Below are 168109 nucleotides of genomic sequence, written 5' to 3'. Positions count from 1 at the left end.
TTCAAACTTTTCTTTTGCCATTTTCAAAATTCCTATAAAGAAATTAAAGTCCAGCCCTAAGACCGGACCGAACTAAAATTACTTAACAGCGCGAGCTGCAATAATTGCGTCAGCAACGTTTTTCGCCGCTTCTGCGTACTTGGAAAATTCCATTGAGTACGAAGCTCGACCTTGTGTTGCAGAACGAAGATCGGTTGCATAACCAAACATTTCAGACAGCGGTACCTGAGCATTAACTTGCTTCAGACCACCAAATGAGTCTTCCATACCTTCGATTATGCCTCGACGACGGTTGAGGTCGCCAACGACATCACCCATGTTTGCTTCAGGGGTGGTGACTTCTACCTTCATAACAGGCTCAAGAATCACAGGCTGCGCATCAAGCGCACCTTTCTTGAAGCCCATTGCGCCGGCAATCTTAAACGCCATCTCATTTGAGTCGACATCGTGGAACGAGCCGTCAAACAAGGTAGCTTTCACACCCAGCATAGGATAACCCGCAAGAACACCTTGCTTCATCTGCTCCTGGATGCCTTTGTCAACCGCAGGAATGTATTCCTTAGGAACCGTGCCGCCTACGATTTCGTTTACGAATTCGTAAATTGGCGCGTCTTCATCAGCAACATCCATAGGCTCGAGCTTCAACCAAACGTGACCATACTGGCCGCGTCCGCCTGACTGACGTACGAATTTACCTTCGGCTTCAACCGAACCGCGGATCGTTTCACGATAAGCAACTTGTGGCTTACCTACGTTACATTCAACACTGAATTCACGTTTCATACGATCTACGATGATATCCAGGTGGAGTTCCCCCATACCTGAAATGATGGTTTGGCCTGATTCTTCGTCGGTTTCAACTCTGAAAGACGGGTCTTCCGCCGCCAGTTTACCCAGCGCGATACCCATTTTTTCTTGGTCAGCAACGGTCTTAGGCTCTACTGCCACTGAAATCACAGGCTCTGGGAATTCCATACGCTCTAATGTGATAACAGCATCATGGGCACAAAGCGTGTCACCTGTGGTAACGTCTTTGAGACCAATTGCAGCAGCAATGTCCCCGGCGCGAACTTCTTTGATCTCTTCGCGCGAGTTTGAGTGCATCTGAACGATACGTCCAAAGCGCTCTTTTTTGCCTTTAACTGGGTTATAAACCGAGTCACCCTGACCTACTGTGCCGGAATAAACTCGGAAGAAGGTAAGCGTACCAACAAATGGGTCGGTGGCGATCTTAAACGCCAGAGCAGAAAACGGTGCGCTGTCGTCCGCAGGACGCGTTGCTTCGCTTTCATCTTCCAGGATACCCTGGATCTCTTTAACCTCAGTTGGAGATGGCATGTATTCAACAACAGCATCAAGCACAGCCTGAACACCTTTGTTTTTGAACGCACTACCACAGGTCATTGGAACAATTTCATTGTTCAATGTACGCTGACGGATCGCGGCCTTAATTTCGGCCTCGTTCAGTTCACCTTCTTCAAGATATTTGTCCATTAGCTCTTCAGAAGCTTCTGCGGCTGATTCGAGTAGCTCTGCGCGCCACTCCTCTGCCAGCTCCTGAAGTTCTGCCGGGATCTCTTCGTAGTTGAAAGTCATCCCCTGGTCTTCAGCATTCCAGTTGATGGCTTTCATCTTGATGAGATCAATAACACCTTTAAATTCATCTTCAGCACCAATTGGTAGCTGAATTGGCACAGGCGTAGCGCCAAGACGCTTTTTCACCTGATCCACAACGGCGAGAAAATCTGCGCCGGTACGGTCCATTTTATTGACGAAAATCATGCGAGGTACTTCGTACTTGTTCGCCTGACGCCAAACGGTTTCCGTTTGTGGTTGTACACCTGATGAAGCACATAATACGACTACAGCCCCATCTAGTACACGTAATGAACGTTCTACTTCGATGGTGAAGTCTACGTGTCCGGGAGTATCGATGATGTTTATACGATGCTCATCAAACTGAGCATCCATCCCTTTCCAGAAACACGTGGTCGCAGCAGAAGTAATGGTAATACCACGCTCCTGCTCCTGCTCCATCCAGTCCATAGTTGCGGCACCATCATGTACCTCACCAATTTTGTGAGACAGGCCCGTGTAATAAAGTACACGTTCCGTGGTGGTGGTTTTCCCCGCATCTACGTGAGCACAGATCCCGATATTACGGTAGCGCTCAATAGGAGTTGTACGTGCCATATTATCCTCTTAAAGGTCTCGGGCAGATTACCAACGGTAGTGAGCGAATGCTTTGTTCGCTTCAGCCATACGGTGAACGTCTTCACGTTTCTTAACCGCAGTGCCTTTGTTGTCAGCAGCGTCAAGCATCTCTTGAGCCAGACGAAGGCCCATTGATTTCTCGCCACGCTTACGTGCAGCTTCAACCAACCAACGCATACCTAGTGCGTTGCGACGAACTGGACGTACTTCAACTGGTACTTGGTACGTAGAACCACCAACACGGCGAGATTTAACCTCAACCTGTGGGCGTACGTTATCAAGTGCAGACTCGAAGATTTCTAGGTGCGACTTGCCTGATTTTTCAGCAGCCACGTCTAGCGCACCATATACGATTTTTTCAGCAGTAGACTTCTTGCCGTCTAGCATTACTACGTTTACGAATTTAGCAAGAAGCTCTGATCCGAACTTCGGATCTGGAAGAATTTTACGTTGACCTATTACGCGTCTTCTAGGCATTTTCTCTCTCCGGTATCTTCAGGTTCGTCTTACTACGACGAATTCCCAAAACAAAATATATAAATTAAAACTTAAGTGCTTGGCCTTACTAACGGAGAACCATTAGCCCTTAGGACGTTTTGCACCGTACTTAGAACGACCTTGTTTACGGTCATTTACGCCAGCACAGTCAAGCGCGCCACGTACTGTGTGGAAACGCACACCTGGTAAGTCTTTAACACGACCACCACGGATTAGGATAACACTGTGCTCTTGCAAGTTGTGGCCTTCACCACCAATGTAAGATGTTACTTCGAAGCCGTTCGTTAGACGAACACGCGCTACTTTACGTAGTGCAGAGTTTGGCTTCTTAGGTGTAGTTGTATATACACGAGTACATACACCACGCTTTTGAGGACAAGCTTTAAGAGCAGCTGAGTTGCTCTTAGTAACCTTGCTGCGACGTGGCTTACGTACTAGCTGGTTAATAGTTGCCATTAAATAGCTCCTGAATTAATAAAATTACTACTGAAAAAATCAAATTTCGCCATTTTAAGCGTTCGGTTATTCGAACGAATAAATGGGTGGCGGAATTTTAATGAGCAAAGTTTAACCTGTCAACCAAAACAACTAAAAAGGCAGCGTTAAAGCTGCCTTTTTATTGCAATTGACGCGTTTTTCGTCAATTTTAGTCTTGGCCGCCAAGCAAGTCTGCATTTAGTGCGTCAGTCAGTGCTTGAGATGCTTCTTCGGCACTTACTGTCTGCTCTTCAACTGCAGCTTCATTTTGCTTACGACGGTTGATGCGATCTAGGTGGTAAGAGAAACCGGTACCCGCTGGGATCAAACGACCCACGATAACGTTTTCTTTCAGACCACGTAGCTCATCACTCTTACCATTTACTGCCGCTTCAGTCAGGACACGTGTTGTCTCCTGGAACGAGGCTGCAGAGATGAAAGACTCTGTTGCCAGTGAGGCTTTGGTAATACCCATCAGCTGAATTTCGAACTTAGCTGGGATCTTACCTTGTTTCTCTAGCTCACGGTTTGCGATGTTAACGCGCGCCACTTCGGCTTGCTCACCTGCCAGGAACTCACTGTCACCACCATCGATGATGATACATTTACGTAGCATCTGACGAATGATGGTTTCGATGTGCTTATCGTTAATCTTTACACCCTGTAGACGATATACTTCTTGTACTTCGTTTACGATGTAGTTAGATACGTCAGTCACACCACGCAGACGTAAGATGTCGTGCGGAGACTCAGGACCATCGGCGATAACTTCACCTTTAGATACCTGCTCACCCTCGAACACGTTCAGCTGACGCCATTTCGGGATCATTTCTTCGTATGCATCACCCTCTTCCGGCGTGATCACCAGGCGCTTCTTACCTTTGGTTTCTTTACCAAAGCTAACGGTACCTGTGATTTCTGCCAGGATTGCTGGATCTTTTGGCTTACGCGCTTCGAATAAGTCAGCAACTCGAGGTAGACCACCCGTGATATCACGTGTCTTCGAACCTTCCTGAGGAATACGTGCCAGTACGTCACCCGGCTGAGCCGTTGCACCATCTGTGATTTCGATGGTAGTGAACGAAGGCAGACGAATTTCCTGCAGGCCACGCTCTTCATTTTCAATGATAAGCTTAGGCTCTTTCGCATTTACCTTAGCAAGGTCTTTAACAACCACACGTGTCAGACCAGTTAATTCGTCTGTCTGTGCTTCTGTGTTCGAATCGTCGATGTCGCTGAACGATACTTTAGACTCGTGCTCGATGATGATTGGGTGACTGTGCGGGTCCCAGGTCGCGACAATGTCGTTACCTTTTACTTCTGCACCGTCACTCACTGCCAATACGGCACCGTAAGGCACTTTGTAGCGCTCTTTCTCACGGCCCTGCTCGTCAATAACCGTAATTTCGGTTGAACGTGAGGTGATCACTATCTTACCGTCGGTATTGATTACGAACTTCGCATTGTGCAGCTTCATGCTACCGTTGTTCTTAACCTGTACGCTGTTTTCTGCAGACGCTCGAGATGCCGCACCACCGATGTGGAAGGTACGCATCGTAAGCTGGGTACCCGGCTCACCGATTGACTGTGCCGCGATAACACCAACAGACTCACCCGCGTTGATGATGTGGCCACGTGCAAGGTCACGACCGTAACAGTTAGCACACACACCAAAGTCATTTTCACAGGTGATAACTGAACGTACTTTTACTTCGTCCACTGAGTGCTCTTCTAACAGGTCACACAGCTTCTCATCAAGCATCACGTTACGTTCAACCAGCACTTCTTCAGTGCCAGGGATAACCACGTCTTCAGCAACAACACGACCCAATACACGCTCGCGTAGTGGTTCTACAACGTCACCACCTTCAATCAGCGGCTTCATCACAGTACCTTCAAGGGTACCACAATCGGTTTCGTTGATGACCAAATCTTGTGCTACGTCTACCAGACGACGAGTCAGGTAACCCGAGTTCGCTGTCTTAAGTGCGGTATCCGCTAGACCTTTACGCGCACCGTGCGTCGAGATGAAGTACTGTAGTACGTTCAGACCTTCACGGAAGTTCGCGGTGATCGGTGTTTCGATGATTGAACCATCCGGACGTGCCATCAGACCACGCATACCAGCTAGCTGACGGATCTGAGCGGCACTACCACGTGCGCCCGAGTCGGCCATCATGAACACTGAGTTGAAAGAGTCTTGCTCTTCTTCTTCACCCTTTGCATTCACAACGGTGTCTTTCGACAAGTTCGCCATCATCTCACGTGACAAGTTTTCATTAACACGTGACCAGATATCGATAACTTTGTTGTATTTCTCACCCGCAGTTACAAGACCAGACTGGAATTGCTGGTTGATTTCTGTAACTTCAGCTTCTGCCGCTTCGATGATACCTGCTTTCGTAGGTGGGATTTCCATATCGTTGATACCGATAGAAACACCCGACTTCATCGCGTAGTGGAAACCGGTGTACATCACCTGGTCAGCAAAGATAACAGTATCTTTCAGACCCAGACGACGGTAACACTCGTTCAACAGGCCAGAGATCTGCTTTTTACCCAGCGCACGGTTGATAAGCTCAAACGGCAGGCCAGTTGGCATGATCAAAGACAGGATGGCACGACCAACTGTGGTTTCAACCACTTCAGTTACGTCTTTACGCTCACCTGTTTCGCCATCAATGTGGACTTCTGCGATACGTACTTTTACGCGTGCGTGTAGTTCTGCTGCGCCAGTACGGTAAGCTTTTTCAGCTTCTTTCGCATCTTTGAAGACAATGCCTTCACCTTTTGCATTGATGCGGTCACGCGTCATGTAGTAAAGACCCAATACAACGTCCTGTGAAGGTACGATGATTGGCTCACCGTTCGCAGGAGACAGAATGTTGTTGGTCGACATCATCAGCGCACGTGCTTCAAGCTGTGCTTCCAGTGTCAACGGTACGTGTACCGCCATTTGGTCACCATCGAAGTCAGCGTTATACGCCGCACACACTAGCGGGTGCAGGTGGATTGCTTTACCTTCGATAAGTACCGGTTCAAACGCCTGGATACCTAGTCTGTGAAGTGTTGGTGCACGGTTCAGAAGAACTGGGTGCTCACGGATCACTTCATCAAGTACGTCCCAAACCTCTGGTACTTCGCGCTCTACCATCTTCTTCGCAGCTTTGATGGTCGTCGCCATGCCGCGGCGTTCTAGTTTGCCGTAGATGAATGGCTTGAATAGCTCAAGTGCCATCTTCTTAGGCAGACCACACTGATGTAGTTTCAGTGTAGGACCTACTGTGATTACAGAACGGCCAGAGTAGTCAACACGCTTACCTAGCAGGTTCTGACGGAAACGACCTTGCTTACCTTTGATCATGTCTGCAAGCGACTTCAGAGGACGCTTGTTAGAACCAGTGATCGCACGGCCACGACGACCGTTATCTAGTAGTGCATCGACCGCTTCTTGCAACATACGCTTTTCGTTACGTACGATGATGTCTGGTGCCGCCAGGTCAAGTAGACGCTTAAGACGGTTGTTACGGTTGATAACACGACGGTATAAATCGTTCAGATCAGACGTCGCGAAACGACCACCATCCAGTGGTACCAATGGACGTAGATCAGGTGGCAGAACTGGTAGTACGCTCATTACCATCCACTCAGGGTTGTTACCTGACTGGTGGAACGCTTCCATCAACTTAAGACGCTTAGTAATCTTCTTACGCTTAGTTTCAGAGTTGATAGTTGGCAGCTCTTCACGCATTTCTGCGATCAGTTGACCCAGGTCCAGGTCGCGCAGCAGATCAAGTACCGCTTCGGCACCCATCTTAGCTTCGAACTCGTCACCGTGCTCTTCCAGTGCATCCAGGTACTCTTCTTCACCTAACAGCTGACCACGCTCAAGCGTTGTCATGCCAGGCTCAGTTACAACGAATGATTCGAAGTAAAGTACACGCTCGATGTCACGTAGCGTCATGTCTAGCATCAGGCCAATACGAGACGGCAATGATTTTAGGAACCAAATGTGGGCAACTGGGCTGGCCAGTTCAATGTGACCCATGCGGTCACGGCGTACTTTAGTCAGTGTAACTTCAACGCCACACTTTTCACAGATCACACCACGGTGCTTCAAGCGCTTGTACTTACCACACAAACACTCATAATCTTTTACTGGGCCGAAGATACGGGCACAGAATAAGCCGTCACGCTCAGGCTTGAAAGTACGGTAGTTAATTGTCTCAGGTTTCTTTACCTCACCATAGGACCATGAACGCACCATGTCCGGCGAAGCAAGACCAATGCGAATTGCATCGAATTCTTCGGTCTTATTTTGTTGCTTCAGAAACTTAAGTAAGTCTTTCACCTTAGCTCTCCTGTCGGAGTTAATCTTGAGGGCAAGCCAGGCTTGCCCCTACATTCTTTTCAGTCCGGTCTGGGCCGCTTACGCGGCCCGGCGGATCAACTTTCTTCCAATTCGATGTTGATACCCAGCGAGCGGATCTCTTTCAACAATACGTTGAACGACTCCGGCATGCCCGGCTCCATCTTATGGTTGCCGTCTACGATGTTCTTATACATCTTAGTACGACCATTTACGTCATCCGACTTAACTGTCAGCATTTCCTGTAGCGTGTAGGCAGCACCGTATGCTTCAAGTGCCCATACCTCCATCTCACCGAAACGCTGACCACCGAACTGTGCCTTACCACCCAGCGGCTGCTGAGTAACCAGGCTGTAAGAACCGGTAGAACGTGCGTGCATCTTGTCATCAACAAGGTGGTTCAGTTTCAGCATGTACATGTAGCCAACCGTTACCTGACGCTCGAATGCGTCACCGGTACGACCATCGTACAGGGTTACCTGACCGCTTCTTGGATAACCACCCAGCTCTAGCATGTCTTTGATTTCAGCTTCGCGTGCACCGTCAAACGCAGGTGTTGCGATTGGCAAACCGCCTTTCAGGTTGTGCGCCAAACGACGGATCTCATCATCAGAGAAGTTTTCAATATCGACTTTCTGACGGCAATCACCAATTTCGTAAGCTTTCTTGATGAAGTCGCGCATTTCGTGAAGTTCACGTTGCTCTTTCATCATGTCTTCGATGCGCTCACCGATACCACGTGCAGCAAGACCCATGTGAGTTTCCAGGATCTGACCGATGTTCATCCGCGATGGTACACCCAGTGGGTTCAGAACGATGTCTACCGTACGACCTTTTTCGTCGTAAGGCATGTCTTCAACAGGCACGATAGTCGAGATTACACCCTTGTTACCGTGACGACCCGCCATCTTATCACCCGGTTGGATGCGACGTTTAACAGCCAGATAAACCTTAACGATCTTCAGTACGCCCGGCGCCAGATCATCACCTTGGGTGATCTTGCGACGCTTGTTCTCAAACTTCTTATCGTATTCAGCTTTCAGCTCGTCGTACTGCGCAGCCAGTTGCTCTAATTCAGCTTGCTGCTCTTCGTCAGCCAGGCTTTGCGTCAGTAGTTTTTCAGCGTTCAGTTCAGCGATCTTCTCTTCGCTCAGACCAGCACGTACCAGCAGATCACGCGCACGTGTCAGTACACCGCCTTCAAGGATACGGAACTCTTCGTTGAAGTCTTTCTTCGCTTCGCGAAGCTGCATGTCTTCAACTTCCAGCGCACGCTTGTCTTTCTCTACGCCATCACGGGTAAAGACCTGAACGTCGATAACTGTACCAGAAACAGAGTTAGGCACACGCAGTGAGCTGTCTTTTACGTCAGACGCTTTTTCACCGAAGATAGCACGTAGTAGCTTTTCTTCTGGCGTCAGCTGAGTTTCGCCTTTTGGTGTTACTTTACCAACCAGGATATCGCCGCCTTTTACTTCAGCACCGATGTATACAACACCTGATTCGTCCAGCTTACCTAGCGCAGACTCACCAACGTTCGGGATATCAGCCGTGATCTCTTCTGGACCAAGCTTAGTATCACGCGCAATACACTGTAGTTCCTGGATGTGGATCGTAGTTAGACGATCTTCCTGAACAACGCGCTCTGACAGTAGGATTGAATCCTCGAAGTTATAACCATTCCACGGCATGAATGCCACGCGCAGGTTTTGACCAAGAGCCAGGTCGCCCAGGTCAGTCGAAGGACCATCCGCCAGTACGTCACCACGGACAACCGGCTCACCCACCATACAAGTTGGCTTTTGGTTGATACAGGTGTTCTGGTTAGAGCGGGTGTATTTCGTCAGGTTGTAGATGTCGATACCCGCTTCACCAGGTACGCGCTCTTCTTCGTTCACGTTAACAACGATACGGCTCGCATCAGCATACTTCACCACACCGCCACGCTTAGCAACAATGGTTACACCAGAGTCTTTTGCCAGCGTACGCTCGATACCTGTACCTACCAGCGGCTTATCTGCGCGCAGTGTTGGTACAGCCTGACGTTGCATGTTCGATCCCATCAATGCACGGTTCGCATCATCGTGTTCAAGGAATGGGATAAGTGCCGCTGCCACAGAGATAACCTGCTGTGGAGATACATCCATATACTGGATGCTGTCGCTTGGCATAAAGGTTGATTCACCTTTGTAACGACATGGGATCAGTTCTTCTGCAAACTGGTTTGCTTCAGTCAGGTTAGTGTTCGCCTGTGCGATTACGAACTGACCTTCTTCAATTGCAGACAGGTAATCAACGTCATCAGTCACAACGCCGTCAACCACTTTACGATATGGGGTTTCAAGGAAACCATAATCGTTAGTACGTGCGTACGTAGACAATGAGTTGATCAGACCGATGTTTGGACCTTCAGGCGTTTCGATTGGACAAACACGACCGTAGTGCGTTACGTGTACGTCTCGAACCTCGAAGCCAGCACGTTCACGTGTCAGACCACCCGGACCAAGTGCAGAAATACGACGCTTGTGCGTTACTTCTGACAGCGGGTTGTTCTGGTCCATGAACTGAGACAGCTGTGAAGAACCAAAGAATTCTTTAACGGCAGCAGAAATTGGCTTCGCGTTGATCAGATCCTGAGGCATTACGTTGTCCAGATCACCTAAGCTCAGACGCTCACGTACAGCACGCTCAACACGTACCAGACCTACGCGGAACTGGTTCTCTGCCATTTCACCTACAGAACGGATACGACGGTTACCTAAGTGGTCGATATCGTCCACATCACCTTTACCGTTACGGATGTCGATCAACACCTTCATCACGCTAACAATGTCTTCTTTGCTCAGCGTGCCTGGGCCTGTGTCAGTGTCATAACCAACACGGCTGTTGAACTTCATACGGCCAACCGTTGACAAGTCATAACGCTCGTCAGAGAAGAACAGATTGTCAAACAAGGCTTCTGCTGCTTCTTTTGTTGGTGGCTCACCCGGGCGCATCATACGGTAGATTTCTACCAGTGCTTCAAGACGGTTTGCTGTGCTGTCAATGCGCAGCGTTTCCGACATGTAGGCACCGCTGTCTACATCGTTGATGTACAGGGTATCGATTTTAGTGTGACCTGCTTTAACCAGCTCAGCCATCAACTCCAGAGACAGCTCAGCATTTGCTTCTGCAATGATCTCACCCGTTGACTCATCGATGTAGTTTCTCGCAACCACACGACCAATGATGTACTCATGCGGTACTTCTAACTGGTCAATGCCCTTTTTCTCGATTGTTTTTATATGACGGGCTGTGATACGACGACCCTGTTCAACCAGGACTTCACCGTCTGCATCTTTGATATCAAAGGCAGCAGTTTCACCACGCAGTCGAGATGGTACCAACTCCATCATTACTTTGCCGTTTGTCACTTCGAACGTCGTGGTTTCGAAGAACATGCCAAGAATTTCTTCAGTTGAGAATTCAAGGGCACGCAGAATGATTGACGCAGGCAGTTTACGACGACGGTCGATACGTACAAACAGGTTATCTTTTACATCGAATTCAAAGTCTAACCACGAACCACGGTAAGGGATCACGCGTGCGTTATATAGTACTTTACCCGACGAGTGTGATTTACCACGGTCGTTATCAAAGAATACACCAGGTGAACGGTGTAGCTGAGAAACGATAACACGTTCAGTACCATTGATAACAAAAGTACCTGTGTCAGTCATGAGCGGGATTTCGCCCATGTAAACTTCTTGCTCTTTAATGTCTTTGACTGTGCCTGGTGCATCTTTGTCCATTAGCACAAGACGAAGTTTTACGCGAAGTGGAGCAGAAAAAGTCACACCGCGAATTTGACATTCTTTTACATCGAATACTGGCTCTCCAATACGATAGCTGACGTATTGAAGCTCAGAATTGCCCGAGTAGCTTTTGATCGGGAACACAGAACGGAATGCCGCTTCCAGTCCGGTATCACCATCAGCGTCCGGTGTAATGAACTTTTTGAACGATTCCAACTGCGTTTGCAAAAGGAAAGGTATGTCCAAAACTTGTGGACGTTTACCAAAATCCTTACGGATACGTTTCTTTTCAGAATAAGAGTAAGCCATGGGGTTCCTCAGCTTGCTGATCTTTGACCCAACCTGTTCATGGAGAACAGACTTCATTGGCATCTAAGCCATGATAACAACATCTAATTGTCGTCCTACGAGTCACTCACTTTCAAAATACTACTAACAAATTGAAAAATAAGAAAAAACATAGGAATTTATTGCGCAACAGGAAAGCGTCGCTCTATAGCGCAAAAGGGCCGGTGATTAAATAATCACCAGCCCTTGCCTGATTGCTCAGGCAGCGAACCTAGCAAATGCCAGATTACTTGATCTCAACTTCAGCACCAGCTTCTTCAAGATCTTTCTTAAGTGCTTCAGCTTCTTCCTTAGAAACACCTTCTTTGATAGGTGCAGGAGCAGACTCAACAAGAGCTTTTGCTTCTTTAAGGCCAAGACCAGTTGCGCCACGTACAGCTTTGATAGCAGCAACTTTGTTACCGCCAGCGCCAGCTAGGATTACGTCGAACTCAGTCTTTTCTTCAGCAGCTTCAGCTGGACCAGCAGCAACAACAGCAGCAGCAGCAGTTACGCCGAACTTCTCTTCCATTGCTTCAACTAGTTCAACAACTTCCATTACTGACATTTCAGCAATAGCGTCAAGGATTTGGTCTTTAGTTACAGACATTTTAAGTTTCCTAATTAATCACGAACCATGGGGTTCTAAAAATTTATTTGTGAAAGTAAAAAGCGTGCTATTAAGCAGCTTCTTCAGCTTTCTGAACACGTACAGCTTCAATTGTTTTACACAATTTACCAGCTGACGCTTCTTTCATAGCGCTCATTAAGCGTGCAACAGCTTCGTCGTAAGTAGGCAGCTTAGCTAGCATGTCTACGTCAACAACATTGCCTTCAAATGCAGCCGCTTTCAGTTCGAACAACTCGTTTTTCTTCGCGAAATCAGCGAAGATACGAGCCGCAGCACCTGGGTGCTCTGAAGAGAAAGCGATTAGGCTTGGGCCTACTAGCGATTCGTTAAGGCACTCATATTCAGTACCTTCAACAGCGCGTTTAGCAAGCGTGTTACGGACAACTTTCATCCATACGCCAGCTTCACGAGCTTCTTTACGAAGCGCAGTGATCGCATCTACTGTTACACCACGAGAATCTGCAACAACTGCAGACAGAGCACCTTTGGCAGCTTCGTTGACTTCAGCAACAATTGCTTTTTTGTCTTGAAGATTTAAAGCCATGGGTGTTACTCCTGGTTATGATGGGAACGTGTCCCAGTTCTACTTTACTCATTGTCTTTCGACTCAGAGCTGCTTTTTACGGCGAGAACCAGAAGATTAGGAAAATCTAGCTGGGATTCACACCGTCTACGTAGGGAATTAAGTAACTTAGTTACACCTACGGTCTTGGACGGAAACGCAATTTATCGGATCATTGTAGACTATAAAGTCTGCAAAGTGCCGAAATTATGCGCTTCAACCCGAATTCTTTGCTTCGTTTTGAGCACAGCTCTCAACGAAATGGCGCAAAATTATAGTCTAATTTTTACGCCATGTAAACGCTTATCTCTAAATTAAGCCACTTGCGTGTTTAGAGTAGCTTGGTCTACAGCAACACCCGCGCCCATAGTCGTTGAGATGCTTACTTTCTTCACGTAAGTACCTTTAGCTTGTGAAGGCTTAGCCTTCTTAAGCGCAACGATAAGTGCTTCCAGGTTTTCCTGAAGCTGGTTCGCGTCGAAATCAACCTTACCGATAGTGGTGTGGATGATGCCGTTTTTGTCGTTACGGTAGCGAACCTGACCCGCTTTCGCGTTTTTAACTGCTTCTGCAACGTTAGGTGTTACAGTGCCAGTCTTAGGGTTAGGCATAAGGCCACGTGGACCTAGGATTTGACCTAGTTGACCAACTACGCGCATTGCATCCGGAGAAGCAACAACTACGTCGAAGTTCATTTCGCCTTTCTTAACCTGCTCAGCAAGGTCTTCCATGCCTACCAGGTCAGCGCCAGCTTCTTTCGCTGCGTCCGCGTTTGCACCTTGAGTGAATACCGCTACGCGTACTTCACGACCAGTACCGTGAGGTAGTACAGTTGCACCACGTACGTTTTGGTCAGATTTACGAGCATCGATACCCAGGTTTACAGCAACGTCTACGCTTTCAACGAACTTAGCAGTAGCCAGTTCTTTAAGAAGAGCAACAGCTTCGTTGATTTCGTATTCTTTAGTAACATCCACTTTTTCGCGGATAGTACGCATACGCTTAGTTAATTTAGCCATTCTCAATTACCCCTCTACGTTCAAGCCCATTGCACGTGCAGAACCTGCAATCGTGCGTACAGCTGCGTCCATATCAGCAGCAGTAAGATCCGGACGTTTAGTCTCAACGATCTCTTCAAGCTGAGCGCGAGTAACAGTACCCACTTTCTCAGTGTTAGGACGGCCAGAACCAGACTTGATACCAGCTGCTTTCTTAAGAAGGTAAGAAGCAGGTGGAGTTTTCATGTCGAAAGTGAAAGAACGGTCGTTGTAAACAGAAATGATTACAGGAACCGGTGCGCCTTTCTCGATAGACTCTGTACGTGCGTTGAACGCTTTACAGAATTCCATGATGTTTACACCGTGTTGACCTAGTGCAGGACCTACTGGAGGACTAGGGTTAGCCATACCAGCAGCAACTTGTAGCTTGATTAAAGCTTCAACTTTTTTAGCCATGATAATACCTCGTTATGTGGGTCTTAGCCTTGTGCGCGCGAGGACGCGTACTCAGACGGCTTCCCAATTAAAAAATTACACTTTTTGCGCGTCATCGTAATGACATACAAAAAGGCCGCTGATTATAGATTAACCAGCGGCCTTTGGCAATAACTTTTGCTGTTTTAAACAACAAAATTACTTATCTTGTTCAACCTGTCCAAATTCCAGGTCAACCGGCGTAGAACGACCGAAGATCAGTACCGATACTTTCAGGCGGCTCTTCTCGTAATCCACCTCTTCAACCACACCGTTAAAGTCAGCAAACGGGCCATCGATAACACGGACCACTTCACCAGGCTCGAACAAGGTCGCTGGCTTAGGTGCTTCTGCATTTTCCTGCAGACGGTTAAGAATGCGATCAGCTTCTTTTTTGCTGATTGGTGCTGGACGATCTGACGTACCACCCACAAAGCCCATCACACGCGGTGTACTGTTGACCAGGTGCCAGGATGCATCATCCATCACCATTTCAACTAACACGTAGCCCGGGAAGAATTTACGCTCAGACTTACGTTTTTGTCCGGCACGCATCTCCACAACCTCTTCAGTTGGGACTAGTACTTCACCGAAGTAGTCTTCCAGACCTTCGATTTTAATGTGCTCAATAATGGTTTGAGCAACGCGCTTTTCAAAACCTGAAAACGCCTGAATTACGTACCAACGTAATTTCTTTTCTTTGTTCTCATCCGACATGGGATCAGATCTCCAATCCAGTTAAAACGCTAGCCTATTAAAAGGTCAAGCCGGTTAAAAAACCAACGGCGCGGAACAGAATGCCGTCTAATCCCCACAGGATCAGCGCCATAACAACTGTCGCAGCCATCACGATAAAGGTCGTGTGTGTTGTTTCCTGACGCGTTGGCCAAACTACTTTGCGAACCTCAATTCTAGACTCTTTAGCAAAAGCGATAAAGGTACGCCCTTTCTCTGTTGTTGCGGCAATGCCCAGTCCGGCACCTACAGCCACCACAACACCAATCGCGCGGATCAATACTGACATATCAGCGTACATGTAGTTACCAACCACTGCGCCAGTTAGCAAAATTGCAACCAGCAACCACTTTACCGTGTCCATCGAGCTAGACGGGTTTTCAACATTAGTGCTCATAATTTATTTTTACCTTAAATACAGACACAACAACCCTGCATAAAACAGGGTTAATCCATTTCAATCCAAATTTACAAATAAGCGGTGATGACAAGACCCATTATTTTAGATTTGGACTGATTGTTAGAGTGGCAGGGGCGGCAGGACTCGAACCCGCAACCATCGGTTTTGGAGACCGCTGTTCTACCAATTGGAACTACGCCCCTGCAAAGTGGATGCCCATTATACTGACGAACAAACTGAAAACAAGAGTAAAAGATGCGCAAAGCGCTATTTGTGGTAATTTCAGCTAAGCTGAGCGTCAACCAGGCTGTGCACAAGAGCAATTTCACAGTTAATACAAACGCAGCGGATCACCGTAGAAGAAATCACACAGCAACCAAATTTGCTCGAAAGGATGGGCGGCGGGCAGCGTTAAGTGGGGCAATGCGCTTTCAAAATCAGTACGATGCCACATTGGACTGGCATTGCGGATCAATAACCAGACGCGCTGGGAGTGATAATGCTTTCCCGCCTTTTGCAGAAGCAATCGGGAAAGACCTGTGGCGAGACGCTGTGAACTTGGCGCCAGCGCCATCACGGCCAGTTCTCGTTGCATCAACAGTGACAGTGGACGACCAAGCACGGCCATGGCTTCCGTTTCACTGGCATACAGGTGGGCAACTTCGATGTCGAGTTGTGACTCTCCCAGATAACAACTGACATCGGGCTTGGCAGGCTGATTATGCCATATATGACGCATCGGAGTGTGTGTGAGCCGCTCATAGCTGCGCATAAACAGTTTGGCAGCACCATGTTCCAGCTGCTGCTTTTCTCGCTCACTGTTACGGATCACCGCCTGCCCACGCTTCACTCTATGCTCCGCTAAATTGCACAGTCCAGCTGGCGATGCACATCTTGTAGCAAACTCGATGCGCCAAACCGGAAATGCGCCGCACACAGCCAGTCATCACCCATGATATCAGCTGCAACTTGTAAGTAATCACTTGCTTGCTCAACACTTTTAACGCCACCGGCCGCTTTAAAGCCAATCTGTTTGCCCGACACTCGGATGCGCTCAAGCATGATTTTTGTTGCTTCTAACGTCGCATTCACTGGTACTTTGCCCGTACTGGTTTTAATAAAGTCGGCCCCGGCAAGAATGGCAACATCACTGGCCTGAGCTATTTGCTGCGTATTTTCCAGCACTCCAGATTCAATGATCACTTTAAGCTTTGCCTGCGCACCACACAGCTGTTTGCTGGAGCGCACATACTGCCAGGGCGTATCCGGATCGCCCGCCTGTAACTGCTGATAGGGCATCACCAGGTCAATCTCATCCGCCCCGGCCTGTAAGGCTTCTTTTGTCTGTGCCAGCACTTGCTGCAACGACTGCTTGCCACTGGGGAAGTTGGTGACTGTGGCCACTTTGACCTGCGACCAGCCGCGCCGCGCCAGTTCTCTTTTACACAATGCCACAAACTGGGGATACACACACACGGCTGCGGGTAGCCCAAGCTCCGGGCGAATGCTGTCTAACAGTGCAATGATACTGGCCTCGTTATCCTGCTCGTTTAACGACGTCAGATCCATTAATCCAAGCACCTCGCGTGCGACGGCTTGCATTTTCATATTCGTTTCCTTTTTACTGCCCCAGCCTCTTGGGCATGGTTGCATCATATGAGTCGGACCTCAACGTTAGCCGCTTGCCCCGCCCTACCACAGGACATTTGTCCGCACTGTGTTGAACATGCATTATTGTGCCAGATCCACCTGCCCTGCCACCTAGCCCGAAACCAACAAAATACCGCTATTTCATCGTTTCAGCACAGCACTCAGACGATAAATTGTCGAAATTATAACTCATAACCAATAGCTATATCAGTTATCCTACTCAAAGTATCACGCTAAACCCCTTGATATATATGAGGTAAGCTTGTATTACTGGATTGATATAACTTTTAGTTATAAAAACTGGGTTTAAGTTATTTTTTCCCTATCAGTGCGCGGGATATTCTGCCACTCTAGAAAAAGCCAGAGTTGGCTTATATCAAGTTTTACGATGTTTAAGGGGCAACAGCGTGCAGTACTTACCTATCTTTACCAAGTTGGACAACAAACCCGTGCTGGTCGTCGGCGGTGGTGAAGTTGCACTAAGGAAGATCCGCGCGCTGCTTAAAGCTCGCGCCAACGTGACCGTGCTGGCGCCGGAGTTTTGCGACGAGCTTACTCAGCTATCTGAGCAAGGCGAGCTGCACCTGAAGACAGCCTACTTTAACGCCGATGCAGTTAACAATATGGCCCTGGTTATTGCGGCGACTGACAACGATGACGTCAATGCGCAGGTGCGAGATGCAGCGGATGCGCACAATATTTTCGTCAATGTGGTTGATGACCAGCCAAAGTGTAGCTTTATTTTCCCGTCTATCGTTGACCGCAATCCCATTACCATTGCGATTTCCAGTGCCGGCACAGCACCGGTATTGGCACGCCGTTTAAGAGAAAAGCTCGAAACCCTGATCCCACAACATATTGGCCCGCTGGCCCAGCTGGTTGGCGGATTCAGGGACAAGGTCAAGGGTCGTTTTAAGCATTTTGCGGATCGCCGTCAATTCTGGGAGCGGGTGTTCGACTCGCATGTTGTCAGCAAAGTCCAAAGCGGTGATACGACAGGGGCGCAGCAGCAACTGCATGATATGCTGAATGATACCGCAGAGCCACAAGGTGAAGTCTATGTGGTAGGTGCAGGCCCGGGCGATCCGGAACTGTTAACCCTTAAAGCGCTGCAACTGATGCAGCAGGCCGATGTGGTAGTTTATGATTACCTGGTCTCAGATGAAATTATGGAGCTGGTCAGACGCGATGCCGACCTTATCTGTGTCGGTAAGCGCGCCGGACACCACAGTGTTAAACAGGAAGATACAAATCAGATGCTGGTTGAACTGGCACAGCAAGGCAAAAAGGTTTGCCGTATAAAAGGCGGCGATCCCTTTATTTATGGCCGTGGTGGCGAAGAAGTTCAGGTACTGGCTGCGGCCAACATCCGCTATCAAATTGTGCCAGGTATTACCGCTGCTGCGGGGTGCAGTGCTTATGCAGGTATTCCACTCACACACCGCGACCATGCGCAGGCTATTCAGTTTGTGACAGGACACTGTAAGAAAGAAGGACAAGAACTGGACTGGCAATCACTGGCCAAACCCAACCAGACTTTGGCCATTTACATGGGTGTGATTAAGTCACCACATATTCAGGCTCAGCTGCTGGCCCATGGCCGCAGTGAACATACGCCGGTGGCCATCGTTGAGAATGGCACCCGTAAATCACAGCGTGTGGTGACCACAGAGCTTGGCCAGCTGGCCACGCAAATAGAAGCGAACAACATCCAGTCACCGGCATTACTGATCATTGGCGAAGTAGCCGCTTTGCATCAGGAGCTGGCCTGGTTTGGTCAGACAGAACAGATTGCAAGTTACGCTCAGCCGCTCGCTAAGATCGCCTGACGCATGAACCACTTTATTTTTAGTATTAAGTAGGACGACGACAATGGCTTTAACTCACCTTCAGCAACTTGAGGCTGAAAGTATAAAGATTATTCGCGAAGTCGCTGCTGAGTTTGAAAACCCAGTGATGCTTTACTCCATCGGTAAAGACTCATCGGTACTCCTTCACTTAGCACGTAAAGCGTTTTTCCCGGCAAAGATCCCTTTCCCTCTGCTACATGTAGATACGGATTGGAAATTCCGCGAGATGATTGAGTTTCGTGATCGTCTGGCCAAAGAATACAACTTTGACCTGATTGTGCATAAAAACCCGGAAGGCCTGGCAATGGGCGTTGGCCCATTCACGCACGGCTCGGCCAAGCACACCGACATCATGAAGACCCAGGGTCTAAAGCAGGCTTTGAACAAATACGGTTTTGACGCAGCCTTTGGTGGTGCGCGCCGTGATGAAGAGAAGTCTCGTGCCAAAGAGCGTGTATATTCATTCCGTGATAAACACCACCGCTGGGATCCAAAAAATCAGCGTCCTGAGCTGTGGAATACCTACAACGGTCAGGTCAATCCGGGCGAAAGTATTCGCGTATTCCCGCTGTCAAACTGGACTGAGCTGGATATCTGGCAATATATCTACCAGGAAAACATTGAGATAGTGCCGCTGTATCTGGCAGAGAAACGCCCGGTGGTTGAACGTGATGGTACATTAATCATGGTTGATGACGAGCGTATGCCACTGGCGGAAGGGGAAGTACCCGAGATGAAGTCGGTGCGTTTCCGTACGCTGGGGTGTTACCCGCTGACCGGCGCCGTTGAATCTGAGGCGAACACCCTGACCGGGATCATCGAAGAAATGTTGTTATCGACCTCTTCCGAGCGTGAAGGACGGGTCATCGACCATGACTCATCCGGGTCAATGGAGAAGAAAAAACGTGAGGGGTATTTCTAATGTCTACCGCAAATGAAGTAAAAGAACTGGGGATTGAAACCTATTTATCACGCCAGCAGGACAAGAGCCTGTTGCGCATGATGACTTGCGGCAGTGTAGACGACGGTAAATCCACCCTGATCGGCCGCTTGCTGCACGACAGCCACCAGATCTATGAAGATCAGTTGGCAGCGCTGCACAAAGACAATGAAAAAGTCGGCAATGCCGGTGAAGAACTGGACCTTGCCTTGCTGGTTGACGGTTTGCAGGCAGAGCGTGAGCAAGGGATCACCATTGACGTAGCCTATCGCTACTTCTCGACGGCCAAGCGTAAGTTCATCATCGCGGACACCCCAGGGCACGAGCAGTATACCCGAAACATGGTTACCGGCGCGTCAACCAGCGATCTGGCCATTATTCTGGTGGATGCCCGCTATGGTGTGCAGATCCAGACCAAGCGCCACAGTTTTATCTGTGACTCACTGGGGATCAAGCAATTCGTTGTGGCCATCAATAAAATGGACATCGTTGACTTTGATGAAGCCGTGTTCGAAAAGATCAAAGCGGACTACCTCAAGTTTGCAGAGCAGCTGGACGTCAATGACATCAAGTTCGTGCCCATCTCGGCTTTGAAAGGTGACAACGTCGTTACTCGTTCTGAGCACACGCCTTACTACACCGATCAGCCACTGATGGCGCTGCTGGAAGATTCTCCGGCTGCGGAGCCAAACAGTGCCTTTGAAGCGCGCTTCCCGGTGCAGTACGTCGTACGACCTAACCTGGATTTTCGTGGTTTCCAGGGCACATTGACGTCAGGTGCACTGAGTGTGGGTCAGGCGGTGAAGATTTTGCCTTCGGGTAAAACCAGCACCATCAAAGAGCTGGTCACGTTTGACGGTAACCTCGAGCAAGCTGAAACCGGCCAGGCGCTGACCATCACCCTGAGTGACGAAGTAGATGTCAGCCGCGGTGATGTGATTGTCCCGGCAGACTCTGCGACTAAAGCAACTAACCTGATCCAGGCCAAACTAGTGTGGATGCACGAGGCGCCTCTGGTGCTGGGCAAAACGTATAACTTCAAGCTCGGTGCTAAGAGCACGGCTGCCATCGTTAAGCAGATTGACCACACCATTGACGTCAACACGCTGGAACACGGCGAAGCCGAGAGCCTGCAACTGAACGAGATTGCCATTGTTACGCTGGAACTGACAGAAACCATTGCGGCGGATGTATATCGTGATAACCACGAAACCGGCGCCTTTATCCTGATCGACCGTCTGAGCAACCTGACGGTGGGTGCAGGCATGATTGATGCCATTTTGGATGAGCAAGTCAGTGAACAGCAACAGTTCAGTGAGTTTGAGCTGGAGCTCAATGCCTTAGTTCGCAAGCACTTCCCGCACTGGCAAGCGCTTGATTTGAGCAAGCTGAAGTAACGGCCTTATGCCTGTTAACGGGAGTTACCTATGCTGCTAGAGCAGATCATCTTAACAGGCATCATGCTCGTGCTGGTCGCGTGTCTTTTTGGTACGCGGCTTAATCCGGCCTGGTTATTTGTCGGCGCTATCAGCAGCGCCTACCTGGCCGGGTTAATCGACCTTGAAACCATGCTGGTCAATTATGCGAACCCGTCGTTGATCACCTTGGTTTTACTGATCCTGGTCTCTATTGCCATTGAAAAAACCACGTTAGTGCAATATCTGGCCCGCTCGCTGGCCAATGGCTCACTGGCGCGCTCGGTGATGAAGCTGGGACTATCCACGGCCTTTTTGTCGTCTTTTACCAACAATACCGCAGTGGTTGCGTCTTTGATCAGTACCATCAAAGAAAGCAAAACCCACTCACCTTCTAAGTTATTATTGCCTCTGTCGTACACGGCGATTTTGGGCGGCACGCTGACCTTGATCGGCACTTCAACCAACTTAATCGTCAATGGCTTTGCCATCGAAGCAGGTATGGCACCGCTGGGCTTTTTTGATTTTACCCTGGTTGGCATTGGCGCGCTGAGTGTGGGCCTGATCACCATCATCTTATTACTGAAGTTTTTACCCGACCATGGCCGTAAAGAAGAAGAAGTCGTGCCGTTCTATCTGGAAGGGAAAGTACTCGAGGGCTCCAAACTGATAGGCCGTACAGTTGAAGAAAATGGCCTGCGCGACCTGCGTGATTTATTCCTGGCCGAAATCATCCGCGGCGAGCGTCGTATTTGCGCCGTTACCCCGCAACAGGAAATCCTGCAGGGTGATATCCTGTTGTTCGTTGGCGATATTAAATCGGTACCTTTATTGCGTCGCTTCGACGGCCTGCAGGTAGTGCATGACAAGCACGAAAAAGACGCCGAGCACCTGGTGGAAGTGGTGATCAGTCAGTCGTCTAAATTTTTGGGCAAAACACTCAAAGAGATCCGCTTTCGCGAACAGTTTCATGCCGCGGTGATTGCCATTCGTCGTGGTCACGATCGCCTGCCCGGCGGCCTGGGCCAGGTAAAACTTCAGGCAGGAGATTCTTTAATCCTTGCCCCTGGTGGAGATTTCTATCAGCTGCCCGACCTGAAACGCGAATTTGTTTATATCTCAGGCCTGGACCTGCAAACCCATCTAACTCAGCCGCAGTCGAATAAAGTGATGGCGGCCTTTATTACCGTGCTCGGCCTGGGTATCTTCGATGTTGTGCCGTTAGTCAAAGGCCTGATGGTTTTATTACTGGGGCTAGTGCTGTTTGGCTCTATCAAAGTCAGCGAAATGAAACGCCGTTTCCCTATTGAGCTGCTCGCCATTGTGGGCAGTGCCATTGGCCTGGCAAAGCTGATGATAGATACCGGGTTAGCCGGACAGATTTCTGATGCGTTGTTTTATGTGCTGGGCGACTTTGGTCCTTACGGTGCCTTTATCGCCATTTTTGTTATGACTGTGGTGTTCACAGAGTTGATCACCAATAATGCCGCGGCCGCGCTATCTTTCCCAGTTGCATACGCTCTGGCGATAGGTTTTGGTGTAAACCCGCTACCCTTTGTGATGGCAGTCGCCTTTGGCGCATCGGCCAGCTTTATTTCACCTTTTGGCTATCAGACTAATCTGATGGTATACAGTGCAGGTAATTACCGGATCAAAGACTATGTGACCGTGGGCCTGCCGCTTTCAATTATTTACTCGATCACTGTGCTGACGCTGATCCCCTTGGTTTTCCCGTTTTAGTGGATAGGAATTATGGATACGAATATTGTCTGGCATAACTATGCCGTGAATAAAACACATCGCAGCGAACAAAAGGGCCATCGTCCGGTTATTCTGTGGTTTACCGGCTATTCTGGCTCGGGCAAAAGCACCGTGGCCAATGCGCTGGAAAGTGCCCTGCAACAGCTCGGCGCACACACCTACCTGCTCGATGGCGACAACGTACGTCATGGATTGTGTAAAGATCTCGGATTCAGCGACGCAGATCGGGTTGAGAACATTCGCCGTGTGGGTGAACTGAGCAAACTCATGGTCGATGCGGGCCTGATCGTACTGACCGCCTTTATCTCACCATTCCAGGCCGAGCGCGATATGGTTCGAAACCTGGTTGAAGACGCCGAGTTTATTGAGGTTTACCTGGATACACCGCTGGAGGTATGTGAACAACGCGATCCAAAAGGCCTGTATAAAAAGGCCCGCGCCGGCGAGATCAAACACTTTACCGGCATAGACTCAGACTATGAACCACCTCAAAACCCAGAGATCCGTATTAATACCGGTGAAAATAGTCTGGACCAATCGGTGCAACAGCTGGTAGCGTATCTACAACAGCGCGAGATAATTCATCTGTAGTACCAAGGAAATACCATGAACGACACCGACTTATTGGAGGAGATAGTCAATCTGGCCCGACGCGCCGGAGACAAGATCCTCACCATTTATGCCAAAGACTTTAACGTTGAATATAAAGACGATAAGAGCCCGGTCACCGACGCCGACTTAGCCGCCAATGAGGTGATCACGGCAGGCCTGCAAACGCTTACTCCGGATTTGCCTATCCTCAGTGAGGAGAGCGCCGAGATCAGCTGGCAGGAACGCCAAACCTGGCAGCGCTACTGGCTGGTTGACCCCATCGACGGCACCAAAGAGTTTATAAAGAAAAACGGTGAGTTCACGGTCAACATTGCTCTGATTGAAAACGGTGAGCCAGTGATGGGCGTGGTCCATGCGCCCGCGCTGAACGTCAGTTACTTCGCCGCCAATAGCATTGGCGCTTTCAAAGAATGTGGTGAGGCCCGTATTGAGCTGAAAGTCACTCGTAAAGACAATCAGGGCACTATCCAGGTAGTGGGTTCACGCTCACATCCTTCACCTGACTTGGCTGACTATCTCAAACAATTTGATGATGTGAACATGGTGCCAAAAGGTAGCTCACTGAAACTCTGCCTGGTGGCAGAAAGTGCTGCCGATGTGTATCCACGGCTGGGCCCAACCAGCGAGTGGGATACCGGCGCCGGACATGCCGTGGCGAAAATCGCCGGGGCAACTGTCACTCAGCTGGACGGCAACCCCCTGCTGTACAACCAAAAAGAGTCTTATCTGAACCCCTACTTTGTGGTCTCACGACTCAACTGATCCTTGAGCCTTATCCAGTCGGGTAAGGCTTCTCTCTTATGCCCGTCACCATAAGGAAATGTTATGTCACACGCACCCATTAATTTTGCCGACAAACTGGCGCTGTTTTCAGAGCACTGGAGCCCAAAAGTCATTGCTGAAATGAACGACTATCAGTTCAAACTGGTAAAACTGCAGGGGGAATTTGTCTGGCACGATCACCCCGACACCGACGAAGTGTTCATTGTGCTATCCGGTGAGATGCACATAGCCTTTCGGGATCGCACAGAGCATCTCAAAGCAGGTGACATGCTGGTTGTGCCCAAAGGCGCAGAGCACAAACCTTACGCCGAGCAAGAGTGCCAGGTGCTCATTATCGAACCCAAAGGGGTCGTCAACACCGGAGATGCCGACAGCTCTCTCACAGCACAAAACGATGTTTGGATCTAACGCACAGATGTCAAGCGGACGAACCGAATAAAGAAACAGGCTTAGCACACTAGTTTGGCTTTTTATTAAGCAATTGAATCAGATATGTGCGACTTTTTCTTCTTTTGCTAGTGACAAGCCTGTTAAAAATTTTTATACTGCCAGCGCTTTTTAGGTCTCTGTTAAAAAGCACACTCAATTTATTGAGCACTACAATTTGAAAATGGCCCTATAGCTCAGTTGGGCGAAATAAGACCGAAGCACCGCTTCGCAGCTTATTGAGGTGGAGGCAGGACGCCGACAGGACCTTGCTTCATGGATGAATTTATCGAGCACTACAATTTAGAAATGGCCCTATAGCTCAGTTGGGCGAAACAAGACCGAAGCACCGCTTCGCAGCTTGTTGAGGTGGAGGCATGACGCCGACAGGACCTTGCTTCATGGATGAATTTATCGAGCACTACAATTTAGAAATGGCCCTATAGCTCAGTTGGTTAGAGCACCCGACTCATAATCGGTAGGTCCCTGGTTCAAGTCCAGGTGGGGCCACCATTTTCTTCCCCACTAATACGTTTCATTTCCTCTGCTCTATCACTAAACAACTGGCTTATTGTCAAATCGAATACTCCAGAAAGAAAAAACCATAGCGCCCTAACCCAGTTCAAAGTATCCTGAACTCTCGCATATCAAAGGATTTATATCATGCCTAATCAAATGTTTACCGATGTCGAACTACGTATTATGTCAATTCATGTAAAATCGATGGGCCTGGTCGACAAGCTACTCAGTGAAAGTAAGTTTGAGATCAAAGTATTCAGTGCGGTCAGTGATGGCGTAGCGGATCATGCATTTAATATGGAGCTAAACGTGATGCCGGTCAGCGAGGGCGGCACCATTAGTTTTGGTCCTGCGGGTTACACCATTTATCGTAACCGCGCCGGACAGATCCCGCGTTTTCTTGATGCCCATATTGCCGTACTGGAAGATGACAGTGATATTCGCAGCACGGCCAAGCTGATGGCCCAGGTTCGAAAAACCACGGCGTTTGGTGAGCTGACTCGCACTGTGGCAGCCGCCGCAGCGAACCCGCTTTATGCGGTGGGCATGAATGTGGCCGAGAGCCTGATGGATATTTCCATCGATGTGTTAAAAGAAAATAAAGATGATCTGTGGCTACGCCGCTTTTTCAGCTTTAATTACAATATCGAAGGCTATGAGGGCGTTGCCGAGTTTGAGTCTGACGAAGTAAAGATCACGCTGCAATTGTTTACCGGCTAACGCCACACAGCTATCAAGCTTTCACTGTTACCACCGCTCCCTGGGTTAGAGCAACCAGCTTATCTGCGGGTAACGAAAATACAGCATGTGATGTGCCAGCAGCAGTCCATAAGATCTCGTACTGCAGCAGATCTTCATCAATATAAGTGACAGGCTGAGTAAGGTGTCCGATAGGAGGAATACCGCCAATGGCAAATCCGGTGACTTTCCGGGTAAACTCAGCGTCGGCTTTTACCAGCTTCTCTCAAGCATTTGGTCACCTTCTTTTCTTTCACCTAACCAAACGCCCCTCTTTTTCTGCTTAATCTGAGATAACAACGAGCAATCAGTCCATTTCAGCTACACTTATTAATAGAACGCTTTTTACGCGGGGTCCGAGTCTTGATAAAGGACAGACAGAGTCAACTGCTCAATCACAGGGCCATGTGATAACCAAAAAGAGAGATAGCCGAGTGACCAAACTGTACTCCATTGACCTCAAGCTGTGGCTTACACTCAGTGCTTTTTTATTTGCCGCTCTGCTGTCGGTGAGCTTAGTGCAGGTACATTACGATGCTCAGCGGGAAAGCCTGCTTGCGGTCACAGACGCCACACTAAAGCGCGATCTCTCCACACTAAACCTCACCATGCAGTATCACCTGGCTCATAATGATCAGGATGAAATACGAAGCACCCTGATTGCTTACCAGCAGGGTCAGCAGTATACGCAACTGGCCCTCATCGATATGCAAGGCATGGTGTTATATAGCAGTACACCAGACTTTGAGGGCCAACACTACGCGGACACGCCTTTAAAACTCAAGCCTGAGATTTTTACCCACCAGCTCAGTCCTCCTTACCTGGTGGTGGAATATATTCAACACAAACATTTGTACCAGGCCTACAGTACTTATGAGCAACAAGGTACAGTGCCCGCAGACACGCCACTGCCTGCGCTCATCTATGCCGAGTATTCTATTGCCTCTCAGGCACAACAACTGCTGGAATACACACGGATGAAAACCTTATCTATTCTGGCCATTGCGGCCTTGCTAACTGGGCTTGTGGTGTATTTCACCCGATGGTTTATTCATCGCCCGGTATCACTACTGGTTGAACTCAGTGAGCGGCTGAGCCGCTTTGATTTCAGTAAAACGCTTGAAATTAGAGGGGCAGGAGAGTTTAAACACCTGGCTGAAAACCTCAATGAGATGGCCAACAGCCTGCAAACAGGCTGGCAAAAAACACAGCAAGCAGAGACCGAAGCCAGGCGTAAAACAGCCATCCTGGAGGGCATTTTCTCGGCTTTGCCAGACCTGTTTTTTATCATAGATAAGCAGGGCACCATTTTAGAGTATCACAGCGGACAGACCGACGATTTATACGTGCCTGAAGCCCAATTTTTGGGACATAAAATCGAGGAGTTCCTGCCAGCTCCTACCTCGCGTCACTTTACCCGTGCGATCCAGGGCATTGAGAAACCGGGACAATTGACACAACTGGAGTACTCATTACCGTTTGAGAACGGTAAACGCCACTTTGAAGCCCGGCTCAGTGCCCTGCCCGACTCCGATGCTCTGGTCATTGCTGTGCGCAACATCACGGATAAAAAGCGTCAGGAAGAAATCATACTGCACCATGCTTTTTACGACACGCTCACAGACTTGCCTAATCGCTTTTTGGTGCTCGACCGCCTCCAGCAGCTGATCCACGATGCCAAGCGGGACAAGTCGCTGGTCGGTGTTGGGTTTATCGATCTGGATGACTTTAAAAAAGTGAATGACTCAATGGGCCATGAGGTGGGCGATAAAGTCCTGGTCCACTCAGCAAAGCGACTGCAATCGGCATTACGGGAGAAAGATACTGTTGCACGCCTCGGTGGCGATGAGTTCATTATACTGTTGGGCGATTTGAAAACCAGCGCCGATATCCATCCTATTGCAGCAAAACTGGTTAAACTCTTTCATGCCCCGTTTAACATAGACGGTCGCGCCTTCAATATTTCGCTGAGCCTGGGTATTGCCATTTTCCCACAAGACGCTGATACGCCCAACGATCTGCTGAGAAAGGCCGACTCAGCCATGTACAATGCCAAACAACAGGGGCGCAATACCTACTGTTTGTTTACCGAAAACATGAGTAATACCCTGCAGCGGCGCTTGCTGCTTGAAGAAAACATGCAAGGCGCACTTGAACGCGGCGAGTTTGAGGTCTACTACCAGCCCCAACTGGACCTTCAGGCACGCAAAGTAGTGGGCGCAGAGGCTCTACTACGCTGGCATAGCGAAAAGTTAGGCCCCATCTCTCCGGCTGAGTTTATTCCACTGGCAGAACAAACGGGGTTTATTATCGACTTGGGTAAGTTCGTATTGAACTCAGCAGCCAGTGCCTTGCAGCAGTTCCACGCACGCTTTAATGCCTCACTGCGGCTGGCAGTTAACCTGTCGCCCCGCCAGTTTTATGACCCACAGCTGCTGAGCCATGTCGAGCACCTGATAGCCAACTGCGAATTGCAGCCTGGCACACTGGAGCTGGAGATCACCGAAGGCCTGCTGCTAAGCGGTGACAGCACCATTAAAGCTACCTTAGATACACTGCAAAAAATGGGCGTGTTGATCTCCATGGACGACTTTGGCACCGGCTATTCGTCGTTAAACTACCTGCGTCAGTATCCGTTTGACGTACTCAAAATAGATCAAAGCTTCATTGCGGATATGCACACTGGCAGTGAGTCGGCTTATCTGGTCAAAAATATCATCACCATGGCACACGGCATGGGACTCAAAGTGATCGCCGAGGGCATAGAAGATCACGAACAGCTCAGTCGACTGGTGGAGTTTAACTGTAACATCGGACAGGGCTACCTGATAGGCCAGCCTATGCCCCAAGCCGCATTTCAGGATTGGCTTGAACACAACTTTTCTCGTGCGGAGAATATAATGAATAAATCCCTGTCGATACAAGACTATTAAAAAGAATATGTTAGTATTGCATGGCAGTGTAAGGATTTAGAACATGAATATAGAACAACTGGTAAGTAAAGCTAAGCAAGTTTGTGACAACCGGGGTGCCCGTTTTACCCCTATCCGAGAGAAAGTATTTCGCTTACTCGCTGCCAAACAAGGTGGTGTAGGCGCCTATGATCTGTTAGAAGAGCTCAAACTAACCGAGTCCAGCGCAAAGCCTGCAACCGTGTACCGCGCACTGGATTTTCTCTCAGAGCTCGGGTTTATTCATAAGATTGAAAGCACAAATGCATTTATGCTGTGCCATCACTTCGACTGTATTCACCCTGTGCAACTTTTGATCTGTGATTCCTGTGGTCACGTACAAGAGCTACATTCCAATGCCATTTCACATGAACTGAATAACCTGGCTGCAGAGCATGGCTTTCTTGTTAAAGCACAAACGATTGAAGCACACGGGCGGTGTGGAAAATGCAATGAGTAGTGCAGCATAGTAAAAAGCCCACTACACTTAAATCAGCGTCCGTTACAACGTAGGAACCTAGGGAAGAATCATATGAATGTAGAATTCATCAACCCTTTTTTATCATCACTGATGAATGTACTGGCCACCATGGCACAAACCGAATTAACGCCAGGCAAGCCAAAGATTAAGAAAGATGAGGTGGCATGTGGTGATGTGTCCGGATTGATTGGCATGGTCGGCCCGCAGACCAAAGGCTCCTTTTCTATCAGCTTTGATGAAGGCCTGGCACTGACCATTATGGAAAGAATGCTGGGTGAACGCCCAGACAAAATCAATGAAGAAGTCACTGACATGGTTGGTGAAATTACTAACATGGTCACAGGTGGTGCAAAAAACTTGCTGGGCGAAAAAGGCTATGAGTTTGATATGGCTACACCCATAGTGGTATCTGGCCCGGGTCATACAATCACCCATAAGTGTGATGGCCCCAAAATCATCATGCCCTTCACCTCAGCCGACGGGAACGCCAACATAGAGGTGAGCTTCGACAAGCTATGAGCTGGCATCAAACACATATCACACTCAGGCCGCGTCAACGCGGCTTTCATTTGATTGATGATGAGGTACTGACTCAGCTGCCCCAGCTGAGTTACTACAAAGTGGGCTTGCTGCATTTGTTTATTCAGCATACTTCTGCCAGTCTCACCCTCAATGAAAACGCCGATCCAACCGTGCGTATGGATATGGAAAGTCACTTTAATCATTTTGTGCCGGAGCGGCAAAGTTATTATCGGCATGACTATGAAGGTGACGATGACATGCCAGCCCATATCAAATCCAGCACACTGGGCTGTGAAGTCACCATTCCAGTCAGTCAGGGTCGCCTGCAATTAGGAACCTGGCAGGGGATCTACCTTGGCGAACACAGAGACCATGCCGGTAGTCGTTCTATCGTTGCAACCCTGCATGGTCAATTGTTGGAGTGAGCCGCGACTAGTCCGATGGCGCAAGGTACTCGTAACTGACTCTGGGTGTCACGTTACAAAGTAATTCATAGGGAATGGTGCCTGCACAGGCAGCCACCTCTTCCACGGGTAGCGCAGGTCCCCACATCTCAACCTGATCGCCCACTGCAATCCCATCCGGATTAGTGCCGATGTCGACCGTGATCATATCCATAGACACAGCCCCGACAATGCCATAGCGTTTATCTCTGATCACCACAGGGGTGCCATTGCGTGCATTACGCGGGTAACCATCTCCATAGCCCATGGCGACCACAGCAAGTTGCGTTTTCTGCTGGCTCTGCCAGCGCCCGCCATACCCCACTTTTTCGCCCGCAGCGATTGTCTTGATGGCAATCACACGGGTCGTCAGCCGCATTACCGGCTTCAGACCATGCTCAGGGCCTACCCGATTGAGCATGGGCGAGACACCATACATCATCAAACCTGGACGGATCCAGTCACCATGAGACTGCGGCCAACCAAGCACGCCTGCCGAATTGGCCAGGCATCTGGCTTCGGGTTTATCCGCTACCAGGCGCTCAAACGTCTCAATTTGCTCGCGTGTTTGGGGGCTGTTCTTGTCATCGGCACAGGAAAAGTGGGTCATCAGCTTAATTTTAGGGTCGACATTGTCAGAGCCTTTAAGGCGCTGATAAAAAGCCTCAAACTGTTCCGGCTCAATCCCCAGTCTGTGCATGCCTGTATCAACCTTTAGCCACACCGATAAACGCGCATCCAGCTGACTGGTTTCGATGGCTCGCAGCTGGTTTTCATCATGAATGATGGTTTCAAAGTTGTTGGCGATGAGAATGGGTAAGTCTGCGCGGTCAAAAAAACCTTCGAGCAACACGATGGGCTTAGTGAGGCCACCGGCGCGCAGTGCCAGCGCTTCATCAATGCGAGCAACCGCAAAGGCGTCTGCATCATTAAGACGCTGCGCAATCTTGACCAGACCATGGCCATAGGCATTGGCCTTGAGCACGGCCATTACCCGGGCACCGGGTGCCAGTGCCTTGATCCGTTTTAAATTATAGCTTAATGCCGCAAGATTAATTTCGGCGGTTGCCAGGCGCATACTTACTCCTAATTCAGGCTGCCGAGTCAGTCACAAAGGACAAATACCTTAGTATTCGTCATCCACAGCAGGACCGGCATAATTGTCGAACCGAGAGAATTGCCCCTGGAAGGTTAACCTAACCTTACCAATTGGACCATTACGCTGTTTACCGATAATAATTTCTGCAACGCCTTTATCCGGGCTGTCGTCGTTATACACTTCATCCCGGTAGATAAACATGATTAAGTCGGCATCCTGCTCGATAGACCCCGATTCACGTAAGTCCGAGTTAACCGGTCGCTTGTCCGCCCGTTGTTCCAGTGTACGGTTAAGCTGCGACAGGGCTATCACCGGACACTGCAGTTCTTTTGCCAGCGCCTTAAGTGAACGAGATATCTCGGCGATTTCTAAGGTCCGGTTGTCCGATAAACTGGGTACGCGCATCAGCTGCAAATAATCCACCATGATCATGCTGATCCCGCCGTGATCCCGCGCGATCCGCCGCGCTCTCGAGCGCACGTCGGTCGGTGTCAGGCCCGAGGCATCATCAATATACATTTGGCCCTTTTCCATCAGCAGGCCCATGGTTGAAGACAAACGCGCCCAGTCATCATCGTCCAATTGACCGGTCCGTACTTTGGTCTGGTTGATCCGGCCCAGTGAAGCCAGCATCCTCATCATGATCTGCTCTGAGGGCATCTCCAGTGAGTAGATAAGCACCGGCTTATCTTGTGTCATCGCCGCATGCTCGGCCAGGTTCATCGCAAAGGTGGTTTTACCCATCGACGGACGTGCCGCAACGATGATCAGGTCTGACGGTTGCAGGCCTGCAGTCATTTGGTCTAGGTCGGAATAGCCCGTGCTTACCCCGGTTACACCGTCCTGCGGCGACTGGTAGAGCTCTTCGATTTTATCGACGGTTTTTTCGAGAATGCTGTGAATGCTCTGCGGACCTTCGGTACTCTTGGTACGCTGCTCAGCGATTTTGAAAACCTTACTTTCCGCCAGGTCCAGCAATTCGTGACTGTCGCGTCCTTCCGGGTTAAAACCCGCCTCAGCGATTTCATTGGCAACGGTGATCATTTCACGGACCACCGCACGCTCGCGGACAATGCTGGCATAGGCGTCTATGTTCGCCGCACTGGGGGTGTTTTTCGCAATCTCAGCCAGATAAGCAAAGCCACCTACGGTGTCCAGCTGGTTGTTCTTCTCCAGGTTTTCTGAAATAGTGATAAGGTCAATCGGCTGACTGGCTTCGACCAGTTTGGTCATAGCCTCAAATATCAGCTTATGAGTGCGGGTATAAAAATCCTGCGCGACGACCAGCTCTGCCACTCTGTCAAACGCCTGGTTATCAAGCATGAGTCCGCCAAGCACAGACTGCTCAGCCTCGATGGAATGGGGGGGAACTTTCAGGGTATCGACTTGTTGATCAGGTTTCGCCATATCACTACAAACACTAAGGGACGGACCTGTTATTGTATACGCAATTGGGGTGGAAATGAATCTTGATTATGAGCTGAATGCCCTCATTGGGGCGCGCATACGCAGCGCCCCGACCCGAATTACAGTTTCTTTAAAGTGACGCGTCCGCTGACGGTGTCTATCTCCACATCCACGTCGCCGTCTTTGATGACAAATTCCAGCTCCCGAGATGGACCATATTTGGCTTTTTTCTCTTTGTCTGCAGACAGCTCGTTGATGATCCGCCCGCCAGCATGGGCGTCAATGTCAAAGCGTGCAGACAGCTCAGCCGGGAAGTAAAAGTCGACGTCGCCACTGACGGACTCAAAGCGGACGTTGGCCCCTTTCTCCAGCGCTCTGAGACGTACGTTGATCTCGCCATTGACGGTACTCATACGTAAGTCTTTCAGGCTGGCAATATCAAAGTCTACTTCGCCATTGACGTTTTCAACCCGAATATCATTGGCCTGAGTCATGCTTTCAATGCCGCCATTTACGGCGTTAAAGCGCAGCTTGCCACTGGACGCCATGTCTTCAATATCCCCATTGACCGTTTCATAGCGAATATTGCCCGATAACTCTTTGCCTTCAATGTCGCCGTTCACGGTTTCCAGTTCAATTTTTCCACTGAGCTGGGTCGCCTCAATGTCTCCATTGACTGTGGTTACCGCCACCCCGGCACTGAAATCACTGACATTCACATCGACACTCACGCCTTCAAAGTCAAGTTCACTTTGCTTAGGCATATAAATGGTGAGCCGTGAGCCATCTCGCTGGTTGTTCCAGCTCTTGGTGCGGCGCGGCATTTTGACGATAAATTCGGTCACATTGCCCTGCGTTTCCAGCGTGTACCCTTCGGCCAGTTCATCGAGTTCTCCGCTGACCTTAAAGCTTGGCTTATCCCATGATTTAATGGTGACCTTGCCTCGCTGGTTTTCAATGACCACTTTGCCATCCAGCGGCACCTTGATCTGCTCATCAATTTTGTCACCTGCCAGGGCAAACAGTGGCAGCGCGGCCAGTCCTACTATGATTGCTTTCATGCTTCTCTCCTAAATCTGTTGCCACTGGGGCTGATGTACCTTAGTGATTAAATCTAACTGCTGCTGGTAAACCTGTGCCAGCATTTTGAGCAGAGCCGCATTGTCCGGGTCCTTCATCAGTGCCAGCTTAATGGCCTGCTCTGCTTCTTCTAATTCCTGTAATGGTCTCTGCCAGTCTTTGGTCAGCGCAGGTTGTGCTTCGTACTTGACCAGTAGCGTCTGTTTTTCCTGCTCAAAAAAAGCGCTCATATGTGCCATTGTGTCTTGTTTCGGCTGAGTCATAATCACCTGCCAACTCAGCAATCCAGCCGACACACAGGCAGCGACGCCTGCCAACTTTATCCACGGACTGCGAGTACGCGACACCGAGTCTGGCATATTGATGGCGTTCTCAATGCCCTGCCATAAGTCTCTTTGCGGCTCTGGTAATTGATCCTGATCTTGTTGCCGCGGCAGCTGTTGTTTCAGAAACTGCTCGAATGTTGGTTTACTCATTGTCATACCACTCCTGTAACAATTTCCTGGCTCGGTGAAACTGTGACTTACTTGAGCCCACCGCCATATTCAACATACCTGCCACTTCTTCATGGCGATACCCTTCTACCGCATGCAGAACAAACACCAGACGTGCACGCTCTGGTAAACGTAAGATCAGCTTATCGAGTCCATTGAGTGACTGACATTGCATTATTTCGGCTTGCTCCATGCCACTGTCCTCGAGGCTCACGACTTTTTGCAGCCAGTTTTTTTGCTTACGTAAATAGCTGAGCGCCACATTGGATGTCACACTGTGAAGCCAGGTCGTAAATTTTGACTGCCCCTGAAACTGGGCAATTTTGTGCCAAAGTTGAACAAACACTTCCTGCGTGGCGTCTTCCGCATGGGCCTGATCGGCAAGCAAACGTAAACACAATCCAAAAACCCTGCGATAACACTGCTGATAAAGCTGCTCAAAGGCCGCCTGCTCGCCTTGCTGCGCGCGCTGCACTAACCGCTCAATCGTATCTGGGTTAAATGCCTCTTTGGCATTGATTATCATAGAGTATTCCCTCGTTACCGAGCCATCATCGTGACATATCAGGTGCCATAAAGAAAGTAACCCGATAATGTGATGTTTGCAGGATAAGACGCAAGGGGAAGTGCGAAAGGTTTAAACGGGCAGGAAAATTTTTTCTTAATGGCAGGCAGACGCGTTACTCTTTCTCTTCATCCGGAGCTTGATAGTCCTCGCCAGATTCAAAACGCCAGCCCATAAACTCCAGTTTCGCAGGTGTGGTGACGCCGCCATTGCCAAGGTTAAAGTTTTTCAGCGCCTCATCAAAGTGCACGCCACTGCCGCCCGTCGCATCTATGGTTGCACCACGAATGGTGCCATAAAACTGACCACTGCCACGCATGGCGATACTGGTCACGGGCGCGTAAACAACCGCATAAATTGAACTGGCGCCCCGCATTGTAATGCCATTTTGACCCGAATAGGAGGAAAAAATACTCAGGCTGGGAAACCCGCTTTCAGTCAGCCCTTCGCGCTCTGTGACAACCACTGCACTGGCGCCGAACTCCACTTTACCAGTGACAAAAATTGCCAGGCTGCTGCCCGCTTTGATGGTAATACTGGTGTGGCCCGTCATTTTAAGATCACCGTCAACCAGCCAGATCACATCGCCGCCCTCTATGGTAATGGTGCCATCACTGGTCAGTTTCATGTTTTTCATGCCAAACACATACTCGCTGTTGCCATTACCCTGACCATGGTTTTGCGTCAGATGCTGGAACAAGTAGATGTCTGCGGGGCTGGATGACCAGGTGCCGCTACCGCCCCGAATATAACGCCCTTCAGCTGGCGTAAACACATAGTCGGTCTGTGCGCCAACCGTAAAGTCAGTGTAGCTGTTATTGTTGTCGATCACGGTCGGCATATTCAGCGGTAAAGCCAGTGGGTCGCACTCTTTATCGGGGTCATTGGGGTCATAATCCGGTGAGCTCGGGTCGTATACCCGCACTGCTTCAACCTCGGGGTTCACATTGAAACGATCGGCTGAATAGTGCAATCCATCCTGGGTATGACTGCTCTGGAAACGCCCGGTGCCACCATACATAATATCGAGCTCGGCGCGGTTCTGGTTGAGAATTTCGGCGCCCCATTTCATGGTGACATCGCCATTTGCACGCAATACCCCCGTGATCTGTCCGCCGTTGTGCTTCACAAATCCCTGTGTAAGAACATCGCCATCGACCCGCACACCACTGCCAGCAGAAATGTCGATCCCGGTATTGGATTGTACTGTCCCAACGACGGGCGAAGAACCCTTAAGATACAGCACCCCCGATGCTTTCACATCACCCATAATGGGCGAATGACCATTTAACACCACATCGGCATCGCCAATCACCGTATGCACATCGCCATTACTGGTGCGGGTCTCTTCGTAACTGCCCTGGGTGGAATCATAACTATCGACCAGACCACTGCCTGCCAGATTCACCCCTTTACATCCGGTGACCGCATTTTGGAACACTGAGCTGCGCTCGGGAGGCGTATATTTAAAGTAAGAGATCATGCGCGCCTGGGCCTGATCATCATAACGCTGTCCCAGGCTGGCAATCGCTACTTCATCACCGTTGACTGATAGCTGAGCGTCAAAGCTCGTGCCATCCAGTTCACCGCTGCCCAGACCCGCCCCGATCTGCTGCACCGCCTGTTCCAGCGTCAGGTTTGGGTTATTGGTAAGTGCCGCCTTAAGTGCCTGACCGCGCTCAATCACACCCTTTTCCGCCAGTAATCGCGCATTCAGGTCTTTTTGGTAGTTACCACTAAGGCGCTCCTGCACCAGGGTATCTTTGAATGCAGCAAACACCACCACACTGGCCACTGAACTCAGTAGCATGACTTTAATCAGGGTAAATCCGCGTTGTCGTATACTCTGCATCTTCATAGCGTCACCAATTGGCCGTCGCGAGTACTTGCTGGCTCGCAGCCACGTCTATCTGGATCCCCGCAGCATACTGTGCGGGCACACCCACAGGCGTCACGGTAATGGACGTGATCAGGCCATCGACCGAAAAGCTCAGTCCATTGACCCCTCGTAATAGGCGCTGGGCAGGTAAGTTATCTGAGCTGACATCACATAATAAGTAGCCATCTAGCAACGAAAAGGTTTCGGTGTAATCCACCACCGGCACGCTGCCATCGCAGGCCGGTGTATTGGCAACCTGGCTGACTTCTAATGCCTCACCATTCTGTATAACCTGCGGTGTAGACGCTGTTTGCTTAATACTGCGGGTCATCAATTGGCTGGTATAGCGGATCACTTCCTGCGCTTGTGCCAGCTCCTGATTTATCGCAATGGTGCTACGAATGGTTGAATAGGCCACGGCAATCCCGCCAAGCATGAACAGGCCAATCGACAGTGCAATCAGCAGCTCCAGCAGGGTAAATCCGCGACCATTCATCATGCGATTCATAAGCAGGCATTCACGAAGCTGGCGTGCAGCGAGATTTGGTCCACGCCGGTGTCTGTCATCCGCTCATCGTGCCAGCTCACGGTCAGGCTCATGTCCAGGCTAAAAGTGTTGGGCAGTGTCAGCGTAAAGCGAGGATCATTGGGGTATAGCCAGGCTGCGGTTGGATTAAGACCGGGATTCAGGCTGGTATTCACACTCTGATAGTGACAGATATCAGGCCAGATACGCTCAATCGCATTCTGCCCGTGGATCAGTGCTATAGTGTAGTTAAAGCTGTTTTGCGCAAACTGCATGGCCTTGATCTGCGCCGCTGCAAGCCCAAGCAGGGCGATGGCTGCGATGACCATAGACACCATAACTTCCAGCAATGAAAACCCTTTAACTACGCGCAATTGTCTGTCGCCTTACCCAACCAGCTTTGCCCACTGTGTAAAATACACAAACGCACGTCATCCGTTGCCGCATCGTTATCTGAGATCAATATGTTACTAAACGCATTCAGTTCACCGCTCGAGCGCAGTGTTCTGTTAACCAGGTTGACCGCAACCTGGTTATGATCCACAGTGAAACGCCTTAGCGTAACTTCCTGACCCTGCTCAACCACTTTCATGACCCAGTCATTGTTCTCCAGCGCCAACTTAACCGGCACTTCGCGTTTAACCGCTTCACTGCGCGCAAAACGATAGAAACTACTCAGCTGGTTCGCTGTGGTATTCACCCGGTCCTGTTTAATCTGGCCTATCAAAGAAGGGGCTGCCACCATAGCTAAAATAGCGATGATAGCCAGTACAACCAGCAGTTCAATTAGCGTTACGCCACGCTGTGTATGCTTACCAACAGTCATTCAGGTTTCCTCCCTGATTGCCAAGGTGGTCCAGAGTCAGCACCCCACACACGTCTCTGCTTTGACTGCCGTTGATCACAGGTGTCGCTCTTAAAATATAGCCCATATTGCGAAAATCACCGTTCGCACCTTGTGGCTTGTTACGCGCTTCGTAGCTGAATGTGTAGTATTCTGAGGCGGGCAGACCCTGAAAGGTCTCATCATTGGGATAACCACCATTACGGGAATAAATACGCTCCAACGTGGCGCTGGTTTGCAGCATTAAATGCTGTGCATCCAGACGTCTGCTTTCACGCACATACTCACCATAGTTTGGCAATGCCACACTGGCCAGAATAGCGACGATCGCAATGGCGATCAGCAGCTCAATTAAAGTGAATCCACGCATGTTGGAGGTTTTTAGCATATTGGGTTTCCCACCTAAATGATAACGCTGTCATTAATCTCTAATAAGACTGTATGACATTTAACCAATAAAAAAAAGTGCCTGTAATAAAAACAGTTGACTAAACTATCACAGAACAGAATTAGCTAAAACAGGAACACGCTTACACGAGATAACAGTCAGGCGAATTGACCTAAAATGACCAAAAGGTCAGACCATTAAATATCAGCGTCATTTGTTCCCGTAATGACTATAAGCCGTTTACGAGCGCCGTTGTTTTGATTTGGATTAATTTTCCGACTTGTGTTGTAAATCTTCCATGATGATCCCGATAATCATCAGATCCACACACTGAAAATTGGAGTTGTTATTGTCTTTCAGAATTGGGAATACAACCGCGCACAGATGCGCGCGGTTGGTGCTTAATAATATTAAGCTTCAGCGATCACGATTACTTTGATAGCTGTTGTCACGTCAGTGTGAAGTTGGATAGTTACGTCGAACTCACCTGTCTCACGGATAGTACCGGTAGGCAGACGAACTTCTGACTTAGCAACTTCCAGACCTACTGCTGTGATAGCGTCGGCGATATCGCGAGTACCGATAGAACCGAATAGCTTGCCTTCGTCACCCGCTTTAGAAACCAGAGTCACTTCTGCAAGTGCTTCTAGTTTTTCAGCGCGCGCTTGTGCAGCAGTTAGCTCTTCAGCGATTTTCGCTTCAAGCTCAGCACGACGTGCTTCGAAAGTTTCGATGTTAGCTTTAGTTGCAGGAACTGCCTTGCCCTTAGGGAAAAGGAAGTTACGTGCGAAACCAGATTTAACAGAAACCTGGTCACCTAGGCCACCTAGGTTTGCGATCTTGTCTAGTAGAATAACTTGCATGTCTCTACACCTTTTAAAAACTGTTAATCAGCTGCTTACTTGTGTAAGTCAGTGTACGGAAGAAGGGCTAGGTAGCGAGCACGCTTGATAGCAGTTGCTAGCTGACGCTGATATTTAGCGCTAGTACCTGTGATACGGCTAGGTACGATTTTGCCACTTTCTGTTACGTAGTTTCTAAGAGTAGCCAGATCTTTGTAATCGATTTGTTGTACGCCTTCCGCTTTGAAACGGCAGAACTTACGACGTCTGAAATAACGTGCCATGAGTAAATTTCCTCAATTAATTCTTTCAATATGTTGTGCATGTAATACAAGTTGACTCAAGCCACTGCGGCTCTCGTGTCGGTTTAAAAAACCGCGTACCTGTAAGGTCTGCCCAACGCATAAATGCTCTAGTTGAGTCCGGAACTGCTGTCCGCTGGCAACCACCTGAATACGTACATAACTGTTACGATTTAGGTCGGCTTCTATCTGCATCGATTTATGTTCTAAAACAAAAATACAATGCGCGATGCCCGCGGGGCTTTGACTGTACTTAGGTGGCTTACAGACCGTGCCGGATAATACCAGCTGGTTTGTATACAGTTCAGACTGAGTGCTCACCAAACTACCAGGTCAATTCCGAATCAATAACGATTAAGCAGTTGCTGCTTCTTTTTTCTCTTCTTTAGCAAGAGGAGACGCTTCAGTTACAGCGTTCTTAGTACGCATAACCAGGTTACGAAGCACTGCATCGTTGTAGCGGAAAGAAGTTTCAAGCTCGCTGATTACTTCAGTAGGTGCTTCAACGTTCAACAGAACATAGTGTGCTTTGTGAAGCTTTTCGATTGGGTAAGCCAGTTGACGACGGCCCCAGTCTTCTAGACGGTGGATTTTACCGCCAGCTTCTGTGATGGCACCAGTATAACGCTCGATCATACCAGGTACTTGCTCACTTTGGTCTGGGTGAACCATGAATACGATTTCGTAATGACGCATGGATATTCCTTACGGTTAATATAGCCTTGTCCCGTTTCGGCCAGTCGGGGTAAGGCAAGGAACTAAAGTTAGTTAGGCCGAAAGAGCGCGTATTTTACGTGTCGAACTAAAAATAAGCAATCAGTTTATCGATGAAAATTGGTGGAATAAGATTTAAAGTTGAGCAAGTAAGTCAGAGTGAGAAATAAAGATAAAATAAGGATATAAAAGAGAGGAAAGTTGGAGCGGCACACGAGGTTCGAACTCGTGACCTCGACCTTGGCAAGGTCGCGCTCTACCAGCTGAGCTAGTGCCGCTTCATAAGTTATGGAATATTAAAACGCTGGTGCGCGACGGGTCGCGTCTAACATTTTAGCAGCAGAGCTAGTGCCGCATTCCATAGTTGCTCGATTGTTTTAAACGCTGATGCGCGACGGGTCGCGTCTGACGTTTAGCAGCTGAGCCATTGCTGCATCATAGAAAGTATCGAGTTTATACACCTGAAGAAGTGTTGGAGCGGCACACGAGGTTCGAACTCGTGACCTCGACCTTGGCAAGGTCGCGCTCTACCAGCTGAGCTAGTGCCGCATTCCATAATTGCTCGATTGTTTTAAACGCTGGTGCGCGACAGGTCGCGTCTGACGTTTTAGCAGCTGAGCTAGTGCCGCTTCATAGAAAGTATCTAGTTTATACACCTGAAGAAGTGTTGGAGCGGCACACGAGGTTCGAACTCGTGACCTCGACCTTGGCAAGGTCGCGCTCTACCAGCTGAGCTAGTGCCGCATCACAATTAATACTCTTTTTTAGTCAGTCGAGTAGACTGATTTAGATTGGAGCGGCACACGAGGTTCGAACTCGTGACCTCGACCTTGGCAAGGTCGCGCTCTACCAGCTGAGCTAGTGCCGCATCACAATATAGCTCTTAGTTTCCCGCTGAGCGCAACCTTGAAGTCGCGTCTAACGTTTTAGCAGCTGAGCTAGTGCCGCTTCACGCACAAGCAACAAACAATGTTTGCCGTCTTGAGCGGGGCAGGATTCTACAAGATAGAAAAAGCATTGCAAGTACTTTTTCTAAATTTTTTAAAGATTGAAGAATTTTTGCTGGTAAACCTTCAACTCCATAATGGAGTCTTTGATGTCGTCCAGAGCCAAGTGAGAGCTCTTTTTGTGGATCCCATTTAACAGCTCAGGCTTCCAACGACGTGCCAGCTCTTTAATCGTGCTGACGTCCAGGTTGCGGTAGTGGAAATATTCTTCCAGCTCAGGCATGTATTTGTTGAGGAAGCGACGGTCCTGACCAATCGAGTTACCACACATAGGCGATTTGCCCGGCGGTACCCATTGTTTCAGGAAGTCTAATGTTTGTTTGATTGCATCAGATTCAGAATGCGTGCTGGCCTTACAACGCGCAGTCAGACCGGAACGGCCATGCTGGTTTGTACACCACTCATCCATATTATCAAGTAATTCATCACTTTGATGGATAGCAATTACAGGTCCCTCGGCCAGTACATTCAGATCACAGTCGGTGATCACAGTGGCAATTTCGAGGATCCTATCTGTTTTAGGTTCCAGACCCGTCATTTCTAAGTCGAGCCAGATCAGGTTTGATTCATGAAAAGACATACACTACCTAACGGTACTTTCCTTTAGATCCAATGCAATTAGATATATCATATTAGCTTCATCACTCGACCAAAAGCTTTTTTTTACAAAGCGGGGCAATTTATTGAGTTATAGTCCATGATTGGCCTGTATACCACTCGATAGCAATAAATCGTGTCGCGAGTTTATAAGATATGGCAAAACGCAAAAAACTCAGTAAGGGCCAGTCCAGACGGATCAGTGCCAACCATCAAAAACGCTTGCATAAAGCGAAACAACAATCCGACACTCAGGTGACTTGGCAAACCGATAACCTGGGCCCCACAGAACCCGCTGTGGTGATCAGTCGCTTTGGCCAGCACGCCGATGTCGAGTGCGAAAATGGCGACGTCCTGCGCTGTAATATTCGCCGTACTGTCACCAGCATAGTATGTGGCGATGACGTGATTTTTCGTCGCGCCAAAGTCAGCGAAGGCGATCTGGCCGGCGTGATAGAAGCCGTCGAGCCTCGCCGCTCTCAGCTCACCCGTCCGGATTTTTACGACGGCGTAAAAGTGGTGGCAGCCAATATTGACCAAATTTTAATGGTATCCGCTGTAGTGCCTGAATTCACCCCACAGATCATTGACCGCTATCTGGTCGCCTGTGAAGACATGGGCATTGAACCAATTCTGTTACTCAACAAGATTGATCTGCTCGATGAAGAAGGCCTCGACTATGTTGATGAAGTGCTGGATATCTATCGTGAGTTAGGTTATCGCGTCCTGCTGGTGAGTAACAAAACAGGCCAAGGGATTGATGAGCTCAAAGCCCTGCTGACAGACAAGAACAACATCTTTGTTGGCCAATCCGGTGTGGGTAAATCCACTTTAGTGAACACCGTCCTGCCCGATGCCGCCATTCTGACGCAGGAAGTCTCTGAGAACAGTGGCCTGGGTCAGCACACCACCACAGTTTCTAAACTGCATCACCTGCCCAGTGGCGGTAACCTGATAGACAGTCCGGGGATCCGTGAATTCGGTCTGTGGCACCTGGAAGTGGATCGGGTAACCTGGTGTTTTAAAGAGTTTCGTGAATTTATCGGCGGCTGTCGTTTTCGCGATTGCAAACACCTTAATGATCCGGGCTGTCTGATCCTCGAAGCGGTTGATGAGGGCAAGATCAGCGAACTGCGCTTTGACAGCTATCACCGTATTCTGGAGTCAATGGCGGATGGTCGCGCAGGTGCGCGCGCGCCAAGAGTTTGATACTATCTTCAAAATTTTTTCAGGAATAATAAAAGTGAACTTGGATAAACTAAAGATTGCCCTGCAATATGCTTTACCCAAACATGCCGTATCACGTTTGGTGGGAAAACTGGCCGCAGCCGAAGCGGGTGCACTGACAACCACCTTAATTAAATTGTTTATCAAACAGTACAAGATAGACATGAGTGAAGCCCTGCATGAAGATCCAGCTCACTATAAAACCTTTAATGAATTCTTTACCCGTCCGCTGAAGCCGGGGATCCGCCCACTTGCCGAAGAAGCCAGCATTGTGGCTCACCCGGTCGACGGTGCCATCAGCCAGTTAGGCGATGTGGTCGATGGTCAGATCATTCAAGCCAAAGGCCATGACTACAGCCTGCAAACCCTGCTGGGGGGCAAAGAATCCGACGTAGCGCCGTACCTTGGCGGTAAGTTTGCCACCATTTATCTGGCGCCCAAAGACTATCACCGCATTCATATGCCCCTTGATGGTACGCTGAAAAAGATGATCTACGTACCTGGCGATCTGTTCTCGGTAAACCCGCTGACTGCGCAAAACGTCCCTAATCTGTTTGCTCGGAACGAGCGAGTTGTCGCAATCTTTGACACTGAGATAGGTCCACTGGCTATGGTACTGGTGGGCGCCACCATAGTAGCCAGTATCGAAACCATCTGGGCGGGCACGGTTACGCCACCAGCCGGTAAAGACGTCTTTAGCTGGGATTATCCCGCAGAAGGCGACAACGCCGTTAAATTGAAAAAAGGCGACGAAATGGGCCGCTTTAAGCTGGGCTCGACGGTTATTTTGGCCTGGGGAGAAGATAAAGCCGACTTCCTTGCCAACCAGTTACCAGAAACCGTTACCCGCATGGGCACCCCATTTGCGACCATCCGCGACTAGCCGGATCACGCGCTCAAAAAAGCCCGCATTTGCGGGCTGTTTTAATCGTTCGTGGCATTAGCCACACACATCACATGCCGCATCCCTTTCCAGCGTAAACTGCCTTTGCTGCAAGCTCAAAGCATCGACCACTATCATTTCGCTGTGTGTATCAGGCACATCAGAGATAATTAAACTGACCGCTTTCATCGCCTGCATAGAGCCAATGATACCCAATAACGGGCTCACCACACCTGCGTTCTGACAATTCAATACCGGTTGCGCAGAAGACTGTGGAAAAATGCAGTGATAACAGGGCGAGGACGCCCTGAAATCAAAGGCCATAAACTGGCCCTGAGTACCCAGCGCGGCACCCGAGATCAGCACCTTACGCTGTTGTACGCAATACTGATTGAGCAAGTAGCGCGTAGCGAAGTTGTCGCTGCAATCCAGGATCCAGTCACTGTCTTGCAATATGCTGTCTATATTGCTGCTACTAAGCTTCACAGGCTGTGGGATCAGTGAAATTTGGTTATTCAGGCTCGCTAAAACCTTACCCGCTGCCTTCGCTTTTGGCTGACCGATGTGACTGACCTTATACAAAATTTGCCTTTGTAAATTAGACAGCTCAACCGCATCATCATCACAAAAAGTCAGCTGCCCGACTCCACTTGCCGCCAGATAAAACAGCGCTGGGCTGCCCAGACCCCCACAACCAACCACGGCCACCCGCGCTTGTTTTAGGCGCAGCTGACCGGCTTCCGACACTTCGTTGAGCAGTAAATGGCGGCTGTACCTCAACCGCTCTTTGTCACTGAGCGCTGTACTCATGACTCGCCTGTAGCCCGCTTCAGGTCAATAATGGCCTGTTTATAATCCGCCGCCTCGGTAATGGCACGCACCACCGCCACACTGCCCACTCCGGTGGCAGCAACCTGAGGTGCCCGTGTCAGGTCAATGCCCCCAATAGCCACAGTAGGATAGCTTTCACGCATCAGAGGCACAAAGTGCCTGAGCTTTTCGAGCCCCTGGATCTGTCCGGTCATGTCCTTAGTGGTCGTCGGGTAAATCGCGCCAAACGCCAGGTAGCTGGGCCGATAGTTGTGGGCCCGCAGCATTTCATAAAACCCATGCGTTGACACGCCCAAACGTAACCCCGCCTGCTGAATGGCAACCAGATTCGCCGAATCCAGATCTTCCTGACCAAGGTGCACCCCATAAGCGCCATGGCGAATGGCCAGCTCCCAGTGGTCGTTAATAAAGACCCGGCCCTGATATTTTTCACCCAGGGTGATTGCACACTGTATGTCTTCTTCCAGGGTCGTGTGATCAGCCTGTTTAATTCTGAGTTGCACCGTTTTCACGCCCTCAGCCAAACACTTCTCAACCCAGTCTACCGAGTCAACGACGGCATAAAGCCCCAGCTCTTCTCCCACCGGCGCAAAGCCGGCAGCAAAGTTAAACTCTTCACTAACCACAAATTCCAGTTCATCACCCAGCCAGCTGCCTGGCTCTATCACCTGAGGAAAGTCCGAGATATTCTCTGGAAATCCGCAGTGTGCCAAGGGGCCCCTGCCTTCACCAAAGCGCTGCGCTAATTTCAGCCCCTGATTGATATAGGCCTTAGCCAGAATGAAGGCATCTTTGATCGGGTAACCTTTGGCCAGGCAAGCCGCAACAGAAGAGGCAAAGCTACAGCCGGTGCCGTGGCTGTGTGGCGTTTGTATCGCCTCATTACCCAGCCAATACTCTTCACCTTCACTCCAGCAATAATCGATGCAATAACCACTGGGATAATCCCAGTGACCCCCTTTAATGATCACCGATTTGACGCCACAGTCACGCAGCTTACGGGCAGCGTCTCTGACGGCATCCGGACCAATCAGATATACGCCAGTCAATACTTGCGTTTCCTGCGTATTAGGCGTGATCACATCGACCAGAGGTAATAAGTACTTTTTCAGCGCATCCAGGGTATCTTCTTCGGTCAGCGCATCGCCACTGGATGCAATGGCAACCGGGTCGAACACAATCACAGGGGGATTGTCCCAGCGACTCTTGTACTGCGCCAGATGCTCTGCCACTAGCTGGATCTGTGTGCTGTTGGCCAGCATGCCAATCTTAATCACGGTTGCTTTTAAATCGGCTTCGAGTGCCAGCAGCTGAGATTCCAGCACTTCACTCGAGACCGCGTTGATCTCTTCAACCGCCAAACTATTTTGCGCCGTCAGCGCGGTTACGGCTGTGCAGGTTTGCACACCAAAACTGTGCATTGCTTTGACATCCGCCTGAATCCCGGCGCCGCCGCCCGAATCCGACCCGGCAATGGTCCATACCAGTTCAGCCACAATTACTCCTACTTACTCTGTTGAACATGGGCGCATGATTAAGTACTTTGCGCCACAAAGGCTTAGCGTCACTATAGCGCGTGTTTAATTCTGATGCCAAAAGGGCATCCCCATCGTCGGGGTGGAAGGCGCTGCAACTTCTTTCTCCGGCATGGCCTGCGCCACATAGGCGGCACGCCCGGCAACTACCGCATGATTAAAAGCACTGGCCATGGTTACCGGACAACCGGCACCGGCAATGGCAGAGTTCAGCAATACGGCATCGTAACCAAGCTCCAGGGCCTGAACGGCATGCGAAGGTAAACCGAGTCCCGCGTCGACAATCAGGGTATGGCCAGGCAAACGCTCACGAATGGTTTTCAGATTATAGGGATTGAGTAACCCTTTTCCGGTGCCAATGGGCGCGCCCCAGGGCATCAGTACTTCGCAGCCCAGATCCGCGAGGCGCTGACATACCACTAAATCATCGGTGCAATATGGCAAGACTTTAAACCCCTGCTTTATCAGGATGTCGGTGGCTTCCAGCAGGGCAATCGGATCGGGCTGTAAATTATACTCGTCGCCAATCAGTTCCAGTTTGATCCAGTCAGTTGCAAACACTTCCCGGCACATTTGCGCCAGTGTCACCACTTCTTTAACACTGTGACACCCGGCGGTATTGGGTAACACCCGCAAACCGGTATCCTTGATCAGTTGCCAGAAGTCGTCTCCGGCCGACACTGAGTTCTGTCGTCGCAAAGAGACGGTGACGATTTGCGCCTGCGAGGCGACCAGGCTTTGCTGCATAATCTCCGGCGAGGGGTAAAGTGCCGAGCCTATCAGCAAGCGGCTGTCGAACTGCTCACCATAAATAGTTAACGGCGTATCACTGTGCATCATTAGCCTCCCTGAATAGGCGATAGCAACTCGATGCTGTCACCCTCTTGCAGTCGCTGCTCCGCTAACGTGCTGCGCGGCACAAATTGCCCGTTCAACGCCACCGCAAAGGGTGCCTTTGCCCCTTGCGCCTCAATCACCTCCAGCAAAGACTGTGGCTGTGACAGCGTGAGCGCCTGACCATTGTAACTTATATTCATAATACCCCTTGTTGTAACGCGTGTTGCACTACTGCCGGTGCCAGCAAAAAGCCATGCCGATACAGACCGTTAATGCGGATCACATTATCAGTGACACTAGTATGCGGGCGATTATCTTTATACGCCGGGCGCAAACCTGCGCGCAGCGACATCACCCGCCCCTCAGCAAAGCCACTGTGTACCGTATATGCGGCCGACAGCAGCTCCAGTGTCGAGCGGACCGTGATATCGCCCCGATCCTGAGATTCAATTTCGGTCGCACCGATGACAAACTCATGATTTGGTTTGGGCGCGATATAGAGCGGATAACGCGGATGCATCAGACGCACCGGACGCTGCAAACTCACCTCAGGCGCATAGATGCGGGCAACTTCGCCACGCACCCCACGCAGCCCGGGGCTGTCGTCTTTGGCATCCAGCCCGCGGCAGTCAATGATCCAGTCAAACGCTTCACCATTGACCCGCCCATGTGCGATGTGTGCCGCTGCCCCTTCATGAAAGCGCACGCCCATTTTTTGTAAGGTGCTAAGGCTGGCAGCAAAGAATGCCAGATTATCGAGCTGCCCCTCACAGGGTAAATACAACCCCTGATGAAAGCGGCCAGCCAGTTCAGGCTCCAGCGCACCAATGCCGCGACCATCCAGGCTTTGCACCTGATGGCCAGCCAGTGGTTTAAGGCGACGCTGAAAACTCAGCAAATCGCCCCTGTCTTGCTGGTGCGCAACAATCACTGTGCCCTGCTGCTGAAAGAACACCGGCTCATCAAGTTTGGCCAGCAACTCCGGCCATAAGGTCATGGCATGTAAGCCCTGCTCTGCCAGGTCTTGTTCACAGATCACGGATTCGGCCATGGGGGCGAGCATCGCCGCCGCTAAAGTGCCCACACTGGCAGGGGTCGCGACCAGGTCGCGCTCAAATACGCTCAGCTGATACTGCTCTGCCAGCATCAGGGCTGCAACCCGCCCTGCCAGGCCAAAGCCGACGATGGCAACGCGTGGTTTGTTTGTCTGGGACATCTTGCCTCCATACGGGCCCAAAGGGGCCCGCTTCCCTAAATCACAGCGCTTTGTGGTAAAGCTCCGACCCCGTCTCTTTGAACTCGCGTGATTTATTTTTCATTTCGGCTTCCACATCAATCATTTTGATGGCGATGGCTTCGCCGGCATTGTTTGGATCTATGCCCTCGGCTTCGAGCTGTTTGGCATAGTCGCGCACATCCTGGGTGATCTTCATAGAGCAGAACTTAGGACCACACATAGAGCAGAAGTGCGCCACTTTACCCGACTCCTGAGGCAATGTTTCGTCGTGATAAGACAATGCCCGCTCCGGATCAAGGCTCAGATTGAACTGATCGTGCCAGCGGAACTCAAAACGCGCTTTAGAAAGGGCATTGTCACGGATCTGCGCGCCCGGATGACCTTTGGCCAGATCCGCCGCATGCGCCGCAATCTTGTAGGTGATCAAACCTTCTTTCACGTCTTCTTTATTGGGCAGGCCCAGGTGCTCTTTTGGCGTCACGTAACACAACATTGCGGTACCGTACCAGGCGATTTGCGCCGCACCAATGCCGGAAGTGAAGTGATCGTAGCCCGGTGCAATGTCTGTGGTCAGCGGGCCAAGGGTGTAGAAAGGCGCTTCATGACAGTGCTTTAATTGCTCATCCATGTTTTCTTTGATCAGATGCATAGGCACATGGCCCGGCCCTTCAATGAACACTTGTACGTCATGTTTCCAGGCAATCGTGGTCAGTTCACCCAAAGTGCGCAGCTCAGAGAGTTGTGCTTCGTCGTTGGCATCGGCGATTGAACCCGGACGCAGACCATCACCCAGAGAGAAACACACATCGTATTGCTTCATGATCTCGCAGATGTCTTCAAAGTGGGTGTACAGGAAGTTCTCTTTATGGTGCGCCAGGCACCATTTGGCCATGATGGAGCCACCGCGCGAAACAATGCCCGTCACTCGTTTCGCTGTCATAGGCACATAGCGTAACAGCACACCCGCGTGAATGGTGAAGTAGTCAACGCCCTGCTCGGCCTGCTCAATCAGCGTATCGCGGAAAATTTCCCAGGTCAGATCTTCCGCCACACCGTTCACTTTTTCCAGCGCCTGATATATCGGCACCGTACCAATCGGCACAGGTGAGTTACGTACCACCCACTCACGGGTTTCGTGGATATATCGGCCTGTCGACAAGTCCATGACCGTATCCGCGCCCCAGCGGGTTGACCACACCAGCTTTTCCACTTCTTCTTCAATCGAAGAGGTCACCGAGGAATTACCTATGTTGGCATTCACCTTCACCAGGAAGTTGCGGCCGACAATCATAGGCTCGGTTTCCGGGTGGTTGATGTTGTTTGGCAAGATAGCGCGGCCACGTGCAATTTCAGCACGGACAAATTCCGGGGTAATAAAATCCGGGATCTCGGCACCAAACGACTGACCCTTGTGCTGCTGCGCCAGTAACTCTTCACGAATTTTCGCGCGGCCCATGTTTTCACGAATGGCAACGTACTCCATTTCCGGCGTCACAATACCACGGCGCGCATAGTGCATTTGTGTCACATTTTGTCCGGGTTTGGCGCGGCGGATCTTAGGCAGGTTTTCAAAACGAATATGGTCCAGACCTTCGTCCGCCATACGCTGCTGAGAAAACTGCGACGTGACCGATTCCAGCACTTCGGTATCGTCGCGGTCTAAAATCCACTGCTCACGGAATTTCGGCAAGCCTTTGCGCACATCCAGCTTAAAATCTGGATCGGTATAAGGGCCTGAGGTGTCGTAGACGCGAACCGGTTCATTTTTCTCATAGATAGGCTCTTCTTCCGTGCCGCCAATAAAAGAGTCACTCAGAGTGATCTCGCGCATGCCGACACGCACGCCCGCCTGCTCACCCTCAACATATACTTTCTCGGAATTTGGGAAAGGTTGTCCGGTAAGGTTATAGATAAAATCCGACGCGGCCTCGCGCGACTCACGACGTGATAACTTGCTACTGTTGTTTGACATGACATGCCTCATTGTTAAGTTAAGGTGTCTTGTCAGAACTCCGCAAAGGGAGCGAGAAGGGTCCAAACCAAACCCACAGCAAAGCGCTGTGTGCTGATTTCATTCAGTGGAGCATGTTGGCACAGGCACAACATGACTGGCAACCTAGATATCTTACGATATACCAACTTAGGTAGCTTGTTCCCTACGCAGGCATTAACCTGATCAGGTCCACGGATCCCGCAATACTGCGATCTCAGCCCAGATGGGCACTCCGACAAGTAACGAACTGTGAAAAAGTGTACTGAATCGCGCCTAGTTAGTCAAAGGCTCTGCATCCAGCGCTGTAAATTGCCAGGTTTGCTGGCCTTTAAGGTGTAACTCGTTGTTCTGGATAGTGACAGTGACGCCCTGCTGTAGCATTTCGAGAAACTGCATCTCCCGTGCATCCAGCACATCACCACAGGACTTTCGGGTCATCCCCAGCTGACTCAGCTTGAGGGTCTCAGACGTCATATTGCCCTCGGCAAAAAACCGATTACACCCTGCAAAGCCAACCACCTGCAAGGCATCCAGAAACTCGATTTCTATCGGTGAGGCCTCTGTAACAAAGTGACCATCAACCTGTGCTAACTGCCAGTGAGAGTGCTTAAGCTGTTCCCTGGTTACCTTCCCTGTACTGGAACATGCCATTAATACGCACATCAGGCATAAAAGAATGGAATTTTTCATGGTAAACCAACCGCTTAAAATATGATTAATATTATAACGTCAGGCGGTGTGGAAAAGGCAGTAAAAATCTGTAATTTTCTGCCTTTTTAGTAAAAATATCAGACGAAAAGCTGATCAATTTCCTCAGGTAGGAACGGACGCCCCCGTTCATTCACGGATGTCCCGGTGACAACCGCATCCAGCATGAGCTTGTCGTCTGCGGCGCGGATAATACGCTGGATAAATGCGAACTTCAGTTTGCTCACCCGCAGTGTTTCAACTTCAACATAAAATACATCGCCCGGTTTCAATGAATCTTTGTAATTCATTTCAGAGCGGATCACCACCAGGTTGATTTTTTGCTCTGCAAGCGCAGCAAAATCGACGCCGTTGGCAATCAAAAATTCATGCCTGGCATGCTCCAGATAATTAAAATAGACACTGTTGTTCACTATGCCCTGCAAATCACATTCGTAATCCCTGACTTTGAAATCAAGCTTAAATGTCATGGCTTTTCCTCTTCACTAAGTTGCCGAATTTATAACACATATTAACTGTTAACTGGTCGGGCTTTTGCTACACTGTGCGCAATCAAAAATGGAACAAGATAAGACATGAAGCTTAAACTTTCTTTGCTTAGCATCAGCCTGTTGGCTGCCCTGTCAAACCAAGCCGCCGCTGACGAGTTACCGACAGCCGCGCCCCTTGAAACCATTGAAGTCACCGGCGACTTCCAAAGAGAATCTCTGCAAACACTCAGTGCCAGCGCCAGTGTGATGGGCGAAGTTGAAATGACCCATCGCGGTGCCAGCTATCTGGATGAGCTATTAAATAGTACCGCCAATGTGAACTTTACCGCAGGCGCGTCTCGCGGCCGCTTTGTGCAGATCCGTGGCGTGGGCCTGCGCTCTCAGTTTGTCGACCCAATCACCCCGAGTGTGGGTATGCTGGTCGATGGCATAAACTACTCCGGTCTGGGCGGCAGTGCCTTGCTGTTTGATATTGATCAGGTGACCTTGTATCGCGGTCCTCAGGGAACGCGTTTTGGCGCCGATGCCATGGGTGGGATCATCGATCTGCAATCTCATGCCCCAACCCAGGACAGCGCCTTAAAACTGCGCGTTGGCGCGGGTAACTACAATAGCTATGAAGCCGGCCTGGCGGCAGGCACCGGATTAACGGACAGCACCGCGGGGCGTATTAGTCTGTATCAACGCGGCTCAGACGGCTATGTCGATAACCTGTATCTGGATAAGCCAACTCAGGATCAGCAAGAGCGACTGGCCCGCGTAAAACTCAACAGCCAGCTGACAGACACACTAACAGTGAACCTGGCCGTACACCACATCGATATCGATAATGGCTATGATGGCTTTACGCTGGACAATACACGTCACAGTGTGGCTAACCTGCCAGGTAAAGACACCCAAGAAAGTGATGCCTTTGCACTTAGCACCCTGTATACCGGCCTGAGTGCTTTTGATATTGAGTTCCAGGGCACCGGGCTACAAGCCGATACAGTGTATAGCTACGATGAAGACTGGACCTGCCATGACGCGACCCAGCCTAAGCTTTGCGCCGCAGGCCTGCACCCGGACCACTACGAAAGCTTTGACAGCTATCTGCGCGATCACGAACGTGGCACGCTGGAAGTCAAGCTAATGGACAAGCAGGGCGACTGGGTGATTGGCGCCTACGCACAGCGTCGTGATGTCGACCTGACCCGTCAGTACACCTGGCTGAGCAATGATTTTCGCTCCAGCTACGATGTCTCCAGTCAGGCGCTATTCGGTCAGAAAGTCACATATCTGAACGAGCAGACCCGACTGATCACGGGATTGCGAGTGGAGCGCTATGACAGTGAATACCTAGATACCAATGGTTTTGCCATAGATCAGGATGACACTATGGTCGGTGGTAAGCTGGCGCTGGAATATCAGGTTGTGCCTCGCACCATGATCTATACCAGCCTGAGCCGGGGTTATAAGGTCGGTGGCGCCAATGGTGAAGCGCTGGCCAAAGCCAAAGATGAAGGCTTCAGCATCCCGGCCTCAGCCTTTTCGTTTGAGCCAGAGTACCTGTGGAATGCAGAATTTGGTGTAAAGGGTCAGTCTGAAGATAAAAAACACACCCTATCTGTTACCGCATTCTATATGGAACGCGAAGACATGCAGCTTAAACAGTGGCGCATTGACGGTGTTCAGTTTGCCGGCTTCATCAGTAATGCGGGTAAAGGCGAAAACTATGGTCTGGAAATCGAAGGCCAGCGCCTGATCACAGATCAGCTGACGCTGAACTACAGTCTCGGCTATCTGGACACTAAAATAGAAGACTTTGTGACCACCTCAGGTGCCAACTTCGATGGTCGTGAGCAGGCACAGGCGCCCAAGTATCAATATGCCTTCTCAGCAGACTATAGCGTGCTGGAAAACCTGGTGCTGAGTGTGGGTGTAGAAGGCAAAGATGATTACTTCTTCTCAGACAGCCACAACGAGCAGGCACCGAGTCAGAACCTGATTAATGCCAGCGTAAGTTATTATGGTGAACAATGGTCACTGACTGCCTGGGGTCGTAACCTAGCCGACCGTGATGTCCCGGTCAGAGGGTTTTACTTTGGTAATGATCCACGCGATGGCTACACGGCGCGAAACTACGTGCAGTACGGTGAGCCGCGAGTCTTTGGCCTGACCTTCACGTTTGATTTGTAAATTCGAACGAGTATGAAACAAAAAAGGCGCTCAGTGAGCGCCTTTTTTAACGGTTAATACCCGCTGCTTACTCAGGCAGGTTGCGACCGTAGAACACTTCCTGTATCTCACGATTCAGGCGCTCACGGATCTGCTCTTCCTCATCTGCGTCCAAATCATCCGTTGTGATACCAAACAGGTAGGTATTCAGATCGGTTTCTTTGAGCATCATCTTAGTGTGGAACAGGTTTTCCTGATACACATTCACATCCACCATGTGATACGCCTCTTTGGTATCTTCGGTCATGTAGTTCTGGATAGAATGAATAGCATGATCGATGTAATGCTTTACGCCATTGACGTCGCGGGTAAAACCACGCACACGGTAATCAATGGTGACCACGTCTGATTCTAGCTTGTGGATCAGGAAATTCAGTGCCTTCAGCGGTGAAATAATGCCACAGGTCGATACTTCAATATCGGCACGGAAAGTACAAATACCATCGTGCGGATGTGCTTCTGGATACGTGTGCACACAAATATGGCTTTTATCCAGGTGCGCCACCACAGAATCCGGTAACGGTCCTGGTGTTTCGTTGCTGTCGAACGTTTGCTGCTCTACCGGCTCTTCCGATACCAAAATAGTGACACTGGCGCCCTGCGGATCATAATCCTGGCGGGCAATATTCAGTACATTGGCACCAATGATATCGACTACGTCGCGCAGAATGTCGGTCAGGCGATCGGCACTGTACTGCTCATCGATGTATTCCAGATATTCTTTACGCTGCTGTTCGGTCTTGGCATAGCAAATATCATAGATACTAAAGCTTAAACTCTTAGTTAAGTTGTTAAAGCCGTGGAGTTTAATTTTATCAAAGGGCTTGTTCACGATAGACCCACCTTAAAACGTGAAAATCTGCGCTGCAGAAATAAAAGTTCGCGGATTTTATACGAAAATAGCGTCGCAAAAAAGACCTATTTCGCGCTGTTTTCAACCACTTCATGGCTGTGAGTAATTTCTACCGCTTTTTCAAGCATTAAGGCTACCGAGCAGTATTTTTCAGCAGACAATTGTACTGCGCGCGCCAGGTGCTTTTCAGACACATTATTGCCAGTCACCACAAAGTGTAGATTGATTTTGGTGAATACTCTAGGCGCACTGTCCGCACGCTCTGCACTCAGCTCCACAGTCACATCACTGACATCTTGCTTGGCCTTTTTCAGGATGCTGACAACATCCACAGATGAGCAACAGCCTGCCGACATCAACACCATTTCCATCGGGCTGGGCGCTGCGCTGTCTGCGCCTGCGTCGAATACCACATTATGACCAGAATGAGAGCGACCAATAAAGGTATCTCCGTCAACCCACTTCACACTTGCTTGCATGTTTATTATTCCTCGAGTTCCTAAAACTAATAACACCGCCAATAGGCGGTGTTATATTTGATACATAGCAGCGACGACTGCGTCAGTTTATTGCATTGTCGAACAGGTTCTTAACCAGCCCGGCGAATTCCTCAATAAACTCTCTTTGTTCTTCAGTAACGCGCTGCTCAGTGACGCTGGAGAGTACTTCCTGCAGATCATACACTATGCCGTCCACTTCTCTGACTATCAGGCTACGTTGTTCGGTCGTCAACTCGGTATGTTGCTCACAGAGGCGGATCACGTGCTCAGCAATCACATCTTCTATTAACTCCAACACCTTAGGTGCGTTGGCTTTCACCACACCCGGCTTCTCAAACAAGGCTAAGTGTTGCGTTAGGTACATGACTAACTCATCGTATCCTTGTTTATCTAAAACCATATATTGCCCACCTGAATGTATCAATGACATCTCCTATTGATTTAAGCAGAAACTAGTTTTGATTGCTACTTTTGATATTTGCAGACCAACAAAAAAGCAGCCAAGTTGACGCTTGGCTGCTTTTTTCAATACTAAAGGGTGAGAAAATAAGGGTTTATTCTCACTGAGTATGATTTTACTCGATAGTCAGGCCCGGACTCAAGGTGCCTGGCAAAGTCACTTTGTCCAGCTCAACCGAAGCCACCGGGTATGCACAGTAGTCTGCTGCATAGTAAGCACTTGCTCTGTGGTTACCAGATGCACCGATACCACCAAATGGTGCGGCACTGGATGCGCCTGTGATTGGACGGTTCCAGTTCACGATACCCGCACGGCTGCGACGCAGGAAGTGCTCATAATCGGCCTGGTTATCGCCCAGTAAACCGGCAGACAAACCAAAGCTGGTGTCGTTGGCTTTTTCAATCGCGGCATCGAAGTCGCTGTAACGGAATACTTTCAGTAACGGGCCGAAGTGCTCATCATCAGGGAAGTCGGTAACCTTAGTACACTCAATGATGCCTGGCGTTACAAAGCCTGTGCCTTCAGTGTGTGTCAGCTCAAGCAAAATCTCACCACCAAGCTCAACCAGTTGTTGCTGTGCAGCAACCATACCAGCAGCGGCATTGTTAGAGATCATTGAGCCCATAAACGGCTGATCTTCGGCATCATAGTTGCCGATCTTAATCGCTTTAGTGGCTTTAAGCAGTTGCGCCAGGATCACATCGCCCTGTTCGCCTTCTGGCAGGAACAGCTTACGCGCACACGTACAACGCTGACCGCTAGAGATAAACGCGGACTGGATGATGTCATGAACGGCTGCTTTGGTATCAGCAACGTCTTTAACGATCAATGGGTTGTTACCACCCATTTCCAGTGCCAGAATTTTGCCAGGCTGACCTGCGTACTGCTCGTGCAACAGGTGACCGGTACGAGAGGAACCTGTGAAGAACAAGCCGTCGATGCCTTTGTGTGAGGCCAGGGCTTTACCTGTTTCTACTTCACCCTGTACCAGGTTGATCACCCCTTTCGGCAGACCTGCCTGCTCCCATAGCTTCAGCGTCAGCTCTGCCACATAAGGCGTCAGTTCTGAAGGCTTGAAGATCACAGTATTACCCGCCAGCAGGGCCGGTACAATATGACCGTTTGGCAGGTGGCCAGGGAAGTTATAAGGACCAAATACCGCAACCACGCCGTGTGCTTTGTGACGAATAACCGCACGACCCACTGGCATTGGGTTTTCAACCACGCCGGTGCGCTCATGATAGGCTTTTTCAGAAATCGCGATTTTACCAACCATGGCGCCCGCTTCAGTGCGCGTTTCCCACAGTGGCTTACCGGTTTCCTGTGCAATGGCCACAGCCAGTGCTTCACTGTTTTCTTTCAGTAGCTCAGCAAAGCGCTTAACCACAGTTAAACGTTCTTCAAACGCCAGATCCCCCCAGCTGTAGAAGGCTTCGCGGGCCGCTTTGACGGCACTGTCAACTTGCTCTGCCGTTGCCGCGTTGGCACGCCAGATCTCTTCGTTATTGGCCGGGTTTACCGACGCAAATGCTGCGCCTTCACCTAAGCGCCACTCACCATTGATAAATTGTGCTGCGTGTGTTGTCATAATTCTTTCCCAATTAAAGAGTTGCAATACTAACGGTGTCACCGTCAGCGATCTGCAGGGCCTTCGCCACCGCACCAGGGATGGCAACTTCTGTTGCTTTTTCTGGCAGCGTTAACGTCAGTGCCGTCGCACGATATCCCGCTAGTTTATCATTAGCTATCATGACGGGGGAACCTTCTGCGTCAATCTGCATCGCATCGTCAATGCGCACTGTGTACTTACGTACTTCGCGCACGGTGCGGATGTTGTCAACTTTGGCTTCTACCGTGGGACCTGCGTCGAAGATATCGACATAGCCGTTAAACGTAAAACCTTCGCTCTTAAGCAGTTCAATGGCCGGGCGCGTGTTGTCATGGACTTCACCCACCACTGACTGGGCCTCTTTGCTCAGCAGGTTGACGTAGATAGGGTACTTAGGCATCAGCTCGGCAATAAAGACTTTTTGACCAATGCCGGTCAGGTAATCCGCAGTCGGAAAGTCCATTGAGAAGAAGTGCTCTTCCAGCCACTGCCAGAATGGGCTGTCGCCATTCTCATCAGACACACCGCGCATTTCAGCAATCACAGTATCCGCAAAGCGGTCACGGTGCTGGTTAATAAACATAAAGCGTGACTTAGACAATAACTTGCCATTCAGCCCGCGGCGGTATTTATCGCGCAGGAATAATGTGCACAACTCAGTGGCGCCGGTGTAGTCATTACACAGGGTCAGAATATCCACTGCTTTGTAAACATTCAACGTCCGCGATGAGTGGATCACTTTACTTAAGTGGTAGTGATAAAAGGCATCATCAAGACCCACTGCGGCTTCGATGGCGCTGGTACCAACCACTTCACCGGTTTCACTGTCTTCAAGCACAAACAGGTAACCTTCATCAAAAGGCACGTCTGTTTCTTTAGCGAATGAAGCAACTGAGCGTTCGATCTTGTTTTGCAGCAATTCTTCATTGACCGGCAATGAAGTAAAGCCATGCCCCGACTCCTGGGCAATGTTTAAAAGCGCTGAATAATCGCTTTTCTGGATTGGGCGAAGGATCATCATGAGCCCGCTTACTCCTCAAAAAATGTAGATAGCTGAGTCGCACATTAAGTGCGACCCACATGTCACCGACTGGTATTAGGCGTTGTTTGCAACCACTTTGGCCACAGCCGCTTCAAAGCGCGCCATACCTTCACGGATATCCGCATCAGGGATCACCAAAGAAGGGGTGAAACGTACTACGTTCGCACCGGCAACCAAAGACATCACGCCCTGGTTAATACCTTCTACCAGGAATTCTTTCGCTTTACCCTGATACTTGTCGTTCAGTACACCACCCAGTAGCAAGCCTTTACCACGGATCTCACTGAACACCTGGTGCTTCTCGTTGATCTCGGTCAGCAGCTCGCGGAACAGCGCTTCTTTAGCTTTAACGCCATTCAGTACTTCCGGAGTATTGACTGTGTCCAGTGCCGCTTCTGCAACGGCACACGCCAGCGGGTTACCGCCGTAGGTTGAACCATGTGTACCAATCTTAAGGTGCTTTGCAATCTCAGTAGTGGTGATCATCGCACCGATTGGGAAACCGCCGCCCAGCGCTTTAGCTGTGGTCAGGATATCAGGTGTCACACCCAGTCCCTGATAGGCATATAGGTCACCAGTACGGCCCACACCGGTTTGTACTTCATCAAAAATCAGCAGCGCATTGTGCTTATCACACAATTCACGCACGCCTTTCACGAAGTCCGCTTCTGGTGAAATGATACCGCCTTCACCTTGCAGTGGCTCCATCATTACCGCACAGGTGTTGTCTGAGATCAGCGCTTCCAGTGCCGCCAGATCATTGTAGTCGCTGTGCACAACATCGCCCGGCTTAGGACCAAAGCCATCTGAATACGCAGCCTGACCACCCACGGTGACAGTGAAGAAAGTACGACCGTGGAAGCCTTTATTGAATGCGATGATTTGTGATTTGTGCTCACCGAAGTTATCCAGTGCCCAGCGACGCGCCAGCTTTAATGCGGCTTCGTTGGCTTCTGCACCAGAGTTTGCAAAATAAACTTTGTCTGCGAAGGTCGCATCAGTCAGTTTTTTCGCCAGGCGAAGCGCTGGCTCATTGGTCATGACGTTAGACAGGTGCCAGATTTTCTCGCCCTGCTCTTTTAGCGCTGCAACCAGTGCCGGGTGACAGTGACCCAGACAATTTACTGCGATACCGCCCGCGAAATCGATGTATTCTTTGTCATTCTGGTCCCATACACGTGCACCTTCACCTTTAACAGGGATTACTGCAGAAGGTGAATAGTTAGGCACCATTACCTGATCGAAAAGTTCACGATTGATAGTCATTTTGATTCCTCATTTTGGTGAGTACAGCACTCAACCGGGGCAGGCAGTGATACATGAAATCTCAGCGACAGCGATGTAAAAGACCTGAATTTTTCCCAATTGGTGCAAAATTCATACGCTCATTATTTCAAAAAAAAGCGCATTTGTCTCATATTAAACACCGCGCTAGCCCTTTATATTCAAGGGATTAGTATATAATTGCAGTCTCAGTGAATAACTATTAAGGCGTCCATAATTAACGCCCCTATAACTTCAAGGCGTTTACTGAGATCTGTTACTTGCCCGTAATGAATGAATAAGCGAGAAAAAAGTGTGGTTTTTTTTAAAGAATTGTCAATTGCAGGCTTTGCAGTGCTGTTTTTGACAGCAGATCTTGCTCTTCTGCGGTGAGCTGATTGTAAGCGAGCCAGTCTTTGGCTTCATCTGCCTCCAGCAAATGGGTGTCTTTGAGTACCTGATATTGCGCATAGCAATAGGCTTTGCGCACCACCTGGGTGAGTGGCAGTTGCTCCGCGGCATGATTATGCGCCTTTGGCAGATAGCTTTGCGCAAACTCTTCCATTGCGGCATTGAACGGCAAGTAACGAAATTCCATGCGCTCTATCAAATACTGTGACACAGTTGCCGAATGCTCCAGTAACAAGTTGCGTAGAAACAAGGGGTCGGGCTCCAGGCCCACCAGTGCGGTGTGCAGATCTTTTTGCTTTTTATCGCGGGCGATTTTCACTTTGCCCTGCCAAACCCGCTCGAAAGTACGCAGGTATAACCGGGTCAGCGCAATTTTACCGACATCCAATAACATCCCCAGAGTAAACGCATGCTGCGCTTTGACGTCGTACAATGGGGCCAGTGTTTTAGCGGCAATGGCGGTTGCCATGCTCATATCGCGCAGCTTGCGCTTCAGCAGCGGGAAAGGTTCGGTTGAATGTGGCATCCAATGACGCATCGCAAAGGTTGGGATCACCATTTGCAGGTTTTCCAGTCCCAGATAGCGTAGCGCCAGTGCCGGTGTGTCGACCTTGACCGTCGTACCTTTGGTGCTCTTTTTACGATACTGAGGCAGATTGACCAGCGAGACTAAGTCGCGCCCCAGCCAGGACAAGTCATTGACCAGCGGCTCTAACCGGCCGACTGACGCCGATTTAACCGCCAGAATATCCAACACCGTAGGCACGGCTTCCTGTATCCCCACCACTTCATGGTAAATCGTATCTAAATCTTCCAGCTGCGTATTGATGGCCGCTTCTATGACCTGATGCAAGTGGGTACTGGCTTTAGCAATATATTTGTGATGACTGGTGCTGCGCTCCTGACGTTTGGCAGACGCTGCGAGTTCTACCTCAAGCATAGTGCGTTGTGGTATGCGCTCGCCAAAATTCATATCAAAAGTATGAATGTAGCCTATTTGCTGCTGCGCAAAGTTATGGCTTATTAGTACATCATGGGCACGCTCTGCCAGAGCCTGTGCTATCCGAGATTGCCTAATGTCATCAGTCATCTATTATGTTCTTTTTCGGTATTGTCGGGGTTGCTTTTTTAAGGTTAGAAGCGACTGATAAAGTTATCAAGTAGCTGCAGGCCATGCTCCGTCAGAATGGCCTCAGGATGAAACTGAACGCCTTCCAACGCTCGCTCAGTATGGCATAAGCCCATGATTTCATCTAGTTCACCCGCACTATTTTGCGTCCAGGCCGTGACCTTCAACACATCGGGTAAAGTGTCTGGTTGCACCACCAGCGAGTGATAGCGGCACACCTCAAATTGCCCGGGTAAACCGTTAAAGGATCCGCTGTGATTATGCACCAGCGTTGAGGTTTTACCATGCATAACCTGCCTGGCACGCACCACCTTTGCGCCCAGTGCCTGTGCGATGGTTTGATGGCCCAGACAAATGCCAAGAATGGGGATCTGCCCCTGAAAAGCGTCAACCACTGACAAGGATATGCCCGCCTCATTGGGCGAACAGGGCCCAGGTGAGATAACAATATGATCCGGGTTTAATGCGCGAATATCAGACACCGATAGCGCGTCATTACGATGCACCACCACCTCTTGGTCAAGGCGTTGAAAATATTGCACTAAATTGAATGTAAATGAATCATAGTTGTCTATCATAAGTAGCATACTGCGCTATCCTTGTGATGGCATTGTAAAGCGGTTTGTGTGTCATTGTAGCGTCCGGGCCCGGTTACTGGCCCGGTGCCTTAGTGGTGGTTGCCTGGCTTTCTTTTTGATAACCCGACGCCCCTTTAACGATATATCTGAGCTGCCAGATCAATCGCTCGGTTAATTCTGCGCGCTGCTGGGCATCCTGATCCAAAGCTTCTGCCCCAGAACTGAATACCAGTGTCACCATAGCTTCTGCTTGCATATAAGCATGATTGGCATCACAGGGGGTTTCGGTCTCCAGGTAGTGAGACAGCTCCATGATGAAGTGCTTGATCTCTCTGGCGACCGCGGCCCGAAATGCAGGCGAGGTGCCGGAGCGCTCGCGCAGCAGCAAGCGAAACTGGTTGCTGGATGTCTCGATGAACTCCATAAAGGTCAGCACAGACGTGTGGATCACGCTTCCGCCCCCTTTGGCGATTCTGCGCCGCGCCTGGCGCATCAGCTGACGCAATGTTAAACCAGCCTCGTCAACCATGGTCAGGCCGAGCTCATTCATGTCCTTAAAATGGCGATAAAACGACGTAGGGGCAATACCAGCCTCCCGGGCTACTTCACGCAAACTGAGATTGGTAAAGCTATGCTCAGCACTGAGCTGATTAAACGCCGCCTCTATCAGTGCCTGACGGGTTTTTTGTTTTTGCTGGGCACGGACGCCTGACATGGTCGCAGTTCCTATTATTTATTAGCTCAGATCAATAATAGTGGGAGTCTAATACTTGACGGCGCAACTTTGAAATATTATTTTAGCGTACAAGTGTACGCTGAGATTTCTAAAAATGAAAAAACCCCCTTTATTGTGGACTAATGTCTTATTCTTTAGTCTGTCCTTTCTTGCTGCGATTACGTTAGTGCCCTGGTATGGTTTTGAGTATGGCTATACGACCACCCACTGGATTGCGTTTGTGGGCTGCATGTTTTATGCCGGTATGTCGATCACCGCGGGTTACCATCGTCTGTGGGCACACAAAGCCTACGATGCTCACCCAGCTATTCAGGTCTTCTTTGCCTTTGGCGGCGCCTTTGCACTGCAAAACAGTGCCCTGCACTGGAGCAGCGACCACCGCATTCACCATGGCCAGGTCGACGACCCGATAAAAGACCCCTATGCGGCAACGCGCGGGTTCTGGTACAGCCATATTGGCTGGATGCTCAGAGACTATCAGGGTGAAAGCTATGGCGATTACAGCAATGCTCGCGACTTACAACGCAATAAAATCGTAATGTGGCAGCACAAGCACTACCTGAAACTCGTCCTGCTAACCAATATTGGTATTCCGCTGGCACTTGGCCTGATGCTGGGTGACGTACTCGGCATGCTGCTGTTAGCCGGTGTATTGCGTCTGGTACTGAGCCAGCATTTCACCTTCTTCATTAACTCACTGGCTCATATCTGGGGCAAGCGTCCATACACCGAGAAAAACACCGCCCGGGACAATGGCTTTCTGGCGCTGTTGACCTACGGTGAGGGCTATCATAATTTCCACCACATCTTTGCCAGTGACTATCGCAACGGCATTCGCTGGTATCATTACGATCCCACCAAGTGGATGATCCGCGGTCTGTCGTACCTTGGCCTGGCCAGCAAGCTCAAACGCACTCCGGTTGAACGAATAGAAAAAGCCAAAGCAGAAACCTTGCTGAATAAGACTAAAGTTACCCTGGCAAAATTGCCTTTGGCGCAGGATAAGCTTACATTGTTACAACAAGAGTATGATTTACTGCTGAAAAAACTTCAGCATTTCTGTGCCGTGCAAAAGCAGGTACTGGAAACGAAAAAGCATGCTATGCGCGAACAATGCGAGCAGTCAGCCCTGTTAAAACAGTATCAAGAACTGGAGCAGGCCTGGCAGGCGCAAAAGCAGGCATGGCTGGCATTAAACTCGAGGTTGTTAAAGGGCGCCACCAGCTAACCCTAAAAGCGGCCTCACAAGTCATTATTTAAGGTGAGGCCGTGACTAAGAAAACCTCCACAAAAGCACCCACGCAACAAGCATCCTACCAGTATGATGCGATCATCATTGGCACAGGCCCCGGCGGTGAAGGGGCCGCCATGAACCTGTCCAAAAGCAATCGTAAGGTTGCCGTGATAGAGCGGCAAAAAGGTGTCGGTGGTGGCTGTGTACACTGGGGCACTATCCCTTCTAAAGCACTGCGCCACTCGGTCAGCCGTTTAATCGAATACAAAGCCAACCCGCTGTTTCGCTTTAGCGAGCGTCCGCAACGCCTGACCTTTCAGGATATTTTGCACCATGCCAGTGACGTGATCAGCAAGCAATCCAGCCTGCGTTCCAGCTTTTATGACCGTAATCGTATCCACCTGTATCAGGGCGATGCCACCTTTGTTGACGCCCATACTATTCAGGTGCAGCATCTGGACGGCTCACAGGAGCTACTGACTGCGCAAACCATAGTGATTGCGACCGGCTCTCGCCCTTATCGTCCACCCGGCGTCGACTTTGACCACCCACGCGTCTATGACAGTGATACCATTTTGGACTTAACCCACAACCCGCAGCGCGTACTAGTTTACGGTGCCGGGGTGATTGGCTGTGAGTATGCGTCTATTTTTAAAGGCCTGGGCGCCAAAGTGGATCTCATCAACACCCGCGATCGACTGCTGTCGTTTATGGATGATGAGATCTCCGATGCACTGAGCTACCACTTCTGGAACAGCGGCATTGTGATCCGCCATAATGAAGAATTTGCCAAGGTTGAAACTCAGGACAAGGGCGTCGTGCTGCACCTGCAATCCGGAAAAAAGGTCAAAGCAGACTGTATTTTATGGGCCAATGGCCGAACAGGTAATACCGACGCACTGAACCTCGACGCCATCGGCCTCAAAGCCGACAGCCGTGGTCAGCTCAAAGTCAACGAGCATTACCAGACTGAAATCGACAATGTCTATGCCGTGGGGGATGTGATTGGTTACCCAAGCCTGGCCAGCGCGGCCTTTGATCAGGGTCGTATTGCAGCACACGCCATTGTCCATGGTAAGTGCGATGACCGCCTGATCACCGACATTCCAACCGGGATTTACACCATTCCGGAAATGAGCTCAGTGGGCAAAACCGAACAACAGCTGACCGCCGCCAAAATTCCATATGAAGTTGGCCGGGCGCAGTTTAAACACCTGGCACGCTCGCAGATCACCGGCACCGAAGTCGGCTCACTCAAACTGCTGTTTCATGCTGAAAGCAAAGAAATCCTCGGGATCCACTGCTTTGGTGAACGCGCCTCGGAGATCATTCACATCGGCCAGGCCATTATGGAACAAAAAGGCAAAGGCAATAACGTCGAGTACTTCGTCAATACCACCTTTAACTACCCGACCATGGCTGAAGCCTACCGAGTCGCTGCACTCAACGGCCTGAACCGTTTGTGTGACTAACCTTGAGCAGATTTGGGCTGCGCGGTTAAAAGCGCAGCTCAGCACTGGCGCGCCACAGTTGTTCAATTTGCCGCGTTGGTACAGTAAAATCGGCGCGGTTTGCCACCTTAGACTCCAGGTATTGAAATTCCATTCCGACATGCCAGCGCTCGCTTAGCTGCCAGCGGCCTGTCAGCGTCACCGCACCTCCCTCGCTGGTATTCGGGTCAAAATCCCAGAAGTCTCTGTCTTTAACATCAAACTGCTCTATCCGCCCACTGACACGGTAATCCTGCCATTTATGGGTCAGCAGAATAAACTGGCTGCTAAAGTCGTTATCCACCCCACGGCGCTTGCCCATCGCGGTATTACCGGCCATAGCCTGCATCACAAGGTGTGTTGAGCGAGTGATCTTGAAGCGGTAAGCCGCACTGTAAAACTTGGTATCCCAGGCATATTGCCCGGTATGATAATTCACTACACTGGGGTCGCCGTTATTATCGTACCAATACAGGCGTACGGTGTGACGCTTCTGATAATCCCAGTGCGCACCTACGTAGTAGCCAAACCGGCCATCCACCTCAGTAAAGGGCTCTGACCGCCACGCCTGTTTTGCCAACGGCGGTGCGTTTAGGGCATTAATGGGCGCAAACGCAATGGCTTCATTGAACACACTTTGCCGGTCGTGCACAGCCCAGCCACGCCAGGCCAGCAAAGTTCCGGCCGGATCATTGCCCTTATACAAGGCCCCAACCAGCTCCCAGTTATGGCCTGTACGCTGGCGTCGCGACAATCGGTTATCGCTGTGCTTAAAGCTCACTTCTGTGCCAAAGGTGCGGATCTCCTCACCAAGCCAGGCATTGATGGCGCTGTAACTGTAATTGTAGGGAGACGACCAGCCGATATCCGGATTTTCCAGCGACATTCGCGGATAAAAACCGCCAAAGCGCGCCTGCCACTGCCTGGGCCCTTTATTCAGAGTATGGTACTGAGCAAACAGCTCGGTAAAACCCAGTTTACTATCCGGATCAGGCACATATTGTGCGCTGGCCAGTAGTGACCAGGTGCTGCCGAGCTCTGTGCGCAAGTCAACCGCTGCTCTGCTGAGGTTCAGCCGCTCGGACTCAGTGCCAAAGCGATTAACTGATACGCCCCGGTTATACCAGGCGGCATATTCACTGTTACTTTGCCAGCTTGCCTGAAGCACGCCCTTGTACTGAACAGTGTTTGCCTGTGCCGCCGCACTGAACAATGTACTGAGACCTGCCAGTGTCAGCCAGTGAAGTGATTTATTCATAGTCATCAAACTCATCGCTGAAATCGTCCTGGAACATGCCAAGCGCTTGGCGTAATTGCACTTTAAGTTGCTCGCCCGCTTTGACTGCCGACAACCGCTCACTTTGCGGCTTGTCGAGATCAACAAACCCTTCATGCCAGACTTTCAACTCAACATTGTTGAACTGCCCCGCAGGTAATGAGATTTGCGCCTTGCCCTGAGCATCCGTCACGGCAAAATGGGTTGAATCAACCACCAGAATGTACCCCAACATCCAGTCATGGATATTACATCCCAACTCAACGGCGCCGGTCGCCGCAAAGGTCAGCGCCTGCGGGTGGTCGCGATAAAGCTTAAACTCGAAGGTTTTTGCGGGGGAAAACGAGTAAACATGGTGCAAAATCGAATCATAGTTAGGAAAGGACACTTGCGCTTGCTTAGGCACAATCAGCAGGTGCGGTTCAAACGCCCGGTTTTTTTGGCCCATTTTATAACTGCGCTTAAGGACCTGGGCGTCGTCTGCCAGACCCTGACCAGTTAACCACACCGCCGCGCCAGGCAGTGCCTGGCCTTGATTATCCAGCACCTGTACCGAAAGCTGCCCGGCCACTGCACTGGTTGCGGCCAGCAACAAGGCAGTCACAGACAGACTAAGAATATGTTTTAATTGAATCATTGCCTAAAAGCTCCTTGCGGTCTGGGTTTAGTATAGGCCACAGATGTAGACCGGACGACTGTTAGTTTCCATTCATCGCATTTTCAAACTGAATACGTATGCAGACAGTTCATACCCCGAGAAGGATAACAGTATGCTAAACGCTCACTCACATTTGCAACCGAGATAGTTTATGCGATTAGTCTTCAGTGCAACAGGCATTGCCGCCACCCTGGTAGCCGGTTTATTTACCGGTGCTACACACGCTGCGACACACAGTGTCAGCTCGCCCGATGGTAAACTGACCTTTCAGATCAGCGATGATCATAGCCAACCCAGTTACCAGGTCACCTTTAACAACAAAGCGGTGATCAACCCCTCCAGGCTGGGCTTTGATTTTGCCCGGGCACCGTCATTGCGTGATGGCCTGACTATCAGCAGCACCCAACGCAACAGCGCAGATGAGCGCTGGCAACAACCCTGGGGTGAAGCACGAGAAATACGCGACCATCACAACGAGCTGGTCGTGACCCTGGCTGATAGCCAGTCAAAACAAGCCCAATATCAGCTCAGAGTGCGGGTGTTTGATGATGGCATTGGTTTTCGCTACGAGGTTGCACACGATTCAGCCCGTTATATTACCCGGGAGCTGACTGAATTTGCTGTCGCTGACAGCGACAAAGCCACCGCCTGGTGGATCCCGGCCCGCGGCTGGAACCGTTACGAGTATACGTATAAAACCACCCCACTTCATGACGCAACCCATGTCCATACCCCGTTCACACTAAAGAACAAAGATGGCGTACACGTCAGTATTCACGAAGCAGCCCTGGTTGATTATGCTGCGATGACCCTGAACCAGCGTCGCCCCGGTACGTTTATCAGCGACCTGACGCCCTGGTCAGATGGCATTGCGGTAAAAACCAACGGCCAGTTTAACACCCCCTGGCGAACGATCCAGGTGGGCGCACAGGCCACTGACTTACTCAACTCCCGCCTGATCTTGAATCTTAATGAGCCTAATAAGTTAGGCGACGTATCCTGGGTCGAACCGGGTAAATACCTCGGCATTTGGTGGGGCATGCACATCGGTAAAAACACCTGGGGCAGCGGTGAAAAACATGGCGCAACCACAGAGCGCACCAAAGAGTATCTGAGCTTTGCCGCCGAGCATGGCTTTGATGGCGTACTGGTGGAAGGCTGGAATACCGGCTGGGACGGCGACTGGTTCTATAATGGTGATGTTTTCAGCTTTACCGAGGCGTATCCGGATTTCGATTTGGATGCCATTGCCAAACATGGCGAACAAGTGGGTGCCCGCCTGATAGGTCACCACGAAACCTCGGGGAATGTCAGCAATTATCGCGACCAAATGGCAGATGCCTTTGCCCTGTACGAAAAAGCGGGTGTCCGTCAGGTGAAAACCGGCTACGTGGCCGATGGTGGCAACATCAAACGCATTGATGAACGTGGCCATGCCCGTTTTGAATGGCACGATGGTCAGTTTATGGTCAATGAATATCTGGACAATGTGAAACTGGCGGCCAAGCATAAGATCAGCATTAATACGCATGAGCCAATTAAGGATACGGGATTGCGCCGCACCTACCCGAACTGGCTAACCCGTGAAGGCGCACGTGGTCAGGAGTTTAACGCCTGGGGCACCCCGCCGAATCCACCCGAGCACACCACTATGCTGGCCTACACCCGTATGCTGTCGGGTCCGATGGACTTTACCCCGGGCATTTTTGACATGAGTTTTAATGGTCTGGGCGATAAAACCAACCGGCCACAAACCACACTAGCAAAACAACTGGCCCTTTATGTGGTGCTGTACAGCCCGGTACAAATGGCCGCCGACTTGCCGGAAAACTATCTGGCCAGAGCGGATGCCTTCCAGTTTATCAAAGACGTACCGGCAGACTGGGAGCAGAGTATCGCGCTGACAGGTGAGGTAGGCGACTATGTGGTGTTTGCCCGAAAAGAACGTAAACGCGGCAAGTACTCAGGTAAAGACTGGTATTTAGGGGCCATCACAGACGAGCAGGCCAGAAGCATTGACGTCAAGCTCGACTTCCTTGAGCCAGGCCAGCGCTTCGAAGCCCAGATCTATCAGGATGGTCCTAAGGCGGAATGGAAACACAACCCTTACGATCTGAGCATTCAAAAACAGATTGTCACGGCACAGGATACCTTAACGCTGAAGCTGGCCACCAGTGGCGGCACCGCGATCCGCTTTAAGGCCCTTTAAAGCACGCATGAAAAGCCGCCCGCACCGGGCGGCTTTTTTCAGGCCGTCGCTTTTTTGAGATGCGGGGTAATAAACTGGCTCAGCAGCAAAGAACACCCAGCCAGTGCCGCACCAAAATAGAACACCAGAGATTGATCATACAGCCACACCACGCCAAAGCTGGCCGGGATCACCACAGCGGCAATATGGTTGATGGTAAAACTGACGCCTGCAGTAGCCGCAATGTCCTCCGGCTGAGCAATTTTCTGGAAGTAGGTTTTCAGTGCAATGGCCATGGCAAAAAAGATATGGTCGACCACATACAGTACCGCCGCCAGCTGAGCCGACTCCACCAGCGCATATCCCACAAACACCAAAATTAAGCCTGAATATTCCAACGTCAGTGCCTTTTGCTCACCGATACGATTGATCATCTGGCCGATTTTTGGGGCAACAAAAATATTCACAACATGATTGAGCATATACAGCGCGGTGATCTCGGCCACATCAAAGCCAAACTTTTCGACCATCAGAAAGCCGGCAAACACCATAAATATTTGACGACGAGCACCGGAGAAGAACGTCAGAATGTAATACAGGCTGTATTGCTTTCTCAGGATCAGCTTTTTATGCTGCGTTGCTTGCTGAACAAATTGCGGGTGTGTTGCTGCTATAAACAACGTCAGCGCCAGTCCGGCACCGCCGAAGAGCAAATAGACCCAAACATAATCGGTGGCCAGCCAGGTGAATGCCACCCAGATCAGGCCAAAGGTGACCAAAGAGGCCATCGATTTAATCGACAACAATCGACCTAACTGCTCCGGCGCTTCTTCCTTAGAGAACCATTGCAGACTCAGCGATTGATTGAGCGTTTCAAAATAGTGAAAGCCGATCGACATCAGCACTGTTGTGGCATACAGGCCATATACACTGGGGAAAAACCCAGTCAGTGCGACCCCGATTGACAGCAAGCATAAACTCACCAGCGCAAAGGTTTGCTCCTTCAGCACCAGCAACACAAACACCGCCGTAAACGCCAGAAACCCGGGCACTTCACGCAGTGACTGCAACATGCCGATGTGGGCGCCGGTGAACGCGGCCTGCTCAATCGCAAAGTTATTGAGTAAGGCATTCCACGCAGAAAACGTCATTGCCATGACGATGGTCGCCAGTACCATAAAACTCATCGGCGAGGGCACAAAAAGTCGGGTTGGGTTTTTCATTCACAGTCCTTAAGCACATTGATTGCCGTTATTAGCCCGGTTAGTATATGAGCTAGGCACGCTGGCTAATATGGAAAATCATGACACAAAGTTTATCAAATCGGACAGATGCTTCCTGGCGCAGTGTGTCCAGCCGGTTTAAGCGTAAGACACTGGACCGGCCCGTCTTCCCCCGACCTACCACAATGCCCGCCAATGAGCATGTACGGGCGCATAGCCATCACTGGGGGCAGATCACTTACATCAGTGATTCAGTCATGACCATTTTTACGCCGCAGGGCACCTTCGTCATCCCGCCACAGCAGGCGTTGTGGATCCCCCCCAACCTGGAGCATGAAACCTTCTGCCGCTATGGCGGACATTTTCGCAGTGTCTATATCGATGAAAAGTATGCTGAGATATTGGGCGATCAGGCGAAAACCCTGGTGGTTGATACCTTGCTTAAAGAAATGATCCTGACCATCTGCACCTGGCCCGAAGACTATCTGCTCGATGATAAAACTGAGCGCTTTATCCAGGTGTTTATCGACAGACTGGAGCTGGCGCCCACCAGTGCATTTTTTATTCCCAAAGCGGATGATCAGCGACTGCTGCCGATAGTCAGTGAGCTGTACGCTAACCCGGGCTGTACGCTCACGCTTGAGCAGTGGGGTGAGCAGGTGGGGGCATCGGCCAGAACCCTGAATCGCCTGTTTCATAAAAGCTTTGCTATGAGCTTTAGCCAGTGGAAGCAAAAGCTCAGGGCGCTGCGTGCGGTAGAGATGCTTACCGCCGGTGAAACCCAGCAGGTCATCGCCCAGCAGCTGGGTTTTGAATCCAGCTCGGCATTTAACAGCGCGTTTAAAAAGTTCTTTGGTACCACCCCTCGCCAGTACCTAAAACGTTAGGGCTGACTATTTACATACAGCGCCTGTAATGGCCCCGTTTCCAGCCAGGCACGCATCAGCTGACTTTGGCTCAGTGAGAACATTTTCTGTCCATTGTCATAAACGTTGGCACGCATAAAGTTCATGGTCAGATCCGCATTCACACATTCCGTCTGCGCTTGTCCGTCACAGCTCAGATGACGGTGGGTGTTTTGGTCATTCCAGGGAGGATTAGTATGCCCAATCAGCCCCAGAAAATGACCCAGCTCGTGGGTCAGGGTTTTGCCCTGATCATAGTTTGGCTCTCTTGGTGCAATGGTACCGAACAGCCCCTGCTCTATCGACACCCCAATGTAGGACTCGGGCGCACTGCCCGGCACATGCGCCCTGCCCGCAAGGACAGGCTCATTAAAGCGGGTGCGTGAGATGCCCACCCAGATATTAATGTAGCGATCTGTCGGCCAGGCATCCGAACCGCCGGCATCACTGCGGGCAAATGGGTACCCCTCCAGTGCAAAGACACTGGCCGTGGCATCGACCCTCACAATCCCTGAGTGAGGCTGACCACCCGGATCTGTGTCGGCCAGATAAAACTGGATCCCGGTGTCTGCAATAAAGGGGGTATTAGTTTCGGGAATGGTCTCGATTTCAGCACTATTTTTGCCCCGAAAATGCAAATTGGTCGCCCGTAACTGAGATAGGATCTGCTCATCGCTGAGTTCAAAATGGCCATTATCCAGTACATGTACGACGACCGGTAAGCGGATCCGCGTTACCGACTCAGGGTCGGGGAGATAAGGTAAGAATAACGCACTCACTGTGCAGGACCCCGTCACCTCAGAAATACGGTAACGACCCTCTGTTAGCGCCCCATTACAACCTCCGACGCGCTCCAGAATATGGTCACTATTGGGTGTGAAGACAAACTCAGCGGCACTACCATAAGCCACCTGCTGAGTGCTGGTATCCACATTTCCTCCCTGACTGACAGTGGCATCCAGGCGGTAACGAATAGGCGAAAAACGTGCAGTCACCTGACAATTTTGCTCGACCCGCTCTACCTTGTAAGCCACGCCGGTACGCTTGCCCGCGCAACCACTTAGCTCTGTCAGCTCATAACCCGCCTGAGGTTTCGCGACAAACTCAGCAGTTTTGCCCTTGCTAACCTTTATCTCTGCGGGCTCCAGTGCCCCGCCCCCTGCACTAAGTGTTGAGACAGTCAGTAACTGCGGCGTTTCATTCACCGGTGGGTTATCATCGCTGCCACCTGAGCACCCGGTCAATGTACTCAGTGCCAGCACCAGTACCCAGCGACCCGTCGAAATATAATGCATCGTTCCTTCTCCTTTATTCCTGTGTTATGTGCCATTGAACACGTCCAATAACAGCTACCTTATTATAGGTACGCAGTGCCCGTAAACTGTTATGTTACCGGTTAAAAATGTCGCAATTTGTTACCTGCGCTGTGAACACTGGACAGACTTTGCGCAATCGGGCTCCCTGTGCTGTACAGTCACGCAAGAGGCAAGTACCCTGAGCCTCTTTCTTCGTTGTAACCTGTATGGGGTGTCATGAGCACAGCATTTTCACGCCGATTTACTACCTTGATCGACCAGTTTAGCGCCGGCAACAAACGCCAGTTTGCGCTACTCACGGGTAAGTCTCCGTCACATATTTATCGTATTTGCCGGGGCCTGAGCCGTCCCTCGGTGGCTTATCTGGAGCATTTGTATAGTTTATTCAATATCGATTTAAACTGGTTGCTGACCGGCGAACAGCCCGTCGAACAATCCGCTGTGAGCGGCTCTGGGGACATGCTAATGGTGCCTAAGCTGGATGTCGAAGCCAGTGCCGGTTTTGGTAGCATCAATGGCAGTGAAGATATCACAGAGCAGTTTGCCCTGAATAAGCGCTGGCTTAGCACTCAGCTGGGCGTGCACAGTGAACAACTGGCGTTTGTGACTATTCGTGGTGACAGTATGCTGCCAACTTTACAGCACGGCGATATGGTGCTGGTAGATTTGAGCCAGCGTGACGCGAATAAACGTGGCGTATTTGTGCTGCAAACCGAAGATGGTCTGATGGCGAAACGCTTACAACAGCACCGGGATCATATTAGCGTTGTGAGTGATAACCCTGAGTACCCGGCCTGGCAGATCCATGCCGACAATGCGCAGCAGCATGGTATTGCAGGCCGGATAGTCTGGTGTGGCCGCAGCATGTGATCCATATACAGCAAAAAGCCAGCAGAGTTGCTGGCTTTTTTGTGTTTGTAAGCAGTCTGGTTATGGACGCGGGATGAAGCCCACCGCTTCATAAGCGGCTTTTAGCGTTTGCTCTGCGCGAGCCCCTGCTTTTTCTGCACCATTACGCATGATCTGATCCAGCAATGCTTGATCTTCGCGGATCTCTCTGAAGCGCGCTTGCATCGGCTCCAGCATCGCTACAACGGCATCGGCGGTGTCTTTTTTCAGGTGACCATACATTTTGTCTTCGTACTCAGGCACCAGATCAGCCACATCGCGTTTGGTTGCCACTGACAGCAGAGTCAGCAGGTTAGAAACGCCAGGCTTTTCTTCCCGGTCGAAGTAAATGCGCGCCTGTTCATCTGAATCCGTCACGGCTTTTTTAAGCTTTTTCTCAATCTTCTTCGGCTCATCCAGCAGCATAATATACGCATTAGGGTTGTCGTCCGATTTGGACATTTTCTTTAACGGATCCTGTAAGCTCATTACCCGCGCTCCCAGCTCAGGAATATACGGCTCAGGTACTTTGAATACGTCACCATATAAGTTGTTAAAGCGCGTTGCGATATCACGCGTCAGTTCAAGGTGCTGCTTCTGATCTTCTCCCACAGGGACCTGATCGGCCTGATAAAGCAAAATATCGGCAGCCTGAAGTACCGGATAAGAGAACAAGCCAACATTGACATTATTGCTGTTCTTAGCTGACTTATCCTTAAACTGAGTCATACGGTTCAGCTCACCCATTTGCGCATAACAATTCAATACCCAGCCTAACTGAGCATGTTCTGGCACCTGCGACTGGACAAACAGCGCCGATTTTTCAGGGTCAATACCACAAGCCGCATACAGCGCGATACCATCTAAAACACGCTCACGCAGAGCACTTGGCTCCTGACGTACTGTGATGGCATGCAAATCAACCAGCATAAAGAAACAATCATGATCTTCCTGTAGCTTAAGCCACTGGTTAATGGCACCCACATAATTGCCTATTGTCATACCACCGGTTGGCTGAATGCCACTTAACACTACTGGTTTAGTCATTGTGTTCCTTTACTCCTGTTTAGTTTAAGGTCGATTTAAAATGGGGATTATATCCAAGAAGCCCTCACAGAGGTACTCTGGATTAAACTGAGCCAAGTCCAGCCCTTGATTGTACCCATATTTAAGTGCAATCACAGGCATTTTTGCAGCCTGAGCGGCCAGAATATCACTTTTTGAGTCACCCACCATGATGGCGTCTTGCGGTGCAATATTAAGTTGCTCGCAGGCAGACAACAGTGGCTCAGCCGAAGGCTTTTTGGCGCCATCGTCACCACACACTACCACATCAAAGTGCGTGCTCAGATTAAGGTTATCGAGCAGTTGCAGCGTAAACTCGCGGCTTTTATTGGTTACAACAGCTTTGGGGACATGGCTGAATGCAGCCAGCACGGTTTCGACATTGGCGTAGAGCAAAGAGTACTGACCTACCAATGCCCGATAATGTCCGGCAAATCGTTCCTGTGCTTCTGCCACCAAACGCGGCGGTAATTCTGCATTAATTTCATTGCTACCACTGAGACCACGTTGTACCAATACATCAATGCCATTACCTACCCACTCAAGCACCTGTGTGCGGCTGACTACCGGAAAAGCCACTTCCGTCAGCGTTAAATTCAGTGCCATATACAAGTCGTGTGCACTGTCGACCAAGGTGCCATCGAGGTCAAATAGAATACCCTGGTAACGCATTAGCCCACCTTAGCGAGCTCTGAGCGCATCGCATCAATGACTGTCCGATAGTCTGGTTGATTAAAAATCGCTGAGCCGGCAACAAACATATCGGCGCCAGCCTCTGCCACCTCTGCAATATTGTCGACTTTTATGCCGCCGTCGACTTCGAGGCGAATTTTACGACCACTGGCCTCAATACGCTCACGTACCTGACGCAGCTTATCGAGTGTCTGCGGAATAAAACTTTGTCCGCCAAAACCCGGGTTCACGGACATCAGCAGGATCTGATCCACTTTATCCATTACATAATCGAGGTAGTGTAGTGGCGTTGCCGGGTTGAGCACCAATCCGGCCTCACACCCTTGCTCCTTAATCAGTGCCAGGCTGCGATCAATATGTTCACTGGCTTCTGGGTGGAAGGTAATAATATCGGCACCCGCTTTAGCAAACTCAGGGATCAAACTATCAACCGGTTTGATCATCAGGTGCACATCAATGGGGGCTGTGATGCCATAGTTGCGCAGCGCTTCACAGATCATCGGGCCAAAAGTCAGATTTGGCACGTAATGATTGTCCATTACATCAAAGTGCACAACATCCGCACCCGCAGCTAATACGTTGGCGACGTCTTCACCCAGCCTTGCAAAATCGGCAGACAAAATGGACGGTGCAATTAAGAACTCGGATTTATTATTGTTCTGCGACATACTACCCCCTGAAACAAAATGTCAGCGGCTACTGTAACCCATCTGAACGCTAAAAACACCTGATTGTTAGCGGGACTAATTTTGCGAGCAGTGGCGACTTTTATAGGACAAAGCGATTGTTTAATAAACATCCATAGTGTACTATTTATAGATAACTATTCACTGGGGATATGGTTATGTTAGGTCGGCTTAAAACACGGACGCTTTTACTTACGGCTGCGGTAGTCTTATCTGCTGGCGTGGTGTCATTCAATGGCGACGATGCCTTAATTGCAAAACACGATATGTGTCAATGCTCTACCACTGTGGCCAGTCAGCACGCACAAGCAAATGTGTGCAAACTAGAGTCACACACCAGTTGGTATGCCTGGTTGACAGGTGGCAGTAGCAACGCGCAATTTCATTATCTTGATTTGCTGGAACTATTGTTAGGTTCTGGTGACGAGCAAACGTCGAGCCAATTTTCACAATTCTAATCATCGATACCAACGCACTTAATGTGGTCACGCGTTTTTCGCACGCCGTTACGACAAGTTGGTATTGATGCACTATACTAAGCGGTATCTTAGTTCACAGGAGCCAGGACGCCGTGACAGAACGATTCTTTATACTTATTCAGAGTGTACTCGCTGCCATGTTTGGTGTGCAGAGCCAGGCCAAATATCGTGTCGATTTCAGCCAAAAACACTTTTGGCCTTTTGCCTTGCTGGCCGTGTGCTTTGTCATCGCACTGGTTATCGCGTTAGCCTGGTTCGTTAACTCGGTTGTATTGTGACTTAGTCGTGATACAGGGCCATCAGCTCGTCGACGCGATTGCGGCCCGACCCTTTGGGACTGATGGTTCTTTTTACCTGGATCACATCCAATTGGGCCTGACTGTATATCTTACGCGTCAGAACTGTGTCATGGTTGGAGATAAGTACCGGCGTTTGCTGCTCGAAGGCGGCCTTTTCTGCCAGGTTGGCAAGCTGTGCCTGATCGTCCAGGTTAAAGCCTCCTTTAGCATAGGCGGTAAATGACGCCGTTTTGCTTAGCGGCACATAAGGTGGATCGCAATACACAACGGCTTTATCCGGCACACGCTTAAAGACCTGCTCGTAGCTCAGGCAGGTAAAAGTCGCCTGCTGTGCTTTCTCAGAAAAAAAGTACAGCTCGTTTTCCGGAAAGTAAGGACGTTTGTATTTACCAAAGGGCACATTGAAAATCCCTTTGAGATTGTAACGACACAGCCCATTGTAACCGTGGCGGTTCATGTACAAGAACAGAATGGCCCGCTCATATACATCCACACTTTCATTAAACTGCTGACGATACGCATAGTAAGCGTCCGGATGGTTGTTCAGATCTACAAATAGCTTTCTGGCATCACTGATAAACTCATCGGGCGTGCGTTGCAGTTCTTTGTAAAGGTTGATCAGATCAGCATTGATGTCATTGAGTATGTAGTGCTTAAAATGACTGTTGAGAAAGACAGATCCAGCCCCAACGAAGGGCTCCACCAGAGTTTCGGCCTCTTCATTTGCGGCTTGCAAGCGCTTGGTAATTTCTTCCACCAAGGCGTATTTTCCACCTGCCCATTTTAGAAAAGCTCTGGTCTTTTTTTGCATGATCTGACTAGTTACCCCAAAGTAGCGCGATTCTACACTATTTTTGTGTTTGTGACTGTTGGATTTGTTGCTTAATTTGCACGATACGCTTAAAAAACGGCTGCCCTGCAAGCACGGCTTGCGGTAAATTAGCTCGCGCCTGTTTTGCGTCATCTAAGGTCGCAAAGGGCGCCAAAGTGACGAACCACCAGTCTTTATTGTTACGTTTAACCTGTGCAATGCGGATCTGCGCTAGCTTATGTTGCGCTACATACCGCTGCGCCACCGCCTGATCAGTGACGGCCAACAATTGAATGGTCCAGGCATTGCTGTCCTGCGCCATAAACCAGATATTATCGGATAAATCGCCCGACTGTTCAGAGACGCCTGCTGCCTGTGGCGTTTCAATCTGTTCCTGCGTACCTGATGCCTCAGGATTCTCTGCCGCAGTTTCCTGGGTTAAAGCCTGTGCAACCACTGTAGGTGCCTCAGTGACCGGATCAGTTACCTGCTCAGTTACCTGCTCAGTTACCTGCTCCGAGTTTTCTCCAGTGGCGCCATCATGCCCGCTGTCTTGTGCTGGTTCATTCGTCTGGTCATCTCCCTGCGTCGGGTGATCCACAGTTAATGCGCCCAGAATTGATTGCACATCGTGCTGCTGCACGGCCTGAATGTCATCACTATTTTGCGCTGCCACGGCCTCTTCTGCGCTCTGCCTGTCGTTATCCGATAGTGCTTGCTGAGTCGTCAGCACCGTTGGCTCAGGTAACTCCTCAACCTGTGTTGCGGCAACATCCCGCTGCATCCGCAGTAGATCGGTGAGGTCTTTTTGGTACACCACAGCCACCAGAAACAACGTGGTGATAATTACAAAAGCGCCGAGAAATAGGTTCAGTTGTTTGCGGCTCAGAGTCGGCTTAGATTTGAGTGTTAATTGATGCTGGTTTTGCTGCCACTCCAGCAAGATACTGGGATTACCACCAGATTCATGCAAAAAAGTACTGAATATGGGGTCTTCCTGGGGCGGGAGTTCCTGAAAAAACATCGCCATCAGACGGCGACTTTCTACTAAGGACAAGGGCTCCAGATGAATATCCAATGCCTCGGGCAGTATCTTGGGCGCCTGTGCTGTGGCGAGAATATACAAAGTATCCGGGGCTTTTTTGGCCAGTAGCTGGAGCTCCTGGATCAGTTCATCACTGAGGTGACGAGCACCATCGATCACCCACAGGCATGGCCCACAGGGTTGCTCATTATATAGAACAAAAAAGTTCTCGGTTAACGATAACTTATGATCAACCAGAGGTGCCCGGAAACTGTTTTCCAGTAACTGCTGTACTAACTCAGTGTCTTTGGTGTGTGCCCCCAGCTTAACAAATGCCTTGTTAAACTCGGGATATTTGTCGGTGATGAAAGACTCAGCCAGATAACTTTTACCTAACCCGGAATTACCGACCAGGCAGATCAGGTTTTGGCCATACTCAAACTGCATTGCAATCCGGTCGACCAGAGCGGCGCGACTCGGTAGTATTTGCGACTGCATCAGTGCCCTATTAGCTGGCCTAAGGTGTCATCAGTGACGTCGTCCACCAGCTGACACTTGCCCAGACTGGTTGGCACGATAAAGCGGATCTTACCTTGTTTGTTTTTCTTGTCTTTGCGCATATGCGTAATAAACTGCTCTGTCGTCATAGACGCAGGCGCAGCCACTGGTAACTGGTAGGTCTCCAGCAACGCCGCTATACGTGTCACTTCAGCGTCCGTCAGTGCACCTCGGTGCTGCGCTAAACGAGCCGCCAGCATCATGCCCACAGCTACAGCTTCGCCATGGAGCCACACACCATAACCCATCTGAGCTTCTATGGCGTGGCCAAAGGTATGCCCCAGGTTTAACAGAGCGCGCAGACCAGCTTCTTTTTCATCTTGTGCCACGATTTCAGCTTTGATCGCGCAACAGCGGTGGATCACCTGCATTAATAACTCAGTATCCAGGCTTTGCAATGCTGGCCCCTGCTGCTCGAGCAGATCCAGAAAATCTTTATCGTAGATAAGACCGTATTTGATCACTTCCGCCATCCCGGCGGCAAATTCTCGCGCAGGCAAGCTTTTCAGCGTATTGGTATCAATAAACACCGCTTGAGGCTGATAAAAAGCGCCGATCATATTCTTGCCCAGCGGGTGATTGACCGCCGTTTTGCCACCTACCGACGAATCGACCTGCGACAGCAAGGTGGTGGGAATTTGAATAAAAGGCACACCGCGCTGATAACACGCTGCAACAAACCCGGTCAGGTCGCCAACCACACCGCCACCTAGTGCAATCAAACAGGTATCACGACCGCAGTTGTGCTCAAGCAAAAAGGCGTTAATGCGCTCAAACCACTCCAGTGATTTGTACTGCTCCCCATCTGGGATACAAAAATGAAGTGGCGCTTTGCCATCTAACTGCGTGAGTAAAGTATCCAGATACAAAGGTGCAACGGTCTCGTTGCTGATGATGACGGGGCGCGCATTGCCAATATGCTGCAATAACCGCCCCTGATCTGTGAGAAGATCTTGGCCAATATAGATAGGATAGCTACGCTCGTTTAAATCGACTGTTAATTCAAGCATGTGCTGTCACCTCCTATCTAGCCTACATGTTTAGAAATCTAACTTCTCAATAATTTGATTCGCCACTACTTTGGCGCTTTGCTCATCTGTGCGTACAACGTGATCCGCCACTTCTTTATAAAGTGGTTCACGTTCGTTTGCCAGACGTACTAGTACATCGCGTGAATCTTCTTCTGTTTGTAGCAAAGGACGACGCTTATCGCGTTGTGTACGCGCTACTTGCTTTTCAATTGGGGTCTCAAGATAAACCACAATACCACGAGCAGATAGTTTGTTACGTACCTCTTTACTGATGACCGAGCCGCCGCCAGTAGCCAATACGATGCCTTGCTTTTCGGTAAGATCAGAAATCACGGTCTCTTCGCGACGACGAAACCCTTCTTCCCCTTCAATATCGAACACCCAAGAGATATCAGCACCAGTGCGGCGCTCGATTTCTTGATCCGAATCGAAGAACTCCAGATGTAATTGGTCCGCAATGTGACGACCAATCGTGCTCTTACCAGCCCCCATTGGGCCTACCAGAAATATATTACGTTTCTCAGCCATATCTTTTTAGTACAAACGAACTCTAAAATTTGAAATAAAACCCCGCCTAACGACCTGGCCCCAAAATTAAGGAGGGGATTATCTCAGCATTCACTGCGTGATTTCAAGTCAAAAGGCAACTTTCACGCCCATTATTATTATTTTAGTCTGTCTAGAGTGAGTCATGCATGATCTTAGGGGTCACAAAAATCAATAACTCTCTCTTTTCATTGATTTCTCGCGTGTTCCTAAATAAGGCGCCTAAATAAGGTACATCGCCCAGTACCGGCACCTTGCTCACCGCATTGGTCATTTCCTGCTGATAAATACCGCCCAGCACAACGGTTTGACCATTCTCCACCAATACCTGGGTCTGGATCCTTTGCGTATTAATTGCCACCGCAGGACCATTGGCTGTTTGTACTGTATCACCACGCGTGTCCTGAGTTATGACCAAATCTAGAATAATTTTATTATCCGGGGTAATTTGCGGTGTTACCTCTAAACTCAATACCGCTTTTTTGAACTGCACGGTTGATGCACCACTTGAGGCAGATTCCACATAGGGGATCTCGGTACCTTGCTCAATGCGTGCCGTCTTCTGGTTGGCTGTAGTGATACTAGGCGTTGCGATGATCTCGCCTTTATTCTCCTGCTCTAACGCTGACAGCTCCAAGTCTATCAAAGTCCCGTCTGACAATTTGGCAATGTGCATACCTAAGCTGCCTGCGGGGTTTTGCACCGGCAGATTCACGTTCAAGCGCTCGGTCAAATCAGGGATAGTGCCTCCGGAGAGCTTATTGGTGGCCTCCAGAGTGCCCGAAATCGCATCGGTGCCTTGCTGATCGCTGAATCCCCAGCGGATCCCCAAATCTTCCTGTATGTTATCCGACACGGTCACCATGCGAGACTCGATTCGAACCTGTTTTACCGGCACATCCAGTGTCTCGACCATACGTCTGACATTCTCGATACTGCGCGAGGTATCCTTAATCAACAGGGTGTTGGTGCGCTTATCGACAGAAACACTGCCACGCAGGCTTATGATGGAGTTTTCATCGGTTTTGAGCAAGTCAGCAAACTCTTCCGCTTTGGCGTAATTAAGCTGAATATACTCACTGTACAAAGGTTCCAACTCTTCGACCTGGCGCTTTGCCTGCAACTCTTTCGCTTCTCGGGCGGCCAGTTCCTCTGACGGTGCGACCATTAAAATCGCCCCTTCCATACGCTTATCCAGGCCTTTTACCCGTAACACCACATCCAGCGCCTGATCCCACGGCACGCCATCCAAACGCAACGTGATGTTGCCGGTGACCGAGTCACTGGTTACCAGGTTGAAGTTGTTGGTATCGGCGATGATCTGTAGCACTGAGCGGATCGGAATATCCTGGAAATTTAACGTGATTGGCTGACCCTGATAATTTTTCTTCTCGGTATAGGAGAATTCCTGATCGTCCTTTTCCACGGTCAAGGTAAAAATATTCTCCAGCTGCTGATAGTTGAATTTAAACGCGCCATTGGGCTTGATAACTAACCGGCTCTTACCTTCTTCCCGGAAAGTTTCAACCGTGCTGACCACAGTGCCAAAATCAACCACATCCAGCTCGTACAGTAATTCATCCGGAATGGCGATATGATGGAAGTCGGCATAGATCTGTCCGCCACGCTCCTGCACATCAATTGCGGCCTGGCTGGAGTCTAAAAACGCCAGGATCTGCGCAGCGCCTTTATCTGTGCGTCGAAAATCAATATTCTGGATCCGATTCATGGCACTGTGAAGGGTATCTGGTTGTGTATCATCATTGGTAACCACAATAGGCTGATCAGACACTTTGACATAAACCAGGTTGTTCTTGACCTCAGTACGATAGAGCTTCAGCGCTTTCATTTCGACACTGAGTACAAAGCCCCCGCTTTCCATTCTGCTTTTGATCTGCTCAATGCCCGCTTTGTTGACTTTAAGCAGTTCCAGGCTTTCTTCGTATTCAGCATCCGGAAAAAACAGCTCGATCCTGGCTGGTTCATTGAGCACTTGCACTTTGGGTTCAATCGCCAGCTTTTCGTCAAATACCAGCTGTAACTCAGTTTCTCCATTGGGCACCGGGTTATAGCGGACATCGTACAGCATCGGCATTGCCTGAGCGAACAACGCAGTGCCCATTAAAACGCCACCCATCAGAGTTTTCACAACGTGCTTGATCCCGTCGCGCGCAATCATATTTTCACCTTTTTTATTCTTCACTGGCACCAACGTCCTCGGCTTCTACCATTTCGACTTTGCTCAGGCGCTCTTTCCAGCACCCGGTCCCATCCGGGATCAGCTCCATCAGTTCCAGATGGTCGGCCTGTACGCTTATCACTTTACCGTGATACAAACCCATATATTCGTTTTTCTTAATTCTGAACAAGCCTTGATCCGCAGCGCGGACAAGCGCCCAAACGGTCTCGCCACGCGTGATAGTTCCTTTCATTGTCAGGTTATCCAGCGCATATTTTTCTAACGGATCACGAGGTCGATTAGGATCCGGATGCAGGCAGTTTTTAACTTGCACCAGACGGCTTTCAATCACTTCCGGCTGTGGTGCCACAAACGGACTGCGCAGTCTGCCAGCACTGTAAGGGAAATGCTCGAAGCGGGCCATTTCAGGCATAGGGTCAATGCTTGGCGTTGCATTGGCCTGAACCCTATCAATAAACTCTTTTTGTTCTGCGGTGTTATCGTTACACCCTGACAGCACCAATATCGTGAGCAAAACAAGCAAGTGTTTCATTATTCACTCTCCTGCTCATAGCGATATGTTTTTGCCACCACACTGAACACCAGCTGGTTATTACCGGCACCTTCAATACGAAAGTCATGCAAACTCACAATACGCGGCAACTGTGCCACTTTACTAACAAACTCACCAAACTCATGATATGTCCCGACCACTTCGAGGTTGATCGGCAGCTCAGTATAAAATTCTTTTTTAACTTCCGGCATCCAGCCTATTTTTAAAAACGTCAGGCCACTGGAGGTGCCCACATAAGTGAGATCGTCGAGCAATCCCGGCGTTTCATTAGACGTCGGCAGCTTTCTTAATAGCTGAGAAAACTGGGCTTCCATATCCTGCATCTGCTGGCGATATAACTCCAAGTTGTTCGCCCGACCATACTTAATACGGTAACTGGTTCGCAGGTCTTCCTCTTGCTTTACCGCTCGCTCAAAACTGTCCACCGACGCCGAAACCAGCATGCTATAGCCAATCACCAGCATGATCACGACGACCACAGCGCAGCAAATGGCCTTGACCGGCATCGGCCATTCACCAATGTTGTCCAGCTCTATTTCGTTCCAGTCAATCTCCTGCAGCGACTTCAGATCAAATTTCATGGCCTAATTCTCCGCCTCGGTTGTCTGAGCCAGCTCGGCGCGCTCCTTTTCCATCTGAGCAAATGTTTTGACGTAAAAATTCATAGTGAAGTTGCTCAGCAAACGCTCTTCTCTTTCACCCGCAACGATACCCTGAAGTAAAGGATCACGCAGTAAATAAGATGACTCCACTGCCCGTAACATCTGTGATAAGCGGTTATTGGATTCACTGCGACCGATGACTTTGATCATATTTTGCTGCCGTTCCAGGCTGGTCAGATAGACGCCTGCTGGCACCACCCGCGCCACTTCATCAATGATCTGTGTGCCCAGATTCCGGTTACTTTGTAGCTCTTCAATCAACCGGATACGCCGTTGCAGGTTTTCTTTTTGCTGGTTAAGCCCCTGGATTTCGCCGATCCGCTTATCCAGTTTTTTAATCTCGCTGGAAAGATAGCGGTTCTTGATTTCCTGCCCTTCTTTCAGGGTGTCGTAAAACGCCCCTATGCCATACATCAGCGCCAAACTGGCGGCCACAATAACGCCCAGTATAGTCAGGAATTTTTGCTGTGAGGCCTGCCGCTGCTGCTCACGCCAGGGCAATAAATTTATATGTGGCATGATGAAAAGCTCCTCAGTGCCAACCCGGTTGCAATCGCAAACTGTGCCCTGTGATTGGTCAGCACACCCCGATCCACTTTAGGTGCTATTTCCATATTCGCAAACGGATCAGCCACAATAGCATGCACGCCAAGCTCATCAACCAGCAGACGGTCAAGCCCTTCGACTTGCGCAGTGCCACCTGTCAAAATGATGTAATCGACCTGCTCCTGGCCACTGGTGGTCATAAACATTTGTAGTGCACGACGCACTTGTTGCAGCAAGGAGGTCTGAAAGGGTGCGAGTACTTCAAAGGTGTAGTTTGGTGGCAGATCGCCGGTGGTTTTTGCCAGCTCAGCCTGATCGAAGCTTTTATTGTAGTAAGCAACAATACTATTGGTGTATTGCTCTCCCCCGAACACCTGATCACGGGTATACAAGGTTTTACCTGACTGCACCACACTCACCAGCGTCACCACGGCGCCAATGTCGATGATCCCCACGACTTTGTCGTAGGCATCCGAAGGTAACTGGCCATACAGCACCTCAACCGAACGCGCCAGTGCGTAGCTTTCCACATCCACGACTTTTGCTTTTAAGCCGGCCTCTTCCAGCGCACTGACACGTGCCTGTACGCTTTCGGTTCTGGCCGCTGACAGCAAGACATTGACTTTGGAGGGGTCGGCTTCATTAACAGTGAGTTTTTCAAAATCCAGACTCACTTCGTCAAGCGGATACGGGATCAGGCTGTCAGCCTCAATGGCAATTTGCGATTCCAATTCAGCGTCGCTTAACGATACATCCATAAAAATCATTTTAGTGATGACCGTTTGCCCGGACACCGCAACAGCGGCAAAGTGGCTAGTTTTGGGAAGACGTTTGCGTATTTTGCTGATGACCTTACCGACCGCTTCTATGTCTTGAATGGCACGCTCTTTCATGGCGCCCTTAGGCAAAGGTTCAATGGCCACGGCCTCGACTCGGTAACCCGCGCTCGATTCAGCCAGCAACACGGCCTTCACACAGTGTGACCCTATGTCTACCCCGACCATCATGGGAGCTTGTTTTTTTAAGAATTGACGCAACATGCCATTAGCCCAAGTATCCAGAATTCTGTACAGTGTTAATTAAGAGTTTAGTCATTTAGGTACAGTTTGGCGAAAAGCGTTATACTACTTGCCAACTTTCGGCCACACTCCCTTGCACCTCAATAAGGCACAAAGTAATTTACGCAAAAATTATTAATCGTTTTTTAATCAGGATATACTAACAGCGTCCGATTGTAATTGGGAGTCTCGCTAGAGATAAATTCGTGAATTTATTAAAAAGATTACTACAACTTATACTGCTTTGCACGACACTGGGCCTGCTTACCCTGTTCGGCCTTTATTACTATGTCAAATCAGACATTCCCAGTGTTAAGGTTTTAAAAGATGTACAGCTGCAAACCCCCATGCAGGTCTTTACCCGCGACGGCAAACTGATCAACCAGTTTGGTGAAAAACGCCGTATTCCGGTTAAAATTAATGACATTCCCGAGCCTTTACTCCAGGCCTTTCTGGCTACCGAAGACAACCGCTTCTATGACCATTTTGGCATCGACCCGATAGGTATAGTCCGCTCATTTATTGTCCTTGTCAGTACTGGCGAGAAAAAACAGGGCGCCAGTACCATTACCATGCAGCTGGCACGAAATTTCTTCCTGACCCGGGAAAAAGCCTATATCCGTAAGGTGAAAGAAATCTTTATCGCACTGCATATTGAGCGACTACTGAATAAAGATGAGATTCTGGAGCTTTATCTGAACAAAATAGAGCTGGGCCACCGCGCGTTCGGCATTGGCGCCGCCGCACAGGTGTATTATGGCAAAGAGCTGCACGAGCTGAGCCTGGCACAAATGGCCATGCTGGCAGGTCTGCCCAAAGCCCCTTCTGCGCTAAATCCTATCCGCAACCCGCAGCGCGCCAAGTTGCGCCGGAATGTTGTATTGGGCAGGATGCTCACCGAAGGCTACATTTCCCAGGCGCAATACAACGAAGCAACTCAGGCACCGATCACGGCTAAGCGCCATGGCGCTGAGATTGAACTCTATGCGCCCTATATATCGGAAATGGTGCGCGCTTACATGGTGAAAACCTATGGTGAGGATCAGGCCTATAACTCAGGCTTTAAGGTCTATACTACGGTTGAATCCAACATTCAGGCAGCGGCACAGCAGGCACTTATCGACAATCTGCATGCCTATGATATGCGCCATGGCTTCCGCGGCCCAGAGGCGCAGTACTGGCAGGCAGAAGAAGCCCCCTGGTCAGCGACTCAGATCCTGGAGCGGCTCAAACCGGTGAGAGAAATCGACCCGTTACGTGCCGGCGTGGTCACTGCGCTTGAAGAACAAAGCGCGACCGTGCTACTGAAAGACGGTGCTTCAATCACTGTGCCCTGGGCAGGATTAAACTGGGCACGCGCCTATATCACTGAGCGTCGCCAGGGTTTGCCTCCCAAGCAGGCAAGCGACATCCTGGCACCAGGTATGCAGATCTGGGTACGTAAACAAGACCAGAGCTGGATGCTCAGCCAGCTGCCCCAGCCCGCCAGTGCGCTGGTCTCGCTGGACCCTCAAAGTGGCCGTATCAAAGCCCTGGTCGGTGGTTATAGCTTCCAGCAGAGTCAGTACAATCGCGCTGTTCAGGCTAAACGCCAGGTGGGCTCTAACATCAAACCATTTATTTATTCCGGTGCGCTGGAATCCGGCTATACACTGTCGACCATCATTAATGACGCGCCCATTAACCATTGGGATAAAAGTATGGGTGTTGCCTGGCGTCCGAAGAACAGCCCGGATGTGTACAGTGGCCCTATTCGTATCCGTCGCGCCCTGGCACAATCGAAAAACGTTGTGTCAGTGCGCCTGCTGCGGGGCATGGGCTTGAATGCCGCCGCCGATCACATTCTCAAGTTTGGCTTTAACAACGAAGACATCGTACGCAGTGAATCGCTGGCGCTCGGTAGTGCCTCACTGACGCCATTAGAGATGGCACGCGGTATGAGCGCCTTTGCCAATGGCGGCCACCTGGTCGAAACCTATTTTATTGAAAAACTCACCGACAGTTACGGTAATCTGCTGGGCGCCGCTCAGCCGCTGACCGTATGTACGGAAGAAGAGTGGGAAGTCGACCAGTATACCTGTGCACCACGGATCATCTCGGAGCAAAACGCATTTTTAATTGCCGATGCCATGAAAAGCGTGGTCTGGGGTGGCGGCAGCTGGAAACACAAAACCGGCTGGAGTGGCACAGGCTGGCGTGCTCAGGCACTGAAACGTAAGGATCTGGCAGGCAAAACCGGTACCACCAATAATTCCGTCGATACCTGGTTCACCGGGTTTAACCGCAACGTACTGACTACGGTCTGGGTGGGCTTTGACGATCCCGGTAAATCTCTAGGCCGTGCAGCCTACAATGCCAACCTCGGCAAGCAACAAGTCGTGGGTGCCGAAGCCGGCGCCACCTCTGCACTTCCAGGCTGGGTGCAGTTTATGCGCGCTGCGTTAAAAGATGAGCCGCTGGCGCCCATTGAACCGCCACCTGGGCTGGTCTCGGTCCGCATCGATTTAAAAACCGGATTACTGAGTGAACGTAACGATCACACCAGTCGCTTCGAATACTTTGAACGCGGTACTGCTCCTACTAAATACGTGCTGGATACCGGCTCAAGCACCCCCTTTGAAGAGCAGTTACCAGATACGGAAGAATTGTTCTGATAAGCATCACGCAAAAGGCCGGTCATGATGACCGGCCTTTTTTGTATCACGGTGTGATTATCTCAGCTGCTGGGTTAACCAGTACAAATCGGAGTGGATCCCCGCAGCGGTGACTTCTTTACCCGCACCCGGCCCCTGGATCACCAGCGGGTTTTGTTCGTACCATCCCGTGGTGATAACGAAAATATTATCGCCCGGCGTCAGGTTAGCAATGGCGCTGCCCTGAGCGACCTGTGCAATGCCCACTTTGGCGTGCACCTTGCCAGCAGCATCAATTTCCAGCGCACCGGTATACCTTAACACTTTACCTTGTGCCTGCGCTGCCTCAGCACGCTGCTGATAAAACACATCTAATTCATCTTTGCGAGCCAGGAAGCTCTCCCAGCTGCCTTGCGCCAGAGACGCCGGCATCAGCGCCTCCAGTTCAATATCATCCAGTTCCAGCTGTAAACCCAGCTCACGCGCCAGGATCAAGAGTTTGCGCTGCATGTCCCGGCCTGACAGATCTTCACGAGGGTCCGGTTCGGTATACCCCATGTCTTGTGCAGCCAGGACCAGCTCAGAAAAAGGGCGCTCGCCATCAAAGCTGCTGCATAACCAGGATAAAGTGCCAGAGAAAACCCCTTCAATGCGCACCACTCTGTCGCCGCTGTTTTGCAGATCCGCCAGTGCAAAATTCACCGGCAACCCGGCTCCGACGCTGGTGTTATAGCGCCACAGCAAATTGCGCTCCTGCAACTGAGTGCGCAGTGCCTGATACCAGTCATGCGCAGCAGTACCGGCATACTTATTGGCACTGATCAGATGACAATCGTGCGCGGCAAAATCCGGGTAAAGCTGACTAAATGTTTCGCTGGCGGTGATATCAATCACCACTTTATGTTCGTAATCCAGCTCACTGATGCGATCCAGTAGCTCAGCATGAGAGTAACTCTGCGCTTCACTTTGCCACTGCTGTTGCCATTGCGACACGCTCAGGCCGCTTGGGCAAAACACCATCTCCTGCGAACGCAGCAGCGCCACGACTTTGAGATCAAACTGGCTTTGTAAGCGCGCAATTTGTTGCTGACACTGGTTGAGGAATACCTCACCCACGTTGCCCAGACCAGCGATAATCACCGCCAGTTCACGGCCTTTATTCACCAATTTATCATGCAAAATAGCCAGCACATCACTGTCGATTGCCTGATCGGTGAGGAACAGCGCGTATTCAGTTGCACTGTGGGTAAAGCGCACCACCACAGCCTGCTCATCCAGCACGGCCTGAGCCTGGCGCACTAATGGCGCAATATCCGGGCAAGGTGCAACCACAGCAAAGCCACGTAAGTGGGACTCAACGATGGTCACCCGACCGCTCAGGCGTAGAACCACCTGGTGGGTAAATTCGCTGGGCACCAGCAAGTAGTCTTCGCCGTTTTGATTAAAGTGATGAATACCATGCTGAATGAGTTGACTCAGCGACCCAACTTCGCCCGACACCAGGGTATCGACGCGCAACAAGTCCAGTTCGCCAAAAGTAGTCACAAAACGCTTTTCTTTGCTGTAGCCTTGCTTAACCACTTCGGTGCCCTGCACATCAGGTTCAAAGCTACTGCGTACCTGCAGCTTAATCGCGGTTTCTTTTAGTGGCGACAAAGTCTTGGCATGTAAAACCGGGTTACCCAGGCGCGCCAGTAAATTAGCCTGGGCACGACATACCTTGCTGTATTTGATGGCATTACCCACTTTACGCGGATCGGTGCTGAACACACCTGGAGTATCTGTCCAGATAGACACGGACGCCGCATCCAGATAGCTGGCCAGCAGGGTGGCACTATAGTCACTGCCGTTACGCCCCAGCGTGACCGTATTGCCTTCACTGTCAGCGGCAATAAATCCAGTGACCACGTAAATTTTGTCCTGAGCAAGCGCCTGATGACAGGCACTACGATTCAGACTATGCATCAGCTGCCCCTGATGCTGGGTAAACAAAGTGCGGGCATCCACATCTTGTGCAGTAATATTCAGGGTATTCAGTAAGGCTGCCAGTAAACGCGCCGACCAGATCTCCCCAAACGCCAGTAGCGGCGCTTCTTGCAATTGGCGCAACTGCGCCTGACGAGCAATGCTGCTCAGCTCCTCGCGTAACTCTGCCGCCAGCGGCGTTTGCTGCGCAGCCGGGAACAACTCACTGATCAGTTGTAACTGATGATTTTCAACCTGTAGCAGGATGTCGCTGAACGCCCGCTCGTCCTGCTGCTGATAACTTTGCCACAAGGCAACCAGGGTATTGGTGGTTTTACCTGCCGCCGACACTACGATACAGTCGCCACTCTGGCAGTGACCAATAATAATATTGGCAACCGCCTGATAGCGTGCCGCCGAGCTCAAGCTCGAACCACCGAATTTATGTACTGCTTTTGTCATCTCTTCTACCACAATGCCGTATGTGCCGGCGAAAGCTTGAAGGCCTTCGCGTTATCACTAGAACCGCCTTGCGTAGTTTTCACCGCAGCAAAAGCCTGCTCTAAGTCTGCTAATAGATCGTCGATTTCTTCAATCCCCACGGAAATTCGGATCAGCGTGTCACCGACGCCCGCTTCCAGACGAGCTGCGGGATCCATACCGGCATGTGTCATGGTTGCCGGGTGACAGATCAGACTCTCAACCCCGCCTAGGGATTCGGCTAGCGAGAATTGTTTTACACTGGTCAGGAACTTAGCGGCGTCTGCCAGCTCCCCTTTAATGTCAAAGCTCACCATGCCACCAAAGCCTTGTTGCTGTTGTTTTGCCAGCGCGTGCTGAGGATGACTTTCCAGCCCGGGATAATACACCTGGCTGACAAATTCAGATTGTTCAAGGTAGCGCGCAATCGCCAGCGCATTCTCCTGATGCTGTTTCAGGCGCACGTTGAGCGTACGTAAGCCACGTAAAGTCAGGTAACTGTCAAACGGCGCCCCCGTAATGCCGATATTATTCGCCCACCAGGCCAGCTCATCACCAAGCTCCTCGGTTTTGGCGATCACCGCGCCGCCAACGACATCCGAGTGACCATTGATATATTTAGTCGTTGAGTGCACCACGATGTCGACGCCAAATGCGATGGGGTTTTGCAGCGCAGGCGATAAAAAGGTGTTGTCGGCGGCGACCAGTGCACCGCACTGCGCCGCAACGTCGGTGACTGCTTTGATATCGGTTAATCGCAAAATGGGGTTACTGGGTGTTTCAATCCAAACCAGCTTAGGTTTGATGGCCAAGATCTCCTGCAAGCTTTCGCTGCGCGTCAGGTCGAGCACTTTAACCTTGAGCAAACCGCGCTTTTCCAGCGAGGTAAATAAACGATAGCTGCCACCGTAACAATCGTGTGGGATCACCAAAGTATCATCGGCATTCAGCAACTGAGTCACCAGGTGCACCGCAGCCATCCCCGTGGCCGTAATGATGCCCTTAGCCCCACCTTCAAGCTCCGCCAGCGTTTGCGCAAGAATATCGCGATTCGGGTTGCCGCTGCGTCCGTAATCGTAATCACGTTTTTTATCAAAGTCGGCAAAAGAATAGGTGGTCGACAGATACAGCGGCGGCACCACTGCACCATGATGCTTATCCGCATCAATGCCTGTGCGTACTGCTATGGTTGACTTGTTGCTTTGGCTCATAGGTCACCTGACTCAATTAGATGTTTAGACGTCTAAAAGGTTAGATGAACAAAAGTTAGAAGTCAAAACATTTATACTGCTAAATGGCTAAATAACTAGTATTTGACTATCTTTTTTAAACCGATAAAATTTCGCCACTCAACGCGAACTCTATGCTAATAAGACTGAGTATTTGAGCTTAAACTATGGCAAATGACGTGCAACATTGCCAACAGAGGGCTTGCGTGTCACGGTTGGATCCATACACAGTACACAGTCTTATTCGCATTGCATCTACAACACTGAGGCAAGTACATCACTATGGCTAAATGGAACGGTGAATACATTCACCCTTATGCAGAACACGGTAAGAAATCAGAACAGGTAAAAAAGATTACTGTGTCTATCCCGCTCAACGTACTTAAAGTGCTAACTGATGAGCGCACCCGCCGCCAGGTCAATAACCTGCGCCACGCGACAAACAGTGAATTACTGTGCGAGGCATTCCTGCATGCCTTTACCGGCCAGCCGCTGCCCGGTGACGAAGATCTGCGTAAAGACAACCCGGAGAAAATCCCGGCAGAAGTGCGTCAGATAATGACTGAGATGGGTCTGGAAATTCCAGAGATCAACGAAGAGTAATTTCGTCAGTAGCAAACATAAAAAAGCCTCACAGTGTGAGGCTTTTTTATTGCTCTGATGGGCTTATGCCATGTAGTTTTCTGGCATATCGATTTGTGCCACACCGGATTCAACCGCAGCGACTGCAACCGCTTTGGCAATACGCGGCAACAAACGCGGGTCCATTGGCTTAGGAATAATATAGTGTTCACCAAATTCCAGGCTGTCTACTTCTGCCGCTTTTAGCACTTCAGCAGGCACCGGCTCTTTGGCAATGCTGCGGATCGCCTCTACCGCCGCAATCTTCATTTCATCGTTGATTGCCGTTGCACGCACATCCAGCGCACCGCGGAAGATAAACGGGAAACATAATACGTTGTTAACCTGGTTTGGATAGTCCGAACGGCCAGTTGCCATGATCAAGTCATCACGTGCACCATGTGCCACTTCCGGGCTGATCTCCGGATCCGGGTTCGAACATGCAAAGACCACTGGCTTGTCTGCCATCAGTTTCAGATCTTCTGGCGACAACAGATCCGGACCAGATACACCAACGAACACATCCGCATCTTCGATCACGTCCTGTAAGGTGCGTTTATCCGTGTTATTGGCAAACAGTTTCTTATATTCGTTAAGGTCGTCACGACGCGTGTGGATCACGCCTTTGCGGTCCAGCATATAAATGTGTTCACGCTGTGCACCACATTTAATCAGCAGTTCCATACACGCAATGGCGGCAGCACCGGCACCCAGGCACACAATAATGGCGTCATGGATGTTCTTGCCCTGGATCTCCAGCGCGTTCAGCATACCCGCAGCGGTAACGATTGCGGTACCATGCTGGTCATCGTGAAATACCGGCACATCACAGCGCTCAATGAGCGCGCGCTCAATTTCAAAACACTCAGGCGCCTTGATGTCTTCCAGATTAATACCACCAAAGGTGTCGGCGATATTGGCAACCGTGTTGATAAAGTCTTCGGTGGTGCGGTGCTTCACTTCGATATCAATCGAATCCAGGCCTGCAAATCGCTTGAACAGCAACGCCTTACCTTCCATCACAGGTTTAGACGCCAGTGGACCGAGATTCCCTAACCCTAAAATAGCCGTACCGTTACTGATCACCGCAACCATATTGCCTTTACCAGTATAGCGGTAAGCATTGCTGGGATCGGCAGCAATTTCACGGACCGGCTCGGCAACACCCGGGCTATATGCCAGGGCCAGGTCTTTGACGGTTTCAGCAGGCTTGGTCAACTCAACGCTGATTTTTCCTGGAACGGGGTGGGCATGATAATGTAACGCTTGTTCACGAAAGTCTGACATGACGCGATTTTTTCCTACGAAGAAGTTGAAAGTGAGAGTGAGATAAAAATTCGCTAACTGCTTTAAACCATACCTTTTTTAAAAATTAATTCAAGGGATATCAGGTCGATCCTGTTAAAGCAAAGATAGTTGGCAGTTAGCAAGATTTAGCGACCTTTTTGCTACTTTTCGGCAAACTTATCTCACAATAAATGATCTGATAAGTGTCACTTTCAGTTCAAAATAGCGTCATTTTTATGCAGAGTATAAATAAAATGAATAAAACCCGAGGTAAAATACACTTTACGACATTTGTTGAATTTTAAGCTAAAAATCACAACATTTAACGACCAAAAAACGGTGAAAAGTTGAATTTTAGTGCATATAGCTATGCATATTAATCAAGTGAATATGGCCATTCACACAGATGAGGATGGTGATTTGTGTGGTAACAGACCGCTCGCGAGCAAGCCCGGTTGTAACTTTCCCGGTAAAATTGAATGACGTGCAACTGGAAACTTTACTAACCAAATAGCACTGATCCGTCCACTTGGCATAATGATGGTAAACAGTTAAATTGAGAAACAGGTGTGCAGAAACGAAAAAAGCACCCGAAGGTGCTTTTTCTACAGCAAAAGTAAAACTTACTTCTTGCTGCTAAGCGCGCCAAAGCGCTTGTTGAAGCGATCAACACGACCACCTGTGTCTAGGATCTTCTGCTTACCAGTGTAGAACGGGTGACAAGCAGAACATACGTCCAGGTGAATGTCTTTACACAGTGTTGAACGAGTTTCGAATTTGTTACCGCACGAACAAGTTGCTGAAATTGTTTCGTACTTAGGATGAATACCTTCTTTCATAGGACACCTCTAGTTAAGGCCGTATCGCTCTCCAAACCCGAAGTCTGGCACCATACGTAGTTATACAAAAATTGTGGACGCGTATTTTAGGGTCAATCCGGGCGTTCCACAAGCAATAAATGCAAAATAACTGCTATTTTTTGCGCAATTTCGCGCTGTGCCCGCAAAATATCGAGCTGGAGCAAAACTCACTGACCACCCGCATACATTATTATGCCGTTACGGTATACTGGGCAGATAGTCTGGTGGCACCGCAACCTGCACTCAGACAACTGCCCTTAACATTGAAATTCAGATGCCGGAGTTTCCATGCGCTTCGCCGAAGTCGCTTTAAAAGTACCTTTACACAGAACCTTTGATTACCGCCTGGAGCCAGAGCAACAGCCCTGTGTGGGTGGCCGGGTAAGAGTAAAATTCGCTAACCGAGCCTGCATCGCCATCGTAGTGGCGCTGAAGTCTCACAGCGACGTGCCTGAGGACAAAATAAAAGCGCTTGAGTCGGTGCTCGATACCACGCCCGTGTTATCACCCGAGCACCTCGGCTTTTTGCGCTTCAGCGCGCAATATTACTGTCATCCGCTAGGCGAAACCCTGTTTACCGCCCTGCCTGGTGCGCTGCGCGAAGGTGAGCAGGTTGATAAAACACAAGTGCCGGTGCTGACCCTCACAGAGGCCGGCCGTGAAACCACTCAACTCAGAGCCAAAAAGCAACTGGCGCTGCTTGAACAATTGCGCAATGCTGGCGACGCCACCGCCAGTGAGCTGAAAACACTGGGCTTCTCACAAGCACAGATCAAGGCCTTACTGGAAAAAGCACTGATCCAGGAAGAGCTGCGCACCGATACCCACTGGCAGTCTGCGCCATTGCAACTGGGCAGTAAACCCAGGCTTCACCCTGAGCAGGCCACCGCCTGCAGTGCCATCAACAGTCAAGCCGGGTTTCGCACTTTCTTACTCGAGGGCGTCACGGGCAGTGGTAAAACCGAAGTTTATCTGCAAAGCCTGGAGGCCATTTTAGCCGCCGGCAAACAAGCCTTGGTACTGGTGCCAGAAATTGGCCTGACCCCACAAACGGTGAACCGCTTTAAACGCCGCTTCGAAGGGTTACCGATTGATCTCTGGCACTCCAACCTGACTGACAATGAGCGCTTACACACCTGGCGACGAGCTGAGCAGGGAGAATCTGCGCTGGTGATTGGTACCCGCTCTGCTATCTTTTTGCCCTTTCAGACCCTGGGTATGATAGTGGTTGATGAAGAACATGATGGCTCGTTTAAACAGCAAGACGGGTTGCGCTATCACGCCCGTGACCTGGCCGCCTATCGTGCCGCGCAAGGTCAGTTTCCGTTGATCCTCGGTACTGCCACACCGGCACTGGAAACCCTGCACAAAGCACTGCAAAACCGCTACCAGTTGCTACCACTGACAAAACGGGCGCAAACCCAGCAGGATAACCGCTTCGTACTGGTGGATATGAAAGGACAACCCGATCAGGGGGGATTTGCCAAAGCCAGCCTGGATGCCATTGCAGCCACACTGGCACGTGGACAACAGGTTATGGTGTTTCTCAACCGACGCGGTTTTGCCCCCACTTTGATCTGTCATGAGTGCGGCTGGCTCAGCAATTGCGACCGCTGTAGTACCAGCGCCACTTATCATAAATCACTGCGCAGACTGATCTGCCACCACTGCTCAGAGCAAGCCTTTGTGCCTGTGCAATGCCCCGACTGTGGCAGCACCCAGATCATGCCAACCGGGTATGGTACAGAGCAGCTGGAAGAGTTCTTATCCGAGCAATTTGCCGACTTCCCCGTGCACCGCATTGACCGCGACTCTACCCGTCGCAAGGGCAGCCTCGAAAGTGCACTGGATGAAATTAATCAGGGAGGCGCCCGACTGCTGATCGGCACTCAGATGCTCGCCAAGGGCCACCACTTCGCCGACGTCAATCTGGTGGTGATCCTCGACGTCGACAGTGGTTTGTATTCCTGCGATTTTCGCGCCACCGAACACATGGCCCAGCTGATAACCCAGGTGGCTGGGCGGGCCGGGCGCAGCGGCGAAGCGGGCACGGTACTTTTGCAAACCCATTTCCCGGAACACCCGTTGCTACAGGATCTGGTGAATAATGGCTATCAGGATTTTGCCCGCTATGCACTGCGCGAACGCGAAGAAACTCAGATGCCACCTTATAGCCATCTGGCGCTGATCCGTGCAGAAGCCACCAACTCGCAGCTGGTAATGGCGTTTTTATCGGATCTGGTTCCAGCCACCCCCTACCCTGGTATACAATTGCTCGGACCGATCCCCGCGCCGATGGAACGCCTGGCCGGTAAATACCGATATCAATTACATATTCAGGCAGCGCAGCGCAAAGTACTGCATCAATACCTGGCGCAACTGGCCGACTATATCGGTCAGCATAAACTTGCCAACCGGGTGCGCTGGAGTATTGACGTTGACCCAATGGATACCTATTAAAAATACGTTATGGCACAACACGACTATATAAATAAGAAACCGGGCGGCAAAAAAGCCGCAAAAGGAAAGGCCGCCAAGCCCTTTCCCAAGTTTTTTGCCGCGCTGACGCTGGTGCTGATCAGTGCCTTTGGTTATGGCCTGTGGTACATCACGCAACACGGCAAACCTGAGGTGCAAACCACCAACCCGGCAGCTCCCAAGCAAGCTGAGCAACCGAAAGTCGAAAAAGATTTACCTCGTCCGCCGGATTTTATTAAAGACATTAAAGATCACGAGGTTAAAGTCGAGGTCAAGAAAATCGAGAGCCAGGGCCCCTATCAGATGCAATGCGGCTCGTTCAGAACCTATAAACAGGCCGAGCAAATGAAAGCCAAGATGGCCTTTGCCGGACTTATCGCAGAGATCCGCCGTACCGAAGGCTCCAACGGCGTCTGGTATCGGGTCCGCCTGGGTCCTTACGACACCAAACGCGGCGCCGAGAGCGATAAGAACAAGCTGGAACGAGTAAATATCGTCAGCTGCGGGATCTGGAAATGGACTTGATCTTCGTAAAATCGTCCCTATCTCTACCCTAATTGAGTTTACAGATGAGGCTGATGCCTCCTGATTAAGGAATACTATGACAACTATCGTGAGTGTTCGCCGAGGCGACAAAGTCGTAATTGGCGGAGATGGCCAGGTTTCTCTTGGCAATACGGTAATGAAAGGCAACGCCAGAAAAGTGCGTCGCCTCTACAACGGTAAAGTACTAGCAGGCTTTGCCGGTGGCACTGCCGATGCGTTCACCCTGTTTGAACGCTTTGAAACCAAACTGGAAATGCACCAGGGCCATTTGACCCGGGCGGCCGTTGAAATGGCAAAAGACTGGCGCACCGACAGAGCGCTGCGCAAATTAGAAGCCTTGCTGGCCGTTGCAGACGAAACCGCGTCATTGATCATCACAGGTAACGGTGACGTAGTGCAACCTGAGCATGACCTCATTGCCATCGGCAGTGGCGGTAACTTTGCCCAGGCCGCAGCCACTGCGCTGATTGAAAACACCGACCTGAGTGCCCGTGAAATTGTGGAAAAGAGCCTGACAATCGCAGGAGATATCTGCGTCTTTACCAACAATTTCCAAACCATCGAAGAATTGTAATAGGAATTGCCATGACAGCAATGACCCCAAGAGAAATCGTCCATGAGCTGGACCAACACATTATTGGTCAGGACAACGCGAAAAAAGCCGTCGCCATTGCACTGAGAAACCGCTGGCGCCGCATGCAGCTGCCTGAAGAGCTGCGCAGTGAAGTGACGCCAAAGAATATCCTGATGATCGGCCCAACGGGTGTTGGTAAAACTGAAATTGCCCGTCGCCTGGCTAAGCTGGCGAACGCACCGTTTATCAAAGTAGAAGCCACTAAGTTCACCGAAGTGGGTTATGTCGGCAAAGAGGTCGAGACCATTATCCGTGATCTGGTGGAAGTGTCATTTAAAATGACCCGCGAGCAGCAAACCAAAAAGCACAAGCACCGCGCTGAAGAAGCCGCGGAAGAGCGCATTTTGGATGCCCTGCTGCCACCGGCGAAAGACGCCTGGGGTGAAACTCAGCAAAGCGATAACAGCTCTACGCGTCAGGTATTTCGTAAAAAGCTACGCGAAGGCCAGCTGGATGACAAAGAAATCGACATCGATATCGCAGAAACAGCGCCTCAGGTAGAGATCATGGCGCCGCCAGGCATGGAAGAGATGACCAATCAGTTGCAGGGCATGTTCCAGAATCTGTCTGGCGACAAGAAGAAAAGCCGTAAACTGAAGATCAAAGAAGCCTTCAAGCTCTTGGTCGAAGAAGAAGCCGCTAAGCTGGTCAACCCGGAAGAGCTCAAAGAGCAGGCGATTTTTGCCGTTGAGCAAAATGGCATCGTGTTCGTCGATGAAATCGATAAGATCTGTAAGCGTGGCGAAGCGTCAGGTCCGGATGTCAGCCGCGAAGGCGTACAACGCGACTTACTGCCACTGATTGAAGGCTCTACCGTCAGCACTAAACATGGTATGGTCAAAACCGATCACATTCTGTTTATTGCTTCAGGTGCGTTCCAGATGGCTAAGCCTTCTGATCTTATTCCTGAGCTGCAAGGCCGCTTACCTATTCGCGTTGAATTAGAAGCACTGACGGCGAAAGACTTTAAACGTATTCTGACAGAACCTCATGCCTCTTTAACCGAGCAACAACAGGCGCTGTTGAACACAGAAAGTGTCAGCATCGAATTCAGTGATGATGCGATTGAACGCATTGCTCAGGCTGCCTGGCAGGTCAATGAGAAAACCGAAAACATCGGTGCCCGTCGTCTGCATACCGTGATGGAAAAGCTGATGGAAGAAATTTCATTCGACGCATCCGACAAAGCCGGAGAATCGCTGACTATCGACGCCGCGTATGTCGACAAGCATTTAGATATGCTGGTCCAGGACGAAGACCTGAGCCGCTTTATTCTTTAATGGATAACCGCCCGGTCCTGGATCGGGCTTTTTTATGCCTATGTATCAAGTAACTAAACTGCATTACCACAAGGTGCAAAAAACACTCGATGTGCACTTTGATGATGGCCTGAGCCATTCGCTCAGCGCCGAGTTTTTGCGTGTTCATTCACCCTCTGCCGAGGTGCAGGGGCATGGCCCCGCTCAGCAGCAACTGGTGCTCAACAAGCAGGATGTAACCATCAGTCAGATTGAGCCGGTCGGCCATTACGCGGTCAGGCTGGTATTTGATGACGGCCACAACTCCGGGTTGTTCAGCTGGCAATACCTGAGAAAGCTGTGCGAACAACACGAGACACTGTGGCAAGACTATCAGCAGCGGGTGTCGGCAAAGCACGATGTGCCGATCAAGTTCATGCCATAAGGGCATTCCAGACACAAAAAAGGCGACCGAGGTCGCCTTTTCTTTTGCCTGGCATAGCGCCACTACACCTGGTATTTTTCTACCGACTCGTACAAGTTACGCGCTTGCTCGGACAGTTCCTCACTGCTTTGCGCATTACTGCTGGCATGCTCCGACGCCACCTGTGCAATATCACGGATCTTAACCACATTCTTGTTCACTTCTGAGGCCACCTGTTTTTGCTCATCAATGGCAGTGGCAATATGCGTACTCATTTCCATAATGGTCTGCACATCTTCGGTGATCATCCCCAGCAGATTACCGGCACGCTCTGCCTGTGCCACACTTTCGTTACCCTGCTCACGGCACTGCTCCATGATATTCACCACTTCGCGGGTGCGCTGCTGCAAGGTCGAAATAATGCTTTCGATTTCCTGAGTCGAATCCTGGGTGCGCTGCGCCAGCGAGCGGACTTCGTCTGCCACCACCGCAAAGCCTCGCCCTTGCTCACCAGCACGGGCAGCCTCAATAGCCGCATTCAGCGCCAGCAGGTTGGTTTGCTCGGCAATGCCCCGGATCACATCGAGGACTGAGCCAATGGTTTCACCATCTCGCTCCAACTGTCCTACCACGTCGGATGCCCCACCCAAAGACTCAGACAGCTGCATGATGTGCTCAATGGTTGAGGTCACCTCAGTGCGGCCCAGCTGAGCATTCTTATTGGTAGACTCGGCTTTTTCCGCCGCCGCTTCGGTATTGTGCGAAATATCCTGAATGGTGGCCTGCATTTCAGTTGCCGCCGTTGCCACCATATCGGCTTCATGAAGCTGCTCAGTCATACCGGCACTGGTTTGTGCCGTGGTATCTGACAAGTGATGAGTTGCGTCATTGATGATCGCCAGCGCATTGTTTACATCGCCAATCAGCTCTTTGAAGTCGCCAATCAGGCTATTAAAGTCTTTGGTCATCAGGGTGATTTCGTCATTACCCGTCTGCTCAATCGGAATACGCAAGTTGTTCTCGCGACGGATCCGCTCTATTGTCTGATAAACCCGCTCAACCGGACCAATAATCGACCGACTGGTCGACAAAACCAAAACCATCACCAGTACCGATGCCACCACAAAGATGATCAGTGCGGCCGTTTGTGCCATCCGGGCATTATTGGCAACCTCTTGTTTGGCTTGCTCAACAATCCTGCTTACCACCGCATCGCTTTGTTCCACGCTTTGCTTCATGCTGCCCAAAGCGCCACTGTTCAGGTCCAGGCCCAGCTTGGTCTGTGCGTCTACCAGATTTCTGAAGCGAGTCTGATATTGCTTGATCAGCGTCTGGATCTGGCGCTCATACTGCGCATCAAAACCCGCGGCTTTTACCTGACCTTCAAACTTGCTGATTTGATCATCAAACCGCTTGAGGTACTTTAAATCCAGCCGTAACATAAAGTCTTTTTCTGCCCGTCTGAGCATCAGCATACTGACCAGCAGGTCGTCACGCTCTTGCTGCTTCAGCATAGTTTCGACTTCATGAACGGCACTACGCAGCGCGCCATACAGCCCGTCTTTTGGATGCAGGCCGATGGTTTTTTGCAAATCAACGACGTTGTTAAAGTCGTCTACATAGGTTTGCGCAAGGCGTTCAAACTCACGTAAGTTACTATCGTCAATATCGAACTCAGCAAATATCTCGTCCAGCAGACCTGCTTTACGTTGCAGCTCACTGTAGTCCCTGGCATATAGATCTAGTGCCTCAGTATCTTTGTAGAACAAAAAGTTCTTCTCGTGTTTGCGCATGGAGAGCTCATGAATATCCAGCTCCTCCGCGTACTGAATGGTTTCATTCAGCTTGCGCATGGTACTGGCTTCGATCATGATCACTGCCAGCATAACGACTAAAGCCACACCCACTACCAGCGCATTCAACTGCAAGCGCCGCTTAATGGTCAGATTTTCCAGAAATGCCATACGGTTACCCAATTATTACAAGACCTGCAATAAGTATAGATTATTCCGTCAGCAACGCCGCGCACTATTTGTCAATTTTGCACGACTTTATTACTAATCGCGCATTAATTAAGCGGCCCTTGGTGCTTTATTGAGCACCGCCTGCCAAAGTGTATCATGTAGCTCACTGACATTACCCCACTGTCCCTTTGTTAGCCACAAAGCTAACGGAGTCGCATCGCTGGGAAAATTAATTTGCTGTCCGGCAGGTAACTCCAGCCATTCATCCAGTGCTTCGGAGTTGAGGTAATTCATCACCTGGGCCAGTCCCAAGTTTTGTAAAGTCATGGCATTACTCTGCTGCTCAAACTGCCCCTGCAAAGGCTTAAGCAAGAGTTTTTTGCCAAACTTGAGCGCCTCACTGGATAGTTCAAACCCGGCATTGGCCACCACCCCCGACGCATTAGCAAGATCGGCAATAAACCCTTCGCGCGAAGGGGCACGCAGGTGAATATGATTGAGTGAAGTATCTTTGGCATCCGGGTGATAGCAGTAGAACTCCTTATCCGGAAAGTCTTTCAGCAACTCCACTATGTGTGACAAGTCTTCAAATGGCAGGTACACCAGCACTTTGTTTGCAATCGACTGATTACCAAAGTCACCAGGCTGGTAAGGGATAAAAGGCGGCACTATGTTTTCTGCAAACGGTTGCCAGTGCACACCCAGATGAATATCAGCGGGTGCAAACCAGCGGATCAATGAGCGCAGCAAAAAGTTGCCACCAAATATCGGCACCTGCGGTGACAAAAAGGCACTTTGGTGACTCATGGCAACGACCGGCACTTTAGCACGGCGCGCGGCCCATGCCGTGATCGGTTCAAAGTCATTGAATACCATGTCGTAGCCACGCATATCGAAGCGTCGTACATCTTGAATAAACCGACCAACGCGCAACTGCTGCAGCGTGCCCTGATAATTTAACCGCCCATGTCGGGTCGCAAAGCTGATCCCGCGCCGGGTTTGATAGTCCCCGAACACCGACATATCAAAATAACGCTCGTCCGGACGACCGGAAAACAGGTAATCAACATCAATACCCAAACGTGTAAAGCACTCTGCCATCACCCGGGCACGGGTGATATGACCATTACCAGTTCCTTGTACGCCATATAAAATCTTCATAATTCCCCTACCACTCCTATTGCCAGCAAAGCACATCCGCTGCCTATCATCGCCCCCAGAATGACATCAATTGGATAATGCACACCGACTACGATCCTCGACAACGACACACCTGATGCCCACAGCATCAAGGGCAACGCCAGTGCCGGAAAATGCTCCATCAGACAGGTCGCATATAACCAGGCACCCGCACTGTGTCCGGACGGCATGCTAAATTTATCACTCGGTGTAAGCATGGCTTTAACAGCAAGGCAATCACAGGGCCGAACCCTGGCGATACGGTTCTTCAAATAAAGGTAGAGTGGCCGCTCAATGGCAAACGCAACCACAGCACACAAGGCAAACTGCTGCCCGACCGAGTCCATAAACAGTGCACTCAGGATACCCAGTACCACATAAAGCCCACCATTGCCGCTTTTCGACAGTGCCAACATCACCATTTTGAACCAGGGCTTACACTCGGGTTTATAAAGGGCAAAATAAAGCGCCGTATCGAGTTTGATGATCTGTGTTTTCATAGTTCATGCTTACATTTGTTCACAATTTCAGCATAGAAGAGCTAAATAACACTGCCACGACAATTTTGTGACACAATTATGTATGTTGATTCAAAGCATTGCGCCCCTACATAATGGGAGTATACTGGACCGTGAATTCAGTTATTTTCGAGGACGCCCGTATGGATTACAGCACTTCCGATTTATGTGACCATTTTGCCGATGCCGTTGATGTATTAGAGCCAATGTTTATCAATTTTGGCGGTCAAAGCGCCTTTAGCGGGCGGATCAAAACGCTTAAGTGCTTTGAAAATAATGAGCTGATCAACCAGGTATTGCAGCAGGATGGGACTGGCCAAGTTTTATTGGTCGACGGCGGCGGTTCAACGCGCCGCGCACTCATCGATATCGAGCTGGCTGAACTGGCCATCGAGAATAACTGGCAGGGCATTGTCGTTTATGGTGCAGTGCGCCATGTCGAAGAATTGGAAGAGTGTGATCTTGGCATCCAGGCGATTGCCTCTATTCCGGTCGCGGCAGACAGCCATGGCAGTGGTGAGCAGGGCATTCCTGTCAACTTTGCCGGCGTGTCTTTCTACGACGACGATTACCTGTATGCCGATGCCACCGGCATCATTATCTCTGCTGAAGAGCTGCTACTGGAAGTCGACGACGAACAGGGCGACTAACACAGCAACCACCTTGTTAATTCTCCGGGTAGAGTCCACCTTTACCCGGTTCAACTCCATAGATCGACCTGAATTATGAGTAACCACTGGCTTCATATTTATACCGAGGCGGACATTGCCGCTTACTGCGCCAGCCGTGAAAACGAACAACGCTTCTGGCAAACCCTGGCTTTTTTGCAACCCAAAGACGACCTAACGCAGGCGCTGCGCGATGCTGCTCAGTTTGGCATTAAGTACGTCCTGGTAGCCATCAATGAAGATCTGGGCCCGCGGGCTAACTGTGGCCGGGGTGGCGCTCACCTGGGCTGGCAAGCATTTTTACAGCGCTTCTTGAACCTGCCCTGTAATCGCTTTTTAACCCCGGACGATGTTTTGCTGCTGGGCGAGGTGCGCTGTGATGATCTGCAACAACAAGGCGCGGACCTGGACAATCGTGACCCGACACAGCTAGCCCAGTTACGTGAGCTGAACGGTCGGCTTGATGAGCGCGTAAGCACGGTGATGCGGGCTGTCTTTGATGCCGGGCTGGCACCCATAGTGATAGGGGGTGGCCACAACAATTGCTTTGGCCTGCTACAGGCGTTATCTCAGAGCACTCAGCAGGCCTGCCACGCCATCAATTTCGATCCCCATGCCGATTTTCGCGCGCTGGAAGGACGCCATTCTGGTAATGGTTTTAGCTATGCCTATGAGCAAGGTTATCTGGCGGATTACCATGTGGTCGGCATGCATGAACAGAAAAACAACCACACTATTATCAGCGCATTAGACCAGGCCGGATTCAGCTACAGCAGTTACCAGGATATTCTGGTACGCCGTATGCTGACCCTGACGGAGGCCTGCAATACTGGCCTGGGGCGTTTTGCCGGACAAGCACCACTGGGGATAGAAGTCGATGTCGATGCCATCTCCGGGATGCCAGTCAGCGCCTATACCAACTGTGGCTTTACGGCCAATGATGCGGAGCATTTTGTTCACCTGGCCGCCCGCCAGGAGCACGCCCGCTATTTACACCTGTGTGAAGCGGCTCCGGAGCACCACCCACAAGGCTTGCAGCAAGGGCTGAGCGATGCCGGTCAGGTATTGGCTTCTTTGGTATGCAGCTACTTACAGGCGCGTAAGCCAGGCGTTTAATGTGAGTCTGGCTGAGGCGAAACAGAGGCATCTTCCGGATGCTCCCAACGCCATTGCTTCAGCCAGCTGATCATGCCCACACTGCTCAGGGGTCTGGCAAAGTAATAGCCCTGCGCCGCAAAGGTGTTGAGACTTTTCACAAATTGCAGCTGCTCCGGCGATTCCACCCCCTCACAGATCACTTTGCAGGCCTGGATCTGCTGCATTTCGACAATCCCACGAACCACACTTTTGAACGACCCCTGATTACCATGATCAGAGGTTAATGAGCGGCCCAGTTTGACGTAATCGACGGTCAGCTGAGGCAGCTTAGACAAGGTAACCGGGGTTTCGCCAAAGCTGTCTATGCATAAGCGCAGCCCCATAGAGCGTAACCGCGACACCATGGCAATGCCCTGAGGGTCTAGGCTGGTAAACAAACTGGAGGGACACTCTATGATCAAGTCCCCTGGCTTTAGCTGATGCTCCACCAGCACGTGATCGATAAACTCGATGAATTCCTCATGGAGCATTTCCGAGCCAAACAGGTTCAGACTCAGCGGCATCGCAATCCCTTCCATGCGCAGTGCCAAGGCAATTTCGGCAGCTCGCTCAATCACATACTGTGCAACCGGTAAAGCCAGGCCGGCGATACGAATGTCTTCAATAAATTTGCCTGCCGCCAGGATCCCTTGTTTAGGGTGCTGCCAGCGCAGCAGCAACTCCAGAAATTCAATATCACCGTCTTCATTGCGCACCACGGGCTGAAAGTACAGCTCCAGCTCTTTTCTGAAGTCGATGTGTGCCAGCTCAGCCAGCCGGGCTTGTTGCTCCAGACGATTGATTTGCATTTGTTGCTGGTATGGCGCGATAGGGCTGTCGGGTTGACTATCCAGCGCCAGAAATGCGCAGGTTAATAAGTTCTCAAACTGCCCCTGCTCTTCATCGCAATTGACATAACTGGCACGCGCTTTGACCTCGATGGTGCAGTTGCCTACGTTGAAGGGTTTTAACGTGCTTTCTATGATTTCATTGACCATCTGCTCATGCAAATGGTGCTGATTGACGAGACTGCAGACAAAGACAAAATGCAGCCCGCCTAAATGCGCCAGCCGCGATACATCGTTACCCAATGGGATTGGCATGACATCCGGATGCTGCAAATGTTGTTTAATGCGATTGGCCGACTGGGCCAGTAACAGGTCGCCAAACTCGCGACCGAGATGAAAATTCACCTGCTGAAACCCTTCCAGACGGATCATCACCAGCATGGCCGCACTGGGGTCGCGCTGACGGAAATCATAAAACGCAGTGCGAAACCCGGCCCGATCGGGTAATTCGAGAATATCCGCGGTTTTGCTTTCATCTGTACTGGGCTGTTGCGCCGACTCAGTTGCTGCTCTGGGCATCATTAGCTCAGCAAAGAACACGGGCAGCAGGGCCGCCACGACCAGACCCGGCGACAACCCCCAGTACAGTGCACCACCCAGCGCCAACACGGCACCACCCAGGCTAAGGCTCGCAATCAGCTGAAAACGCCGTTGTTTGGTGCGCAGGGCCAACCACACTTGCAAGAGTAACAGCGGGATGAGTAAACAAGCAAAATACACTGCAGAATTGGCCAGATAGGCCAAGACCACCGCCGTGGTGGTCGCATAAATCAGTCGGTGCAATGGCTGCTGACTGACACTGATAGCGCCAATGCTGGCACTGAGCAAGGCCCCTGCCATAAAAGCCATTAGCAGGGGAGACTGAACATCTGAGGCCTGCCAGAATGACGCTACCGACATACTGACCGTTGCGGCCATAACCCCAGGGTGACAGCATGCCAGCAGCATCAGAATGCTGTGAAAACTCTGTTTTAGCAGCAATTTTTTTGTCATCAACAGGCCATTGCAAAATTCTTACTATTGCACAAGTTTACCCGAAATCCAGGTATTTAACAGGTCATTTACGCCAAACTGATAACTGAGTTCAGCCGGATGACCGACCTGCCACAGCACCATATCGGCACGCATGCCCACTTTTAGCATGCCCCTGTCTGACAAACCCAGCGCTTTAGCACCATGGCGTGTGACACCCAGTAATGCTTCTTCCGGTGTCATACGGAACAAAGTACACGCCATATTCAGCATCAGGCGTAAGGAGCACAGTGGTGCCGTTCCGGGGTTAAAGTCGCTGGCCAGGGCAATCGGCACATTATGCTGACGCAGCAAATCAATCGGTGGCTGCTGGGTTTCACGTAAAAAGTAAAACGCCCCCGGCAGCACCACGCCGACCGTACCCGCTTTGGCCATGGCTTTAACACCGGCTTCGTCGAGGTATTCAATGTGATCGGCGGACAGACCATTAAATTCAGCCACCAGCTCACTGCCATGCTGATTAGACAACTGCTCGGCGTGACACTTCACTTTTAGACCAAGCTCAGTTGCCCTGGCAAACACGCGGCGCGTTTGTTCGTTACTAAAGCCCACGTTTTCGCAAAATGCATCGACCGCATCGGCCAGTGAGCGCTCAGCTACCTGAGGCAGCATTTGCTCACAAACCAGTTCAATGTAGCCATCGGCATCATCGCGATACTCCGGCGGTAGCGCGTGCGCCCCCAGGAAGGTGCTTTGTACACTGATGGGATGATGCTCATCGAGCATGCGGTTGACTTCCAGCAGCTTGATCTCGCTGTCGCAATCCAGACCATAGCCGGACTTACTTTCAACTGTGGTCACCCCTTCGCTGAGTAACGCATTCAGTCGCGTTTTACCAACCACAAACAGGTGCTCATGATCCGCCGCGCGGGTTGCTTTCATGGTTGTCGCAATCCCCCCGCCCTGCTGCGCGATCTCTTGATAGGACACACCATTAAGACGCTGTTCAAATTCCTGGGCCCGTGAGCCGGCAAATAAAATATGGGTGTGGCAATCGATCAGACCCGGTGTCATCCAGGCGCCTTTTGCCGAGATAGTCGGCGTGGTCACCGGATCAAATTCCGGGAGTTCCGACTGCGCACCCAGCCAACAGATCAGCCCATCTTTCACCATTATAGCCCCTTGCTCAATGGCACCATAAGGACGCTCAATCTCCGGGTCCATTGTCGCCAGATTAACATCCAGCACCACTAAATCTACTACCATCACCACGCAATTCCTCATCTCTAACTTGCTGGTTTGAGTGTAGCAAGAAAGCTTGTATATACAATAGAGGTGTGCCATGTTTATCAGTGAGCTATGTTCGCTCAGCCTGACACCCGAGTCGGTTTTTCTTTACTAACCATGGCATGAGATTGTGACAACGCAACCCAAATTTGCACAAATAAAACAACATATCATTGCACAGATCCGCAGTGGTGCCTGGCAGGAAGATCAGCGGGTTCCCTCTGAGAACGCCCTCTCTGCCCAGTTCAGGGTCAGTCGCATGACTGCCAGGCGCGCACTCAGTGAGCTGACCGATGCCGGGATCCTGACCCGCAGTCAGGGGCTGGGCACCTTTGTCGCACGGTTCAAATCCCAGTCGTCATTGCTGGAGATCCGCAATATCGCCGACGAAGTCAAAGAACGCGGGGGGCATTACACCTGCGTGGTGCTGTCGCTGGAATCCATCGCTGCCATTGCGCCAATCGCCATTGCGCTGGGTGTTGAAGTCGACAGTCAGGTGTATCGCAGCGTGCTGGTGCATCACGAGAACGAGCAGCCTTTGCAGGTTGAAGAGCGTTTTGTAAACCCGCAGTTGGCCCCGGGTTATCTGCAGCAGGACTTCACCGGGATCACCCCTCATGAATATCTGATCCAGATTGCCCCGCTGACCGAGGCGCGCCATACCGTAGAAGCCATTATGCCCGGCCCCGATATTTGTCAGTGGCTGAACATGTTTCATGAAGAGCCCTGTCTGCAATTGATCCGCAGAACCTGGTCGCAAGGGGGAATTGTCAGTTTTGCCCGGCTGATTTCACCGGGCAGCAAATATCGCCTGGGCGGTCACCTGACCTTCAAAAAATAACGAACCTCAGATGGCGTGTTGATAGCTAAAGCCAAGCGCTTCGATGGCTGAGCCATCAATGATCCGCGCCTTGCTGTCGTCGCTGGCAAAACTCGGCGGCACTGTGCCGGCCAGGGCACAATGTGCCTGATAGTAATCCCGCTTATGCGGATGTGCTGGTGAGCAAATGTTATAAACGGCTCTGGCCTGAGGCCACTGGCTCATGACGCACATAATGGCCGCAACCACATCATCACGATGCACCATATTGACTCGCTCCTGCGCTGAGCTGCGCAATGCTTTGCCCGCAATAAACTGCCCCGGCTCTCGCCCTGGCCCAACTAAACCCGCAAGCCTGAGCACTTTGCCGCCATGGGACAACACTAATTGCTCAGCCTGCTGCAAAATGCGCTGACGTCGTGAATCGGTTGCTGCCAGCGCCCCCTGCTCGGTGTAGTGCCCATCTGCATCGGCATATACGCCGGTACTGGAGCACAGCAAAAATCCGCTCATCTGTAACTCGGTGGCCAAGGCTAATGTTGCTTCTAACGTCTCCAGGTAATTACTGTCTTCACGCCGTGCACCCGGTGGCATGGCACAAAGCCAAAAAGCCTGCTGCAGCGACACATTATGGACAAGTGTTTTACCGTCATGTACCAGCTGCCGGGATAGCTCATCATCGTGCGGTTGTCGCCGGGTTGCCTGTACCTGCCAACCCTGAGCCACGGCCGCTTGAGCAACCGGCATACCCAGCCAGCCGGCCCCGGCCACAACGAGTTTATTGTGCATATCATTTTCCTGTGGTTTTACGCGCTGTGCGCATGATGCTACAGCCCGGCATGCACTGGCAATAGCCCATGACTTTCAAAGCGATAAGAAAAACGGCTGATTTATTGCTAAAAGTTAAAGTATCTGTCCCTAATGCCGATTATGGATGTAAAGATTATTCGTCAAGTGTTATCAATCAACCACCGTAATTTGTGGCCTTATTGTACAAGATATGGTTTGATTGAGGCTTGCCTGATCCCAAGAAAAAGAAAAAACGCATGTTAGAAAATTTATCTCTTCGAAAAAAAATCCTCTTTTTAATTGGCGGTACCATTTCAATTTTACTGGTTGCTGCATCAGGGTATTTCGTTAACCACATTGCCCAGCTTTCCCGGGAAGGGATTGAACGCGAAGCGCAGAGCCACTTATATGCTGAAAAGCTCTCCATGGAATCTTTCTTTTCTCGTTACGGTGCCATAGTAGAGACCTTTGTAACCAACCCGCATAACGTCAACTGGTTTGACGACTATACCCAGCGGGAAAAACCGCTGAGTGCCGACCTGGGCTACCAGGAAGTGAATCAGGACTTTATCCGGATCTCTGCCAGCGATGAAAACATTCTGTCCGCCTTTATGGCCTCGGCCCGCACTGGTGAATACTTCAAAGAAAATGAGCGTACCTCTAACTATTCAGACGGTCGTCCTTATTACTCTTATAAGCGCCCCTGGTGGCAGGATGCGCTGAGCCATGGTGGCTTATACGTCGGTGCGGTGTCTGTTGATATCAATACTGGTGCGGTTTCTGCGGTGGTGCAGCAGCCCGTTTACAATGCTCAACGCGAGCTCGTTGCCGTTGGCGGGGTTGACCTGCAGATCAATAAGATCAGTGAGCTGGTCGAGCAGATCCAGTTCGATGGTCAGGGCTATGGCTTCTTGCTCGACCACAATTATAAGGTCGTGCATTTGTCCAAGCGAACAGGTCATCAACTGTCTATCACAGATGAAGGCCCCAACGGCAAAGAAGGCCTGGAAGCACTGGAAAGGCAATTTGCCGACACCCAGGGCTTTGCTGAGCTTAATCGGGCAATGCGTGCAGACGGTGCAGGCGCGGCCAAGGTCACGCTCAAAGGCGTGGATTACTATGTGGTCTTCAATAATGTGAAGCTGGATAAGCCTATCCTGGACTGGCATCTGGGCTTGCTGATCCCCGTTAGCCTGATAGAAGAGCCGGTTAACGAAGCCGTAATGAGTACCGTGACAGCGGTGGTCCTTATCCTGGCCATTATTGTTGCGATGATTTTATGGGCCACGCACATGATAGCAGCCCCTATCACGACACTGACCAACACCATGCGCGATATTGCATCGGGCGAAGGTGATCTGACCCGCCGTATCGACATCACCAGTCAGGATGAAGTCGGCCAGCTGGCGCATCATATGAACACCTTTATCGACAAGCTACGCAGCATGATGCTCGATACCGCCGCGCAGGCGCAACAGCTCAGTGGTGCCGCAGCGCAGCTACAGGATGTATCGACCAACACCAATAATGAGATCCAACAAGAGAAAGAGCAGGTCGACAGTGTCAGTGCCGCCGTAACCGAGATGGCCGCCACAGTCACGGAAATTTCTCGTAATGCCCATGAAACCAATCGTGCCGCGGATCTGGTGCAAAGCATGACCAATGACGGTGCAGCCCGTTCCGGTCAGGCGCAGGAAGTCATGACTGAACTTGCCAGCCATATCGGTGAAGCAGCTAAAGTTGTGGCAGGCCTGGAGCAGGAAACCAGTAACATAGGTGCCGTGATTGATGTGATCAATGGCATTGCAGAGCAAACTAACCTGCTGGCACTGAATGCAGCAATTGAAGCCGCGCGCGCCGGTGAGCAGGGTCGTGGTTTCGCGGTGGTTGCTGACGAAGTGCGTAGCCTGGCCAGTCGTACGCAAGAGTCAACCGATGATATTCGCAATATGATCTCGCGTCTGCAACAAATTGCGCAGCAGGCATCGGTGATGATGCAGCAGGGCCAGGAGCGGGCTGAAGGCTCCGTTGAACAGACCCAGGAAGTGCTGGATGCGCTGCGCAACATCACGGAGTCGGTTAGCACAGTTCAGGATCAGAGCCATCAGATAGCCACCTCGACGGAAGAGCAAACGGTGGTCGCGGAAGACATCAATAACAGTCTGAATGCCATTAACGATCTGGTTAACAGTACCGCCAACCATGCCCACTTATTGGCGGATGAAGCTCGGGATCTGAACAGTCTGGCCAAGGCCCTGAACAACACAGTAAACCAATTCAAATTATAATAGTACGTGGCTAGCCCGATCACCGGGCTAGCACTTTTTTCTTATTTCTTTTACTACCAGTCTCTTGCCAAAACTTGACTAATGCACCATTGCAGACGATCACTTAAAGGGTGACTCTTTGCAAAATCGTGCTTAATTATGTTTAAAAACCTCAAACTAACGCAGCTGCTTGCGTACTCATTCGGTGTGCTCATTGCCCTGATGGCTATCGTTTCTGTGGTGGCCTATCTCGGCCTAAGCTCGGGCTATAACAACTTTGTTGAGTATCGTACTCTGGCCCGCAATGGCAACCTGGAAGGCCGCGTTCAGGCAAACCTGTTGCTAGTGCGCCTCAACGCCCTGAAATACCTCAAAGAGCAAAATGCGGCCAACATCGCCGGATTCAATGAGCGCTTTGCGCTGCTCAGCGACTTAATGAGCCAGGCCCGGAGCAGCATAGACGATCCGCAGTATCGCGCTCAGCTCAGTACCAGTGCTGACGAAATTGAGCAGTACCGCGCCGCCTTTGAGCAAATTGTGCAACTGTATGCCCGCCGTGATGACATTGTGACCAATCAGCTGGATGTTAACGGGGCCAAAATGCGTACCTTACTGAGTGAAGTGGTGGACACCGCCTATCAGCGTGATGACAGCAAAGCTTTATATGCCGCAGCTAAGCTCGAAGAAACCCTGATGCTGGGACGCCTGTTTGTCACCAAGTTTTTGGTCACCAATGCCGCTGAAGACTATCAGCGTGCCGTAACTGAGTTTAGTAAGCTGGCTATCTTGCTTGATGAGCAGGCCGGTGCCTTTGCCTGGCAACCCGCACAAGGCTTGCTGGCGCGCTTTTTACAAAACAAACTGGACTATCTAAGTGGCGTGAAGGCCGTTAATCAGACTATTTCACAGCGCAATCAGTTGATTGAACAACGCCTTAACGTACTGGGCCCAAAAGTCGCCAATACCCTTGAAGATATTAAACTGGATATAAAAGCACGCCAGGATAAGCTGGGGCCCCAGGCACAACAGGCCAGCGAACGGGCGGTGCTGTGGGTTTCTATCGTCTCGGTGTTAGTGGTGTGTGCCGGTCTCTTCCTGAGCGGGTATGTTAGTAAGCTACTGCGTGATCCCATAGGCGGTGAACCCAGAGAGATAGAAGCGCTGGCCAAGGCCATCGCCAAGGGCGACCTCAGTTATCAGTTTGCGACCACCAATACCACAGGTATCTACCGGGCGATGTCAGAAATGACCATAACCCTGCGCGATATAGTAGGCAAGATCAAAGCGGCAACGGCCACGCTGAACGATACCTCAGGCACCATGATCACCGTCACAGAGCAAACCAAAAGTGAAACCGATCAGCAACAGGACCAGTTAACCCAAAGCGCCACCGCCATGCAGCAAATGAGTGCCACGGTTCAGGAAATTACCCAAAGCGCCCAGCTTGCCGCCGATGCGGCCACCGACGCCGATCAACAATCACAGACTGGGATCCAGGTGGTACAAGCTTCCCGTGAGGCCATGAGTGAGCTGGTTGGCAGCATTCAGCAGGTCAGTGAATCCATTACCCAACTGGAAAGCGAAACCGAGTCGGTGGGCTCCATTTTAGACGTGATCCGCAGCATTGCCGATCAAACCAACCTGCTGGCACTGAACGCCGCGATTGAAGCGGCACGAGCCGGTGAGCAGGGCCGCGGGTTTGCCGTGGTGGCCGATGAAGTACGTAGCCTGGCCAGTCGCACCCAGCAAAGCACGGAAGAGATCCAGACGATGATTTCGCGACTGCAAAGCGAGGCCAAACGCTCAGTCGAGCATATGCATCGCAATGTCGACCATGCAGAGCATTCTGCGGAGCAAACAGAGCATGCTGGCGCGACCTTACAGGCCATTTGCAGCTCAATCAGTACCATTCGCGACATGAACCTGCAAATTGCCAGTGCATCGGAGGAGCAAAATACGGTGTCCCTGCAAATCTCAGAAAGTGTTACCAACATCAGTGAAAGTGCCGCGGAAACCGCGCAAGGCGCGCTACAGGTTTCACAGGATGCCAAAGCATTGAGCAAAGTCGCCAGAGAGCTCAATACGCTGATCGATCAGTTCAGGCTCTAATGCGCTTTGCGCGGGTGTTTCGGCCCCGCGCCGCGCTTCCTTTTGCTTTAGATCAACGCCTCACAGCACAACTTTGCTTACACTGGCCTTCTCAATAGCAAAGAGAGTGCGATCGTGATTAAATTACCTCAATGGGATGACTCCCTTATCAACAAGTACAATATCTCGGGCCCCAGATATACGTCTTATCCCACGGCCCTGTCGCTGGAGTCGGGCTACGCACAGGACGACCTGATGGACGCCATTGCCCACTCGCAGAGCCGGGCGCTGTCGTTATACATCCATATTCCGTTTTGTCACCAGCTTTGCTATTACTGTGGCTGCAATAAGATAATCACCCGCCATCAGTCTAAGGCGGATGTCTATCTTGATCATCTGGAGCTGGAAATCGTCGCTCAGGCGCCTCTGTTTAAAGACTACCAAGTGGAGCAGCTGCATCTCGGTGGCGGCACACCAACCTTTCTGACCACAGCACAAATGACCCGTCTGGTCGCCATGCTGGAGAAGCACTTTAACTTTACACCGGATGCCCAGCGCGGCATCGAAGTAGACCCAAGATCGCTGGCCGACGACATGCTGCCAGCGTTAAAAACGCTCGGCTTTAACCGAGTATCATTCGGGGTACAGGATTTTAATGATCAGGTGCAGGCTGCCGTGAATCGCCCGCAGCAGGTTGACGAAGTACTGTCTTTGCTCAAACAGGCTCGCGAGCTGGGTTTTAAGTCCATCAATATGGATATGATCTACGGCCTGCCACATCAGAGCGTTGCATCCTATCGTGACACCATAGCGCAGCTGATTGAACTCGGCCCGGACCGGGTATCAGTATTTAACTATGCTCATCTGCCGGAGCGATTTGCTGCACAACGTAAGCTCAAAGAAGCCGATATGCCGGGGCCACAGGAAAAGCTCGCCATATTCAAGCAAACGCTGGAGCAGATGGCTGCCGCAGGCTATCAGTTTATTGGCATGGACCATTTTGCCAAAACCGATGACGAGCTGGCTGTGGCACAGCGACACAATCACCTGCACCGTAATTTCCAGGGCTACACCACCCATGGTAACTGCGATCTGCTGGGTCTGGGCGTGTCGTCCATATCACAGATTGGCAATGCCATTTTACAAAACGAAAAAGATCTGAAGCCTTACTACCAGGCTGTGACTGAACGCCATAGCGCCATTCATAAAGGCGTAAAGCTCACTCAGGATGACATAATACGCGCCGCAGCAATCAAGCAACTGATCTGCCACTTTGAGCTTGATAAAGACGCCTTTGCCAAAGCGCATAGCATCGACTTTGATGACTATTTTGCCGATGCCCTGATGGCGCTTCAGCCACTGGCGGACGATGGCTTGGTTGAACTCAGCGAGCGGCGTATTGACGTAACCGCCAGAGGTAATCTGTTTATCCGCATCATCTGCATGTGTTTTGATGCCTACCTGCAACAGCAGATCAAAAACACCCGCTTTTCACGGGTGATTTGATTCCAACAAAGGCTGAGCAGTGCCATGCTGCCAGCCTTATTGTCGTTATAGCTTGAACTTACCTATGGTGCCCGAGAGAGATTTAGCTTCACTATCTAGGTCATTACAAAACTGATAGGTTTGCTCCATCGCCGTTTTTGTCTGTCTGGCCGTATCTGATATGACGGTGACATTCTGGCTAATATCTCTGGTTGCAGCTGACTGCTCTTTGGTTGCAGTGGCAATTTGAATATTCATTTCTGACAGCCTGACGATGTGTTCAGAGATCTCTCGTAACGATTTGCCACACTCAGATAAGAGCTGGGATGTTTTATTTGTCCCGTCGCTGCCATGAGTGATGGTATTTACTGTTTCGGTTGCAGTGGCATTGAGGGAGTTGATCATGCCATTGATTTCTTCCGTCGACTCTGCGGTGCGCTTCGCCAGATTTCGTACTTCATCCGCTACCACCGCAAAACCACGTCCCTGTTCGCCCGCTCGTGCCGCCTCAATGGCCGCATTGAGGGCCAACAGATTGGTTTGCTCAGAGACCCCTCTGATCACCTCCAGGACACCCGAGATTGATTCAATTTCTTTAGAGAGCTGATTAACCGAGAGTACTGAGTTACGCATTATCGACTCCAACTCAGCCATATGACCTATGGTATCCGATACAATCTTCAGGCTGACCTGAGCATTACCCTCCGTATCCGATGCCACTTGCGAGGCGTCCTGCGCGTTATTAGATATATCTGAGACCGTCATATTCATCTGCTCAACCGCTGCCGCCACCGAGTCTGTACTGGATGACTGTTGCTCTGACAGGCCCTGGACATGCTTTACATTCTGATAGACCTCAGCGGCCGTGCCTTCAACATGTTTTGCCGTCTCAGAAACGCTTTTAAACATCTCGTGCAGTTGAGCCAGAAAAATATCAATCTGCTTTCCAAGGTAACCAACCTCGTTATTTTGCTCAACGCTAAGGCGCGCGGTTAGATCGCCACCCTTGCCGGACAATTCAGTCACCGCGTCTGAGATCACTTCTATTGGCTTAAATATCCGATTGGCCAGTAAATTTGCCCCAAGCAAACTGACCACCGCAATCACACAGCCAATCACAATGTTGGTCATAATTGCGGTGTTAATTGCCGAAAACATCTCCTCCTCCGGGATTTCCACAACCACATACCAGTCTAATGAGTCCAGCTTTATTGCCGAGCGCACCACTGCCCTGTCGTTGACTTCATCCGACACCACATTGCCCGCCAAAGCCGCAATATTCACCTTGGCGCCCACGGCTGACCTGTCGGGGTGGACTTGAACGGTATTGTCGGCGTCAACTAAAAAGACGACCCCTGACTCACCAATTTTGTAAGAGCTGATCAGCTCGGTCATGGCACCCAGTGACTGGCCCACTCCTGCTAAGCCCACTCTGCGGCCTTTATCTTCAATGACATAATTGATAAACGCAGTCGCTTCGGTGGACGACTTGTCTACATCAATGGAAATTTCATATTCGGTACCGGAATTGATAAAAGTATCCAGCCACGGCTCCTTATCTGGCTCCACTTTCCTTACAATACCTGCGGGGGTGTAGTAATTTCTGCTAACAGCAGAAACTATAAACGCAGTATTACTATTATTCACACGTTTAACCGAACCTAGCTCCCGGGTGATCATGGCCAGGTCTTCCGGCGCTTCCCCGTTGGTCATCCAGGCTTTGATAAACTCGCTCTTTGCCAGCGCTCTTGATGGCGCTATGGACGAATAGATATCAAGTTCAACCGCATACTTTATTTGTTTGAGTACGGTGGGGATTTCGGATTGCTCAACCTTCTCAGTTAAAAAGGCACTGATCGTGGTTGCGAATACAAGGGTAACGATAAGTAAGGGCAATATCGTTGCGGTGATCAGAGACAGTACTAAGAGCTGCTTAAGCTTCATAAATTACCTTGCCGAAATCAAAAGATCTTCCATCAAAACAATATAGTAGAGTATTGCTCTAACAGGCAAAGTTTGTAGGCCCTATTGTAGCAGAAACGCAAAAGCCCCGACCAAATGGCCGGGGCTTTTCAAAAGTTTAATTTAGTTAAAAACTAAAATTAAGCTTTCTTAGGACGAACCAGAACGTCTACCAAAGTCCAAGATTTTTTCTTAGAGGTTTGGAATGCTGCACATTCATGGAACGTCGCGCTATACAGCAAACCCTTTTGAACATTCTGAGTGGCCCAAACGCAAAAGCCCCGACCAAATGGCCGGGGCTTTTCAAAAGTTTAATTTAGTTAAAAACTAAAATTAAGCTTTCTTAGGACGAACCAGAACGTCTACCAAAGTCCAAGATTTTTTCTTAGAGGTTTGGAATGCTGCACATTCATGGAACGTCGCGCTATACAGCAAACCCTTTTGAACATTCTGAGTGGCCCAAACGCAAAAGCCCCGACCAAATGGCCAGGGCTTTTCAAAAGTTTAATTTAGTTAAAAACTAAAATTAAGCTTTCTTAGGACGAACCAGAACGTCTACCAAAGTCCAGGATGTTTTCTTGGAGGGTTTGGGATGCTGTACATTCACGGAGCATCGCGCTATACAGCAAACCCTTTTTGAACATTCTGAGTGCCCCAAACGCAAAAGCCCCAGCCAAAAGGCCGGGGCTTTCAAGACAAACTTAATTAATAAAAATTAAGCTTTCTTAGGACGAACCAGAACGTCTACCAAAGTCCAAGATTTTTTCTTAGAGATCGGTGCACATTCACGGATAGTCACAGTATCACCTGCTTGCGCAGTGTTGCTCTCATCGTGTGCGTGCAACTTAGTTGTACGCTTGATGAATTTACCGTAGATCGGGTGCTTAACCTGACGCTCGATAGCAACAACGATTGACTTGTCCATTTTGTCGCTAACTACACGACCTTGAAGAGTACGGATCTTATCGCTCATTATGCACCTGCCTTCTGGTTGATAACCGTTTTAACACGCGCAATATTGCGACGTACTTTTTTCAGCTCGTGAGTCTGAGCCAGCTGACCAGTGCTCGCTTGCATGCGCAGGTTGAACTGCTCACGCAGAAGCTCTAGAAGTTCAGCATTTAGCTCTTCTACGCTTTTGTCTTTAAGTTCGCTAGCTTTCATTTACATTACCGTCCGAGTTACAAAAGTGGTTTTGAAAGGTAATTTACGAGCAGCTAGGTTGAATGCTTCGCGAGCAAGCTCTTCTGAAACACCTTCCATCTCGTAAAGTACTTTACCAGGCTGAATTTCAGCAACCCAGTATTCAACAGAACCTTTACCTTTACCCATACGAACTTCAAGCGGCTTTTCTGTAATTGGCTTATCTGGGAACACACGGATCCAGATTTTACCTTGACGCTTGATGTGACGTGTCATAGCACGACGAGCTGCTTCGATTTGACGAGCAGTCATACGGCCACGGCCAGTCGCTTTCAAGCCGAAAGAACCGAAGCTAACTTTATTACCGCTATTTGCAAGACCACGGTTGCGGCCTTTGTGCACTTTACGGAATTTTGTACGTTTTGGCTGTAACATTAGTCGCTACCTCTTACTTAGCACTTTTTTTAGCTTTCTTCGGAGCGCGCTTGGCTGGCTTCTCAGCTTCTTGTTTCAGTGGAAGACCACCGATAACTTCGCCTTTGAAGATCCAAACTTTAACACCGATGATACCGTAAGTGGTCAAAGCTTCAGAAGTTGCGTAGTCGATGTCAGCACGTAGAGTGTGTAGAGGTACACGACCTTCACGGTACCACTCAGAACGTGCGATTTCAGCACCGCCTAGACGGCCGCTAACTTCAACTTTGATACCCTTTGCACCCAGACGCATTGCGTTCTGTACCGCGCGCTTCATAGCACGACGGAACATTACACGACGCTCTAGCTGTGAAGAGATACCGTCAGCAACTAGTTGTGCATCAAGCTCTGGCTTACGTACTTCTGCAATGTTGATTTGTGCAGGTACACCAGCAAGCTTAGTTACAGCGTGGCGAAGCTTTTCAACGTCTTCACCTTTTTTACCGATAACAACACCAGGACGAGCTGTGTGAATTGTTACACGGATAGATTTAGCTGGACGCTCAATAACGATTTTAGACACAGAAGCGTTTTTCAATTCCTTAGTAAGGTATTGACGCACTTTGTGATCACCAAAAAGCTGTTCAGAGAAATCTTTTGTATTCGCGTACCAAGTAGATACCCAAGGCTTTGAGATACCTAGGCGAATACCAGTAGGATGAACTTTTTGTCCCATTACTTATATCTCCTAGCTATCTGAAACCACAACAGTGATGTGGCTTGAACGCTTAAGGATGCGGTCTGCGCGTCCTTTAGCACGTGGCATAATACGCTTCATTGTAGGACCTTCGTCTACAAATACTTTAGCCACTTTAAGCTCATCAATGTCGGCACCTTCGTTGTGCTCCGCGTTAGCGATAGCAGACTCAAGTACTTTCTTAACTAATACAGCCGCTTTCTTTGGGCTGTACGCTAGGATTTCTAGCGCGCGATCAACCGGAAGTCCGCGGATCTGATCTGCAACTAGACGTGCTTTTTGCGCCGAACCAGAGGCGAATTTGTGTTTAGCTAATGCTTCCATCATACCCTCCGATTAACGCTTTTTAGCTTTCTTATCCGCAGCGTGACCGCGGTAAGTACGTGTAGGTGCAAATTCACCTAGTTTGTGACCGATCATTTCGTCTGTAACGAATACAGGTACGTGCTGACGACCATTATGGACAGCGATGGTCAATCCGATCATGTTAGGGATGATCATTGAACGACGGCTCCAAGTCTTGATAGGCTTCTTGTCACCGCTTTCCAACGCCTTCTCTACCTTCTTCAGCAAGTGTAGGTCAATGAATGGACCCTTCTTGAGAGAACGTGGCATGGCAATTCCTCAACTATTACTTAGTACGACGACGTACGATAAATTTATCAGTACGCTTGTTCTTACGTGTCTTAGCACCTTTAGTCGGCTTACCCCATGGAGACACAGGGTGACGACCACCAGATGTACGACCTTCACCACCACCGTGTGGGTGGTCTACCGGGTTCATGGCAACACCACGAACTGTAGGACGAACACCACGCCAGCGAGTTGCACCAGCTTTACCTAGTGAACGTAGCATGTGTTCAGCGTTACCTACTTCACCGATAGTTGCGCGACAATCCGCTTCAACTTTACGCATTTCGCCTGAACGTAGACGTAGAGTCACGTACTGGCCTTCACGCGCTAGGATCTGTACATATGCACCAGCAGAACGGGCAATCTGAGCACCTTTACCAGGCTTAAGCTCAACATTGTGTACCGTTGTACCTACTGGGATGTTACGCATAGGCATTGCGTTACCAGCTTTGATTGGTGCATCAACACCAGACTGGATTGCATCACCCGCTTTAACACCTTTAGGTGCGATGATGTAACGACGCTCACCGTCTGCATATAATACAAGAGCGATGTTTGCGCTACGGTTAGGATCGTACTCTAGACGCTCAACTTTAGCTGGGATGCCATCTTTAGTGCGTTTAAAGTCGATTAAACGGTAGTGTTGCTTGTGACCACCACCGATGTGACGAACCGTGATACGACCGTTGTTGTTACGACCACCTGACTTAGAGTTTTTCTCTAATAGCGGAGCGTAAGGCTTACCCTTGTGCAGATCAGGGTTAACCACTTTAACGACGTGACGACGACCCGCAGAAGTTGGTTTACACTTTTGAAGTGCCATAATTCTAACTCCCCTTATTACTCGGCGCCGCCGACAAAGTCTAGCTCGCTGCCTTCTTTAAGAGTAACGTAGGCTTTCTTCCAGTCTGAACGACGGCCGAAACGCATGCCTGTACGCTTAGTTTTACCCTTAACATTTAGCGTGCGAACACCAGTTACTTCTACTTCGAAAAGCTTCTCAACAGCAGCTTTGATTTCTGCTTTGTTTGCATCTTTAACTACTTTGAAAACAATCGTGTTGTTCTCTTCAGCAGAGATGGTGCTTTTCTCAGAGATGTGTGGAGCAAGGATTACTTTTAAAAGACGTTCTTCACGGATCATGCTAGCGCCTCCTCAAGTTGCTTAACAGCAGCAGCAGTAATCAGTACCTTATCGAAAGCGATTAGGCTTACTGGGTCGATGCCAGCTACATCACGCGTGTCAACCTTGTACAGGTTACGTGCAGAAAGGAATAGATTCTCATCTACTTCTTCAGTCACGATTAATACGTCTTTAAGCTCAAGCTCTTTCAGCTTAGCTACTAGTTCTTTAGTCTTTGGTGCTTCTAGACCAAATTCTTCAACAACTACTAGACGATCTTGACGAACAAGCTCAGAAAGAATGCTCTTGATCGCACCGCGATACATCTTACGGTTAACTTTTTGGCTGTGATCTTGCGGCTTAGCTGCAAAGCTCACACCACCGCTGCGCCAGATTGGGCTGCGGATTGTACCAGCACGTGCACGGCCAGTACCTTTTTGGCGGAATGGTTTTTTACCACCACCAGCAACTTCAGAACGTGTCTTCTGAGCTTTAGTACCCTGACGAGCACCTGCTGCGAAAGCAACAACTACTTGGTGTACTAATGCTTCGTTAAACTCACGTCCAAAAGTAGCTTCGGAAACTTCAAGCGCACCAGCGCCTTTAATTGCTAATTCCATCACTAAATCTCCAGGACTTAAGCTTTAACAGCTGGTTTAACGATAACGTCGCCGCCGATAGCGCCAGGTACTGCACCTTTAACTAAAAGCAGATTACGCTCAGCGTCAACACGTACTAGCTCTAGGTTCTGAGTAGTTGTTTGCACATTACCCATTTGACCAGCCATTTTCTTACCTTTAAACACCTTACCAGGTGATTGGTTTTGACCGATTGAACCAGGAGCACGGTGAGATAGAGAGTTACCGTGAGTAGCGTCTTGAGTGCTGAAATTCCAGCGCTTAACACCACCTTGGAAACCTTTACCTTTTGAAGTACCAGTAACGTCTACTTTGTTTACTTCGTTGAATAGCTCAACAGTAAGCTCAGCACCTACTTCAAACTCACCTTCACCGCCGTTAAGACGGAATTCCCACAGGCCGCGACCCGCTTCAACACCAGCTTTAGCGAAGTGACCCGCTTCTGGTTTGTTTACGCGGCTTGCTTTTTTCTCGCCTGCAGTAACTTGAAGCGCGTTGTAACCGTCTGTTGCGTCAGATTTGATCTGAGTAACACGGTTAGGCGTCGCTTCGATAACTGTCACAGGGATAGATACACCATCTTCAGTGAAGATGCGTGTCATACCCACTTTACGACCGACTAGACCTAATGCCATTTTCCTAAAACCTCTCTAATCTTTCGATTAACCCAGGCTGATTTGAACATCAACACCAGCAGCAAGGTCTAGGCGCATTAGAGCGTCTACAGTCTTGTCAGTTGGTTCTACGATGTCGATCAGACGTTTGTGGGTGCGGATTTCATACTGATCACGCGCGTCTTTGTTTACGTGCGGAGAGATCAATACAGTGAAACGTTCGAAGCGAGTAGGAAGTGGGATTGGACCACGTACCTGAGCGCCAGTGCGTTTCGCAGTTTCCACGATTTCCGCCGTTGATTGGTCAATCAAACGGTGGTCAAAAGCTTTTAGGCGAATACGAATGCGTTGATTTGACATTCTTAAACCTCAATTAAAAGAGCATTTAAAAAGAGCATAAAAAAACCCCCGAGGCCATCTCAAAATATAAGAGGTCGGTTGTTCTTCTATTTCTACCATTGAACTCCAAATCGGAGTTCCTGTTTACGTGCCTGAAATCCAGGCCTATGTATGACTTTCATGTGACGAATCACAGAAAGTTCGAGCATTATAATGACACTGGTGATAAATGCAACAATTATTGCAAAATTATTTGTCCTGTGGCCCGTCTACATTATATGTCGCTTAAGGCGACTATACTTTGCGCAGAGGATTGCACACATCGGCCTTGTCATTGTACTGACACAAATGGTCAGTCCAGTTAAAGCCTGATATTCTATACAGCAAAAATACGAATCTGGTATCGCTATGCGCTTACTTTCTCAGGGGCTCAACCGAGTGGCCCAATGGACCAATTGTTTACTGGTCAGAAGCAAACTGCTGCCGGCAGACCCCGTGTCGCAGTTCGACCTGGACCCAAGTTTACCGACCTTTTATGTGGCCCGACTCAATTCCCGGGCCGATTTGGCGGCACTAAATGCGATGTGTAAAAAGCTGGGCCTGCCAAGCCCAATGCAGGACCAATTGCTGGGTAGCAAAACGCTGCCGCGCTTTATCGGTATCAAAAACCCAACGCCCTTGCTGAGTAAAACGCCCGCTCCTAGCACCGCAATTGAGCAGGGTAAAGCCATTTTCTCTGCTCTGCGCGCGCACCCGGACATCAAAGCTCAGGTGATCCCGGTAACAGTATTGTGGGGCCGTAACCCGGGTAAAGAAAAACCAGGCTTGGGTACCCTGTTCAGCCATTCACTGACTCCCAGCTGGTTGCGCAAGGCCATGGTGGTGCTGTTTTCCGGTCGCGACAACCTGGTACGTTTTTCCGCGCCTATCGCGCTGGATCAACTGATGACAGACAAAGCAGACGTCGACGAGCTGCCCCATAAGTTGCTGCGCGTCGCACGGGTGCACTTTCATCGTCAGAAACTGGCCGCGACGGGTCCCAAGCTGCCTTCGCGCGAAGCCTTATTTAACTCCCTGCTGGCCGCTCCCACTGTGAAACGGGCGATTGCCGATGAAGCCAAGTCCAAGGGGCTGAGCCATGACGAGGCGCGTTTAAAGGCGCTGGAGTTACTTGAAGAGGTTGCCGCCAACTATTCCGAAGCCATGGTTCGCGTGGGCGATCGCGTACTGACCTGGTTGTGGAACAAACTCTACAACGGCATCGAAGTCAAAAATGCCGAACGCGTGCATGAACTGGCCGACAAAGGTCACGAGATCATTTACGTGCCCTGCCACCGCAGCCACATGGATTACCTGCTACTGACCTACGTGATTTACCATCAGGGTCTGGTGCCGCCGCACATAGCCGCCGGGGTCAATCTCAACTTTTTCCCGGCCGGCGGGATCTTCCGCCGCTGTGGCGCGTTTTTTATTCGTCGCTCCTTTGCCGGTAACAAGCTCTACTCCGCCATCTTTAAAGAGTATCTGACCCAGCTGTTCATTAAAGGCTATTCCGTTAAATTCTACACCGAAGGGGGTCGCAGCCGCACCGGTCGCTTGTTGCCACCCAAAACCGGCATGCTGGCCATGACCATGCAGTCGATGCTGCGCGGCATAGACAGGCCTATCTCCATCGTCCCGGTCTATATCGGCTATGAGCATGTGATGGAGATCAACACCTATCTCAAAGAGTTAGCGGGCAGCAGCAAAAAGAATGAATCCGTCGCCGGGGTCTTTAAAGCCATTAAGAACCTCAAAAACTATGGCCGCGGCTATCTGAACTTTGGTGAGCCTATCCACCTTAATCAGTACCTGAATGAACATCAGTCCGACTGGCGCGATGCCATTGGCCAGGATGAAGGGGCTAAACCACAATGGCTGAATAGTCAGGTGGCACTGGTCGCTGATCAGATCATGACGAACATTAACGCCAGCGCGGCGCTTAATTCCATTAACCTGCTGGCCATGGTGCTGCTGTGTAATGAGCAGTTCGCGCTGAGCAAACAGAAGCTGCTAACCCAGCTACGTTTCTATCTCACTTTGCAAAGCCAGGCACCTTACGACACCAATGTTACGGCACCGGATGAAGATGCAGAGGCCCTGTTAAAGCATGCGCTGAAGCTGGATAAATTCGACGTCCTGGAAGATGAGCTGGGTGAGATCATCACCATCAAGGAAAAAGAGCGCACCCTGTTTAACTATTACCGCAACAATATATTGCACTTGTTTGCCGTACCCAGTGTGATTGCACAAATGCTGTTTAACCGTTACAGCGTGACCGTGACTGAGTGTCAGGAACGCCTCAGCAGCCTTTACCCGCTTTTTGCCAAAGAGTGGTTTATGCACGACCTGCGCGATGGCTATATTGGAGCGGTGCTGAACAGTTTTGCTCAGGAAGGCCTGATTGACTTTGATGGCCACCTTGCCACGGTTGTCAAAGACAACAAGGCACTGGCACAGCTTGAAATGTTGGGCAAAGTGATCCACCTGACGCTGGAGCGCTACGCCATCACCGTCAGCCTGCTGTTGCGCGAACAGGGAATTGCACGTGCCACGCTGGAGAGCGAAAGTGAAGTACTTGCAAAACGACTGGGCACCTTACACGGCATTAAGAGCCCAGAGTTTTTTGATAAGAAAGTGCAAAGCAACCTGATCAGTGTGTTGCAGGAGCAAGGGTTTATCTGTATTTCCGATAAGCAAAGCATTAACGCCACACCGACTCTGGCGACGCTGTCTGATCATCTCAATGATCTGCTGCCAGCACGGATCTGGCAGTCTATCCGAGATACGCTGTAACCTTGTGCGTCAGCGCGCTTCGCGCTGGCGCATTACCCCTTCCTGAATGGTCGACGCCACCAGTTCGCCCTGGCGGTTAAAGAACTGCCCCCTGACCAGACCTCGGCCATTGCTGGCACTGGGACTGTCTACACTGTAGAGCAGCCATTCATCCATACGGAATGGCCGGTGAAACCACATCGCATGATCTATGGTCGCCACCTGCATATTCCGCTGCATAAATGACACCCCGTGTGGCTGCAACGCGGTTGGCAAAAATTCAAAATCCGACGCATAAGCCAACAGATAATTATGGATACGACGGTCGTCGGGCATAGCCCCATTGGCTTTGAACCAGACATGCCGGGTTGGCTCCATTACCTCTGGCTGAAATGGGTTGTGAAACTCCACCGGGCGCATCTCAATCGGCATGGGCTGAGTAAACTTGGCGCGCAACGGCTCTGGGATCAAATCCGCTTTATCCTGATAGAATTCCAGCGAAGAGCGCAGTGCCTCTGGTGCAGGCACATCAGGCATCTCAGACTGGTGTGACAAACCGGGCTCGTCGCCCTGAAAAGAAGCGGTCATATAAAAAATGGGTTTGCCGTACTGAATGGCGCTGACCCGGCGAGTGCTGAAACTGCGTCCGTCGCGAATATTTTCAACATCGTACACTATGGGTTTGCTGGCATCGCCCGGCCGTAAAAAATACGAATGCAAGGAATGCACATAACGACCTGCCGGTAAGGTGTATTTTGCAGCCGACAAGGCCTGCCCCATCACCTGGCCACCAAACACCTGCGGAAAGCCCAGATCCTGGCTCTGGCCCCGGTAAATCCCTTGTTCGATTTCTTCGAGCTGAAGTAGATCCAGCAACCCCTGTAATGCCTGACTCATTGCACACCTCTTTCACTGCGTAGCTGATCCCATAATTATACACTATTATGCAAGTAACAAGAGGCATCGCATGATAAATCAGGTGGTTAAGCCAGATGAGGAGCCAATACATAGCCCGCCTGACAAGAGTGCGATACACTTGCTCCCTGCTTTCAAAGACAAGGTAATTGATATGGCATACTGGTTATTTAAAACCGAACCCGACGCATTTTCCATTGACGATCTGCATCAGGCCCCGGAGCAAAGTACGTTCTGGGAAGGGATCCGCAATTATCAGGCACGCAATTTTCTGCGCGACGACGTAAAAGTGGGCGATCAGGTCTTTATTTATCACTCAAGCTGTAAAGTTCCGGCCGTTGTGGGTATCGCCACAGTCACTAAAGGCGCTGAGGTCGATCCCCACCAATTTGATTTGAGCAGTGATTATTATGATGCCAAATCCAGCCAGGACAACCCTCGCTGGGTCGGTGTAACACTGCGCTATGAACAACATCTGACACGCCCGGTGACACTTAAGGCAATTAAAGCCGATGCTGCCATCACCGAGCTGGCGCTGAAAAAAGCCGGCCGATTATCTATCATGCCCGTTACCGAAACGGAGTGGACACACATCTGCCAGCTAGGCGGCGTTCAATAGCACCGCCAGGCCAGCGCACAGACTCTTCAACGGTGTTTTTTCTGTTTTCCCCCTTTGGGGATCATCGAAAAGTACAAGATCAGCGCCAGCCAGGAAAACAGCAAGGTACCAATCAGCCAGCCATTTTTTTCATGGCCACGGGTGCGCTTGCTGCCTGCAACCAGCCCTATTGGCAGCAAATACAAACAGAGCGCGCCTATCAGTAACATTAATTCGTCAGTCATACTCGCTCCCAGTTTACCTCACTATGAAGTACCCGCTGCGGTGCAATGTAATGCAGTACATCGCCTCCTCTCAGCGCATAATCCAGCGGTGGGTTTAAGTCCATGTCACGACCACTGAGGTCGTGTGCCACGCCCAGCAAAGTCGCATTATGATGCTCTTTAAAATATAAAAATAGCTGACCAAAGGTTAAGGTGCCCAGCGATACTGGCAACTGTAAGCTAAACTGAGTATCGCCATGCAGGGTCGATAACAGCTCTTCCTGGATACGACTTGAACCCGGGTCCTGCATCGAGCGCACCAGGATCTCGGCAGACATAGCCGTTGAACACTCCACATTGCGACAATGCTGACGCAACAACTGAGCTTTGGTTTCATCATTAAAATGAGCACTGATGTGGGCTGCGTCTTTCACCATGGGGCTGAGCTTTAACGCCGTAGTAAAAGTTTGGTCATCATCCTGGCCATCAACAATGATTTTATCCGCATAGGCCAGTCCGGTGCGCGCCAGTTGCTGATCATCGGTAAAGCTCACCAGGCGGACAAAATCTACCTCTGTAAAACGCAACAGCGGATGCTCCATCTCATCACAGACCGCGAGCACGATGCGCCTTGCAATACGCTTGTTGTCAGCCAGAATATATTCAATCATGCGCTCTGTGCGCGTTGAATGCCAGCCGAAGATAATGATGTGATCGCTCAGATGTGAATAGTCTTTATCGCCCTTCATTGCTCTTTTAACCCAAATTGTAATTAGTTGTCCCACTTTACCCAGCAAAATACCAAACAGTGCCAGGCCCAGAGGAATTTGAAATACAGCTACCACCCAACGCCCCAGCTCCGTTGTGGCACTAAAATCACCATACCCCACGGTTGATGTGGTCACCACGTAATAATAGATATAGGTACTGACGGGCAGTAAGGCATGCTCCTGTGCCAGCCATAGCAGCGCCCACGTCGCGCCCATATGCAGCAGTGTTGCCAGTCCAATCAAGGGCCAGCTGGCCTGATCAATGTGCGTTTGCAATACCAGCAGCAAACGCTTAAATAACAAAGGCATCGTCCTTCCTTTAATGCAAGTCTCTGATTTACCATACTGAATAATCAGGATTATGCAACTGAGATAACCCGCTGCACAACACTAACCTGTCAGCTTCATCCTGTTGTATCTGGTCAGGAGCAAATTGTATGCACAGAGAGTGTTAATTTATTATCTAATAAGTATATACTGAGAGAAGGTACGTATCTTAGGGTAGCTTTATGGCTGGAGTATTAGCATCCGTTGATCAACGCACACAACTGGTGGGTGAAAACCGTCTTGAGCTATTGCTGTTCCATCTGCACAGCCGACACCTGTTCGCGCTCAACGTGTTTAAAGTCAAAGAAGTCGTTAAGCTGCCTCATCTGAATAAGATGCCCAATGCCCATCCTAAGATAGCCGGTGTTACCACCATTCGGGGTGAATCCATTCCGGTGATCGATTTACGTCAGGCCATTTGTATGCCGCATTGTGAATACGACAGCGACAGTAATCTGGTGATCACCGAATACAACCGCACCATTCAGGCTTTTCTGGTCGGCAAGGTCGACCAAATCGTCAACACCACCTGGTCTGATATTATGCCGCCGCCGCGCTCTGTCGGTCGCAATCATTATTTAACCGCACTGACTAAGCTGAAACGGGGCGATCAGGAACTGCTGGTTGAAATCATCGACGTCGAAAAAGTGCTGGCCGAGATCATCGAATACAATGTGGTGATCCCTGAAAATATCCTGGATAAAAACATCATCAATGAGTTTCAGGGCCGCAAAATTTTACACGTTGATGACTCTCCTACTGCCCGTCGTCAGGTATCGGATACTTTGGCTCAGCTGGGCATTGAAGTACTGCCCGCCACCGATGGTCATGAGGCCTTAAAACTGTTGCAACACTGGGCCGACGAAGGCATCAATGTTGAGCAGGAGCTGATGGCGGTGATCACCGATGCGGAGATGCCGGTCATGGATGGGTATCGCTTAACCTATGAGATCCGCAACGACAGCCGCCTGAAGAACCTCTATATTGTGCTTAACACCTCGCTCAGCGGCAGCTTTAACAAAGCCATGGTCGAGAAAGTCGGCTGTGATGTATTTTTGTCAAAATTCCAGCCAGATCGCCTGGTTGAAGAAATGCAGCGCCGACTGAAAGACGTACTCAATCAGTAACTGTATATAAAAACAGGTAAGTGATAATTTAAACTTTATATTTTTCATGTGGTTAATTTTAACTACGTGCAAAATACCCGCACCAAACTGGGCTTTGTGCCCTGCCCTAGGTATACTTTGCGCTGAATAAAGACGACGGGCGCAAAGATGGACGTATCAGAATTACTTGATGGCTTAAACGACAAACAACGTGAAGCGGTGGCTGCACCGCTGCAAAATATGCTGGTATTGGCGGGCGCAGGCTCGGGCAAAACCCGGGTGCTGGTGCATCGCATCGCCTGGCTGATGCAGGTTGAGCATGCCTCGGCGTACAGTATTTTTGCCGTAACTTTTACCAACAAAGCCGCCAAAGAGATGCGTACCCGGGTCGAAGAGACCTTGCAAAACCCGGTCGGTGGCATGTGGATCGGCACTTTCCATGGACTCGCCCATCGTATCTTGCGCGCCCACCATCGCGAGGCCAATCTGCCAGAGTCGTTTCAGATTTTGGATTCCGACGATCAGCTGAGAATGATCAAACGCCTGCTGAAGTCGATGAGCATCGATGATAAAAAGTGGCCACCCAAGCAGCTCAGCTGGTATATCAGTGCACGCAAAGACGAAGGTCAGCGCCCCAAAGACATCACTGCCTATGACGTTAATGAACAATTGATGTTGCAGGTGTATACCGCCTATCAGGATGCCTGCGATCGCGCCGGACTGGTCGATTTTGCCGAGATTTTGCTGCGCTGCTACGAAGTACTGCAGCAAAACCCCACGCTACTGCGCCATTACCAGCAACGCTTTCGCCATATGCTGGTCGACGAATTCCAGGATACCAACAGCATTCAGTATTTGTGGTTAAAGTTGCTGGCGGGCAGCGACAGCAATATCATGATCGTGGGCGACGACGACCAGAGTATTTATGGCTGGCGCGGTGCACGGATTGAAAACATCAAACGCTTTTTGACCGACTTTGACGCGCAAACGATCCGACTGGAGCAGAACTATCGCTCTACCGGCACCATACTGAAAGCCTCCAATGCGCTGATCCAGAACAACGCCGAGCGCATGGGTAAGAGCCTCTGGACCGATGGCAATCAGGGCGAGCCAATTTCCGTCTATGCGGCGTTTAACGAACTGGATGAAGCCCGCTTTATGGTCAGTAAAGTGAAATCCTGGCTACAGGGCGGCAACGCACTGAGCGATTGCGCCGTGCTTTATCGCAGCAATGCCCAGTCGCGGGTGCTGGAAGAAGCCCTGTTGCAGGAAGGTCTAAAGTACCGCATTTATGGTGGCATGCGCTTTTTCGAGCGTCAGGAGATCAAAGATGCTCTGTCCTATCTGCGCCTGATCAGTAACCGCAACGACGATGCGGCCTTTGAGCGGGTGATCAACACCCCCGCCCGTGGCATTGGCGACAAAACCCTGAGTCATATCCGCGACTGTGCCCGCGCTGAGTCGCTGCCCCTGTGGTATGCCGCCAAAGCCGTGCTGGAACAGGGCCACCTGGCTGGCCGCGCCGCCACCGCTATTCGCCGCTTCATTGAACTGGTTGAACAGCTCGACGACAAGCTGATGGAACTGGAGCTGGCCGAGCAAGCCAAAACCACCATAGAACTGTCGGGTCTGCTGGCCATGTATCAGGCCGAAAAAGGCGAAAAAGGCCGTGCCCGGGTAGAAAACCTTGAGGAATTGATCAACGCCTGCGGTCAGTTTGAACTGCCGGTAGAAGAAGAATTCACCTCACCACTGCAAGGGTTTTTGGCGTATACCTCGCTGGAGTCTGGTGAAGGTCAGGCCGACGAACACGAAGATGCGGTACAGATGATGACGCTGCACTCGGCCAAGGGTCTGGAGTTCCCACTGGTCTTTATGGTGGGCGTGGAAGAAGGCATGTTCCCGTCACAACAAAGCCATGAAGAATCCGGTCGCCTCGAAGAAGAACGCCGCCTGTGTTACGTGGGCATGACCCGGGCAATGGAAAAGCTCTATATCAGTCATGCGGAAAGCCGCCGACTTTATGGTCAGGAAAAATACCACAGCCCGTCGCGCTTTTTACGTGAGATCCCCGAAGACTGCCTGGAAGAAATTCGCATTAAAACGCAAGTGTCACGCCCGGCCCCCAGTGGTCGCTTCAGCGGCTCGGTGAGCCATGCCGCATTTGAAGACAGCGGCTTCAGCCTGGGCCAGCGCGTATTGCATGCCAAATTTGGGGCCGGCACGGTACTCAATTACGAAGGCAGCGGCGCACAGTCACGTATTCAGGTGAATTTTGACGATGTCGGCAGCAAGTGGCTGGTCACTGCCTATGCCAGACTGCAAGCACTCTAAGCTGGCGCGCCTGCTTACCCAGCTCAAGCAGGCCAGACATCGTCAGCTGTTGCTGATCAGCGGCGAGCAGGACTGGACTTATAAAGAAGTACAGCGCCTGTTTCCCACCCTGGCTGATTCGGCACTGATATTGAGTCAGCACACAGAGCTGCCAGGTGCCTGCTGGCCCGAACATCTGCATCAGGTGCTGGGCCAGGAGTATTCCAGCGTCGTTTACGACCTTTACAGCGGTTTGCTACCAAATAAGCTGGCTGCCGCCGCAGGCACAGTACAAGCTGGTGGCCTGTTGATTTTACTTTCTCCGGACTTATCTCAATGGCATAGCTGGTGCGATCCGGCACTGAAACGTTGGCTGTCTTATAACGAAACCGCGCAATCCAGCCCCTACTTGCAGCGCTGGAAGTGCCTGCTAAGCAGCAACTCAGTGTGGCAGATCAGCCAGGCACAGGGCGATTTACTGCCACAGCACTACAACGCGCCGCACGCGACACTCGACACCCGCGAGCAACACAACGCGCTCACCCAACTTACGGAACACTTAACTCAGCCTGCGCCCGGGCCGGTGTTGCTCAGCGCCGATCGTGGTCGGGGCAAGTCCTCGTTATTGGGCAAACTGGCCGCAGGCCTGCCAGCGCTAAGCTTTATTTTATGCGCGCAGCAACGTCGTGCCGTGCATAACAGCTTTGTCCATCTTGGCGCGGCACTGGGTGAGCCGGTCACCGATAAGCTTAACCAGCTTGCAAACCTGCGCTTTATGCCACCCGATCAGCTACTTGCACAGCGCCCGGACTGTGATGTGTTACTGGTTGATGAGGCCGCAGCGATCCCCGTGCCCATGCTGATGTCGCTGCTGAATGCTTACCCTAAGGTGGTGTTTTCCAGCACTCTGATTGGCTATGAGGGCAATGGCCGGGGTTATACGCTGCGCTTTGCCAGACAGCTTGAGCACACCCATCCGCAGCGCCTCAGTTTGTCTCTCAGTCAACCGATCCGCTACAGCGAGCAAGATCCGCTCGAAGCCCGATTACGCCAACTGTTTGCTCTGGATTGTGACTATCAAAAGTCGCCAGCACCGTCGGCACCACTGCTATTCGACTCGCTCTCAGGCGCACAACTGGCAGCGGATGAAGACACCCTGTCTCAGGTTTTTGCCCTGCTGGTGCTGGCACACTATCAAACCTCAGTGAACGATCTGCGCCAGCTGCTCGACAGTCCGCATAATCGCTTATATCTTGCCCGTCAGCAAGGTTGTGTGGTGGCGGTGTGCCTGCTCAAACTCGAAGGCGGCTTTGACGTTGCACTCAGTCAGGATATAGCCGCAACAACGCGCCGCCCGGCCGGGCACTTAATGGCGCAGCAGCTTGCACAACTGACCGGCAACCCGGCGCTTGCTCAGCGCCTTGGTGCCCGCATTGTGCGGATTGCGGTGTCACCACAGCAACAGGGACAAAACATTGGCAGTCAGCTGTTATGCTTTGCCGAGCAACAGCTCAGCGGCCAGGTTGACTACTTCGGCAGCAGTTTTGGCTGTACCGCACAACTGCTCAGGTTCTGGCAACACCATCAGTATCGGCCCGTCAAACTGGGATTTAAGCAGGACAAAGCCAGTGGTGAATTTGCTGTGTTGGTTATCAAGCCGGTGACTGACAAAATCGCGCTGGAGCCGCTGCAACTCTGGTTTAAACACCTGTGGTTTCATCAGCTCAGCGAGTTGTATCGCGACTTACCCTGCGCTTTGGTCACTGAACTGTGTAAAACCCTGCCGTATAACACGCCCGACGCCTTGTTATTACAACAACTGGCCTACTTTGCCAGTACCCCGGCGGGAGAGCAGCAAATAGCGGCCCTGCTCCAAGAACTGATCCGCTGTCATCCATCGCTTCTGGACCGATTATCAGCCAGTTCCCAAGTCACAATGATTCGGCTATTATTACAACGTCACCCGCCAAAAGTATTAGAAGATACTGTGAGTCTGGCTACAAAAAAACAACGACAAGCCGCATTGCGGTCAATAGTGACGGAAGTACATGCTGAAATTAATCTCAACCCTGAGTTGCTGCATCGCCCTGCTGGGCAGCCCTGAGCTTATCGCCGATGACGAGCTCAGGCTCGGCATGTCGGTCGCACTGACTGGCCCGGCCAAAGACATTGGTCAGCAACTCAGGCAAGGGGCACAGCTGTACTTTGATTATGCCAATGCCCGACCCGGCAAATCTCACCCACCGGTTTCACTGATGGTGCTGGATGACGGCTATGAGCCCAGCCGCACCGTCATCAACACCCGTTATCTGATTGAACAGCATAAGGTACTGGCCCTGTTTGGTAACATGGGCACGCCCACCGCCCATGCGATACAGGCTATCCTGACGCATCACCAACTACCGTTTTTAATGCCCTTTACGGGTGCCGATTTTCTGCGCCACGATACCGCCTACCCGGTGTTTAACTGGCGCGCCAGTTACCTCGATGAAGCCACTGAACAGGTTCGTTACCTGGTTGATGAACAGGGGCATAAAGACATTGCTCTGTTGATCCAGGCCGACGAGTTTGGCCTGACCCTGGAGAAAAGTTTTCGCCAGGCACTGAACGCACGGGGCCTCTCCCCCAAAGTCACGGCACGCTTTCGCCGCAACAGTGCCGATATCAACAAGGCCCTCAAGGAGATCATGCGCAGTGAGGTGACGGCTGTAGCGATGATTGGTACTTATCAGCCTCTGTCGGTGTTTATCGACAAAGCTATGCACCGGGGGTTTAAAGGCACCTTTACCGGGGTGTCTTTCACCTCGTCCAGTGCACTGTTTGCCAAGCTGACCAGTCAACCCACGCTGATGATAAGCGAGGTCGTGCCCAATCCCAATGAGTGCAAGGCACAGCTGTGTGAGTTATTTCGCACCCTGGCAGCCAAACATACATTGGCTGTCAGCCCGCAGATCTTTGAAGGCTTTCTTAATGCCGCCATTTTTATCTCGGCGCTCGACTACTGCCCACAGCCAGTCCAGCGCACATGCCTGAGCGGCGCGATGCAACAGGTGTTGCAAAAAGACCCGGCGATCCGGGCAATTTTTGGGCTCACAGGCACGGAGAATAACCCCCGTGTGTATCGATCTTATTTTCAATAATGTCTATGCTTAGGGCATAACGTTAACGTACAGAGGCAGACATGGACTTAATCAATTTTCGGGTAGGGAAAAAAACCATTTCACTAAAGATACTGGATATCCTGCTGACGGAGCGCTATGAAGGCAACCTTACCTCTTTGCCCAACGACAACCCCAGTTTTATGGGGGTAAAGGATTATATGGGCACACCGACGCCTATCTTTGATCTCGGTTTGATATTGAATAATCAATCGTCCTACGACATCAACGAGTCTCTGGTTACTATGTTGCAGGAGCGCGAGCAAGATCAGAAAGCCTGGCTCGCAGAGCTGGAGCGCTGCATCTACAACGATCAACCTTTTACCCAGGCCAAAGACCCTAAGCAATCTGCGTTTGGTAAATGGTACTACAGCTTCAAAACCGACAACGAAGACTTACGCACGCTGTTGGCGCGCTTTGAGGAACCCCATAACAAGCTCCATGCACTGGCCGATAAGCTGCTCACCCTCAATGCTAAGGGTGATAAAGACGAGGCCCTGCGATTGCTGGAAAAAGAAAAGGCAACCACCTTTATGAAGCTGATCCGCCTGTTTGAATCAGCCCGGGATCAGATCATCCTCGACCACAAACCCATCATCGTATTTACCACTCAGGATGGCCAGCGGCCGCACATTGGTCTGCTGGTTGATCAGGTCGAAGACAATATTCACTGTGATGAATCAGACATCAAGTCCCTGCATGAAATGACCAGTATGGGGTTTGAAATCGACCCGCAAACGCGCAAGATGATGAAAGGGCTAATTAAGCAAGGAGAGCATCACAGCCTGGTACTGGATCCAAGCGCCATTTTCCGTCCGGATCACTTACAAGACTATGAGCCGGAAGAAACAGAAGCCTATGGTTTGTTCTGAGTAATCAATGCTGGCACCATGAAATGACACGCATGGGCTGTGCTAGCTCATTCGTTATCACAATAAAAAACGCCGCAAATGCGGCGTTTTTTAGTATTCGGCAAGTAATTACTTACTTAGCCTGACGGCTTGCACGCTTACGCTCGCTTTCAGTCAGTAGCTTCTTACGAATACGGATACTTTCTGGTGTGACTTCTACCAGCTCGTCATCATCGATAAACTCAAGCGCTTGCTCTAGTGTCATGATGATAGGCGGAACCAGGTTCTGTGCTTCGTCAGTACCCGATGCACGTACGTTAGTCAGCTGCTTACCTTTCAGGGCGTTAACTGTCAGGTCGTTATCACGTGCGTGAATACCTATGATCATACCTTCGTATACTTCAACACCGTGACCGATGAACAGCTTACCACGGTCCTGCAGGTTGAACAGGGCGTTGGTTAGCGCTTTACCCGCTGCGTTTGCGATCAGTACACCGTTCTTACGTTGACCAATGTTACCGCCTTTGTGCGGGCCGTAGTGATCGAACGTGTGGTACATCAGACCTGAGCCTGAAGTCAGTGTCATGAAATCAGTCTGGAAGCCGATCAGACCACGAGATGGCATGATGAAGTCCATACGGATACGGCCTTTACCATCTGGTGCCATGTCAGTCATTTCTGCTTTACGCAGGCCCAGTTGCTCCATGATAGCGCCCTGGTGCTCTTCCTGTACGTCAACAGTCACTGTTTCATACGGCTCTTCCAGCTGACCGTCTACTTCGCGCAGGATTACCTCTGGACGAGATACCGCCAGCTCGTAACCTTCACGACGCATGTTTTCAATCAGGATGCCTAAGTGCAGTTCACCACGGCCAGATACGCGGAAGCTGTCCGGGTTATCGGTTTCTTCAACGCGCAGTGCAACGTTGTGTACCAGTTCAGCCTGAAGACGCTCAAGGATGTTACGTGAAGTAACGAATTTACCTTCCTGACCTGAGAACGGAGACGTGTTTACAGAGAACGTCATGGTTACTGTTGGCTCGTCAACAGACAGCGCCGGCAGGGCTTCAACGGCATTGACATCACACACAGTGTCAGAGATTTTCAGCTCGCCCAGACCTGTAATAGCGATGATGTCGCCAGCCTGTGCTTCTTGTGCTTCGTGACGGTCAAGGCCCAGATAAGTCAGTACCTGACCTACTTTACCGTTACGTGTTGAGCCATCGGCACCAACGATAGTGACTTGCTGGTTAACTTTCACTGTACCACGCTTGATACGACCTACACCGATTACACCGATGTAAGAGTTGTAGTCCAGCTGAGAGATCTGCATCTGGAACGCGCCTTCTGGATCTGCGTCTGGCTTTTCTACTTGGTCAACAATGGCTTCAAACATAGGTTGCATGTTGTCTGACGGCTCGTCCAGGTCCAGCGTCGCCCACCCATTGATAGCAGATGCGTAGATAACCTGGAAGTCAAGCTGCTCGTCAGTCGCGCCCAGGTTGTCGAACAAATCAAATACCTGATCCATAACCCAATCAGGACGCGCACCTGGCTTGTCAATCTTGTTGATAACAACGATAGGCTTCAGACCCAGCGCGAATGCTTTTTGCGTTACGAAACGCGTTTGCGGCATTGGACCTTCTTGGGCATCAACCAGTAGCAATACTGAGTCAACCATTGAAAGTACACGCTCTACCTCACCACCAAAGTCGGCGTGTCCCGGGGTGTCAACGATATTGATGTGGTAATCGTTCCATTCGATGGCGGTGTTTTTCGCCAGGATGGTGATGCCACGCTCTTTTTCAATATCATTCGAGTCCATGACACGCTCTTCGTTGCCACCGCGTGTCTCTAATGTGCCAGATTGTTCTAGCAGCTTATCGACTAGGGTAGTTTTACCATGGTCAACGTGCGCGATGATCGCGATATTTCTTAACTTTTCAATGCTCATATTTTTACTCAGAGAAGTTGGCCCTCAGTGATCCTAGTCGAATCGCGCAAAAATGCGCACCTAAGATGCCGATCCACAATTAAAGGTCGCGTATTATCCCCTAATAATGTGACAGATGAAAGTTTATCCAGCTTTTTTTTACAGCCAGGACCATGAAATACGCAAAGTCTGCTGTTTTGTCGCTCCACAGTCACGGCCATGTGCTACATTGAAACCATTGCGCAGAGCACCAGCGTGGTGCAAAACCCAATATTGATACGCACCACAATGGTGCAAAATAAGATTGAATACGTTATGGATAAAAATAATTCATTTATTAACAATGAATTACAAAACTGGCACGAATAACGCTTAGTAGTGCGCAAATGCAGAGCACTGCAACAAAATATAACCCTACGAGTCGGAGGACACATGTCACAATCGGTTTTAGACCTTATTAAAGAACACGACGTTAAATTCGTTGATTTACGTTTCACGGATACCAAAGGTAAAGAGCAACACGTTTCTATTCCTCATCACCAGGCCGATGAAGACTTCTTTGAAGACGGCAAGATGTTCGACGGCTCGTCTATCGCAGGCTGGAAAGGCATTAACGAATCAGACATGGTCCTGATGCCAGATGCCTCTACCGCTAAACTAGACCCTTTCTCAGAAGAAACCACGCTGATCGTACGTTGTGACGTACTTGAGCCGTCAACCATGCAAGGTTACGAGCGCGACCCGCGTTCTGTTGCTAAGCGTGCAGAAGACTACATGCGCTCTACGGGTATTGCTGACACCGTACTGTTCGGCCCAGAGCCTGAGTTCTTCCTGTTTGACGACGTGAAGTTCAAAACAGACATGTCTGGCTCTATGTACAAAATTGATGCCCAGGAAGCAAGCTGGAACTCAGACAGAAGCTACGAAGAAGGCAACATGGGTCACCGTCCAGGCGTAAAAGGCGGTTACTTCCCGGTTGCACCGGTTGATTCATCAGGTGACTGGCGTAGCGCAACCTGTCTGGTACTGGAAGAAATGGGTCAGGTTGTTGAAGCACACCACCACGAAGTAGCCACTGCCGGTCAGAACGAGATCGCAACACGCTTCAATACTATGGTGATCAAGGCTGACGAAATTCAGGAAATGAAATACGTTATCCACAACATGGCGCACCTGTATGGCAAAACAGCGACCTTTATGCCTAAGCCTGTGGTAGGCGACAATGGCTCTGGTATGCACTGTCACCAGTCACTGGGTAAAGATGGCAAAAACATCTTCGCTGGCGACAAGTACGGCGGTCTGTCTGAAGAAGCGCTTTACTACATCGGTGGTATCATCAAGCACGCTAAAGCCATCAACGCATTTGCTAACGCTTCTACCAACTCGTACAAGCGCCTGGTACCTGGCTTCGAAGCACCTGTTATGCTGGCTTACTCAGCACGTAACCGTTCAGCGTCTATCCGTATCCCGGTTGTACCGTCTGAAAAAGCACGTCGTATTGAAGTACGCTTCCCGGATCCTACTGCGAACCCGTACCTGGCGTTCTCTGCCATGCTAATGGCTGGCCTTGATGGTATCAAAAACAAGATCCACCCTGGTGATGCAATGGACAAAGATCTGTATGACCTGCCAGCGGAAGAAGCTGCAGAGATCCCGACGGTTGCCTCATCACTGCAAGAAGCACTGGATTCTCTGGATGCAGACCGTGAGTTCCTGACTCAGGGCGGTGTATTCACTGATGACCTGATTGATGCATACATCGCATTGAAGTCTCAGGAAGTTGAGAAGCTGAACATGACAACTCACCCGGTTGAGTTCGAAATGTACTACAGCGTATAAGCTGATTTTCGGTGTTCTGGTGTGTACAGGCTGATAAGGCTTGTACACTGCGCAGCCCGGAATACTTAATTAAGCCGTATTCGCTCACCGACCAGGCAGCTGCTCGGTGAAAGAACAGGCTGACTCTGCGCTCTTAAATCATATGTGTTCTCAAGCCCGCATTGCGGGCTTTTTTCGTATCAGTGCAATGGTAAACTTGCGCTAAAAGCACTAAAGTTATAGCTGGTCATGTGCGTCTTTTGAGCAAGGTGAAATTGTGTTGCGGCTTTATTGGGTGATTCTGTGTTTGGTGTACAGCGGCAGCGCTGTATCGGATCAAAAGGTCTACCGCTGGAAAGACAAAAACGGCAATTGGGTATACTCCGATGTGCCGAAAAAGGGCTCTGAGAAGGTCAAACTCAGCACCAATATGCTTACCATGCCTGCCACGGATACCAGTATTTTGACCCCCAACCCGACAACCCCTGCGGTGACCTACAAGGCGAAAATTACCGCCCCCAGCGATCAGCAAACACTGCGGGAAAACAGTGGCAGTGTCTATGTGAATGGGTTAGTGACGCCCCGTTTTGCTAATGGTTTTCAGGTTCAGCTGTTTCTCAATGGTAAGCCTGCTGGCCCAAAACAGACCTCGGCGTCCTTCGCCTTGCGTGATGTGCCCAGGGGGGAACACAAATTGCAGATGAAGGTCTTTGATGACAAAGGCATGCTGGTTGCCCAAAGTGCAGTAACCACCTTTTTCCTGCACCGCGCCAGTCTGCTCAACCGTTGATTATACTAACAGGTGTGCTAATCTGCAGTGCACCAACTTGGTGCAAGGTGATCCAATATGGCACAACCCGCCTCTGAATTAATACACGAGTTATGGCAAAATCTCTCTACTGCGGTGATTTTACTGACCGAAGATCTGACCATTTATTTTGCCAACAACAGTGCCAGCGAGCTGCTTGGGCTGGGCAGCAAACGCTTACTGAACCAACCTTTTGAGGCGATTTTTCATCACCACATGATCGACATGAAGCGGCTCCAGCGGTATGTACTGGACGATGGCGTCGACTGCCAGCAGCACAAGGTAGACGTGGTGTTCATCGATAATCGCGCCAGCACATTGAACCTGTTTGCACGGCGTTTTATGTTTGAGGGCCGGGCGTTTATTCAGCTTGAGTGTCGCCGTATCGACGAAGAGCTGCGTTTCGATCAGGCCTTTAATCAGGCGCACCAATATCAGGCTGCCCGCAACCTGATCCGTGGACTGGCGCACGAAATCAAAAATCCGCTCGGCGGGATAAGAGGAGCGGCGCAATTATTGCAGTACGAAGTGCAGCAGGAAGAACGTGACGAGTGCGCCGAGTTAATCATTGAACAGGCCGACCGCCTGACCGAACTGGTGGACAGACTGCTGGGCCCCAATGAGTTACCCCGAAAGGAGCCCTGTAACGTCCACCGCATGCTGGAGTCGGTGATCCGACTGAGTGAACTCGATGGTGCCCCCGGCATCCACCTGGTCAAAGACTACGACCCCAGCATACCGGATGTGATAATGGACGAAGCCAAGATCCAGCAGGTGGTACTCAATATTATTCGCAATGCACAGCAAGCGCTGGGTGAACAAGGCGAAATTAAAGTATCAACCCGGATCCGTCACCGAGTAAGGCGCGGCAAGCAACTGATGAAAAAAGCCTTGCAGATCCGGGTCACCGATAACGGACCGGGTATTGCACAGGAAATGCAGGCCACCTTGTTTTACCCTATGGTCACCAATAAAGAAGGCGGTTCAGGGCTGGGCTTGTCGATTGCCCAGACTCTGGTCGAGCAACATCATGGCTTTATTGATTGCGACAGCTGGCCCGGCCATACCGAGTTTGCTATCTACCTGCCCTTTGAAGCATAAACACGTCCTACAGACGTGTGTTCGTAACCTAGTTTAAGAAGTGGGATCACACCATGAAAAATGTTTGGCTTGTCGATGATGATGCATCTATTCGCTTTGTACTGGAAAAAGCGCTGGCCCGCGCAGACTTTCAAACTGAGAGTTTCTCTAACGGCCAGGATGTGCTCACGGCACTGACCTATGATCAGCCTGCTGTGTTGATCTCTGATGTCAGAATGCCGGGCATAGATGGCATGGCCTTGCTGGAAGAGATTGCCGAACAGCACCCAAACCTGCCGGTGATCATCATGACGGCCCACTCCGATCTGGACTCTGCCGTCAATGCGTTTCAAAAAGGCGCCTTTGAATATCTGGCCAAGCCATTTGACCTGGATGAAGCCGTCTCCCTGGTGGAGCGCGCCTATCAGGCAAGCTCGCAAAATAACAAAGCCAAACGTCCCAGCAGCAATGGCAAACAGCCCGATATTATCGGAGAGGCTCCGGCCATGCAGGAGGTTTTCCGGGCGATCGGTAAGCTCTCCGTCTCCAGCATGAGTGTGCTGATCAATGGCGAGTCGGGCACAGGTAAAGAGCTGGTTGCGGGAGCGCTACATAATCACAGCCCGCGTCGTGAGCAGCCGTTTATCGCACTGAATATGGCTGCCATTCCCAAAGATCTGGTCGAATCGGAATTGTTTGGTCACGAAAAAGGCGCCTTTACGGGTGCTGACAGCATTCGTCGCGGACGCTTCGAGCAGGCCAATGGCGGTACCTTGTTTCTGGATGAAATAGGCGACATGCCACTGGATGTGCAAACCCGCTTATTACGGGTGCTGGCAGACGGCGAATTTTATCGGGTAGGCGGGCATCACAGTGTGAAAGTGGATGTGCGGATCATTGCGGCAACGCATCAGGATCTGGAGCGTCTGGTTGAACAGGGCGAGTTTCGTGAAGACTTATTCCACCGCCTAAACGTTGTCCGTCTTAAGCTCCCTCCTTTACGGGAACGCCGGGAAGACATTGCCAAACTGAGTGAGAACTTTCTCGCCCGCAGTGCTAAAGAATTAAAAGTGCCTTGCAAGATACTGACGCCAGAGGCGCTTAATGTGATGCAGGCATTTCACTGGCCTGGCAATGTGCGTCAACTTGAGAACAGCTGCCGCTGGTTAACTGTAATGGCCCCGGGCGATGTCATCAATGTCGCAGATCTGCCAGAGGAGCTGAATCAACCGCTAAAAACCGCCAACAGCGAAGCCATTGAAGGTGACTGGCTGGACGCCTTTCAGCATTGGCTGGAGCAAGAGCTGCATCAGGGTAAAGAAGATATCTGGCCTCAGGTACAGGCTCAGCTCGAAACCCGCTTAATAAAAACGGCGCTGGCCGTATGCCATGGTCATAAGCAAGAAGCCGCCCTGAAAATCGGTTGGGGTCGCAACACCCTGACCCGCAAACTGAAGGAGCGTAACTTTACCTGAGTGCACAGCGCCTGTATGAAAAATCACCACTTGTTCCTGAAAGCTGGAAATCGTATTTTGAGAAAGTGCCATTGCACAGAAAAAATACAACATTTAAGGAACGACTATGAAAATCACTTTACAGAAAAAATCACTCAAACGCTTAAACAACAAAACTCCGCTGGCACAGGAATTGACGCCACAGGCTGCGGGCGGCCAGTATGCGAGCTCGCCCTATAACAAGGGCTGTATGACCTATCAGGGACTAACCTGCCCGACTTCACCTTATGATCCAAACTGCTAATACATGCCGGGCCGCCGGAACCCAACCCGGTGGCTTACGCCACGCGCTTGTCCCTTGACCCCACCTTAAAAAGCAAGCACTATGCAGTCATCTTGATCCTATCGCGCACTGAATAATGAAATTACTGGAGCATATCCCGCTGATAAAACAGTTGGAAATACTCAACAGGCTGAGTTTTTTTAAAGAATTTACACTGTCTGAACGCCAGGTGCTGCTCGAATCATTCAGCCACCTTTACCTGGTCAGTCAGGATAAGCACGCATTTCGGCGCTTTGACAAAGATAACCGACTCTACATTGTGCTCAGCGGCGAGCTGTCTATCTATACTCAGGATCAACACCATGCCATTGGCCGGGTTGGCCCGGGTGAGTTTCTCGGAGAAGGTGCCTTTATCACGCACAGGGAGCGCAGCACCAGCGCGCTGGCACGCAAAGATACCATCTTACTGGCCATTACACCCGATGCGCTGACACGACTGCCGAATGTGATCAGAGAGAAAATTAAGGACAAGATCATCGAGGGCATGAGCGCCCGGATAGGCCAGCTCAATCATTATATTGAAGATCATTTATAGTGAGAGTGAGCCTTTAGTTACAGATCCACATTGGACAAACGCAACTGGTTAAAATTTTCTCACTTGTCAACTTTTACTACATACCAATATGATGGACCTGTTAAAACAACACTTAAGGACAGGACCATGAAACTAACCCTATCGAAAAAATCTATCAAGCAACTCAATTCTATTCCCCTGAATAACAAGCAGACACAAGACATTGCCGGCGGTAACAGCCAGGCCCCTGCAACCTGCCCACATACGCAACCCGCCTGGTACTGTATGAGCTATCTGGGCTGCGTCAGTAACAAGCCTCAGTTTGGCTGCTAATGGGGAGCTGTATTAAAAAAGGCGTCTAACCAGACGCCTTTTTTATGATTACTGTGCCAATAACGTTTCGAAGTGACCGAACAGGGTGTCCAGCTCTTCGATGGTGTTATAGTGCATACAGCCAATCCGCACCACACCGCCGCTTTCCATCACACCGAGCTGCTCACACAAACCCTGCGCATAGAAGTTACCATCCCAGACACAAATATGGTGCTTGCCCAGGTATTCAGACACCGCGCGCGGCGCAACGCCATCAAAGGTCAATGCAAAGGTCGGTGTGCGCTCTGCCAGACGCTCTGTGTCTGCGATACCATATAAGCGGATCTGCGGGAACGCCTGCAAACGCGACAAAAAGTGCGCACTTAACGCCATTTCATGGGCCTTGGTATTGGCAAATGCCACGCTCAGACGCTCACGTCGTGGCGCATCTTCTGGCAGACCGCTCAGTGACGCAATGTAATCAATGGCCGCCACCACACCCGCCAGGCCTTCAAAGCTCTGAGTACCGGTTTCCCAGCGACCCGGTACCACGTCTTTGGCCGGTTCCACTTTGTAAGGCGTAAAGCCAGCAAGGTGGGCCATTTTACCGTAAACCACGCCCACGTGCGGACCAAAGAACTTATAGACGGAACATGCCAGGAAATCGCAGTCCAGTGCCTGCACATCGATCAGCTCATGGGGCGCATAGTGCACCGCATCAACATACACCAAGGCACCGACCTGGTGCGCCAGCTCAACGATCTGCTTTATGTCATTAATAGAACCTGTGGTGTTCGACGCATAAGTCACCGCCACCAGCTTGGTCTTGCTGCTCAAGAGGCTACGGAAATGATCCATATCCAGCGTACAGTCGGCTTCATTCACTTTCACCGCATGCACACTTGCCCCTTTGTCTTCGGCAGCCTGACGCCATGACGACACGTTCGAGAAATGGTCGGCATTGGTGACTATCACTTCATCACCCGCCTGCCAGTCGCGGGAAATCGCACGGCTGAAGCTAAAGGTCAGGCTGGTCATGTTGGCGCCAAACACAATCTGCTCTTTGGCCGGAGCATTGAGTAAATCCGCCACCGCCTGACGCGCATTGTTCATCAGCTCAACGGTTTTATCACTGGAGAAAAACGCCCCACCCAGGTTTGAGTTAAAGTACCCAAGGTATGCAGACATGGCGCTCAATACAGACTGTGGCACCTGAGAGCCGCCCGGACCATCCAAGAAAATAGGAGAGCGACCTGCGACTTGCTGCATCAGGGCTGGAAACTGACGACGCACTTGATTCAGATTCATAATGGCCTCTTACGCGGTGAACACAAAGCAGTCCAGGTAGCCGGTCTGCGTGGCATCTAACTTGTTCATAGGCGTCGCGTTATGCCAAACCTCACGGTCATTGACCAGGGCAAACAGACCATCTTTGATCTCCATTTTAAAGCAGGGTTCAGCGTCTTTGTGCTCGTACACCAACAGCTCACCACCTGCGATGTTCTCATGAGAAACACCACATACACACACATGATCGAAACCATCCTGATGCACACCTTCTGGCGCTGGCGGTGTATCACTCTCAATGGCCAGCATGCGGAACTGGTGCACCTCAATATCACGCTCATCGCTGATACCTGTCATTGCTTTAAACTCATTGAGCAGGTGCTTGAAACCTTCGCTGTGGATCAGTGCGTCTTCCAGGTTTTCATACACGCGCTCAACATTACCCTGAAAGGTATTGATTGAGTCGTCCTGGACAAAGGCTTTGGTCGGCTGCAATGCCACCTCGCCATTGGCGAATTTCAATACAGAGTAACGGCGTTTTCTGAATGCGCCGTCTGCATACGGGTTATCTGGCAGACGGTTAAACGAGGGTTTAACGGCATCGATCTGCGCTTGTTGAATAAAACGAAGTTGTAGCAAATTCTGGTTGTTTACTGCGGTCATTTTGCTCTCGCCTAGGGATGACAATTTGGCGGAGATCTTAATCTATTTAAAGAGGAATTGTGATTTTGAATCTGTTTATTTAGTCGGTTTAAAAGAATAATTAGCCTGTTTTTTGCAATTTTTTAAATCAAAAATACACAAATAACAAGTTCACTGTTTGCTGCATACAAAAACAGGGCTTCGCACGCAAAGCCCTGTTTTAGCGTCAGTGCAAAGTCGGTGATACCGCAACACTCAACGCAGGCATAAAATTAAGGCAGAGGCACAAATTCCACCTGCAATACACAATAGCCTTGCAGTGGCCCAAGCCGGTAAATTGTGCCCTGTAACTCACCCGGGCAACCAGTGGCGCTGCCAACCTGATGGCCGGGATCGGGCTGTAAGATAAGCTCAAAAGACTGATTGTTTTCGAGTACAAAAAATGACTCACTGACGCTGCCCGGCCCTGTGACGGTAATATCAGCCCTAGATGACTGGCTGTAAGTCAGGTTGCCATACCCCTCATTCTGCAACCGTAACAAGTAAGAAGCCGTGTCATCACTAAGCGGGTTCCAGTAAAGTGCTAAGTGCACATCTTTATTTTCTATCACCTCAACCCCGGTCACTGAGTGCAGTGCATTACCATACACAGAAACATATTCTAGTCGCGGATTATGCTGTAAATCTAACTCGGTAATAGACGTGTAGGAAAAAGACAGGCTTTCCAATAGAGTATTATGGCTCAGATCAATTTGCTTAAGTGGATTATGACTAAGCTCCAGCCATTTTAGTCTGGTCAGGCTGGACAAATCAACCTGCGCCAATGATGCCCGCTGCCAGTGTAGTGATGTCAGTTGCGGGTACTGAGCCAGGTTGACCCAGCGCGGGTCTACCCCACTGATGTTAAGGGAAGAGAGACGCTCACCATCAAGCTGTCCCAGCTGGCTCATAAGTAAAGGGCTATACGATATATCCAATTGTTCGAGCTGTACTCCGTCAGCCAGCATAACAGACTGTAAGCGGGTATTGCGGCTAATGTCCAGGATTGTCAGCTGCGAATTTTGCCTCAAATCCAACTCACTCAGCAACGGAATATTGTCTACGTAAAGCGTTTCCAGCATGAGATTAGCGGACAGGTCCAGCTGGTCAAGCTGTGCAGCGCCAATATCTAGATATTTCAGCTCGGGGTTATGAGAGGTATCCAGCTGCGCCAGCTCATTATCATCCAGGTCTAACATTTGTAACCGTGGCATCCCATCCAATGGAATTGCAGTCAGCTTATTATGCCAAGCCCAAAACTGAGTCAGCCAAGGATGTTCACCAGTCGACACCTGGGTTAACTGGTTTGCAAAAAGCTGTACCCTGTACAGGGAGGCATGATCAGTTATATCCAGCTGCTCTAGCGCGTTCCAGCCAGCTTCAAGGTGACGCAGCTGCAAATTGTGTGCAATGTTCAGCTCTGTCAGCGAGTTCCTATCGACATCGAGCTCATGCAACTGAGGGTTGTGATCAAGGCTGAGTGTGTCGAGTCGGTTATCTGACAATACCAGCTTGATCAGGTTTGGCCAGCTGTCACCATTGAACATGCTCAGCGCATTACTGGATAAATCCAATTGTTGCAGTGCAGTGAAACGGGCCAAATCCAGCGATGCCAGCATGTCATCGCTCAGTCCGGCATGGCTTAATTTCAGCGTAAGTAACAGCTCTGGATGCGCGACATTAAGACGGGTGATCCCTCGCTCGCTTCTCTCAATGCTCAGGGATGTCAGTTGACTCAAGCCAGACAGGTCGAACTCAGTTACAGTCACAGTGCCGAGCGTAAGATCTTGCAAACCGGTTAAATTATTCAAACCATTGAGTGACTGAATGGCATCACCTGGGGTGCAAGCCAGCGAGGTAATTGCCTGAGGCGATTGAGCTGATGTCTGATTGACACACTCAACCAGGCGGAGATCCGTGATACCGGCCAGCTCTGCCAGGTCGGGCTTTTCAACAAAGGTTGCGGTAATTTCACAATCCGTATCACGTGCTGGAACGTGATAGTCCGGGTCATATAGTTCACCATCACAGCCTGTAATGCTCTGCAGCATGTAACCAGCCTCGGGCTCAGCATAGACAAATGCAGAATGCCCTTCAGGGACTTTCTGATAGCGCGGATAAACACTGCCCTGGCCTATCGTCTGGGTGGCGATAGCGTAACCGTCAAAATCGTAGTACCACTGTTGTTTATCTGATTCCTGACACCCCTGGCTGGCCGCATAAAAACAGATCTGCATACCACTTGCGTCATAGTTCAGGAGCTCAACATAATGAGTTTGCTCGTCGAGCATGATCGCCAATTTGCCATTTTCTAGTTCATACTGATACACAGTGTTATCAATAATCAGCCGGTTTGTAACGCTATCAGAACTCTCTGAGTACCAACGCATAGGTCCAAAAGTGACATTGCTCCAACGCGAACTCTCGTCATTTGCCCACATATGGTGAATATCGTCCAAATTGCTTGGCAAAAACTCAGTTTGAACTATTTCAGGGGTATAACGATAGACCAGCAGACTGTGATAGAGAGAAGTGGTATTACCTTCACGATCAAATTGCTCATACTGGCGGTTTACATAATAATGCTCACCTGATTGCGCCACTAACTGATGTGTCACTTTAGCTTCCAAAATGCAGTCAGGCATACCCGGCTTACATTCCGGGGTTAGTGTGTTGTCATACCTGAAACGCTCTCGTATTAACTCCCCCTTATCAACACGCCAGGCATACTGCCAGTCATAAGTATCAATATACAGCTCACCACTGCTGAATAAATCCATACTAAAAGTCTGGCTCGTGCCAATGAAACCCTGCCAGCGGCCAACCACATTGCGGTCGGTAAATGCCGCATCAGGCTGCTGCTTCACCAGGATCCCATAGCGGGTATCGGCCATACCAGCTTCTCCCCGGGCCAGGCTGACATATTGATAGGCTGCGCCGAGTTTTTTGGTTATCCAGAATACCTCTGTCACGGTTTGCTCACTCGCTTGGTAATCAACTTCCAGCGTGTTGCCGTTTACGCGCCAGGCCTGCACCTCGCGCTTAGGATCCTGAAGGGGGGTGGAAATTTCGCCGTTTTGCTCTAGCTGATATTGATCCGGAAAGCCACGAGCGGTTTTGCCATCGCTTTCACGCACCTCAATATGCCATAAGCCCAGCATTTCTTCGTTATCAGGCAGGGCCAGCGTCATACCTTTATCCAGCAGATTACTGGTGTAGGCTTTTTCATAAGGTTCTGTAGATGATTCATCTCCGCCGAACACCGTCGTGCCTTGCTCAACAATGTCAACGGTTTTGAACACCGCATTTTCCGCCAGGATCGTTATTTCCAGTGAATCTATGTAGACAGAGCGATCGGTATTGCTTTCCCAGGTAGAGATATGAAGCGGCTCCGCTAAGGTGATCTGCACTTTGTTGTGGTCTTGTTGCCAGCTTTCGATCTCCACGGTATTAATGGCAGACAGCGTCCCTTTGCCAGCATCGCTCAGGGTGAGATGATATGCACCGGCATTGAAATACTTCACGGCTTGCAGGATAAACTCACCCCCAAGTGGGGAAGTTGTGTCGTCAACTAAATCGCCATCTTGCTTTATCGCAGCTTTCGTCTGCTCTATCAGCGCCGGATCAGCGGCATTGATCTGACTTTCAAATTGTTGAGCTGTGTGCTCATCATCAACCAGATCCAGTGTCGAAGTAACGCCCTCGGGAAGGCGATAGTCACTATGATCGACCACGATTTTAATCAAAGAAGCCAGCAGCATTTTTTCATCGGCATCAACGTTTAACAGTGCCTGATTTAATTCCAGATCACTGGTCAGCGGCGCACCCGTACGGGTCATCAAGGCATATTCCGCAGTCGACACGTTGGTGACATTCACACCAAAGTTTTCAGCCTTATCAAGCAGGCCATCTTCACCCGCTTGTTGCACCAGCTGTGCCATCGAGTTCAGCACAGAAACAAACTCAACCTGGCTCTGCGCCCCCTCGCCGGTTGCAGAAATCCTAACCGGGTAATGTGCTTCACTCTCATCCACCAGCAGTGTCGCTGTGTAGTGGCCAGCTTCGTTTGCCTTGACCTGCACCTCAGTGCTGCCCGCAGCCAGTACCACATTGGCATTGGCGATTGGCTCATCGGTCACACGACCATTCAGGGTGACTGACTCCGTATTACGCTTGATCAGCACGCTCTGACTGGATTGCTGCGTCGCGCCCTTATCGTCAGTGACCGTAACCGTAAAGGTGATATTCGTATCTTCCTGGATATCCGGTACCGTGTAAGTCGGTGTTGCCGTGTCGGTACCTATTGCTGTTAAAGAAAGCGACGAGCTGTGAGACCAGGCGTAACTGGCCACGTGACCATCTTCATCGCTTGCGTTGGCGGTCAGTGAAAAAGCGATGCGCTCCTGTTGCTCAAGCATCTCAGCGATACTTACTACCGGCGCTTGGTTAGATTCAGCCGTGACTGTGCTTTGATCCGAGTCGGAATCCGTTCCAGCGCTAGCACCCGGTTCAGTACTCTCACTGCCTCCTCCGCACCCGCTCAATGCGAGCGCTAAAGCGGCTATCGGCCATTTATTCTGGCCTGTAGCCATTAAACCCTTAATTTTAATCATTATTGTATTTCCTGCATCGAGGTTTTCCATCCTCGTATTATTGTGCTGTGTTTAATCACTTCAATCGCGTGATTTGCACATGCATTTTAACATCGTTTCTATTTTTTCAACAGATGCATAAAAGGCAACTATACTTTACGCAGGTTATTAACATGTAACTCACTGATAATACAGTAATGAAGGAAAGAAAAGGCAATTATCAAAAAACAGGGCTTTGTATGCAAAGCCCTGTTTTAGCAGTCAGAGCAGTGTCGGTTACACCGCAAAGTACAACGCTGGCATAGGGTTAAGGCAGAGGCACAAACTCCACCTCTAACGCACAATAGCCTTGCAACGGACCAAGCCGGTAAACGGTGTCCAATAACTCACCCGGGCAACCAGTGGCGCTGCCAACCTGATGACCGTCATCAGGTATCAGCTCAAGATCAAATGTCTCCCCGTTGCCGATTTCCACATAACGCTTACTAACATGGCCATTACCCCTTACGTTTATCTTAGCAAACGACCCCTGACTAAAGTGCAAGTTGCTGTAACCTTGCGCCTGCATATCCGCCAGATAGGCCATAGTGTCATCACTAAATGGATTGAGCGTTAAATCAAGCGTAGCCCATTGAGCATGGATAGACGCGATGCCCGACACGGTAGTTAGTGCGTTTCGTTGCGCATCGAGGTAGCGTAAATAAGGTGTATGACTGAAGTCTAACGAGGTAATTTTTGTATTGGTGACAAACAGGAAATTAAGTTGCGGGTGAGCACTCAAATCTAAACTGGTCAACTCAGCCCCATGCAGGACCAAGTCGGTTAGTTGTGTTGGTGCGCTAAACTTCACCTCTGTTAAGGGGTTTCCCGCCAGATAGAGCTCCATAAGCTGAGGCAATTGGGACAGGTCCAGCTGCTTTACCCCCGCATCTTGCCACAATAGTTTTTCCAGGTTGCTCAGCTGAGCCAGCTCGATACCTGCCGCATCCAGGTTTGCCGCACCAATATTACTTATGTTTAATACCTTAAGTGGATAAATAACGGTTTTATCTATCTTATCCAGCAAGTTCTGGCTCGATGATATATCCAGATACCGCAGTGGTACACCTGGTGCCAGAGTCAGTGTCTGCCAATGATTGTTGTTTATCGCATTCAATTCAATCAGCTGAGTTTGCTGGCTCAGGTCCAACTCAGTTAGCTGTGATAAATTGCCTACATCAAGCTGTTGAAGTTGAGGGTTCGCCGATAAATCGAGCCGCCCCACAGGATTTCCATCAATACTCAATATTCGCAGCTGAGGAGTAGGTGCGAAGTCAAGTTGTGCTAAATCATTGTAGCTGGCATGCAGCACGGACAACACCGGCATGTTTGCGAGATCCAGAGTGCTTAAGCGGTTACTCGATATTGAAAGAGTCGTTAATTGCGGATGATTACCTGTGGTGAGCTGACGCAACTGGTTATGGTCTGCATAAACCACTTCAAGCTGGCTTAAGGTCGAAATATCCAGTTCCGTTAACTGATTTCTACTCAAATCTAACCTTCTTAGTGCCGTAAAACGACTCAGTTCCAGCGCTGTAATCTGAGCATTAGTTAAACCGTTACCAGATAAAGTAAGCTCCTCTATTCGCTCTAAATTTGAGAGCGTTAATTGAGGAAGACCATTGCTGTTACCAGAGAGCTGTAACTCCCTTAATTGCGTTAGCCCGGACAAGTCTAACTCAGTAACAGACAACCCCGACAACGCCAGCGTCTCCAGACTAGTCAGGTTAACTAACCCGGATACAGATCCGATCTCATCGTGAAAGCGGCAATCCAGATCGATCACTTCTTCAATCGACGAAACATTGAGATCATCTACACATTGAGCCAGAGCAGGATCGGTTATCCCGACTTGTTCAGCCAGGCTGGGCCGCTCGACAAAGTTTACCGTTACCTCACAGGATCCCGTTACCTCGGGGATCACATACAACTCGCCTTCCTGGCGGCCATTGCACCCCTGAATGGTATCGAACATATAACCCATCTCGGCTACAAAGCCTAATTCAGCGCTTCTCCCCTCAATGACTTGCTGATAATCCGGATAAATATAGCCATTGCCACTGGCACTGGCTGTCACTGTAAACATGGTGGGGCTAACGAACCAGGTCTGGCGATCTGCCGCCTGACAGCCAGCTGCCGCCGCATACACACAGACCTGGATTTTTTGCGCATCGTAATCCAACAGCTCGACCAAGTGGGCCTCTTCGCCCTTGGTAAATGCCAGCTTGCCTGCTCTTAAGGAAACAGGATAAGTCGCTCCCAGTAAAGAAAGCTGATACCCGGCCTCACCCTGGTTGGGTGCATCTGCGTTTTGTGGCGTAATACCGGTGCCAAATAACACTTCCTGCCAACCTTGCTCTGCGTCATAAACCCAAAGCTGCTGCTTGTCTTCGAGGTTTCTGTGGTAAAATTCGCGTTGCGCTATCGTATCGCTGTACTGGTAAACAAACAGGTTGGCTCTGGTAAAGAATAGCTCACCCTTTGAGTTATAATTTTCAAAGGTTTGTATCACATATCGCTCATTCCCTGACACAGCCACGAGTTGATATTTATACCGCGCGTCAAGTATGCAGTCAGGATCGCCCAACTGGCAGTCTTCGACTCGTGGCCAACGCGTGGAACGATAGTAGTCTCGATACAGCTCACCGTCCTTGATATACCAAGTTGCCCGAGTTTTAGACAAGTTGTAATGCACCTTACCAGTCTCAAACAGATCTATATCGAATTGTTCAGTTCGACCAATCAAGCCATGCCAGCGACCTGCAGCCGTCTCTTCAGTCAAAGCCAAATCGGGCTGTGCAGCGATCATCAGACCAAACTCGGTATTCGGCCACTGTGGCACGCTGAGGTCCAAGCTTACAACCTGGTAACCGGTATCCAGCTTCTTAGTGAACCAGAACGAAATTGAGCCTGTCACATCGCCTTCACGGTAGCTCACCGTTAAAGTGTTATCGGTTAACTGCCAGCTGAGTTCATCATCGGGGTCATCCAGCGCTATAACCTGCCCGTCAGCTTTAAACTCAAATCTTTGGGGTGCTGATTTCTGCGATTCTTCATCCGCGTCACTCAAGTCCAGGTACCAAACCCCCTGTAACGACTCTGGGGTGACTTGTGCCATTTTCAATTTGTCGATCAGATTGCTGGTGTAGCTGACTTGGTGTACCTGCGTGCCGGCATTATCACCTTCTATCACCGTCTGTCCCAACTCATCGATATCGACGGTTCTGAACACGGTATTTTCTGCCAGTACCGTGAGTTTAATGACATCAACATACACCATGTGCTTACTGCGCATTGGTGGATTGACAGAGTAGTCTCTGTACCACTTGGTGGATACATGAAGCGGCTGCTTCAGCGTAATGGTTACGGTGTTTTGCTCCTGCACCCAGCTGTCAATTTCAACCGTATTAATTGCCGAAACTGAGCCGCTCCCCGTCTCATTCAGACTGATGTGATAAGGGGGCAGATCGGCGTACTTTACCGATTGCACAATGAAATCGCCCTCAAGTGAGGTGTCAGGCGCAGCAATCAAATCGTCATCCGACTTAATGCTTTTTTTGGTCTGTGCAATCAGCTGCGGATCAGCTGCATTCAATTCATCTTCGAATGCCTGCGCGGTTTGCTCATCATCGATTAAATCCAGCGTTGTGTTAACGCCCTCTGGCAGATTATATTCGTCGTTATCCACCACAATTTTAATCAAAGATGCGAGGGTAAGTTGCTCGTCAGCATCCACATTCAACAACGCCTGCTCCAACTGTGCGTCCGATTCAATGGCTGCGCCGGTGCGTGTCATTAAGGCATATTCAGCGGTGGTTACATTGGTCACATTCACACCGAAGTGCTCACTTTTGTCCAAAATACCATCCTCACCCGCTTGCTGCTCCAACCGGGCAACAGAATGAAGTACCGACACAAACTCGACCTGGCTTTGTGCATCAACCCCAGTTGCGGTTACCACCACCGGACGGTAGGCCTCGCTCTCATCCACAATGAGCGTTGCGGTATACTGACCTTCGCTGGATGCACTCACTTGCGCTTGTGCACTAGCGGCTTGCACCACAACCTGTGCGTTGGCTATCGGCTTGTCCGTCACAACACCGGTCAGGGTCACTGAGTTCACTTTTCGCTTGATCACAACCTCCTGACTGGCGCTACTTGTAGCCCCTTTATCATCGCTCACCGTGACGGTAAATGTGACTGTCATATCCTGATTTATGTCCGGCACAGTGTAACTGGGCGTGGCCGTATTAGTGGCAGTTTCTGTCAATTCTAAGGGCGCATTGTGTGTCCAGACATAACTTGCCACTGAACCATCGGTATCACTGCCCTCGGCTGTCAGTGTAAATGCTGTGCGCTCTAGCTGAGTCTCGGTCGCGTTAATACTGACTACTGGAGGCTGGTTTTCTGGTTCGGTGGGTGTTGGTTTAGGGTTTGTCTGTGTATCTGGCTGGGCGTCAGGGGATGTACTTGGTTTATCACTCCCGCCGCCACAACCGGCCAATGTTAAGGCCATGACTGAAATAAGTGGCAACAGCCGCCACCTCGCATTCATTGCTAACATCATTGTTTTTCCTTATTGATAAAATAGAGCTAATTTAAAGGCTTACATGCCTTTTATGTTATTTTTGTCATTATTTATCCGGCTGCCCCAGTGTATGCCGACAGCCTCTGAGTACACAGCAATTAATTAAAGCTTATTGTTAATCGCCTCCAGTTGTTCGCTAAAACTCAGATGGCGTAAATCCCCCAGGCCAGCCTTATTTGTCATTTCTAAGAGCTGTGCTTCGAGTGCCAGTAACGGGGCCTCTGAGCGCTTATCGTCAATTGCCGCTTTCCTCCTCATATGCTCAGCAAAAAGCTGCTCCATTCTTTTCACTTGTAACTCTGCCAGGTTCACCCGATGCTCTATGTCATCATACGCACGGACATTTTGACGAATAAAACTTTGTGCAGACTCCGCCGTGGCTTTTACGTCCTGATAAACCGTAGGTAAAACCTCTGCCTTGTCTGAATTTGCCAACCGGGTGACATCTTCAAGTACGTTTCCCAAAAAGTAATGCTCAGCAGCATCTTGTTCCAGTGCATGTAACTGAGATTGTAGTTCAGGTAAGTAACCTTCTACCTGTTCCCGCTTGCCTGCCACCAGCATCTCTTTGAGGTCCTGATGACGCTCCTCAAGACGCGCATAACGGCGCTCAAAATGCTGCTGGGTTGAAAGCTTATCGAGCACAGCAAAATGCGAGCGGATCGGTTCTAGTACACTGACAATCGCTTGCTTTGCGCTTTGTGCGGCCGCAATTAAACTGACAATTTCCTGGCTTGCCGCCATCACTTCGTCTGCTTTTGTATCTGAAGAAAATAAAGAGGCGCTTTCAAGTGACTCGGCCGGGTTTGCACGTAATTCGGCAAAATCTTCCTGCAGAGATTGCCACAGTTTGTCGGCTTTGGCTGTGCGCTCGCTGTCGTACTCTGATAAAGCTTCCTCTGCAGACAAGCCCAGCGCCTGCTGGGCTTCCTGATAGGCTGCCTGTGCCTTGTTGTACGCGGCCTGGATCTGCTCAGGGGACGCTTTGTTACTGCTGACAATGTTGCTCACCGAATCCAGCGTTTTACATCCGCCCAATAAAGAAACTGCCAGTAATAAGGCGATACTACTGTGTTTGTACATTAATAACTCCACTGAATTCCAGCTGAAAGAGAAAGGTTTGTGTATTCGATATCTGGCACCGTACGGCGATTGCCATCTGACTCAGAGATAGCATCACGCTCTTTGTAGGAAGCATCCACGCCCGCCATTACGGCAATAGTCTTAAACACCTGATAGCGCACGCCCGCACGTGCCTGAATGCCCCAGCCATTGAATGTCTCACTGAGGGTTTTTTCTATGGTGCGGGTATTTTGTACCCGAGTATAAATGGGGAGCGTGACTTCGGCATCCGCATACCAGCTAAATTTGTTAAAGGCATCCTGTAATTTGCTGTCATAACGCAGTCCCGCCGCCGCAATGATGCTCATTTGGTCTTCGGTGGTGGAAACCACAGACTGTAAATTACCAGGTAACCCTTCGAGCTCCCCGGTACCTGTGTTGGTTTGTCCGGGTAAGTTAAAGCGCGCCACCGGATCGCCCTCACCACGTGGCGCAGACTGTAAAACCTGATCAAACTGACCTGCGCCTGGTTGTGCGAATTGGAAGTCTGAGCGGGTAAAACTGGTAGTGAATACCCGCCCACCCATAGTCACCTGCAGTGCACGCGACATATTGTAGGCGGCACTCAGGGCAATTTCGTTAGACTTTACTTTAAAGTCGTTGGTCTGCACGGCACCAAACTGGTGTGTCACTGAGCTATCGTTGGGATCGGTGAAATCGCTCACATACCAGGTCTCTGTATCCAGGCCGGTGTATATGGTTGCGGCCGTCCCAATATACACACCCCAATCGTCGTTTATGCCTGAGTAAGAAAGTTGTCGTATTGTGGGGTTACTGACTGTGGCATCCTGGGTCAGACGGCCCAGTCCGCTCAAATCATTGAGCGCTTCACTGTAGTCGATTGATTCAAAACCAAGTCGAATTTCACTGTAGGATGGGTTAGGAGCGGCAGCCGCGGTGCCTGACACCAGACAACACGCCATAATGAGCGATTTATTCATAACATTAGACCTTGCGCAGAGTGGACCAAAAAGTAACGCAAGGAAAAACGCACCACTCCCTGGTTACAGATTTTTACATTGTTGTACAATAATAAGCCAGCACAGAGGATAGTCAAGGAACTCAACGTGACTTTAAGGCACTGAAAGCTAAATGAAACAATATGAAAGATTTAATGAAAAGCCGTGCCAGGTTCCTATCCCCACAACGCAAAAGAGCCAGCTTGAAGCTGGCTCTTTGAAGCTATCTGCTTAAAAGCTTAAACAGCTTGCTGAATAATCACGCTATCCGCTTTTTTGGTGTACTGAGGCATTTTATGGAAGTTCAGGTAGCGATAAGTATCTGCCGCCGTGGCGTTGATCCGCTCGGCATATTCCTGATATTCCGCGGGGGTCGGCAACTTGCCCATAATCGCCGCGACCGCTGCCAGCTCAGCCGACGCCAGATAGACATTGGCACCAGTTCCCAGGCGGTTAGGGAAATTACGCGTTGAGGTAGATACCACCGTTGCTTTGTCCGCAACCCGCGCCTGGTTACCCATACACAATGAACATCCCGGCGTTTCGATACGCGCACCAACCCGCCCATAAATACCGTAGTATCCTTCGTCGGTCAGCTGATCTCTGTCCATCTTAGTCGGTGGAGCAACCCACAGCTGTGTGGGTAAACGGCCACCAAAGTTATCGAGCAGTTTACCTGCCGCTCTGAAATGGCCAATGTTGGTCATACACGACCCGATGAAGACTTCATCAATTTTCTCACCGGTGACCTCAGACAACAAACGAGCATCATCCGGATCGTTTGGCGCACACAGGATCGGCTCTTTGATTTCAGCCAAATCGATTTCTATCGTATGGGCATACTCAGCGTCGGCATCCGCCGTCATCAGCTCAGGATTGGCCAGCCATTCTTCCATCTTAGTGATACGGCGCTCTATGGTACGGACATCGCCATAGCCCTCAGAAATCATCCACTTCAGCATTACAATATTGGAATTGAGGTACTCTTCAATGGATTCCTGAGACAGCTTGACCGTACAGCCCGCCGCGGAGCGCTCAGCCGAGGCATCAGACAACTCAAATGCTTGTTCTACAGTAAGGTGTTCAACCCCTTCAATTTCCAGGATACGACCAGAGAACTCATTGATCTTACCCTTCTTTTCAACCGTCAGCAGGCCTTGTTTAATGGCGTAGTATGGAATTGCATGGACTAAATCACGCAGTGTGATCCCAGGCTGCATCTCGCCTTTAAAGCGCACCAATACAGATTCTGGCATATCCAGTGGCATCACGCCGGTCGCCGCCGCGAAGGCTACAGCACCGGAACCCGCAGGGAAGGAAATGCCCAGCGGGAAACGCGTGTGAGAGTCACCGCCAGTGCCTACTGTGTCGGGCAGCAACATACGGTTTAGCCATGAGTGGATCACGCCGTCACCAGGGCGCAGTGACACGCCGCCCCGGTTCATGATGAAATCGGGCAAGGTGTGATGCGTATTCACATCAATGGGCTTCGGGTACGCCGAAGTATGACAGAATGACTGCATTGTCAGATCTGCTGAAAAGCCCAGACACGCCAGGTCTTTCAACTCATCTCGGGTCATTGGGCCTGTGGTATCCTGCGAGCCGACTGTGGTCATGGTTGGTTCACAATACTGACCAGGACGCACACCTGGCATATTACAGGCGCGACCAACCATTTTCTGCGCCAGTGTGAACCCTTTACCTGAATCTTCAATTAGCTTAGGTTTGCAGAAAATCTCTTCCGGCTCCATACCCAGTGACTGCCGCGCCTTGTCTGTCAGACCGCGACCAATAATCAAAGGAATACGGCCGCCGGCGCGCACTTCGTCGAGGATCACATCAGATTTGAAGCTAAACGTGGTGATCACCTCATCGCTGCCATGACGCTTCACAACCCCTTCGTAGGGATAGATGTCAATCTGATCTCCCATATTCAGGTCATCTACTGGCAACTCAATCGGCAGTGCGCCCGAGTCTTCCATGGTATTGAAGAAAATAGGTGCTATCTTACCACCCAGGCATACACCACCTACCCGTTTATTTGGTACAAACGGAATATCATCACCCATAAACCACAGCACTGAGTTAGTGGCTGATTTACGTGAAGAGCCCGTACCGACCACATCACCGACGTACGCCAGTGGCAAGCCTTTTTGTTTCAGCGCCTCCAGCTGAGTGACCGGACCTACCTCACCCGCCTTGTCCGGATTGATCCCATCACGCTCATTTTTTAGCATGGCCAGTGCATGTAATGGAATATCAGGTCGTGACCAGGCGTCCGGCGCCGGGGACAAGTCATCCGTATTGGTCTCACCGGTGACTTTAAATACGGTAACAGATATTTTGTCTGCAACTGCTGGTTTTTCCAGGAACCACTCAGCGTTAGCCCAGGACTCAATTACTTGCTTAGCAAAGGCATTGCCTGCTTTGGCTTTTTCCTCAACATCGTAAAAAGCATCAAACATTAACAGCGTATGAGACAGCCCTTTCACTGCGATAGGTGCCAGTTCATCATCATCCAGCAGCTCTATCATTGGGGCAATGTTGTAGCCGCCCAGCATAGTACCCAGCAACTCTGCGGCATAGGCTTTGGTGATCAAAGGTGACGTCGCTTCGCCTTTGGTGATGGCCGCTAAAAAACCCGCCTTCACATATGCTGCATCATCCACCCCGGGTGGTACACGGTTGATAAAGAGATCGACGATGAACTCTTCCTCACCTGCTGGTGGCGTTTTCAATAACTCGATCAGTTCTGCCGTTTGTTGCGCATCCAGTGGTTTGGGAACAATCCCCTGCTCTGCGCGCTCCTCAACATGTTTACGATATTCTTGAAGCACAATATTGCCCTCTTGGTGACGTGAACAGATAATTAAATTTTTAAGCTGTTAACTCCAATAAATTTACTTATCTATAAAATATGATGATTTATTATAAGGTCTTAGAGTATAGATGAAAATCAAACGACCACTAAGTAGCATTATGTTCGCTATAAACCTCATGAATGAAGATGAGAGGAAACGATATTCTTATGAATATTAAAAGGAAAAAAGACACAAAAAAGCCCGGATATTTCCGGGCCTTTATAAGACAGGTTAGGATTAACGCTGTACTTTAACGCGCTCGATCGATTTTACTTTTGCTTCTACACGACGGTTTTCAGCGTGGGCTTGCGCAGAGTCACCCATGTTTTTCAGGCGCTCTTCACCAAAGCCAACCGTTGTGATACGCATTTTATCAATGCCCTTGTCAATCAGCTGCTTTGCAACTGAATCGGCACGCTTTTTAGACAGCCACTTGTTGTATTCGGCTTTACCCACCGCCGAAGTGTGGCCTTCCAGTACCACTGTTGTTTCAGGGTGTTCATTCAGGAAACGTACAACAGCCTGAATATCGTCAAGATACTGTTGAGATACGCTGGAATTATTGTTCGGGAAACGCACCAGCAGGCTAACAGTTACTTCTTTATCTTCGTACAAGGTACAGCCCTGAGCATCGACTGCATCAGTCATTGGTGTGTTCGCGCACTGATCGTCCATGTCATAAATGCCGTCTTTATCGGTATCTACCGGCGCAGCCACAACAACCACGGGCTCAGGCTCTGGCGCAGGTGCTGGCTCAACAGGCTTGCTGCTGCTTGAACCACCAAAGAAGTAGTTAATACCCAGTTTTGCACCTACATCTGTATAACCACGATCAATGCCCTGATAAATGGCCGTTTCGAAGTTCGCGGCAAAATTGTCACTAAAGTGATGACGATAACCGGCACCGACATTAGCAAATGTATTACTGTCAAACACATCGATAGACTTCAGACCAAACAGCGCATAAAAGGGGCCGCCATTGAAATGGTAGAGGCCATCAATACCGATTCTGTCACCATCAATGGAGTCAGTACGGACTCCTGACAAGTCAAAATCCATGTCAGCATATTCGATACGGCCACTCCAGTATTTGCTGAAGCGATAACCAAGCTCAGCGCCCCAGCCCGTTGAATCATCAACAGTGACACCAGCCGCATCCCGGCTATTTTCCCATTCAGCGTTGTAGTAGTCGCCGAAAACGCCCAAATAAACCCCTTCTTTATGGTCATCCGCATACGCACCGGCTGCCATCAAAGCTGTAACAACAACACTTAGCATTCTTAGTTTCATCATCCTTCCCTCTCTAAAATAATAGTGCAATCTGATAATTACAGTAATAATAGTAGATTAAGTCTTAATATTTACTTAACACAATTTAGGAATTTTTTGTTAATTTTACATTCAGCTCTGATGACCAAATAACACCCGATACAAGCCTTGCTCTGCCACCAGGCTATGATGATCACCCGCCTGGCTCACCATCCCGTCGTCCAGCACATATATTTGATCTGCCTGGCGGATGGCACTCAGCCGATGGGCAATGATCAGCGTGGTTCTGCCCGATAAGAAAGTATTAAGATTACGATGGATTTTAGCTTCTGTTTCGACATCCAATGCCGAAGTTGCCTCATCTAAAATAACCACTTTCGGATCCGCCGCCACCATACGGGCAATAGCCAGGCGCTGCTTTTGCCCGCCTGACAATCGCACTCCATTGCGCCCGACCACAGTATCCAGCTGTTGTGGCATAGCCATGACCGTTTCGGCCAGCTCTGCGACCTTTAACGCGTGCCATAACTGCTCATCGTCACATACTTTGCCCATGGCCAGGTTTTCCCGAATGCTGGCATTGAACAATATGGGTTGCTGAAGTACAGTGACAACATGCTCCCGAATGGCGTGAAAGCCGACTTCCTCTGCAGGCATATCGTTAATCAAAATATCCCCGGACTGCTTCTGATATAGCCCCAGTAATAATTGCACCAGGGTGGATTTACCGCCTCCTGATACCGCTACTAGGGCCGTTTTCTTACCGCTGGGCAAACTCAAAGTGACGTCATTCAGGACCGGCAGCCCATCCTGATAGGCAAAACTGACGTGACGAAAATCGATTTGAATAGTTGGCTGGTTGAAAACTTTGCTGTTGCTTGATTGCTGCGGCTCAGTACTGAAAGCCAGCACCTGGTTGAGGCGTTGCAATGCTGCGGTTGCGCCATAGTAAGCATATTGAATACTCAGGATCTCCTGCACCGGCCCCATCATAAACCATAGATACCCAAACACCGCGAAGATTTGCCCCACAGTCAGATCGGAAAAAACCACCATCAGCATCGCAATAGCACGGAATACTTCAAAACCCAGTAAGAAAACAGTGAAACTGAGGCGATTAACCGCGTCCGTCTTCCATTGTGACTGTACAGAATGATGACGAAGTGATTTTGCCGCGGTCATAACCGTGTCAAAGTAACTTTGCTCTCGGCGCATTGCTTTGAGCTGAGCAATCGCATCTAAGGTATCCACCAGGGCACTCTGAAACGCTTCAAATGCATTATTCTGATGTTTTTTAAGATCCTTAACCCGTTTGCCGAACTGCCGGGAAAAGTAAATCACTGCCGGGTTCAGCGTCAGAATGATCAAACCAAGCACCCAGTCAATCCAGAGTAACACCACCGCAGTGCCTGCAATCGTCAAAATACCTATCAGGAAACGAGAGAGTGTTTGGCTGATAAATCCATCGAGCGTCTCGATATCTGTGATACATCGTGAACTAATTGCAGCAGCGCCTTGGGTTTCATATTCCTTTAATTGTACCTGCGCCAGATGCCCAAGCAGCCTCTCCCGGATCCGGTACGAAATGTCTTTTCCTATAATCGTAAACTGGCGGGACTGTGCGACACCCAATACCAATGCGCCCAGACGCATACAAACCACCGCGATTAAGATCGATATGATATAACCCGTTGCTCCTTGCCACTGCACGGGTAACATTCGATTGAGGGTCTCAACCGCAGTGCCTGGGTGTGCCAGCAGTACTTCGTCCACCAACAACGGCATCATGAGCGGAATTGGCACGCTGATCAGCGCTGCACACAGCGCTATCAGATGCGCATAAATCAAAGGGGTTTTATGTGTCAGTATCTGTCGTTTGATTTCCTGCCAGGTCAATGCCTGAGTGCTCTGTTCATTCATCGATTATGTACCACAAAATGTCTGGTAGGCTTGCTCATTGGACATAGTTGCCAACCACTGCGCAGGGTAAGTTTGGTATAAGTATGGGGTTTTAAGCGCATTTAACCAGCTGGTGAAAGCGCTGCTGCTGCGCCCCTGGTTAAACTCTGCGATAAAATGCTCAACCATATCATTGCGTGGAATAATGGCAGGATTGACGGATTGCATTATCGAGTGTGCTTCACCGGGGTCGCCGATCCGCTCGCGCCATTTTGCTACCCAGCCCGTCAGCACTTCCGGTAACGTATAGGTCTGCAGCGGATTGGTGTGCAGTGAATTAGTCAGCGCGGCAAACGTATTGGTGTAATCCAGCTTATTTTGTTGCATCAGTGACAATAACTCACTCAGCAGAGCCTGATCAGACTCTTGCCACGTCATTAAGCCGAGCTTTTTGGTCCACATCAGCTGATAGCCTTGATTAAAATCGTCGGCAAACTGACTTAAAATTTCTGAAAAACGTTCAAGTGCGGCGTCTTTATCATCGACTAACAGCATCAGGGATTCCGCCAGACGCCCACAGTTCCAGCTGGCAATATTAGGCTGCTGACCAAACGCATAACGCCCCTGTCGGTCAATGGAGCTAAATACGGCATCAAATGAAAAAGACTCCATCATGGCACACGGGCCGTAATCTATGGTTTCACCATTTATCAGGGTGTTGTCTGTATTCATAACGCCATGAATGAAACCCACCTGCATCCATTTTAGAATCAATGCACATTGCTTGCTGCAAACGTGTTTGAAGAAGTCGAATATACGGGCTTCACCACTTGAGGTAATGTCGCTAAAGTGCTCGCGAATACACAAGTCAACAAGCTGCTCCATGGCTGCTGTATCTTTGTTCATCGCCATTAACTGAAAAGTACCGACCCGGATATGGCTGCGAGCAACCCGGCATACGACTGCACCCGGTTCCTGCCTTTGACGCATTACATGCTGACCTGTAGATAAGACTGCCAGACAGTGTGTTGTAGGAACGTCGAGCGCCTGCATGGCATGGCTCATAATGTACTCCCGAATAGCTGGACCCAGTGCACACAGGCCATCGCCCCCACGGGAGAACACGGTCGCACCAGAGCCCTTAAGGTGCATGTCATAATTCAGGTCATTAGACGCGGTGAATGACGCAATTAGATGTGCCCGCCCATCGCCAAGCTGTGGATTAAAATGACCAAACTGATGTCCACAGTAAGCCATGGCAACCGGCTGGATGCTATTCACCTGAGACAGGCCTGCAAGGTAGTTTTTTAGCTGTTGTTGATCGAGGTCGAGACCCAGATCAGTGAGCAGCGCCCGGTTTGTCAGCAATACCTCGGCTTGTTCAAACTGATGAGGCTGCTGTGGCACCAGATAAGCCTCGCCTAATTCGGTGTAACGTGAGAAGAAATGAGTCATGATGATACCCCTACCAAATTGTCACCCACACTGTAAGCAACAAGCTGACTTAATGTTTGCAATGAATAACCACTTTGGCTACGTAACTCATTGAAGAACACCTGTGCAGAACGAAGTGATTTCTGGCTATGCAGGCCACCTGAGATCACCTCGTGCGCCCGCAAATAGGCTTCGACATCCCGGCTTAGAATAAAGGTATCTTTCCCAACCGCCCTCAGTGCATACGCCCCCGTATTCCCACCGAGCCGGCTACCTTTCTTTTTAAGTAGTGACCACAATTCGATGATGTTGTCCTCGGGCCAATGCGCAACCAACTCGCTAAAAGAGCCATGTTCAAGTGCTAATTCATGGATCATCAGGCAGTTGTCGGCAATACTTTGTACTTTTTTATAATTACGTACTATCCGCTCGTCCTGAGCACGCTGCTCATACATTTCGGGCGACATATACAACAGCTTCTCGACGGAGAAGTCCCAAAAGACTTCGCGAAACCCGGGCCACTTGGCATTGATCACCGACCAGTAAAAGCCACTTTGAAATATTTTTCGTGTGAACTCCTCCAGCCATACATCATCGGAAAGTCGAGCGAGCTGTACTGATGACAATGGTTCGCTAAGTAATGATTCCAATAACTCCCTGCCACCTTTGCGCTGACACGCTCGCTCATAAATATCTACAAAACTTTCCACAACTTAGCCTTAATTTCTATTAGTTAGTTAATCACTTTTCCTGGCTTATTCGTTTTATTCAACAATAAGCGCTATAGTTTTATTTAGCCCAGCTTTCAGAGCATTGTCAGTGAAATACATTATTCTTGCTTTATTTTACAGTCTCACTTGTGCCGCCGAAACAGTCCACATAACAACAGGTCAATGGCCACCATACGTAGACAGGCACCGCCAGGATCAGGGGTGTACCGCTCAGCTTATCCGAGATGCCTTTGCTTTGCACGATATCCGAGTACGGTTTGTTTTTATGCCTTGGCAACGTGCCTATGAAGAGGGGAAAAAATCCGAGTTTATCGGTAGTGCCTATTGGTACTTCAATGAGAAGAGAGCTTCTGAATACGTGTATACCGCCCACCCCATCACGTCAGAAATTTTGTATTTCTATCACCTAAATAAGACCCCATTTAAATTCGATTCATATGCGGATCTTAAACCCTACCGGCTTCTGCTAAATAAAGGGCTGACCTACCCTGAGACACTCTGGCAGGCAATCAAACAATATGATATCGAAACCTCGGAAGCTATTTATACAACTAAGAATTTGCAGCTCCTGCTTCGCCAGCGTACAGATATTATCATTTTAGATGAGCAAACAGGGAAGGAGTATGCGAAAGCCCTACCCGAGACAGATCAGACTCGCCTTGTAAGGCAGCCTAAACCCGCTTTCATCAATCAAGGGTTTTTATTAATCAACCCGCAGAGCAAGAAGTACGCCCCACTGTTTAATGAAGCACTTGGAAAGCTAATGGCCGATCCCAGTTACCTGAGCCACTATCAATCAAACTGCTCAGCCATTGAAAAATAGTGCACAGTACAATGACAGCGAGCAACGCGAGTACATTTACTTTGCGCAAGGGCGAATTGCGACCGAAGCACCGCTTCGCAGCGCAATGAACGCAGGGTGACGAGAAACCGAAGCAACGCTTCGCAGTTCGAGGAAGTGAGCGCAGGGATGCGCGAAAGGGAGATACTACATGGAAGTACTTTATTCCAAACGCAAAAAAGCCCG

149 protein-coding genes, 6 tRNA genes and 1 riboswitch are annotated in these 168109 nt (G+C 50.2%); of the genes, 51 read left to right on the top strand and 104 right to left on the bottom strand.

Features of this window, described 5'->3' with window-relative positions:
• Positions 1-78: 78 nt before the first annotated feature.
• The 14 genes from fusA to deoC form a co-directional block, all read right to left on the bottom strand.
• Positions 79-2193, bottom strand: a complete 2115-nt coding sequence (gene fusA, locus C3B51_RS06740) for an elongation factor G (RefSeq protein ID WP_054016908.1) — start codon at positions 2191-2193, stop codon at positions 79-81.
• 27 nt (positions 2194-2220) lie between these two features.
• Positions 2221-2691, bottom strand: coding sequence for a 30S ribosomal protein S7 (rpsG, locus tag C3B51_RS06735; RefSeq protein ID WP_046003850.1), 471 nt, complete (start codon positions 2689-2691; stop codon positions 2221-2223).
• 102 nt (positions 2692-2793) lie between these two features.
• Positions 2794-3168, bottom strand: a complete 375-nt coding sequence (gene rpsL, locus C3B51_RS06730) for a 30S ribosomal protein S12 (RefSeq protein ID WP_010387308.1) — start codon at positions 3166-3168, stop codon at positions 2794-2796.
• A 190-nt stretch (positions 3169-3358) separates the two neighbouring features.
• Positions 3359-7540, bottom strand: a complete 4182-nt coding sequence (gene rpoC, locus C3B51_RS06725; RefSeq protein WP_125720140.1) for a DNA-directed RNA polymerase subunit beta' — start codon at positions 7538-7540, stop codon at positions 3359-3361.
• A gap of 95 nt (positions 7541-7635) precedes the next feature.
• Positions 7636-11661, bottom strand: coding sequence for a DNA-directed RNA polymerase subunit beta (rpoB, locus tag C3B51_RS06720; RefSeq protein ID WP_125720142.1), 4026 nt, complete (start codon positions 11659-11661; stop codon positions 7636-7638).
• Between the two features lie 265 nt (positions 11662-11926).
• The gene (rplL, locus tag C3B51_RS06715; RefSeq protein ID WP_022944288.1) at positions 11927-12289 is read right to left on the bottom strand and encodes a 50S ribosomal protein L7/L12; all 363 of its coding nucleotides are present in this window, start codon (positions 12287-12289) and stop codon (positions 11927-11929) included.
• 70 nt (positions 12290-12359) lie between these two features.
• A complete protein-coding gene (gene rplJ / locus C3B51_RS06710; protein ID WP_125720144.1) occupies positions 12360-12854 on the bottom strand; it encodes a 50S ribosomal protein L10 in 495 nt (164 codons plus the stop codon).
• Positions 12855-13186: 332 nt separating this feature from the next.
• Positions 13187-13891 (bottom strand): 50S ribosomal protein L1, encoded by a 705-nt coding sequence (gene rplA, locus C3B51_RS06705; protein WP_010387319.1) that lies wholly within the window; start codon positions 13889-13891, stop codon positions 13187-13189.
• A 6-nt stretch (positions 13892-13897) separates the two neighbouring features.
• Positions 13898-14326: a 50S ribosomal protein L11 gene (gene rplK, locus C3B51_RS06700; RefSeq protein ID WP_010387320.1), complete on the bottom strand. Its 429-nt coding sequence runs from the start codon at positions 14324-14326 to the stop codon at positions 13898-13900.
• Between the two features lie 177 nt (positions 14327-14503).
• Positions 14504-15061, bottom strand: a complete 558-nt coding sequence (nusG, locus tag C3B51_RS06695; protein WP_046003846.1) for a transcription termination/antitermination protein NusG — start codon at positions 15059-15061, stop codon at positions 14504-14506.
• A 37-nt stretch (positions 15062-15098) separates the two neighbouring features.
• Positions 15099-15476, bottom strand: a complete 378-nt coding sequence (secE, locus tag C3B51_RS06690) for a preprotein translocase subunit SecE (RefSeq protein ID WP_046003845.1) — start codon at positions 15474-15476, stop codon at positions 15099-15101.
• A 129-nt stretch (positions 15477-15605) separates the two neighbouring features.
• Positions 15606-15682: transfer RNA gene (locus C3B51_RS06685), tRNA-Trp, on the bottom strand.
• Positions 15683-15810: 128 nt separating this feature from the next.
• Positions 15811-16311 carry a hypothetical protein gene (locus tag C3B51_RS06680; RefSeq protein ID WP_130244550.1) on the bottom strand — a complete coding sequence of 167 codons (501 nt, stop codon included), beginning with the start codon at positions 16309-16311 and terminating at the stop codon, positions 15811-15813.
• A gap of 29 nt (positions 16312-16340) precedes the next feature.
• Positions 16341-17087 (bottom strand): deoxyribose-phosphate aldolase, encoded by a 747-nt coding sequence (gene deoC / locus C3B51_RS06675; protein WP_130244548.1) that lies wholly within the window; start codon positions 17085-17087, stop codon positions 16341-16343.
• Positions 17088-17536: 449 nt separating this feature from the next.
• Here deoC and cysG point away from each other — a divergent pair, with 449 nt between their 5' ends.
• The 9 genes from cysG to C3B51_RS06630 all read left to right on the top strand — a co-directional run bounded on the left by cysG (position 17537) and on the right by C3B51_RS06630 (position 26155).
• On the top strand, positions 17537-18958 hold the full coding sequence (gene cysG / locus C3B51_RS06670) for a siroheme synthase CysG (protein WP_130244547.1): 1422 nt from the start codon (positions 17537-17539) through the stop codon (positions 18956-18958).
• Between the two features lie 43 nt (positions 18959-19001).
• Positions 19002-19901 (top strand): sulfate adenylyltransferase subunit CysD, encoded by a 900-nt coding sequence (gene cysD / locus C3B51_RS06665; RefSeq protein ID WP_046003841.1) that lies wholly within the window; start codon positions 19002-19004, stop codon positions 19899-19901.
• Complete coding sequence (cysN, locus tag C3B51_RS06660) at positions 19901-21316, top strand: sulfate adenylyltransferase subunit CysN (RefSeq protein ID WP_130244546.1); 1416 nt, start codon at positions 19901-19903, stop codon at positions 21314-21316. The genes cysD and cysN overlap by 1 nt, the downstream gene beginning before the upstream one ends.
• A gap of 33 nt (positions 21317-21349) precedes the next feature.
• Positions 21350-23074, top strand: a complete 1725-nt coding sequence (locus C3B51_RS06655) for an SLC13 family permease (RefSeq protein ID WP_125720330.1) — start codon at positions 21350-21352, stop codon at positions 23072-23074.
• Positions 23075-23086: 12 nt separating this feature from the next.
• Positions 23087-23686: an adenylyl-sulfate kinase gene (gene cysC / locus C3B51_RS06650; protein WP_046003838.1), complete on the top strand. Its 600-nt coding sequence runs from the start codon at positions 23087-23089 to the stop codon at positions 23684-23686.
• A 15-nt stretch (positions 23687-23701) separates the two neighbouring features.
• A complete protein-coding gene (gene cysQ, locus C3B51_RS06645) occupies positions 23702-24469 on the top strand; it encodes a 3'(2'),5'-bisphosphate nucleotidase CysQ (RefSeq protein ID WP_130244545.1) in 768 nt (255 codons plus the stop codon).
• Positions 24470-24532: 63 nt separating this feature from the next.
• Positions 24533-24898, top strand: a complete 366-nt coding sequence (locus C3B51_RS06640) for a cupin domain-containing protein (protein WP_130244544.1) — start codon at positions 24533-24535, stop codon at positions 24896-24898.
• Between the two features lie 454 nt (positions 24899-25352).
• Positions 25353-25429: transfer RNA gene (locus C3B51_RS06635), tRNA-Ile, on the top strand.
• 150 nt (positions 25430-25579) lie between these two features.
• Positions 25580-26155 carry a hypothetical protein gene (locus C3B51_RS06630; RefSeq protein ID WP_125720154.1) on the top strand — a complete coding sequence of 192 codons (576 nt, stop codon included), beginning with the start codon at positions 25580-25582 and terminating at the stop codon, positions 26153-26155.
• 13 nt (positions 26156-26168) lie between these two features.
• Here C3B51_RS06630 and C3B51_RS06625 read toward each other — a convergent pair whose 3' ends face one another.
• Positions 26169-26336: a hypothetical protein gene (locus C3B51_RS06625; protein WP_430929836.1), complete on the bottom strand. Its 168-nt coding sequence runs from the start codon at positions 26334-26336 to the stop codon at positions 26169-26171.
• 271 nt (positions 26337-26607) lie between these two features.
• Here C3B51_RS06625 and C3B51_RS06620 point away from each other — a divergent pair, with 271 nt between their 5' ends.
• The 4 genes from C3B51_RS06620 (at position 26608) to C3B51_RS06605 (ending at position 30552) form a co-directional block, all read left to right on the top strand.
• On the top strand, positions 26608-29106 hold the full coding sequence (locus C3B51_RS06620) for an EAL domain-containing protein (RefSeq protein WP_130244543.1): 2499 nt from the start codon (positions 26608-26610) through the stop codon (positions 29104-29106).
• A 43-nt stretch (positions 29107-29149) separates the two neighbouring features.
• Positions 29150-29584, top strand: a complete 435-nt coding sequence (locus tag C3B51_RS06615) for a transcriptional repressor (RefSeq protein ID WP_046004977.1) — start codon at positions 29150-29152, stop codon at positions 29582-29584.
• A gap of 72 nt (positions 29585-29656) precedes the next feature.
• Entirely contained in the window at positions 29657-30124 is a 468-nt protein-coding gene (locus tag C3B51_RS06610; protein ID WP_046004976.1) for a chemotaxis protein CheX, read from the top strand.
• The gene (locus tag C3B51_RS06605; RefSeq protein ID WP_046004975.1) at positions 30121-30552 is read left to right on the top strand and encodes a secondary thiamine-phosphate synthase enzyme YjbQ; all 432 of its coding nucleotides are present in this window, start codon (positions 30121-30123) and stop codon (positions 30550-30552) included. The genes C3B51_RS06610 and C3B51_RS06605 overlap by 4 nt, the downstream gene beginning before the upstream one ends.
• A gap of 7 nt (positions 30553-30559) precedes the next feature.
• On the opposite strand, the gene alr is transcribed toward C3B51_RS06605, so the two are convergent.
• From alr to orn, 19 genes are all read right to left on the bottom strand, one after another.
• A complete protein-coding gene (alr, locus tag C3B51_RS06600) occupies positions 30560-31648 on the bottom strand; it encodes an alanine racemase (protein WP_130244542.1) in 1089 nt (362 codons plus the stop codon).
• A 48-nt stretch (positions 31649-31696) separates the two neighbouring features.
• Positions 31697-33076 (bottom strand): replicative DNA helicase, encoded by a 1380-nt coding sequence (gene dnaB, locus C3B51_RS06595; RefSeq protein WP_046004973.1) that lies wholly within the window; start codon positions 33074-33076, stop codon positions 31697-31699.
• A 119-nt stretch (positions 33077-33195) separates the two neighbouring features.
• Positions 33196-34137, bottom strand: coding sequence for a DUF4097 family beta strand repeat-containing protein (locus tag C3B51_RS06590; RefSeq protein ID WP_130244541.1), 942 nt, complete (start codon positions 34135-34137; stop codon positions 33196-33198).
• Positions 34138-34146: 9 nt separating this feature from the next.
• A complete protein-coding gene (locus C3B51_RS06585; protein WP_130244540.1) occupies positions 34147-34632 on the bottom strand; it encodes a hypothetical protein in 486 nt (161 codons plus the stop codon).
• Positions 34625-35176 (bottom strand): RNA polymerase sigma factor, encoded by a 552-nt coding sequence (locus tag C3B51_RS06580; RefSeq protein WP_125720164.1) that lies wholly within the window; start codon positions 35174-35176, stop codon positions 34625-34627. The genes C3B51_RS06585 and C3B51_RS06580 overlap by 8 nt, the downstream gene beginning before the upstream one ends.
• Positions 35177-35330: 154 nt before the next feature.
• Complete coding sequence (locus C3B51_RS06575) at positions 35331-37073, bottom strand: DUF7305 domain-containing protein (RefSeq protein WP_130244539.1); 1743 nt, start codon at positions 37071-37073, stop codon at positions 35331-35333.
• 4 nt (positions 37074-37077) lie between these two features.
• Positions 37078-37602 (bottom strand): PilW family protein, encoded by a 525-nt coding sequence (locus C3B51_RS06570; protein ID WP_130244538.1) that lies wholly within the window; start codon positions 37600-37602, stop codon positions 37078-37080.
• Positions 37599-37994, bottom strand: a complete 396-nt coding sequence (locus tag C3B51_RS06565; protein ID WP_125782395.1) for a type IV pilus modification PilV family protein — start codon at positions 37992-37994, stop codon at positions 37599-37601. Before C3B51_RS06565 ends, C3B51_RS06570 begins: the two co-directional genes overlap by 4 nt.
• Positions 37985-38446: a GspH/FimT family pseudopilin gene (locus tag C3B51_RS06560; RefSeq protein WP_125720172.1), complete on the bottom strand. Its 462-nt coding sequence runs from the start codon at positions 38444-38446 to the stop codon at positions 37985-37987. The genes C3B51_RS06565 and C3B51_RS06560 overlap by 10 nt, the downstream gene beginning before the upstream one ends.
• Positions 38433-38852, bottom strand: a complete 420-nt coding sequence (locus tag C3B51_RS06555; RefSeq protein ID WP_130244537.1) for a type IV pilin protein — start codon at positions 38850-38852, stop codon at positions 38433-38435. The genes C3B51_RS06560 and C3B51_RS06555 overlap by 14 nt, the downstream gene beginning before the upstream one ends.
• A 410-nt stretch (positions 38853-39262) precedes the next feature.
• Positions 39263-39715, bottom strand: coding sequence for a 50S ribosomal protein L9 (gene rplI / locus C3B51_RS06550; protein ID WP_010386264.1), 453 nt, complete (start codon positions 39713-39715; stop codon positions 39263-39265).
• 35 nt (positions 39716-39750) lie between these two features.
• On the bottom strand, positions 39751-39978 hold the full coding sequence (gene rpsR, locus C3B51_RS06545; protein ID WP_002962753.1) for a 30S ribosomal protein S18: 228 nt from the start codon (positions 39976-39978) through the stop codon (positions 39751-39753).
• A 12-nt stretch (positions 39979-39990) separates the two neighbouring features.
• A complete protein-coding gene (gene priB, locus C3B51_RS06540; protein ID WP_125720176.1) occupies positions 39991-40320 on the bottom strand; it encodes a primosomal replication protein N in 330 nt (109 codons plus the stop codon).
• A 30-nt stretch (positions 40321-40350) separates the two neighbouring features.
• Positions 40351-40692, bottom strand: coding sequence for a 30S ribosomal protein S6 (rpsF, locus tag C3B51_RS06535; protein WP_010386261.1), 342 nt, complete (start codon positions 40690-40692; stop codon positions 40351-40353).
• Between the two features lie 220 nt (positions 40693-40912).
• Positions 40913-40988, bottom strand: a tRNA-Gly gene (locus tag C3B51_RS06530).
• 195 nt (positions 40989-41183) lie between these two features.
• Positions 41184-41259: transfer RNA gene (locus C3B51_RS06525), tRNA-Gly, on the bottom strand.
• 119 nt (positions 41260-41378) lie between these two features.
• Positions 41379-41454 (bottom strand) — tRNA-Gly (locus tag C3B51_RS06520).
• Between the two features lie 48 nt (positions 41455-41502).
• A tRNA-Gly gene (locus tag C3B51_RS06515) sits at positions 41503-41578 on the bottom strand.
• A 173-nt stretch (positions 41579-41751) separates the two neighbouring features.
• Positions 41752-42297 (bottom strand): oligoribonuclease, encoded by a 546-nt coding sequence (orn, locus tag C3B51_RS06510; RefSeq protein ID WP_130244536.1) that lies wholly within the window; start codon positions 42295-42297, stop codon positions 41752-41754.
• A gap of 173 nt (positions 42298-42470) precedes the next feature.
• On the opposite strand from orn, the gene rsgA reads away from it, so the two are divergent.
• Positions 42471-43523: a small ribosomal subunit biogenesis GTPase RsgA gene (gene rsgA, locus C3B51_RS06505; RefSeq protein WP_130244535.1), complete on the top strand. Its 1053-nt coding sequence runs from the start codon at positions 42471-42473 to the stop codon at positions 43521-43523.
• 34 nt (positions 43524-43557) lie between these two features.
• Positions 43558-44424: an archaetidylserine decarboxylase gene (asd, locus tag C3B51_RS06500; RefSeq protein WP_125720180.1), complete on the top strand. Its 867-nt coding sequence runs from the start codon at positions 43558-43560 to the stop codon at positions 44422-44424.
• Positions 44425-44481: 57 nt separating this feature from the next.
• On the opposite strand, the gene C3B51_RS06495 is transcribed toward asd, so the two are convergent.
• The 8 genes from C3B51_RS06495 to C3B51_RS06460 all read right to left on the bottom strand — a co-directional run bounded on the left by C3B51_RS06495 (position 44482) and on the right by C3B51_RS06460 (position 52035).
• A complete protein-coding gene (locus C3B51_RS06495; RefSeq protein ID WP_130244534.1) occupies positions 44482-45234 on the bottom strand; it encodes a HesA/MoeB/ThiF family protein in 753 nt (250 codons plus the stop codon).
• Positions 45231-46751, bottom strand: coding sequence for a thiamine phosphate synthase (gene thiE / locus C3B51_RS06490; RefSeq protein ID WP_130244533.1), 1521 nt, complete (start codon positions 46749-46751; stop codon positions 45231-45233). The genes C3B51_RS06495 and thiE overlap by 4 nt, the downstream gene beginning before the upstream one ends.
• Positions 46752-46835: 84 nt before the next feature.
• Positions 46836-47627, bottom strand: a complete 792-nt coding sequence (locus tag C3B51_RS06485; RefSeq protein ID WP_430929835.1) for a thiazole synthase — start codon at positions 47625-47627, stop codon at positions 46836-46838.
• A gap of 2 nt (positions 47628-47629) precedes the next feature.
• A complete protein-coding gene (gene thiS, locus C3B51_RS06480; protein WP_125782407.1) occupies positions 47630-47827 on the bottom strand; it encodes a sulfur carrier protein ThiS in 198 nt (65 codons plus the stop codon).
• Positions 47824-48843: an FAD-dependent oxidoreductase gene (locus C3B51_RS06475; RefSeq protein ID WP_130244531.1), complete on the bottom strand. Its 1020-nt coding sequence runs from the start codon at positions 48841-48843 to the stop codon at positions 47824-47826. Before C3B51_RS06475 ends, thiS begins: the two co-directional genes overlap by 4 nt.
• A gap of 40 nt (positions 48844-48883) precedes the next feature.
• Entirely contained in the window at positions 48884-50836 is a 1953-nt protein-coding gene (thiC, locus tag C3B51_RS06470; protein ID WP_125720192.1) for a phosphomethylpyrimidine synthase ThiC, read from the bottom strand.
• A 164-nt stretch (positions 50837-51000) separates the two neighbouring features.
• A riboswitch (TPP riboswitch) is annotated at positions 51001-51102 on the bottom strand.
• A 28-nt stretch (positions 51103-51130) separates the two neighbouring features.
• Complete coding sequence (locus C3B51_RS06465; RefSeq protein WP_130244530.1) at positions 51131-51547, bottom strand: META domain-containing protein; 417 nt, start codon at positions 51545-51547, stop codon at positions 51131-51133.
• Positions 51548-51645: 98 nt separating this feature from the next.
• Positions 51646-52035, bottom strand: coding sequence for an acyl-CoA thioesterase (locus tag C3B51_RS06460; protein WP_130244529.1), 390 nt, complete (start codon positions 52033-52035; stop codon positions 51646-51648).
• 105 nt (positions 52036-52140) lie between these two features.
• On the opposite strand from C3B51_RS06460, the gene C3B51_RS06455 reads away from it, so the two are divergent.
• Positions 52141-54234, top strand: coding sequence for a TonB-dependent receptor (locus tag C3B51_RS06455; protein ID WP_130244528.1), 2094 nt, complete (start codon positions 52141-52143; stop codon positions 54232-54234).
• Between the two features lie 67 nt (positions 54235-54301).
• On the opposite strand, the gene speD is transcribed toward C3B51_RS06455, so the two are convergent.
• The 9 genes from speD to fabR form a co-directional block, all read right to left on the bottom strand.
• Positions 54302-55105: an adenosylmethionine decarboxylase gene (speD, locus tag C3B51_RS06450; protein ID WP_054016943.1), complete on the bottom strand. Its 804-nt coding sequence runs from the start codon at positions 55103-55105 to the stop codon at positions 54302-54304.
• An 86-nt stretch (positions 55106-55191) separates the two neighbouring features.
• The gene (locus tag C3B51_RS06445) at positions 55192-55605 is read right to left on the bottom strand and encodes an OsmC family protein (protein ID WP_046004954.1); all 414 of its coding nucleotides are present in this window, start codon (positions 55603-55605) and stop codon (positions 55192-55194) included.
• 82 nt (positions 55606-55687) lie between these two features.
• The gene (locus tag C3B51_RS06440) at positions 55688-56026 is read right to left on the bottom strand and encodes a DUF3802 family protein (protein WP_164518220.1); all 339 of its coding nucleotides are present in this window, start codon (positions 56024-56026) and stop codon (positions 55688-55690) included.
• A gap of 175 nt (positions 56027-56201) precedes the next feature.
• Positions 56202-57674, bottom strand: a complete 1473-nt coding sequence (gene astD / locus C3B51_RS06435; RefSeq protein WP_130244527.1) for a succinylglutamate-semialdehyde dehydrogenase — start codon at positions 57672-57674, stop codon at positions 56202-56204.
• Between the two features lie 13 nt (positions 57675-57687).
• Positions 57688-58716 carry an arginine N-succinyltransferase gene (astA, locus tag C3B51_RS06430; protein WP_125720201.1) on the bottom strand — a complete coding sequence of 343 codons (1029 nt, stop codon included), beginning with the start codon at positions 58714-58716 and terminating at the stop codon, positions 57688-57690.
• A gap of 75 nt (positions 58717-58791) precedes the next feature.
• Positions 58792-60003, bottom strand: coding sequence for an aspartate aminotransferase family protein (locus tag C3B51_RS06425; RefSeq protein WP_125720203.1), 1212 nt, complete (start codon positions 60001-60003; stop codon positions 58792-58794).
• 322 nt (positions 60004-60325) lie between these two features.
• Entirely contained in the window at positions 60326-61501 is a 1176-nt protein-coding gene (locus tag C3B51_RS06420; protein WP_125720205.1) for an HDOD domain-containing protein, read from the bottom strand.
• A gap of 44 nt (positions 61502-61545) precedes the next feature.
• Positions 61546-62127, bottom strand: a complete 582-nt coding sequence (locus tag C3B51_RS06415; protein WP_130244526.1) for an anthranilate synthase component II — start codon at positions 62125-62127, stop codon at positions 61546-61548.
• Between the two features lie 64 nt (positions 62128-62191).
• Positions 62192-62833, bottom strand: a complete 642-nt coding sequence (gene fabR, locus C3B51_RS06410) for an HTH-type transcriptional repressor FabR (RefSeq protein ID WP_125720209.1) — start codon at positions 62831-62833, stop codon at positions 62192-62194.
• A 115-nt stretch (positions 62834-62948) separates the two neighbouring features.
• On the opposite strand from fabR, the gene C3B51_RS06405 reads away from it, so the two are divergent.
• A complete protein-coding gene (locus C3B51_RS06405; RefSeq protein WP_125720211.1) occupies positions 62949-64082 on the top strand; it encodes an acyl-CoA desaturase in 1134 nt (377 codons plus the stop codon).
• Between the two features lie 41 nt (positions 64083-64123).
• The gene (gene sthA, locus C3B51_RS06400) at positions 64124-65560 is read left to right on the top strand and encodes a Si-specific NAD(P)(+) transhydrogenase (protein ID WP_130244525.1); all 1437 of its coding nucleotides are present in this window, start codon (positions 64124-64126) and stop codon (positions 65558-65560) included.
• Positions 65561-65585: 25 nt separating this feature from the next.
• Here sthA and C3B51_RS06395 read toward each other — a convergent pair whose 3' ends face one another.
• Together C3B51_RS06395 and C3B51_RS06390 are read right to left on the bottom strand one after the other, a co-directional pair.
• A complete protein-coding gene (locus C3B51_RS06395; RefSeq protein WP_240701859.1) occupies positions 65586-66836 on the bottom strand; it encodes a hypothetical protein in 1251 nt (416 codons plus the stop codon).
• Positions 66829-67491, bottom strand: a complete 663-nt coding sequence (locus C3B51_RS06390; protein WP_130244523.1) for a methylamine utilization protein — start codon at positions 67489-67491, stop codon at positions 66829-66831. Before C3B51_RS06390 ends, C3B51_RS06395 begins: the two co-directional genes overlap by 8 nt.
• 172 nt (positions 67492-67663) lie before the next feature.
• Between C3B51_RS06390 and C3B51_RS06385 the strand changes: the two genes are divergently transcribed.
• Complete coding sequence (locus tag C3B51_RS06385; RefSeq protein ID WP_130244522.1) at positions 67664-69721, top strand: glycoside hydrolase family 97 protein; 2058 nt, start codon at positions 67664-67666, stop codon at positions 69719-69721.
• A 38-nt stretch (positions 69722-69759) separates the two neighbouring features.
• Here the strand turns inward: C3B51_RS06385 and C3B51_RS06380 are convergent, their stop codons facing one another.
• Entirely contained in the window at positions 69760-70923 is a 1164-nt protein-coding gene (locus tag C3B51_RS06380) for an MFS transporter (RefSeq protein ID WP_130244521.1), read from the bottom strand.
• An 80-nt stretch (positions 70924-71003) separates the two neighbouring features.
• Between C3B51_RS06380 and C3B51_RS06375 the strand changes: the two genes are divergently transcribed.
• A complete protein-coding gene (locus C3B51_RS06375) occupies positions 71004-71810 on the top strand; it encodes an AraC family transcriptional regulator (RefSeq protein ID WP_125720224.1) in 807 nt (268 codons plus the stop codon).
• Here the strand turns inward: C3B51_RS06375 and C3B51_RS06370 are convergent.
• Entirely contained in the window at positions 71807-73123 is a 1317-nt protein-coding gene (locus tag C3B51_RS06370) for an InlB B-repeat-containing protein (protein ID WP_130244520.1), read from the bottom strand. The genes C3B51_RS06375 and C3B51_RS06370 overlap by 4 nt on opposite strands.
• Before the next feature lie 237 nt (positions 73124-73360).
• On the opposite strand from C3B51_RS06370, the gene C3B51_RS06365 reads away from it, so the two are divergent.
• Entirely contained in the window at positions 73361-74014 is a 654-nt protein-coding gene (locus C3B51_RS06365; RefSeq protein WP_130244519.1) for an XRE family transcriptional regulator, read from the top strand.
• Positions 74015-74074: 60 nt separating this feature from the next.
• On the opposite strand, the gene trpS is transcribed toward C3B51_RS06365, so the two are convergent.
• From trpS to rpe, 3 genes are read right to left on the bottom strand one after another with little or no spacing between them, the layout of a single operon-like run.
• Complete coding sequence (trpS, locus tag C3B51_RS06360) at positions 74075-75079, bottom strand: tryptophan--tRNA ligase (RefSeq protein ID WP_125782431.1); 1005 nt, start codon at positions 75077-75079, stop codon at positions 74075-74077.
• Between the two features lie 24 nt (positions 75080-75103).
• Complete coding sequence (locus C3B51_RS06355) at positions 75104-75769, bottom strand: HAD family hydrolase (RefSeq protein ID WP_130244518.1); 666 nt, start codon at positions 75767-75769, stop codon at positions 75104-75106.
• Positions 75769-76458 (bottom strand): ribulose-phosphate 3-epimerase, encoded by a 690-nt coding sequence (gene rpe, locus C3B51_RS06350; RefSeq protein WP_125720234.1) that lies wholly within the window; start codon positions 76456-76458, stop codon positions 75769-75771. The genes C3B51_RS06355 and rpe overlap by 1 nt, the downstream gene beginning before the upstream one ends.
• Before the next feature lie 176 nt (positions 76459-76634).
• Between rpe and C3B51_RS06345 the strand changes: the two genes are divergently transcribed.
• Together C3B51_RS06345 and C3B51_RS06340 are read left to right on the top strand one after the other, a co-directional pair.
• A complete protein-coding gene (locus C3B51_RS06345; protein ID WP_125720236.1) occupies positions 76635-76934 on the top strand; it encodes a hypothetical protein in 300 nt (99 codons plus the stop codon).
• 113 nt (positions 76935-77047) lie between these two features.
• A complete protein-coding gene (locus tag C3B51_RS06340) occupies positions 77048-77233 on the top strand; it encodes a DUF2970 domain-containing protein (protein ID WP_125720238.1) in 186 nt (61 codons plus the stop codon).
• 1 nt (position 77234) lies between these two features.
• Here C3B51_RS06340 and C3B51_RS06335 read toward each other — a convergent pair whose 3' ends face one another.
• The 9 genes from C3B51_RS06335 to C3B51_RS06295 form a co-directional block, all read right to left on the bottom strand.
• Complete coding sequence (locus tag C3B51_RS06335) at positions 77235-78065, bottom strand: Dam family site-specific DNA-(adenine-N6)-methyltransferase (protein ID WP_125720240.1); 831 nt, start codon at positions 78063-78065, stop codon at positions 77235-77237.
• Between the two features lie 37 nt (positions 78066-78102).
• Positions 78103-79587 (bottom strand): SPOR domain-containing protein, encoded by a 1485-nt coding sequence (locus tag C3B51_RS06330; protein ID WP_130244517.1) that lies wholly within the window; start codon positions 79585-79587, stop codon positions 78103-78105.
• On the bottom strand, positions 79587-80657 hold the full coding sequence (gene aroB, locus C3B51_RS06325; protein ID WP_130244516.1) for a 3-dehydroquinate synthase: 1071 nt from the start codon (positions 80655-80657) through the stop codon (positions 79587-79589). The genes C3B51_RS06330 and aroB overlap by 1 nt, the downstream gene beginning before the upstream one ends.
• A 30-nt stretch (positions 80658-80687) precedes the next feature.
• Complete coding sequence (gene aroK, locus C3B51_RS06320) at positions 80688-81206, bottom strand: shikimate kinase AroK (RefSeq protein WP_046004932.1); 519 nt, start codon at positions 81204-81206, stop codon at positions 80688-80690.
• 151 nt (positions 81207-81357) lie between these two features.
• Positions 81358-83436, bottom strand: coding sequence for a type IV pilus secretin PilQ (gene pilQ, locus C3B51_RS06315; protein ID WP_430929771.1), 2079 nt, complete (start codon positions 83434-83436; stop codon positions 81358-81360).
• On the bottom strand, positions 83417-83956 hold the full coding sequence (locus C3B51_RS06310; RefSeq protein ID WP_206074736.1) for a pilus assembly protein PilP: 540 nt from the start codon (positions 83954-83956) through the stop codon (positions 83417-83419). Before C3B51_RS06310 ends, pilQ begins: the two co-directional genes overlap by 20 nt.
• The gene (locus C3B51_RS06305) at positions 83956-84558 is read right to left on the bottom strand and encodes a type 4a pilus biogenesis protein PilO (protein ID WP_046004929.1); all 603 of its coding nucleotides are present in this window, start codon (positions 84556-84558) and stop codon (positions 83956-83958) included. Before C3B51_RS06305 ends, C3B51_RS06310 begins: the two co-directional genes overlap by 1 nt.
• A 3-nt stretch (positions 84559-84561) precedes the next feature.
• On the bottom strand, positions 84562-85158 hold the full coding sequence (locus tag C3B51_RS06300) for a PilN domain-containing protein (protein WP_125720250.1): 597 nt from the start codon (positions 85156-85158) through the stop codon (positions 84562-84564).
• Entirely contained in the window at positions 85146-86225 is a 1080-nt protein-coding gene (locus C3B51_RS06295) for a pilus assembly protein PilM (RefSeq protein ID WP_046004927.1), read from the bottom strand. The genes C3B51_RS06300 and C3B51_RS06295 overlap by 13 nt, the downstream gene beginning before the upstream one ends.
• 224 nt (positions 86226-86449) lie before the next feature.
• Here C3B51_RS06295 and C3B51_RS06290 point away from each other — a divergent pair, with 224 nt between their 5' ends.
• Complete coding sequence (locus C3B51_RS06290) at positions 86450-88897, top strand: penicillin-binding protein 1A (protein WP_130244515.1); 2448 nt, start codon at positions 86450-86452, stop codon at positions 88895-88897.
• 57 nt (positions 88898-88954) lie between these two features.
• Here C3B51_RS06290 and metL read toward each other — a convergent pair whose 3' ends face one another.
• Both metL and metB read right to left on the bottom strand, forming a co-directional pair.
• Positions 88955-91303 (bottom strand): bifunctional aspartate kinase/homoserine dehydrogenase II, encoded by a 2349-nt coding sequence (gene metL / locus C3B51_RS06285; RefSeq protein ID WP_130244514.1) that lies wholly within the window; start codon positions 91301-91303, stop codon positions 88955-88957.
• Between the two features lie 5 nt (positions 91304-91308).
• A complete protein-coding gene (gene metB / locus C3B51_RS06280) occupies positions 91309-92532 on the bottom strand; it encodes a cystathionine gamma-synthase (protein ID WP_054016972.1) in 1224 nt (407 codons plus the stop codon).
• A 300-nt stretch (positions 92533-92832) separates the two neighbouring features.
• On the opposite strand from metB, the gene metJ reads away from it, so the two are divergent.
• A complete protein-coding gene (gene metJ / locus C3B51_RS06275) occupies positions 92833-93153 on the top strand; it encodes a met regulon transcriptional regulator MetJ (RefSeq protein WP_010386199.1) in 321 nt (106 codons plus the stop codon).
• Positions 93154-93216: 63 nt separating this feature from the next.
• Here the strand turns inward: metJ and C3B51_RS06270 are convergent, their stop codons facing one another.
• Entirely contained in the window at positions 93217-94458 is a 1242-nt protein-coding gene (locus C3B51_RS06270) for a malic enzyme-like NAD(P)-binding protein (RefSeq protein WP_046004923.1), read from the bottom strand.
• 623 nt (positions 94459-95081) lie between these two features.
• Positions 95082-95297, bottom strand: a complete 216-nt coding sequence (gene rpmE / locus C3B51_RS06265; protein WP_082078901.1) for a 50S ribosomal protein L31 — start codon at positions 95295-95297, stop codon at positions 95082-95084.
• A 309-nt stretch (positions 95298-95606) separates the two neighbouring features.
• On the opposite strand from rpmE, the gene priA reads away from it, so the two are divergent.
• The 5 genes from priA to C3B51_RS06240 all read left to right on the top strand — a co-directional run bounded on the left by priA (position 95607) and on the right by C3B51_RS06240 (position 100659).
• Positions 95607-97778 (top strand): primosomal protein N', encoded by a 2172-nt coding sequence (priA, locus tag C3B51_RS06260; RefSeq protein ID WP_130244513.1) that lies wholly within the window; start codon positions 95607-95609, stop codon positions 97776-97778.
• Positions 97779-97787: 9 nt separating this feature from the next.
• Positions 97788-98321 carry an SPOR domain-containing protein gene (locus C3B51_RS06255; RefSeq protein ID WP_130244512.1) on the top strand — a complete coding sequence of 178 codons (534 nt, stop codon included), beginning with the start codon at positions 97788-97790 and terminating at the stop codon, positions 98319-98321.
• Between the two features lie 76 nt (positions 98322-98397).
• Positions 98398-98916, top strand: a complete 519-nt coding sequence (gene hslV / locus C3B51_RS06250; protein ID WP_046004920.1) for an ATP-dependent protease subunit HslV — start codon at positions 98398-98400, stop codon at positions 98914-98916.
• 11 nt (positions 98917-98927) lie between these two features.
• Positions 98928-100256 carry an HslU--HslV peptidase ATPase subunit gene (hslU, locus tag C3B51_RS06245; protein WP_130244511.1) on the top strand — a complete coding sequence of 443 codons (1329 nt, stop codon included), beginning with the start codon at positions 98928-98930 and terminating at the stop codon, positions 100254-100256.
• Positions 100257-100296: 40 nt separating this feature from the next.
• Positions 100297-100659 carry a gamma-butyrobetaine hydroxylase-like domain-containing protein gene (locus tag C3B51_RS06240; protein WP_130244549.1) on the top strand — a complete coding sequence of 121 codons (363 nt, stop codon included), beginning with the start codon at positions 100297-100299 and terminating at the stop codon, positions 100657-100659.
• Positions 100660-100721: 62 nt separating this feature from the next.
• Here C3B51_RS06240 and C3B51_RS06235 read toward each other — a convergent pair whose 3' ends face one another.
• From C3B51_RS06235 to C3B51_RS06225, 3 genes are all read right to left on the bottom strand, one after another.
• A complete protein-coding gene (locus tag C3B51_RS06235; protein WP_125720262.1) occupies positions 100722-102602 on the bottom strand; it encodes a methyl-accepting chemotaxis protein in 1881 nt (626 codons plus the stop codon).
• A 108-nt stretch (positions 102603-102710) separates the two neighbouring features.
• Positions 102711-103763 carry an MJ1255/VC2487 family glycosyltransferase gene (locus C3B51_RS06230; protein WP_125720264.1) on the bottom strand — a complete coding sequence of 351 codons (1053 nt, stop codon included), beginning with the start codon at positions 103761-103763 and terminating at the stop codon, positions 102711-102713.
• Positions 103760-104281, bottom strand: coding sequence for a phosphatase PAP2 family protein (locus C3B51_RS06225; RefSeq protein WP_046004915.1), 522 nt, complete (start codon positions 104279-104281; stop codon positions 103760-103762). Before C3B51_RS06225 ends, C3B51_RS06230 begins: the two co-directional genes overlap by 4 nt.
• Before the next feature lie 161 nt (positions 104282-104442).
• Here C3B51_RS06225 and rraA point away from each other — a divergent pair, with 161 nt between their 5' ends.
• Entirely contained in the window at positions 104443-104949 is a 507-nt protein-coding gene (rraA, locus tag C3B51_RS06220) for a ribonuclease E activity regulator RraA (RefSeq protein ID WP_125720266.1), read from the top strand.
• 75 nt (positions 104950-105024) lie between these two features.
• On the top strand, positions 105025-106083 hold the full coding sequence (locus tag C3B51_RS06215) for a formimidoylglutamase (protein ID WP_130244510.1): 1059 nt from the start codon (positions 105025-105027) through the stop codon (positions 106081-106083).
• Here the strand turns inward: C3B51_RS06215 and C3B51_RS06210 are convergent.
• On the bottom strand, positions 106080-107945 hold the full coding sequence (locus C3B51_RS06210; protein WP_130244509.1) for a GGDEF domain-containing phosphodiesterase: 1866 nt from the start codon (positions 107943-107945) through the stop codon (positions 106080-106082). The two genes, C3B51_RS06215 and C3B51_RS06210, sit on opposite strands and share 4 nt — an antisense overlap.
• Before the next feature lie 24 nt (positions 107946-107969).
• The gene (hutI, locus tag C3B51_RS06205; RefSeq protein WP_206074737.1) at positions 107970-109190 is read right to left on the bottom strand and encodes an imidazolonepropionase; all 1221 of its coding nucleotides are present in this window, start codon (positions 109188-109190) and stop codon (positions 107970-107972) included.
• A gap of 151 nt (positions 109191-109341) precedes the next feature.
• Here hutI and hutC point away from each other — a divergent pair, with 151 nt between their 5' ends.
• Positions 109342-110052: a histidine utilization repressor gene (gene hutC / locus C3B51_RS06200; protein ID WP_130244508.1), complete on the top strand. Its 711-nt coding sequence runs from the start codon at positions 109342-109344 to the stop codon at positions 110050-110052.
• A gap of 6 nt (positions 110053-110058) precedes the next feature.
• Here hutC and C3B51_RS06195 read toward each other — a convergent pair whose 3' ends face one another.
• On the bottom strand, positions 110059-110820 hold the full coding sequence (locus tag C3B51_RS06195; RefSeq protein WP_130244507.1) for an NADP-binding protein: 762 nt from the start codon (positions 110818-110820) through the stop codon (positions 110059-110061).
• 257 nt (positions 110821-111077) lie between these two features.
• On the opposite strand from C3B51_RS06195, the gene C3B51_RS06190 reads away from it, so the two are divergent.
• From C3B51_RS06190 to hemN, 3 genes are all read left to right on the top strand, one after another.
• Positions 111078-113108: a methyl-accepting chemotaxis protein gene (locus C3B51_RS06190; protein ID WP_130244506.1), complete on the top strand. Its 2031-nt coding sequence runs from the start codon at positions 111078-111080 to the stop codon at positions 113106-113108.
• A gap of 138 nt (positions 113109-113246) precedes the next feature.
• Positions 113247-115196: a HAMP domain-containing methyl-accepting chemotaxis protein gene (locus tag C3B51_RS06185; RefSeq protein ID WP_130244505.1), complete on the top strand. Its 1950-nt coding sequence runs from the start codon at positions 113247-113249 to the stop codon at positions 115194-115196.
• Between the two features lie 114 nt (positions 115197-115310).
• Entirely contained in the window at positions 115311-116681 is a 1371-nt protein-coding gene (hemN, locus tag C3B51_RS06180; protein WP_130244504.1) for an oxygen-independent coproporphyrinogen III oxidase, read from the top strand.
• 45 nt (positions 116682-116726) lie between these two features.
• On the opposite strand, the gene C3B51_RS06175 is transcribed toward hemN, so the two are convergent.
• From C3B51_RS06175 to rpsJ, 12 genes are all read right to left on the bottom strand, one after another.
• Positions 116727-118604, bottom strand: coding sequence for a methyl-accepting chemotaxis protein (locus C3B51_RS06175; RefSeq protein ID WP_130244503.1), 1878 nt, complete (start codon positions 118602-118604; stop codon positions 116727-116729).
• Between the two features lie 733 nt (positions 118605-119337).
• Complete coding sequence (rpsQ, locus tag C3B51_RS06170; RefSeq protein WP_049863782.1) at positions 119338-119595, bottom strand: 30S ribosomal protein S17; 258 nt, start codon at positions 119593-119595, stop codon at positions 119338-119340.
• Positions 119595-119786 carry a 50S ribosomal protein L29 gene (gene rpmC / locus C3B51_RS06165; protein WP_010376372.1) on the bottom strand — a complete coding sequence of 64 codons (192 nt, stop codon included), beginning with the start codon at positions 119784-119786 and terminating at the stop codon, positions 119595-119597. Before rpmC ends, rpsQ begins: the two co-directional genes overlap by 1 nt.
• Positions 119787-120200: a 50S ribosomal protein L16 gene (gene rplP / locus C3B51_RS06160; RefSeq protein ID WP_070986409.1), complete on the bottom strand. Its 414-nt coding sequence runs from the start codon at positions 120198-120200 to the stop codon at positions 119787-119789.
• 13 nt (positions 120201-120213) lie between these two features.
• Entirely contained in the window at positions 120214-120915 is a 702-nt protein-coding gene (gene rpsC / locus C3B51_RS06155) for a 30S ribosomal protein S3 (RefSeq protein WP_046004901.1), read from the bottom strand.
• Between the two features lie 12 nt (positions 120916-120927).
• Positions 120928-121260, bottom strand: coding sequence for a 50S ribosomal protein L22 (gene rplV, locus C3B51_RS06150; protein ID WP_010386167.1), 333 nt, complete (start codon positions 121258-121260; stop codon positions 120928-120930).
• Between the two features lie 12 nt (positions 121261-121272).
• The gene (gene rpsS / locus C3B51_RS06145) at positions 121273-121551 is read right to left on the bottom strand and encodes a 30S ribosomal protein S19 (RefSeq protein ID WP_010367084.1); all 279 of its coding nucleotides are present in this window, start codon (positions 121549-121551) and stop codon (positions 121273-121275) included.
• 16 nt (positions 121552-121567) lie between these two features.
• Positions 121568-122392, bottom strand: coding sequence for a 50S ribosomal protein L2 (rplB, locus tag C3B51_RS06140; protein ID WP_046004900.1), 825 nt, complete (start codon positions 122390-122392; stop codon positions 121568-121570).
• A gap of 17 nt (positions 122393-122409) precedes the next feature.
• Positions 122410-122712 carry a 50S ribosomal protein L23 gene (rplW, locus tag C3B51_RS06135; protein WP_049863779.1) on the bottom strand — a complete coding sequence of 101 codons (303 nt, stop codon included), beginning with the start codon at positions 122710-122712 and terminating at the stop codon, positions 122410-122412.
• On the bottom strand, positions 122709-123311 hold the full coding sequence (rplD, locus tag C3B51_RS06130) for a 50S ribosomal protein L4 (RefSeq protein WP_010386164.1): 603 nt from the start codon (positions 123309-123311) through the stop codon (positions 122709-122711). The genes rplW and rplD overlap by 4 nt, the downstream gene beginning before the upstream one ends.
• A gap of 17 nt (positions 123312-123328) precedes the next feature.
• On the bottom strand, positions 123329-123964 hold the full coding sequence (rplC, locus tag C3B51_RS06125) for a 50S ribosomal protein L3 (RefSeq protein ID WP_049863778.1): 636 nt from the start codon (positions 123962-123964) through the stop codon (positions 123329-123331).
• Positions 123965-123991: 27 nt separating this feature from the next.
• On the bottom strand, positions 123992-124303 hold the full coding sequence (rpsJ, locus tag C3B51_RS06120) for a 30S ribosomal protein S10 (RefSeq protein ID WP_005495349.1): 312 nt from the start codon (positions 124301-124303) through the stop codon (positions 123992-123994).
• Positions 124304-124690: 387 nt separating this feature from the next.
• Here rpsJ and plsB point away from each other — a divergent pair, with 387 nt between their 5' ends.
• Entirely contained in the window at positions 124691-127117 is a 2427-nt protein-coding gene (gene plsB, locus C3B51_RS06115; RefSeq protein ID WP_130244502.1) for a glycerol-3-phosphate 1-O-acyltransferase PlsB, read from the top strand.
• Between the two features lie 9 nt (positions 127118-127126).
• On the opposite strand, the gene tesB is transcribed toward plsB, so the two are convergent.
• Positions 127127-127993, bottom strand: a complete 867-nt coding sequence (gene tesB, locus C3B51_RS06110; protein WP_046004897.1) for an acyl-CoA thioesterase II — start codon at positions 127991-127993, stop codon at positions 127127-127129.
• A 172-nt stretch (positions 127994-128165) separates the two neighbouring features.
• Between tesB and C3B51_RS06105 the strand changes: the two genes are divergently transcribed.
• Complete coding sequence (locus C3B51_RS06105) at positions 128166-128630, top strand: EVE domain-containing protein (RefSeq protein ID WP_130244501.1); 465 nt, start codon at positions 128166-128168, stop codon at positions 128628-128630.
• A gap of 26 nt (positions 128631-128656) precedes the next feature.
• On the opposite strand, the gene C3B51_RS06100 is transcribed toward C3B51_RS06105, so the two are convergent.
• Positions 128657-128854: a hypothetical protein gene (locus C3B51_RS06100; protein WP_130244500.1), complete on the bottom strand. Its 198-nt coding sequence runs from the start codon at positions 128852-128854 to the stop codon at positions 128657-128659.
• Positions 128851-129912, bottom strand: a complete 1062-nt coding sequence (locus C3B51_RS06095) for a potassium channel protein (protein ID WP_130244499.1) — start codon at positions 129910-129912, stop codon at positions 128851-128853. The genes C3B51_RS06100 and C3B51_RS06095 overlap by 4 nt, the downstream gene beginning before the upstream one ends.
• Positions 129913-130112: 200 nt before the next feature.
• Here C3B51_RS06095 and C3B51_RS06090 point away from each other — a divergent pair, with 200 nt between their 5' ends.
• The 5 genes from C3B51_RS06090 (at position 130113) to C3B51_RS06070 (ending at position 137379) form a co-directional block, all read left to right on the top strand.
• A complete protein-coding gene (locus C3B51_RS06090) occupies positions 130113-131057 on the top strand; it encodes a chemotaxis protein CheV (RefSeq protein WP_046004893.1) in 945 nt (314 codons plus the stop codon).
• A gap of 147 nt (positions 131058-131204) precedes the next feature.
• Positions 131205-133370 (top strand): DNA helicase II, encoded by a 2166-nt coding sequence (uvrD, locus tag C3B51_RS06085; RefSeq protein ID WP_130244498.1) that lies wholly within the window; start codon positions 131205-131207, stop codon positions 133368-133370.
• Positions 133318-135453, top strand: a complete 2136-nt coding sequence (locus tag C3B51_RS06080) for a GNAT family N-acetyltransferase (protein ID WP_130244497.1) — start codon at positions 133318-133320, stop codon at positions 135451-135453. The genes uvrD and C3B51_RS06080 overlap by 53 nt, the downstream gene beginning before the upstream one ends.
• Positions 135398-136489, top strand: coding sequence for an ABC transporter substrate-binding protein (locus tag C3B51_RS06075; protein ID WP_130244496.1), 1092 nt, complete (start codon positions 135398-135400; stop codon positions 136487-136489). The genes C3B51_RS06080 and C3B51_RS06075 overlap by 56 nt, the downstream gene beginning before the upstream one ends.
• Before the next feature lie 41 nt (positions 136490-136530).
• Positions 136531-137379, top strand: a complete 849-nt coding sequence (locus C3B51_RS06070; RefSeq protein WP_130244495.1) for a chemotaxis protein CheW — start codon at positions 136531-136533, stop codon at positions 137377-137379.
• A 112-nt stretch (positions 137380-137491) separates the two neighbouring features.
• Here C3B51_RS06070 and typA read toward each other — a convergent pair whose 3' ends face one another.
• Positions 137492-139312, bottom strand: a complete 1821-nt coding sequence (typA, locus tag C3B51_RS06065) for a translational GTPase TypA (protein ID WP_130244494.1) — start codon at positions 139310-139312, stop codon at positions 137492-137494.
• 411 nt (positions 139313-139723) lie between these two features.
• Here typA and glnA point away from each other — a divergent pair, with 411 nt between their 5' ends.
• From glnA to C3B51_RS06035, 7 genes are all read left to right on the top strand, one after another.
• The gene (gene glnA, locus C3B51_RS06060) at positions 139724-141130 is read left to right on the top strand and encodes a glutamate--ammonia ligase (protein ID WP_125720298.1); all 1407 of its coding nucleotides are present in this window, start codon (positions 139724-139726) and stop codon (positions 141128-141130) included.
• Between the two features lie 256 nt (positions 141131-141386).
• Positions 141387-141899, top strand: coding sequence for a DUF4124 domain-containing protein (locus C3B51_RS06055; protein ID WP_240657439.1), 513 nt, complete (start codon positions 141387-141389; stop codon positions 141897-141899).
• Positions 141900-141956: 57 nt separating this feature from the next.
• Positions 141957-143018, top strand: coding sequence for a nitrogen regulation protein NR(II) (glnL, locus tag C3B51_RS06050; protein WP_046004888.1), 1062 nt, complete (start codon positions 141957-141959; stop codon positions 143016-143018).
• 53 nt (positions 143019-143071) lie between these two features.
• Positions 143072-144472, top strand: coding sequence for a nitrogen regulation protein NR(I) (ntrC, locus tag C3B51_RS06045; RefSeq protein WP_130244493.1), 1401 nt, complete (start codon positions 143072-143074; stop codon positions 144470-144472).
• A gap of 106 nt (positions 144473-144578) precedes the next feature.
• Positions 144579-144755, top strand: coding sequence for a hypothetical protein (locus C3B51_RS23550; protein WP_156158646.1), 177 nt, complete (start codon positions 144579-144581; stop codon positions 144753-144755).
• Positions 144756-144870: 115 nt separating this feature from the next.
• Positions 144871-145329, top strand: coding sequence for a cyclic nucleotide-binding domain-containing protein (locus tag C3B51_RS06040; protein WP_125720304.1), 459 nt, complete (start codon positions 144871-144873; stop codon positions 145327-145329).
• 126 nt (positions 145330-145455) lie between these two features.
• A complete protein-coding gene (locus C3B51_RS06035; RefSeq protein ID WP_125720306.1) occupies positions 145456-145641 on the top strand; it encodes a hypothetical protein in 186 nt (61 codons plus the stop codon).
• A gap of 48 nt (positions 145642-145689) precedes the next feature.
• On the opposite strand, the gene C3B51_RS06030 is transcribed toward C3B51_RS06035, so the two are convergent.
• From C3B51_RS06030 to C3B51_RS05980, 11 genes are all read right to left on the bottom strand, one after another.
• On the bottom strand, positions 145690-146928 hold the full coding sequence (locus tag C3B51_RS06030) for a cysteine desulfurase-like protein (protein WP_130244492.1): 1239 nt from the start codon (positions 146926-146928) through the stop codon (positions 145690-145692).
• A gap of 9 nt (positions 146929-146937) precedes the next feature.
• Positions 146938-147570, bottom strand: coding sequence for a 2OG-Fe dioxygenase family protein (locus C3B51_RS06025; protein WP_125720310.1), 633 nt, complete (start codon positions 147568-147570; stop codon positions 146938-146940).
• 251 nt (positions 147571-147821) lie between these two features.
• Complete coding sequence (locus C3B51_RS06020) at positions 147822-152201, bottom strand: PKD domain-containing protein (RefSeq protein WP_130244491.1); 4380 nt, start codon at positions 152199-152201, stop codon at positions 147822-147824.
• Between the two features lie 286 nt (positions 152202-152487).
• Entirely contained in the window at positions 152488-156786 is a 4299-nt protein-coding gene (locus C3B51_RS06015; RefSeq protein WP_130244490.1) for a leucine-rich repeat domain-containing protein, read from the bottom strand.
• 123 nt (positions 156787-156909) lie between these two features.
• Positions 156910-157890, bottom strand: a complete 981-nt coding sequence (locus C3B51_RS06010; protein ID WP_130244489.1) for a hypothetical protein — start codon at positions 157888-157890, stop codon at positions 156910-156912.
• A complete protein-coding gene (locus tag C3B51_RS06005) occupies positions 157890-158870 on the bottom strand; it encodes an autotransporter outer membrane beta-barrel domain-containing protein (RefSeq protein ID WP_130244488.1) in 981 nt (326 codons plus the stop codon). Before C3B51_RS06005 ends, C3B51_RS06010 begins: the two co-directional genes overlap by 1 nt.
• A 257-nt stretch (positions 158871-159127) precedes the next feature.
• Positions 159128-161725, bottom strand: a complete 2598-nt coding sequence (gene acnB / locus C3B51_RS06000) for a bifunctional aconitate hydratase 2/2-methylisocitrate dehydratase (protein ID WP_125720318.1) — start codon at positions 161723-161725, stop codon at positions 159128-159130.
• Between the two features lie 261 nt (positions 161726-161986).
• A complete protein-coding gene (locus C3B51_RS05995; RefSeq protein WP_125720334.1) occupies positions 161987-163039 on the bottom strand; it encodes an OmpA family protein in 1053 nt (350 codons plus the stop codon).
• 111 nt (positions 163040-163150) lie between these two features.
• The gene (locus C3B51_RS05990; protein ID WP_130244487.1) at positions 163151-164938 is read right to left on the bottom strand and encodes an ABC transporter ATP-binding protein; all 1788 of its coding nucleotides are present in this window, start codon (positions 164936-164938) and stop codon (positions 163151-163153) included.
• A gap of 3 nt (positions 164939-164941) precedes the next feature.
• Positions 164942-166372: a protein adenylyltransferase SelO gene (locus C3B51_RS05985; protein ID WP_125720322.1), complete on the bottom strand. Its 1431-nt coding sequence runs from the start codon at positions 166370-166372 to the stop codon at positions 164942-164944.
• Entirely contained in the window at positions 166369-167061 is a 693-nt protein-coding gene (locus tag C3B51_RS05980; protein WP_130244486.1) for a DNA-3-methyladenine glycosylase I, read from the bottom strand. The genes C3B51_RS05985 and C3B51_RS05980 overlap by 4 nt, the downstream gene beginning before the upstream one ends.
• Before the next feature lie 109 nt (positions 167062-167170).
• On the opposite strand from C3B51_RS05980, the gene C3B51_RS05975 reads away from it, so the two are divergent.
• Positions 167171-167905 (top strand): substrate-binding periplasmic protein, encoded by a 735-nt coding sequence (locus tag C3B51_RS05975; protein WP_125720326.1) that lies wholly within the window; start codon positions 167171-167173, stop codon positions 167903-167905.
• Positions 167906-168109 lie beyond the last annotated feature (204 nt).

The organism is Pseudoalteromonas rubra, from assembly GCF_004212645.1.
GTDB classification, from domain to species: domain Bacteria; phylum Pseudomonadota; class Gammaproteobacteria; order Enterobacterales; family Alteromonadaceae; genus Pseudoalteromonas; species Pseudoalteromonas rubra_G.
This window is presented reverse-complemented; position numbering and strand designations above follow the sequence as displayed.

Bases quoted from the DNA above. Each gene is read 5' to 3' on its own strand.
- fusA (WP_054016908.1), bottom strand. From the start codon at position 2,193: ATGGCACGTACAACTCCTATTGAGCGCTACCGTAATATCGGGATCTGT.
- rpsG (WP_046003850.1), bottom strand. From the start codon at position 2,691: ATGCCTAGAAGACGCGTAATAGGTCAACGTAAAATTCTTCCAGATCCG.
- rpsL (WP_010387308.1), bottom strand. From the start codon at position 3,168: ATGGCAACTATTAACCAGCTAGTACGTAAGCCACGTCGCAGCAAGGTT.
- rpoB (WP_125720142.1), bottom strand. From the start codon at position 11,661: ATGGCTTACTCTTATTCTGAAAAGAAACGTATCCGTAAGGATTTTGGT.
- rplL (WP_022944288.1), bottom strand. From the start codon at position 12,289: ATGTCTGTAACTAAAGACCAAATCCTTGACGCTATTGCTGAAATGTCA.
- rplJ (WP_125720144.1), bottom strand. From the start codon at position 12,854: ATGGCTTTAAATCTTCAAGACAAAAAAGCAATTGTTGCTGAAGTCAAC.
- rplA (WP_010387319.1), bottom strand. From the start codon at position 13,891: ATGGCTAAATTAACTAAGCGTATGCGTACTATCCGCGAAAAAGTGGAT.
- rplK (WP_010387320.1), bottom strand. From the start codon at position 14,326: ATGGCTAAAAAAGTTGAAGCTTTAATCAAGCTACAAGTTGCTGCTGGT.
- nusG (WP_046003846.1), bottom strand. From the start codon at position 15,061: ATGTCGGATGAGAACAAAGAAAAGAAATTACGTTGGTACGTAATTCAG.
- secE (WP_046003845.1), bottom strand. From the start codon at position 15,476: ATGAGCACTAATGTTGAAAACCCGTCTAGCTCGATGGACACGGTAAAG.
- deoC (WP_130244548.1), bottom strand. From the start codon at position 17,087: ATGAAAATGCAAGCCGTCGCACGCGAGGTGCTTGGATTAATGGATCTG.
- cysD (WP_046003841.1), top strand. From the start codon at position 19,002: ATGGCTTTAACTCACCTTCAGCAACTTGAGGCTGAAAGTATAAAGATT.
- cysN (WP_130244546.1), top strand. From the start codon at position 19,901: ATGTCTACCGCAAATGAAGTAAAAGAACTGGGGATTGAAACCTATTTA.
- cysC (WP_046003838.1), top strand. From the start codon at position 23,087: ATGGATACGAATATTGTCTGGCATAACTATGCCGTGAATAAAACACAT.
- cysQ (WP_130244545.1), top strand. From the start codon at position 23,702: ATGAACGACACCGACTTATTGGAGGAGATAGTCAATCTGGCCCGACGC.
- C3B51_RS06640 (WP_130244544.1), top strand. From the start codon at position 24,533: ATGTCACACGCACCCATTAATTTTGCCGACAAACTGGCGCTGTTTTCA.
- C3B51_RS06630 (WP_125720154.1), top strand. From the start codon at position 25,580: ATGCCTAATCAAATGTTTACCGATGTCGAACTACGTATTATGTCAATT.
- C3B51_RS06615 (WP_046004977.1), top strand. From the start codon at position 29,150: ATGAATATAGAACAACTGGTAAGTAAAGCTAAGCAAGTTTGTGACAAC.
- C3B51_RS06610 (WP_046004976.1), top strand. From the start codon at position 29,657: ATGAATGTAGAATTCATCAACCCTTTTTTATCATCACTGATGAATGTA.
- C3B51_RS06605 (WP_046004975.1), top strand. From the start codon at position 30,121: ATGAGCTGGCATCAAACACATATCACACTCAGGCCGCGTCAACGCGGC.
- alr (WP_130244542.1), bottom strand. From the start codon at position 31,648: ATGCGCCTGGCAACCGCCGAAATTAATCTTGCGGCATTAAGCTATAAT.
- dnaB (WP_046004973.1), bottom strand. From the start codon at position 33,076: ATGGCGAAACCTGATCAACAAGTCGATACCCTGAAAGTTCCCCCCCAT.
- C3B51_RS06590 (WP_130244541.1), bottom strand. From the start codon at position 34,137: ATGAAAGCAATCATAGTAGGACTGGCCGCGCTGCCACTGTTTGCCCTG.
- C3B51_RS06585 (WP_130244540.1), bottom strand. From the start codon at position 34,632: ATGAGTAAACCAACATTCGAGCAGTTTCTGAAACAACAGCTGCCGCGG.
- C3B51_RS06580 (WP_125720164.1), bottom strand. From the start codon at position 35,176: ATGATAATCAATGCCAAAGAGGCATTTAACCCAGATACGATTGAGCGG.
- C3B51_RS06575 (WP_130244539.1), bottom strand. From the start codon at position 37,073: ATGAAGATGCAGAGTATACGACAACGCGGATTTACCCTGATTAAAGTC.
- C3B51_RS06570 (WP_130244538.1), bottom strand. From the start codon at position 37,602: ATGAATCGCATGATGAATGGTCGCGGATTTACCCTGCTGGAGCTGCTG.
- C3B51_RS06560 (WP_125720172.1), bottom strand. From the start codon at position 38,446: ATGACTGTTGGTAAGCATACACAGCGTGGCGTAACGCTAATTGAACTG.
- C3B51_RS06555 (WP_130244537.1), bottom strand. From the start codon at position 38,852: ATGCTAAAAACCTCCAACATGCGTGGATTCACTTTAATTGAGCTGCTG.
- rplI (WP_010386264.1), bottom strand. From the start codon at position 39,715: ATGCAAGTTATTCTACTAGACAAGATCGCAAACCTAGGTGGCCTAGGT.
- rpsR (WP_002962753.1), bottom strand. From the start codon at position 39,978: ATGGCACGTTATTTCAGACGTCGTAAGTTCTGCCGTTTCAAAGCGGAA.
- rpsF (WP_010386261.1), bottom strand. From the start codon at position 40,692: ATGCGTCATTACGAAATCGTATTCATGGTTCACCCAGACCAAAGTGAG.
- orn (WP_130244536.1), bottom strand. From the start codon at position 42,297: ATGTCTTTTCATGAATCAAACCTGATCTGGCTCGACTTAGAAATGACG.
- rsgA (WP_130244535.1), top strand. From the start codon at position 42,471: ATGGCAAAACGCAAAAAACTCAGTAAGGGCCAGTCCAGACGGATCAGT.
- C3B51_RS06495 (WP_130244534.1), bottom strand. From the start codon at position 45,234: ATGAGTACAGCGCTCAGTGACAAAGAGCGGTTGAGGTACAGCCGCCAT.
- C3B51_RS06485 (WP_430929835.1), bottom strand. From the start codon at position 47,627: ATGCACAGTGATACGCCGTTAACTATTTATGGTGAGCAGTTCGACAGC.
- thiS (WP_125782407.1), bottom strand. From the start codon at position 47,827: ATGAATATAAGTTACAATGGTCAGGCGCTCACGCTGTCACAGCCACAG.
- C3B51_RS06475 (WP_130244531.1), bottom strand. From the start codon at position 48,843: ATGTCCCAGACAAACAAACCACGCGTTGCCATCGTCGGCTTTGGCCTG.
- thiC (WP_125720192.1), bottom strand. From the start codon at position 50,836: ATGTCAAACAACAGTAGCAAGTTATCACGTCGTGAGTCGCGCGAGGCC.
- C3B51_RS06465 (WP_130244530.1), bottom strand. From the start codon at position 51,547: ATGAAAAATTCCATTCTTTTATGCCTGATGTGCGTATTAATGGCATGT.
- C3B51_RS06460 (WP_130244529.1), bottom strand. From the start codon at position 52,035: ATGACATTTAAGCTTGATTTCAAAGTCAGGGATTACGAATGTGATTTG.
- C3B51_RS06455 (WP_130244528.1), top strand. From the start codon at position 52,141: ATGAAGCTTAAACTTTCTTTGCTTAGCATCAGCCTGTTGGCTGCCCTG.
- C3B51_RS06445 (WP_046004954.1), bottom strand. From the start codon at position 55,605: ATGCAAGCAAGTGTGAAGTGGGTTGACGGAGATACCTTTATTGGTCGC.
- C3B51_RS06440 (WP_164518220.1), bottom strand. From the start codon at position 56,026: ATGGTTTTAGATAAACAAGGATACGATGAGTTAGTCATGTACCTAACG.
- astD (WP_130244527.1), bottom strand. From the start codon at position 57,674: ATGACAACACACGCAGCACAATTTATCAATGGTGAGTGGCGCTTAGGT.
- astA (WP_125720201.1), bottom strand. From the start codon at position 58,716: ATGATGATCCTTCGCCCAATCCAGAAAAGCGATTATTCAGCGCTTTTA.
- C3B51_RS06425 (WP_125720203.1), bottom strand. From the start codon at position 60,003: ATGACTATCAATCGTGAACTTTTCGATCAGGTAATGGTGCCTAACTAT.
- C3B51_RS06420 (WP_125720205.1), bottom strand. From the start codon at position 61,501: ATGACTGATGACATTAGGCAATCTCGGATAGCACAGGCTCTGGCAGAG.
- C3B51_RS06415 (WP_130244526.1), bottom strand. From the start codon at position 62,127: ATGCTACTTATGATAGACAACTATGATTCATTTACATTCAATTTAGTG.
- fabR (WP_125720209.1), bottom strand. From the start codon at position 62,833: ATGTCAGGCGTCCGTGCCCAGCAAAAACAAAAAACCCGTCAGGCACTG.
- C3B51_RS06405 (WP_125720211.1), top strand. From the start codon at position 62,949: ATGAAAAAACCCCCTTTATTGTGGACTAATGTCTTATTCTTTAGTCTG.
- C3B51_RS06395 (WP_240701859.1), bottom strand. From the start codon at position 66,836: ATGAATAAATCACTTCACTGGCTGACACTGGCAGGTCTCAGTACATTG.
- C3B51_RS06390 (WP_130244523.1), bottom strand. From the start codon at position 67,491: ATGATTCAATTAAAACATATTCTTAGTCTGTCTGTGACTGCCTTGTTG.
- C3B51_RS06385 (WP_130244522.1), top strand. From the start codon at position 67,664: ATGCGATTAGTCTTCAGTGCAACAGGCATTGCCGCCACCCTGGTAGCC.
- C3B51_RS06380 (WP_130244521.1), bottom strand. From the start codon at position 70,923: ATGAAAAACCCAACCCGACTTTTTGTGCCCTCGCCGATGAGTTTTATG.
- C3B51_RS06375 (WP_125720224.1), top strand. From the start codon at position 71,004: ATGACACAAAGTTTATCAAATCGGACAGATGCTTCCTGGCGCAGTGTG.
- C3B51_RS06370 (WP_130244520.1), bottom strand. From the start codon at position 73,123: ATGCATTATATTTCGACGGGTCGCTGGGTACTGGTGCTGGCACTGAGT.
- C3B51_RS06365 (WP_130244519.1), top strand. From the start codon at position 73,361: ATGAGCACAGCATTTTCACGCCGATTTACTACCTTGATCGACCAGTTT.
- trpS (WP_125782431.1), bottom strand. From the start codon at position 75,079: ATGACTAAACCAGTAGTGTTAAGTGGCATTCAGCCAACCGGTGGTATG.
- C3B51_RS06355 (WP_130244518.1), bottom strand. From the start codon at position 75,769: ATGCGTTACCAGGGTATTCTATTTGACCTCGATGGCACCTTGGTCGAC.
- rpe (WP_125720234.1), bottom strand. From the start codon at position 76,458: ATGTCGCAGAACAATAATAAATCCGAGTTCTTAATTGCACCGTCCATT.
- C3B51_RS06345 (WP_125720236.1), top strand. From the start codon at position 76,635: ATGTTAGGTCGGCTTAAAACACGGACGCTTTTACTTACGGCTGCGGTA.
- C3B51_RS06335 (WP_125720240.1), bottom strand. From the start codon at position 78,065: ATGCAAAAAAAGACCAGAGCTTTTCTAAAATGGGCAGGTGGAAAATAC.
- C3B51_RS06330 (WP_130244517.1), bottom strand. From the start codon at position 79,587: ATGCAGTCGCAAATACTACCGAGTCGCGCCGCTCTGGTCGACCGGATT.
- aroB (WP_130244516.1), bottom strand. From the start codon at position 80,657: ATGCTTGAATTAACAGTCGATTTAAACGAGCGTAGCTATCCTATCTAT.
- aroK (WP_046004932.1), bottom strand. From the start codon at position 81,206: ATGGCTGAGAAACGTAATATATTTCTGGTAGGCCCAATGGGGGCTGGT.
- C3B51_RS06310 (WP_206074736.1), bottom strand. From the start codon at position 83,956: ATGAAACACTTGCTTGTTTTGCTCACGATATTGGTGCTGTCAGGGTGT.
- C3B51_RS06305 (WP_046004929.1), bottom strand. From the start codon at position 84,558: ATGAAATTTGATCTGAAGTCGCTGCAGGAGATTGACTGGAACGAAATA.
- C3B51_RS06300 (WP_125720250.1), bottom strand. From the start codon at position 85,158: ATGCCACATATAAATTTATTGCCCTGGCGTGAGCAGCAGCGGCAGGCC.
- C3B51_RS06295 (WP_046004927.1), bottom strand. From the start codon at position 86,225: ATGTTGCGTCAATTCTTAAAAAAACAAGCTCCCATGATGGTCGGGGTA.
- metL (WP_130244514.1), bottom strand. From the start codon at position 91,303: ATGACAAAAGCAGTACATAAATTCGGTGGTTCGAGCTTGAGCTCGGCG.
- metB (WP_054016972.1), bottom strand. From the start codon at position 92,532: ATGAGCCAAAGCAACAAGTCAACCATAGCAGTACGCACAGGCATTGAT.
- metJ (WP_010386199.1), top strand. From the start codon at position 92,833: ATGGCTAAATGGAACGGTGAATACATTCACCCTTATGCAGAACACGGT.
- C3B51_RS06270 (WP_046004923.1), bottom strand. From the start codon at position 94,458: ATGTCAGACTTTCGTGAACAAGCGTTACATTATCATGCCCACCCCGTT.
- rpmE (WP_082078901.1), bottom strand. From the start codon at position 95,297: ATGAAAGAAGGTATTCATCCTAAGTACGAAACAATTTCAGCAACTTGT.
- priA (WP_130244513.1), top strand. From the start codon at position 95,607: ATGCGCTTCGCCGAAGTCGCTTTAAAAGTACCTTTACACAGAACCTTT.
- C3B51_RS06255 (WP_130244512.1), top strand. From the start codon at position 97,788: ATGGCACAACACGACTATATAAATAAGAAACCGGGCGGCAAAAAAGCC.
- hslV (WP_046004920.1), top strand. From the start codon at position 98,398: ATGACAACTATCGTGAGTGTTCGCCGAGGCGACAAAGTCGTAATTGGC.
- hslU (WP_130244511.1), top strand. From the start codon at position 98,928: ATGACAGCAATGACCCCAAGAGAAATCGTCCATGAGCTGGACCAACAC.
- C3B51_RS06240 (WP_130244549.1), top strand. From the start codon at position 100,297: ATGTATCAAGTAACTAAACTGCATTACCACAAGGTGCAAAAAACACTC.
- C3B51_RS06235 (WP_125720262.1), bottom strand. From the start codon at position 102,602: ATGGCATTTCTGGAAAATCTGACCATTAAGCGGCGCTTGCAGTTGAAT.
- C3B51_RS06230 (WP_125720264.1), bottom strand. From the start codon at position 103,763: ATGAAGATTTTATATGGCGTACAAGGAACTGGTAATGGTCATATCACC.
- C3B51_RS06225 (WP_046004915.1), bottom strand. From the start codon at position 104,281: ATGAAAACACAGATCATCAAACTCGATACGGCGCTTTATTTTGCCCTT.
- rraA (WP_125720266.1), top strand. From the start codon at position 104,443: ATGGATTACAGCACTTCCGATTTATGTGACCATTTTGCCGATGCCGTT.
- C3B51_RS06215 (WP_130244510.1), top strand. From the start codon at position 105,025: ATGAGTAACCACTGGCTTCATATTTATACCGAGGCGGACATTGCCGCT.
- C3B51_RS06210 (WP_130244509.1), bottom strand. From the start codon at position 107,945: ATGACAAAAAAATTGCTGCTAAAACAGAGTTTTCACAGCATTCTGATG.
- hutI (WP_206074737.1), bottom strand. From the start codon at position 109,190: ATGGTAGTAGATTTAGTGGTGCTGGATGTTAATCTGGCGACAATGGAC.
- C3B51_RS06195 (WP_130244507.1), bottom strand. From the start codon at position 110,820: ATGCACAATAAACTCGTTGTGGCCGGGGCCGGCTGGCTGGGTATGCCG.
- C3B51_RS06190 (WP_130244506.1), top strand. From the start codon at position 111,078: ATGTTAGAAAATTTATCTCTTCGAAAAAAAATCCTCTTTTTAATTGGC.
- C3B51_RS06185 (WP_130244505.1), top strand. From the start codon at position 113,247: ATGTTTAAAAACCTCAAACTAACGCAGCTGCTTGCGTACTCATTCGGT.
- C3B51_RS06175 (WP_130244503.1), bottom strand. From the start codon at position 118,604: ATGAAGCTTAAGCAGCTCTTAGTACTGTCTCTGATCACCGCAACGATA.
- rpsQ (WP_049863782.1), bottom strand. From the start codon at position 119,595: ATGAGCGATAAGATCCGTACTCTTCAAGGTCGTGTAGTTAGCGACAAA.
- rpmC (WP_010376372.1), bottom strand. From the start codon at position 119,786: ATGAAAGCTAGCGAACTTAAAGACAAAAGCGTAGAAGAGCTAAATGCT.
- rplP (WP_070986409.1), bottom strand. From the start codon at position 120,200: ATGTTACAGCCAAAACGTACAAAATTCCGTAAAGTGCACAAAGGCCGC.
- rpsC (WP_046004901.1), bottom strand. From the start codon at position 120,915: ATGGGACAAAAAGTTCATCCTACTGGTATTCGCCTAGGTATCTCAAAG.
- rplV (WP_010386167.1), bottom strand. From the start codon at position 121,260: ATGGAAGCATTAGCTAAACACAAATTCGCCTCTGGTTCGGCGCAAAAA.
- rpsS (WP_010367084.1), bottom strand. From the start codon at position 121,551: ATGCCACGTTCTCTCAAGAAGGGTCCATTCATTGACCTACACTTGCTG.
- rplB (WP_046004900.1), bottom strand. From the start codon at position 122,392: ATGGCACTTCAAAAGTGTAAACCAACTTCTGCGGGTCGTCGTCACGTC.
- rplW (WP_049863779.1), bottom strand. From the start codon at position 122,712: ATGATCCGTGAAGAACGTCTTTTAAAAGTAATCCTTGCTCCACACATC.
- rplD (WP_010386164.1), bottom strand. From the start codon at position 123,311: ATGGAATTAGCAATTAAAGGCGCTGGTGCGCTTGAAGTTTCCGAAGCT.
- rplC (WP_049863778.1), bottom strand. From the start codon at position 123,964: ATGGCATTAGGTCTAGTCGGTCGTAAAGTGGGTATGACACGCATCTTC.
- rpsJ (WP_005495349.1), bottom strand. From the start codon at position 124,303: ATGTCAAATCAACGCATTCGTATTCGCCTAAAAGCTTTTGACCACCGT.
- plsB (WP_130244502.1), top strand. From the start codon at position 124,691: ATGCGCTTACTTTCTCAGGGGCTCAACCGAGTGGCCCAATGGACCAAT.
- tesB (WP_046004897.1), bottom strand. From the start codon at position 127,993: ATGAGTCAGGCATTACAGGGGTTGCTGGATCTACTTCAGCTCGAAGAA.
- C3B51_RS06105 (WP_130244501.1), top strand. From the start codon at position 128,166: ATGGCATACTGGTTATTTAAAACCGAACCCGACGCATTTTCCATTGAC.
- C3B51_RS06100 (WP_130244500.1), bottom strand. From the start codon at position 128,854: ATGACTGACGAATTAATGTTACTGATAGGCGCGCTCTGTTTGTATTTG.
- C3B51_RS06095 (WP_130244499.1), bottom strand. From the start codon at position 129,912: ATGCCTTTGTTATTTAAGCGTTTGCTGCTGGTATTGCAAACGCACATT.
- C3B51_RS06090 (WP_046004893.1), top strand. From the start codon at position 130,113: ATGGCTGGAGTATTAGCATCCGTTGATCAACGCACACAACTGGTGGGT.
- uvrD (WP_130244498.1), top strand. From the start codon at position 131,205: ATGGACGTATCAGAATTACTTGATGGCTTAAACGACAAACAACGTGAA.
- C3B51_RS06080 (WP_130244497.1), top strand. From the start codon at position 133,318: ATGTCGGCAGCAAGTGGCTGGTCACTGCCTATGCCAGACTGCAAGCAC.
- C3B51_RS06075 (WP_130244496.1), top strand. From the start codon at position 135,398: ATGCTGAAATTAATCTCAACCCTGAGTTGCTGCATCGCCCTGCTGGGC.
- C3B51_RS06070 (WP_130244495.1), top strand. From the start codon at position 136,531: ATGGACTTAATCAATTTTCGGGTAGGGAAAAAAACCATTTCACTAAAG.
- typA (WP_130244494.1), bottom strand. From the start codon at position 139,312: ATGAGCATTGAAAAGTTAAGAAATATCGCGATCATCGCGCACGTTGAC.
- glnA (WP_125720298.1), top strand. From the start codon at position 139,724: ATGTCACAATCGGTTTTAGACCTTATTAAAGAACACGACGTTAAATTC.
- glnL (WP_046004888.1), top strand. From the start codon at position 141,957: ATGGCACAACCCGCCTCTGAATTAATACACGAGTTATGGCAAAATCTC.
- ntrC (WP_130244493.1), top strand. From the start codon at position 143,072: ATGAAAAATGTTTGGCTTGTCGATGATGATGCATCTATTCGCTTTGTA.
- C3B51_RS23550 (WP_156158646.1), top strand. From the start codon at position 144,579: ATGAAAATCACTTTACAGAAAAAATCACTCAAACGCTTAAACAACAAA.
- C3B51_RS06040 (WP_125720304.1), top strand. From the start codon at position 144,871: ATGAAATTACTGGAGCATATCCCGCTGATAAAACAGTTGGAAATACTC.
- C3B51_RS06035 (WP_125720306.1), top strand. From the start codon at position 145,456: ATGAAACTAACCCTATCGAAAAAATCTATCAAGCAACTCAATTCTATT.
- C3B51_RS06030 (WP_130244492.1), bottom strand. From the start codon at position 146,928: ATGAATCTGAATCAAGTGCGTCGTCAGTTTCCAGCCCTGATGCAGCAA.
- C3B51_RS06025 (WP_125720310.1), bottom strand. From the start codon at position 147,570: ATGACCGCAGTAAACAACCAGAATTTGCTACAACTTCGTTTTATTCAA.
- C3B51_RS06020 (WP_130244491.1), bottom strand. From the start codon at position 152,201: ATGATTAAAATTAAGGGTTTAATGGCTACAGGCCAGAATAAATGGCCG.
- C3B51_RS06015 (WP_130244490.1), bottom strand. From the start codon at position 156,786: ATGATGTTAGCAATGAATGCGAGGTGGCGGCTGTTGCCACTTATTTCA.
- C3B51_RS06010 (WP_130244489.1), bottom strand. From the start codon at position 157,890: ATGTACAAACACAGTAGTATCGCCTTATTACTGGCAGTTTCTTTATTG.
- C3B51_RS06005 (WP_130244488.1), bottom strand. From the start codon at position 158,870: ATGAATAAATCGCTCATTATGGCGTGTTGTCTGGTGTCAGGCACCGCG.
- C3B51_RS05995 (WP_125720334.1), bottom strand. From the start codon at position 163,039: ATGAAACTAAGAATGCTAAGTGTTGTTGTTACAGCTTTGATGGCAGCC.
- C3B51_RS05990 (WP_130244487.1), bottom strand. From the start codon at position 164,938: ATGAATGAACAGAGCACTCAGGCATTGACCTGGCAGGAAATCAAACGA.
- C3B51_RS05985 (WP_125720322.1), bottom strand. From the start codon at position 166,372: ATGACTCATTTCTTCTCACGTTACACCGAATTAGGCGAGGCTTATCTG.